Source organism: Rhizobium sp. G21 (genome assembly GCF_014158035.1).
In the GTDB taxonomy this organism is placed as follows: domain Bacteria; phylum Pseudomonadota; class Alphaproteobacteria; order Rhizobiales; family Rhizobiaceae; genus Rhizobium_E.
The window spans coordinates 2,154,404-2,381,279 of sequence record NZ_JACFXW010000001.1; the positions used below are offsets into that span (position 1 = coordinate 2,154,404).

A 226,876-nucleotide genomic window follows, 5' to 3' on the forward strand; every position below is an offset into this window, starting at 1 on the left:
TTCCAGCGGTGCCCAGGTCGTCGCCCAGCTAGGAAGCTTGGTGAAAGCCGACACTGGGTCGGTCATCGCTAGTTCTGGAGTGATAAATCGTGAGTTAGTCTTTACTGACATATGTAAGCACCCGCTTGCGAACGTTATGGTTAGGTGCTATGGAAATGAGACCAAGCCAGGATTAATGCCTAGTGGTTTCAATGCTTTGCGGAGGTCCCCTTAGAGTTCGAATCTCTTCGGGTGCGCCACTTTCTCCGTTTTCGTGATCTCGATAGCGCTCGCCGCAGCTCGTCTTCGCTCGCCGACCTGGTGACCACGATGCTTTTCCGGCTTCACGAATGGCAACGCATCTTCAGACTTTTGCGTTCGTCTCGCCGCTCCTCGACGTTATCCTTCCAACCTCTCCGCCGTCATGCTCGGGCTTGTCCCGAGCATCTGCAACGTATTGATATTGTTGAAGGCTCAGATCCTCGGCACAAGGCCGAGGATGACGGCGGAGTGGAGGGAAACCCCTCCCCAACCCCTCCCCACAAGGGGGAGGGGCTTGCGCCGCCTCACCCTCCAAAACCCAAGCGACCTCTCCTCCGCTAGGCTGAACTGTGGACGCCGGCGGCAGCCCCAGGTTAAGCCCCTCCCCTGTGGGAGGGGTGGGGGAGGGTCTTCTCCAAAAAACACCCTCTCGAAAATATTTTCATCCCCCACCACCCCACGCCCCTTATCCTCGTCTCGTCCCATCATCGGCTACACCGCGAGGCGTCGCGGCGAGGTGGGGCCGGCGCTGGGGAAGAGGGACGACGTGAACCCTCTTTCTCCGGGGCTTCGAGAAACGACGACCCCCGAAAACTGGGGACCTGGGCGTGAAAGCGTCCCCCAGAGTGGCGTCTCGCAAGGGACGTCATAGTAAGGCCCGCTTTAGAGGCGGATTACCCGCAGGCTCGACCTGCGGCGACGAGCGTCAAGTTCGAGGCACAAACCGCCGAATGCGGGGCGCGACGAGCGTCATATTAAAACTAAATTAAACGAGGCGTTCTTCGCGCCCCGGCCGAGCCCGTATGGGCGAAGCGAGAGGATGAGGCGGAACTTCGGGCGGCATAACGCGGCGGAGCGATTTGGCGCGTCCGCCGCCCCTGCCCTCACCCCAACTGCTTCTTCAGCGCATAGAGCGCCTCCAGCGCCTCGCGCGGGGTCATGTCGTCGGGATTGATCGCCTTCAGCGCCGCCTCGACCTCGGAGGCCTTTTGCGCCTTGGGCTCGTCGCGCCTGACGGCCGCCTGGAACAGAGGCAGGTCGTCGATCAGCGTGGTCGCCGGGTTCTTGCGGTCGGCGTCCTCCAGCAGCGTCAGCACCTCGCGCGCCCGGGCCACCACCGAATCGGGCAGGCCGGCCAGACGCGCCACCTGGATGCCGTAGGAGCGGTCGGCGGCGCCGGGGCCGACTTCGTGCAGGAAGACCACGTCGCCATGCCATTCCTTGACGCGCATTGTGACATTGGCGAGCCGGGCGAGCTTTTCCGACAGCACGGTCATTTCGTGGAAATGGGTGGCGAAGAGCGAGCGGCAGCGATTGACCTCGTGCAGATGCTCGACCGCCGCCCAGGCGATCGACAGACCGTCGAAGGTCGAGGTGCCCCGGCCGATCTCGTCGAGGATCACCAGCGAGCGCGGCGTCGCCTGATTGAGGATCGCCGCCGTCTCGACCATTTCCACCATGAAGGTGGAGCGGCCGCGCGCCAGATCGTCGGAGGCGCCGACGCGGGAGAACAGCCTGTCGACCACGCCGATGCGCGCCTCTTCCGCCGGCACGTAGGAGCCCATCTGGGCCAAAATGGCGATCAACGCGTTCTGGCGCAGGAAGGTCGATTTACCGCCCATATTCGGGCCGGTCAGCAGCCAGACGCCGCCGTTCTTCTGGCCCGAAAGCGGCGACAGATCGCAGTGATTGGCGACGAAGGCCGGTCCTTGCGCCTTTTTCAGCGCCTGTTCGACCACCGGATGGCGGCCGCCGCGAATGCAGAAATCGATGCTGTCGTCGACATGCGGCCGGCAATAGGCCTGCTCGTCGGCAAGCGCCGCCAGGCTTGCGGAGACGTCGAGGACGGAGAGCGCGTTCGCAGCCGCCTTGATCGGCTCTGCTGCGTCCACCACCGCTCTGACCATGCGATCATAGGCGGCAAGCTCGATCGCCAGGGCCTTCTCCGCGGCGTTGGCGATGCGGCTTTCGAGGTCGGAGAGTTCGACCGTGGTGAAGCGCATGGCGTTGGCGGTGGTCTGGCGATGGATGAAGCGGGCGCGGCGTTCGGGCGTCTCGGTCAGCGCGCCCGACGTGCCCGTGGTCATCTCGATGAAGTAGCCGAGGACATTGTTATGCTTGATCTTGAGCGATTTGACGCCGGTCTCTTCGGAATAGGAGGCCTGCAGCCCGGCGATCACCCGGCGCGACTGGTCGCGGAGTTCGCGGAGTTCGTCGAGTTCGGGGATCGCGCCGTCGCGGACGAAGCCGCCGTCGCGCTTCAAGAGCGGCAGGTCCTCGGCCAGCAGGCCGGCGAGCAGATCCTCGAGCGCGAAGGGAACGCCGCCGAGCGCCGTCACCGCCTGGTCGAGCTCTGCCGGCAACGCATGGCCTGCGAGAAGCGACGCGGCGCCGCGAGCGGCGGCGAGGCCTGCGAGAATGGCGGCGAGATCGCGCGGGCCGCCCCGGTCGAGCGCCAGCCGCGACAAGGCGCGCGGCATGTCGGGCGCGCGCCGCAGCTCGCCGCGGATCTCGTCTCGCAGCCGCGCCTCGTCGAGGAAGAAGCCGACGGCGTCGAGCCGCGCATTGATGATCTCGGGCTTGGTCAGAGGCGACATCAGCCGCTCGGTCAGAAGCCGCGTCCCGCCGCCGGTCACGGTGCGGTCGATGGCCTTGACCAGCGATCCCTCGCGCGAACCGGACAGGGTGCGGGCGAGTTCGAGATTAGCGCGGGTGGCGGGTCGATGAACAGGGTGGAGGCGGTGCTTTCGCGCTCGGGCCGGCCGAGCGGCGGCCGCTCGGCGATCTGGGTCTTTTCGACATAGGCGATAGCCGCGGCGCCGGCGGCGAGTTCGGCGCGGGTGAAGCCGCCGAACCCGTCGAGCGTGCCGACATTGAAATAGCGGGCGATGCGGCTCTCGGCCGTGGCGCTGTCGAACAGCACCGAAGGCTGCGGGCTGACGACCCGTCCCAGCACGTCGAAGACGCCGCGCAGGTCGACATCGTGGAACATCTGGTCCGAAACGATCAGCTCCTTGGGATCGATGCGCAGGATATCGGCGAGCAGCCGCTGCAATTCGCTTTCGGCGACGCGGAAGACGCCGGTGGAAATGTCGATCCAGGCCAGCGCATAGACGGGCCGGTCGCCGCCCTTGATGCGGGCGAGCGCCATCAGATAGTTGCTGTCGCCGGGATTGAGCAGCTTCTCCTCGGTGATCGTGCCCGGCGTCACCAGCCGGATCACGTCGCGGCGCACCACCGACTTTCCGCCGCGCTTCTTGGCCTCGGCGGGATCCTCGATCTGCTCGCAGACGGCGACGCGATAGCCGAAGCCGATCAGCTTCTGCAGATAATCGTCGGCGGCGTGCACGGGCACGCCGCACATCGGAATATCCTGGCCGAGATGCTGGCCGCGCCTGGTCAGGGTAATCCCCAGCGCGCGCGAGGCTTCCAGCGCATCCTCGAAGAACAATTCGTAGAAATCGCCCATGCGGTAGAACAGCAGGCTGTCGGGATTGGCGGCCTTGATCTCGATGAACTGCTCCATCATCGGCGTGGCGGAAAGTCGGCTTTCCTCCGAGGCGAGCTGGGCGACCGTGAGCGCGTCGGTAATCGTCATGCTGTTCTTTTTGACAAAGGAGAAGTGGTGGCTGATAAAGCCAAGACACTAGACGGATTGCGACCAAACACAATAAGGGCCGCGCCCGAAACGGGACGGGCCCACAGAAGCCTTGAGGGAGGAACTTGATGCCGACAGAGACCAAGCGCGACCGCACCCTGCCCACAGTGACGCGGCAGGAAGCGCTGGATTTCCATTCGCAGGGGCGACCGGGCAAGCTGGAGGTGACGCCGACCAAGCCGATGGCGACGCAGGCGATCTGTCGCTCGCTTACTCTCCAGGGGTTGCCGAACCGGTGAAGGCCATCGCCGAAGATCCGGCCACCGCTTATGATTACACCTCGCGGGGCAATATGGTGGCGGTCATCTCCAACGGCACCGCGATCCTCGGCCTCGGCAATCTCGGCGCGCTGGCCTCGAAGCCGGTAATGGAAGGCAAGGCGGTGTTGTTCAAACGCTTCGCCGACGTCGATTCGATCGATCTCGAAATCGACACCGAGAATGTCGACGAATTCATCAATTGCGTGCGCTTCCTCGGCCCCTCTTTCGGCGGCATCAATCTCGAGGACATCAAGGCTCCGGACTGTTTCGTCATCGAAAGCCGGCTGCGCGAACTCATGGACATCCCGGTCTTCCATGACGACCAGCATGGCACGGCCATCATCGCCGCCGCAGGCCTCATCAATGCTCTGGACCTGACGGGTCGCGACCTCAAGACCACCAAACTCGTCTGCAATGGCGCGGGCGCAGCCGCCATCGCCTGCATCGAGCTGATCAAGGCCATCGGCTTCAATCCCGCCAACATCATCCTCTGCGACACCAAGGGCGTGGTCTATCAGGGCCGCACCGAAGGCATGAACCAGTGGAAATCGGCGCATGCGGTGAAAACCGACCGGCGCACGCTGGTCGAGGCGATGGACGGCGCCGATGTGGTGCTCGGCCTGTCGGCCAAGGGCGCTTTCTCGGCCGAGATGATCCGCTCGATGGCCGACAATCCGATCATCTTCGCCATGGCCAATCCCGATCCGGAAATCACCCCGAGGAAGTGGCCCGCATCCGCGACGACGCGATCATGGCCACGGGCCGGTCGGATTATCCCAACCAGGTCAACAATGTGCTCGGATTTCCCTATATCTTCCGCGGCGCGCTGGACGTGCGCGCCTCCACCATCAACGATGCGATGAAGATCGCCGCCGTGCGCGCGCTCGCCAATCTCGCCAAGGAAGACGTGCCGGATGATGTCGCCGCCGCCTATCAGGGCAACCGGCCGCGCTTCGGCGCCAATTACATCATTCCCGTGCCGTTCGATCCCCGGCTGATCTCTTCGATCCCGGTGGCGGTGGCGCAGGCGGCGATGGATACGGGCGTGGCGCGCAAGCCGATCACCGATTTCGACGCCTATGCCCGGGCGCTCAACAGCCGCCGCGACCCGATCGCCTCGACGCTGCAGCAGATCTATGAGCGGGTGCGCCGCCATCCCAAGCGGGTGGTGTTCGCCGAGGCCGAGGAAGAACAGGTGATGCGGGCGGCGATCGCTTACGTGAACCAGCGGCTCGGCACCGCCATCCTGCTCGGCCGCGACGACGTGATCCAGGCTAACGCCGAACGCGCCGGCATCGATCTCGCCCGGCCCGGCATCGAGCTGATCAACGCCCGCACCTCCACCCGCCGCGAAGCCTATATCGATTATCTCTATGCGCGGCTGCAGCGGAAGGGTTATCTGCATCGCGACGCCCAGCGGCTGATCAACACCGACCGCAACCATTTCGCCGCCTGCATGGTGGCGCTCGGCGACGCCGACGCCATGGTCACCGGCATGACCCGAAACTATTCGACCGCGCTGGAAGACGTCAGGCGCTGCATCGACGCTAAGCCCGGACACCGTGTCATCGGCGCGTCGCTCGCGCTCTGCAAGGGCCGCAATGTGCTGGTGGCCGACACCGCCGTCCACGACATGCCGTCGTCGGAAGAACTGGCCGACATCGCCGAGGAAGCGGCGGGGCTCGCCCGGAGACTGGGCTATGAGCCGCGGGTGGCGATGCTCGCCTATTCCACCTTCGGCCACCCCGAGGGCGAGCGTTCGGAACGGTTGCGCGAAGCGGTCAAGATTCTGGAAAAGCGTCGCGTCGATTTCGAGTTCGACGGCGAAATGGCCGCCGATGTCGCGCTGAACCCCAAGCTGATGGAGCAGTACCCGTTCTGCCGTCTCTCGGGACCGGCCAACGTGCTGGTGATGCCGGCCTTCCACTCGGCTTCGATCTCCACCAAGATGCTGCAGGAACTCGGCGGCTCGACCGTGATCGGACCGCTGCTGGTCGGACTCGACAAATCGGTGCAGATCGTCTCGATGGGCGCCAAAGACACCGATATCGTCAACATGGCCGCGATCGCCGCCTATAACGCCGGCTCGTGAGGGCCGATGGCGGCGTCCAGCGCCGCCATGCTCTCGGCGAGTTCCGCCTTGAGCCAGGCTTTGAAGGCTTTCGCTTTCGCACTTTCCCGCCCGCCTTTCGCGGTGACGATATAATGGGCGAAACCGGTGCGGGCGCGAGTGGGAAAGGGAACGGAGAGGCAGCCGCCGAGAATGGCGTCGACGGTGAGCGTCTGCCAGCCCAGCATCACGCCCTGCCCCGAGATGACCGCATCGAGACAGAGCGAGGCTTCGTTGAGCCGGTGACGCGGCGTGATGGCCTCGCCATGCAGGCCGACGGCGTCGAGCCAGACATTCCAGCCGAACATGGCCTGGCTGTCGATCACGGTGGGCACGGCGAGAAGATCGCGCGGCTCCTTGAGTTGGGTCGCAAGCGCCGGGGCGAGGACCGGGAATATCTCCTGTTCCAGCAGCAGCTCCGCCTCGACGCCCGGCCAGTCGCCGCGGCCGACTCGGATGGCGAGATCGATGTCGGAGGCGGCGGGGTCGACGAGCCGGCTGGTGGCGTCGATGCGGATGTCGATATCGGGATGCAGGCGGAAGAAGCCGTCGAGCCGACGCACCAGCCAGCGTGCGGCGAAGACGGGCGCGACCGAAATCGTCAGCGTGCGGTCGTTGTCGCCGCGGATGGAGGCGACCGCGTCGGAGAGGAGCCCGAAGCCCTGGGTGAGCCTGGGCACGGCGGCGCGTCCCGCTTCGGTGAGCGCAAGGCCCTTGGGGCGGCGCTCGAAGATCTGCTTGCCGAGTTGCGCCTCGGCCTTGGCGATCTGCTGGCTGATCGCTCCCGGGGTCACGCCCAGTTCGTCGGCGGCGGCAAGAAGCGAGCCGGTGCGGCCGACCGCTTCGAGCGCCCTCAGACCGTTCAAATGAACCAAGTTGAGATTGCGCATATAGGAAACCTAAAACGACAGCCTGAAGAGCTGCATTGAAACGAAGACCGTGGAGGAGAATATCTAAATCATCTCGCCGAAGCCAGACGGAGGATGACGTGATGATCGATACGAAAGAAAAGACGCGCCTGATAGCTCCCGGCGCGCTGGGACAAGCGCTTTCACGCGCCGCGGCGTGGTTGATAGAAACCGAGGACCAAGCGAAGGATCCGTTTCTCGACCCGGTCTTTCTTCATATGAGCGCGCGCGAGCTCGCGGACCTGCCGTTCACGCGATGGCCGGACCAAAAAGAAACCTCCCCGACGCGAGCGCCGGAGAGGCTGAAGAAAATGCCGGAGCGAACGGCCAGTCCGGCCCCGGGCCTGCCGAAGGAAGGGGTGGATGTTCAGCAGGCAAAACGCTGCGCGTCGGCGCCGTAATAGTTGAGATAGCGGCTCGAAATGCTCTCCACCGGCAAGACGATCAGCACATCGGTGGTGCCGAAATCGTGATCGACCACGGCGCCCTCGCCGACCATGGCGCCGAGGCGCAGGTAGCCCTTGATCAGCGGCGGCATCGCCATCAGCGCGCGCTTGGCGTTGACGGCTTCCGGCGGCATCAGGTCCATATGGCGGTGATGCTGCGGCAGGGCGCGAACGGCCCATTCGTCCCTGGCGAGATTGTTGTGATGAAGGAAAGACAAAGCCAGCGCATGCAGTTCCGGATAGCGGCCCGGGAAGGAGCCGCAGCCGAACATGACTTCGAGGCCATGCTTCAGCGCGTAAGCCCAGTTGCCCTGCCAGAGCAGCTCCACCGTGCGCTTGGTGCGGTAGGCGGGCAGCACGCAGGAGCGGCCGAGCTCCATGAATTTCTTGCCGGGATGGCGGGCCAGGAACGGCGCGATCTCGAACTCGGAGGCGGAATAGAAGCCGTCATTGGCCAAAGCGACGTCATGACGGAGAATGCGGTAAGTCGCGACGATCTGCTCATGGCTCTCGCCGTCGATGGACGTGTCGAGCACGATCAGGTGGTCGCAGATCTCGTCGAAAGAGTCGATGTCGCGGCCGAGACGCATAGCCTGCGGCGGCAGTTTGGCGCCCATTTCCTCGACGAAGATCTTGTAGCGGATGGTCTGCGCCGCCTCGATCTCGCGACGGGAGACGGCGAGACGGGTTTCCAGCGCGCCGATGCGACCGAGCGCGGGCTCGCGGGCCGAAAACAAAGACGACGAAGGATCGAGCGGCGGCGCGATGTCGGAATTGATCTGTAAGAGCTCCGCGGTCATGGCATGCATCCTTCACGTCAAGATGCAGCTCTATAACCATATGTGTGAGACAGTATGATGACGCGTGTATCAGGCTGCCGGCATAGAAGCGAGACTAGTGCGCGACGTCAAGCGTCGGTTTTCCGAGCAGTCGCAGGATGGCGCCGTTGAGGATGTCGGGCTCGGCCGGTTTCAACAGCACGAGGTCGGCGCCGCGCAACAGAAGCTCCCTGCGGGTGGCGTCCGATGCGTCGGCGGTGAGCACGATCACAGGGGTGAAGGGCAAGCCTTCGGCCGCTTCCGTCTCGCGCAGGCGGATGATGAAATCGAGGCAGACGCCGTCGGGCATGTGGTGGTCGGTGATGATCAGGTCGGGACGTCTGTCGACGAAGGCGGCGTCCAGCCTGGCGAACGTGTCGGCGAGACGGGCGCGGTGACCGGCCTTTTCCAGAATGGCCTGGCAGATCATCGCATTGACCGGATCGTCTTCGCCGATCAGGATCGAATAGCCCGGTCCGGCTGGATGGCCAGTGGTCGGCTCCTCGTCCTGCGCTTCGGCGGCGAGAACCGGGAAATCGTCATTGGCGGCGCCGCGGGCCTCGAGACCCTTCAGCCGGCCGGTGAGCACGTCGATCAGCGACTGTTCGCGGAGCGGGCGAATCAGCCAGCCGTCATAGACGACGCCGGACATCTGGGCGGGACGCGATTCGGGGTTGACGAGATAGACGCGTTTCGCGCCGGCGAGCCTGGCGTCGCGGCAGAGACCGGCGGTGAATTCGCCGTCCAGCCGGTGATCGACGATGATGCCGGTAAATTTCTCGCGCATGGTCAGCAGCGTTTCGGCGTCGATGATCGAGGAGGCCGCATGCGTCTCGGCGCCGAGGCCCTGCAGCGTTTCGGCCAGCGCCGACGCCGCCGGACCGACCGGCGCGAGCAGCAGGATGCGACCGCCGGCGAGTTCGCGGCCGCTGCGCATGGGTTTGGTCTGCATGTCGGCGGGCATGCGGATGGTGAACAGGCTGCCCTGGCCGAGTTTGCTTTCGACCGTGACGCCGCCGCCCATCTGGCTCATGATCCTGGCGGAAATCGCCAGGCCGAGCCCGACGCCGCCTTCGCGGGCGCGGCTGAGGTCGCCCTGTTCGAAAGCGTCGAAAATGCGTTTGAGCTCGCCTTCGTTCATGCCGGGACCGGTGTCGCGGACGCTGACGACCAGCTGGCCCGCTTCGACGCCGACATGGACGACGACGCCGCCCTGTTCGGTGAATTTCACCGCATTGCCGACGACGTTGTAGATCACCTGCTTGAGGCGCGCGGAATCGACGGTGACGACTTCCGGCAGATCGGGCGCCATGACGGCGCCGATTTCCACGCCCTTTTCATGGGCGCGGCTCGACAGGAGTTCGACGATGCCTTCGACGAGCGGACGAATGGGCTCGGTGCGCGGCCGCAGCCGGAAGCGTCCGGCCTCGACGGTGGAGAAATCGAGGAGATCTTCGACCAGCTGGGCGAGCGCCACGCCGGAGGCGCGGATGCCGGCGATGTAATTGGCCTGCACGGGCGTCAGCTCGGTATTGAACAACAATTGGCCCATGCCGAGAAGGCCGCTGAGCGGCGTGCGGATTTCATGGCTGACGGTGGCGATCAGCTGCGATTTCAGCTGGCTTTCTTCTTCCGCGCGGGCCCTCGCCTGCTCGCGGCTTTCGGCGTCGGAGCGTTCGGAGGTCACGTCGCGGGCGATGGACTGAACGACCATGTCGCCCATGATCGGATCGCGGGTGACGATATCGTGCCACAGATAGGTGCGCAGACCCTCGCGGGTGCGGAAACTCACATCGTAGCAATGCTTGATCTTGCCGGGCTCGAAGCGGATGCCGAGATCCTCGCAGGTGAGGCCCTCGGGCGTCTCGCAGCCGCTGACGCGACGGAAGGTGTTGTTGGACGAGAGAATGACGCCCTTGAGGCTGCGGCAGACGGTGATGTCGCCGAGCGCGTCATGGATCGCGCCCATCAGCACGCCTGCGGCGAGGCGGTTGTCGCCGGAGGCGGAGGACGGCTCCTCGGGCGGAGAAACTTTTGAAGCGAGGAAGAGGGCGTCGCGGTCCGCGGCTGCGTCCGACGCGACGAGGAGCGCAGGAACAGGCTCGACAGCGCGATGACGGCCAGAAATCCGCCCATCGCCAGAAGCCCGGTCTCGATGCCGGAGGACAGGGCCAGCGCCGCGGCCACCAGCAGGCTGCCCGCGACCCAGTATTTCATCGCGCCCGGACCTTCGGCGTCGTTGGAGGCGAGAAGCTCGTCGGGATCGGGTTCGAGCGGCGGCGAGAAATCACGCCGCGACGGATCCTTCACCGGATAACGCAAGTCCATGGGCTCCTCCTTCGGGCGAGGAGCCTCGGACAGGAATTCCATCGCAAGGCGATGCTGGAGTTTTTGCGGTTCGCTCATGCAAGATGGGCTAACACGCATTCGCTTTCAAAAGCCTTGCGGGACATTCTTAAGGCCGGGTTAATTCCCGTTCCGGGACGCTTTCGGCTGAAAAAGATTTCCCAGACGCCGACGCAGGCGGCCCCGACCGAGATGAGCGCGTCCGCCAGGTTGAAGACGGCGAAGGACCATGTCTCTGTATGAAACAGCACGTAATCCACCACATGGCCATAGACGAATCGGTCGATGATGTTGCCGATGGCGCCGGCGACGATCATCGCGAAGCCGAGATTGAGCAGGAAGGCGCGCCGGTCCGCGCCGCGCCACCACCACAGCACCATGCCGATGATGATGAAGCGCATGACGACGATCACCCAGCCGTCCATGTCGGACAGGAAGGAGAAGGCCACGCCCTCGTTCCAGGTGCGATAGAGCGCCAGAAATGGGATGACCGGCAAAGCCTCATGCAGAGGCAGATAGAGCTCCACCAGCGCCTTGATCAGCTGATCGAGCGCGACGGCGACGAGGATGAACGGCAGGAAGGCGCGCGGCCGGGCGAACAGGCTGGCTTTCTCGTCCATCTCAGGCGTCCAGTTCCAGCAGGTGGCGACGCGCCTCGAACAGCATGACGGCGGTGGCGCAAGCGAGATTGAGCGAATCCGCCTTGCCCTGCTGGGGATCTTGACCCTCACATCGGCCGCTTCGGCGAGCTCGTCGGGAATGCCGGATTGCTCGTTGCCCATCAGGAGCACGACCGGGCGGCTCTTGTAATCGGCGCGGCGGTAATCGATCGCGCCCTTGAGATGGGTGGCGATCAGGCTCGCGCCCGAGCTTTTCCGCCATTTGAGGAAATCGGCCTGGCTGGCGCGGGCCACCGGCATGGTGAAGATCGAGCCCATGGTGGCGCGCACGGTTTCCAGCCCGTAAGGGTCGGTGCTCTCGCCGACCAGGATCACGCCCGAGGCGCCGGCGGCGTCGGCGGTGCGGATGATCGTGCCGAGATTGCCGGGATCGCGGACGCGGTCGAGCGCCACCCAGGTCTCGCCGGGCTTCGGCTTGATCGCCGAAAGCGAGGTCCAGCGGGCATGGAAAATGCCGACCACCATCTGCGGATTGTCGCGGCGGGTGACGGAGGACAGCACCTTCTCGCTGACTTCGAGCACGAGGCCGCCGGCGGCGACCGCGCGCGATGCGGCTTTTTCGACCAGCGGCTTGTCCTTGGCGGACTTGGCGAAGATCAGCGTGTCGATCGTCCAGCCCGTCTCCAGCGCATCGAGAACCAGTTTCAGGCCCTCGGCCATGAACAGGCCGCCCGCTTCGCGGTTCTTCTTCTGGCTGAGCGCCTTGATGTCCTTGATGATGGGATTGGCGAGGGAGGTGATTTCCTTCACCTGCCCCGGACGGCGCGGGCCGTCGTCATGGCGTTCGGTCATGGTCTGGTCCAACGGCTGAAGAGCGAGGTGGAAAGGGCGCGGGCGGCCTGGCCCGGTTCGGACGGCGTCTCGCGGATGATGAGTTCGCCCGACTCCACCAGCCCTCCCATGCCGCGCATGGTCTCCATCATCAGTTCATGCATGGAATAGAAGCTCGCCCGGATGGAATAGGCGGTCAGCACCAGGCCGATCGGTCTGGGCGACAGGAGATCGCGGCAGATGTCGAGCATCACGGGAAGATGGTCGAAGAGCTGCCAGACCTCGCCGTCGGGGCCGCGGCCGAATTTCGGCGGATCGGTGAGGATGATGTCATAGGTGTTGCCGCGCCGGCGTTCGCGCTCGATGAATTTCATCGCGTCGTCGAGGATCCAGCGGATCGGCCTGTCGGTCATGCGCGCCAGCTGCTGGTTTTCCTTGCCCCAGCCGATCGCCTTCTTGGAGGCGTCGACATGGGTGACTTCGGCGCCGGCGGAGGCCGCGATCAGCGAGGCGACGCCGGTATAGCCGAACAGGTTGAGCACCTTCGCCTTGCCGCCGCGCCTGATGACCTCGTCGCGCATCCAGCTCCAGTGGACGATCTGCTCGGGGAAGACGCCGGTGTGGCGGAAGGAGGTGAAGCGGCCGAAGAAATCGACGCCGAGCAATTGCATCGGCCAGGTCTCGCCGATGGCGCGGCGCGGAAAGCGCCAGCGGCCCATGCCTTCCTCGTCCGTGTCGCCGGTGAAGACGGCGTCGGCCTTGTCCCAATGCGCTTCACTGAGCGATTTGGGCCAGAGCGCCTGCGCCTCGGGCCTGACGACGGTGATGTCGCCGTAACGTTCGAGCTTAACGCCCGCACCGCTGTCGAGAAGGCGGTAGCCGTCGTCGCCGGCGGTTTCCAGAATCAGCGGCGCGCGTTCGTCGGGTCTCGCGCCGCTGCGAAGAGCGAGCTGCGGTTGCGGTTGGGAAACGGGCTTGGCCTCGCGCTTCTCCCGTGGCGCCTCGCGGACCGTCTCGTGACGCGCGGGTCGAGCCTGCTCGGGGCGTCCGGCCGGCTTGGCGGGCCGGGATGGAGCGCGATCGACGGATGCTCGGGGACCGCGGGGCGGATTCTTGCTCTTCACGCTCAGCCTTTTCTCAATTCTGCGACAAGCGGGTGCAATAGCACCGTTGCGCCTCTTGGCAAAGATGTTTGAGGATTGCATTAAGTTCAACAAAAACCCGCATGGAGGAGAGCCGCATGGACCTGACCGGAGAACAACGCATTCCCGCCCCCGCGAGAAAGTCTGGGCCGCACTGAACGATCCCGCCATTCTCTGCCAGTGCATTCCGGGCTGCCAAAGCCTCGAGCGCACCGGCGAAAACCAGATGGCCGCCGTGAGCAAGCTGAAGATCGGCCCGGTGGCGGCGAACTTCAAGGGCACGGTGACGCTGAGCAACATCGTCCCGTTGGAAAGCTACACGATCACGGGCGAAGGCTCGGGCGGCATTGCCGGTTTCGCCAAGGGCGGCGCGGATGTGAAACTGACCGAAGACGGCGACGCGACGCTTCTCACCTATTCGGTCAACGCCAAGATCGGCGGCAAACTGGCGATGCTGGGCTCGCGGCTGATCGATTCTTCGTCCAAGAAGCTGGCGGAGAAATTTTTCCGCAAGCTGAAAAAGGCGGTGACCAACCAGGCGATCACCGACGACGACGACGAGGACGAGGTCTGATCCTCAGCGGGAGGCGGAAATCAGCTTCTGCGTGGTCATGTCTTCGACCCGACCCCGCTGACGATCCGCCTCCTCGCGCCATTTGCGGGCTTCGAACGCCTCGTCACGGGCGCGCTTGCGGTGGCGCCCCTGGGCGTACAGGTGGCGAAGGAGCCGATGACGACGCCGATCATCACGGCGATCAGCAGGAAGATGAAGAAGGGCAGCGTCAGGGACAGCGCCTGATCGGCAGGTTCGAACGGGTTCAGCGCCAGCGTCGCGGCGTGCCGGTTGGCGACCGACAAGAGAATCAGCACCAGAGCGACGGGGATCAAAATCACGAGTTTAAGGATGCGCATGATCATCCGGCCAGTCTCCTTCACGCATTGCCGCGCCTGAGGCGCGCCGCACCATAGATCTCGCGGTCACATGAGATCAACCCGCAACGACGACGCGGGCTGGCGGATGTCCGACGGCGTCAATCCTCATCGTCTTCCTGATCGACGAGATCCGGATTGAGCCGCTCGCGCAGCTCCTTTCCGGTCTTGAAGAAAGGCACCCATTTTTCCTCGACGAAAACGGCGTCGCCCGTCCGCGGGTTCCGGCCGGAGCGCGACGGACGGTTCTTGACCGAGAACGCTCCGAAGCCGCGCAACTCGACCCGATTGCCGTTGGCGAGCGCATCGGTGATCTCGTCGAGCACCGCATTGACGATATTTTCCACGTCGCGGTGGTACAGGTGCGGATTCTTCGCAGCGACAATCTGCACGAGTTCAGACTTGATCACGGACGCCCCCTCTGACGGACTCGGAATTTTCCCTTTTATTTCTGGTCAAACTGCCAAACCGACACAAGACCGTCAAGCAACATCTTGTCATTGCTCAGCTTCCCGAAGGATTTGAGGTCGAGCGCCCAATCGAGCCCGACCATTCCCAGCATTTGCCGCGCAAGAGCGCCGACGCCGAACAGCGACGTTTCTTTCTTCGCCGTCCATTCAACGATCGGCAGGTCGGCGGCGACTTTCTTCGCCTCGAAATAATCGCGGATTTCCGCCTCGCCGCCGAGCGCGTCGACGAGCTTGACCTCTTTCGCCTGGCGGCCGGTGAAAATGCGTCCGTCGGCGAGTTTCAACGCCTCTTGGCGGCTCAGTTTTCTCCGCTCCGACACCAGTGTAACGAACCAGTCGAAAGAGTCCATCACCGTGCCGCGAATGGCCTGGAGCGATTCGGGCGGAGGCGTGTGAAAGGGGGAAGGCTCGGCCTTGAGCGGCGCGGATTTGATCTCTTCCCAGGAGACGCCGAGTTTGTCGAGCAGCGGCTTGAACTGGCCATATTGGAAAATCACGCCGATGGAGCCGGTCAGCGAGGTCTCGCCGGCGACGATATGGTCGCCGCCGACGGCGATCATGTAAGCGGCGGAGGCGGCGAGCGTGCGGATGTCGGTGACGACGGGCTTCTTGACGGCGACTCGGCGAATGGCCTTGTAGATCACTTCGCCGCCATAAGTGGTGCCGCCCGGCGAGTTCAGCGAGACGATCAACCCTTTGACCGCGTCGTTGCCGGCGATGCCGTCGAGCCGTTCCACGAGTTCCTGATCATCCATGATGACGCCGCCGATCGACACGCGGGCGATATGGTCGCGGCTCGTCGGGGCCGAACCATCCTCCTGCATCCAGGCGCTCCAGCCGATGGCGAGCGCGACCGCGAAAAACAGGAAGGCGAATATGCGCCAGCGGCCGAGCTTGCGGCGCAGGCTGCGCCTTTCCAGGATCTGCGACGCGTCCATCAGTCGTCCTCCATTATCGATGTGGTCCTGACATAAATCCGCCCAGGCGGCAAGCGAACCTGAAACCGGTCGAACGGCGCCACATCGATCAAAGTTTTTCGTGGCCGGCGACTTGATTGTGTTTTTAAGGTCGGGCGCCTATGTGATATGGCTCGGTCGACCCATTCAGGACATCCATGAAGATTCGTTCCACATTCGACGCGCCTTTTGCGGATCCGCACCTCGCCTATCGGCGGGCGCTGTCGCATTCCGCCCACGTCAAGCGGCTGAAAATCCTGCTGCCGGTGCTGGCGGTGACGATTTCGCTCGCCTTCGTCGCGGTCTCCTGGGTGCGGGCGATCTTTCCGGACAATCTGTCCATCGGCGGAGCGCGCATCGAGAACGGCCGCGTGGTGATGGAAAAGCCGGCGATCTCGGGCCGCAACGACGAAGGCATCAGCTATTTCATGAATGCCGCGCGCGCGCTGCAATCGATCGCCAATCCGTCCGACATCGCGCTCGAGACCATCGAAGCGGCGGTGCCGATCCGCAGCGACCTGATCGCGCGGGTAACCGCGACGGCGGCGAATTTCGACCGAGACAGCGATCGGCTGGACATGACGGCGCCCTTCGTGGTGACGCTTTCTTCAGGGATCAAGGCTAATTTCAAATCCGCGCATCTCGACGTGCATGCCGGCATTCTCGCATCCAAGGAGCCGGTGACGGTGACCGCGAAGGAATCGACCCTGGTTGCGAACAGCATGAATATCACCGATAAAGGCAGGGTGATCGGGTTTTCCGGCAATGTCCGGCTGACCCTCAATCCCGCTGCGTTCCGTTCCAAGCAAAATCAAGGACAATGATCCGATGAGATTGGCCCGCATTCTTGCAAGTCTGTCCTTCCTGGCCGTTCTGGCCGCGATTTCGTCGGGCGCTCACGCGCAGACGGCCGAGAAGAAGGGCTTCGCGCTTTCCAACAACAAGCCGATCCAGATCGAGAGCGACAATCTCGAACTGCGTGAGCAGGAGAAGCGCGCGCTGTTCAACGGAAACGTCAAGGTGGTCCAGGGCGAGATGACGCTGACCTCCGACCACATGATCGTCCACTATAAGGGCCAAGGCAATTCGCTGGCCGCCGGCGGCGGCGACATCGACCGCATCGAAGTCGACGGCAATGTTCAGGTCGTTTCGGGCACGCAAAGCGCCCGCGGCGACAAGGGCGATTTCGACATGCGTTCGGAAGTGCTGAAGCTTTCGGGCAAACAGGTGGTGCTGGTGGACAAGGGCAATGTGCTGACCGGCTGCGTACTGACCGTGCAGATGAAGACCGGCCTGGCGAATATGGGCAATTGCGGCGAGCGCGTGAAGATCCTGATCGATACGCAATCCAATAAGTCCAATTGATCCGGTTGCCGTTTTGAAAATCCCGTTTCTCACCAAGGCGCGGCCCGAAGCCGCGCAGGCGGAGCCTGACGATCCGGAGGTGCGCGAACGCTATCGCGGCACGCTCATCGTGCGCGGCATCACCAAGGCCTATCGCGCCCGCCGCGTCGTCAACGGCGTCTCCATGGTCGTGCGCCGCGGCGAAGCCGTCGGCCTGCTCGGCCCCAACGGCGCCGGCAAGACGACCTGCTTCTACATGATCACCGGTCTCGTGCCCGTCGACCAGGGCCGCATCGAGATCGACGGCAACGACGTGACCTGGATGCCGATGTATCAGCGCGCCCGGCTGGGCGTCGGCTATCTGCCGCAGGAGGCGTCGATCTTCCGCGGTCTGACGGTGGAGCAGAACCTCCGCGCCGTGATCGAAATTCACACCAAAGACAAGGCCGCGCGCGAAGAGAAGCTGACGTCGTTGCTCGGCGAATTCGGCATCACGCATCTGAGGGAATCGCCGGCCGTGGCGTTGTCGGGCGGCGAGCGTCGGCGCCTGGAAATCGCGCGCGCGCTGGCGACCGATCCGTCCTTCATGCTGCTGGACGAACCTTTCGCAGGCGTCGATCCGATTTCGGTGGCCGACATCCAGAATCTTGTCCGTCACCTGACGGCGCGCGGCATCGGCGTGCTGATCACCGATCACAATGTCCGCGAGACGCTGGGGTTGATCGACCGCGCCTACATCATCCATGCCGGCGAGGTGCTGACCCATGGCCGCGCCTCGGAGATCGTCAGCAATCCGGATGTGCGCCGGCTCTATCTCGGCGACAATTTCAGCCTGTGACCGGCCGGAAAACCGGGCGGCGGAGTAGAATTCCGCCGCTCCGGGCGCCGCATGCGCATAATTTTGCGGCAGGAGCCATCGCTCTCTTGACCCGGAAGAATTTCTAAGCAATTTTTGGGCCAGTTCGTCATCGTTCGCATCAAACTGCCACTGTCCCGCCGCCCGCGGGGACGAACAGGGAGTATAGCGTAAGCCATGGCCTTGTCTGCAAGCCTGTTGTTGCGACAGACACAATCGCTGGTGATGACACCCCAGCTGATGCAGTCCATCCAGCTTCTGCAAATGAACTTTCTTGAGCTGAACAATTTCATCGCCCAGGAAGTCGAGAAGAATCCGCTGCTGGAGGTCGCCGCTCCGGCGAATGGCGGGCAAGGCGACTTCGAGCCTCAGGGCTTCGACGGCGCCGATGGCGGCAGATCCCCGGACCGCAGCGACGAGGCGCCCCTGCAGCCGAGCCGGGCCGAGCGGCTGTCGGAAGCGCTGGACACCGGCGTGGAAAACGTCTTCCAGGACGATGCCGGTCCCCGCAAGGCGGACGCGCCGGAATTGCTGCAGCAGTGGAAATCCATGCCCGGCGGCGCCGGCGAAAGCAGCGAAGGTTACGATCTCGACGATTTCGTCGCTGGCCAGGTGACGCTGAAAGATCATCTGGGCCGGCAGATTCCCTTCACCGTGACCTCGGATACGGAACGGCTGATCGCCCGGCACCTGACCGACATGCTCGACGAAAACGGTTATCTCGGCGCCGAAGTCGGGGAACTGGCCGCGCGGCTGAACGCCGCCCAGGAGGACATCGCCACGGTGCTGGCCAAGCTTCAGGAGCTCGATCCGCCCGGCGTCTATGCGCGGTCGCTGTCGGAATGCCTGGCGATCCAGCTCAGGCTCAAGAACCGGCTCGATCCGGCGATGAGCGCGTTGCTCGCCAATCTCGAGCTTTTGGCCCGTCGCGATTTTTCCTCGCTCAAGAAGATCTGCGGCGTCGACGAGGAAGACCTGCTCGACATGCTCGGCGAAATTCGCGCGCTCGATCCCAAGCCCGGCAGCAGTTTCGAGAGCGCGCCATCGGAATCGATCATCCCCGACGTGATCGTCAAGGCGGCTCCCGACGGCGGCTGGACGGTGGAGATCAACCCCGACACTCTGCCGCGGGTGCTGGTCAACCAGACCTATTACAGAAAGTGGCGGGGTCCGTGGCCAAGCAATCGGCCGACCACGCCTTCCTCGCCGAATGCCTGCAGAACGCCAACTGGCTGACGCGCAGCCTCGACCAGCGCGCCAAGACGATCATGAAAGTGGCGACCGAAATCGTGCGCCAGCAGGACGCCTTCTTCGCCCAGGGCATCGCGCATTTGCGCCCCTGAACCTGAAGACCGTGGCCGATGCGATCAAGATGCATGAGTCGACGGTCAGCCGGGTGACGTCGAACAAATATATGCTGACGCCGCGCGGCCTGTTCGAACTCAAATATTTCTTCACCGTCTCGCTCGGCTCCAACGAAGGCGGAGACGCGCATTCCGCGGAGTCCGTGCGCCACCGCATCAAGGCGATGATCCAGGCGGAGACGGCCGACAAAATCCTGTCGGACGACGACATCGTCGAAGCCTTGGCCGGCGCCGGCATCGAGATTGCGCGCCGCACCGTGGCGAAATATCGCGAAGCCATGAACATCCCCTCCTCGGTGCAACGCAGGCGAGAAAAGCGGGCGATCGCCAGATCGGTTTCGGCCTGAAGAAAGCTGATTTCCTTGCAGTGCTCGACAATCTCTATTTGTATGATTTATCGGCTATACACAGCTTGCCGACGCACCGTCGCTTGACTTCGCCGGAAGCGAGCGTTAGAGCCCGCGCCCAATCGGAGCCACACCGCGCGTTCGAAACTCCTTAATCACGCCGCGAGAAAAGCTTGGATGGCGGACCGGCTTGGAATAGACTGACCCGAATGGTTTGCCGAAGCAGAACAGGCGCGCGCCCTTGCATGATGGCGCCCACCACGTCGTTCTCGCTGCGGCGAAGGCCTGACGGGAATAGAGGTCCCTCCCGGAAAGGTCGTGACCATGCGGACTTCGGTAACGAAAGTGCAGGAAGGGAAAACACCATGAGTGTGCGTGTGACCGGTAAGCAGATGGATATTGGCGAAGCGTTTCGCACCCGTATCACGGGCGCGATCAACGACGGCGTGACCAAGTATTTCGACGGCGGCTTTTCGAGCCAGGTGACCGTCACCAAGACCGGCTCCCGTTTCAACGCCGATTGCCGCCTTCATCTCGATTCGGGCGCGGACCTCCATGCCGCCGGCGACGCCAACGACCCGCAGATCGCTTTCGATTCGGCGCTGGAAAAGATCGAGAAGCGTCTGCGCCGTTACAAGCGCCGGCTGCGCGACCATCACATCGGCGGCGATGCGCGCCTGCACATGGAAGTGGCCTATTCGGTGATCGACGCGCCGTTCGAAGAAGACGACGAACAGGAAGTGGCGGAAGATTTCGCCCCCGTGATCGTGGCGGAGACGACCAAGAAACTGTCGACCATGTCGGTGGCGAGCGCCGTGATGGCGCTGGACATGACCGATGAACCGGTTGTGATGTTCCGCAAGCCGGGATCGGAAGAGTTGAACATTGTATATCGCCGCAACGATGGCAATATTGGCTGGATTGATTCTGCCAGCATCAAGGGTTGATCCCCTCGATTGAGACCATGCGGGTCGGCTGAGGCCGGCCCGCCGATACCAAGCCGGAAGAGGACAGTGTTTATGGCTTTGGCGGATATCCTGCACCCGGAAGCAATTCTCCCGGGATTGCGCGTACAGTCCAAGAAGCAACTCCTCATGGAGCTTGCGACATGCGCCTCCACTCTCACCGGCATTTCCGAGCGGGAAATCTTCGACGTGGTGCTGCAGCGGGAAAAGCTGGGCTCGACGGGCGTCGGCGGCGGCATCGCCATTCCGCACGGCAAGCTGAAATCGCTCGACAAGATCACCGGCGTCTTCGCCCGGCTGGAGACGCCGGTCGATTTCGAGGCGCTGGACGACCAGCCCGTCGACATCGTCTTCATGCTGCTCGCTCCCGAAGGCGCGGGCGCGGATCACCTCAAGGCGCTGTCGCGCATCGCCCGGGTGCTGCGCGACCAGGATCTGGTGGCGCGTCTGCGCTCGTCGGATACAGCACAGGCGCTGCACGCCTGCCTGAACCAGGAACAGACGTCCAACGCCGCCTGACGCGGCGCGCAGGCTTCAGCCCAGCAGAAAAGCCCAGAACGTGACGCTGACCACGCCGAAACCGGTGGTCAGCGTGATGGTCGACGCCGCCATCGGCTCGCCGGTGCGGAATTGCGAGGCGATCAGCCAGGCGTTGACGCCGGTGGGAACGGCGGCGACCAGCACCAGCGCGCGGCGCCATTCGTCGCTCAACCCCAGAAGCGTCGCGAACGCCAGGACCAGCGCCGGCAGGGCGACGAGCTTCAACAGGGTGGCGGTGAGCGACAACGGCAACTGGCCGGAGAAGCCGTAGCGGCGCATGGCCATTCCGAGCGACAACAGCGCCGCCGGCCCGGCGATCTGCGAGATCTGCTGGATGACGGTGGCGGGCACGCCTTCCAGCCTGACGCCGAGCAGATGCCAGAGACCGCCGCCGATGATGCCGAACACCAGCGGATTGCGCGACAGATTGCGCCACAGCGAGGCGCAAAACTCCACCCAGCTGCCCTTGGGCTTGCCGGTGTCGCGCTGCTCGGCCTGCTCGATCAGCAGCGAAGACGCGATCATCATCACCGGCAGATGGATGGCGATCAGGATGGACAGCGCCACGAGTCCCTCGGGACCGACGATGCGGTCGATCAGCGGCAGGCCGACGAAGACGGTGTTGGCGAAGGCCGAGGAGACGCCGGCGACCGTCGCCATGCGATGATTGACGCCGAACACCGTGATCGCCAGCCCGTAAGCGATGGCCCAGACGACGGCGACCGCCGAGAAATAGGCGATCCACAGCCGCAGCGGAAAGGCGCCATGAAAATCGGCCTCCGCGATGGTGCGAAACAAGAGCACGGGGACGGCGAGCTTAAAGACGAAATTCGACAGCGCATCGCCGGCTTCCGCCCGGAGATAGCCGGTGGCGACCATCAGCCACCCCGTGAAGATCAGGATGAAGACCGGCAGGACATTTTGCGCTGTCGCGAGCATGCGGGAACGTCTCCTCGTCGAATCCCTTCTGCATATACGCGACCATCGTCCTCGCAAAGCCGATCTTGGCCCGGGAAAAGCCATCCGCCATCCGTGCGCCCGCTTGTGCGCGGCGGGAAGTGATGGCAGTTTCGCAACTGCGAAAGGGCAGATCATGACAGACCAGACGGATTTCAGGCAGCGGATCGAGGCGTCCTTCGCCTCGCAGGGCGCGATGGCGCTGATCGGGGCGGAGTTGACCCGAATCGAGCACGGTTCGGTGGAGATCGAACTGTCCTACCGGCCCGAACTCACCCAGCAGCACGGTTTTTGCATGCCGGCGTGATCTCGGCGGCGCTCGATTCGGCCTGCACCTACGCCGCCTATACGATGATCGAGCCTGAGACCTCGATCCTGACGATCGAATTCAAGGTCAATCTGATGTCGCCCGGCAAGGCGCCGCGCTTCCTGTTTCGCGGCGAGATCACCAAGCCGGGCTCCAACATCATCGTGGCCGACGGACGCGCCTATGCGCTGGGCGACGGGCCGGCCAAGCTGATCGCCTCGATGACCGGCACCAAGATGGCCTTGCGCGGACGGGAGGACATCCGCGGATGAACGACAGACTGAAACAGGCGGGCGGCAGATCGATCCTCTATGTCATGGCCGCCGAGGCGGAATATGGTCCGGCGCTGCAGGCGCTGTTCACGCCGGTGATGACCGGCGTCGGCCCGGTCGAAGCCGCCGTTCAGCTGACCCGCGTGCTGACCGAACTGACGCTCGATGGGCGCAAGCCTGATCTCGTCGTCTCGCTCGGCTCGGCCGGCTCGGCAGTGCTCGAGCAGACCGAAGTCTATCAGGTCGCTTCCGTCTCCTATCGCGACATGGACGCCTCCGCTTTCGGGTTCGAAAAGGGACGCACACCCTTCCTCGATCTGCCCGCGACGATCCCCCTGCCCCTGCGCATTCCCGGCCTGCCGGAGGCGCGGCTGTCGACCGGCGCCAACGTCGTCTCCGGCGCGGCCTACCAGACAATCGACGCCGACATGGTGGAAATGGAGACCTTCGCCGTCCTCCGCGCCTGTATGAGCTTCGAGATACCCCTTATCGGCCTGCGCGGCGTCTCCGACGGCAAGGAGGAGGTTCGCCATGTCAGCGACTGGACCGAATATCTGCATGTGATCGACGAAAAGCTCGCGCGCGCGGTCGAGGCGCTGGAGGCGGCGATCGCCGAGAAGCGTCTGGTTTTTGAATGTCGCGGGCGCGCGACCGCTTGCGCGATCCCGAGAGATTCTTTAAAGGCTCGCCATGACCCAGCAAGCTCCTTCAGACACCATTCTCATCATCGATTTCGGCAGCCAGGTGACGCAGCTCATTGGCCGGCGCGTCCGCGAGGCGGGCGTCTATTGCGAGATCGTCCCCTTCCAATCCGCCGAAGAAGGCTTTCACCGGCTTCGTCCCAAGGCGATCATCTTCTCGGGCGGCCCGGCTTCGGTGCTCGACGAGGGCAGCCCGCGCGCGCCGCAGGCGGTGATCGACAGCGGATTGCCGATCCTCGCCATCTGCTACGGCCAGCAGACGCTCTGCACCCAGCTCGGCGGCAGAGTGGAAGGCGGCCATGCCCGCGAATTCGGCCGCGCCGATGTCGAGATCCTCAAATCCAGCCCGCTGTTCGAAGGCTTCTGGGAGGTCGGACAGAAATATCCGGTCTGGATGAGCCATGGCGACCGCGTGACCGTGGCTCCCGAAGGTTTCGAGATCATCGGCACGTCGGAAAACGCGCCGTTTGCGATCTGCGTCAACGAGGCGAAGAAATATTACACCACCATGTTCCATCCGGAAGTGGTGCATACGCCCGACGGCGCCAAGCTGCTGTCCAACTTCGTGCACAAGATCGCGGGCGTCGCCGGCGACTGGTCGATGTCGGCCTATCGCCAGCGCGCGGTCGAGACGATCCGCGAACAGGTGGGCGACGGCCGCGTGCTCTGCGCGCTCTCGGGCGGCGTCGATTCCTCGGTGGCCGCACTTCTGATCCATGAAGCGATCGGCGACCAGCTGACCTGCGTGCTCGTCGATCACGGCCTGATGCGCAAGAACGAGGCGCGCGACGTCGTCGCCATGTTCCGCGAGCATTACAACCTGCATCTCATCCATGTCGACGCCTCCGATCGCTTCATCTCGGCGCTGGAAGGCGAAAGCGATCCGGAAACCAAGCGCAAGACGATCGGCCGGCTGTTCATCGAAGTGTTCGAAGAAGAGGCCAAGAAGCTCGGCGGCGCCGATTTCCTCGCCCAGGGCACGCTCTATCCGGACGTGATCGAAAGCGTTTCCTTCACCGGCGGCCCGTCGGTGACGATCAAGAGCCACCACAATGTCGGCGGCCTTCCCGATCGCATGAACATGAAGCTGGTCGAGCCCTTGCGCGAACTGTTCAAGGACGAAGTGCGTGTGCTCGGCCGCGAACTCGGCCTGCCCGACAGCTTCATCGGCCGTCACCCCTTCCCCGGTCCGGGTCTCGCGATCCGCTGCCCGGGCGGCATCAGCCGCGAGAAGCTCGAAATCCTGCGCGAAGCCGACGCCATCTATCTCGACGAAATCCGCAAGGCCGGTCTTTACGACAAGATCTGGCAGGCTTTCGCCGTGCTCTTGCCGGTGCAAACCGTCGGCGTGATGGGCGACGGCCGCACTTACGAATTCGTCTGCGCCCTGCGCGCCGTGACCTCGGTCGACGGCATGACTGCGGATTTCTACCACTACGACATGAACTTCCTCGGCCGCGCCGCGACCCGCATCATCAACGAAGTGCGCGGCATCAACCGGGTGGTCTACGACGTGACGAGCAAGCCGCCCGGCACCATCGAGTGGGAATGATTTTTGCCCGTCCGAACTTCCCGGAAAGCGCCGTCAGGGCGATGCCCTGACGGCGCTTCAGGGCTCATGCCGACCGCACCGTGCGGCTGGCGTATCGATCGTGGAGACGCTGCTGGGTCAAGGCGTCCTGTTTCGGCGCCACACCGAAGGTTCTCGAATATTCCCGACTGAATTGCGAGGCGCTTTCATAGCCGACCTTGTAGGCGGCTTCGGCGACGTTGGCGGCCTCGGTGACCATCAGCCGACGCGCCTCGAGAAGGCGCAACTGCTTTTGGAACTGAAGCGGCGTCATCGAGGTCAACGCCTTGAAATGCTGATGAAACGACGACGGGCTCATCCGCGCGATTTCCGCCAGCGTCTCGACGCGCAGCGTCTCCGCGAAACTCGTATGCAGCACCGACACCGCTCTGACGACGCGTTCGATATTGGATTCCGGCAGGGCCAATTTGCAGATCTCGCCGCCATGCGGTCCGCTCAGCAGCCAATAGCAGATTTCGCGCACGATCGAGGGCGCCAGAACAGGGATCGCTTTCGGCGTCGCCAGCAACTTCACGAGACGAAGAATGCAATCGGCCAAGGGCGGATCGACTTTGGCGACGAAAGCACACGGGCCGGAATCTTCCGATGGCGCCGGCAGCGCATCCAACTGTTCGAGAACGCTGCGCATCGTCGCAACGTCGAAATCGATCATCACCCCGACATAGGGCTTCTCCTCGCTGGCCTCGACGATCCGACCGGTCGCCGGCAGCCCGACGCTGACCACCAGGCATTCCATCGTTCCATAACTCAGTCTCGCCTCGCCGAAATGCAGTTCTTTTCCGCCCTCCAGCACGACACAGAGCGATGGGCGATAGATGTTTCGCATCGGCATCATCGACTGGTACGACCGGACGATGTTGAAGCCTTCGAGGGCCGTCGGGAAAAGGCCCTGGCCGCCGCCCTGTTCTTCGATATAGGCCGTGATGGCCGCAAGCAGCGGTGCGTTCATGCGCGACTCCGGATGTGTGAGGCGCCAGGGCAAGATCTGGCTCCGGGTCGGCATCATCGCCTCTTCTGCAGGAATAGGCAAGTTTCTTGCGAGTTCCGGCATTCTGGTCATGGGTCGCTCCATCTAGCTTGAGGGTGCAACCAAGCGAGGAGCAACCTCAAATGGCAGAAATCGCCGCCGGGTCAAGAGATCCTTCATCGGGGCATGCGCCTCGACCCAATTCATCCGGAGACTATGCGAGGCCCGGGCGGTTTGCGGCCATATGCGCCGTCCTCCTGCTGATCAATGCGTTTTCCCAGATCGACCGCATACTTCCGTTCATTCTGGCGGAGAAAATCAAAGCGGACCTGTCGCTGACGGATACGCAGATGGGATTGCTGACCGGCCTCGCCTTCGCCGTCTGTTACGCGCTTCTGTCGCTGCCGCTCGCGCGCGCCGCCGACCGAGGATCGCCGCGGCTGGTGCTGGCGGCCTGCGTGCTGATCTGGAGCGCGATGACGATGCTCGGCGGCGTCGCCGCAAGCTTCTTGTTCCTCGCTTTGACACGCTTCGGCGTGGCGTTCGGAGAGGCCGGGGCGGTCCCGGCCGGTCATGCCCTGATCATCCGCAAGGTCGAGCCGGCGCGACGCGGGCTTGCGATCGGTCTCTTCGCGATGGGGATCCCGCTCGGAACCATGGCGGGCTTTTCGGCCGGCGGCGCTCTCGCCGATATGTTCGGCTGGCGCATCGTGTTGATCGGCGCCGGCGCCGTCGGCGTCCTGATCGGGTTCGCGACGGTGTTCGTGGTGGGCGCGACGCCGCGCTTGCAGCCCCGGCTTCGGGCGACGGCCCTTTCCTGAAAACCAGCCTCGATCTCCTGTCGTCGCCGGCCTTTCGCTGGCTGTTTCTGGGCACGGTCCTTCTCGGCTTTGCCGGCGCGCCCTTCTATGCATTCTCGGCGCCGTTTCTGATCCGCGCCCACGGTTTTCCGCAACCGAAGTCGGCGTCTCCTTCGGGCTGTTGCAGGGGCTGATGGGGATTGTCGGCACGCTGGGCGGCGGCCGCTGGTTCGACCATGCGGCGCGGTCCGGCTCCGGCAGGGTCCTCGGCCCACCCGGCCTGCTGTTTCTGTCGGCGAGCGTCACCACGACGGCGGCCCTGTTCGCCCCTGTCGGCTGGATGTCGATCGCCCTGTTCGTCCCATCGATGCTGTCGTTCTCGTTCATGCTCCCCTGGGGCTTCGGCGCGGCGCATCTGCTGGCGGGGCCGGGTCGCCAGGCGCAGGCGTCCAGCCTGGTGATGATCGGCAGCGGGCTTGTCGGGCCGGCGCTCGGGCCTCTGTTCGTCGGCATGGTCAGCGACGCCGCATACGCCGCCGACATTCCGAACGGCCTCGCGTTCGGCCTGTTGATCGTGCCTCTGGCGAGCGCCTTGTCGGGCCTTGTCCTCCTCGTCGCCGACCGTCGCGTCGCCGCGGCCCTCCGGCGACGCCGAACCGCCCCCTGAACATTCTGACAGCCATCCATCGAACGGCCATCTCCGCAGGGGCGGTGGTGTTCCCGCAAGACGCATCGTCGAAACGGGGCGTCTCCGTCGGGCAGCCGAGCCAAAAACACGAAAGGAACAGATCATGCCGAAATCTTGGACAGTCGACGACATGCCCTCCCAGCAGGGTCGAACCATGCTCGTCACCGGCACGGGCGGCCTGGGGTTCGAAACTGCTCTTGCGCTGGCGAGAGCCGGCGGCGAAGTGATCCTCGCCGGCCGCGATCCGGCCAAAGGCGCCGACGCCGTCAGACGCATCAGGAATGAGGCGTCGCATGCGTCCATTGCGTTCGAGCCGGTCGATCTCGCCGACCTCTCGTCGATCGAGGCGATGGCGACGCGACTGAAGGGCCGTCTCGATCATCTCGACGTGCTGATCAACAATGCGGGCGTCATGACGCCCCCGTGCGCAAGACCACCCGTGACGGCTTCGAACTGCAGTTCGGGACCAATTATCTCGGGCACTTCGCGCTGACGGCCCATCTGGCGTCGCTTTTGGCGACAGGACGAGAGCCGAGGGTCGTGACGCTGTCCAGCATAGCGGCGAGAGGGTCGAAGGTCGCTATCGACTTCGACGACCTGCAGGCGGAGCGGAGCTACAAGGCCATGCCGGTCTATAGCCAATCGAAGCTGGCATGCCTGATGTTCGCGCTGGAACTTCAGCGACGCAGCGACCAGGGCGGTTGGGGCATAACCTCCATCGCGGCCCATCCCGGCATCTCCCGGACGGACCTGCTGCACAACGCGCCGGGTCGCCGCAGCGCGCAGGGACTTATGCGGTCGCTGCTGTGGTTCTTGTTTCAGCCTGCGCCCCAGGGGCTCTGCCGACGCTGTTTGCGGCGACGTCTCCCGATATTCGCGGCGGCGGTTACTATGGTCCCGACAGGCTCGGAGAGACGCGCGGGCATCCCACCGAGGCGCGGATGCCGCCCCGGGCGATGGACGGCGACGTCGCGAGGCGTCTCTGGGAAATCTCGGAGAGGCTCATCGGCCGCGCCTTCGACACCCCCGCTTCGCATCGTTCCGGCCGGGCTGGACCTTCTGACGGACGAGAGGGCTGAGGATGGACCCGCTCGCAGATCTCGTCGACTGGATCGCGCTCTGCGGCCTCGTCGGCCTACTGTCGATCGGTCTTGCCGAACGATTCGTTCCGGCGCTTCCGTCCCACGGCGTTCTCGTCGCCATCGGCATTGCGGCCAAGGACGATGCCTGGTCGGTCCAGGCGGCCGTCGCGGGCACCGCCGCGGGCAGCTTTGCCGGGGCGCTCGCGCTCTATCTCCTCATACGCGCGCTCGGAGAACAAAAGTCCGTGGCCCTTCTCCACGTCGTCGGCGGGCGGATCGGACTTTCAGGCCGGCGCATAGACCGGACGCTCGCCTCCCTGCGCGCCCGGGAACAGGCAATCACGATAACATCGCAACTCGTCCCGACGATCCGATTGATCTTCCCCTTGGCCGCGGCGCTGTTGGGAACGGGCGCCTTGCGGTTCGCATTCGGCCTGGGGGTCGGGATCCTGTTGTGGAACGGGCTGTTCATCGCCGCCGGCTACTTCGCCGTCATGGCGCTGCCCGGCCTCAACTCATCGGCCTTCGCCCTCAAGATCCTGGCGCTTCTCGTTTTGGTGGAAATAATGGCCGAAATTCTCTTCCGGTTGCGATCATCGATGCGGCGGCGACGGGAGACGATGCGATGATCGGGAGAACCGCCGATGCGCTGGTGTTTTTCCGCGCCTGGCTTTCCGCGCCTCTGCAGATCGCCTCGGTCACGCCGTCGGGACGGGCGCTCTCGTCGCTGATGACCACGGAAATCACCGCCGCCAGCGGCGCCGTGATCGAACTCGGTCCGGGAACCGGCGTGTTCACCGAGGCGCTGCTCGAGCGGGGTGTTTCCGAATCCGATCTCGTTCTCGTGGAGTCCAGCGCGGCTTTCGCCGGCCATCTCCAGACGCGCTTTCCGGCGGCGAGAACTCTGCTTATGGACGCGTCGCAACTGCGCAAGATCGAGCTTGCGACTTCGACCCCGATCGGCGCCGTCTTGAGCGGACTGCCTCTCCTGTCGATGCCGGTTCGAAAGGTGATCGGCATTCTCGAAGGAGCCTTTTCGCATCTTCGCGATGACGGAGCGTTTTTTCAATTCACCTACGGACCACGATGCCCCGTCCCCAGACCCGTGCTCGATCGGCTCGGATTGAAGGCGACCTTTCTGGGGCGCACGCTCGCGAATGTTCCGCCCGCGGCGGTCTACCGCTTCAGTCGCCGGAGACCGCGTCCTCCGTTCGGACCGCCCGCCCCGAGCTCATCGATCGCAAGCCCGAACGCATCGGCTCCGCCCGAGATCGACTGATCGACCGAACTCGGCGGAGGCGACTATCGCGCTCGTTTCGAAAGCGCCGGCGGCGGCATACGCGGCCGGTCCCGGCACGGCCGAGAGGGAGAGGCCGGGATGGTTATCGCAGCCTTTCGATGGCGTTGGCCTGCGCCTCGCGGATCAGGCCATGATACATCGTTTCCTTGCCGGGATACCAAGGCATCGCGCCGATCGAGCCGAAGCCGGGGATCGTTTCCATATGCGCGACCATGCGGGCTCGCATCCGCTCGTCAGGCAGCGGGCCGGTCATCGCCTGGATATTGTCGCTCATGTGATCGGGGTTCGACGTGCCGCACAGCACGCTGGTGACGGCCGGATGCGCCATGACCCATTTCAGGAAGAACTGCGCCCAAGTCGCGGCGCCGAACTCCCGGGCGAAAGCGGGGAGAGGATGTCCTTCGACCACCTTCATCAGCCGCGCCTTTTCGAGCGGCAGATTGATCAGGACGCCCACGCCCTTGGCGGCGGCGGCGGGCAGCAGGCGGCGTTCGGCGTCGCGGTTGAAGATCGAGTAGTTCGTCTGGATGAAGTCGACGTCGCCGCGCTCGACGATGGCGAGCAATTGATCCTGGGCGGCCGATTCATGGTGAGTCACGCCTACATGGCGGATCAATCCGTCCTTTTTCCATGACTTCATCAGCGGGATGACGACGGGTGCATTGGTGATGCTGTGGCATTGCATGAGATTGATCGTGCTGCGCCAGGTGCGCATCCGCGACTGCCGGAAACTCTCCTCCGCATGACTCTCGTCGCCGAGATAGTCGCCGGTCGACCAGACCTTGTTGGCGAGGAACATCTGATCTCCGCCTCCGAACTCGCCCATGAACTGGCCGACAGTGGCTTCTGCGGAGCCATAAAGGGGCGAGGTGTCCACCACGCGCCCGCCGGCGGCGACGTAGCGTTCGAACACCTGCCGCAGCGCGTCGCGGCGATCACCGGGCTTCAGGTCGAAGGTCAGGAACGTACCGAGGCCAAGCGCCGTGACCTGTTCGCCGGTGCGCGGCAGAGTTCGGGTCACGAGATCCGGGCTCGGCGCCGTCCCGCCGGATGGGGAGGCGGCATCCTGAGCGCCGGCTGTCCCGGCGGACGCGGCGGGAACCGCCAGACCGGTCACGGCCGCTCCCATCGTTCCGAGAAAGCCGCGACGGTTGATGGTCGACTTGTCCATGAGATTTTTTCCTTGTGTCGGGAGGGGCGTCAGAACTGCCAGTTGGCGGGCGCCCAGGCGTAGCCGCCATCGGTCTTCAGCATGTGGCCGATGCCCGGGAACGGGAAGTGGAAGCCGAGGACCGGGATGCGGTCGGCCGCCGCCCTGTCGAAAATGCGCCGGCGCGAAGCGAGCGCCGTCTCCTTGTCGCGATCGGGGCCGGGAAGCCAGGGACGATCGATGTTGACGACCGGATGATAAGCGAGGTCGGCGGTCAGCAGCAATTGCTCCTTGCCCGAATGGACGAGGAAGGCGGCCATGCCCGGCGTGTGGCCGGAAGCGACGATCGTGGTGAGGCCCGGCGCGATCTCGGCGCCGGCTTCGTAGAGTTCGACATGATCCATGACCGGCTCGAAGCTGGTCTTGATGTTCCGCGCGAAACGCAGCCGGAATTCCTCGGGCGTCGGCATGTAGGAGAGATCCGGATCAGTCCGGACAAAGAAATCCCAATCCGCTTTCGGCGCGAAGACGGTGGCGTTCGGAAAAGCCCTGCCGCCATCCGCGGCGCGGAGGTTGCCGACATGGTCCGGATGCGTGTGGGAAATGACGACGCCGTCGATATCCGCGGGGCCGAGGCCGATCGCCGCGAGATTTTCGAAGAGGCGACCGCCATTGGGGCCCATGGTTTTTCCGGCGCCGGCTTCGATCAGGATTCGCCGACCGCCAGTCTCGATCAGGAGCGTGTTGAGGTTGAGCGTCATGCGGTCGCTCGGCAGGAAGGCGCGGCGCAACACCTCCTGCAACGCGGCTTCCGGCGCATCGCTGGCGTAGACGCGCGGCGGTCCTTCGATGACGCCGTCGCTGAGCACGGTCGCGCTGATATCGCCGATGCGGACGCGGTAGTGACCGCTATTGCCGAGCGCTGCAGGCAGGCCCTGTGCAGCCGCCCCGAAGCCGCCGAGGCTGGGAATGAACAGGGCGGAGGCGCCCGTGACGGCGGTCAGCATGACCGCGCGTCTGTTGAGGGTGAAGACACTCATCGGATTTTCCTTTCCTGGTCGGGCGCGCGCGTTTTCCAGAGCGGCGCTCGATATGCTTGCGCCGTCGAGCAGATCGTGGCGGCGACCAACGGTTTGAACGATGACACAGGCCTATTGCGCTGATAAGCTGCGCAAAGATTATCAGCTTGATTAGAAAAACAGCTCAATGAACCCGCTTCGCCTGGACAGCTTCGATGTGTTCGCCTCGATCATCCGATGCGGTGGATTCCGCGCCGCGGCGCTCGAACGAGGGGTGTCTTCATCGGCCCTCAGCCAGACGATGAATGCTCTCGAGGAAGCCCTCGGAATTCGGCTGCTCAATCGGACGACCAGAAGCGTCTCTCCCACCGAAGCGGGACAGCGCCTGCTGGATCGCCTTTCCCCGGCATTGAGCGACATCCGGCGCGCGATCGCCGAAATCGACGAGTTGCGGGACAGCCCCTCGGGAACTCTGAGGATCAATGCTCCGGCGCCTGCCGTGGACCATGTCCTGTGCCCGCTGGCATTCGACTTCATGGACGCCTATCCCGACGTGAAGATCGAGATCATCAGCGATGCCGCCGTCATCGATATCGTTGAGCGCGGTTTCGACGCCGGCGTCAGGTTCGGTAAGCAGTTGGCGCAGGACATGATCGCGCTTCCGCTCGGCCCGCCGCTGCGCTATGTGATCGTCGCTTCACCCGATTACATCGAAAGACATGGCGAGCCGCAGGCTCCCCAAGACCTTGTCGGCCACGACTGCATCAGGCGCAGGTTTCCCGGCGGCACGCTGGTCACGTGGCGGTTCATCGAAGGCGGAGAAGACATCGAGATCGCGCCCGAAGGCCGGCTGACCGTCAGCTCCGCGCAGAACGAACTGCAGGCGGCGCTGGCGGGCAGAGGCATCGCCCATGTCTTCGACGACTATGCGCGCACACACATCCAGGCCGGCCGTCTGGTGGAGCTTCTCTCCGACTGGAGCCCCGCTCTGCCCCACTGGTTTCTCTACTATCCCAACCGGCGCCTGCCGAGCGCCGCCATGCGCGCCTTTCTCGATTTCATGAGAAGCTACGACTGGCAGGCCCGGCGGTGACGCAGATCGAGACGGCTGCTACCAGGCCGGCGAGGCCGAGCGGTCTTCGCAGGCCTCTTTCGGGTCCGGCGCCATGCTCGGAGAACTGATGCAGCGTTTGGAGCGGCTGCCGATTCACGCCTCGCTTCGGTCTGCGGAATACGCCACGTCCCGTTGCGCCTCGATCGCCTCCAGCCGCGCGGAAAGCGCTTGCGAAATGGAGGAATAGGCCGTGCTTCCCAGCGCCAGCCGCAATGGCGGCTTCTCGCTTTCGGCGGCGGAGATGATCGCGGCCACGGTGCGGGCGGCGTCGCCCTTTATTTCGAAGCCGCCATCGACGATGGCGCGGCGGACAGCGCCGGCGGGGGTGTTTTCGTAGACGTCCATCGGGTCGGCGCAGACCAGATTGGCTCCGAAATTGGTGCCGGTCGGGCCCGGCTCGGCGATGATGAAGTCGATGCCGAACGGCGCCACTTCCTGCGCCACCGATTCGACGAAGCCTTCGATGCCCCATTTGGTCGCATGATAGAGGCTGAAGCCCGGATAGGCGATCTGCCCGCCCTCGGAAGAAACCTGGACGATACGCCCGCCGCTCTGCCGTCGCAGAGACGGAAGCGCGGCGCGGATCACATGGATGGATCCGGCGAGATTGGCGGCGATCTGCCGATCGATCTGATCATCCGCCAGCTCCTCCGCCGCCCCGAATAATCCGTAGCCGGCATTGCTGACCAAGACGTCGATCCGGCCATGGCGCCGGAAGGCTTCGTCGACGACCGACGCTATGCTCTTCGCCTCGATCAGGTCGAGCGAAACGACATCCAGTTGGTCGCCATATAACTGTTCGAGCTGCTCGAGCGTCCCCGGTCGGCGGATGGTGGCGACCACCTTGTGACCTTGCGCGAGCAATTGCTGCGTCATCTCCAGACCGAGGCCGGAAGAAGCGCCTGTAATGAACCATGTCTTCGGCATGTGAACTCCTCATTCTTTGCAAACCCAATGTAGCTCGCCGAGATTGGTGGTATAAGGTCGTCAATCCGAGATGAGACGGTGAGGAAATTTCACGAATGATACGCCCCAGCCTGAACGATCTCGCCGCTTTCGCGGCGGTGGCCGGCCACCTTAGCTTCCGCAGGGCCGCCGACGTCCTGGGCGTCTCACGCTCCGCGTTGAGCCACGCGATCATCGGACTGGAGGGCAAGTTGGGCGTCCGGCTCTTCAACCGGACGACACGCAGCGTGTCGTTGACCGAAGCCGGCGCGGGCCTGTTGGCGCGCATCGACCCGCTCCTGCAGGATCTCGACCTAGCTCTCGACACGCTATCGGAAGAGCGCGGCGCCCCGAGCGGCACATTGAGAATCAATGCGAACAAGAGCGGCGCGCTTATCCTGCTGAAAAACGTCGCGCCGCAATTCCTGACGTCCTATCCCGACGTCGAACTCGATCTGGTTTCGGAAGGTCGGCTCGTCGACATTGTCGAGGAAGGTTTCGACGCCGGCGTGCGGCTGCTCGAGACGGTTCCGCGAGACATGGTCGCGATACCGTTCGGGGGCGATGTGCGCTTCATCGCTGTCGCGTCCCCGTCCTATCTCGAGGGCAGGACCGCGCCCATCACGCCTGAAGACCTGCAGGCCCATCGGTGCATCCGACAACGCCTGCCCAGCGGAAAGCGCTACCGATGGGAGTTCGCCAAACACGGCGCCGAGATTGCCGTCGACGCGCCGGGCAACCTCACCCTCGACGACAGCGATCTGCTCACGCAGGCGGCGGCGGACGGCCGCGGCATCGCCTATGTCCCGGAACATTTCGCCAAGCCGTTTCTGGTATCCGGCCAGCTCGCGTCCGTCCTCGACGACTGGTGCCCGCCGACAGCCGGCCTGGCGCTCTATTACCCACGCAACCGGCACATGCCGTCGCCGCTCCGCGCCTTTATCGACGTCCTGAAACAGGTGGAGAGGAGACGATGACCGGGCGACGATCTGGACCACATCTGCAGCATCACCGCGCGGAGCGAGGACAGTAAAGCCGATATCGGCTTCCACTGCCGCCGCCGAAATCCACAAGCCATGAGGACGGCCGGCCCCGGCGGGGGCCATCGTCAAAAGCGGCTGTACGCACTGCCCGGCATGGGATAGACACCGCCTTTCCTTTTGTCGGCGCAATCTTGATCGACAGCCAGGATTATTGCTAATTGACGTCCTTGGACTGCGGCTGCCGCCGCACCCGAACAATGGTCTCGCGTCTCCAAGATTTCGGCGACGGCGAGCGCCTCGACACCCATCCCGTCAACATTGTCGTTCGCTGGACAATTTTCAGCGCGCCGATTTCAAGAGCGTCTCGATCATGCATAGAAAAACATCCGCATTGAACGGCGCGAAGGGCATCGGGCTCGAACGGAACGCCCTGATGGGGCTGGCTGCCGCGGTGTTCTTCTTCGTCGTCAGCACCGCGATCTCGATCTATACGATCCAGAATGTGAGAGACAGCAATTCGCGGGTGACGCAGACCCATGGCCTGATCGTCGCGCTCGATCTGTTGCTGATCGACGCCCAGGATGCCGAGACGGGCCTCAGAGGCTTCCTGCTGACCGCCAAGGATACATATTTGGCGCCGTATTACCGGGCCCTGTCCCAGGTGAAGAGCCGCCTGGCGACGATTGGTCTGTTGGCGACCACAGAAATGCAGGAACGGGGAAGCGTCGAGGAACTGCGCGGTTACGTCGAGTCCAAGCTGGGCGTAATGGACAGGACGCTCCGGCTTTACAGGGAAAAAGGTCAGGCGGGAGCCTTGACTCTCGTGCAGTCGGACCAGGGCCGCAGCGATATGGACGGCATCAGGGCCGTCGTCTCGCAATTGCGCGATGAGGCCAGTGAGGAGCGGAGCCAGCGCCTGGAAGCGATGGACAATTCCTATGTCGTCGCTTGGGTCAGCAGCTTGTCGGCCGGGGCGCTCGGCATCATCCTGACGCTGATCATTTCGGGCCTGGCGAGAAAAGCCACCATCGCGCGCCAGCGGGAGCAATGGCTGCAGAACGCGCAGGTGGGCTTGGCGGCGTCGGTGTTCGGCGAACAGCCCCTGGCTGCGCTCGGAGAGAACATTCTCGGCTTCCTGACCAATTACCTCGGCGCCGTCGCAGGGGCGCTCTATGTGGAGAACGCAGGCCGCTATCATCGCTCGGCGGTGCATGGCGTTCCCTCGAACGTGACCCTCCCCGCGAGCTTCGGCCAGGGCGACAGCCTGTTCGGACATGTTCTCAGGGATCACAGGCCGATCGCGGTCGGCGAGCTTCCCGAAGATTACATCAGCTTCGGCTCCGGCCTCGGCCAGAGCAGGCCGCGCTACCTCGCTTTGGGGCCAGCGATCGTCGACGGCGAAATCCGGGCGGTTTTCGAACTCGGCTTCCTGTCGCCGATTTCCGACGAGACTTTGCTGCTGCTCGAAAAAGTGTCCGAAATCATTGCGGTGGCCATCCGCTCGGCCGAGTTCAGAACGCGTCTCCAGGCCTTGCTCGAAGAAACCCAGCGGCAGTCCGAAGAACTGCAGGTGCAGGGCGAAGAGCTCCGGGTGTCCAACGAGGAACTGGAGGAACAGGGACGCGCATTGCGCGAATCCCAGGCGCGGCTGGAGCAGCAGCAGGCCGAACTCGAACAGACGAATTCCCAGCTCGAGGAGCAGGCGCAGGAACTGGAGCGGCAACGCGACGACATCGAAAAAGCCAAGGACGCCATCCAGGCCAAGGCCAACGAGGTCGAACTGGCCAGCCGGTACAAGTCGGACTTCCTGGCGAACATGTCGCATGAGCTTCGCACGCCGCTGAACTCCTCGCTGATCCTCGCCAAGCTGCTCGCCGACAATTCCGAGGGGAACCTGACGGCGCAACAGGTCCAATTCGCGCAGACCATCCAGTCTTCGGGCAATGACCTGCTGAACCTGATCAACGACATCCTCGACCTGTCCAAGATCGAGGCGGGCCATGTGGAAATCAGGCCCGAAGCGGTGTCGGTCGAGCGCATGCTCGGCTCTCTGCGCCATCTCTTCGAACCGCTCGCCGCCAACAAGAACCTGCAGTTGTCGATGACGGTGTCGTCCGACGCGCCGGCGATCATACAGACCGACCCGCAGAGACTAGAGCAGGTTCTGAAGAACCTGCTGGCCAATGCGATCAAGTTCACCGAGAAAGGCGGCGTGTCGCTGAGCATCCGCCGCCACGGCGACAATCATCTCGCCTTGTCGATCAAGGACACCGGCATCGGCATCGCGGAAGAACAGCAGAAGCGCATCTTCGAAGCGTTTCATCAGGCCGACAGCACCATCAGCCGCAAGTTCGGCGGCACCGGCCTCGGCCTGTCGATTTCGAGGGAGCTGGTGCGATTGCTGGGAGGCCGGTTCCAACTCGAAAGCCGCCTGGGAGAAGGAAGCACGTTCACCGTGATCATCCCGCAGGACTTCGACGTCGCGCTTGTCCGGACGCCGCAGCCCGAACCGGCGGCGGTTCAAACGCAGCCGGCGGCGCAGGCGACGAGATCCGAGGAGCCGATGCCCGCGGCGGCGGCAGGCAGGCCGATCGCGTTCATCGAAGATGATCGGGCCGTCGCCGACGAAGGGGCGCGTAAGCTTCTCGTGGTCGAGGACGACCATTCCTTCGCCCTGATCCTCCGGGATCTGGCGCGCGAACTCAAATTCCAGGCGCTCGTCGCCGGAACGGCCCAGGAGGCGCTCGATCTCGCCTATCAGCACATACCGCACGCCATCATTCTGGACGTCGGCCTGCCGGATCAATCCGGACTGTCGGTCCTCGACCGGCTGAAGCGGGATGTGCGCACGCGCCACATCCCGATCCATATCCTTTCGGCCGACGACTATTCCGACCGGGCGCTCTCGCTCGGCGCCGTGGGTTATGCGCTGAAGCCCGTGCAACGCGATCATCTGGTCGAAGTGATCGAATCATTGGGCGCCAAGGCCGAACAGACTCTGAGGCGGGTGCTCATCGTCGAGGACAATGCGGTGCAGCGCGACGCCCTGTCGAGACTGCTCGTCGTCGCACGACGTCGAAACGGTGGGCGCCGGCACGGCCGCCGAATGCCTATCGCTGCTCGAAAACAAGACGTTTGATTGCATGGTGCTGGACCTGTCGCTGCCGGACGCCTCCGGTTTCGCGCTTCTGGAAACGCTCAGCCAGGAGGGCTCCCATTCGTTCCCGCCGGTCATCGTCTATACCGGGCGGGTGCTGAGCGCGGAGGAAGAGCAGAAACTTCGCCGCTATTCGAAGTCGATCATCATCAAGGGCGCCAAGTCGCCGGAGCGCTTGCTCGACGAGGTGACCTTGTTCCTTCATCAGGTCGTGTCCGAACTTCCGGATGAACAACAGCAAATGATCCGAAAAGCGCGCAATCGCGATGAACTTCTCGAAGGCCGCCGCATTCTCATCGTCGAGGACGACGTTCGCAACGTCTATGCGCTGACCAATATTCTCGAACCGCGCGGCGCGGTGGTCGAAATCGCACGGAATGGAGAAGAGGCGCTGGAAAAACTCGAACAGTCGCAGACCAAGCCCGCCGGGCGGATCGACCTCGTGCTGATGGACGTGATGATGCCGGTGATGGACGGCTTGACCGCGACGCGGCACATCCGTCGCAACGCCGCCTGGCAGAAGCTGCCCATCATCACCCTGACCGCCAAGGCCATGCCGGACGACCAGAAGCGTTGCATCGATGCGGGAGCCAACGACTATATGGCGAAACCGCTCGATGTGGAAAAACTTCTCTCCCTGGTGCGCGTTTGGATGCCCCAATGACCGACACGTTCGAAAAGGTCGAGGATATCGAGATCCGGCTGCTGCTGGAGGCGCTCTATCACCGATACCACTACGACTTCCGCAACTATGCGATGTCGTCGATCCGCCGGCGGCTGCGCCAGGCTCGCGAGCAGCTGGGCTATGCGACGATTTCCGCCATGCAGGAGCGGCTGCTCCATCATCCGGACATGCTGTCGGACATGTTGCGCTATCTGACGGTCCAGGTCAGCGAGATGTTTCGCGATCCCTCCTATTTCCTCGCCGTGCGCGAGAAGATCATCCCGCATCTGCGCACCTACCCGTCGCTGAAGATCTGGATCGCCGGATGCAGTTCGGGTGAAGAGCTCTATTCCTTCGTCATCCTGTTCCGGGAAGAGGGTCTGGAGGGGCGAACGATCTTCTACGCCACCGACATCAATCCCGATGCGCTCGCTCATGCTGAAGCCGGCATCTACGACATCGACCGCATTCGCGTCTTTACCGAAAACCATCGGCAGGCAGGGGGCAAGGGTTCCCTGTCGGACTACTACACCACCGGCTACAACCGCTGCATCCTGGACAAGAGCCTGCGGCGCAACGTCGTCTTTTCGGATCACAGCCTCGTCACCGACCAGGTGTTCGGAGAGATGCAATTCGTCTCCTGCCGCAATGTCATGATCTATTTCGACCGCGACCTGCAGGATCGCGCCATCGGTCTGTTCCGCGAAGCGCTGCCGCATAACGGCTTCCTGGGCTTGGGGTCGAAGGAGACGCTCCGCTTCTCCGACCATGCCGACAGCTTCCGCGAATTCGTCCGAGAGGAAAAAATCTATCAAAGGGTCGGTTCATGAGCGGGCAACCGGGCGGGGCGATCATCATCGGCGCGTCGGCCGGCGCGCTCGAAGCCCTGTCGGCGATATTGCCGGCTCTGCCGGCCGATTGCCGCTTCCCGATCTTCGTCGTCGTGCATCTGCCGCCCAACAAGCGCAGCGTGCTGGCCGACATCTTCGACCGGAAATGTCGGCTCCGGGCGATCGAAGCGGAGGACAAGGAGCCTGTCGAACCGGGGACCATCTATTTCGCGCCGCCCGATTACCACCTGCTGCTCGAGGGGCGGTCGCATATTTCGCTTTCCAGTGAAGAAGAGGTGTTCTTCTCGCGTCCCTCCATCGACGTGGCGTTCGAAAGCGCGGCGGACGCCTGGGGCAAGCAGTTGACGGCCATCGTCCTGACAGGGGCGAATCATGACGGCGCGCATGGACTTCAGGTCGTCGCCCGTCTCGGCGGCGCGGCGATCGTGCAGGATCCGCAGACGGCTTATGCGACGGCGATGCCGGAGGCTGCGATCCGCGCTTGTCCTGACGCCAAAGTCATGTCGTTATCGCAAATTGCAACATACCTACAGAAAATACTCACATGACGACCGTTGTTAAATTTCTGCTCGTCGACGATCTGGCGGAGAATCTCCTGTCTCTCGAGGCTCTGCTGCGGCGCGATGATCTGATGCTGCTCAAGGCGAGGTCCGGCGACGAAGCGCTCGAACTGCTGTTGCAGCACGACGTCGCGCTGGCGCTGATCGACGTGCAGATGCCGGGCCTCAACGGCTTCGAATTGGCCGAACTGATGCGCGGCAACGAGCGGACCAGACGCGTTCCGATCATCTTCGTGACCGCAGGAAGCCATAGCGCCGAGCGCCGGTTCCAGGGATACGAGGCGGGCGCGGTCGATTTCATCCAGAAGCCGATCGAGCCCGACATTCTGCGCAGCAAGGCGGACATCTTCGCCGAACTCTACCGGCAGCGGCAGATGATCGCCGAGCAGCGAGACACGCTGGAGGAGCAGGCGCGCGCGCTCCAGCTCGCCGACAAGCGGAAAAACGAATTCATCGGCGTGCTCGTGCACGAATTGCGAAATCCGCTGGCGGCGCTGAACAGCGGCATGAAATTGCTGTTCAGACGCCCGGACCCCGAAAGGGCGGAACAGATCAACGGCCTGATGCAGGATCAGATGGATCACATCATCCGGCTCGTCGACGATCTGCTCGATATTTCACGGATAACCCAGGGAAAGATCACTCTGGCGAAAACGGAATTCGATTTGAAGGACGCCGTATCCACCGCATTGGATATGACGCTGCAGATGATCGAGGAAAAACAACACGTCCTGCACTACAGCACGCCCGAACAGCCCTGCATGGTGTTCGCCGACAAGGTCCGTTTGACCCAATGCGTGTCGAACCTGCTCAACAATGCGGCGAAATACACCCCGAAGGGCGGGCGGATCGACGTGTCCCTGGAGATTGCCGAAGAGACCTACCGGATCCGCGTCGTCGACAACGGGCTCGGCCTGACGCCGGAAGCGGCCTCGGCGATCTTCCAGATGTTCGAACAGGTCAACGAACATCGGGATCATTCCCATGGCGGACTCGGCATCGGCCTCGCGCTGGTGAAGCAACTGATGGAGTTGCATGGCGGCGACGTCGCCGTATGGAGCGACGGACCGGGCCGCGGCAGTATTTTCACTCTGGATTTGCCGCGCACCGCGCCGCACGCCGGCGAAGGCTACGTTTGACACGCTGAGCGTGACAGTCGTCAGCCTTAATGTCGTTCCGCGGCGGTCATCGAAGACCCGGCGGCGCGATTCTCTGTCGTCCCGTCCCGCTGTTGTTTCCGGCTGCGGCAGGCATCCGCCGCAGCCGGGTTTTCGACCGGTCAGCCCTTCACGAAGGCCAGCAGGTCTTCGTTCAGCACGTCGGCGTTGATGGTGAGCATGCCGTGCGAGAAGCCCGGATAGGTCTTCAGCGAGCCGTTCTTCAACAGCTTCGAAGACTTCAGGGCCGAATCCGCGATCGGAACGATCTGGTCGTCTTCGCCATGCAGAACGAGCGTCGGCACGGTGATCGCCTTCAGGTCTTCGGTCTGGTCGGTCTCCGAAAACGCCTTGATGCCGTCGTAATGGGCCTTGGCGCCGCCCATCATGCCCTGGCGCCACCAATTCTGGATGACGCCTTCGTGAACCGTGGCGCCGTCCCGGTTGAAGCCGTAGAACGGACCTGCGGGCACATCCCGGAAGAACTGCGCGCGATTGGCGGCGAGCGCTGCGCGGAAGCCGTCGAACACTTCCATCGGCAGGCCTTCCGGATTGGACGCAGTCTTGAGCATCAGCGGAGGGACTGCCGAGACGAGCACCGCCTTGGCGACGCGGCCGGCCGGCTGGCCATGCTGGGCGACATAGCGGGCGACTTCGCCGCCGCCGGTGGAATGGCCGATATGGACGGCGTTCTTCAGATCCAGGTGTTCGGCGACGGCGAAGGCGTCGGCGGCGTAGTGGTCCATGTCGTGACCTTCCGAGACCTGGGCGGAGCGGCCATGGCCGCGGCGATCATGGGCGACGACGCGATAGCCCTTCGACAGGAAGAACAGCATCTGGGCGTCCCAGTCGTCCGAGGACAAGGGCCAGCCGTGATGGAAGACGATCGGCTGCGCGTCCTTCGGACCCCAATCCTTGTAGAAAATGTCAACGCCGTCCTTGGTGGTGACGAAACTGCTGGTCATGTCGGTGTCTCCTTGATGGGTGGAAGCGGTTTTGGTCTGGGCGAATGCGGGGATGTTGAAGGCTGCGAGCGACACGGCCGCGCCGCCCGTGATCAGCAAGCCGCGGCGTGTGGCCATCGGGCCGAAGCCCTTTTCTTTCGATGCCATGGTCGTTCCTTTCTCGGATGGCGCTACTTCATCGTCGTTTCGACATGGACAGATGTAGGCCATCCATCCATGCTTTCACCACAGGCGGCGAAACTGACTTTGATCATGCAGAAAGTGACAATATGGCGGAGCGGCTGACGATGATGACCGAAGTAGGTCTGTTGATCTATCCGGATTGCCAGCTTTCGGCCGTTTATGGTCTGACCGATCTCTTCCGCATCGCGAGCCAATGGGCGCCGCAGCAGACCGAGCATCCACGCGCCATCCGGGTCTCGCACTGGCAGGTGGTCGGGGAGGACGTGACCTGCGTCTGGGACAGTCATCCGGGACGGCCGCATCGTCTCGGCTACGCCATCGCGCCGCCGAGCATCGTCATGCCCGCGCTGATGCAACCGATGCCCGTGGCGGCGAACTGGATGGCGAGACGGCATGCCGAGGGCGCGACCGTGTGCTCCATCTGCGCCGGCGCCTTCGTTCTGGCCGAAACCGGTCTGGTCAACGGCCGGAGGGTGACGACGCATTGGGCGTTCAGCGAGGAACTGGCGGCGCGCTATCCGCAATTGGAGTTGGCGGCCGAGCAGATGGTGATCGACGATGGCGATGTGATGACGGCCGGCGGCATTCTGGCCTGGACGGATCTCGGGCTGACTCTGGTCGAAAAGCTGATGGGCGTCGGCACGATGCTGGCGACGGCGCGCTTCCTTCTCGTGGATCCGCCGCGTCGCGATCAGGATGTCTACAGGGCCTTCATTCCCAAGTTCGACCACGGCGACGCCGCCATTCTCGGCGTACAGCACCATATCCACGCGCAGGCGGCCGGGGCGCATGACATTCCGGAGCTCGCGCGGCGGGCCGGTCTGGCGGAACGAACCTTCCTACGGCGCTTCACCAAGGCGACGGGTCTGCGCCCCACCGAATATCTCCAGCATATACGCATCATGAAGGCGCGCGACGCGCTGGAAACGACCAATATCTCCGTCGAACAGATTTCCTGGACGGTCGGCTATTCGGATGTAACGGCTTTCCGCCGGGTGTTTCAACGCCTGACGAGCCTCACCCCACGCAATACCGTCAACGCTTCGGCGTGCGGCGCGAGACATCGGACGCCGTCTCCGCGGCGTGAATTCGCGTGGACGGCTGCCTCAGCCCTGGGCCGATTTAAGCGCCGTCAACGCCGCCTGGAGATCGGCGACCAGAGCTTCGCCGGTCTCGAAGACGCCGCCTTCCACCACCACCATGTTGCGGCCCGCGCCCTTGGCTTCATAGAGGCATTGATCGGCGCGGTCGATGGCGGCCTGGAGATTGTCGTTCTCCGCCTGCATCTTGGCGACGCCGAAGCTCGCGGTGATCTGCCTGTCGATGCCGAACTGGCGCCAGTCGCGGCCGGCGAAACGCAGCCGGATGCCATGGGCCAACACGCCAGCCTCCGCAAGGTTGGCCGCGGGGAGGCAGATGACGAATTCCTCGCCGCCCAGCCGCGCGGCGACCGCGCCGGCGGGGATCGACGTGCGGATTTCCAGCGCGAAGGCCGCAATCACCATGTCGCCGGCGGCATGGCCGTAGCGATCGTTGACCTGCTTGAAATGATCGATGTCGGTGACGACGATGACGCCGGACCACGCCGCTCCGCCCTGAGCGGGCTTCAACGCCTGATCGAGACCGCGCCTGTTGTAGAGACCGGTCAACGGGTCGATCTCGGCGGCGCGGCGATAGTTCAACATCACCCGCATGACCATGGAGCCGAAGGCGGCTGCGGCCAGCAATACGCCGAAGCAGCCGGCGGTGATCTGAATGGCCACGGCATAGACCGACTCGGCGAAGGCGGCGAGATCGTCATTGCCGCCGACGAGATAGTTGATGGCCGCCACACGCGTCAGCGTTTCGATAACCACCATCGAGGCGGCGGCGACGAGCAGCCGGTCGGCCGTCGCATGCGCCTTTTGCACCACGCCGGAAAGCGGCAAGCCTATGAGGAGGGCGGCGACGAGATCGTTGAGCAGGAGTTCCGAGCGGAGATCGCCGAGACCGAAGACCAGATAAGCGTCGACGCCGAGATAGCCGCCGATCAGCAGCAGCCGATGACGCAGCGGATAATCGACGCCGAAATGCGTGAGCAACGCCTGGCCGTAAAAGAAGAAGCCGAACACGAACAGCGCATCGCCCGACATCGCCATGGCTTCGGCGGGGCCGAGCGGAAGGCTCATCAGGAAGCCGAGCCCGGAGCAGCCGAAGCCCAGGCCCCAGAACAAGGCGGCCTTCAACCCGAACCGCCACAGCGCCAGAAAGACCGCGGACACGGTCAGCGCCATGATCGGCAGGGTCAGGGCAAAACTATCGAAGGCTTCCATGACATTCCCGGCGACGAACTCACTCTTTTCACCAGAGCTACAGGGCCGGCCTTAAAATTCGTTTTAAATCGGAGCGTTTTGTCGGTTTTCGCCCGGTTGCGGGCAAAGCTGCGGCTGGATAGAACCGAGGAAAACCTGTGAGGGCCGCATGAGCGTGACGATTTACGGAATCAAGAACTGCGACACGATGAAGAAGGCTTTCACCTGGCTTGACGGCCAGGGCGTGGCCTACCAGTTCCACGACTACAAGAAGGCGGCGCCGTCGCCCGAGACGATCGCCGCCTGGGTGGATGCGCTCGGCTGGGAAACGGTGCTGAACCGGGCCGGCACGACCTTCAAGAAACTGCCCGAGGAAGACCGGGCCGGTCTCGACCGCGACAAGGCGATCCGGCTGATGGCGGCGCAGCCTTCGATGATCAAGCGGCCGATCCTCGACAGGGACGGAGCGCTGACGGCCGGCTTCAAGCCGGAGCTCTATGCGGCGATCTTCGGAGGCTGAGCATGTCGAAATCCACCCGCGCCACACTGGCTCTGACGAAAGCCGGCGTCGCCTTCGAGACGGTGACCTATGACTACGATCCGGACGCCGACCGGATCGGGCTACAGGCGGCCGAGGCGATCGGCGCACCGGCGTCCATCGTCCTCAAGACGCTGATGGCGGAGGTGGACGGCAAGCCCGTCTGCGTGGTGCTGCCATCCGATGAAGAAGTGAGCATGAAGAAGCTCGCCGGCGCCTTCAAAGGCAAGTCCGCCAATATGATGAAACCGGCGCAGGCGGAGAAGACCACCGGCTTCGTGGTCGGCGGCATCTCGCCCTTCGGACAGAAAAAGCAGGTTCCGACGGTGTTCGAGGAGCAGGCGCTCGTCCACACCCTCGTCTATATGAATGGCGGCCAGCGCGGCCTGCAGGTGAAGCTGGCCCCTCAGGACGCAATCGAGGCGGCGAATGGTTTCGCCGCCCCGGTCATCGCTTGAATTTTCTGTTCGATCAGGCCGTCTGTTCGGAGGACGGCGCGGCGTCCGCCTTGGGGCCGCCCTTGGATACGCCGACCATGGCGGGGCGCAGCACGCGGTCGCCGATGACATAGCCGTCCTGCACCACCTGGATGACGGTGTTGGCCGGGATTTCAGGATTGGGGACTTCGAACATCGCCTGGTGGAAATTCGGGTCGAATTTCTGGCCGGTCGGTTCGATCTTCTTGACGCCATGGCGCTCGAGCGCCGACAGCATGGAGCGCTCGGTCATTTCCACACCCTCGACCAGCGCCATGAAGCCGGCGTCGCCGCCGGCGCGCGCCTCGGCCGGAATGGCGTCGAGCGCGCGGCGCAGATTGTCGGACACGCCGAGCATATCGCGGGCGAAGGACGCCGCCGAATAGGTCTTGGCGTCCTTGACGTCACGCTCGGTGCGGCGGCGCAGATTGTCCATCTCAGCGGCGAGGCGCAGATATCGGTCCTTCAGATCGGCGTTCTCCGCCCTCAGAAGCTCGGTCGGATCGGGTTCGGCGGGGGCTGGGCCGTTTCGGCGTTTTCATGAGCGGCGGCGGCGGTTTCGGCGTCCGGCTGCGGCGCGTTCTTGGTCTCGTCGGTCATTACGGTCTCCGCATAGGTGAATGCATCTGAGGTGAGCTGATTTGATCGGGGATATCGAGGTTCGAGGCGAAAAAATCAAGGCTTCGCGTCAAGATTCGCGGGTTTTCGGACGGAGCCTCTAGCCCTTGCCGGCGAGTTTCGACATCAATTGCGCGGTGTAATCGACCATGGGCACAATCTTCGAATAATTGAGCCGCGTGGGTCCGATCACGCCGACCGCGCCGATGATGCGATCCTCGCTGTTGCGATAAGGCGCGACGACCAGCGAGGAGCCCGACAGCGAAAACAGCCGGTTTTCCGAACCGATATAGATGCGGACGCCTTGGCCCGTTTCGGCGAGATTGAGAATGTCGCTCAGCGATTCCTTTTTTCGAGATCGTCAAACAGCATGCGCAAGCGGTCGAGATCCTCGGCCCCGTCGACGCCTTCCAGGAGATTGGCGCGGCCGCGCACGATGAGCCGAGTGGGGCCATCCTCGTCGGCGGCGCCCGACCAGGTGGCGAGCCCGCGCTCCACGAGATCCCGCGACAATTGGTCGAGTTCCGTGCGGATGGTTTCCTTCAAGCGGGCGATACGCTCTCCGGCCTCGGTCAGCGTCAGCCCGGACATATGGGCATTGAGGAAATTGGCGGCGGCGACCAGTTGGGACGAGGTGATGCCGGCCGGCAGCGAGATGATCCGGTTTTCCACCTCGTCGCGATCGCCGACCAGAACCGCGAGCGCTTTTTCGGGCGACAGCCGGATGAATTCGACATGCTTGACCTGGCTGTCGTTCTTGGCGGTGATCACCAGGCCCGCGCCGCGCGAGGCCGAGGACAGAAGCTGGCTTGCGCCGTTCAGCGCATTCTCGACCGGCGTATCGCGATTGTCGGGGCTGATCTGCCGGTCGATCTGCCGGCGTTCATCCTCCGACAGCGCGCCGATCTGCATGAAGGCGTCGACGAAGAAGCGCAGGCCTTGCTGCGTCGGCAAACGCCCCGCCGAGACATGCGGCGAATAGATCAGGCCCAGTTCTTCGAGATCGCTCATCACATTGCGGATCGAGGCCGGCGACAGCGACATCGGCAGGAGACGCGAGAGAGAGCGCGAACCCAGCGGTTCGCCCGTGCCGAGATAGCTTTCGACAATGCGCCGGAAGATTTCGCCAGACCGATCGTCGAGCATTTTCATCTAGCATTCCCTGTCGATGACGCATTCCACCATGGCCGGCGAAGGCCGGACCCACTGGAAATATAAGGATTTGAAGGCGCTGCGCAAAACAAAATCACGCCTTTTCCTTTGCAAATCCCCCTCGCGCCCTTATTAGGCTTGCAGACAAGAAAGCAGGAGTAGCGACAATGCGGCCATCCGGACGGAAAACCGATCAAATGCGCAAGGTGACGTTCGAGCGCGGCTTTTCCAAGCACGCCGAAGGCTCCTGCCTGGTGAAGTTCGGCGACACGCATGTACTCTGCACCGCGAGCGTCGAGGAAAAGCCGCCGGCATGGCTGCGCAACACCGGCAAGGGCTGGGTGACCGCCGAATACGGCATGCTGCCGCGTTCGACCGGCGACCGCATGCGCCGCGAAGCCACCTCCGGCAAGCAGGGCGGCCGCACCCAGGAGATCCAGCGGCTTATCGGCCGCTCGCTCCGCGCGGTCGTGGACCTGCAGGCGCTCGGCGAACGCCAGATCACCGTCGACTGCGACGTGATCCAGGCCGATGGCGGCACCCGCACCGCCTCGATCACCGGCGGCTGGATCGCGCTGCATGATTGCCTGAAGTGGATGGAAGCCCGCAACATGCTGAAGGTCGAGAAGGTCCTGAAGGACCATGTCGCGGCCGTTTCCTGCGGCATCTTCGCCAATCAGTCGGTCATAGACCTCGATTATCTCGAAGATTCCTCGGCCGAGACCGACGCCAATTTCGTCATGACCGGAAAGGGCGGCATCGTCGAGATCCAGGGCACCGCAGAAGGCGCGCCGTTCAGCGAAGAAGAACTGTTGACGCTGATGGGCCTCGCCAAGAACGGCATCGCCGACCTCGTGGGCTTGCAGAAGCAGGCGATCGCCTGAGGAGATCTGCGATGAAGGCCGGCCGCGTGCTCGAAACCGCCGTCTACGCCGCCGATCTCGATGCGGCCGAAGCTTTCTATCGCGACGTTCTCGGGCTGGAGCTCATCTCGCGCGGCGGGAACCGGCATGTGTTCTTCAGGGCGGGCGACGCCGTGCTGCTCGTGTTCAATCCCGAGGAAACCGTCATTCCGCCGGCGCCCGACCAGCTGCCCGTGCCGCCGCATGGCGCGGCGGGTCAAGGCCATCTCTGCTTCGCCGCGAGCGCAAACGAGATCGACGCCTGGGAATTGCGGCTAACGGAAGCGGGCGTGGCGATCGAATCGCGCGTCGAATGGCCGAATGGCGGCCGATCCATCTATTTTCGCGATCCGGCGGGCAATTCGCTGGAATTCGCCGAGCCCCGCATCTGGGGCGTCTGAACCAGAGGCAATCATGCGCAAGCTCGACAGCAAGACCATCATCGTCGCCAGCCACAATGCCGGCAAGATCGCCGAGATCAACGATCTCATCGGCCCGATGGGCTTCACCGCCAAATCCGCCAAGGAACTGAACCTCGCCGAGCCCGACGAGACGGGCACGACCTATGAAGAAAACGCCCGCATCAAGGCGCTGGCCTCGGCCATGGCGTCGGGGCTGCCGGCGCTGTCTGACGATTCCGGCCTCGCCATCGACGCGCTCGACGGCGCGCCGGGCGTCTACACCGCCAATTGGGCCGAACGCGAGGACGGCAGCCGCGATTTCGCCTGGGCGATGGAGAAAGTCGAGCGCGCGCTAGAAGAAAAGGGAGCGCTTGCGCCAGACCAGCGCAAAGGCCGTTTCGTCAGCGTTCTCTGCCTCGCCTGGCCGGACGGCCATACCGAAACCTTCCGCGGCGAGGTCGAGGGCGAGATCGTCTGGCCGCCGCGCGGAACCGCCGGCTTCGGCTATGACCCGATCTTCAAGCCCGAGGGCTATGAGACGACGTTTGGGGAAATGACGGCCGAGGAAAAGCATGGCTGGCGGCCGGGCGACGCCGAGGCGCTGTCGCATCGCGCCCGCGCCTTCAAGCTGCTCGTCGAAACGGGGCTGACGCTCTAAGATGGACGTGAACGCCGCCCTGCTTCCGGATACGGGCGAACCGGGTTTCGGCGTTTATCTGCATTGGCCCTTCTGCGCGGCCAAGTGTCCATATTGCGATTTCAACAGCCATGTCCGCCACCAACAGGTCGACCAGGACGCCTTCGTCGTGGCCTTCCTCAAGGAAATGTCTGTAATGCGCGAGTTGAGCGGGCCGAAGACGGTGACCTCCGTCTTCGTCGGCGGCGGCACGCCCTCGCTGATGAAGCCCGAGACGATCGACGCGCTGCTGACCGGAATCTCGAGGCTTTGGCACATGCCCGACGGCATCGAGATCACCATGGAGGCCAATCCCTCCAGCGTCGAGGCCGAGCGCTTTCGCGGCTACCGCGCCGCAGGCGTCAACCGCGTGTCGCTCGGCGTGCAGGCGTTGAACGACCGGGACCTCAAATTCCTGGGGCGGCTGCACAATGTCGAGGATGCGCTGAAGGCGGTGCGGCTGGCGCGCGAGATCTTCCCGCGCATGAGCTTCGACCTGATCTATGCGCGGCCCGGTCAGAGCGAAGACGAATGGATCCGCGAACTCAACGAGGCGATCGGCTATGCGGTGGATCACCTGTCTCTCTATCAGCTGACGATCGAGGAAGGCACGCCCTTCTTCGGCCTGCATCAGAACGGCAAGATCGTGCTTCCCGACGCGGAGGCGGCCGCGCGCCTCTACGAGATCACCCAGGAGGTGACGGAAGCTCATGGCATGCCGGCCTATGAAGTGTCCAATCACGCCAAGCCGGGCGCGGAGAGCCGCCACAACCTCACTTACTGGCGCTATGGCGACTATGCCGGCATCGGGCCCGGCGCGCATGGGCGCCTCAGCCGCCAGGGACATAAATACGCCACCGCCACAGAGCGGCATCCGGAAACCTGGCTCGCGAGCGTCGCCGCCAAGGGCCACGGCATGGTGGAACAGGAAAGCCTGGAGCGAGACGAGCAGGCCGACGAGATGCTGTTGATGGGGCTGAGGCTGCGCGAGGGCCTCGATCTCGCCCGCTGGAGCGAGTTGGCCGGTCGCGGCCTCGACCCGGATCGGGAAGCCTTCCTGATCCAGCACGGGCTTCTCGAGCGCCTGGGCAATTCGCGGCTGCGCTGCACGCAATCGGGCATGCTGGTTCTGGACGCCGTGGTCGCCGATCTCGCCGCCTGATCATGCTCGCTTGCGCGGAGCTTGAAGACGACGTCTTCAGTCGCTTGCGTGGTCTTGACGAAATCGGATTTTGGCTTTTTAATAGGGGCCTAGGTAGCGCCAGGATGATTTGCTCTCCGCGTTCGGAACCTGATTTCTAGCATATCGCTTTTCATGTCATCCCACACGATCGAAGGCGCCTCCGCGGGCGGCGCGAAACGAACCCGCAAATCCATCGAATGGCCCACCGTCCTCCTCGCTGTCGTCATATATGGCGGCTGGGGGCTTCTTACCCTCTTCTGGGCCACTCTGCCTTATCCCCTGCTCTTTGTGCTTTTCGGCGGCTGGATCGTCGCCTGGCACGGCTCCCTTCAACATGAGGTGCTGCATGGGCACCCCACCCGCTTCAGGGTGATCAACGACGCCATCGGATGGCCACCGATCTCGATCTGGCTGCCCTACCGGCTCTACAAGCGCTCGCATCTCAAGCACCATAATGACGACTGGTTGACCGATCCGATCGAGGATCCGGAATCCTACTACTTCACCGGCGAGCATTGGACGCGAACCGGCGCCGCGGGTCGCCTGCTCGCGACCGTCAACAACACGCTGCCGGGACGGCTCGTCGTCGGCCCGCTGATCGCGGTGGCTGCCCTGTTCGGCTCGGAGGCCGCGCTGATGGCCAAGGGCGATTTGCGCCATCTCGGCCTCTGGCTTCGGCATGGCCTCGGGGCGGGCGTCGTGCTCGCCTGGGTTACGCTCGTCTGCGACATGCCGGTCTGGATCTACCTGACCGCCTTCGTCTATGCGGGTCTGGCCTTCTCGCGGCTCCGCTCCTTCGCCGAACATCGCTATGCGGGGGAAAAGGAAGAGCGCACGGCGATCGTCGAGAACACGCCGGCCTTCGGCCTTCTGTTCCTGCACAACAATCTACACATCGTGCATCACAGCCGGCCGCAACTGGCCTGGTACAAGATCCCCCGGCTCTACAAGGCCGAACGCGACGCCTTCATCCAGCTGAACGGCGGCCTGGTCTATAACGGCTATTGGGAAGTGGCGCGGCGCTACTTCTTCCGCACCCATCACCAGCCCGTGCATCCACAATATCAGGACCGGGTGATGGTCGGCGATCAGGCGAGGGCCGTATAGCCCTGCGCATCCGCCCGGCGACGAAGATCGTCGAGCCTCTGGTAGTCGCCGTCCGAAAGGATGGCGACGCCTTTCAGCCCCAGCGTATCGAGGACTGATTTATAATCCGGATCGGCCAACACATCCATGAGCGCCGAACGGATCGCTGCAAGCTCCACATCGCTGGTGGTCCCGCGCGTGATGAAGGGCAGCCCAGGTCCGCGCGGCGTCTCCGATACGATCCGAACGCCCGCAAGGCGTTCCGGCGCATGCTTTTCGAGCAGCCCCCAAGTGACGGTGTCCACCGAGGCGATGTCCGCCAGCCCCTCGCGAACGGCATCGACGGAGGCGACATGGCCGCCGCTGACCATGATCGAGCCGAAGAACGGCTTACCCCCGGCGAGCGGCGCGATCGCCGCGCGAAACAGGTTCATGCCGGAATTGGACATCCAGTCGTTGATGGCGGCGCGGGCGCCCCGGAAATCCGAAAGCGTCAGGCCGGGATGATTCTCATGGGCGATCACGAAGCTCGCGCGATCCGTCCCCTCGCCGCCCGCAAACGCGTAGATCGGCGTGGCCACCAGCCGCACCTTTTCCCGAAGCTCCATGACATAGGGATAGCCGCAGGTCTGGGAAAAGATCAGATCCGGCTCGCTCCAGACCGCGTGGTAGTGCGACTGCCGGTCGAGGCCGTCGGACACGGTAAGACCGCGCCGGCGCAGATTTTGCGCGAGCGCGGTCCACAAAGATCGTTGGCCCGCCGCACGGGTCCATCCATGTCATACATCGACAGTGTGGCGCGGAGCGGCGAGGCCAAGGACGGATCACTCATTGATGAGGCGGCGGAGCAGTTCGACCTCCTGCGACAGTTTCTGATCGGAAGACAACAGCTCTTCGATCTTGCGCACGGCGTGCAGAACGGTGGTGTGGTCGCGTCCGCCGAAACGACGACCGATTTCCGGGAAGGAGCGGGGCGTCAGCGTCTTGGAGAGATACATCGCCACCTGGCGCGGCTTGACGATGACGCGGGTGCGGCGGTTGGACACCAGTTCCTGCCGCGAGACATTGTAGTGCCGGGCGACGATGCGCTGGATGTCTTCGATTCGCACGCGCTTCGGCTCACCGGCGCCGACCAGATGCGACAAGAGCTCGTCGACCCGCTCGAGCGACAGATCCGGCTCGAAGGAGCGGCGGAAAATCAGCTGGTTGAAAGCGCCTTCCAGCTCCCGGCCGGACGCCGTGACGTTTTCGGCGACATGGCGGAGGATGGTTTCGGGAATATCGATACCCGGATCCTCGGCGCGGGCCTGGGCCAGGCGGATCTTCATCATTTCGAGCCGCATTTCGAAATCGGGGCCTTCGATCTCGATCGCGACGCCGCCCTGCAGGCGAGAGCGCACGCGCGGATCGAGCGATTCGAGTTCCCAAGGCGCGCGATCGGCGGCCACGACCACTTGTTTGGCGCTGTCGAGCAGCATGTTGAGCAAATGGCAGAATTCGTTCTGGATCAGCTTGCCCTGCAGGAACTGCATGTCATCGATGATCAGGATATCGATGTTGCGCAGCGATTCCTTCAGCGTCAGCGCGTCGTTGTCGCGGATGGCGGTGGCGAAGCGCCACATGAAATATTCGGCCGTCAGATAAACGACGCGCGGGTTGCGCGGGTTCGACAGGGCTGCCGCGGCGATCGCCTGCAGCATGTGGGTCTTGCCGAGACCGACGCTCGAATGGATGAACAGCGGATTGAAACGGACCGCGCCGGCGCCCGATTCGGCGATGGTCTTGGCGGCGGCCAGCGCCACCCGGTTGGACGAGCCTTCGACGAAGCTCTGGAAGGTGTAGCGGCTATCGAGCGGCGAGCCGAACAGCGTGCTCTGCTGGGTCGGAGCCGGCCGGGCGGCAGGCTGCTGCGCCTGCGGCTGAGACATGTGCTGCGGCTGGGACGTGGCGAAAGAAGCGCCGCGGCGCTGTGGTTGGGCGGCGGGCGCCGGATCCGCAAGGTTCGCGCCAGCTTCGTCTGCCATACCCGGACGAGAGGGACGTGCGGCGGACCTGACGACGATCTCGACCTTGAGGATGTTGGCGTCTTCTTCCTGGAGAAGCGACGTCATCATGTCGAGATATCGATTGTTGATCCAGGACTTGAGAAAGGTCGTCGGCACCGAGAGGCGAACGACGCTCTTGGAAACGGACTGGATCTTCAGCCGGCCGAACCAGCTCGCATAGACCTCGGGACCCACCTTGGCCTTGAGTCGTGCGCTGAAACGCTCGAACAAGGCGTCGGTCTTCATCCCTCTTTCCCCCGCATCCGCTTCAGCATTGGCTGCCGTTATCAGCGCGTCCCCGGAAGAGAACGCGCCCTTTTCTGTCATTGTCATGTGCATGTCGCCGCCTTTTTCCACGTCATGAACGCCAGCCGCGAACTTCGTCGCGACCGATCATCCGTCCTCCTGAAGGTCAGGCTCATCCGCCAATCCGCAGCCGTTCCCGGATGCGAAAGGTTTGACGGGCCTCGTTGGGCTTGACGATCAGGATCTAACGCTCATCTACTCACACTGTTCCCTGCATTTCCTGTCCCTGGAAAATGCCGGAATTTACGCACTCGCCTCGACGAAACGCTCCCCGCGATAGGTCGACAGAATAGCGCGGGAGACTCTGACGAGTCGACCCTTGGCATGCCTGTCGGTCGAGGATTGAGCGATGCTTCCGCCCGAGACCGGAGCTTGGTTACCGATGCGTCCTGGTTGTCTTCATCGGTTTTCCCTGTCTCCGTGAAAGTCATTTAGGCAAGATCGACGGGCAAGATCAATCGCCTTTTTACCCAATCTTAAGAGAAAACCGTTGACTTTCCCGAAGCGCAATCCGCACTCCGGACCCCCAAAAGAGAATCGCAGACAAATCAAAGGGATTCCCGGACAGGCGCATTTTCGGGGCGTCACAATCAAAAAAATAAAAAATTCACTTGACTCGATTTAGCGGACCACTGCCGCAAGGAAAGGCGCGAGCAACAAAACACACCTCGCGCAACTCATTGAGATTCATAGATTATTTACGCCTCTTACGATCGCTCCAAATTGTTGCAATTGTCAGATCTCATGACATTTTGACGAAATTCCGTTCGCGAATTCCGGAAACGGCAAAAGGCCCGGCGCGAACGCCAGGCCCTTTCCAGTAACGATGACTGCCTAGATCAGGCGCCGATCGCGTTCACGCGGCTGGCGAGGCGAGACACCTTGCGGGAGGCCGTGTTGCGATGGACGACGCCCTTGTTGGCGGCGCGCTGCAGCTCGGGCTGAGCAGCCTTCAGAGCGGCTTCGGCTGCGGTCTTGTCGCCGGATGCGATGGCTTCCTCGACCTTGCGAATGAAGCTGCGCATGCGCGAACGACGCGCCTTGTTGACGTCGGTGCGGCGGGCGATCTTGCGGGTCGCTTTTTTCGCCGAAGTGGTATTGGCCATGTATGCCTCTCTAGATTCGATCCTGTCCGACATGCCCCTTTGCCGCGGACCCTTCCGGGGTACGGCCTCAATGCCGGGCAATGAGGGAGCATCCAGAAAAGCCGGATATACGGCTTTTCAAACTGTGGGCGGCGTATAGCGCCAAACCGGTCGTGCGTCAATGATCCCGTCAAAAGAATCTGCGGCGGCTGCGCGCATGGCGAGTCCCGTCTTAGCGATGGCCGAAGGCGGGCTTCCGCTTCTCCACGAAGGCCGTCATGCCTTCTTTCTGGTCTTCGGTGGCGAAGAGCGAATGGAAAAGCCGTCGCTCGAAGCGCAACCCTTCGGCGAGCGTGGTCTCGAAGGCGCGGTTGACACTCTCCTTGGCCATCATCACCGAAGGGGTCGAGAAGGAGGCGATCTTTTCGGCCGCGGCCAGCGCCTCTTCCAGCAGGCGCTCTGCGGGCACGACGCGGGCCACGAGCCCGATACGCTCGGCCTCGGCGGCGTCGATCATGCGGCCAGTCAGAACCATGTCCATGGCCTTGGCCTTGCCGACGGCGCGGGCGAGCCGCTGAGTGCCGCCCATGCCGGGCAGGATGCCCAGCGTAATTTCCGGCTGGCCGAATCTGGCGGTGTCCGCGGCGATGATGAAATCGGCCATCATCGCCACCTCGCAGCCGCCGCCGAGCGCGAAGCCCGCCACCGCCGCGATCAGCGGCTTGCGGAACGCGGTGACGCGATCCCAGCCGCCGGCGTAATCGGCGTCATAGGCTTGCGCGTAAGTGAGATCCTTCATCTCCTTGATGTCGGCGCCGGCGGCGAAGGCCTTTTCGGATCCGGTGATCACCACGGCGCGCACGCCGTCATCGGCGGCGAAAGCCGAGAGCGCCTCGACCAGTTCTTCGAGCAGCTTCGCATTCAGCGCATTCAGCGCCTGCGGGCGATTGAGCGTCACGAGGCCCACGGCCCCGCGCGTTTCGACGATCAGCGTTTCATAGGCCATGTCTTATCCCCCATGTCATATCTGGCATTGCGAACAAAAAAACGTCGAGCGGCCCGCCTGGACGATCCGGCCGACGGTTCCGGCGCAGCCCGGCGTTGGGCAAGGCTGGCCTTCTCGGTCATAGACGCGGAAGCGGTGCTGGAAATAGCCGAGCGAGCCGTCGGTCTGGATGTGATCGCGCAGCGACGAGCCGCCCGCCTCGATCGCCTCGGCGATCACCATGCGGATATTGTCCGACAGTCTCGACAAGCCGGCTGTCGGCCCGCCGCGGCCTCGACCAGCGCGCCGACAGGCGTCTCGGGCGACAGGCCGGAACGGTGCATGGCCTCGCAGACATAGATATTGCCGAGCCCGGCGACGATCTTCTGGTCGAGAAGCGCACTTTTGAGCGGCTGCTTGCGGCCCTTGAAACGGGTGGCGAGATAGTCGGCCGACAGAAGATTGCCGGTGGGTTCCGGCCCCAGTCCCTGAAAGGCGGGGTAATCGTCCAGCAGATGGTCGCTCCAGAGATGCATGAAACCGAAGCGGCGAGGGTCATTGTAGATGATGCGGACCGGGCCCGCCTCGCCCTTGAGATCGAAGATCACGTGGTCGTGGGTCGCATCCTTGGAACGCGGATGATGGAACTCGCCCGGCGTCCCACTTACCTCCGCCTCGATCCGGAAGGAGCCGGACATGCCGAGATGGGCGATGACGGTGGAGCCGCCCTCGACATGAAGGAGCAGATATTTGGCGCGACGGCCGAGCGCATCGATGCGGCGGCCCTGCAGAGATTCGACGAAACCTTCGGGAAAGGGAAAGCGGAGATCGGGCCTGTTGAGCGTCACGCGTTCGATGCGCGCTTTTTCCATGAAGGGCGCGAGGCCGCGTCGCACGGTCTCCACTTCAGGCAATTCGGGCATGGGCGGCGGACTTTCTCGGGCGTGGCTGTCGCCGCCTATATAGACAAGCCGAACGCCGCTCGCCAGTCCGCCGTATCAATCAGCCGCGGGTCGGTAGGGATCGGCGAGCGCCGCGCCGGGACGGCTGATCGGATACTTGCGCAGCGAGATCCTGGCCGCCAAGCGCTTTTCGCCGTAGCGCGTGAGAAGCTCGCGGAAACTCTTGTGCATGCCGCCGTCCTGATAGGCGTAAGCGGTCGACGCCGAGGGCATGGAGAGCGGCGCAGACGCCAGCGCCGGCTCGGTAAGGCACGGCGCCAGCGGATTGGCCGGCAGGCTCTCGGCCGGCTGGTTGAACACGTAACGACCCGAACAGGCGGCGACGGCGGGTTCGCGCCGGGTGGCCTCGAACGAATCGTAGCCCACCTTCATCGCCCGCCAGAACTCCATATTGGGGTCGCCGGCATGTCGGGCCATGTTGTCGGCGGTCATGCGGAACGGATAGGACTGGACCTGGAAGGACGGCTGGCCCGATTTCAACGCCGCCTTCACCAGCGGATAAATTTCGGCCATCTGCTGGTCCGTGAGCGCGAAGCAGCCCGAGGACGAGCAGGCGCCATGCACCATCAGCGCCTCGCCGGTATAGCCCAGCGCGCTTTCGAGCCGGTTGGGATAGCCGAGATTGAAAGACAGATAGAATTGCGACTTGGGATTCAGCTGGCCAAGCGAAACCTGATAGAAGCCCTCCGGCGCCTGGCGGTCGCCGATCTTCTTCTTCGGACCGAGTTTGCCGGACCAGCGGCAGATCGGATAGGTCTTGAACAGCGCATACTGCCCCGACGGTTTCTTCTTCCAGACCTCGAATTCGCTTTCGGCCTTGAAGATGCGGATCAGCACCGGGTCCTCCTCGCGGAAACCCTTGGCGCGGATCTCGCGGGCGAGTTTCGGAGAGATGGAGGTATCCGGCTCGATGTCGAGCGCCGATGTCGTGCAGCCGGCAAGCGCGCCGAGCGCGAGAAGGCTGATCGCGGCGCAAACGGAGCGGAATGGGAACGACTGAGTCTTGGCCATCGGATACATACTCGGGACTTCTGATCTCCCTTATCCGGGGACGATCTTTCCAGTTCGTTAATCACATGTCTCGATCGGGAAGCCTGATCAGCCTCAACACGAGAACGTGACCGTATTATGCCCGGCAAAGCCTGTGCGAAGCCTTTATCGCATCGACTGAGCGCCCGGCCCCGCGACCATTTTGCGTCTCGCGCCTATGGCGTCGGCCGGACCGATCCGGTATGGTCCGCGGCATTCTAAAGCAAGAAGACAAAAAGACAGAAGTGGAGCGCCTCATGACGACGGAACGCGCAAGCGCCGATGGCGGCATGGAAACATCCTATGGTTTTCGCCAGGTCAATCCAGGCGAAAAGCAGGGCCTCGTCAACGACGTGTTCCACAAAGTCGCCAAACGCTACGACATCATGAACGACCTGATGTCGGCCGGCCTGCATCGCGTCTGGAAGGATGCGATGATCGCAGCCCTCAATCCGCGCAAGAGCGCCGACTACAAGGTGCTGGACGTGGCGGGCGGCACCGGCGACATCGCCTTCCGCATCGTCGAGGCCTCCGGACGGCTGGCGCAGGCGACCGTGCTCGACATCAACGGCTCGATGCTGGGCGTCGGCGCCGAGCGCGCCGAGAAGAAGGGGCTGGCCGACAATCTCACTTTCGTCGAGGCGAACGCCGAGGAACTGCCGTTCGAGGCCAACACATTCGACGCCTACACGATCGCCTTCGGCATCCGCAACGTGCCGCGCATCGATGTGGCGCTGTCGGAAGCCCATCGCGTGCTGAAGCGCGGCGGCCGTCTGCTGGTGCTGGAATTCTCGGACGTGGAGCTGCCGCTGCTCGACCGCGTCTATGACGCCTGGTCGTTCAACGCCATCCCCAGGATCGGCAAGGCGGTGACGGGCGAGGCCGAGCCCTACCAATATCTGGTGGAATCGATCCGCAAATTTCCCAATCAGCGGGATTTCGCCCAGATGATCGCCAAGGCAGGCTTCTCGCGGGCGACCTACACCAATTATTCGGGCGGCATCGCGTGCCTGCATTCCGGCTGGAAGCTTTGACCCGATGAGCACTGCCGGAGCCTATCTGCGCCTGATCAATCTCGGTTGGGTGCTGACGCGCGAGGGCGTGATCTCCGCCCTGCCCGCCGATCATCTGCCCGCCATTCTGCGCTTCGGCCATTCCCTGGCCGGGTTGCTTGCCAAGAAGCGGGCGAAGACGTCGGCGCAATCGGACAATCTCGCCCGCGCCGTCGATCGTCTCGGACCCTCCTATGTCAAGATCGGTCAATTCCTCGCCACGCGCCCCGACGTGGTGGGCAAGGATTTCGCCGCCGATCTGGCGCTGCTGCAGGACCGGATGTCGACCTTTCCGATGGAGGCCGCCCGGCGCCAGATCGAGGATTCGCTCGGCCGCAGCATCGAGGATCTGTTCGAGGAATTCCTGCCGCCTGTCGCCGCCGCCTCGATGGCGCAGGTGCATCCCGCCATCGTGATCGACAAGGAAGGGAGCCGCCGCAAGGTCGCCGTCAAGGTGATCCGGCCGGGCGTGCGCGAACGCTTCGCCCGCGATCTCGAAACCAATTTCGTGGTGGCGCATCTGCAGGAGCGGTTCTATCCGCCCGCCCGTCGCCTGCGGCCGGTCGAGGTCGCCAAGACGCTGGAGCAGACCACCAAGATCGAAATGGATCTGCGGCTCGAAGCCGCGGCGCTCTCCGAGCTCGACGAGAACACGGTCGATGATCCGGGCTTCCGGGTGCCGAAGGTGGACTGGGAGCGCACCGGCCGCGACGTCGTGACCATGGAATGGATCGACGGCGTCAAGATGTCGGATATTGCGGGCCTGAAGGCCGCGGGCCATGATCTGTCGACTTTGGCGCAAACGCTGATGCAGAGCTTTCTGCGCCATACGCTGCGAGATGGTTTTTTTCACGCAGACATGCATCAGGGCAATCTGTTCGTCGATCCCGCGGGCACGATCGTCGCGGTCGACATGGGCATCGTCGGACGGCTCGGAAAGAAGGAGCGCCGCTTCCTCGCCGAAATCCTGTTCGGCTTCATCACCCGCGATTACCAGCGCGTGGCCGACGTGCATTTCGAGGCCGGCTATGTGCCCGCCCATCACAATCACGCTTCCTTCGCGCAGGCGATCCGGGCCATTGGCGAGCCGATCCACGGCCAGCCGGCCGACACGATCTCCATGGCGAAGCTGCTGACGCTGCTGTTCGAGGTGACGGAACTCTTCGACATGGAGACGCGCTCGGAACTGATCATGCTGCAGAAGACCATGGTCGTGGTTGAAGGCGTGGCGCGTTCGCTCGATCCGCATTTCAACATGTGGAAGGCGTCCGAGCCCGTGGTCGGATCCTGGATCCGCGACAATCTCGGACCCAAGCGCATTGTCGGCGACCTGAAGGACGGTTTGAAGGCGGCGATGCGCATCGCCGAAGCCGTGCCGGAGATCGCCGCGCGCGTTGAGAAACTCGCGGTCAACATCACCGACATGACCGAGCATGGGCTCAAATTCGACGCCGAGACCGCCGAGAAGATCGGCAGGTCCGAAGCGCGACACTCGCGCTCCGGCCGCGTCGCTCTCTGGGTGATCGCCGGCGCTCTTCTTTACATTGCCTGGCGTATCTCAGAGTTCTGAGTGGTCATCCAGGCCGGCAGCGCCGCGATCGCGCTATCGGCGCTCATGACGGCGGCGATCTTGTCGGTCATATAGCGCAGCGACACCGAGGCGTGCTGATCGTCATAAGACGCCACAGCGTCCTCGGCGATCACCACGTCGAGGTCGCGCTGATAGGCGTCGACGGCCGCCATGCGGATGCAGGCATGGGTGTTGACGCCAGTCAGCACCAGCCTGGTGACGCCGCGGTTCGCGAGGATTTCGTCGAGATTGGTTCGGAAGAAGGTGCTGTAGCGCTTCTTGACGATCTCGATGTCGTCAGCGTCGCGCTCGAGGCCCGGATGAAGGGCGGCGCCGGGCGTTCCCTCGATCGAGACCGCCACCTGCTTACGGCGCATTTCCAGGAACGCGTCGCTGAGATCGGCCTTGAACTCGCCGCAGACCATGATCACCGGCAGGCTCCGCGCCCGAAAGGCGCGAGCAAGCCGGTTCTGGCGGTCGATCAGGGGTTCCACGCATTCAGGCGGCAGCGCGGCCAGCGCGTCGATCTGCATGTCGATGATCATCAGGGCTACGGTCATGGTCCGATCTCCAAATCGCGCCCGATCCATGACGCTCGCGGGCGACAGGCCAATGACAGAAATCAGACGTTTTCGCGGCGCTCAGAAGCGATCCACAGCCGATCGCGCATGGTCGCGGATGGTGGTGATCATGATCGACAGCGCGAGGCTCGGGTCACGGTCGGCGCGCGTGGTCAGACCGACGGCGCCCCGCGTCTCGGACGTGTCGATATCGAGCCGCGCAAGACGCCCCGCCGCGATATCGGGCGAGGCGACGCCGCGCGAGATGATCCAGACGGCGTCGAAACGGTCGAGAAAAGCGCGGGCGAAACTGTCCGACACGGTCTCGACCGATTGCGGCAGGTCGGCGATGCCATTGGTCAGGAGGAAGCGGTCGACCAGCGGCCGGATGACGGCGCCCGAAGGGGGAATCAGCACCGTGTAATGTACGAGTTCGGTGAGCGAGAAGTGGGGACGCGCCGTCAGAGGATGATCCGCGCGAACCACGAAGCAGACCTCCTCCGTGTATAGCGGTTCGAAATGCAGGCCGGTCATGCGCTCGGGCGCAGCGAGACGCCCGACGACGAGATCGAGATCGCCGAGCCTGAGCGCATCGAGAAGCACGCGATTTTCACCGACACGATGGTCACGGAACTGCCGGTGTCTGCCGCCAGAAAGGCGTGGACGGCATCGGGAAGAACGGTCGAGGAGGCCGTCGGAAGCGCGCCGATGCGCAAGGGTGGACCCAGTGATTTACGCGCGAGCGAGATGGAATCGACGCCGCGCTGAACGGCGGCGACGCTTTCGCCGGCATGGCGGAGAAAGACCTCGCCGAAGCGGCTGATGCGAATGCCGCGGCCGTCCTTTTCGAACAGGTCGACGCCAAGCGCCTCTTCCAATTCGCGGATGGTGCGGGTGACGGCCGGCTGGGTGATCGCCAGCACGTTGGCGGCGCGGCCAACGCTTTTCTGTCGCGCCACCTCTATAAAGGTCTGGAGATGACGAAACTTGATTCGGCTGTCCAATTCATAGCTCCACGGTTATGAATAACGCCACAAATATCATTTTTCGCATCAAAAACCATTCGGTATCTTTTGTCCCAGTGAGGAGCGCATCATGGCTTTCGCCAAAATCAACGGTCAGGTTCTGCATTACGAATTCCTGACGGAATCGAAAGACGATCCCGTCGTCGTGCTCATCAATTCGCTGGGCACCGATTTCCGCATCTGGCTGCCGTTCATCGATGAGATTGCCGAAGAGTGGTCGTTCCTGCTCTATGACAAGCGCGGTCACGGCCTGTCGGAAACGGGCTCCACGCCCTATTCGATCGGCGATCACGCCAAGGACCTGATCGGCCTGCTCGATCATCTCAAGATCAAGAAGGCAACGCTGGTCGGCCTGTCGGTCGGCGGTCTGATCGCCCAGGAAATCTGGGGGCAGCGGCCCGGCCTCGTCGAAAAGATCGTGCTTTGCGACACCGCCCATAAGATCGGGACAGTCGACGGCTGGAACCAGCGGATCGCGGGCGTCACCGAAAAGGGCATCGCGTCGCTTGCCGATGGCGTGATGAAGCTGTGGTTCACGCCTGACTTCCACGCCAAGCGCGCCGATGATCTCGCCGGCTACAAGACCATGCTGACGCGCCAATCGGTCGAAGGCTATGCGGCGACCTGCGCCGCAATCCGCGACGCGGACTTCACCACCGTCGCGCCGACCATTTCGGTCCCTGTGTTGGCCGTGGTCGGCGACCAGGACGGCTCGACGCCGCCGGATCTGGTGCGGTCGACGGCCGAACTCATCCCCGACGCCCAGTTCGAGATCATCGAGGGCTGCGGCCATATTCCCTGCGTCGAACAGCCGGCGGCGCTCGCCGAACTGATCGTCGATTTCATCAACGAGGACTGACACGTGACGGACGCTTTCCGGACGGAACGGCATCGGCAAGGCATGGCGACGCGGCGCTCGGTGCTGGGCGACGCGTATGTGGACAGGGCCGAGGCGGCCAAAACCGCTTTCGACGAGCCCTTTCAAGCGCTGATCACCGAAGCCGCCTGGGGGCATGTCTGGTCGCGGCCGGAATGGAGCAAGCGCGAGCGCTCGATGGTGACGATCGCGCTTCTCGCCGCGCTCGGCCAGGACGAGGAGGTGGCGATGCATGTGCGCGCCACCGCCAATACCGGGGCGACGCCCGAGGATCTGCGCGAGGCCATGCTGCATGTGGCCATCTATGCCGGCGTGCCGGCCGCCAATCACGCCATCAAAATCATCAAAAACGTGCTGGATGAGATGAACGCCACCCAATCTCATGGAGGACAAGCATGAGCGGCAATCAGAGGCCCGAAACCGGCGCCTTCTACGCCCGCGACCGCGCCTGGCATCCGCCGGCGCTGACGCCGCTTTACAAGACATCCGTGCTGCGCTCACCGCAGAAGGCGCTCCTGTCGCTCGACGGCACCAGGAGCGAGATCACCGGGCCGGTCTTCGGCCACAACATGCTCAATGAGCTGGATAACGACCTGATCGTCAATTACGCCAAGCCGGGCGAAATGGCGATCGGCCAACGCATTCTAGTACATGGCCGGGTGCTGGACGAACGCGGCAAAGGCGTGGGCGGCGCGCTGGTGGAATTCTGGCAGGCCAATGCCGGCGGCCGCTACCGCCACAAGAAGGAAACCTATCTCGCCCCTCTCGACCCCAATTTCGGCGGCTTCGGCCGGACGATCACCGACGAGGACGGCTACTACTGGTTCAAGACCATCCAGCCGGGCCCTTACCCCTGGATGAACTGGGTCAATGACTGGCGGCCCGCCCATATCCATTTCTCGGTGTTCGGCCATGGCTTCGCGCAGCGGCTGATCACGCAGATGTATTTCGAGGGCGATCCACTGATCTGGAAATGTCCGATCGTCAAGACGATCCCCGATGAGGAAGCCATCAAGCAGTTGATCGCGCCGCTCGACATGAACTCGACCATTCCGATGGACATGCGCGCCTATAAATTCGACGTGGTGCTGCGCGGCCGCCGCTCGACATTCTTCGAGAACCGCAAGGAGGGCAACTGACATGGTGCAGAGGCTCGATTATCTCAAGGAAACCGCCTCCCAGACCGCCGGCCCCTATGTGCATATCGGCTGCACGCCGAATTTCACCGGCATTCACGGGGTCTATGACAGCGATCTCGGCTCCGGTCCGCTTTACAATGACAAGACCCGCGGCGAGCGCATCACCATCAAGGGCCGGGTGATCGATGGAACCGGCACGCCGTTGCGCGACGCGCTGGTGGAGATCTGGCAGGCCGACGCCGATGGTCTGTATAACAGCCCGTCTGAAACGCGCGGCAAGGCCGATCCGAACTTCTTCGGCTGGGGCCGCTGCCCTGCCGACATGGACAGTGGCGAATTCACCTTCCAGACGATCAAGCCGGGCCGCGTTCCCTTCCGCGACAAGGACCCGCGCCTGATGGCGCCGCATGTGACCTTGTGGATCGTGGCGCGCGGCATCAATATCGGGCTGAACACGCGGATGTATTTCTCCGACGAGCCCGAGGCCAATGCGGAAGACCCGATCCTCAAGACGATCGAGCATCGTGTGCGCGTGCCGACCCTGATCGGCCAGCGGGATGGCGATGTCGTGACGTTCGACATCCATCTGCAGGGCGAGAAGGAAACGATCTTTTTCGATATTTAGTCGACTTACTATAGGAAGCGCGCGAGCGCGCTTCCTCACGTCAGCACGCGGGCCAACTCAGTCTGCACAGCGAGAAGCGGCGGCAAATAGCGGTCCTCGAGCGCCTTCGCCGTCTCCGCGCCTGCCGCCAGCCCGACATTGACCGCCGCAACGACATGGCCCCGGGCATTGCGCAGGGGCACGGCGATCGAGCGAAGGCCGCTCTCGACCTCCTGGTCATTGAGCGCGAAGCCGTCGCGGCGGACGCCATTCAAGAGCGCCATCAGCGCCTCGATATCCGTCACCGTTCTCTCGGTGCGCTGGGTGCGGGTGGACGCCTCCAGAATACGCCTGGCCTCCACCGGCTCCAGCGCCGCGAGCAGGATACGGCCCATGGAGGTGCAATAGGCCGGCAGGCGCGAGCCCGGCATCAGCGCGATCGACATGACCCGCCGCTGAGCGGCGCGCGCCACATAGACGATCTCGGTCTCATCGAGAATGCAGACGGAACTGCTTTCGCCGATCTCCTGGCTGAGCCGGTCGAGCACCGGCTGCACGATGCGCGGCAGCGGCATGGCGGCGAGGCTGCCGACGCCCAGCCGCAGCACGCGCGGCGTCAGCGTGAAGAATTTTCCGTCGTAATCGGCGTAACCGCCTTCAGCGAGGGTCAGGAGACAGCGGCGCGTCGTAGCGCGGTCGAGCCCCGCCAGCGTCGCCGCTTCGGTTATCGACAGGCGGGGGCGCTCGGCGCTGAAGGCTTCGATGACCTTCAACCCCTTCATCAAGCCGCCCATGATGTCGCGCGGTTCGGCCATGGCGACGCCCCTCTCCATTGTTTATTTGTGCGATATTCGTACAAATATCTTATATCGCACAATTTGATGGACGTCGATCCGGGACGGGATTATTTCTGCTCGGCAAGCGACCGGTTCTCCGTGCGGTCGGGATGGAGGTTCCGAATGGACAAGACAGTTTCCAGCGCGGCTGACGCCGTCGCCGCGATCGGCGATGGCGCGACCGTGATGATCGGCGGTTTCGGCGGCTCCGGCGCGCCGATCGAGCTCACTCACGCGCTGATCGACAAGCGGCCCATGGGCCTGACGGTGATCAACAACAATGCCGGCAATGGCCGCATCGGCATCGCCGCGATGATCGACGCCGGCATGGTCAGGAAGATGATCTGCTCGTTTCCGCGCTCGTCGGATCCGCGCGCCTTCACCGACCGCTATCTGGCCGGCCAGATCGAACTGGAGCTCGTGCCGCAGGGCACGCTCGCCGAGCGCATCCGCGCCGGCGGCGCCGGCATTCCCGCCTTCTATACGCCAACCGCCTATGGCACCGAGCTCGCCAACGGCAAGGTGATCGCCGAATTCGACGGCCGGCCTTACGTGCAGGAGCGCTGGCTGAAGGCGGATTTCGCCATCGTCAAGGGCCATATCGGCGACCGCCACGGCAACCTGACCTACAACAAGGCCGGACGGAACTTCAATCCGTTGATGTGCATGGCGGCCAAGACCACGATCGTGCAGGTCTCGAAGATCGTCGAGGCGGGCGAGATCGATCCCGAACAGGTCGTGACCCCCGGCATCTTCGTCAATCAGGTCGTCGAAATCCCGAACCCGCAACAGGAAGAAGAGCTCATCCGAGCCGGAGTGGCCTACATATGAGCATCGACACTCGCGAAGACATCAAGCTCTCCAACGCCCAGATCGCCTGGCGCGCCGCCCAGGACATCGAGGACGGCGCCTATGTCAATCTCGGCATCGGCTTTCCGGAAATGGTCGCCAAGTTCCAGCCGCCGGGCCGGGAAGCGATCTTCCACACCGAAAACGGCATTCTGAATTTCGGCGAGGCGCCGAAGCCGGGCGAGGAAGACTGGGACCTGATCAACGCCGGCAAGAAGGCGGTGACGCTGAAGCCGGGCGCCGCCTTCTTCCACCATGCCGACAGTTTCGCCATGGTGCGCGGCGGCCACCTCGATGTGGCCATCCTCGGCGCCTATCAGGTGGCCGAGAACGGCGATCTCGCCAATTGGCGCGTCGGCTCTAAGGGCGTGCCCGCCGTGGGCGGCGCGATGGATCTGGTGCATGGCGCCAAGCAGGTCTTCGTCATCACCGAACATGTGACCAAAACCGGCGAGCCGAAGCTGGTGGAGCGCTGCGCCTTCCCGCTGACCGGCGTCGGCTGCATCACACGCGTCTATACCAGCCATGCAGTTGTCGACATCAAGAACGGCCATTTCGTCGTGCGCGAGAAGCTCGCGGGCATGACGATGGATGAATTGCAGGCCATGACCGGCGCACGCCTTCATGTCGAAGGCGAGGTCGCCGCGCTCACCGTGCCGACGCTTTGAATTGAGGATAATGACCATGACCGACGCCTATATCTGCGCCTATATCCGCACGCCCATCGGCCGTTTCGGCGGTTCGCTGTCTTCCGTCCGCGCCGACGATCTCGGCGCCGTGCCGCTGAAGGCGCTGATGGAGACGCATTCCTCGGTGGATTTCGCCGCCGTGGACGAGGTGATCTTCGGCTGCGCCAATCAGGCGGGCGAAGACAATCGCAATGTTGCGCGCATGTCCTCGCTTCTGGCGGGTCTGCCCGTCTCCGTGCCGGGCACGACGATGAACCGGCTTTGCGGATCGGGTATGGACGCCGTGATCACCGCCGCCCGGGCCATCAAGGCCGGCGAAGCCGAGTTGATCATCGCCGGCGGCGTGGAAAGCATGAGCCGCGCGCCCTTCGTGATGCCGAAAGCCGAGAGCGCCTTTTCACGGGCGGCGGAGATCTTTGACACGACCATCGGCTGGCGCTTCGTCAATCCGCTGATGAAGAAGCAGTATGGCGTCGATTCCATGCCGGAAACCGGCGAGAATGTCGCCGATGATTACAAGGTCAGCCGCGTAGACCAGGACGCCTTCGCCGTACGCTCGCAGGCCAAGGCGGCGGCGGCGCAGGCCAATGGGCGTCTGGCCCGCGAAATTACGCCCGTCGTCATCCCGCAAAAGAAAGGCGATGCGCTGACGGTGGACAAGGACGAACATCCGCGCGCCACCACGATGGAGGCGCTCGCAAAGCTCCGGCCGATCGTCCGCGCCGACGGCACGATCACCGCCGGCAACGCCTCGGGCGTCAATGACGGCGCCGCAGCGCTGATCATCGCCTCGGAAGCGGCGGCGAAGAAGCATGGCCTGACGCCGATCGCCCGCATTCTCGGCGGCGCCACCGCCGGCGTGCCGCCGCGCATCATGGGCATCGGCCCCGCGCCCGCCACCCAGAAGCTTCTCGACCGGCTGGGCCTGACCCAGGACCAACTCGACGTGATCGAACTCAACGAAGCCTTCGCCAGCCAGGGCCTCGCCACGCTGCGCCAACTCGGCGTCGCCGACGATGACGACCGCGTCAACCGCAATGGCGGCGCGATCTCGCTCGGCCATCCGCTCGGCATGTCGGGCGCGCGCATCACCGGCACGGCGGCGCTGGAACTCACGCTGACCGGTGGGCGCTATGCGGTGGCGACGATGTGCATCGGCGTCGGCCAGGGCATCGCCATCGCGCTCGAACGCGTTTAAACTCCAGGGGCGGGCGTCACAGCCCGCCTTTCGCATTTTCAAATCGGACCATCCTCATGAGCCAGATCGCCCTCGCCTTTCTCGACGCCCTCCTGACGGATCAGGAGATGGCGCAGCTGATGGGCACGGAGGCCGATCTCGCCGCCATGCTGCGGTTTGAGGTCGAATTGGCGTCAGCCCAGAGCGAACTCGGCATGATCCCCGCCGATCACGCCGAAGCGATCCGCACAGGCGCGGAGACGTTTTCGCCCGATGTCGCCGCGCTGACCCGCGCGGTTCTCAAGGACGGCGTCGTCCCACCCGATCTTGTCCGGCAATTGCGCGCCCATATCGGCGGCGAGGCGGCCAAGAGCCTGCATGTCGGGGCCACCAGCCAGGATGTGATCGACACGGCGCTGGCGCTGAAGCTGAAGCCCGCGCTCGAACTGCTTGACGCTCGGCTGGGCGCCGTCGCCGCAGCGCTGTCCGCCCTCGTCGCCAGCCAGGGCGACCATGCGTTGATGGGCCGGACGCGGATGCAGGCGGCCATCCCGATCACCGCGCGCGACCGCATCGAGGCCTGGCGGGCGCCGCTCGCCCGGGCGCTCCACGATCTCGCCGACATCAGGGCCAGAAACCTGATCCTGACGCTGGCGGGCGCGGTGGGGACGTCGGACAAATATGGCGACAAGGCCGAGGCGCTGCGGCAGGCGCTGGCGGCGCGGCTGGGGCTCAATGCTCCTGACTATACGCCGCATGCCCAGCGCGACCGCATCGTCGCCCTCGGAGGCTGGCTGTCGCAGGTGACAGGCGCGCTCGGCAAGATGGGGCAGGACGCAGCCCTGATGGCGCAGAATGAGATCGCCGAGATCGCGATGTCGGGCGGCGGCGCCTCTTCCGCCATGGCGCATAAGCAGAACCCGGTGCTGGCCGAGACGCTCGTGGCGCTCGCCCGCTTCAACGCCGTGCAGATATCGGGCCTGCATCAATCGCTGGTGCATGAGCAGGAGCGCGCCGGCGCCGCCTGGACGCTCGAATGGATGATCCTGCCGCCGATGCTGAATGCGACGGCGACCGCGCTTACCCATGCAGGCGCTCTGATCGCTTCCATACAATCCATCGGAAAAGCGGTCGTCTAGGCGGGATTGCGGTGGCAATCGCCTGCGAATCCGCTAGCCTCGGCGAAACAGTTGCGGAATGGTGCATGCGCGTCCTGATCATCGAGAATTTTCATGCCTCCCCCTTGGGCAATGTCGGCATCGCGCTCGAAGAGGCGCAGGCGGAGATTACGCTCCGCCGCCCCTGGCAGGGCGAAGCGCTGCCGGATCATGACGGTTTCGACGCGATCGTGGTGCTGGGCGGCGAACAGAGCGCTCTCGATGACGAGAAATACCCCTATCTGCCTGAACTCGTGGGACTGATGCGGCGCTTTGGCGAGGCGGACAAGCCGGTGCTCGGCATCTGCCTCGGCAGCCAGTTGCTGGCCCGCGCCCATGGCGGCACCAATCTCCTCAATGCCGCCCGGGAATTCGGCTGGCGCGACGTGCGGCGGACGGAAGCGGCGGCGGATGATCTTGTGCTGTCGGCGGCGGCGGACGCCTTTCCAATCTTTCAATGGCATTCCGACACGTTCACCCTGCCCGATGGCGCGGTGCGGCTGGCGACCAATGAGACGGCGACCAATCAGTGTTTTCGTGTGGGACGGGCGAGCTATGGCATGCAGTTTCATTTCGAAGCCAACCGCGATGTGGTCGAGACCTGGGTGAAAAGCTTCCCCGACACTGTCGACCGCATGGACCCCGACTGGCTGCCGACCTATCCTCAGCACGCCGAGACCGAGGGCAAGACTGCGGATGCGGCGGGGCTGGCGATCGCCCGCGCCTGGGTGCGGCTGATCGGCGCCTGATCACGCGCCATGCATTGTTGCGGCTTTCTGCCAGCGGCGAATTGCTCTAAAGGCAGGGCATGCCTCAGAAAGTGTTCATCCGGCGTCTCGCGCTGACCGCCTATCGCAACTACCGCTCCGCCGCTCTCACATTCGACGAGCGGCATGTGGTGCTGACGGGCGAAAACGGTTCCGGCAAGACCAATCTTCTCGAAGCGGTGTCTCTCCTCTCGCCCGGCCGCGGACTGCGCCGCGCCGTCTATTCCGACGTGGCGCTGAAGGGCGAAGAAGCGGGCTTTTCTGTGTTTGCCGAGGTCGAGGGCATGGAGGGCGATGTCGAGATCGGCACCGGCGTGCAGCCTGACACGGCGACGCGACGGGTGCGCTTCAACGGCACCGAGGCGAAAAGCGGCGACGAATTGCTCGATCACCTGCGCGTGCTCTGGCTGACGCCGGCCATGGACGGGCTGTTTACTGGCCCCGCCTCCGAGCGCCGGCGCTTTCTCGACCGGCTGGTGCTGTCGCTCGACCCCGCACATGGCCGCCGCGCCGCCGATTTCGAACGCAGCATGAAAATGCGCAACAAACTGCTCGAGGAAGGCCGCTATGACGCCGACTGGATGGCCTCGATCGAGCGCCAGATGGCCGGGCTCGGCGTCGCCATCGCGCTGGCCCGCACGGAGGTCGTGGCGCTGATCGCGCGGCTTTCGGAACGGGCCGATGAGGCGAGCCGATTTCCGCAATCGCTTCTGACGCTCGAAGGGTTTCTCGATGGCGGGCTGGACCGGCCGGCAATCGATCTCGAAGACCATTACGCCGATCTCCTCGAACAGGGCCGCAGGCGCGATCAGGCGGCGGGGCGGACGCTGGATGGGCCGCACCGCACCGATCTCATGGTGCGGCACAGGGAAAAATCAATCGAGGCCGCGCTGTGCTCGACCGGCGAACAGAAGGCGCTGCTGGCGGGGCTGGTTCTCTCGCATGCCGAACTGACGGCGACGATGACGGGCGCCGCACCCATCCTGCTGCTCGATGAGGTCGGCGCGCATTTCGACAGGCATCGCCGCGCCGCTCTCTTCGATCTCATGGATAGAATCGGCGCCCAAGCCTTCATGACGGGGACCGACGCGCATCTCTTCGAGGCGCTCGGCGACAGGGCGCAGTATTTCCATGTGAACCAGGCGAGGCTCGAGCCGCAGGCGCGTCCCATAGCGTGACAGCGCGCTCAGCATGTCTTTACATTAACAAGAATTAACATTTCTTTGCCTGGCCGATCCATTGAAATGCCACAAAGTCGGGGCCATCTCTTGGTCATAGCAGCCACGCCCCTAAGGCTGCAAAAGCCCGGCTAAAGGCAAGTCCCCCGCCCGGCCGGGCACGCGGACAAAGACGCCCCTAACTTCTTGTCCGCATCACAGAGACCGTCATGGCGCCGCCCTCCGGCCATGACGGTCTTTCTGTTTGTGGGGGAGCTTGCTCTGTCCGTAATGCGCCCTCATCTAGGTCATCAACATGTTGATAACCCGCGCCCGAAAGCAGACATTGCCGTGCAGAGCATCACCTGACCAGCTTGTCAGGCGCTATGGCCTCAGCCGACGATCGTCTACACGAGATCCGCGAGCGCCAGAGCCTGCCGCTTGACAATATACATCCGGAAAAACTGACGACGGGTCGGATTGTGGGAAGTTCCAGTCCGCTAAGGGGGTACCATTCCCGGTTTTGACGTTCAGCTTGAACCTTCACTCAGATGTCGCGACCAAGTTATGAAGGCTATAAAAGCTGCCGGGATGCTCCCGGCGATCGTGAAAGAAGTCGTTTCGACGGCGACCGAGACAAATGTCTCCATGCGTAAGGAAAGTCCAGCCATCCCAAAACCGGGTGGACCACATGAAGGGTGCGTTGTCCGCCAGCACCTGCGGGATACTGTGTTGTTCGGGATTGTCGGCGTTGCTACAACTGGACCGTGGCCGATGGCGATCTTACGTGAGATCGCGGCACGCTTGGCGAGCTTACAGACGGTCCGTGCCCGCGCGCCCCTCGACCCTGGCGGAGACGGTTCGCATGGTGCCGCGTATACGGTCGCACAACAGTCTGACGCGCAGAGTTTGCCGGGTGTCAACGTGGGTTAGGAGCCATACATCGCCAGTGTGTATGACCGGACTGCTTGAGGCACGAGAAAGCAGAGGGTCTGCGTCGCCAACAAAGCAGGGCAGTGAAGTAATGCCCATGCCCGCGCGCGTGGCCTGCAGCCTCGAGCGCATCTCGGAAAAGCGGACGGGCGTGGCGGCCATTTCAATGTCTTCTGGGACCCAGTCACTGGGAGCGACTTCGCCCGGTCCGAGCAACCAGGCCAAAGAGGACGAAGCGTCGCCGAGTCGGTCACGGCATCCGTAAAACGCCGTGTGGAACCCGCAGAGCCTGCTTCCATACAGGCTTTCCGGAGGCGACCCGTTTCCAAGAACGACGCGCAATGCCACATCCGCCTCCCGGTTGCTCAGGTTGGCAACCGTTCCCGTTCCGATGATTTCGAGCGCGATGTCCGGATAGGTGGATCTGAACTCCGTCAGGGTCTCCATCAAGAGATCGGTCGCAAACGAGACGGGGAGGGTAAGGCGCAACGGGCCAGATACGCTCTGGTCGCGAGCGAAGATCCTTGCCTCGACCTTCGTGGACGCCTCCGACATCTGCTCGGCGAGATCCACAATGTCGGCACCCGCTGACGTCAGCCTGTATCCGGAAGGAAGCTTTTCGAAAAGTTTCGTTTTCAGCCGCTGCTCCAGACGGGCAACGCCCCGAAGCACCGTTGAGTGGTTGAGGTCCAGCGCTTCAGCCGCCGCGCGCACCGTTCCGCCTTTGGCCACCGCAAGGAACATCCGCAACTCATCCCAATGATCCATGGTGCGTTTCTTCATATCCCTTGTGTTTAAATTCGGACTTTATTCTCAAATCTCGGCCGTTGTACACCCAGAAGGCACAGATGACATGTGAATTCGCACCACTTGACCGGTCTTCCCCGTCATCAAACGATCGCTCCACACAAAGGTTTATCATGCACTCTCCAAAATGCAGGCAACCGTGCTTGCGCTTCTCCTCAGTACCGCCGGTGCCTCGGCGCAATCGCTCTCCGACATCAAGTCCTCTCCGGAGCCGCTTGTGCTTCAGAGCCAGGGTAGTTTCTTCGTCGGCGGCCGGACCGTCAAAACCGAGAGTGCCGGCTGGGGCGACCTCAAGGACATCTTCGGCGAGAGTTTCGAAGCGGGTGATGTGGTCGTCGATCAGATGTATGTCCAGTTCCAGAACCCCCGAACCCGACACACCTGCCGATCGTTTTCATGCATGGCGGGCTGCTCTCTTCAAAGCAGTGGGAGACGACGCCGGATGGTCGCATGGGCTGGTTCGAGTATTTCACGCGGCAAGGATTTCCCACCTATCTTGCCGAACAGACGGGCCGGGCACGCTCGGGCTTCAACGGTACGATTTTTAACCAGGTGAAAAACAAAAGTCTGCCACCTGAGGCGCAGCCAAAGGTTTTTCTTGGCACGTCGAACATGGCCTGGAAGGTGTTCAGGTTCGGTCCTGAACTTGGCAAGCCCTGGCCAAACGTCCAGTTTCCGATCGAGGCAACCGATGAATTCGCCAAGCAGGTGATCCCTGACATGATCGAGACCCAGGTGCCGAGCCTGCTGGGCGAGCTGATCCAGCCTGAAACGAAGAACCCGACCGTCGCCAACGTTGCCGATTTGGCTGCAGACCTCGGGGGCAATCCTCGTCGGCCACTCGCAGTCGGCGGGATTTCCGAGCCAGGCAGTCCTGAAGGCTAAAGGTGGTATCAAGGGCCTGATCCAGCTTGAGACCGGCTGCTTCTCCAACCTGACGGACGAGCAGGTCAAGGCGCTGGCCGAGGTGCCAATCCTCGTGGTGGTTGGCGATTATATGGGTAGCAACCCAGCCGCGGCCTGCGCCAAGGAAATGGAGCAGATCAAGGCGGCCGGTGGTGACATCACCTTCCTCTCGCTCCCCGATGTCGGGATTAAGGGCAGCACGCATATGTTCATGCAGGGCAAAGAGAACATCAAGGTCGCGGACGTCTTGATCGACTGGATCGACAATCACGTCGATCGATAGGGACAGAACCTATGTCCTGGTCCTGCGGTCAACTGCGAAAGGCACGGAGGCCTGTCAATGTGAGTTTTGGTCGCTCGAGAGAGGCGTGAGGGATAATGCGGCGTCTATTTTTCGACGCGGCGGCTCCGGGGCTTCCCCGCGAGACTGAAAATCTGGCGGGGAAGGCCTCTCTTCAATTTGACCTGAGCTTGTCCAGGACTGGCAGAAGTTCTGAGGGATACGGGCGGCGGGTGTAGTCAGGATTGATCTCTGAATAGGCGATCAGACCATCGCGACCGATCACATATCGGGCAGGCATTGATGCCGATATAACAAAGATCAAAAAAGACCCGATGAAGATGGATCGGGAATGGGACCGCCACTTTCGGGCAGACCCTGCCGGGAGAGTGCCTTAGCGATATCTAGCCCGCCTGCTTTGCCGTTGGCACCGCTGTGGTCGTCAGCCTGTATTCTGACATTTCCTCCGATGTGAGGTAGTATAGCCGATCGGGGGCGTTTCCAGTGCGTTGATCCATAGCCCGCTGCCGATGCCCATCGCGTCCAGATGTCGGGCTATGCGCGCCGTCGTGCGCTGCGCCCCGGACATTGCCTGCTCGGAAGAAGGCTTCTCGCGTCCCGCGTTGAAGACTTGGTGGACGCCGACAATGGCGTGCAGCTCCGCCTCACGCGCAACGCCACCGGCCAAGATCAGGGGACAGGAGGACGCACAAAGTGCCTTTGTGGCCACCTTCGTATTGAGACCCTTTTCGCGGATCAGCGTTGACATCGACAGCGCATCCTCGACAGAGCCACCCGGCGAATTCAGCGAGACAACTTTCACATACTCGCCGCGCGACGCGATCTCCTCGGCGAAGCGGTCGGATGTTCCCACATCAATAGTTCCTTCCGCTTTGAGTATGCCGCCGGGCAAGAGCTCGAAGCGCATGGGCCTGCGCAACGCTTCCGGCGAACTGTCAGGTTCTACCGGCGGCGCCTGTGGCACGCCATCCGTCAATGCAGGTGGAAGTACCGGCAGGTCCGTCGTCATCGGATCATGGTCGGGAAGCGAATGGCTTGCCATGCTCAGTTCCTGCAGGTCAAGGAACAGAAAGACGCCTGCTGCCACGAGGAGACCGAAAAATGCCCCACGCATCAGCAGGCCGTCGTCTGCGCGTAGAACGGCAGCTTTGAAGCGAAGGGCGAGCGATGAAGGTGTCACGCCGACGGCCCCTTGCGAGGTGATTTCGTTGAGATCTCCAGGCTGGTGATGTTGGAGTCTGGCTGAGAACGTTCGTCCTCGGTTTGCGCAACTTGCAAGGCCTGCTCTGCGTCGATGCCCTGCCGACCAAGCGCGCGCTGTACCTCCAAGGCGTCCAGAAGTTCCGCAGCGGTGATCCTCTGTGCGAAAGGCAGGCGCTCCTCCTGTGTCCCGTATCGCGCCGTGAACGACGGTGAGAATGAAGACAAGAACCGCGGGGAGAAGATCGATCGAGATCGCACCAGCCCATGCAGGAATGAAATCTGCGGCATATCTGAGAACGGCTTCAGCGGAAGACAGCGGCACGAAGCGCCGCTCCGCCACCGGCTCACGCGCCAGAATTTCGTCTGCGGCCTGAGACAGGACCTGAGACTGTGCCGAGACCGAAGCGCGGATCGTCTGCATGACCTGATCCTGACGGTCCGCAAGTTCGGCAGCCTGTCCGTCGGCGACGGGCGCAATGAAGCCGAGCGACAAATCTTCCGCCGCCCGCTTCACCGAGGGGGCAATCGAGGTTTGTTGCAGCGAAGTAATGACACCGGAAAGTGCGACGACCTCGGCAGAAAACTGGTCGCTTCTAGGCTCCACGGCGCCGGGCGCCGTGACCAAACTGCGCATGGTGGCGAGATGGGCTCGACCTTGGTCAAAAAGCGTGGTGACTCGCTCACGCGAGGTTACAATACCCGCCTCGAGCTCTTTGAGTTGCGCCGACATCTGCGACAGAAGCTGAACGACGCTGCCCGCACCCGTGGTTCCTGTCAGTGCGCCGCTCTGGCGTTCGTCCTCGGCCAATCGCGAAAAGCGTTCAGATGTTCGCTGGATATCGGGAAGCAGGCTTTGTGCCGCCAGCGCGTTCTGGTGCGCCTGGTCCAGATCGGCGGTATAATCCTGCACGGTTTCGGCCAGATGCTGTTCGAGCGCCGCAGAGCCAGCGAGCGCTGCCGCGTTCAACCAACTGGACATGGCAATGATCATGGCGCAGCCCAGTGCCATCACGCCGATCATCGCCCCGCGGGACGCCGCGCCAGTAACGTGCGGATAGAAGCGCGCCATGTAGGACCAGAACGCATAGATCGCCACCGAGACCGACGCCGCATAAATGATAGCTGCGAAGAAGACCGCGGTTGGCGAACCGTCGAGGAGACTTCTGACCCCGAGATACGTGTAAACGCCGGATGCTAGAGCCAGAACAGCGAGGGCAAAACGCGTCATGGTTTCGACGGCCAGGACGCCGTCCTGCAAGCGATGCGATGCGCCAAGCGCCATGAAGAACTCCGAAAAGCATGAATTCTTAACAAGCTCTTAAGAAGGGGGCAAAATGAAGGCTAGGGCACATCGTCATGTCCCAGGGTAACGGCTGTCATCTTCTCGAACAGTCTCTGCAACGTCAAAGGCCTTGATCGCATGCTTCGATCATCAAAGGCGTTCGTTCGACACGGGGACAGGGGCCGCAACTGCTCCTCTACGTAAGGCGTGCGGCAAAGGCTGCAAAGCGTCTTCATCTCAGTCATAGACGTCGTTATCGCCCCCGCCCAGAAGCGGGCATAGCTACGCTGACGCGCCAGTCTCGGAGGCGCCTGCGTCTCTGTGTGCAGCCCCGATGGCGCCGCGAGACGTTAACGCTGTCCATCATCTGCGACCGGTGGTCGCTCTGCTGATGCCAGCAAAGCCTGTGCAAGACCAACGAACGCGCCGAAGCGATACCGCTGCTTGAAATCGCAAGAGCCCTCCGCTTTATAGGTGTCACGACCAGTGGACCGAATGGGGCTTGGACATGTCAAACAGCGAGTGGCGCGTGGGCGTTCTCTTTTCCCGCAGCGGCGTCACCACGGTGACCGAGACGGAGCATTTTCTGGGAACTGCATTGGCGGTCGAAGAAATCAATGCTGCGGGGGCGTGCTTGGACGGGCGATACAGCCAACCGTCTATGACCCGGGCGGGGAGAGCGGTTCCTATCGGAATTTGGCCCGCCGTCTTCTGGCTGAGGACGACGTCAACATCATCTTCGGCTGTTCTACGTCGGCGAGCCGCAAGGCGGTGCTTCCGATCGTCGAGCGTCACAATGGTCTGCTCTTCTATCCCTCGATGTATGAAGGCTTCGAATATTCGGAAAATGTCGTCTACACCGGCGCCACGCTGAACCAGAACACCTTTGCGCTGGCGGAGTTCCTATTGCGCCATTGCGGCCAGCGCATCTATTTCGTCGGCGTCGACTATATTTATCCTCGTGAATCCAACCGGGTGATGCGTGACATCGTCGAATCCAAGGGCGGACAGGTCGTTGGTGAACGCTACATTCCACTGCATGCAGGCGAAGACGTTCTGCAGCAGGTGCTCTCGGACATCACGCGACTGAAGCCGGATGCGATCTTCTCCACCGTCATCGGCAGGCCCGCCCAGCAATTCTATCGGATGTATGCCGAGGCGGGATTCGACCGTCGCCGCACGCCGATCGCCAGTCTGACCATGGCCGAGACCGAGATCCGGGAAATTGGTGCGAACCTTTGCACCGGGCACATTCTGTCCGCGACCTACTTCCAGACAGTTGAAGGCGAGGCAAACAGTCGTTTCGTCGAGGCCTACAAGAGCCGCTTCGGCAGCGACGTGACCACCAGCGTCTGGTCGCAGCCGGCTTATACACAGGTCCATCTTTTTGCGCGAGCGCTCGAAGCGCCGGCTCGCTTGAGACACACCGCATTTCCGAAGAGGTCCTGATGGAAGACTTCATGGCGCCGGAAGGTCGTGTCAGTTTCGACAGCGATACACGTCACCTCTGGCTGCATCCGCGGATCGGCATTGCTCGCGACGACGGCTTGTTCGATATCGCCTGGCAGGCACCCGGGCCGATCAGGCCCGATCCTTATCTCACGGCATCCCGTTTCGAAGATGCATGGCTGGAGGCTTGAGATGGCAGGCCCCAACAGGATCATCCAAGACTTAAGGCGGGCTCGCGTTTTGGTTGTGCATCCGCGTGACGAAGACGGCGATGTTCTGGTCTCTCATCTCCGCCGACTCGGTTGCGAAGTGAGGGCAATCTGGCCCCTGCCTGCAAGCTTGCCGCCAGACATCGACACCCTGTTCCTGCATATAGAGGATACGTCTGTCGAGCATGCGGTCCAAATCAGCGAGGCCCAGCAGCCAGCCATCATCGCGATCCTGACCTATGAAAGCCCCACGGCATTGCAGGCGATCATAGACCTCGACGCCCATGGTGTCATTTCCAAACCATTGCGACCGCTGGGGATCCTCACCCAGTTTGCCTTGGCTCGCTATCGTCACAGCTATGAGAAGCGGTTGGTCGGCAAGGTTCAGAAACTCGAAGAGACCCTGAAGAGACGCCGGCTCGTGGAGAAGGCCGTCGCGGCCTTGCGCGCGATGAACGGTCTTGACGAGGATACCGCCTACAAGTTGTTGCGTGATCAGGCGACTGCTAAACGAGTCCCCATGGCCCAGGTCGCCGAATCGATTGTCGCCGCACATGACACCATGCGCAGCTTCGGCCTGTCTCTGCCGGGTTCGACGGCGCAGAAGACGACCGAGACGTAACACGGTCCCGCCTAGGGCCCGTAGGGCCCTGGTGCTCAAGGATTGGACGGCGCCTAAATCTGCTCAATTTTGCGTCTTGACTTGCGTTTGCTTCCATGGAAGCTTTGTGAGCGAGCAAGATTGCTCTGCGGCAAGGTTGCCGATTTCACATCATGGCTAAGCAGCCTCTGGTCCACGGATTGAGTTCCGTGCCGGAGTTTTTTGCGTTTGGAGAATGACTTGACCGATCCGGTTCTGACGTCACGAAATTTGACAGTAGCAGCGATTCAGTTCGAACCGCGCATCGGCGATCGAGCTTTCAATCTTGCTGCCATCGATAGGATGGTTCGTCGAGCCGTGAGCGAAGGCGCCAATCTCGTCGTCCTTCCGGAACTGGCCGATACGGGTTACGTATTCCAAAGCACGACCGAGCTTTCTGCCCTTGCGGAAACGCTTCCGGGCGGCACAAGCGCAGGTTTTCTTGCTTCGCTTTCCCGGGAGCTCGCCATCCATATCGTGTGCGGTCTCGCTGAGCGTGATGGCGACACCTTCTACAATGCCGCAATCCTCACCGGGCCAGAAGGCTATCTGGGCAAGTATCGCAAGCTCCATCTATGGAACGAGGAGAACCGGCATTTTGCGTCGGCAATCTTGGGCTGCCGGTCTTCGACATTGGCATCGGCAAGGTCGGAATCGCGATCTGCTACGATGGGTGGTTCCCGGAAGTGTTTCGCCAGCTCGCCCTCGATGGTGCCGAGCTGATCTGCGTGCCGACCAACTGGGTTCCCATGCCCGGCTCGGAAAGCCAGACCGACACGATGTCGAACATCCTGACCAAGGCTGCAGCGCATTCCAACGGTGTCCACATTGCCTGCGCCGACAGGATCGGAACCGAGCGGGGTCAGCCCTTCATTGGTCGCAGCTTGATCGTCGGTCCGGAAGGCTGGCCCCTTGCCGGCCCGGCCAGCGCAGACCGCGAGGAAATACTGCTTGTCCAAATCGATCTGTCGAGTGCGCCGCGAAGCCGCGCCCTCAACAGTTTCAATCATCTGCTCGGTGACCGCCGGACGGATGTCTATCGCTGACTGCGAAACCACGACCACCAAAGACAAAGGGGAACACAATGATACGCAGAACCATCACTCTCGCTCTCGCCTCCGTCGCCTTCGCCACGGCGTCTTATGCGGCAGATCCGATCAAAATCGGCGTCCCGGTTGGACTGTCCGGTGCTAACAGCGTTGTCGCGCCATCGGTCGTTCAGGCCGCCGAACTGGCGGTCGAGGAAATTAATGCCAAGGGCGGCGTCCTTGGCCGGCCGCTCGAACTCGAAATCGCCGACGATGCGTCTGGCGCCGCTGGCGCGCAGAAGGCATTCGACAGTCTGGTCTTCCAAAAGGAAGTCGATGTCCTTATCTCGATGGAAACCAGCGCTGCCCGCAATGCCGGCCTGCCGATCGTCAGCAAGGGCGATGTCCCCTATATCTATACCTCGTTCTACGAGGGCAAGTCGTGCAATGCCAATCTCTTCGTCAATGCCTGGGTGCCGGAACAGCAGGTGCCGCCACTGGTCGACAATTTCACGGGCAAGCAGGGTGCAAAAAGTTCTTCCTGATCGGTTCCGACTATTCCTTCGGTCGAGGCATGCTGGAATTCGCACGCGCCTATATCGAGAAATCCGGTGCTTCGGTCGTCGGTGAAGAATATCTGCCGATGGACGGCAGTGACTGGACCGCTGTCATCTCCAAGCTCAAGGCCTCCGGTGCCGATGCCATCATCACCTCGACTGCCGGCGGCGCGCCCAATGTCACACTGACCAAGCAGCTTCGCTCGTCCGGTGTCACGCTGCCCTATGGTAACCTTGCGGTGGACGAAGGCACGGCAAAAAGCATGGGAGCGGAAGCTGGCGGCATCTTCCTCTCGGCATCCTATGTCACCAGCATCGACAGCGCCGAAAACAAGGCCTTCCTGGTGGCCATGGAGAAGAAATTCGGTGCCGATCTTCGCACTCCGAATGATCTTTCGGTTCCACAATATGAAGCCATCTACCTCTACAAGGCGGCTGTCGAAAAGGCCGGTTCGACCGAGACAGCCTCTGTCCTCGAAGCCCTGCCCAGCGTCTCCTTTACCGGTCCGCGCGGCACCATTTCCATGAGCAAGCAGCATCACGCACCGCTGACCATGTATCTGGGCCAGGTTCAGGATGATGGCAGCGTCAAGGTGGTCGACAGTTACAAGGACGTTGATCCAGGCGAGCAGTGCCCGAACCTCTGATTGCTGGCAAGGTGGGGCGGAAGCCCCACCTTCGATCCTTGGGATGACATGCATGACACTTTTCCTCGACATCATCAGTACGGCGGCGATCCTCTTCATTGTCGCATCCGGCCTGCTGACCATTTTCGGCGTGCTTAAAATCATCAACTTTGCCCATGGGGCCTGGCTGACGATCGGTGCCTATTGCGCGGTCGTGGCCAATCAATTGGGCTTGAACCCGTGGTTGGCCGCAGTTCTGGCCTTTGTCACCGGCGCCATTCTCGGTGCCTTGGCCGAACGCTTTATCGTCCGCCCACTCTACCGTCGTCCCTTGGATGCCATCCTCGCCACATGGGGCTTGGGGATCGTCGTCGGACAATTGATCACCCTCTGGTTCGGACGCGACGTGCATTTCACACCGGCTCTGCTGCCAGGGACGCTCGACGTCCTTGGCACGAGTTATTCGCTCTACCGTCTGTTTGCCGTTGTGGCGGCGCTTGCGATCGGCATCGGCTTTGCTTTTCTGCTTGAGGGGACACGTCTCGGCCTTTCGGCCCAGGCCGTCATCATGAACGAGAACCTGGCGCGCGCACTTGGCATGGACACGACCAGGATCCGATTGGTGACCTTTATGATCGGGACGGGGCTCGCCGCACTGGCCGGCGTGCTTTTGGCGCCGTTGACCAGCGTTGATCCCAACATGGGGGTTGCCTGGCTGACGGGTGCCTTCATGCTGGTCATGGTCGCCGGCACGTCCTTTGGCGCGCTTGCCGCCGCTTGCCTGATATTCGGGGCAGCGCAGGTGCTGGTCTCCATATTCTTAAGCCCTGTCCTTGGCGGAATCACCGTCGCCCTGCTCTGCGCCATCGTGTTGCGCATCCGTCCGAAGGGATTTGCCCGTGCCTGACAAACACAAACTCCGGCTGGCCCTGATGGCAGCCCTCGCGCTTTGCGCAGTGTTGCTCGTCATCTTCGGCCCTATGGTCCTTGATCGCTTCAGCCTCAACGTGCTGACACGGTCGATGATCTACGCAATGCTCGCTATCACCGTCGATCTGCTCTGGGGGTACACCGGTATTCTCACATTCGGTCAGGCTGCCTTCTTCGGTGTGGGGGCCTATGCCACCGCCATGGTGCTCACCCATATCGGCGCGAGCCCCTCCCTCTTTGTGTTGGCGCTCCTTGCCGCCGTTCTCGTTCCGCTCCTGCTGGGGCTGGCCGTCGGCTGGCTGTCCTTCTATCACGGTTCGACTCCCCTTTATGCGACCGTGATCTCCCTTGTGGTGCCGATCGTCATTACCCAACTCATCTATTCCGGCGGCGTATGGACCGGCTCGTCGAGCGGTATGGTCGGTTATCAGACACTGCCACTCGGGCTTGTGGGCTTCTTCCGGCTGACGGGGGCTGTCTGCTCGTGCTTGCCGTCGTCGCCTTCGTCTTCGTGCGATCGGATGCCGGTCGTCTGCTGGTTGCCATCCGCGACAACGAGACGCGTGTCGCCTATCTCGGGATCAGCCCGGCCCGGATCAAGATCGCCCTGATGGCGGTGCTCGCTGGTGTGGCGGGGCTGGCAGGCTTTCTCTTCGCCAATGCTTCCGGTGTCGTGGCCCCTGAAAACAGTGGTTTTGTGTTCGGCACAGAACTGGTCGTCTGGACGGCTCTGGGTGGTCGCGGCACGATCTTCGGCCCCCTGCTGGGCGCGATTGGTGTCGATTATCTGAGTGCCAATCTGTCCGGCGAGCTGCCATTCCTGTGGCAACTCGTCGTCGGGGGTGTGTTCGTGGTGATGATCATCCTCTTGCCGGGTGGCCTGGCATCTCTGGTGACAGAGCGTTTCGGACGAGATAGCCGCAAGCATCGTCTTGATGCCCTTCCTTCAGCAACCCGTGTGGATACGATGGCCTCAAGTGTGCCAGTTGTTTCAGTCGCGGGGCTTGGCAAATCGTTCGGCGCACTCTCCGTGCTGAAGGGCATCGACTTTACCATTCGTCCAGGCGAACTTGTCAGCGTGGTGGGACCCAACGGCGCCGGCAAGACGACGTTGATGCGATGCCTGTCCGATGGAACGGAGAAGATCGAAGGTCATGTCGAAATTGCCGGCCGGGATATTGCCGGCCTGCCGCCGCAGGACGTCGTAGCGCTCGGTGTGGGCCGCAAGTTTCAGGTGGCAAGCATTTTCGACAGCATGACCGTGGCCGAGTGCCTGCGTATGGTACGTATGCGCCACGAGAGGCCTTCCTTGACGCAAAGCCCTGACGCAATCGACCTTCCCGCCGCCGCGATCGAGATCCTGCGTCTGACCGGGTTGACCGACATGGCAGACCGGCCAGTGTCTCTCCTGTCTCACGGACAGCGCCAGGCTCTGGAGCTGGCCATGGTCGTGGCCTTGGAACCGCGGCTCATTCTGCTGGATGAACCGACGGCCGGCCTCAGCAAGGCCGAACGCATGACCATCGGTGCAGTCCTCAAACACCTGACTGCGGACCTCGGCTTCGCTGCAATCCTCGTCGAACACGACCTCGACTTCGTCCGCGAAATTTCGAGCCGGATTGTGGTTCTGCACCAGGGCAAGCTGGTTCTCGATGGCACGGTCGAAGACGTCGTGCAGTCGGAGACCGTGCGTACCATCTACTCGGGAGGCGCCCATGCGTGAGACCGTCAAACTCGAACTCTTGGACCTGTGCAGCGGCTACGGAACCGTCAGCATCGTCAACGGTGTAACGCTCTCCGTAAAATCAGGTGAGATCTTCGCCCTGATGGGCAAGAACGGGATGGGAAAGACGACGCTTCTGAAGTCGATCCTGGGTTTGATTAAACCGACCGACGGCGAAGTGAGCGTCGACGGCAAGCTGATAACCGGGCGAAGCACTGCCGAACTGATCGCAGCCGGGATCGGCTATGCGCCGCAGGAGCAGCCGTTGTTTCAGGATCTTTCGATCCGTGACAACCTGCGACTTGCGCTTAAGACCGACCGGGAGCTCAAGCCCGCGTTTGAGCGTGTCTTCGACTACTTCCCCTTTCTGAAGGAGAGGATGCAGCAAAAGGCCGGAACGCTGTCCGGTGGCGAACAGAAGATGCTGATCCTTTCGCGCGCATTGATGCTGAAGCCCCGCTTGCTCTTCATCGACGAGATTTCTGAGGGTTTGCAGCCCTCGGTCGTCTCGAAGATCGGCGAAGTCCTCGCCCATGAGCGTGATGACAACGGAGCGACCATCATTCTGGTGGAACAGAACCTCGATTTCGCGCTCTCCGTCGCCGACCGCTGGGCTGTGCTGAAGCTTGGCGCCATCGACGACCAGGATCAGAACGGCCCCGGAACGCGCGAACGCGTGCTCCAGCACTTGAAGATTTGATCCATGCGGCATCGCACCAATGCATTTCTCCCCTATCCGCAGGCCCCCGTTGCGAATGCCGGTACGGGTCCATTGGCGGGCTTGCGGCTTGGTGTGAAGGACTTGTTCGATGTTGAGGGCTATCCGACAGTGGCCGGAAACCCGTTTCTTCTGGCGGCCTCCGGCATTAAGGAAGAGACGGCGCCGCTGGTGCGCCGGCTGCTGGATCTTGGCGCGTGTTTTGTCGGCAAGACCCATACCGACGAACTCGCCTATTCGCTGATCGGCAACAACCTGCATTTCGGGATGCCGATCAATCCCTTACATCCTGAGCTCATACCCGGAGGATCTTCGTCCGGGTCGGCGGTCGCTGTCGCTGCCGGGCTTGCAGACATTGGCCTCGGGACCGACACATCAGGTTCCATCCGGCTGCCCGCCACGGCAAACGGCCTGTTCGGCTGGCGCCCGAGCTTCGGCCTGTTGGATTCGACCGGCATCCGTCCACTTGCACCGAGCTTTGATGTACCCGGCGTCTTCACCCGTGACTTTGCAACTCTTGAGCGCGTGATGCAGTCCCTCGATGCCTATGATAAACGCCCACCTTCGACCATCCTGGTCGTCGAGGACATTGTATCGCTGTGTGATCAGGACATCGCCGAGGCCTTCTGGGCCACGATCAGAAAACTTGAGGTGCCGATCGTCACACGACCTTCGCTGTCTGCAAACGGACTTTCAGATCTCGCACGCTGTTTCACCACGATCTTGCAGAAGGAAGCTTGGCAGACCAACCAGACCCTTTTTGAGCGCGCCAGCCAGACGCTGGCACCGGACATCGCTCTGCGCCTGATCACCGGACGAGAGATTTCGAACGATAGGTACGATGCGGCGGTCTTGCAGCGCGCCGGCTTCCGTCAGTCCTTCGAGGAGAGCATGCACGACGCCGTCCTCGTCATGCCGACCCTGCCAACGGTTCCACCCCGACGCGATGACCCGCAGGAGCGTTTTGCCTCCTTTCGGGCTCGCTCCATCGAGTTGCTCTGCATCGCGGGCCTTTCCGGTTGTCCGCAGATCACCATGCCTTGGCCTTTGCCGAGTGGAGAGCCTGCCGGGATTTCGCTCGTTGCGCCACACGGCTTTGACGGATCATTGCTCGCGGAACTCGCTACTTGGTTTGCTTGAACTTGTTTGTTCAAACGATATCCAAGGCGACATCGGGCAAAAATATCACCCCCAAAGGCGATGGCGGCCTCAGACCATGTGCTGGTCCAGCGGAAGGCGACGCCATGCCTCAGGGTGTTGGCCACTCCGATAGAAATGATGTGTCCGCTTCTGCCGTCCGTCCGACAGGAGTAGACCGTCCGCTCCCGACCCCGTCATCTAGCTCGAAGTTGCGCGTTTTCTCTGTGGCCAATGGTTGGCCATAGGAGAACTGAAATGGGTATCTCACAATATGATCCTGCCGCACTGGGTCGACCGGCTTGGAACGCGGGTAAACAAGTTGGTGTCAAGAAGCCTCTGAAGCAGCGCCAGATCTGGGCAGTCCGCTTCTTCTTGGACCGTGAAGGAAGGATACGAGACCGCGCGCTTTTCGATCTTGCCATAGACAGCAAGCTCCGCGGCTGCGATCTGGTAAAACTGAAAATCGGGACACTCGTCACGGGGCACGACATTCGAACCCGGGCGATGGTCGTCCAGCAAAAGACTGGACGACCCGTGCAGTTCGAAATTACGACCGAGGTCAGAGCTAGTCTGCTCGCTTGGCTTCAGAGAAGGGGAGGAACGGTCGATGACTATATCTTTCCCAGTCGCGTCGACCACGCTGATCATCTTAGCACTCGGCAATACGCCCGGCTGGTCGATGAGTGGGTGACAGCGATCGGACTTCGTCGGGAGGATTACGGTACGCATTCCCTGCGGCGAACGAAGGCTGCCATGATCTACAAGGCCACCGGCAACCTTCGAGCGATCCAGATCCTGCTTGCGCATACTAAGATTGAGAACACAGTCCGATATCTCGGCGTCGACATTGAAGACGCACTAGAACTCGCCGAGCGTACTGAAATCTGAGGGGCGTCCTTGGGTTCAGGCTGAAGGCCGTTGTCCGCTTTTGCGGTTCGTCCGTCAGAAGCGGACAGTCTCCTGTCGGCCCCAATTCAGCCAACTACCTCTCCGCAACCCAATTCGCCCCATACCCCTCACCGTATCTCCCCGCCTGCGGGCCCCACACATCCGTGACCGCAAATCCTTCCGCCGTGGGGTCGAAGGGGTCGAGCGCCACCTGGGTCATGCCGAAGGTCCAGGCGCGGCCGGAGATGGTGGGGATGATGGCGGGGCGGCCGGCGATGGTGGTGACGTCTTTCAGGCCGACGCGGAATTCGGTGCCGATGGTGGAGCGGGAGATGAAGGTGTCGCCGATCTTGGCCTTGCCGCGCGCGTGCAGCGTGGCGAGATTGGCGGAGCTGCCGGTGCCGCAGGGCGAGCGGTCGACGCGGCCGGGCCACATGGTGGTGCAGGTGCGCACCGCGCCATCGGGCTCATCGCCGCGGAACATCACATAGGCGACGCCGCGGATTTCGGGGATTTCCGGATGCACGACGGGGATCGTGCGGTTGATGAGATCCTTCAGCGCCATGCCGGCGGCGACGAGCTCGCGGGCATTGGCCTTGTCGATGGTCAGGCCGACGGCGCTGGCATCGGCAATGGCGTAGAACACGCCGCCATAGCAGAGATCGACCTTCACCTTGCCCCAGGTCCCGGTGTCGACCTCGACATCGAGATCGAGCACGAAAGAGGGCGTCATGGTCAGCTCCACCCGTTCGCAGCGGCCGTCGCGGCAGGTGGCGGTGGCCTTGACGAGGCCGGCGGCGGTGTCGAGCATGACCACCGTTTCCGGCTCCTTCATCTCGATGATGCCGGTCTCCAACAGCGCCGTGGCAACACAGATGGAATTGGAGCCGGACATGGCGTGCGCCTGATCGGCCTGCAGGATGATGAAGCCGGCGTCGGCGCCCTCGCGCTTGGGCGGCAGGAGCAGATTGACCGAGCCGAGCGGCCCTTGCCGGGGCTCGAGGCACAGGAAACGACGCAGGCTATCATCCACCGTGTTGATGTAGTTGAGCTGCTCGGCGATGGTCTTGCCGGGAATGTTCGGCACGCCGCCGGTGGCCAAGCGACCGATTTCGCCTTCGCAATGAACATCCACCAGTTGGATCGTGCGTTTCCAGCGCATGGGCTTTCCTCTTGTTCGGGCCGCGTGTCAGTAGCGGTTGATGCTGTAAGGCGTGAGATCGATCGGCGGCGTCTGGCCGGTCATCAGGTCGGCCATGGCGAGCGCGGTAGTGGCGCAATAGGTCAGGCCGAAATGGCCATGGCCGGTGGAATAGTAAAGGCCGCGGGTGGTCGAGGACGGAGACAGGATCGGGATCGTGTCCGGCAGCGCCGGGCGATGCCCCATCCATTCGGTCGCCTCTTCCACCTTGAGACCAGGCAGAGCATAGCGCGCATGCTCGACCAGGAAACGGGCGCGGCGCCAGTTGGGCGCACGCTCCAGCCCGGCCATTTCCACCGAACCGCCCACGCGGACGCCGCCCGCCGTGGGCGTGATCATGAAGGCCCGCTCCGGCCAGATCAGCGACCATTTCAGATCGACGCCCGGGGCCACGATCTGGGTGTGATAGCCGCGTTCGGTCTCCAGCGGAATGGGCTCGCCCGCCGCCTTGGCGAGATCGCGGCTGTGAACGCCCATGGCGATCAGCACCCGGTCGGCCTCGATGCGTTTGCCGTCGGCGAGAACGACGGCGGTGACGCCGCGCTCGTCGCGCTCCAGTCTCGCAACCTCCCCTTTGAGGAAGGCGCCGCCATGGGCGCGCATGGCCTCGACCAGACGCAGCACGAGGCCGTGCGGGCTGGTGACGAAATGATTGTCCGGCAGCAGCACCGCCTTGGGCAGAGCCGGGTTCAGCAGCGGCTCGACCTCGCGCAGGCGCGGGCCGGAAAGCACTTCATATTTAAGGCCGAAGTGATCCATCAGCGCGAGATTGGCGCGGCCGGCCTCGAATTCGGCCTCGGAGCCGAACAGCTGCAGGCAGGCGGTGTCGCTGAGCATATCGGTCGCGCCGATGCGGCCGAGCAGCGTCTTGAGATCGGCGAGCGAGCGCAGCGCCAGATTGGCGCCGGCCTCCTCGATCTCCTGGATGCGGTCGGGGCGGCCGGCGGCGAGGAAGCGCAGGAACCAGGGCAGCATCTTCAAGGCGTAGACAGGATTGACCGCCACCGGCGCGACGGGATCGGCGAGCCAGCCGGGGATCTTCTTCCAGACCGCCGGCCGCGACACCGCCTCGAAGCCATTGACGGCGATGCTGGCCATATTGCCGAAAGAGGCGCCGAGGCCCGGCTCCTGGCGATCGATGAGCAGCACGGGCTCGCCGCGCAGCGCCAGCTCCACCGCGGTCGACGCGCCGACAATGCCGGCGCCCAGAATGATGATCGGCTTCTTGGTCATGCTTCCCTCTCAGGTCTTCAGCGCGAGCGGCGCGAGATGGGCGATTTTTGTTTCAAACATCCGGGCGGCGCGCGTTCGGCGGCCAGCGCTTCCGCGCGGTCCACGAGGCGAAAGCGCAGCCGGTCGCCGGCCCGGGCCTGGGCGAGCTTCCAGTGATCGGCGCCGATGACATGGGCGATCTTCGGATAGCCGCCACAGGTATTGGCTTCGGCGAGCTGGATCACCGCCTGTCCCGAGGGCGGCACCTGCACCGTGCCCGGCATGATGCCGTGGGAATGCAGCTCGAGCCTGCGCGTAAGGGTCAAGAGCTCGCCCTCCAGCCGCATGCCCTGGCGATTGCTTTGGCGACTGACGACGAAGTCGGAGCCGAGTAGAACTGACAGGGCTTCGTCGGCAAAATCAGCATATTCGGCGCCGGCCATGATGCGCAACAGCGCGGGATCGTCGCGGCCGAGCAGCTCTGAGTCGAGGCCATGGCCGGCGGGTTGTTTCGCGCGGATGCGGCTGGGGCCGAGCGCGAGGCGGTCGCCGCGCTTCAGCGCCCTGCCTTCAAGCCCGCCAAAGCCGCTCTTCAAATCCGTGGCGCGGGAGCCGAGAACGAGCGGCAGGTTAACGCCGCCGGAGAAAGCCAGCATGACGCGGGCGCCCGAAAGGGGAGCGTCGATGCGCAGTTCGCCGCCGGCCTCAGCCTCACGCGCCCACCAGGCGGGAAAGCTGCGATCGCCGAGCCGAGCATTGGCGAACGCGCCCGTCATCGCCACGAGACAGGGCGCAGAAAAACGCAGGCGGAACGGGAAGACGGCGATTTCCAGCCCTGCCGCGCCAGCCTCATTGCCAACAAGCAGATTGGCCGCCGTCAACGCTTGCCGGTCCATGGCACCGCCGCGGCCAACGCCCTGATCGAGATAGAGGGGACGGCCGAGATCCTGGACGCTGTTCATCAGGCCGGAGGTGAGGATTTCGATCATCACCGCGCCTCCGGCACGAAGCGCAGGCGATCACCGGGGGCGAATAGAGCCGGCCTGTCGCGGGTCGCGTCGAACAGGCTCAGATCGGTGCGGCCGAGAATATGCCAGCCGGAGGGCGCGGTGACCGGCATGATGCCCGCCTGCGCGCCGCCGACAATGACGGAGCCGACCGGCACACCATCGCGCGGATTGGACAGGCGCGGCGCGGCCAGTTGCGGATCGAGCCCGGAGAGATAGACGAAGCCCGGCATGGCGCCGACGGCGGCCACCGAATAGAGCGGCGCCGTGTGGCGCGCGATCACTTCGTCTGCCGTCATGCCCTTGGCGCGGGCGAAGTCTTCGAGATCGGGCCCGTCCTCGCCGCCATAGCGGACCGGCACATCGCGAATCACGCCCTGCCTTGCGGAACCCGCAACTCGCCAGCCTGTCAGGATATCCGCCTGCAGTTGGTCGACGTCCGTCAGAAACGGATCGAAGACGAGCAGCAGGTTGTTCATGCCCGGCACCGTCTCGATCATGCCGGGGAAGGCGCGAAGGCCTTCGGCCAGGGCCCAGATCTTCTCCTGCACTGCGTCGGAAAAGGCGCCCATCGCGCCGTCGATCAACAGCGCGTCGGGTCCTTCGAAGGACAGGCGGGGCGGGTTTTCCTCGAGCATGAATGTTCCTGTGTCTCCTCATCTGATATATCAGTTGAGGAAGCTTGCCTACTGGGGCGGAGAAGATTCTTTGTCGCAGGGACGATGACGATGCTGCGGCGGCATGCTTTAAGAGGCGGCGGAGACGCAAGGCAGGAGACGGCGATGAAGGTGGACCTCAATTCCGACATGGGCGAAGGCTTCGGCGCCTGGAAGATGGGCGACGACGCAGCCATGCTCGACATCGTCAGCTCCGCCAATGTCGCTTGCGGACTGCATGCCGGCGATCCCGAAGTGATGGCCAACACATTCAGGCTGGCGAAGGACAAAGGCGTGACGGTGGGCGCGCATCCCGGCTATCCCGACCTCTGGGGTTTCGGACGCCGCAACATCCCCTTCACCATTGGCGAGACGGAGCGGCTGATCGCCTATCAGATCGGCGCGGCCCAGGCGATGGCGGCCTATTCCGGTCATGCGATCCGCTATGTGAAGCTGCATGGAGCGCTCGGCAATCTCGGCCAGCAGAACCGCGACGTCGCGCTCGCCGCCTGCCGGGCGATCAAGGCTGTCGATTCCCGTCTCATCTGCCTGACCATCGCGCTCGGGGAAATGGAGAAGGCTGCGGACGAAATGGGTCTCGCTTTTCGCTCGGAGATCTTCGCCGACCGCGCCTATACCGATGAGGGCTTCCTCGTCGATCGCCGCCTGCCCGGCGCGGTGCTGCATGAGCCCGACGAGATCGCGCGACGAATTCTTTCGATGCTGGAGGCGGGTGCGATCGAGACGGTGACCGGCAAACGGCTGAAGACCGCGATCCATTCGATCTGCGTGCATTCCGACACGCCCTCGGCCGTCGAGATCGCGCGTGCGCTTCACCAGTCGCTGGAAGGCGCCGGCGTCACAATCCAGTCTTTCGTGGAGTAGGCCCAGATGGATTTCGACCTGATCGACCGGCTGATGCGGATGCTCGAAGCCTCCGATCTCAACGAGCTCGACGTGACCGAAGGCGGCATGCGCATAAGGCTGGTGAAACAGGCGTCGGAGGCCGAGCTTGCTTCGTCGCCAAAGCCTTCGGCCGCCCCTCGAGCGCCCGCGTCGACGGCGGATATGCCGAGCGGGACGCGACGGATCAAGGCCGGCATGGCCGGGACCTTCTATCGCTCGCCCGCGCCCGGCGCGAAGCCTTTCGTGGAGGCAGGCGACCGGGTGCGCGACGGCGACCAGATCGCCATCATCGAGGCGATGAAGCTGCTCAATCCCGTTGAAGCGGAGTGCGACGGAGTCGTCACGCAGATCATGCCCGCCGATGGCGACGGCGTCGAGCCGGGCACGCTGCTGTTCACGATCGAGTCGGAGACATGACCGACCGCAAGGTGGAGCGCAGGCTGATGCGGATGATGGCCGCGCGCGGCATCGGCGCGATGACCTATCAGGACGGACAGACCGATCTGACAATCACCCTGCCCGAAGATCTGATCGGCGCTGTCAGCGCGCCGCAGGCGGGGCGCTTCACGCTCTGGACGCCCGGAGGCGCGGAGCCCACCTTCCCGCGTAGGGTCGCGGCGGGCGAAATCCTCGCCTGTCTGCGTGTGGGGCCGCTGCTTCTGCCCGTTTCGGCTCCTGCCGAAGGAACCTGCCCTCCCCGCTCGCGGAGGAAGGCGATCTCGTCGGTTTTGGCGAGCTGCTATTTTGACGATCAGCCGGCGGGCTGTTCAGCAGCGTCCGCCGCGCCGGATTGATCCGCTTCTTCGCGTGTCGGACGGCGGCGCACGGCGGCGCGGGTGATGCGCACCTTCTTGATGCGGCGCGGATCGGCGTCGAGCACGTGGAACTCGAAGCCCGGCACCGCCTGCACCACTTCGCCACGCGCGGGAATGCGGCCGAGTTCGGCGAAGATCAGACCGCCCAGCGTATCGACTTCGTTGACCTGGCCCGACACGTCGAAATCCGAGCCGATCGCCTGGGCGATCTCTTCGAGTTCGATGCGCGCGTCGGCGATGAACACGTCGTCCGACTGGCGGATGAACAGGATTTCCTCGTCGTCGTGCTCGTCTTCGATGTCGCCGACCAGCATTTCGACGATGTCTTCCAGCGAGACCAGACCATCGGTGCCGCCATATTCGTCGATGACCAGCGCCATCTGGATGCGCTCGGCTTGCATCTTCGCCATCAGTTCGGAGGCCAGCATGGAGGGCGGCACGAAGAGGACCGGACGCAGGATTCCGGCGTCCTCGATCGACACGTCGGTATTGATGCGGCCGAGATCGAAGGGTTTGGCGGATTTGGACGTCCGCGGCGCGGGCGCGCCTTCGACGGCCGGCTGCGCGGCGGATTTCGGCGCGGCGCGGCGGCGCTTGGCCTCCTTGATCATATAGCCCATGAGGTCGCGTATATGGACCATGCCGCGGGGATCGTCGAGCGTTTCGGCATAGACGGGCATGCGCGAACGGCCGGTCTCGTGAAACATCAGCATGAGATCGCCGACGGAGCGGCTGTGATCGACCGCTTCTATTTCGGCGCGCGGCACCATGACGTCCTCCACCCTCACTTCGCGGAAGCGCAGGGTGTTCTTGAGCATGGCGCGTTCGATGGGGAAAATCCAATGCTGGCGCTCTCTTCCGTAGCCAGCACATCCGCGAGATCCTCGCGAAGACTATGCGCATTCTGCGGGCGCAGAATTCTCGCGACCTTTGCCCAGAACGATTGTCTGGGCGCGGTGGTACTCTCGCCTTTTTGCGCGTTGGAACTGTCCTCGGCGGATTTGACCGCCGAAGCGCCGGAGTCGGTCTCGCTGGACCGTGTAGAATATTCGTTCATTGCCTCAACTGTCAGTTCCGGTCGTCATCCCCATAGGGATTTTCAAGGCCAAGCTCCGCAAGTATGCGGATCTCCAGACCTTCCATGACCGCCGCTTCCTCTTCCGTCATATGGTCATAACCAAACAGGTGCAGGAAGCCATGCACCAGAAGATGGGTCAGATGATCCTCGAATGCAACGCCGAGGTCAAGGGCTTCGCGCCGCAAAGTTTCCTCGGCGAGGATGATGTCCCCCAGCATCGGTCCGGGCTTGCCGCCCGGCGCAAGCGGAAAAGCCGGGAAAGACAGGACATTGGTCGGCTTGTCCTGTTCGCGCCATTCCGCGTTGATCTCGCGGATCGCCGCATCGTCGGTGAAAACGAGCGAGACTTCGACAGGCTGCTTCGGAAAAGGCTGGCGCTCCTTTTCAGCCAAATGCGTCGCCGCATGCTCGAGCACGCGGTGGGCAAAGGCGGCCAGAACCTCTTCGGTCTGCCAATCGCCCTCTTCGAGCGACAGCTGGATATCGAGACGGTCGGACATCAGTTGTCGCGACCGCTGTCGACGGCGCCTTCGGCGTCATAGGCGCGGACGATGCGGGCGACCAGCGGATGACGCACGACGTCGACATCCTTGAAGCGCACCACGGAAACGCCTTCGACAGAATGCAGGATCTGCAGCGCTTCGACGAGACCGGATTTCATGCCGCGCGGCAGGTCGATCTGGCTCGGATCGCCGGTGACGATCATCCGGGCATTGTCGCCGAGACGCGTCAGGAACATCTTCATCTGCATCGACGTCGTGTTCTGCGCCTCGTCGAGAATGACGGCGGCGTTGGCCAGAGTGCGGCCGCGCATGAAGGCGAGCGGCGCGATTTCGATGACGCCGGCGGTGATCGCCCGCTCGACCTTATCGCCGGGCATCATGTCATAGAGCGCGTCATAGAGCGGCCGGAGATAGGGATCGACCTTTTCCTTCATGTCGCCGGGCAGGAAGCCCAGACGCTCGCCGGCTTCGACGGCCGGGCGCGACAGGATGATGCGATCGACGGCGCCGCGCTCCAGCAGCTGAGCGGCGTGGGCCACCGCCAGATAGGTCTTGCCGGTGCCGGCGGGCCCGACGCCGAAGACGAGTTCGGAGCGCTCCAGCGCCCGCATATAGGCGTCCTGGTGGGCGTGCGCGCGACGATGGTCTTCTTGCGGGTCGAGATCTGGCTCATGGTCAGCTTCGCCTTTTTCTCGAGCGCGGGAAACACCAGCTGGTCGTCGGCGGCCTGGGCCATGCGCAGCGCGCCTTCGACGTCATTGGCCTCGATCTGGCCGCCGGTCTGCAGCCGGCCATAAAGATAATCCAGCGCGCGGCGGGCGATATTGGTCGCCTGCACGTCGCCGGTGATCGACACAGTATTGCCGCGCGCGCGCGTCGATCTGGAGCCGATCCTCGATGAGTTTGAGGTTCTGGTCGAACTGGCCGAAAAGCTCGCTTGCGAGGCGGTTGTTCTCGAAGGTCAGGACGAAGTGATTGGCGTCTGCCGGGGTCGCTTGGGCTGGCGCTCGTGGGAAGACATCGCTTCGGGTCTCGTCAAACCGCCTTGCTCCTTTTCATCGCCGGCGCCGGTCTGTCATGCGGGATCCGCGTGGAGACTGTTGGTCCCGGCCTTGGTGATTCGCACGCTGATAATGTCACCGATTTTCGCCGGGTTTGCATCAACAATCACCGGCAGCAGCCAGGGCGACCGGCCGACCATCTGGCCCGGAAAACGGCCCGGCTTCTCCATCAGCACATCCATGGTCTGGCCGACCAGCGACTGCTGGAAGGCGGTCTGCTGCGCCAGCAGAAGCTTCTGCAAACGCTCGAGACGCTCGGCCTTCACCTCTTCCGGCACGTGATCGGGCAGATCGGCGCCCGGCGTGCCGGGGCGGGCGGAGTATTTGAACGAGAAAGCGGAGGCGTAGCCGACGCGCTCGACGAGCCGGATCGTGTCCTCGAAATCCTCGTCTGTTTCCCCAGGAAAACCTGTGATGAAATCGCCCGACAGCGCGAGATCGGGACGGACGGCGCGAATCTGGTCGACGAGACGGATATAATCTTCCGCCTTGTGGCGCCGATTCATCGCCTTGAGGATCTTGTCGGAGCCCGCCTGCACCGGAAGATGCAGATAGGGCATCAACTTGGGAAGGTCGCGATGCGCCTCGATCAGGCGCATATCCATGTCGCGCGGATGCGAGGTGGTGTAGCGCAGCCGGGCGATGCCGTCGATCTCGGCGAGATGATAGAGCAGATCGCCCAGGCCCCAGGCCTTGCCGTCGGGACCCTCTCCATGCCAGGCGTTGACATTCTGGCCGAGCAGCGTGATTTCGCGCACGCCGGCGTCGACCAGGCGCCTGGCTTCGACGAGCAATTGCGAAAGCGGGCGCGACACTTCCGAACCGCGGGTATAGGGAACCACGCAGAAGGTGCAGAACTTGTCGCAGCCTTCCTGTACGGTGAGGAAGGCGGAGACGCCGCGGGCGAGCGTCTTTTCCTTGTTGATGTCGGGCAGATGCTCGAACTTGTCCTCGACGGCGTATTCCGTCTCGATCACCCGCTGGCCGTTGTCGACCCTGTCGAGAACATCGGGAAGACGGTGATAGGTGGTGGGACCGATGACGAGATCGACCACCGGGGCGCGGCGGATGATTTCGGCGCCCTCGGCCTGGGCGACGCAGCCTGCGACGCCGACCTTGAGATCGGGCGCGCCGGCTTTGGCGCGCTGGCGCTTCATCTTCTGCAGACGGCCGAGTTCGGAATAGACCTTCTCGGACGCTTTTTCACGGATGTGGCACGTGTTGAGAAGCACGAGATCGGCGTCCTCGACCGTATCGGTCGGCTCATAGCCCTTCTCCGACAGCGCATCGGTCATGCGCTGGGAATCGTAGACATTCATCTGACAGCCATAGGTCTTCACGAACACCTTGCGGGTGTTGGCGAGCGGCTTCTTTTCAGGGCTTTCAACGATCTGGTCCATGCCGGCTCTTTAGTGCCTTTCGACCGAAAATGGAAGCGCCGGCGTCAAAGGTCGCGCACGGCGCGATCGCGCAGGCACTCTTCCATCAGCCGGCGAATCTCGCTTTCGGCCTGGATCGCCAGCGCCTTGCGGTTGGTGGCAGTCGTCACCTCGATGGGCGGGCCGAAATTGACCTCGGCGTCGATGGCGCCGGTCTTCAGGACGCCGATCAGATGCGGCAGCAAGTCGATATCGCCGGGCCAAGCGGCGACGGGACGGTGATAGTGCCCCATCGGCATGCCATGGATGCGCGTATAGGCGATGGCGGCGGGCTGGACGTCGACCATGCCGGTGGGCGATGTCTGCGCCGCAGACGTCGCGGCGGCGAACAGCGTGGATTTGGTGACGAGAAGGCGATTGCCGTCCGAAGTCGTGCCTTCGGGAAACAGCACCACCACCTCTCCGGCGTTGAGACGATCGGCCATGTCGTTGGCCTGATCTTGCGACCTTCGCTTCTGTTCACGCTCCACGAAGACGGAGCGCTGCAATCGGGCGAGCAGGCCGAAGATCGGCCAATCCTTGACTTCGGCCTTGGCGACATAGGTGACGTCCGCCACCGAGCCCATCACGAGGATGTCGAGCCAGGAGGAATGGTTGGACACCACCAGGAGCGGCCTGCGGCCGCCGAGCTTTCCCTTGACCTCGACGCGGATGCCGACCGCCCAGAGAGCGGCGCGGTGCCAGAGGCGCGGCAGGCGATTGCGCCAATGATGGCCCGTGGCCAGAAAAGCAAGTTGAAACGGCAGGAGAAGCAAGGTGACGATGAAGACGCCCAACAGGCTAACAGCGATCCGAAGCCAGGCGACCATAAAATCTACGCCTCAGCCTTGATCGTCGCGATTGAGCGGAATTCCATAAAGCTCAAGGCGGTGATCGACGAGCTTGAAGCCATGCTCGCGGGCGATCCGCTCCTGCAGCGCCTCGATCTCGGGAGAGTGGAATTCGATGACGCGGCCGGTCTTGAGATCGATCAGGTGGTCGTGATGCTCTTCCGGAACCGTCTCATAGCGCGAGCGCCCCTCGCGGAAGTCATGCCGCTCGATGATGCCGGCGTCCTCGAACAATTTCACCGTGCGATAGACGGTGGCGATCGAGATGCGCGAATCGACCGCCGACGAGCGGCGATGCAATTCCTCGACATCGGGATGATCGGAAGATTGTTGCAGGATGCGCGCGATGATTCGCCGTTGGTCGGTCATCCTGAGGCCGCGTTCGGCGCAGAGTTCCTCGAGCGTGCGCGTGATATCCGCCATGACCGCGATCCTTCAGCTAGTTCGGCTGAGGAACTAGCGAAGATCAAGCCGCATGACAAGCGCGGTGGACTTGCCGCCCTTGCCGTCGGCGTAATAACCCTTGCGTTCGGCGATCTGCAGGAAACCCAATTTACGGTAGAGAGCCAAGGCTGCGACATTGCCCTCGTCGACCTCGAGGAAGATGGTTTCCCCGCCCCGGGCGCGGGTTTCGCGCATGGCGGCCAGCATCAACCGCCAGCCGAGCCCCTGGCGTCCGAATTTGTCCGACACGGCAATGGTGAGGATTTCCGCTTCGCCCGCCGCCTCACGGGCCAACACGAAGCCGCCCAATCCTTGGCTCGGACCGCTGGTGACGCGGGCCGAAAAGCCGAAAACGGTGTCTTGGGTCATCAGCGAATGAAATTCGCCATCGCCCCAGCGGCGATAGAAGCGCTCGCCATGCAGGCGAGAAAACTCATCGCAATCAGCGCTTTCAGCAGGAAAGATATCGAATTCGATTTTCCGGGCGAAGAGATTCTCAAGAAAAGCGCCTGGTTTCATGGCTCCCATCCATGCATGCGGGGTATCAGGAGAGTGAGCTTAAGCTCAACTTCTTTAGAAAACCATACCGCTCGACTTGCTCAAGCATGCTGCACTGCAAAACCAATTTGCGGCCTTGCATCAGCGCCCCGGATATAAAGGGGCGAAGCTTGTTCATCCTGTTCGGCGCGCGATGCGATGCGGCCGATCGCGGCGAGCGGAAAGGCGTCGGGACCCGTTGCATCCCCACCGGTCAGCAGACCCGCGCCGGAACCAATGGTGATCGCGTCAAAACGCGACGCGGCTGCCGCCGCGCCCGCATAATCATAGGAAGCGGGCTCGGTGAGCGCTTCCCCAGCGGAGAGAAAATCTGCGCATAGACTTCGTCGCGCTTGGCGTCGAGCACCGGCATCACCGGTGTGGGCGGGCCGATTTCCAACGCGCTCTCCGCGACGATCCTCAGCGTCGAGACGCCGACCACGGGCTTGCCCAATGCGACGCCGAATCCCCGCGCCATGGCGACGCCGACGCGGATGCCGGTGAAGGAGCCGGGGCCGATGGTCACGGCGATGCGATCGAGACTCGCGAGCGGCACGCCCGATTCGGCGACGACCTCATCGACCATCACCGGCAGAAGTTCGGCATGGCCTTTGCCGATCGTTTCCGACCGCGCGGCCATGAGACTGCCGTCCTCGGCGTCATAAATGGCGGCGGCGCAAACGGGCCCGGAGGTGTCGATAAGAAGCAGGCGCATGCGGACGATCAGACGGCCTCGACTTCGCGCACTTCAGGAATGAAGTGGCGAAGCAGATTCTGCACGCCGTGCTTCAGGGTGGCGGTGGACGACGGGCAACCGGCGCAGGAGCCCTTCATGTTGAGGAAAACGGTGCCGTCGCGGAAGCCCTTGAAGGTGATGTCGCCGCCATCCTGGGCCACAGCCGGGCGCACGCGGCTCTCGAGCAGTTCCTTGATCGTGTCGACGATGGTGATGTCGGCGGGATCGAAGAATTCGCCTTCGCTGTCTTCCGCCTCGGCGGAGCGGGCGCCGCCCATGATCGGCGCGCCGGACATGAAATGCTCCATGATGGCGCCGAGAATAGCCGGCTTGAGATGCGCCCAATCGGCGTCTTCCTTGCTCACGGTCACAAAATCATAGCCGAAGAACACGCCGGTGACGCCGCGCACCGAAAACAGCCGCTCGGCGAGCGGCGACTGGGCCGCATCCTCGGGGCCGCGGAAATCGGCTGTGCCGGTTTCGAGCACGACGCGGCCGGGAAGGAATTTCAGCGTTTGCGGATTGGGCGTAGCTTCGGTCTGGATGAACATGTCGGGCTCCTTTGGTCCTCGCCGGTCAAGACGGCGGCACTTTAGAATGGTTTTAAACAAATAGGCTGTTTGGCGGCCGATCGCAAGCGATATGCGCTTGAAACCAGCGTCAAACAAGGTTTGCCGTCTCAAGTTTTCGCGATCTTTCGCCGCGTCAGCTCAGCGCGTCGATATCTTCGTCGGTCAGGCTGTCGGGAATGATGGTGACGGGAATGGGGAAAGCCGCGCCGCGACCGGCCACCTGCTGCACCAAAGGTCCCGGGCCTTCCTTGCCGCTGCCGGCGGCGAGGACGAGAATGGCGATGTCGCGGTCGTCTTCGATCAGTTGTAGAATCTGGTCCGACGCCTTGCCTTCACGAATAACCAGTTCAGGCTCCGCGCCGATCTCGTTGCGCACCCGCTGGGCGATGGTGGCCATGACGGTTTCTGCCTCTTCACGGGCTTCGGCGCGCATGATGTCGCCGACGCCGATCCACTGGTTGAAGTCGGCGTCGGAGACGACATAGAGGAGCACCAGGCCGCCGCCGGAATTCTTGGCGCGCATGCCGGCGTAACGCACGGCCCGGCCGCATTCCGGAGTATTGTCGATCACCGCCATGAATTTGCGGCGGTGACCCTCAAGCCTCGATTGTCGCTTGGACACCATGATGTTCCGCTCCCCCTCAACAGGGCCCAGACTTAGCGCAGAAATCCGACGATGTCGCGCACTTCGTTCATGGTGACTTCAGCCCGCGCCCGCGCCCTTTCGCCGCCGTCCCGGAGGATGGCGTCGATATGGGTCGTGTCCTCCATCAGACGGCGCATTTCACCGGTGATCGGCGAGAGAGTGTTCACGGCGAGATCGACCAGCGCCGGTTTGAACACCGAGAATTGCTGGCCGCCGAACTCGGCGAGCACATCAATCTTGCTCTTGTCGGCCAGCGCCGCGTAGATGCCGACGAGATTGTCGGCTTCCGGGCGGCCCTTGAGGCCGTCGATTTCGCTCGGCAAACCATCCGGATCGGTCTTGGCCTTGCGGATCTTCTTGGAGATGGCGTCGGCGTCGTCCATCAGGTTGATGCGCGAGAGATCGGAGGGATCCGACTTCGACATTTTCTTGGAGCCGTCGCGGAGCGACATGACGCGCGGCGCCGGCCCGTCGATTAGCGGCTCGACCATCGGGAAATAGGCGTGCACGGGCTCGTCGCCCACGGTGATGTCGATCCCGACACCGGCCTTGCGGATATGCTCGGCGTAATCGAGATTGAACTTCATGGCGATGTCGCGGGCGAGCTCCAGATGCTGCTTCTGGTCGTCGCCGACGGGCACATGCGTGCCGCGATAGACGAGAATATCGGCGGCCATCAGGCTCGGATAGGCGTAGAGGCCGAGCGAGGCCTGCTCGCGATCCTTGCCGGCCTTGTCCTTGAACTGCGTCATGCGATTCATCCAGCCGATGCGGGCGACACAGTTGAAGATCCACGCCAATTCGGCATGCTGCGGCACGGCCGACTGATTGAAAACGATGTTCCTCACCGGGTCGATGCCCGAGGCGATGAAGGCGGCGGCGATGGAGCGGATCTGGCCGCGCAGGTCGTCATGAACGAGCTGGGCCGTCAACGCATGCATGTCGACGACGCAATAGACGCAGTCGTTGCCATCCTGCAGCGCGACGAATTTCCGGATGGCGCCGAGATAGTTGCCGAGATGCAGATTGCCGGTGGGCTGCACGCCGGAGAAGACGAGTTTCTTGAATTCGCTCATGATCGACCTCATAGGGAACGCTGTTCTCAACGCTCCGGGCTTGTGGAGGGCCCCAAGGGCCAAAGGCCCAGGTTGCTAACGGTCGCGCTTATGCACGGCGCATGCGACGGGATCAAGAAGATTTGGCGTGCTGGATCAGGTCCCAGAGATTGCCGAAGGCGTCGCGGAAAACGGCGACGGTCCCGTAGGGTTCGTGACGCGGCTCCTCGAGGAACGTCACGCCGCGGCCGAGATAGAGCGCGTGATCTCTCGCGAAGTCGTCGGTCGACAGGAAGAAGCTGACGCGGCCGCCGGTCTGGGCTCCGATGGCCGCCTGCTGATCCGCTCCATCGGCCTGGGCGAGCAGCAGGCCCGCGCCCTCGCTCTTATCGGGCCGCACCACGACCCAGCGCTTGCCGTCGCCGAGCGGCTGATCCACGGAAAGTTCGAAATCCAGCGTGTCGCGATAATAGGCGATGGCCGCGTCGTAATCGGGAACCACCAGCGTGGCGAGAAACAGGCTGCGCATCACTCCTCCGGGGCTGTGGGCGGCGGGGTCGCCGCGCCGCGCTTGATGTTGCGCCGGAGCATGCCGAGGCTGGCGCCGCCGATGGCGAAGGCGACGGCGAAATAGACGACCATGGCGACGCCGATCAGCGTGAGCACGGCGCCGACCTGTTCGAACAGTCCGCTTTCGGCGCGGATATAGGGGGCTGCGTAGCGCGAGGCGTATTCCACCGCCGCGGCCATGATCAGCGCGGCGATGATGAGTCTCACGACGCGCCAGGCCATGGCCGGCTCGATTTCGAGATGGCCGCGCCGCCACAGCGTGATCCCTAGCAACAGGGTCGAGATCCAGCCCGAGGCGACCTCGGCGGTGGCGATGCCGCGTTCGGCGATGAAGGGAAAGAGCGAGACGGCGAGCGCGCAGTTGACGCCGACGGCGATCATGGTGAAGCGCATCGGCGTCTTGGTGTCCTCGCGGGCGAAGAAGCCTGGATTGAGGCCCTTGATCATCACGAAGCCGGGCAGGCCGAGGCCGTAGATCGCCAGGATCGAGGCGACGGTGGCGGTCATCGAGGGATTGAAGGCGCCGTGTTCATAGACGACGCGGATGATCTCGTCCGACAGCACCCAGATGCCGGCCGCCGCCGGCAGCGTCAGGAACAGCACGAATTCCAGCGACCGGTTCTGGATGTTGGAGGCTTCCTTGAGATGGCCGGCGCGCAAGGCGCGCGACAATTCCGGCAGCAGCACCACGCCGACGGCGACGCCGACGACGCCGAGCGGCAACTGGTAGATGCGATCGGCATATTGCAGCGCCGCGATGGCGCCGTCCTTGGTGGAGGCGATCATCTGGCCGATGAGCTGGTTGATCTGGGTGATGCCGCCGGTCACCGCCGCCGGCAGGGCCAGCACCAGCAGCCGCTTGACGTTCGGCGTCATGCGCGGCCAGCGGAAGGTGATCGACATGCCGGCATGCAACACGCCGAGATAGAGCACCGCCATCTGCAGGAGGCCTGCGCCGAGCACGCCCCAGGAGAGATACCAGGCGGTGGCGAGCGGATCGGCGCCGGTCCAGAGCCCGTAGCCGAGCGCGCCGATCATCATGACGTTCAAGAAGACGGGCGCGATGGCGGCGGCGAAATAGTGATGCAGCGAATTGAGCATGCCCGACAGCATCGCCGTCAGCGACATGCACATCAGATAGGGAAACATCACGATCGCCAGCTTGACCGTGACTTCGTATTTCTCCGTTCCGGGCTCGAAGCCGGGCGCAATGACGGTGCGCACGATCAGCGGCATAGCGAGCTCCATCACGATGGTGATGAGGAGCAGCACGGTGAAGAGGACGCCGAAGACTTCTTCGGAGAAGCGCTTGGCGGCTTCCTTGCCGCCGCCCTCGATTTCCTTGGCAAAGAGCGGCACGAAGGCGGCGTTGAACGCGCCCTCGGCGAACAGACGCCGAAAGAGATTGGGGAAGCGGAAGGCGGCGTAAAAAGCGTCGGCCATCGGCCCCGTGCCCAACGCCGCCGCCATCATGGTTTCGCGCGCGAAACCCATGAAGCGGCTGCCGAGGGTGGCGCCGCCCACCGTCATGAATTTCTTGACGAGGCTCATGCGCTTGGGGCCGGTTTGCGGACGCCCTTGGGCTGAAGCGGCGTGACGACGCCGGGGGCGACGCGGGATGCGCCGTCCTCCCCTTCAGGCATGACGGATTTCAGCCGGGCGGCGATCAGCGCCTGGCGGTTTTCGGTGGTGATCTTTTCGCCGGTCAGGTCGGTGACATAGAAGGTGTCGATGACCTTCTCGCCGAAGGTGGTGATGCGGGCGGACGCAATGTCGAGCGAGAGGTCGGCCAGCATCGAAGTGATGTCCGAGAGCAGGCCGGGCCGGTCGAGGCATTCGATCTCGATGACCGAAAAGCGGTTCGACAGACTGTTGGAGATCGTCACCGAGGGTACGATGGTGAAGGTCTTGTCGCGCTTCTTGCCTTTGGTGCGCGCGGCGATCACCTCCGGCAGACGGCGCTTGCCGGAGAGCACATCCTCGATCATGCGGGTGATTGTGGTGGCGCGGCGCAGCTCGTCCTCGTCGTCCTTGAACTGACGGCTGACATGGATCGTGTCGAGCGCGCGGCCGAAGGCTGTGGTGAAGATCTGGGCGTTGACGATATTGGCGCCGGCCGCGGCGCAGGCGCCGGCGATGATCGCGAGCAGGCGCGGATGGTCGGGCGCAAAGACCGTAATTTCGGTGATGGCGTGGAAGGCGTCGGTGCGGGCCATGGTGGCCAGCGCCCGGCCGTCCTTGTCGACGTCACGGATGAAGCCGGTGTGACGCACCTGGTCTTCGAGCGGCACCGACAGGAGATAGGGCGCGTAATGCATGCGGACATAAGCCTTGCGCTCGCTCTCCGGCCAGTCCGACAGCGCATGCGCCAGCTTGTCGCGCGCATTCTGAACGCGCTCGGTGCGGGTGACTTCGGAGAAGCCCCGGCCAAGACCAGTTCGGTCTCGTAGTAGAGGATGCGGAGCAACTGACCCTTCCAGCCGTTCCAGACGCCGGGACCGACAGCGCGGATATCGGAGACGGTGAGGATCAGCAGCATTTTCAGCCGCTCGAGCGACTGCATGCGCATGGAAAAATCGTTGATCGTCTTCCAGTCGTTGAGATCGCGCGTCTGGGCGACCATCGACATGGTCAGATGTTCCTGGATCAACCAGGCGACCATCTCGGTCTGCTTGGGAGACAGGCCGAGACGCGGGCAGAGCTTGCGGGCGACCTTGGCGCCGGCGATGGAATGGTCTTCGGGACGCCCCTTGGCGATATCGTGCAGGAGGGTTGCGACATAGAGGGTCTCGCGATCCTCGATCGTCTTGATGAGCTGCGAGGCGAGCGGATGCTCTTCCTTGCCCTCGCCTTTCTCGATCTTCGAGAGCACGCCGACGGTGCGGATGAGATGCTCGTCGACCGTATAGTGATGATACATCGAAAACTGCATCATCGAGACGATCTTGCCGAATTCCGGAATGAAGCGGCCGAGAACGCCGGCCTCGTTCATCCGCTGCAGCACGAGCTGCGGATCGCGCCGCGTGGTCAGGGCCGACAGAAACAGCCGGTTGGCCTCGGCATTGCCGCGCAGATCATCGTCGATCAGGCCGAGCGAACGGGTAATGCTCTTCAGCGCATTGGGATGCAGCTCCAGCCCATGCAGATCCGCGACATGGAAGAAGCGGATCAGGTTGACCGGATCCTTCTTGAACACATCGGGCGCGGCGACATCGAGCCGGCCGCGATCCTCGACGAAATCGGCGGCGCCGGGGATCTTGCGGCGCCGATTGGCGAAGCGGCTGATCACGTTGGCGATTCCCGGCTGTTCCTTGGCCTGCTGGTCTTCCAGCGCGGCGCAGAGAATGCGGGTCAGATCGCCGGTGTCCTTGGCGATCAGGAAGTAATGCTTCATGAAGCGCTCGACGGCCGACAGGCCGGGACGCGACTGGTAGCCGAGCGCTGCGGCCACCTCCGGCTGGAGATCGAAGGACAGACGGTCCTCGGCCTTACTGGTGATGAAATGCATGTGGCAGCGCACCGCCCAGAGGAAGTCCTCGGCTTTCTGGAACAGCGCGTATTCGGATTTCGACAGAACACCGAGGCGGACGAGATCGGCGGTGTCGCGCACCCGGTAGAAATATTTGGCGATCCAGAACAGCGTGTGCAGATCGCGGATGCCGCCCTTGCCTTCCTTGACGTTCGGCTCGACCAGATAGCGGGTGTTGCCGGATTTGATGTGGCGGTCGTCGCGCTCGGCGAGCTTGGCGGCGACGAATTCCGGGCCGGTGTTCTTGACGATCTCGCCGTCGAAACGCGCCTCGAGCTCCTGCGCCAGCGCGCGGGCGCCGCAGATATAGCGGGTTTCGAGAATGGCGGTGCGGATGGTCACGTCGCTGCGCGACAATTTCAGGCATTCTTCGATGGTGCGGGTGGCGTGGCCGACCTTCTGGCCCATGTCCCAGAGCAGATAGAGAATGAACTCGACCGCCTTGTGGCCCGTCTCGGTCTGCTTTCCGGGCAGCAGGAAGAGGAGATCGATGTCGGAGCCGGGCGCGAGCGTGGCGCGGCCGTAGCCGCCGACGGCGGTGACGCAGAAATTGCCGCTGCCGGGATAGGCGTGGTGGGTGGCGTAATCGAAAGCGGCGGCGACGATTTGGTCTTCGAGCCAGGAGATGCGCCGGGCGCAGGCCATGCCCAGGCCTTCCGTCTTGAAGATCTCCCGCACCTTGGCGCGGCCTTCGGCATTCACCGTCCTGAAGAATGTCAGGAGCGCCGCGCGGGCCTGCTCCGGCTTACCCCTTTGCTCTGTCGCGATGGCCTCCAGGGATCGCTGAAATTCCAGCGTGTCCAGGATTTCGGGATAGTCGGCGTCGGGCGATGGGGCCACGGCCTTCTTATGCTGCATCGGGGAAACCTCGTCGGTCATGCGGTCGGATGCGCCGAGTGCGGGCCTATAGCGCGGCGCCCGGTTGAAATACAGGAAATTCTTTTCGCCTGCATTAACGCCGCCAATGCGTCGAAAATCCGATGGTAGAGAATAATCAGATCATTCCGATTCGGAATGAACTCATGCTGAAACAGCGATATTCAGGATGTTGTCGAAGCGGTAAGACCAGAGGTCTAGAGCGTTTCTCTAGAGAACAGAGGCAGCCATGCTCAACGATTCCCGCTCGCACGGTCTATGGGAAAAAACCGCTCCCGCGCCTGCTCCGACGCCTGCTCTGTCAGGCGACGCCCAGGCCGATGTCGTCATCGTCGGCGGCGGCTTCACCGGCCTATCGGCGGCGCTGCATCTCGCCCAACGCGGGACGTCGGTGATCGTGCTGGAAGCGCGCGAGCCGGGCTATGGCGGCGCCGGCCGCAATGTCGGACTGATCAATGCCGGCATGTGGGTGATGCCCGACGACCTGCCGGGCGTTCTCGGCGATCTGCATGGCGAGCGACTGCTGGACCTGCTCGGCAACGGCCCCAGGCTGGTGATGGAGCTGATCGACAAGCATGGCATCGCCTGCGAACTGGAGCGGCAGGGCACGCTGCATTGCGCGGTCGGCGACGAGGGTCTCAGGGAAATCGAAGCGCGCTGCGAACAATGGGCCAAGCGCGGCGCGCCGGTGAGCCTGCTCTCGGCGGAAGAGACCGCCCGCCGCATCGGCGCATCCGCCTATCGCGGCGCGCTTCTCGACATGCGGGCCGGCACGCTGCAGCCGCTCGCTTATGTGCGCGGCCTCGCCAAGGCGGCGCTCGCAGCCGGCGCACGGCTGTGCGGCGACAGCCCTGTCACATCGACCGAACGGACGGGATCGCGCTGGAAAGTCTCGACCGCGCAAGGATCGGTCACCGCCGACTGGATCATCGTCGCCACCGACGCCTATAGCACCGGCCCCTGGGAGCAGGTGCGCTATGAGCAGATCCACCTGCCCTATTTCAACCTCGCCACGGCGCCGCTGTCGGCTGATCTCCTGAAAGAAATCCTGCCGAACCGCGAAGGATGCTGGGACACCAAGGAAATCCTCTCCTCCTTCCGCATGGATCAGGCGGGACGCATGGTGTTCGGCAGCGTCGGCGCGCTGCGCAACGGCGGCCAGACCGTGCACAAGAACTGGGCGCGCCGGGCGCTCGCCAAGCTCTTCCCGCAACTGGGCGAGGTGGAGTTCGAAAGCGAATGGTATGGCCAGATCGGCATGACCGACAACGCCCTGCCCCGCTTTCACCGCTTCGCCGACAATGTCGTGGGCTTTTCCGGTTACAATGGCCGCGGCATTGCGCCTGGCACGGTGTTCGGCAAAGTGCTCTCGCAACTGATTCTCGGCGACATGACGGAACAGGATCTGCCGCTGCCGGTCACCGATCCGCGCGCGCCCAGCCTTCGTCCCATCAAGGAAGCCTGGTATGAGGCGGGCGCCCAGGTGGCGCATTTCGCCGAACACCGTCTCTGATCAACATTCAACGCCCTCCAACCTCCGGAAGACGATCATGACCCTTTCCACCCTCGACCTCGCCAGCGAAACCGTCCAGCTGATGGCGGCGCTCGGCGTTCCCGCCTCGCGCCTCTCCGGCGGTTCGCTCAATGTCTTCTCGCCGGTGACCGGCAAACAGATCGCCGCTGTCGCCGAAGACGATGCGGCCGCGACCGAAGCCGCGATCGACCGCGCGCATGCGGCCTTCCTCGCCTGGCGCACCATTCCGGCTCCCAAGCGCGGCGAGCTCGTGCGCCTGCTCGGCGAAGAACTCCGCGCCCACAAGGACATGCGCTCGGCCGCCTCGTCTCGATCGAGGTCGGCAAGATCACCTCGGAAGGCCTGGGCGAAGTGCAGGAAATGATCGACATCTGCGATTTCGCGGTCGGCCTTTCCCGCCAGCTCTACGGCCTGACGATCGCCACCGAACGCGGCGACCATCGCATGATGGAAACCTGGCATCCGCTGGGGGTCACCGGCATCATCTCGGCCTTCAACTTCCCGGTCGCCGTCTGGTCGTGGAATGCGGCGCTGGCGCTCGTCTGCGGCAATTCCATCCTGTGGAAGCCGTCGGAAAAGACGCCGCTGACGGCGATCGCCACCCACGCCATTCTCGACCGCGCCATCGCCCGTTATGTCGAAGCCGGCTATGCCGCGCCCGAGGGCCTGTCGCAGCTGCTGATCGGCGGCCGCGCCATCGGCGAGGCGCTGGTCGACAACAAGAAGGTGGCGCTGGTCTCCGCCACCGGCTCGACCGCGATGGGCCGTCAGGTCGGCCCGCGCGTCGCCGCCCGCTTCGGCCGCTCGATCCTGGAGCTCGGCGGCAACAATGCCGCGATCATCTGCCCTTCGGCCGATCTCGATCTGGCGCTGCGCGGCATCGCCTTCGCCGCCATGGGCACGGCCGGCCAACGCTGCACGACGCTGCGTCGCCTCTTCGTGCATGACAGCGTCTATGACGCGCTGGCGCCGCGTCTGATCAAGGCCTATGGCTCGGTGCAGATCGGCAATCCGCTCGAAACAGGCACGCTGATCGGCCCGCTGATCGACGCCCGCGCCTATCAGGCCATGCAGTCCTCGCTCGACGCGGCGAAAGCCAATGGCGGAACCGTGCATGGCGGCGGACGCGTGCTCGAAGCCGAAGGCGACAACGCCTATTATGTCCGCCCGGCGCTTGTGGAAATGCCGTCGCAATGCGGCCCGGTGGAGCACGAGACCTTCGCGCCGATCCTCTATGTGATGAAATATTCCGATTTCGACGCCACGCTCGAGCTGCACAACGCCGTGCCGCAGGGCCTGTCCTCGTCGATCTTCACCAATGACCTGCGCGAGGCGGAAGCGTTTCTCTCGGCTCGCGGCTCTGATTGCGGCATCGCAAACGTCAATATCGGCCCCTCGGGCGCGGAAATCGGCGGCGCGTTCGGCGGCGAAAAGGAAACCGGCGGCGGCCGCGAATCCGGTTCGGATTCGTGGAAGGCCTATATGCGGCGGGCCACCAACACCATCAATTACGGCCGCACCCTGCCGCTCGCCCAGGGCGTGAAGTTCGACGTCGAATAAGACCTATAGAACGCGAGTAAGAAAAAACCCTTTCCGGCCGCGCCGGAAAGGGCTTTTTCATTGGGCGATTGGCCGAAGGATCAGGCGCGTTTGGCGGCCGGCAGCAGTTCCTCGCCGAGCGTGGCGATCCTGTGCATGGCGATCTTCAGATCCTCATCCGGAACGGTCAGCGACAGACGCAAGAAATTGCGCGCCTGCTCGCCGAAGGAGTTGCCGGGCATGACCGCGACATGCTTGTCCTTCAAGAGCTTCCAGGCGAAATCCTCGCCCGACAGGCCGGTCGCGGAGACGTCGAGCAGGATGAACATGCCGCCTTCGGGCATCAGCGGCGCGATGGCGTTGGAGCCTTCCAGCGCCTCGCGGGCGATATTGGCGCGACGCCAGTAATTGTCCCGCATCACCGCGGCGGTGTCGAAATCCTGGCTGAGCGCCATGGCCGTCATGTCGGAAATGAACGGCTGGACGCCGAACAGCATGGTTTCGGACACCGGCAGCAGCCGCTCGCAGAATTCCGCCGGACCGATGGCCCAGCCGGAGCGGAAGCCCGGCGCGGCATGCGACTTCGAGATCGAGGAGACGACGATCACCCGGTCGGCGAGCGCGGGATCGTCGAAGAGCGAGGCGAAGGCCTTGTCGAAGATCAGCTCTTCATAGACTTCGTCGCAGACGATCCAGAGATCATGCTTGCGGCAGACCTCGCCGATCTCGGCGACTTCGCGCGGGCTGAGCACCGCGCCCGAGGGATTATGGGGATTGTTGAGCAGCAGCACGCGGGTGTTGGGGGTGATCGCCTTTTCGAGATCGGCGGCCTGGAGATGGAAGCGCTGCTCGGCGCGGAGCGGCACCGTGGCGAGACGCGCGCCGGTGGAGGCGACGACGCCTTCATAGGTAGCGTAGAGCGGATCGCCCGTCAGCACGACATCGCCCTTTTCGACGAGACCGAGCATGACGGTGAACAGCGCCGTCTGCGTGCCGGGGAAGCAGAGGACATTGGCGGAGGTGACGTCGTCGCGGCGCTTGCGGTATTTCTCGACCAGCGCGGCCACCACGGCGGGTTCGCCGCGGCCGTTGGAATAGCGGGTGCGGCCGGCATACATGGCGCGGGCGCATTCATCGAGCAGCGCGCGATCGGTCGAGACGTCGGGCTCGCCGATGGTCAGCTGAATCACGTCGACGCCGTCATGCGCCATCTGCCGGGCGGCGATGTGCAGCGCCCATTTGCCGGAGCCGAGCCCGTCGAGCCTTTCGGTGATGGAGGCGTAGCGCATGATGTCAGTCCTTTTTGAGAAAATGCGGATCTTCGATGGGCAGGGTCAGCCCGGTCAGGCGCTCGACGGCGAGGAGCGCGATGCGGCCCAGTTCGCCCTCGGCAAACATGTCGGCGGCCATGCAGCCTTCGAGCCAAAGGCCGTCGATGACGCCGTTGATGGCGATGGCCTGGGCGCGGCGATCCTCGGAGGTCGAGGCCTTGCCGGCGGCCTCCATGGCGTCCTTGACCAGGCTCTCGATCGTTTCGCGATAGGAGATGTAGCCCTCGCGATGAATGCCGGCCAGCGCCGGATCGACGCCGGTCTGGGCGATGAAGGTCGCCCAGAGCGCCAGCATGCGCTGGTCTATCACCGGCGGCTTGAAATTGGCGAGCACGAAGACGGAGAGACGCGCGAGCGGATCGCCCTGATGTTCGTCGGCCGAGCGCTGGGCGGTGTCGAACATGGTCACGACCACTTCGCGATAGGCGGCCTGGAAGAGATTGTCCTTGCCGGCGAAATAGTGCCGGATGAGGCCGGCGGTCACCCCGGCCCGATCGGCGATCTGGCGCACGGTCGCGCCCTGCAGGCCGAAATCGACGATGCAGTCGAGCGTGGCGGCGACCAAAGCCTGCCGCCGCGCATCCTCGCTTTCATGATGAAAGCTGCGTCGCGTCATCTCAGTCCCTTCTCAGGATCGGCCGGGTGAGGCAGGTCGGGCCGCCTTCGCAGGCGATGCAGAGCGCATCGGCCGCAAAAGTCTGGACCTCGCAGCCGGCGGCCTCCATGGCGGCCTTGGTCTTGGGGAAACCGTCGATCATGATCACCTTGTAGGGCGAGGTCGGCAGGACGTTGAGATTGAGGCCGTTGCTGTCGGCGAACTCTTCCGGCGGCGCGACGATCATTCGGATGCCGCGCTCCTTGAGAAGCAGATAGAAGCTCGCCGGTAGAAGCGGCGCATGCACGAGCGCGAGGTCCTCGGCGAGCGGCGAGATCACGCTCATCAGATGCAGGCAGGCCTCTTCGCCCTGCCAGAGCGGCAGGTCGAAGCCGAGAACGGTGACGCCGAGCGGCGCGAGAATCGTCTGAAGCTGGTCGATCCCGGCCTGATTGGAGCGAACGCCCCGGCCGATGCAGAGCGTCTGCTTGTCGAGCCAGACGCAATCGCCGCTTTCCACCGTGCCGGGCGCTTCCAGACGGCCGAGAATGGGGATACCGGCGGCGCGATAGGCGGCTTCATGCAGATACGCCTCCTGGCGGCGCAACGGCTTGCCCATGCGAAGGATTACCGCGCCCTGTTCGGTGACGAAAGACGGGTCCTGGGTGAACATCGAATCGGCGAGGCCGTCGCCCTCGTCTTCCAGCCAGAGGATTTCGGCGCCGGATTGTTCGACCAGCCGCGCGAAAGCCTGATATTGCTCGATCGCCTTGGGCGCATCGAAAGTGGGGCCGTAATGCCATTCCTGCGGATCCGCAGCGAGAAGACTCTTGCCCGGGCGTCGCATCAGAACGCGGGCGAGAGGGGTGGACATCGCCTGGGAACCATAGGCGCTCATGGAAAACTCCGAGATGGGGGACGTAAGCGGAATTGCTGCCCTGCAAGATAAATGGATTATACACTTGAATAATTGCAAAACAAGTGATTTACTTTTTCGAAAGGCCGGGCGGAGGCCAGTGACCGCACCGGCGAATGATAAGACTGGGGAACAAAAACATCACGAATGGGCGGTTGCACGCCTATGTTTGGCGGTATTTATGACAGAGACGGCGAAAGCCATCGAGGTTCACGATCTACACAAGAAATTCGGGCCGCTCGAAGTGCTCAAGGGTGTTTCGATCTCCGCTCAGCAGGGCGATGTGATCGCCATCATCGGCGGCAGCGGCTCCGGCAAATCGACCTTCCTGCGCTGCATCAACATGCTGGAATTGCCGAGCGCCGGCTCGATCCGCATTCACGGCGAGGAAATCGCGCTGAAACGCGACGGACAGGGAAATCTGCAGCCCGCCAATCGCAAGCAGGTGCAGCGGATACGCTCGCGGCTGGCCATGGTGTTCCAGAGCTTCAATCTCTGGCAGCATATGACGGTTTTACAGAACGTCATCGAAGTGCCCGTGCAAGTGCTCGGCCTCAAGCGCGACGAGGCGATCGCCAAAGCTGAAGCTATTCTGAAGCGGGTTGGCCTGTTCGAAAAACGCGACATCTATCCGGCTTTCATGTCGGGCGGCCAACAGCAGCGCGCGGCGATCGCCCGTGCGCTGGCCGTCGATCCGCTCGCCCTCCTGTTCGACGAACCGACCTCGGCGCTGGATCCGGAACTGGTGGGTGAAGTGCTCAGCGTCATCGGCGACCTAGCCAAGGAAAATCGCACCATGCTGCTCGTCACGCATGAGATGAATTTCGCCCGCAACGTGGCGAACCATGTCGTCTTCCTTCACAACGGGCTCATCGAGGAGCAGGGCCCGCCGGATCAGGTCTTCGGCGCGCCGAAATCGGACCGCCTCCGGAAATTCATCAGCTCCATCCACTGATCAACCAAAAACAGGGGAACCTCATGATCAAGGCATTGAAAACCGCAGCGCTGGCGCTCGCGGTGGTACTGGGCGGCGGAGCCGTCGCTTCGGCGGAAAGCGTCAAGATCGGCTTCATCACCGAGCCCTATCCGCCCTTCACCTCGATGGACGCTTCCGGCAAGTTCGTCGGTTGGGAAGTCGAGCTTCAGGAAGCCGTCTGCAAGCAAGCCAAGCTCGATTGCGTCATCACGCCGGTCTCCTGGGACGGCATCATCCCGGCGCTGACCTCCAAGAAGATCGATGTGATCATCGCCTCGATGTCGATCACCGGCGAACGCCTGAAGACCATCGACTTCACCGACAAATATTACAACACGCCCACCGGCGTCATCGGTCGCAAGGAAGACAGCTTCAAGCCGACCGCCGAAGGCCTTTCGGGCAAGATCATCGGCGTGCAGGTCTCGACCGTGCATGCGGACTATGTAAAGAAGCACTTCGCCTCGACCGCCGCCGAAATCAAGGAATACCAGACCCAGGACGAGGCCAACCAGGATCTCGCCGCCGGCCGCGTCGACGCCGTCCAAGCCGACGCCATCGCGCTCGACGCCTTCCTGAAATCCGAAGCCGGCGCCGCCTGCTGCGACTACAAGGGCGACGTTGCCGCCGACCTCGAAATCCTCGGCCCCGGCGTCGGCATGGGCGTCCGCAAGGAAGACACGGCGCTCAAGGACAAGCTGAACGCCGCCATCAAGGCGATCCGCGCCGACGGCACATACGAGACCTTCTCCAAGAAGTATTTCGACTTCAACATCTACGGCGATTGATCGTCATCGGCGCGGCGGCTGACCGTCGCGCCGCTTTTCCTCCCGGCGACGATTGCGATTTCGATGTTTGACGCGCTGATATCCCTTTCCAATCTCGGCATGCTGTCGCTGGAGCCGCCCGGCTGGGGCGGCGTGCTGCTCGACGGCTTTCTCGTCTCGATCCAAATCGCCATCGGCGGATTCGGGCTCGGCGTGCTGATCGGCGCGCTCGGCGCCTCCGGCAAGCTCTATGGCGGGCTCGTGACCCGGGACTTCTTGGAAGTCTACACCACGCTGGTGCGCGCCATTCCCGAACTCATCCTGATCCTGCTGCTCTATTACGCCGGCACGGATCTCGTGAACCAGGCGCTGACCGCCTTCGGCGGCAGCCCGATCGACATCAACGGGCTCGTCGCCGGCATCGTGGTGATCGGCTTCGTCCAGGGCGCATATTCCACGGAAGTCATTCGCGGGGCGATCAAATCCATTCCGCCGGGACAGATCGAAGCGGCGCGCGCCTATGGCATGGGGCCGCTGAAGATCTTCCGCCGCATCATCCTGCCGGCCATGCTGCCCTATGCGCTGCCGGGGCTCGGCAATCTCTGGATGATCGCCACCAAGGACACTGCTCTCCTCGCCGTGGTGGGCTTCACCGAACTCACGCTCGCCACAAGGCAGGCTGCCGGCGCCACCAAGGCCTATATGACCTTCTTCCTCGCGGCAGGCGCGCTTTATCTCACGCTCAGCATCGTCTCCAGCCTGATCATCCGGGCGCTCGACGCGCATTTCCGCCGCGGCATTGCGAGGCCGTCATGAGTACGGTCACACCCCTCGCAAAACCCGGCTTCTGGATGCCGCACCGCATGGTCATGGCGGCGCTGTTCATTGCGCTCATCGCATCGGCCGCGATGCTGATGCGTTGGGACTGGCTGCCGCGCTACATTCCGCTGCTCGGCCAGGGCATTCTGCGCACGCTCGCCATGCTGTTTTCCTCGGCGATTATAGGGTTCTTCTTCGCGATTTTTCTTGGGATCGCCCAGGTCGCGGGCCCTCTGCCGATCCGTTGGCTTGCCTCCGGCTTCTGCGGAGTCATTCGCGGCACGCCCCTGCTTCTCCAGCTCTGGCTCATCTACTACGGGCTCGGCTCCCTTTTCGCGCAATATCCGGAAATCCGCCAATCCTTCCTCTGGCCCTATCTCCGACAGGGCTGGCCTTACGGATTCACCGCGCTGATGATTTCATTCGCCGCCTATGAAGGCGAGGTGATGCGCGGGGCTTTCGCCGGCGTGCCCAAAGGCGAGATCGAAGCGGCCAAGGCCTATGGGATGAGCCCGTTCACGCTGTTTCGCCGCATCTGGCTGCCGCGCGCCGTACAGCGAGCGCTGCCGACGCTCTCGGGCGAAACGGTGTTGCAGCTGAAATCGACGCCGCTGGTGGCGACGATCACGGTGATCGATGTCTATGGCGTGATTTCGAAAGTGCGGCAGGAGACTTACCTCACCTATGAGCCGCTGCTGCTGCTCGCCGGGATCTATGTCTGCCTGACGGGATTGCTGGTGGTGACGTTCCGCTATCTCGAGAACAAGATCCCGGTCAAGGGCTGACCGCTGGCCAAGCACTGGCCACAAAGGTCATCTATCGAAACTCTTTAGGAAATAACCTCCCCCTCCCGGCAGAGCCGGAAGGGGGAGTTCGGGCTTTCGCCGAGTGGGCGTCTCGACCCTCCGAACCCCGCATCGGAGGGGAGACGCACCGACTGCCAAGCCATCGGCGAAAGCCTTGACCGAATGGGTCAGGTAGGGGACGCCGCGATCGGGCGTCCCGTGCTTTTGTTGTCAGGCCGTCTTTTCCTGCGACGGCATCGGCTTCAGGATGCTCATCAGCGCGCCATAGGGCAGAAGCATGAAAAGCGCGACCAGCATCTTCACCGTGAGGTCGCCCAGCGCCCAGGAAATCCAACGCGGCGCCTCCATCGTCATCACGCCGAAGATCGGGGAGACGCCGAGGGCGAAGTCGTCATTGGGGCCGAGGAAGGAGAAAAAGGCCGCAAAGGACAGGCTGAAGAACAGGGCCGTGTCGAGCACCGAGCCGAACAGCGACGCCATCAGCGGCGCGCGCCACCAGGACATGCGGCGAAGCCGGTTGAACACGCTGATATCCAGCATCTGGCCGCAGAAGAAGGCCACGCCGGAGGCGATGGCGATGCGCGGCGCAGAGAACCACCAGGACAAAGTGACGCCGACCACGAAACCGGCGATGACCACCACACGGGCGTATTTCGGCCCGAACTGGCGATTGGTCAGATCGGTAATGAGGAAAGCCACCGGATAGGTGAAGGCGCCCCAGGTCAGCAGGTCGGCGAGGTTTACGCCGAACAGCGTCCCAGCCAGCGGATACTGGACGAGGATGTTGGAGGCGACGACCACGAGGGTCATCAGAATGACATAGACAGACGTATAGCGTTGAGCCTGCATTTTTTTATCCTGGGTGATGCCACCAGTTGGAGGACGGATCTGGATCGATAAAGCACAAAGAGAAAAGGCCTGAACGACGCCGTTCAAGCCCTCATCTCATGCATGCGCAGCCTGAAATCAGGCGGCAGCCTTCTTGGCGATCTGGCGCTTCAGCAGGCGGGCGCGAACGGACAGTTCGCCTTCGTCGGCCTTGGCGAGAAACGCATCGAGACCACCGCGATGTTCGACCGAGCGGAGAGCCGCGGCGGACACGCGAAGACGGAAACGCTGGCCGAGCGCGTCGGAAATCAGCGTGACGCTGCACAGGTTCGGCAGGAACCGGCGCTTGGTCTTGTTGTTCGCATGGCTAACATTGTTTCCCGACTGGACGGCCTTGCCGGTCAATTCGCAACAACGGGACATGATATCACCTATTCTTTTTCGAGCCCTACGACATGACTTTCCGGCCCGATAGTCGGGCCCGCGCGCCGCCGGCCTGTTTTGGAAGTTGCGGTTCCATAGAGAGATGGCGCGGCCCTGTCAAGCCAAAGCGAGTGAAAGAGGCAAAAATCTCGACTCGCGGGACCCGAAACCCTGCTCACTGAACAGCGTAGAAAAACCACATTGACCGCCTAACCGGTCTCGCAAATGATCGTGACCGCCATGCAGAATCGCTTTTTCCGTCTCTTCGTCTCCGCCTTGATCGTCGCGGGCGCATCCGTCGCGCGCGCAGAAGATCCCGTCAACACGGCCGAATTCAGCATCGCGCTCTCCGGCCTGCCGATCGCGAGGGCCGAATTCATCACGACGCTGCGCGACAAGCGCTACGAAGTATCCGCCACGCTCAGAACCACCGGGCTCGCCCGCTTCATCACCAACACCAGAGCCAGGATCAAGGTCGACGGCCTTGCGGGTCGCAAGAGCTGGCGGCCGCGCGACTTCTCCTTCCACTACGATTACGGCCGCCGGTCGCGATCCTTCCAGACCCGCTTTCTGCATGATCAGGTGACCTCGTCCACGATCACGCCCAAACCCGACTACAGCAAACGCAAGAATTGGGTGCCGACCCGGCCGGAAGATCTTCGCAACGTCACCGACCCCGTGACCGCCCTCATCGTTCCCGCGGCGAGCGAGCCCTGCCGCGCCATGGTCGGCGTGTTCGACGGGGAGGCGCGAATGAATTTGCGCCTTTCCCCAAAGCGGACCGACAGGTTCAAAGCGGCCGGTTACGACGGCGAGGTGACGGTCTGCTCGATCCGCTACGAGCCGGTGTCGGGCCATCGCCGCAAGAGCAAGGACATCGATTACATCAAGCAGCTCGCCAATATCGAAATCTGGTTTGCGAAGTCGGCCAAGCTCGATGTATATGCGCCTGTCTATCTCGCCGTGCCAACGAAATATGGGGTGATCAGCATCACCGCCACGCGTTTCGAAGGATAGCGGCCGCTTTCGGGGGCTTTGAATGACTCGCGCCACGCTGATCGGTTTTTCGGCCATCCTGATGTGGTCGCTGCTGGCGTTGATGACCGCCGCCTCCGGCAAGATGCCGCCGTTCCAGATGAACGCCGTCTGCTTCGCCATCGGCGCCCTGCCCGGTCTGCTGCTGTTCGCGGTCAAGCCGGAGCGGATGAAACTGCTGCGCCAACCCGCGCCTGTCTGGATCCTCGGCATTGTCGGGCTGTTCGGCTATCACTTTCTCTACTTCACCGCGCTGCGCAACGCGCCGGCCGCCGACGCCAGCATGATCGCCTATCTCTGGCCGCTGTTCATCGTGCTCGGCTCGGCCATGCTGCCGGGCGAGAAACTGAAGGCGGTCCATATTCTCGGCGCGCTGGCGGGGCTGGCGGGCGCGGGTCTGATCGTCTCGGCGCGCTCCACGGAAGGGGCGTCCGCCTTCAGCGAAGTGCAGTTGATGATCGGCTATGGCGCGGCCCTCGCCTGCGCCTTTTTCTGGTCGGGCTATTCGCTGATCAGCCGCAAATTCGGCTCGGCACCGACCGATGTCGTGACAGGCTTCTGCCTGGCGACGTCGCTGTTGTCGCTCGTCTGCCATCTGGCGCTCGAGACGACGGTCTGGCCGGACACGGCGACGGAATGGCTGGCGATCGCAGGTCTCGGGCTGCTGCCCGTGGGCGCCGCCTTCTATACCTGGGATTACGGGGTGAAGAAGGGCAATATCCAAATCCTCGGCGTCGCCAGCTATTCGGCGCCGGTGCTCTCGACGCTGGTGCTGATCGTCGCGGGCTTCACCGAACCGTCCTGGCGCATCCTGCTGGCCTGCCTGCTGGTCACAGGCGGGGCTCTGATCGCGGTCTCGGGATCGCTGTTTTCCAAGAAGCAACCGGCCTAGACATGACGCCGGTCTTCCGCTTCGCGCCCAGTCCGAACGGAGAACTTCATCTCGGCCATGCGCTGTCGGCGATCCTCAATCACGACATGGCCCGCGAGACGAATGGCCGCTTCCTGCTGCGCATCGAAGATATCGACCCCCAGCGCTGCCGGCCGGAATTCGAGACGCTGATTTTCGAGGATCTTCGCTGGCTGGGGTTGGACTGGGAAGAGCCCGTGCGCCGACAATCCGAGCATGTCGACGTCTATCGCGATGCTTTGGAGAGGCTGCGCGGCATGGGCGTCGTCTATCCCGCCTTCCTGTCCCGCGCCGAGGTCAAGCGCCGGGTGGCGGACAGGGAGGCGCAGGGCGGCGACTGGCCGCGCGATCCCGACGGCACGCCGCTCTACCCCACCGAAGAGCGCGATCTGGACCCGGCCGTCGCGGCGGCGCGAATCGAAGCGGGCGAGCGGCATCTCTGGCGTCTCGACATGGAACGGGCGCTTGCGCGTCTCGGGTCAGAAAAGCTGGCTTGGCTGGAAACGGGGGCAGCCGCGCCCGAACACATCCCCGCCGATCCCTCTCTCTGGGGAGACGTGGCGCTGTGGCGCTGGGACGCGCCGTCGAGCTATCATCTCTCAGTGGTGGTGGACGACGCGCTGCAGGGCGTGACGCATGTGGTGCGCGGGCGTGATCTCTATTGGTCGACACCGGTTCACAGGCTGCTGCAACGCCTCCTCGATCTGCCCGCGCCGACCTATCTGCATCATCGGCTGCTCACCGACGAGAGCGGCCAGAAACTATCGAAGAGCCTGCAATCGACCGGGCTACGTGCGCTCGGGCAGGCGGGCGGGACGCCCTCAGACATCCGCCGCCGGATCGGGCTCTGAAGTGGGAGAACCGCTGATGCTGCGTTTGATCAGCCGGCGGACGCGATATTTCATCAGCGCCGCGTTGATCTCCGCGCCCAGCATCAGGATCACGCCGAGCATATAGAGAAAAACCAGCGCGATCATGATCGAGGCCAGGCCGGCATAGGTGGCGGCGTAATTGGCGAAGGTGGAGAGATAGTAGCCGAACACCTGGGCGGCCGCATACCAGGCGATGATGGTCAACACGATGCCCGGCAGCACGTCGAGGAAACTGCGCTTGCCGGCCGGCAGGAAGAGATGGGCGACGAAGAGCACGATCAGTATGGTGGCGAGCGCGCCCCAGACGCTCCAATTGTCGATCAGCGTCATCAGATCCGAGGCGATGGGAATGAAGCGGCCGGCGAAATGCACGGCGAGCGGCGCCGCCACCAGAAAGGCCGACAGCAGAACGAGCGCCATCACCGCCGCCAGCACATAACCCAGACTGATCATGCGGGTGATGTACCAGCGACGGGGATCATAGACGCGATAGGCGCGGTTCATGGAGATGCGCAGCGCCTCGACGCCGTTGGAGGCGAAGTAGAAGGCGGCAAGAACAGAGATGGTCAACAGCCCGCCGCGCGGGATGGTCAGCACCTGCACGACTTCCTTGGAAATCGGCTCGGCGATCAGAGCCGGCAGATTGTCGAAGATCAGATGCACGGCGGTTTCGGAAAATTCGTCCGCCCCCAGAAAAGATGCGAGCGTCGCCCCGAAAATCAGAAACGGGAAAATCGCGAGCAGCGCCGACAGGGCCACGTGACTGGCCATGGCCCAGCCGTCATCCTCGCTGAAATGCCAGAAGGCGTCGAACCCTACTTTCCAGGCCAGTCTTACGGCTGCCGGCATTCGATCTCCACGTCTTTTCTCCCGGGCGTAAAGCGAATATGGGAAGGCGAGGCTCCTTTGTACAGGAAAAGCGTCGAAATGACTGAAAAGCCTAGCATCATCGTCACGGGCGCCTCGAGCGGCATCGGCGCCTATTGCGCCCGCGCCCTGAAAACCGAGGGATGGCGGGTCTTTGCGACCGTCCGGAAAGAAGAAGATCGCACGAGTCTCGAGGCCGATGGCGTCGAGACCTTCCTGATGGATTACACGCAAGTCGACACGATCGACGCTCTGGTGGGCGATGTGCTGGCGCGAACCGGTGGAACGCTGGATGCGCTGTTCAACAACGGCGCCTATGGTCAACCGGGCGCGGTCGAGGATTTGACCACCGAGGTGCTGAGACGACAATTTGACTCGAATTTTTTCGGCTGGCACGAACTGACGCGTCGCGTGATCCCGGTCATGCGCCGCCAAGGCCACGGCCGCATCGTGCAATGCTCCTCGATTCTCGGCCTGGTCCCCTATCCCTGGCGCGGAGCCTACAATGCCTCCAAGCACGCGTTGGAAGCACTGTCGCTGACCATGGCGATGGAGCTTTACGGCTCCGGCATCCATGTTTCGCTTCTGGAACCCGGCCCGATCGAATCACGTTTCACGGCCAATGCGCTTGCTCATGTCGAGGCCAATATTGATCTCCAAGGGTCCGTTCATCGTAAGGAATACGAGAGGCAGTTGGCCCGTCTGAGAGGCGAGCGAACCGGCATGAAGGGTAAGCTCGGCCCCGACGCCGTCTATCGGGATCTGCGCCACGCCTTGACGTCGCCGCGGCCGAAGCCGCATTATGTCATCACACGACCGGCCAGGCAGGGCGTTCTGCTGAAACGGCTTCTGCCGGCGGGGCTGTTTTACAAACTGCTGGCCCGGCTGGGTTGAGATTGGATTTTTCGATGGGCACAGTCACCTATTTCGCCGCCATCGTCGTCATGTTCCTCGTTGTCGTCGTGCTCGGGCGCGGCCTCTACAACATGATGGTGGGCGGCAACGGCAACACCTCCAACAAGCTGATGCAGTTGCGCATCGTGCTGCAGGCGATCGCAGTGGCGCTGATCATGCTGACGCTGTGGCTGACCGGTGGCGGTCGCTCCTTATATGGTGAAGCTCAACAAGATCTATACCCGCACCGGCGACGACGGCACGACGGGGCTGGCCATCGGCCCGCGGCGGCTGAAATCCGACCTGCGCATCGAGGCCTTCGGCGCGATCGACGAGACCAATTCCGCCATTGGGCTGGCCATTCTTCATTGCGCTGAACGCGTCGAACTGGCAGCCGCGCTCCGCCGCATCCAGAACGACCTCTTCGATCTCGGCGCGGACCTCGCTACGCCCGAGACCGGCGAACCGCTGGCCTGGGAGCCGCTGCGCATCCTGCCTGCCCAGGTCGCTTGGCTCGAAGGCGAAATCGATCGGCTCAATGACGGGCTGGCGCCGCTCAACTCCTTCATCCTGCCGGGCGGATCGGCGCTGTCGGCCCATCTGCACATGGCCCGCACCATCGCGCGCCGGGCCGAGCGGGTGATGGTGGCGTTGCGCGACGGCCAGCAGGAGATCGTTAATGCGGAAGCGCTGAAATATGCGAACCGACTGTCGGATTACCTGTTCGTGGCCTCCCGTCACGCCAATCAGCACGGGCGCGACGATATTCTCTGGGTTCCCGGCAAGAACAGGTAAGGGCTGATCAGGCGCATGTTCGTTCCCATCTATGACGTCAATGCGCTCAAACATATCCGCCTGCAATATGTGACGCTTGCCCTGATCGCGCTCAACACCATCATGTGGCTCGCGACCGGATTTCTGGCGACCGAGGATTTTGCGGCGGAGGCTTCGCTCGGCCTCGGCTTCATCCCGGCTCTCATCCATGACTATGCGGTGCTCGACGCAGACCTCAAGATCGCGCCCGAGGGCGCGACCTACATAACCTATGCCTTCCTGCATGGCTCCTTCATGCATCTGGCCAGCAATATGCTGTTTCTCTGGGTGTTCGGCGACAATGTCGAGGACGCCATGGGGCATGTGCGCTTCATCCTCTTCTATCTGCTGTGCGCCGCCGCCGGCGCCTGGCTGCACGGCATGGTGCTGCCGCAATCCGACGGGCCGCTGATCGGCGCCTCCGGGGCGATCTCGGGCGTCGTCGCGTCCTATTTCTTCCTGCATCCGCGCGTCCGGGTCTGGGTGCTGATTCTCTGGCGTTTTCCGCTGCCGCTGCCGGCCTTCATTCCGCTGATCTTCTGGATCGGCCAGCAATTCTACATGCTTCTGGTCGATGCCGACGGATCGGTGTCCTGGGCGGCCCATGTCGGCGGCATCATCGCCGGCATCGTGCTGACGCCTTTGCTCAAGCGGCGGGAAACACCGCTTTTGGACAGGCAGATCGTCAAGCCCGCCGGCGTGGAACTCGCGACTGACGAAAAAACGCCGCCGGGCGACGACGCGCCGCGCTGGGGTCGCGGATAAAATCGATTTGGTCCCGAGATCGCGCTGTTGACGCTCCTGCAGGCCGCCTATATTCCCATTGCGACATCTGTTTCGGACGGCTCGCCAGCCTCTTCCGCCTCGCGAATGGCAGAATCGTGCTGGAAACTGACGCCGATAGACAAATGAACCGAGCGAAGATGGCGCATTTTCGCCAGCAGAGCTGAATAGGAAGGGAACCCATGAAAATCCTCGTGACCGTCAAGCGCGTGGTCGATTACAACGTCAAGATCCGGGTGAAAGCCGATGGTTCGGGCGTCGAACTCGCCAATGTGAAGATGTCGATGAATCCCTTCGACGAAATCTCCGTCGAGGAAGCGCTGCGTCTCAAGGAAGCCGGCAAGGCGAGCGAAGTCGTCGTCGTCTCCGTGGGTCCGGCCAAGGCCGAGGAAACCCTGCGCACGGCGCTGGCCATGGGCGCGGACCGCGCAATCCTCGTCGAGACCGACGCGGAAACCGAGCCGCTGGCCGTCGCCAAGATCGTCAAGGGCGTGGCGGAAGCCGAACAGCCGGGTCTGGTGATCGTCGGCAAGCAGGCGATCGACGACGATTCCAACCAGACCGGCCAGATGCTGTCGGCGCTGCTCGGCTGGCCGCAGGCGACTTTCGCCTCCAAGGTCGAAATCAAGGACGGCTCCGCCGACATCACCCGTGAAGTCGACGGCGGCCTGCAGACCATCAATGTCAAGCTGCCGGCCGTGGTGACCTCGGATCTCCGCCTCAACGAGCCGCGCTACGCCTCGCTGCCCAACATCATGAAGGCCAAGAAGAAGCCGCTCGACAAGAAGAGCCCGGCCGACTTCGGCGTCGACATCGCGCCGCGCCTGAAGGTCGTCAAGACCGAAGAGCCGGGCGGCCGCAAGGCGGGCGTCAAGGTCAAGACCGTCGCCGAGCTGGTCGAAAAGCTCAAGACCGAAGCCGGCGTTCTCTAATTCCAGGAAAGGGACAAGACAGATGGCAATCCTTCTTCTCGCCGATCACGACAATTCCACCCTTTCCGACCAGACCGCCAAGGCGCTGACCGCGGCCGCCCAGATCGGCGGCGACGTGCATGTGCTGGTCGCCGGCAAGGGTGTTTCCTCCGTGGCCGAACAGGCCGCCAAGCTGGCCGGCGTCGCCAAGGTGCTGACCGCCGACGGCGACGACTACGCCCATCAGCTGGCCGAGCCGCTGGCCGCGCTGATCGTGTCGCTGGCTCCTGCCTATGACGTGATCCTGTCGGCCGCCACCGCGACCGGCAAGAACGTCTCGCCGCGCGTGGCCGCGCTTCTCGACGTCGCCCAGGTGTCGGAAATCATCGAAGTGGTTTCCGCAGACACGTTCAAGCGCCCGATCTATGCCGGCAACGCCATTCAGACCGTGCAGTCCACCGACGCTAAAAAGTGATCACCGTCCGCACCGCGGGCTTCGCCGCAGCTTCCGAAGGCGGCTCCGCCGCGGTCGAAGCGGTGGCCGGCGCCGGCAATCCCGGTATCTCCAGCCACGTCGCCGACGCGCTGTCGTCGTCGGACCGTCCGGAGCTCACCTCGGCCAAGATCATCGTGTCGGGCGGCCGCGCCGTCGGTTCTGCCGAGAAGTTCCGGGAAGTCATCCTGCCCGTGGCCGACAAGCTCGGCGCGGCCGTCGGCGCGTCGCGCGCCGCCGTGGACGCCGGCTACGCGCCGAACGACTGGCAGGTCGGCCAGACCGGCAAGGTCGTGGCTCCGCAGCTCTACATCGCCTGCGGCATTTCCGGCGCCATCCAGCATCTCGCCGGCATGAAGGACTCCAAGATCATCGTCGCGATCAACAAGGACGAGGAAGCGCCGATCTTCCAGGTTGCCGACTATGGCTTGGTCGGCGACATCTTCGAGATCCTGCCGGAACTCGAAAAGGCGCTCTGATCGCCGCGACCCGCTTCTTCGCACCTGCAAAAAACGCTGGCGCGGGGAGCATAAGGGAAGTATCAAAATGGCCGGGCTTGCGAAAGCAGCGCCGGCCATTATGATGTTTGAGGGCCGCGTGTCCCAGGGATAGACAAGACTTCATAAAAAGCGGAAACGGACAGGACAATGGGCAGTGAAATCAAGTCTGTAGGCGTCATCGGGGCTGGCCAGATGGGCTGCGGCATCGCGCAGGTGTCGGCAGCTTCCGGCTACCAGGTGCAGATCTACGACCTGTCGCCCGACCGCATCGAGGCGGGCCTGGCCACCATCAACGGCAATCTGGCGCGCCAGGTGGCCAATGGCAAGATGAGCGAGGAGCAGCGCAAGGCGGCGCTTTCTCGCATTTCCGGCTCCGCCGACCTCAACGATCTGGCCTCGGCCGATATCGTCATCGAGGCGGCGACGGAAGACGAAGCCGTCAAGCGCAAGATCTATTCCTCGGTCTGTCCGGTTCTGAAGCCGGACGCCATTCTCGCCACCAACACCTCGTCGCTGTCGATCACCCGCCTCGCCTCGGCGTCGGACCGGCCGGAAAAATTCATGGGCATTCATTTCATGAACCCGGTGCCGGTGATGAAGCTGGTGGAGCTGGTGCGCGGCATCGCCACGGACGAGGCGACGTTCAAATCCGCCCGCGCCTTCGTGACCACGCTCGAGAAGGAAATCACCGTCGCCGAGGATTTCCCGGCCTTCATCGTCAATCGCATCCTGCTGCCGATGATCAACGAGGCGATCTACACGCTCTATGAAGGCGTCGGCTCGGTGGACGCCATCGACACCGCAATGAAGCTGGGCGCCAACCATCCGATGGGTCCGCTGCAGCTCGCCGATTTCATCGGCCTCGATACATGTCTCTCGATCATGCAGGTTCTGCATGACGGCCTGGCCGACAGCAAATACCGCCCCTGCCCGCTCCTGGTGAAATATGTCGAGGCCGGCTGGCTGGGTCGTAAGTCAGGCCGCGGCTTCTACGATTATCGCGGCGAGGTTCCGGTTCCGACGCGCTGAGCCGGCGTCTCGGGCATCTCCGAACGGTCGGCGTCCGCCGGCCGTTTTTTGTTGCGCCGGTTCATAAAATCATACAATTTCCCGCCCCACGGGAATGGGTAAGGGGAGACATATGGCCAAGGTGGAAGATTTCGGCGTCGACGCGCAGGGCGCGACGGTAAAGCGCATCACGCTCACCGGCGGCGGCCTGACGGCCAAGGTGCTGACCTGGGGCGCGGTCATCCAGGATCTCCGGCTCGACGGGCATGCACCGCCGCTGGCGCTCGGCTTCGAGACGATGGAGCCCTACCTCACGCATTCGCCGTTTTTCGGCGCCACGCCCGGCCGCAACGCCAATCGCATCGCCAAGGGTCGCTTCACTCTCGATGGCCGCGATTACCAGCTCGAACGCAATGAGCGGGGCGTCACCCACCTGCATGGCGGCTCCGACAGTCTCGCCGTCAGCAACTGGACGCTCGACGAGGCCGGCGACGATTTCGTGCGCCTCTCGATCGTCGATCCGGACGGGCGCGCAGGTTATCCCGGCAATTGCAGCGTCACATGCACCTACACGCTGTCAGGTGGCGGCGTTCTCAATGTCCTCTATGAGAGCCGGACGGACAAAGCCACAATCGCCAATGTCTGCCAGCACAGCTATTTCAATCTCGACGGCCTGCCGACGACCGCCGAGCACGAGCTGACGATCGGGGCCGACGCCTATCTGCCGACCGATGACGAGCAGATTCCCGCCGGCGGTCCGCGAGACGTGACGGGAACCCTGTTCGATTTCCGCGAGACGGCGTCGGTCGTGCGGCATGACGCGGATGGAGCCCAGCTCTTGCTGGACCATAATTTCTGCCTGTCTCCCGAGCGGACCGACAAGCGACACGTGGCGCGCCTGTCCAGCAAGGTGTCGGGCGTCGTCATGGATGTGCTGACCACCGAGCCGGGCGTTCAGGTCTATGCCGGCTTCAAGATGGATGTGCAGGTCCCGGGCCTCGAAGGCCGTCGCTACGGTCCTTTCGGCGGAATGTGCCTGGAGACGCAGATCTGGCCCGACGCCATCAACCAGGCCGGCTTCCCGAACGCGGTGTTGCGTCCGGGCGAGGTGTTGCGGCAAGAGACCGACTACGTGTTCTCGCGCGCGCTGATACACACATAAATTCCCATGGGATGATGGAACAGGAAGGCTCCCCGGCAGTTTAGCAGAGGGAGTTTTTCGGGAACATCGCCATGACCACACCGCTTGCCTTGGACGGCTGCGCCGTCCTCGTCGTCGAGGACAATTATTTCGTCGCAGTGGATACGCAGCGCGCGCTGATCACGGCGGGCGCTGTCGTGTTCGGTCCGGCCGCCAACGAGCAGGACGCGATGCGGATACTGCATACGGTGTCGCCGACCTTCGCGGTGGTCGACGTCAATCTCGGCCAGGGCCCCTCCTTCCAGGTCGCGGAAGCGCTGGCGGATCGCGGCGTGCCCTTCATCTTCGTCACCGGCTATTCCGATCTCGAAGCGCCCGACCGGTTCAAGGATATCATCCGCATCGAAAAGCCTGCGCCGATGGAGAATATCGTCAGCGAGCTCCAGCGGATGAAGCAGGATATCCTGGCGCGCCCGAGCTGATCATCCGTTTATGGCGGGCACTTTCATGGCATAACAGCGCACGAGTTCCGAGACCGCGGGATCGAGATCCTGCGGACTCCATCTGCTGCTGCGAGGCCGGCTTCGATGAGGCGGGCTCTGATCGGCTGAAGATCGAGAAAGGCCGTATCGGCCTCCCGCACCAGATCGAGAAACAGCACTTCCAGCGCTTCCTGACAATCGAGATCGCGATCCTTGTAAACACCATCAGCGCGCGGCGGACGTATCATCCGGTCTCCCCTTCCTTGCGCATGGACACGGGCCGCCAGAGTGCGACCATAACGGGAAACGCATCACCCGAGCATAGGTTCCGCGCTGTCTTCAATTTTTCTAATTTAGATTGCAAACTGGCGAAGTGTCCAGAAATTTAGTGGTGGAGCCAGGGAGGATCGAACTCCCGACCTCTACATTGCGAACGTAGCGCTCTCCCAGCTGAGCTATGACCCCACAGCGCCGGTTTGCATCGGCGCGTCCACGTCATAGCAATGCGTCGCGCGAACTTCAACGATTTTCCGCGGTCTTTTAACCGCCCTGGACGCAAATCGCTTTCCCCGCGCGCGACAAATTGACTGGGCGTGGATTTGCGATAAGCAGGAGCCAGAGGTTTCAACAGAGGAGCGCATCGTGGCGGCGGCATTTGGAACATCGGGGCTCAGGGGCCCTGCGGTCGATTTTACTCCCGAGCTCTGCACCGCCTATATCTCGGCTTTCCTTGAACATGTGGACGCGACGACGTCCGACAAGACGGCCTACGTGGCCGCCGATCTGCGCGAATCGAGCCCGCGCATCGCCGGCCAGTGCCTCGCCGCCATCAAGGCCATGGGCTGGACCGCCGTCTGGGCCGGCAATGTGCCGACCCCGGCTGTCGCCGCCTACGCCATGGCGCGGAGGGCCCCGGCGATCATGATCACCGGCAGCCATATTCCCGAAGCCTATAACGGCATCAAATTCTACCGACCCGACGGCGAATTCCTGAAAGAGGACGAGGCGCCGGTGCGCATGCGCGCCGAAGCGATCATGGCCGAGGGTCGCCCGGTCGAGCCTGTGACGCCGGGCGCGGCGCTCGCGCGGCGGTGGCTGAAGACTACATTACGCGCTATGCAGCATCCTTCGGCGCCGGGGCGCTGACCGGCCTCAAGATCGGCGTGGACCTGCATTCGGCCGTCGGCCGCGATCTGACGGTGGCGATCCTCGAACAATTGGGCGCTGAGGTTCACGCCTTCCGGCGCATGGATCGCTTCGTCGCGGTCGACACCGAGGCGCTCGATCCCGAGGACGTGGCGCGGGCGCGGGCAGTCATCGCGGAACAGGGCCTCGACGGCGTGATTTCCACCGATGGCGACGGCGACCGGCCGTTGGTGATCGACGACGAGGGACGTCAGATCAATGGCGACGTGCTGGGCGTGCTGACCGCCAAGCTGATCAAGGCGAAGACGGTGGTGACGCCACTCTCCTCGACCAGCGCGGTCGAGCAATCGAACTGGTTCGAGACGGTCGACCGCACCCGCATCGGCTCGCCTTTCGTCGTGGCCGGCATGGCCAACGCGACCAGCCATCCCGTCGTGGGCTTCGAGGCCAATGGCGGATTCCTTCTGGGCGACGACGTGACGCTTCAGGGCGGCGTGCTTGGCAAGCTGCCGACGCGCGACGCGATCCTGCCGGCCGTCGCAGCTTTGGTGCTCGCCAAGAGCGAGGGCCGAAACCTGTCGGCGCTGGCCGCGACGCTGCCGCCGCGCTTCATGAAGGCGGACCGGGTGAAGGAGGTCGCGCCCGACAAGGGCAAGGCGTTCCTGACATCCGTGGAGACTTCGGCGGACTTCCGTGCGGGCTTCGACGCCCGCATCGCGGCTCCCACGGAGGTCTCGACGCTGGACGGCGTCCGGATGGCGTTCGAGAATGGCGACACCGTCCATTTTCGCCAGTCCGGCAATGCGCCGGAGATGCGCATCTATGTCGAAACGGGTTCCGCCGAGGCGACGGACAGGCTGCTGTCCGAACTGCTCGCCCGGCTGAAGGAGCAGTTCTGAGATGGCGCTCGAAATCCGCAATGCGACGGCTGAGGATTTTGACGGCTGGGTGCCGCTCTGGCAGGGTTATCTGACCTTCTACAAGACCAGCCTGACGGACGAGGTGACGCAGGCGACCTGGGCGCGGATTCTCGATCCGATGAACCTGCTGACCGCCCGGCTGGCGGTGAAGGACGGCGTCGTGCTTGGCTTTGCCCATCACCATACGCATCTGACCACCTGGGATGTCAGGCCGACCTGCTATCTCGAAGACCTGTTCGTGAGCCCGGAGGCGCGGGGCCTGGGCGTCGGCAAGGCGCTGCTCGACGATCTCGTGGCGCTCGGCAAGGAGAAGGACTGGGTGTCGGTCTACTGGATCACGGCTGAGGACAATGTCACGGCCCAGAAGCTCTATGACAGCTACAACAAGCGCGACGCCTTCTACCGCTATTCCGTCACGCTGTAGTTTCCGGTTTTTCCGGCAGCCGCCAGTCGATTGCGCCCAGGCCCTTCTCTTCGAGAAAGGCGTTGGCGCGGGAGAAATGCTTGCTGCCGAAAAAGCCGTTATGGGCAGACAGCGGCGAGGGATGCGGCGCCTTCAGCACCAGATGCCGGGACTGATCGACAAAGGCCGCCTTGCGCTGGGCATAGGCGCCCCAGAGCATGAAGACCACGGGCGTCTCCTGCTCGTTGACCTGGGCGATGACGGCGTCGGTGAATTTCTCCCAGCCCTTGCCCTGATGCGAGGCGGCGAGCGAGCGTTCGACCGTCAGCACCGAATTCAACAGCAGCACACCCTGGCGCGCCCAATGCTCCAGATAGCCGTGGCGGGCCGGCGGAATGCCGAGATCGCTCTGCATTTCCTTGTAGATATTGACGAGAGAGGGCGGAATGCGGACATCCGGACGCACGGAGAAGCACAGGCCATGCGCCTGGCCATCGCCGTGATAGGGGTCCTGGCCCAGAATCACCACCTTCACCTGGCCGAGCGGCGTCAGATCCAGCGCGCGGAAATACTCCGCGCCTTTGGGGAAGATGGTCTTGCCCGCGCTCTTCTCCTCCTGCAGGAAGGCCTTGAGACTGGCCATATAGGGGCTGGAAAACTCTCCCGCCAAGGCGGCGCGCCAGCTGTCTTCGAGCTTGATGCCGGTGTCGTTCATCATCCACTCCCTTTGCCCTGATGGAAGCCGCAAGCGGCCGTCGCATTCAAGCCTCTGACGGTCTTATGCACAGACCGGTTCCATTTCCGCCTCGATCCTGACGCGCCTGCGCAGGCCCGTGACGCAAAACTGGTCTATAAAGGCGCGAACAGCCGTGAGGGAACGCCATGAAAGTTACGGACGTCAAGACTTGGGTCGTGGGCAATCCGCCGCCGGGCGCGGGCGGACGCTATTTCATCTTCGTCAAGCTCGTCACCGACGGCAATGTCGTCGGCTATGGCGAGGCCTATAACGCCAATTTCGATCCGCATCTGACGGCGAAGCTGATCGAGGATGTCGCCGCCCGCTATCTCGTCGGCCGCGATCCGCATGATATCGAGACCTTCTTCCGCAACGCCTATTCCTCCGGCTTCTCGCAGCGGCCCGATCTCAGCATGATGGGCTGCGTCTCGGCGCTGGAAATGGCCTGCTGGGACATTATCGGCAAGGAAGCCGGCAAGCCGGTGCACAAGCTGCTGGGCGGCCGGGTGCATGAACGCATCCGCACCTATACCTATCTCTACCCGAAATCCGGCTCGGTCGTGCCGGCCGAGATCGAGGGCAAGAATGTCTATAACGATCCGGATATCGCCGCCGCCACCGCGCTGGAATATGTGAAGGAAGGCTTCACGGCGCTGAAATTCGATCCCGCCGGCCCCTATACGATCTATGACGGTCACCAGCCGCGGCTTGTCGACATCGACCTGTCCGAACGCATGGTGAAAGCCGTGCGCGAAGCGGTTGGCGTGAAAGCCGACATCCTGTTCGGCACGCATGGCCAGTTCACGGCCTCGGGCGCGCTGCGCATGGCCCGGGCTCTCGAAAAATATGACCCGCTGTGGTTCGAGGAGCCGGTGCCGCCTGACATGCCTGAAGTCATGGCGCAGGTGGCGCGCGGCACCTCTATTCCCGTGGCGACCGGCGAACGGCTGACGACGAAATGGGAATTCGCCCGCGTGATCGAACACCGGGCCGCCTCCATCCTGCAGCCCAATCTCGGCCGCTCCGGCGGCATTCTCGAAACCAAGAAGATCGCGGCGATGGCCGAGGCCTATCATATTCAGGTGGCTCCGCATTGCTATTGCGGCCCGATCGTCGCGGCCGCCAATATTCAGCTCGCACTGACGCTGCCGAATTTCCTGATCCTCGAAGCGATCAAGACCTTCGACGGCTTCCACGAGACGCTGCTCAAGAAGAAGATCGTGGTCGAGGAGGGCTATGTCATCCCCTCCAGCGAACCAGGTCTCGGCGTAGAGCTCGATGAAGCGGTCTGCGACGCCCATCCCTGGAGCGGCGCTCTGCTGCATCTCGGCATGGTTGGAACCTCGATCGATCTTTGCTGATTGAGCCGCTTGCGGATCGACGGCCCCGGGATTAGACCGGTCCCAAAAGGGACCCGATATGACCGAGCCGACGATCCGCACCGCCACCGCAACAGACGAAGCCGCCTGGAGACAGCTCTGGGCGGGTTATCTCGCTTTCTATAACGTCGATCTCGCCCCTGATGTGACCGACAGCACCTGGCGGCGCATTCTCGATCCGGGCTCGCCCGTGTCGATGCGTCTGGCCTTCGTCGATGGCGAGGCGGCCGGCTTCGCGATCCACCTGCATCACCCTTCGACCTGGGTTCAGGACGAGGACTGCTATCTCGAAGATCTCTATCTCGATGCCCGCTTCCGGGGTCGTGGCGTTGGACGGGCGCTGATCGACGACCTGATCGGCATCTGCAAGGACAAGGGCTGGGCGCGGCTCTACTGGCATACAGACGAAGGCAACGCCACCGCCCGCAAGCTCTATGACTCTTATGTCAAGACCGATGGCCATGTGCGCTACCGCATGCGGATCGGCGCATGAGCCGGCTGCTGTTCGTCGACACGGAAACCACGGGTCTGACCTATGACGACCGGGTGATCACGCTCGGCATGGTGACGCTCGATCTCGACGCGCTCAAGGACGGGCGCGACGCGGTTCAACTCAGCCATCTGATCTTCAATCCCGGCCGGCCGAGCAATCCCTTTGCCGCCGCCGTGCATGGCTATCAGGACTGGGTGCTGACGAGCCAGCCGCGTTTCGTCGTCCATGCCGAAGAGATTCTGCCCGCCTTCACCGAGGCGGATGCAGTGCTCGCCCACAATGCCGCCTTCGACGAGCGTTTCCTGAGAACGGAATTTCGCATGGCGGGGTATGAGCTGCCCGCATCACGCTTCGACTGCACGCTCAAGGCTTACAAGCGCAAGCATCAGCGGCCGGGCGGACTCGACAAGGTTCTGGAGCATATGGGGCTGTCCGCCCGCGGCAAGCAGCACGGCGCGCTCGAGGACGCCTGGTTCTGCATGCTGGCCTGGCTATGGCTCAACGATCTCGAAGCCCCAGCCGCGCCAGCGGCACTCGCCCATCCGCCTCGCAATTGGGTGGAGCCGGGCCTGCCGCCGATCCGCGGCGCACGCAAACCTCTCGTCGCTCGCTACTGAAACTTGAAAAAATCGACGAAGGCCCGGAGCGCCGGACGCATCTGCCGGCGGCTGGGATAATAGATATAGAAACCGTCGAAAGGCGGACACCAGTCCTCCAGCACCCGGATGAGGCGGCCCTCCGTGACATAGTCGTCCACACGCGCATCGAACAGTTGAGCGAGGCCCGCGCCGGCAAGGCAGGCGACCAGAATGAGCCGATCCTCGGGCAGGATCAGCGGACCCGATATATCGGCAGCCAGCGCCTTGCCGTCCTTTTCGAACTCCCAGCGATAGATCGAGCCGCTCGAAAAGCGGCGGCGGATGCAGCGATGATCGAGCAGATCGCGCGGATGCCCGGGCAGCGGCCGATCCTCGAAATAGGAGGGCGCGGCGACCACCGAAGCGCGCCAGAGCGCGGGCTTTGCCCTGACAGCAATCATATCGGCTTCGAGATGCTCTCCGAGCCGCAGACCAGCATCGAAACCCTGGGCGACGATGTCCTCGAACTGATCGCGCGCGACAATTTCCAGCTCGATCTCCGGGTAAAGCGCGATGAAGTCGCCGAGGCGCGGCGCGACCAGATGTTCGCAGGCAAGGCGCGGCATGGTGATGCGCAGGGGACCGGCGGGGCGATCGCGGCTATCGGCCAGCGCATCGAGCGCCGCGCCGATTTCGCCGAGCGCGGGTTTCAGCGATTCCAGCAGGCGCCGTCCCTCTTCGGTCGGCGCGACGCTGCGGGTGGTGCGGGCGAGAAGCCGGACGCCGAGGCTTTCCTCGAGCGCCGACACCGCATGACTGACGGCGGAAGGCGCCACGCCGAGTTCGCGGGCGGCGCGGCGAAAGCCGCCGCCTTCGGCGACGGCGGCGAGAACAGCGAGTTGTGACAACTGGATCCGATTCATTGTTCGAAATGATAGAACAAGCCGACATGAATTGCACAGCTTATCGCCGCCATGTTGGTGAGATACTATGCTGTTGTCAGTTTCATTCCATTGTGGAGACATCCATGAAAACCCGTTCGCTCGGCTCAGGCCTTACCGTTTCCGCCCTCGGCCTCGGCTGTATGGGCATGAGCCACGCCTATGGCTCCAATGTCGATGACAAGGCCGCCCAGGCTCTGTTCGACCGCGCCGTCGAGCTCGGCGTCACCTTTTTCGACACGGCCGAAGTCTACGGCCCTTTCACCAATGAGGTCCTGGTCGGACAGGGCCTTCGCCGGCACCGCGACAAAGTGGCGATCGCCACGAAGTTCGGCTTCACCATCGGCGACGAGGCCAAAGCTGACAGACCCTCGGGGCTCGACAGCCGGCCGGAACATCTGCGCGCGGTGGCGGAAGCGTCGCTCGAGCGGCTCGGCGTCGAGGTCATCGACCTGTTCTACCAGCATCGCGTCGACCCCGATGTTCCGATCGAAGACACCGTCGGCGCCATGGCGGATCTCGTGAAGGAGGGCAAGGTGAAGGCGTTGGGCCTTTCGGAAGCCAGCGCTGCTACGCTTCGGCGCGCCCATGCCGTGCATCCCATCGCCGCCATCCAGAGCGAATATTCGCTGTGGACGCGAGACCCGGAGACCAATGGCGTGTTCGACGCCTGCCGCGAGCTCGGCATCGGCTTCGTGCCCTTTTCGCCGCTCGGCCGGGGCATGCTGACCGGCGCTTTGAAGGATCTCTCCAAGCTCGGCGCCAATGATTTCCGGCGCGGCCTGCCGCGATTCGACCAGGCGAATTTCGACGCCAATCTCGCGCTTGTGGAGGCGCTGGAAACAATGGCTAAGGAGAAGGGCGTGACGGCAGGTCAATTGGCGCTCGCCTGGGTGCTGGCGCAGGGCGATTTCATCGTGCCGATCCCCGGCACCACCAAGATCGCCAATCTCGAAAGTAATGTCGCCGCCGCCGCGATCACGCTGACCCAGGATGATCTCGCGACGCTCGCATCGATCGTGTCGCCCGGCAAGGTCGCCGGCGCGCGCTACAGCGAGGCGATGGCGAAGATGGCCGGTCGCTGAGACCTGCCGCTATTTTCAGTTTAAAACAGAAACGGGGCCGGTCCTGATCAGGACCGGCCCCGTCGTTATTCAATAAGGATGTTCAGCCGCGCAGGCTGCCGCCGGTGTTCTTCTCGACATTGGCGACGATGCGCTGCGACAGCGCGTCGAAATCCTCGTCCGTCAGCGTCTTGTCGACCGGCTGGATCGACACTTCGATGGCGATGGACTTCTTGCCGTCGCCCAGCGACGCGCCTTCGAACACGTCGAACACCGAGACGCCGGTGATCAGCTTGCGATCGGCGCTCTGGGCGGCCTTCAGAATGGAGGCGGCATCCACCGTCTTGTCGACCACGAAGGCATAATCGCGCTTGACCGCCTGGAAGGGCGACAGGCCCAGCACCGGCTTGGTGCGGGTGGCCTTCTTCTTCGGTTCCGGCAGCTTGTCGAGCGACAGTTCGAAGCCGCACAGCGCGCCCGTGACATCCATGGCTTCCAGCGTCTTGGGATGGAACTCGCCGAAATGGCCGATGACCAGTTTCGGACCCATCTTGATCGTGCCGGAACGGCCGGGATGGAACCAGGCGGGACCGCCCTGTTCGATCTGCATATTGGCGGTCGGGAAGCCGCAGGCTTCGAGCACCGCCAGCGCATCGGCCTTGGCGTCGAACACGTCGACGGGCTTGCCGCCGCCCTTGTCTTTGTTGGACCAGAGACGGCCGGCGCCATTCAGGGTCGCCGTGCCGCGACGAATGCCGGCTGCCATGCGGCGCTGGCCTGAGGGTGTGTCGTCCTCATAGGCGCCGGAGACTTCGAACACGGCGACATCGCCATAGCCCTTGTCGGCATTGCGCTGGGCGGCAGTGAGCAGACCGGGCAGCAGCGACGGGCGCATGTCGGACATGTCGGCGGCGATCGGGTTTTCGAGCTTCAGCGCCAGCGAGCCGCCGCCGAAAAGCGCTGCCTGGTCGGCCGGGATGAACGACCAGGTAACGGCTTCCAGCATGCCGCGGCTGGCAAGCGCCCGCTTGGCGAGACGCGTGCGGATCTGCAGCGTGGTGAGGATGCGCGTGTTGACCTCGGTAAGGCGCGGCAGCGGCTGCGGCTTGACCTCGTTGATGCCATGCATGCGCATGACCTCTTCGACGAGGTCCGCCTTGCCGTCGACGTCGGGACGCCAGGAGGGAACGGACACGGTGACGGCTTCGCCCTCGCCGTCGACGCCGAAACCGAGGCGGTCGAGGATGGCGAGGCTCTCCGTGCGGCTGACCTCGATGCCGGTCAGGCGCTTGACTTCGCTGAGCGGGAAGGAGATCCGACGCGGCTCATAACCTTCGTACCCGACGATGCGGGCCTCTGCAGCTTCGCCGCCGCAAAGCTCCAGCACCAGTTCGGTGGCGCGATCAAGACCGGGAACCATATATTCGGGATCGACGCCGCGCTCGAACCGGTAGCGGGCATCGGTGATGATGCCGAGCGAACGACCGGTGCGGGCGATATTGAGCGGGCTCCACAGCGCCGATTCGATCAGCACGTCGGTGGTGTTCTCGTCGCAGCCCGAAAGCTCGCCGCCCATGATCCCGCCGATCGACTCCACGCCGTTGTCGTCGGAGATGACGACGTTGGCCGGCGAGAGCGTGTATTCCTTGCCGTCGAGCGCGAGCACCTTTTCACCATCTGTGGCGCGGCGCACGGTCAGGTCGCCCTTGACCTTGGCGGCGTCGAAGACGTGCAGCGGCCGGCCCTGATCGAAGGTCAGGTAATTGGTGACGTCGACCAGCGCATTGATGGGGCGCAGGCCGATGGCGCGCAGACGCTTCTGCATCCACGCCGGGCTCGGGCCATTCTTGACGCCGCGCACAAGGCGCAGCGCGAAGCCGGGGCAGAGCGCCTTGTCTTCGCCATCGAAAGCCAGCGTGACATTCACAGGCGTGTCGCCCGAAATAGGAAGCTTTGGCGTCTTCGGAGCCTTGAGCGTTCCGAGACCCGACGCGGCGAGATCGCGGGCAATGCCGTAAATGCTCGTGCAATCGGGACGGTTGGGCGTCAGATTGATCTCGATGACCGGATCGTCAATGCCGTAATAACTCGCGAAAGAGGCGCCGACAGGGGCGTCCTCGGGCAGGTCGATGATGCCGTTATGGTCGTCGGAAATCTCCAACTCCTTTTCCGAGCACATCATGCCATGGCTTTCGACGCCGCGGATATTGCCGACCGACAGCGTCACATCGATGCCGGGCACATAGGTTCCCGGCGCGGCGAAAGCGCCGACCAGGCCGGCGCGGGCATTGGGCGCGCCGCAGACCACCTGCACGGGCTTGCCCGCGCCGGTGTCGACGGAGAGGACCTTGAGCTTGTCGGCCTGCGGATGCTTCTCGGCGGTGAGGATCTTGGCGATCACGAAGGGCTTGAAGGAGGCCTTGTCGTCGACGCTTTCGACTTCGAGGCCAATCAGCGTCAAGCGCTCGCAGATGGCGTCGAGCGAGGCGTCGGTGTCAAGGTGATCCTTGAGCCAGGAGAGTGTGAATTTCATGGTCTTTTCTCAGTTTCCTATGCCATGCCCCGCAACGAGCCAGCCATTCAAATCAATCGTGTGGCCAGCCTCTGCTCAGGCGGCCTTTTCGGGCGCTGTGGCGCCGCGGGCTTTCTCGCCCATAAACATGCTCTTCACCGAAATGCCTTCATCGGCCTTGGTCCACCAGATGCCCTCATACATGAGCTCGATGTCATCCAACGCCTGCTGATCCAAGCCAGTCAGGAACGGATACCACCAGAGCGGCGCAGAAATGGTGCGGCCGTCCGCGAGGGTCACATGAACCGCGCCGCTGTCACACCAGGCTTTGACCGGACGCATCGCGTCTGTTTCAAATTCCAAAGAACTCATTCCAGGCCTCGATCCATTCGCTTCTGTTTTCGGCGACGATGGCTAGCACTCTGTCGACATCCCGTTCGTTGTATCCAATGTTCCGTGCGACTGTCAGGTCGTTGAGCCAGACCTTGAGCGACCGCCCATCCTTGACGACATGGACATGTGGAGGTTCGCCCTGATCCAGAGCGTAGAACCTGAACTTATATCCATGCCAGACCAACAATGTCGGCATCCAAAGATCTCTCTCCTCATCGGCGCCCGTTCCGAGCATTCGTGCTATCAGCGATCATACTCGGAACGAGGCATTGCATGAAGTCACAGTCCGCGCATCACACGCTCAAACCGCCGAACAAAGTCGGCAGGTCGAGCGGGCGGAAGCCGTAATGGTTCATCCATCTGACATCGGCGTTGAAGAAGTCGCGCAGGTCCGGCATGCCGTATTTCAGCATCGCGATGCGATCGAGCCCCATGCCCCAAGCAAAGCCCTGATATTCGTCGGGATCGAGGCCGCCGGCGCGCAGCACATTGGGATGCACCATGCCGCAGCCGAGGATTTCCATCCAGTCATTGCCTTCGCCGAACTTCACCACGTCGCCGGAGCGATCGCACTGGATGTCGACTTCGACCGAGGGTTCGGTGAAGGGGAAGAAGGACGGGCGGAAGCGCATGTTCACCGAGGGCACTTCGAAGAAGGCCTTGCAGAACTCCTCGAGCACCCAACGCATATTGGCGACATTGGCCATCTTGTCGATCACCAGGCCTTCGACCTGGTGGAACATCGGCGAATGGGTGGCGTCGGAATCCTGGCGATAGGTCTTGCCGGGAATTATGATGCGGATCGGCGGCTTCTGGCTTTCCATCGTGCGCACCTGCACCGGCGAGGTGTGCGTGCGCAGCACCTTGCGCTCGCCGTTTGCGTCAGGCGGCAGGAAGAAAGTGTCGTGCATTTCGCGGGCCGGATGGCCTACCGGGAAATTCAGCGCGGTGAAATTGTAATAGTCGGTTTCGATATCCGGACCTTCGGCGATCGAGAAGCCCATATCGCCGAAGATCGCGGTGATCTCGTCGATGATCTGGGTGATCGGATGGATGCGGCCGCGTTCGGCCGGAGACGAGCGCACCGGCAGCGTCACGTCCACCGTTTCGCGGGCGAGGCGCTCATTAATTGCCTGATCGCGCAACAGCGTCTTGCGCTCGGCGATCGCGTTGGTCACCTCTGATTTGATGAGGTTGATCGCCGCGCCGCGCGTCTGGCGCTCTTCGGCGCTCATCGCGCCCAGCGTCTTCAGGAGTTCGGAGATCGAGCCTTTCTTGCCGAGCGCATTGACGCGAACGGCCTCAATCGCCGCTTCGTCCGCCGCGCCGGCGATTTCCTCGAGAATGGTGGTCTTCAACTGATCGAGATCGGACATGTGTCGCTCGTAAGATTTGCGGATGATATCAGGCGGACAGAAAAAACCCGCGCCAGCCGTGCCAGCGCGGGTTTCCCATAATTCCACAGTCTTGGGAAGCGCTGACCTTAACGGACGACGCTTTCAAACTCGTTGGTGGTGCCTGCGTCCCTTCAGGTAGCCGAGAGCCTTCTTGGAGGCTTCGACGAGCGCGCCGAAGGCTTCAGCCTGGGTGATCGCCATGTTGGACAGGACCTTGCGGTCGACTTCGATGCCAGCCTTGTTGAGGCCATCAATGAAGCGGCCATAGGTCAGGCCATGCTCGCGAACAGCGGCGTTGATGCGCTGGATCCACAGAGCGCGGAAATTGCGCTTCTTGACCTTACGGTCGCGCGTCGCATACTGCATCGAACGATCGACGGCAGCCTTGGCGGCGCGGATGGTGTTCTTGCGACGGCCGTAAAAGCCCTTGGCGGCCTTCAGAACCTTCTTGTGCTTGGCGTGGGCGGTGACGCCTCTCTTTACACGTGCCATGTCATGATCTCCTTAGTGTTCTTTTTCGCGGCTTCTTAGTCTCAGAGACCATTCGGCAGGTAGTTCTTGATCACCTTGCGGCCATCGGGTTCAGCCAGAACCATGGTGCCGCGGGCGTCGCGAATGAACTTGTTGGAACGCTTGATCATGCCGTGGCGCTTGCCGGCGGCGGCGGCTTTGACCTTGCCGGTCGCGGTGATCTTGAACCGCTTTTTAGCGGCAGACTTCGTCTTCATCTTGGGCATTTTGCTACTCCATTGTTCTGGTTTTTGTGAAACCGGCTGATGAGGCCTGTTTCAAGCATAAAGAACGGCCACGGCATGCCCTGCCGGACCGTTCGGACGGGCGGCTTATACAGCCAGTCTGACAAAAGCGCAACTGGCTGGAAACGGAATCTTTTTCAGCGCTGAACGGGCTTTTTGCGGGAGGAGAGCGGCAAGGCCAGAGCGGTCGCCGCCAAGGCCGAGACGACAATCAGCAGATGGCCGTTGACCGCCGCCTGCAGGAGGTCGGAAAAGGCAGGACCCGATCTGGCCGCGCCGAAAGCCACCGCGCCCGCCGCGATGCCCGCAGGATAGGTGCCGACGCCGGCGGGGGCGTGGAACGGCAGGACGGACGAGAGTTCGCCGCCGACCGCGCCGCCGAATGCCGCCGCGAGGGGGCGACGCCCATCATCGACAGCGACAGGCCCAGCGCCGCGACCTTGATCAGCCAATTGAGAACCGTCAGCGCCCAGGCGAGCAGGAAGGCGGGCAGATGCGCGGGCAGTCCGTCCGCCACCTGAGCGAGTTTATCCGACAGTCTGGAGGGCGCGCGGGTCTGCACCCAGCCGATCAGGCGACGGCTGACCGGAAAGACCAGGAGCGGCAGAAGCAGGAACAGGGACCAGAGGACCCAGGCGAGAGCGCTGAAGTCTGATTTGGCCACCATCGCCAGCCCCGCGGCAAGCGTCAGGGCATGCAGATCGAGCAGTCGGAGAACAACCAGCGCAGAGGCGCCGCGCATGACCGGTAAGCCGAACTCGGCGCGCATCAACACCGGAAAGGAAACCTCGCCGCTTCGGAAAGGCAGCATGATATTGAGGAGATTGTGGATCTGGGTGAGGCGGTAGAGATGGAGGAAGGAGCCGCTGGGCAGATCGGGAAAATAGCTCGCCATCCGATGGGTGCGGATGAACTGGGTGGCGACCAGCGCGAGAATAGAGGCGATGATGGTCGGCGCGCCGATGTCGGCCCAGTTGGCGAGCACGGCGCGCCAGCCGAAATAGACCTCAATGAAGACGGCGTAGGCCAGCACGCAGGCGCCGGCGATGAGGGCAACGCCGTGTCTGGACCATCCCGTCCCTCGTCTGGCTTCGTCCGCCATGCGCAATCCATCGAATTGGGGCGGTTGCGCCCTCCGGGCCGCTGATATAACAGAGGCGCCAGCAAAGCCAGACCCAATCGGAGCGTTCCATCGTGCTCAATGCCGCAGCCACTCAAACACCGATCGAGGCGCAGCCCGAGATCGAGCTGTCGGTCGTCATCCCCGTTTACAATGAGGAAGACAATATCGCGCCGATGATCGATCGCGTTCTGTTCGGCCTCAAGGATTTCACCGCGCCCTGGGAACTGATCCTCGTCGATGACGGCAGCACGGACGGCACGCTCGCGAACGCCCGCAAGGCGCTGGGCCGCGACGGCCTGACGCTCAGGATCGTCGAATTGCAGCGCAATTTCGGCCAGGCTTCGGCGCTGCAGGCCGGCATCGACGCTTCGCGCGGACGGCTGATCGCCACGCTGGACGGCGATTTGCAGAACGACCCCGTCGACATTCCCATGATGATCGACATGCTGGAAGCGCGCGATCTCGACCTGCTGTCGGGCTGGCGCAAGAGCCGTCAGGATGGCCTCGTGCTGCGCAAGATCCCCTCCTGGTGCGCCAATTATCTGATCGGCAAGATCACCGGCGTGAAAATCCATGATTATGGCTGCTCGCTGAAGATCTATCGTTCCAAGATCGTCAAGCAGGTCCGCATCATTGGCGGCATGCATCGCTTCATTCCGGCCTGGGTGGCGAGCGTGGCGCCGCATTCGCGCATCGGCGAAGTCGTGGTCAATCATCACGCCCGCCAGTTCGGCCAGTCCAAATACGGCATTTCCCGCACCTTCCGCGTGATCCTCGATCTGCTCGCCGTGCTGTTCTTCATGCGCTTCCGCGCCCGGCCCGGTCATTTCTTCGGCTCGATCGGGCTCGCCTTCGGCGGATTGAGCTTCCTGATCTTCGCCTATCTCGCCTTCGTAAAATTCGCGCTCGGCGAAGATATCGGCACGCGGCCGCTGCTGCTTGTCGCCGTCATGCTGTTCATGGGCTCGGTGCAGGCGATCACCACCGGCATTCTCGCGGAATTCATGGCGCGCTCCAACACCGGGACGCAGCATTACGCCGTGCGCGAGATCTTCGGCGCGGACAAAGCCTGATGCTCGGCTGGCTGGAGCGCCGTTTCAGCCATCTGGTCCTGCTGATCGCGGGCTATTTTCTCGTCAATGCCGCCGTACGGCTGATGCTTCCGGCTTCGCTGGAACTCGATGAGGCGCAGCAGATGTTCTTCAGCCAATGGCTGGCGGCGGGCTATGACAGCCAGCCGCCGCTGTATAACTGGCTACAATATGGCGTCTTCGCCCTGATCAGGCCGTCCGTGTTGGCGTTGACGCTGACCAAGAACACGTTGCTGTTCCTCACCTATCTCTTCTATGCGCTGACAGCCCGGCGGCTCATCGCGAACCCGATCCTGGTTGTCGTCGCCACTCTCGGCCTTCTCACCATTCCGCAGATCGGCTTCGAGGCGCAGCGCGATCTGACCCATACGGTCGCGGTGCTGTTTTCCTCGAGCCTATTTATCTATGCGCTCACACGGACGGTCGAAAAGCCCGACTGGATCGGCTATGCGCTGACCGGCGTGGCGATCGGCTGCGGGGCGCTGTCCAAATATAATTTCACGCTGATGCCCGTGGCGACCGTGCTGGTCATGCTGACGGACAGGGACATGCGCCGCCGGGTGCTGGATGCGAGACTCCTGCTCACCATCGGCATCGCGCTCTTGATTGTCGCGCCGCATGCCCTCTGGCTCAAGGACAATCTCGGCCTCGCCACCGAGCGCACCATGGGCAAGATGATGGCGGAGGCCGGAGAACCCTGGTTGAGCCAGGTGGCCGAGGGCCTGGCGTCGCTGATCGGCGCCGTGATTGGCTTCAGCGCCGTCACGCTGCTTCTGTTCTTTGCGGCTTTCAGGAAGAGCCTGTGGCGGGCGATCCCCGCGTTATCAGGCTGGGCGCGCTTCTTTGAAAAATTGTTCGTCGCCTTCCTGCTGTTGATTGCAGCGCTGGTGCTGTTCGCCGGCGCGGAAAATATAAAGGATCGCTGGCTGACGCCCCTGCTCTTCCTGCTGCCGCTCTATCTCGCGCTCAAGCTGGACAAAAGCGCCCTCCTGGATCGGGCAGGCGCACGCCGGATGGTTGTGATCGGGCTCGTCCTCATGGCGCTGATACCGACTGCGCTCGGGCTGCGCATCCCGATCCTCGGCGCTCTCGGCGCCTATGAGAAACTCAACGTGCCCTATGCGGCGGCGAGCGCAGAGATCCTCGCAACGTCAGCTCAACGGCCGGCGCTGATCGTGACCAACGACCAACAGCTCGCCGGCAATCTGCGCTTCAACATCAGGGGCGCGCCTGTGGTCATGCCCGGCTTCACCGCCTTTGCCGCAAGCGAGGTCGCCGCGCCGACCGGACCGGTGCTGATGGTGTGGCGCAACAGGGGCAAGGCCGAACCGGCGCTGCCGAAAGAGCTGGCGGCATGGCGCGCGAGCCAGCCCGTGCTGGCCCCGCTGCCCTTTCTGCCGCAGCAGACGTCGACGGCCTATATCTTCGGCCGCGCCGGAGACCGATACCATATCGGCTACGCCTGGCTCACGCCCGTCATCCCCTGACCTGCTCGCTCGGACGCTCAGCTCCGCCGCAAAACCGCCTTTTTCTCATTTCCTTATTGCGAATAAGTTGCAATAGCAGAAATCTGTGTCATCCTCCGATGACAAAGGAAGGCTGGAGGTCCCTCGTGACGATCAAGCGCATGCTGTTTTCCGCGGCCGTTTTCTCCATGGCGATGTTGTTCGCCGCCGCACCCGCGAACGCCAAATTGAAGGCGGTGACCAGTTTCACCGTCATAGCCGACATGGCCCGCAATGTCGCGGGCGAGGCGGCGGATGTGGAATCCATCACCAAGCCCGGCGCGGAAATCCATAATTACCAACCGACGCCCGGCGATATCGTCAAAGCCCAGGGCGCCAATCTGATTTTGTGGAACGGGCTCAATCTCGAACGCTGGTTCGAGAAGTTCTTCCAGACGCTGAACGGCGTGCCGAGCATCGTCGTCTCCGACGGCGTCGAGCCGATGGGCATCACCGATGGCCCCTATCAAGGCAAACCAAACCCGCATGCCTGGATGTCGCCCGACGCCGCGCTCATCTATGTCGACAATATCCGCGACGCCTTCGTCAAATACGATCCCGCCAATGCGGATATCTACAAGCGCAACGCGGACGCCTACAAGGCGCGCATCAAAGCCGAAATCCAGCCGATCCGCGACGAGACCAGCAAAATTCCCGAGGACAAGCGCTGGCTCGTCACCAGCGAAGGCGCCTTTTCCTATCTCGCCCGCGATTTCGGGCTAAAGACGCTCTATCTCTGGCCGATCAACGCCGATCAGCAGGGCACGCCGCGCCAGGTTCGCACCGTGATCGACGCGATGCGCGACAACGAGATCGGCGTGATTTTCTCCGAAAGCACGATCTCCGACAAGCCGGCCAAGCAGGTGGCGCGCGAATCCGGCGCTCGCTATGGCGGCGTGCTCTATGTCGATTCGCTCAGCGAACCCGATGGCCCGGTGCCGACCTATATCGACCTCATCAAGACGACCGCATCGACCATCGCCAAGGGGCTAACCGAATGAACATGCAGGCGCGACCGGATGTAAGGGCTCTGAACGCCGACGCCCCCGGCATCGACGTAGCGGATGTCACCGTTACCTATCGCAACGGCCATACGGCATTGAGGGACGCCAGCTTTTCGATCGGCACGGGCACGATCACGGCGCTGGTGGGCGTCAACGGCAGCGGCAAATCCACGCTCTTCAAGGCGATCATGGGTTTCGTGCGCGCGAGCGCAGGGTCGATCCGGATTCTCGGCCTGCCGGTGGTCGACGCCCTGAAGCGCAATCTCGTCGCTTATGTGCCGCAGGCCGAAGAGGTCGACTGGAACTTTCCGGTGCTGGTCGAAGACGTGGTGATGATGGGTCGTTACGGCCATATGAATTTCCTGCGAATGGCGACCAGGCGCGACCGGGACGCCGTGGATGCGGCGCTGACGCGCGTCGGCATGAGCGATTATCGCAAGCGACAGATCGGCGAATTGTCGGGCGGCCAGAAGAAGCGCGTCTTCCTGGCCCGCGCGCTCGCCCAGGACGGTCGCGTCATCCTGCTCGACGAACCCTTCACCGGCGTCGACGTCACCACCGAGGACGCCATCGTGACGCTGCTGAAGGAATTGCGCGACGAAGGCAGGGTGATGCTGGTCTCCACCCACAATCTCGGATCGGTGCCGGATTTCTGCGACCAGACGGTGCTGCTCAAGCGCACCGTGCTCGCCTATGGGCCCACGGAGACGATCTTCACCCGGGAAAACCTCGAAAAGACTTTCGGCGGCGTGCTTCGGCATATGGCGCTCGGCCTTGAGACCGGCGAACAGGGCCATGCCGTAGGCGTGATCACCGACGACGAGCGTCCGTTCGTGCTGTACAATCCCCGTAAGACGGCTGCGCCCGAGGAGGGCGGCGGCATATGACGGATCTGCTGCTGGAACCGTTCAACTATCGCTATATGATCGACGCGATGTGGGTCAGCGCCATGGTCGGCGCGGTCTGCGCCTTCCTCTCGGCCTATCTGATGCTCAAGGGCTGGTCGCTGATCGGCGACGCGCTGTCCCATTCCATCGTTCCAGGCGTGGCCGGCGCCTATATGCTCGGCCTGCCCTTTTCGATCGGGGCTTTCTTCGCCGGGGGCCTTGCGGCCGGCGCGATGCTGTTTCTCAACCAGCGCACAAGGCTGAAAGAAGACACGGTGATCGGCCTGATCTTCACCGGCTTTTTCGGGCTCGGCCTGTTCATGGTGTCGCTGTCGCCGACGGCGGTGGACATCCAGACGATCGTGCTCGGCAACATCCTCGCCATCACGCCCGAAGACACGCTGCAGCTCGCCATCATCGGCTTCATCTCCCTTGCCGTGCTTCTCCTGAAGTGGAAGGATCTGATGGTGGTGTTCTTCGACGAGAACCATGCGCGTTCGATCGGCCTCAACCCCAACCGTTTGAAACTGATCTTCTTCACCCTGCTGTCGGCCTCGACGGTGGCGGCGCTGCAGACCGTTGGGGCCTTTCTGGTGATCGCGCTGGTGGTGACGCCGGGCGCGACAGCTTATCTGCTCACCGACCGCTTTCCCCGGCTGATCGGCATCAGCGTGGCGATCGGCTCTCTCACCAGCATGATCGGCGCCTACATCTCCTATTTCCTTGACGGCGCCACCGGCGGCGTCATCGTCGTGCTGCAACAGTGATCTTCCTCGCCGCCTTCCTGTTTGCGCCGAAGCACGGGCTGCTCGCAGCGAGGATGCGGGCGCGAGACGCGCTTGCGGAGGACGCGGCATGAACTACATTCTCGTCTATGCGCTCTGGCCGCTGCAGTTCGAATTCCTGCGGCTTGCCTTGATCATCGGCGTTCTCGTCGCCATTCCCTGCGCCATGCTCTCCTGCTTCCTGGTGCTGAAGGGCTGGTCGCTGATGGGCGACGCCGTCTCGCATTCGGTGCTGCCGGGCGTGGTGCTCGCCTATATCCTCAAGCTGCCGCTGTCGATCGGCGCTTTCGTGGCGGGCATGGGCGCGGCGCTGCTGACCGGCTATCTCAAGGACAACAGCCGCATCAAGCAGGATACGGTGATGGGCGTGGTGTTCTCCGGCATGTTCGCGAGCGGCATCGTGCTCTATACCAAGATCCAGTCGGACGTGCATCTCGACCATATCCTGTTCGGCGACATGCTGGGCGTCGGCTGGCCCGATATTCTGGAGACGGGCGTTATCGCGCTCGTGGTGACGCTCATTCTCGGGCTGAAATGGAAGGATCTGCTGCTGCACGCCTTCGATCCCGCCCAGGCCAAAGCGAGCGGCCTGCCGGTAGGCCTGTTGCATTACGGCCTGCTCGCCATTCTCTCTCTGACCATCGTCGGCGCCTTGAAGGCGGTCGGCATCATCCTCGCCATCGCCATGCTGATCGCGCCGGGCGCCATCGCCTATCTTCTTGCGCGGCGCTTTTCGGCCATGCTGATGATCGCGGTCGCGGCGGCGGTGATATCAACACTGATGGGCGTCTACCTGTCCTTCATGATCGACAGCGCGCCGGCCCCGACCATCGTGCTGATCATGAGCGGTCTGTTCATCCTCGCCTTCGTCCGGGCCGGCATTGCCCAGCGCCGCGCCGATCGACTCGGCGAATCCGCAGAGGTCTGATCCGGACACGAAAAAGCCGCCCGACGCAAGTCGAGCGGCTTTGGAAGACTGATCCGGGCGGCGTCCTTACTTCGGCGCCAGCACCATCATCATCTGGCGTCCTTCGAGCTTCGGCTCGGCTTCGACCTTGGCGATCGCCTGCGTATCGTCGCGGACCTGGTGCAGAAGCTTCATGCCGAGCTCCATATGGGCCATTTCGCGGCCGCGGAACTTCAGCGTCACCTTGACCTTGTCGCCCTCTTCGAAGAACCGCTGGATCGCGCGCATCTTCACCTCATAGTCATGGGTGTCGATGTTCGGACGCATCTTGATCTCCTTGATCTCGATGATCTTCTGCTTCTTGCGGGCTTCGGCGGCCTTTTTCTGGGTCGCGTATTTGAGCTTGCCGAGGTCGAGAATCTTGCAGACTGGCGGCTCGTTGTTGGGAGAGATCTCAACCAGGTCCAGTCCAGCCTCTTCCGCAAGCGCGAGCGCCTGGTCGGTCGGCACCACGCCGCGGTTCTGCCCTTCGGCGTCGATCAACTGCACACGGGGACCCGGATTTCACGGTTGGCGCGCGGGCCGTCTCTGGTGGGGCCTTCCGCCTTAAAAGGTCTGCGAATGGTCGTGTTCTCCTGAGTGATTTACAAGTGGGGCACTATCTGCCATCAGCGGTCGCTGAAAGCAATCGCCAAATCGGCTGAGGGGTTGCTCCATAGCATGATTTTTCCGATAAATCACCCCCTCCGACACGGTCGATTGCACCTGCTTGCATCAATAGCGGAGGACGGGCGATGAATGACGGACGCCAGCGCCAGAACCATGAAATCACGATAGCGGGCCGCCGGCTTGCCGCAGTGTTGACCCCGGGCGGAGCCGGCGAGGATCTGACCGTGGTCTGGCTCGGCGGCTATCGTTCGGACATGACGGGCACGAAGGCGGTGGCGCTCGAAGCCTATATGGACACGCTCGGCCCAGCTTTTTGCGGTTCGACTATTCGGGCCACGGCGTCTCCAGCGGCCACTACACGGACGGAACCATCTCGGTCTGGCTCGAAGACGCGATCGCCGTCATCGACGCTCTGGCGGGCAACGGCCGGTTGTTGCTGGTCGGCAGCTCCATGGGCGGCTGGATCGCCTTCCGTCTCGCGCAGATCCTGCGGCAGCGCGGCGAGGCCGAGCGGCTGGCCGGCATGGTGCTGATCGCGCCCGCCCCGGATTTCACCAGCGAACTCATCGAGCCCAATCTCACCGACGCCGAACGCGCCGCATTGACGGAGAAAGGCTATTTCGAAGAGCCTTCCGACTACTCCCAGGAGCCTAACCGCTTTACCGCCGCGCTCATCGAGGATGGCCGAGAGAACCGCGTCATGAGTGGGCTGATCGAAACCGGCTGCCGCGTCCATATTCTTCAGGGCATGAACGATCCGGATGTTCCTTATCAGCATGCGCTGAAAATCATGGAGCGCATCGTGGCCGACGATGCGATTCTGACCCTCGTTCACGATGGCGACCACAGGCTGTCGCGGCCGGAAGACATCGAACGGATGCTCGCGGCTGTGTCGCACATGTCACAAAAGGGTTAAAAACCATCGCACGCATTAACCATGTTGAACAAACAACATGGTTAATGGTTCCTTAAGAATTGACTTGCCCGGCCGATTTCCCGTTTACTCCCTGTTAACGAAGACAGGGGCGCATGATGGCGGGACTTCTGACAAAGCTGGCGATGGCTGCCTTGGCGTTCGCCGCCCTACACGGCGCGGCAAACGCCGCCTCACGCATCATGCAGGTCGGCGCCGTAACGTCGCAACCGATCGGTCATTACGAGTTCTGCCAGACCCACCGCAGCGAATGCGCGGTGAAGTCCCCGAGTTCCGTCGCTCCCAAGGTCACCGAATTCGGCTGGAAGGTCGTTTCCGAGATCAATGCCGAGGTGAACAGCTCCATCGAGCCTGTGACGGATATCGAGCTGTATGGCCGCGACGAAGTCTGGGCTTACCCGACTACCGCCGGCGACTGCGAAGATTTCGCGCTGTTGAAGCGCAAGATGCTGATGCAACGGGGTTTCTCCCCGCCGATCTGCTGATGACCGTCGTGCGCAAGCCTGACGGCGAAGGACACGCCGTCCTGACGCTGCGGACATCGGAAGGCGACTTCGTGCTCGACAATCTCGAGCCCGACGTGAAGCTGTGGTCCGATACCCATTATCGCTTCCTCAAGCGCCAGGCGTCGTTCGACACCGGCCGCTGGGTGACAATCGAGAATTCCGACGAAGTGCTGGTCGGCGCCGTCGAACAATAATCACCTATTCTGCTCGCGCAGATTTGGCGTCGCCTGAAAGGGCGGCGCCTTTTTCATTGCCGGCGATGGATCGCCGGCAGTGTTTTCCAAATGATCAATCAAGCTTCTCATGGGCGTCCGGCTGGCCGAGAAGCCAATAGCCCGAAGCCTTGATCCAGGCCAACGGATAGCCTGCGCTCTCGACGAGATGCGTGCGGACCGCCCGGGCGACGGAGGCTTCGGCGGCGATCCAGACATAGGTTCCCGGCGCGACGACGATGCCCTCCAACGCCCCCAGCAGCCGCTGGGCGCTGGCGGCGTCTTCGGCGGGCCGATAGACCCAGGTGAGCGCCACATCGGCCCGGCTGTCGAAAACCTGTAGTTCGCCCGGCCCCGTCACCGCTACATAGGCGGTGATCTCGACATCGGCGCCGGCTTCTTCGATGCGTCGTCCGATGGCCGGCAGCGCCGTCTCGTCGCCGATCAGCAGGAAGCGCTTGATCTCGGGCGACAGGACCAGCGAACCACGCGGGCCACCCACGGTCAGCGGATCTCCCGGCTTGGCCGAGAGAGCCCAAGCGGTGGCCGGACCGGCCTCATGGAGCGCGAAATCGAGAACGAGTTCGCAAGCGTCGCGATTGAAGCGGCGCGGCGTGTAATCGCGCATCTGCGGCTGGCCATCCACGCCGTCGATAAATATCTTGACGTGATCATCGGGGGCGGCGCTCGGAAAGTCCGCGAGATCGGGGCCGGTCAGTGTGATGCGCAGCATGTTCGGCGTGACGCGCTCCACCGTGGAGACGGCCAGAGAGCGACGCTTGAGATTGTGGCGCATGCGCTCCGCCTTGGGAGCGTCCGGATAAATCGTTTGGGATGTCATATCTGTCCTTTCGGTGCCGTAAGGACCTGAAACGCGCGAGCGCGCAAATCCGCCAGGCGTGTCCCGCGGTCCTTTGCGCGTTGAGTGACGTTAACGCTTACGTGGCGAAAAGAACGCCAAATGAAGTGGACATAATGCATCCACTTTGCATCGGCAAGATCATTGGTCAGGCGTTTCCGATCAAAATACCGGCCGCCAGCACGAGGCCGCCGCCGAGAACCACCTGAAGAACGGCGCGGAAGAACGGCGTTTCCATGTAACGGTTCTGGATGAAGGCGATGGCCCAGAGTTCGACGAAGACGACGGCGATGGCGATCGCGGTCGCGGTGGCGAAATGCGGAATGAGATAGGGCAACGCGTGGCCGAGGCCGCCGAGCGCGGTCATGACGCCTGAAGCCAGACCGCGCTTCCAAGGGGAGCCGCGACCGGATATGACGCCGTCGTCATGGGCGGCTTCCGTAAAGCCCATGGAGATGCCGGCGCCCACGGAGGCGGAGAGGCCGACGAGGAATGTCTGGGTCGTGTCGCCGGTCGCAAAGGCGGCTGCGAAGATCGGGGCGAGAGTCGAGACCGAACCGTCCATGAGCCCTGCAAGGCCGGGCTGGACCCAGGTCAGCACGAATTGCCGATGCGCCGTCTCCGCCTCCTCTTCCCTGGCGTCCTCGGAAAGATGAGTTTCGCCGAGACGGCGGGCGAGGCTTTCATGCGATTTTTCAGCCAGAGCCAGATCGCCCAGAAGCTTTCGGGTTTCGGCGTCGGTCGCGCGAGCCGCCGCCTCGAGATAGAAACGATGAGCTGAGACTTCCATGGCTTCAGCCTGCCGGCGCGCCTCGCCGATCGGCAGTTGCGCGATCAGCCAGTCCGGCTTGCGCTCGGGAAATTCGCGCACATGCTCGCGCCGCACCAGCGGAATACGCGGACCGAATCGCGCGACGTGACGATCGATCAACAACTGGCGGTGATGGCTCTCCTCCTCCGCCATTTCCTCGAAGACTTTGGCCGAATGCGGATAGTCGTGGCGCAGCGCATCGGCGTAGGCGAGGTAGATGCGTCCGTCATCCTCTTCATTGGCGATGGCGAGGGCGAGCACTTCCTGCTCTGAGAGTGACGCGAGGGGACGTTTGCGGGAGCGGAAGAAGGAATTGAGCATGACGACCTCTTTAGAATAATTCTAATCTATAGATTGGCCGACGGCTGGTCAATCCGTGGCGCATGTCGGCGAATGCGGCTATAGAGCGCGGAGGGTAAAGGAGCACGACATGGACAAGGACGACTTCAAGCGCTGGTCGCGAAGAGCCGCCGATTGGGGCGCAGATTACAGGGCGAGCCTGGGCGAACGGCCGGTGCGGGCGCAAACCAGGCCCGGCGACATCGCAGCGGAAATCGCGCTTTCCCCGCCGGAGGATGGCGAGGCCATGGAGGCGATCTTCGCGGATTTCGAGCGGATTATCGTCCCCGGCATGACGCATTGGCAGCATCCGCGCTTTTTCGCCTATTTCCCGGCCAATGCGGCCCCTGTCTCGGTGGTGGCGGAATATCTGGTCTCGGCCATGGCGGCGCAATGCATGCTGTGGCAAACGTCCCCCGCCGCGACCGAACTCGAAACCTGCGTCATCGACTGGATGCGCCAGGCGCTCGGCCTGCCCGAAGGCTTTTCCGGCGTGATCCAGGATTCCGCTTCCTCCGCGACGCTCGCAGCCGTGCTGACCATGCGGGAACGCGCACTCGGCTGGACCGGCAACAAACAGGGACTGGCGGGTCAGAATGCCGTGCGGGTCTACGCCTCCAGCCAGGTTCACACCTCCATCGACCGGGCGATCTGGATCTCCGGCGTCGGCGAAGCCAACCTGGTTCGCATTCCCGTCACCGGCTCACTTTACGGCATGGATCCCGCTGTGCTCGAAGCGCGGATCGTCGAGGACAAGGCTGCAGGCTTCCTGCCCGCCGGCGTGATCGCCTGCACGGGCGGAACCTCGATCGGCGCCTGCGATCCGATCGGCGAAGTGGCCGCCATTGCGCAACGGCATGACCTCTATCTGCATGTCGACGCCGCCTGGGCGGGTTCGGCGATGATCTGCCCGGACTATCGCACGCTATGGACCGGAATCGAGGCTGCCGATTCGATCGTCTTCAACCCGCATAAATGGCTCGGCGCGCAATTCGACTGCTCGATTCAGTTCCTGCGCCGACCGGAAGACCAGGTTCGGACGCTGGCCATCCAGCCGGAATATCTGAAGACGCATGGCGCCGACGGGATCCTCAATTATTCCGAATGGACCGTGCCGCTCGGGAGGCGATTCCGGGCGCTGAAGCTGTGGTTCCTGTTGCGCCACTACGGCCTGACGGGCCTGCGCGCGATCATCGCCAATCACGTGACCTGGGCGGAAAGCCTTGCGCGGCGGCTGGGGGCGGAAGCGGATTTCGAGCTGGTCAGCCAACCGATCCTGTCGCTGTTTTCCTTCCGGCACACAGGCGGCGCGGACTCTGACGCGCACAATATCGCGCTGGTCAACGCCATCAACGCCGATGGCCGCATCTATCTCACCCAGACACGCGTCGATGGCCGCATCGCCATCCGTTTCCAGGCCGGGAGCTTCGACACGACCGAGGCGGACATCGACATGGCCTTCGCGGTGATCACCGAAATCGCTCGCAGGCTTTGAACATCAACCAGCCAGCAGTTCGTATTCCGCCGCCGACGGCGCCACGGTGACGAAGGACACGGCGTTGCGACCGCCGCGCTTGGCGTCGTAAAGCGCGGCGTCGGCGGCGCGGACGAGGTCTTCGAGATCGGCCATGCCTCGCGGCGCGGCCGACACGCCGAAACTCGCAGTCACGACGCCGCCCTCGACGAGTCCATGATGCGGAATCGCCAGGGCCTCGATTGTCCCACGCAGCCTTTCGGCCCGCGAGCAGCGCCGTTTGCGCATCGCATCCCGGCAGAAGCACCAGAAGTTCCTCGCCGCCGAATCGGAAGGCTGCGCCCATTTCGCTCATCTCCTCCGCCACGCAGGCGCTGACCCGGCGAATGCAGGCGTCGCCTTCGACATGGCCGTGCACATCGTTGTAGAGCTTGAAATGATCGATATCGAGCATGACGACGGCCACCGGCGCGTTCGCAGCGCCTTCCCAGACGGATTTGGAAATCCGGTTCAGCGACCGCCGGTTATAGAGACCCGTCAACTCGTCCCGCTCGGATTGCTGTAACAATTCCGCCTGCAGCATTTCGCCGCGCAAGCGGTTCAGGAAATTCAGCCGGTCCTTGCGCTCCATGAAATAGGCGCTGAGCGCCAGGAAGATCGCCAGCGTCACGAAGAATGTGACCACGCCGGAATAGGCGACCGCATCCAGCGAGCCATTCATCTGGATCAGCGTGAAATGCACGATGCAGAGCGTTGCGAGGCCGATGACGATGGCCGGGAACCGCGGCTGCAGCGCGATCACGAAAAACAGCAGCGTGGCGATATTGCCGTTCTGATAGACGAAGAAATAGGGGCTCTGGCTCGTGACGCTCGCCGCCATGGGCAGGAAGCCGCCCAGTACGCAAACGGAAATGGCGAGCAGATCGTAACTGAGCGCCGTGGGTCGCCGTTTCACCAGCCAGACGGCGATGAAGGCGTAGGGCGTGAAAATGCAGAACCTGACGAAAGCCAATTGCGGAAAAACGTCCTGCATCATGGTGACGTCGCCGAAATACACGAGATCGTAGATGAAGGTGCCGACAAAGGCCCAGCACAGGGCCAGTCTGATGCGCGCCTCGGCGAATTCCCGGCCATAGGCGCGCTCGAGCGCGTCCGCAAAGCGCAACCAGCGAAATCCGCCGGCCAGTTCATGATCAATCTGATCCAGTGTCGCGACGGTCATCGTCGAGTCCCCAAGTTGTGGAGCATACTCAACGCAAGGTAATGTCAAAAGTTAAAGAGAACCTAAATTTCTTCGGGTTCCCTCAGAATTTTCGCTTTGTTTTCCGCGTTTTGCCGCAGAGACTCGCGACATGTGGACGAGATCACTCGTCGCTCATGCGCAGGGCTGCGATGAAGGCTTCCTGCGGAATTTCCACCTTGCCGAACTGGCGCATGCGCTTCTTGCCTTCCTTCTGCTTGTCGAGCAGCTTGCGCTTGCGGGTGGCGTCGCCGCCATAGCACTTCGCCGTCACGTCCTTGCGCAGCGCTGATATCGTCTCGCGGGCGATGACGTTGCCGCCGATGGCCGCCTGGATCGGGATCTTGAACATGTGCTTCGGGATCAGCTCCTTGAGCTTTTCGCACATGTCGCGACCGCGCTTTTCGGCTGCCGAGCGGTGCACCAGCATCGAGAGCGCATCGACCGGCTCGCCATTGACGAGGATCGACATCTTCACGAGATTGCCCGGCTCGTAGTCGGTCAGGTGATAGTCGAACGAGGCGTAGCCCTTGGAGATGGACTTCAGGCGGTCATAGAAATCGAACACGACTTCGTTGAGCGGCAGGTCATAGGTGACCATGGCGCGCGCGCCGGCATAAGTGAGCTCGACCTGGATGCCGCGACGATCCTGGCAGAGCTTCAGCACCGAGCCGAGATAATCGTCCGGCGTCATGATGGTGGCGCGGATCCAGGGCTCGCGGATTTCCTTGATCTTGACGACGTCGGGCATATCGGCCGGATTGTGCAGCTCGATCTCGGAGCCGTCGGTCATCGACATCTGATAGACGACCGACGGCGCGGTGGCGATCAGGTCGAGATTGAATTCGCGCTCGAGACGCTCCTGGATGATTTCGAGATGCAGCAGGCCGAGGAAGCCGCAGCGGAAGCCGAAACCGAGCGCGGCGGAGCTTTCCATTTCGAAGGAGAAGGACGCGTCGTTGAGACGCAGCTTGCCCATGGCGGCGCGCAGATCCTCGAAATCGGCGGCGTCGACCGGGAACAGGCCGCAGAACACCACCGGCTGGGCGGGCTTGAAGCCCGGCAACGCCTCGGCGGTGGGCTTGCGATCATCGGTGATGGTGTCGCCGACGCGGGTGTCGGCCACTTCCTTGATCGAGGCGGTGATGAAGCCAACCTCGCCGGGGCCGAGTTCCTCGACATTGAGCATTTTCGGCGTGAGCACGCCGATGCGTTCGACGGTGTATTTGGCGTCGGTGCCCATCATGCGGATGAGCTGGCCCTTCTTCATCACGCCGTCGATGATGCGCACCAGCACCATGACGCCGAGATAGGTGTCGTACCAGCTGTCGACCAGCATCGCCTTGAGCGGAGCCTTGTCGTCGCCGGTCTTCGGCGCCGGCAGGCGGTTGACGATCGCTTCCAGCACATCGGGAATGCCGAGGCCCGTCTTGGCCGAGATCATCACGGCGTCGGAAGCGTCGAGACCGATGACGTCCTCGATCTGCTGCTTGATGCGCTCGGGCTCGGCGGCCGGAAGATCGACCTTGTTGAGCACAGGGACGATCTCGTGATTGGCGTCGAGCGCCTGATAGACATTGGCGAGCGTCTGGGCTTCGACGCCCTGGGAGGCGTCGACCACGAGCAGCGAGCCCTCGCAGGCGGCGAGCGACCGGCTGACTTCATAGGCGAAGTCGACATGGCCTGGCGTGTCCATGAGGTTCAGCACATAGGTTTCGCCATTGTTGGCCTTGTAGTGCAGACGCACCGTCTGGGCCTTGATGGTGATGCCGCGTTCTTTCTCGATATCCATATTGTCGAGCACCTGCTCGGACATCTCGCGCGCCGCCAGACCGCCGCAGGTCTGGATCAGACGGTCGGCCAGCGTCGATTTGCCGTGGTCGATATGGGCCACGATCGAGAAGTTGCGGATATGGGAAAGGGGCGTGCGGTTTTCTGTGCTCATGGGCGAGCGCATACAATGGAACGCCTAAAAATGTAAAGGTTCTTACCGCTGAAAGGCGGCATTTCCGGCGCTTGCGCTTGAGGAAACGACAAAGCCCCCGCCCTTTCGAGCGGAGGCTTCCTCAGAGTGGAACCCCAACTTATTCGCCGTAGGGGATCCAGACATTCTTGATGTCTGTCGCCTTGCGCAGGAACAGCGGGCCTTCCGCCTGGGCGGGGTCCATCCAGTCGATCGCCTTGCCGTAATCGGTGAAGACGCGCTTGAGATTGCCTGCCGAGGCTTTCTCGGACATCGAGGCCAATGCGGGCGAGCCGAAGGCCCAGAGCGCATCGACATCGTTATGCGTGGCCAGCGCCTTGCCCAGCTCCATGGCGGAGCCGGTGACGATATTGACGACGCCGGCGGGGACATCCGAGGTTTCGAGCACGGAATAGAAATCCGTCGCCGACAGCGGATGGATTTCGCTGGGGACCGCCACCACGCGATTGCCGACCGCGATCAGCGGCGCAACGAGCGAGATGAAGCCGAGAAGCGGGGCTTCCGGCGGGCAGATCACGCCTGCGACGCCCTGCGGCTCCGGCAGGGCCAGCGCCACGCCGCGCAGCGGCGGCGTATGGATGAGGCCCTCATATTTGTCGGCCCAGGCGCCATAGGTGAAGAGGCGCGAGATCGACGCCTCGACTTCGGCCTTGGCGGAGGCTGCGCTGCGGCCCGTCTGGGCGGCGATGCGAGCGGCGAACTCATCCTCGCGGGCCGAGAGATTTTCGGCGATGTAGTAGAGGATCTGCGCACGGTTATGCGCGGTGGCCGAGGACCAGCCGGAGGCGGTCTGCGCGGCGGCCACCGCATTGCGGATATCCTTGCGATTGCCCTCCCCGACTTCGCCGACCACCTTGCCCTTGGGCGACAGGATCGGACGGTTGTAGTTGCCGTCGGGACGCGCCTGCTTACCGCCGATGAACAATTTGGCGGTGCGGTCGATCACGGGGGCGGCGAAATCGCCCTGCGTGGTCTTGAGCGCCGGCGTCGCTGCCTCGGCGCGGAGCTTGGCGTTGGCCCAGGCCTTGGGTTTCAGATATTCATAGGCGCCTTCGCGACCGCCCTCGCGGCCAAAGCCCGATTCCTTCTTGCCGCCGAAGCCGGCGGAGGCGTCGAACATATTGGTGGCGTTGACCCAGACCACGCCGGCCGAGAGTTTCGCCGCGACATTGAGCGCCAGCCCGATCGTTTCGCTCCAGACGCTGGCGGCCAGGCCATAGCGGGAATGGTTGGCGAGCTGCAGGGCTTCCTCCGGCGTGCGGAAGGTCATGGACACCGCCACCGGTCCGAAAATCTCTTCGGTGGCGACGATCGAGGTCGGCTGCACATTGGCGATCAGCGTCGGGCGGAAGAAGCTGCCGCCAACGGGAAGTTCGCAATTGGACTGGTAGAGCGTGCCGCCCTCCTCGACGCCCTGCTTGACGAGCTTTTCGATCCGCGCCAGCTGCACCGGCGCGACGATGGCGGCCATGTCGATGCATTTGTCGAGCGGCTGTCCCACGCGCAGCGTCTGCAGGCGGCGATCGAGCTTGGCGTGGAACCGATCCGCCACGCCTTCCTGCACGAGAATGCGCGAGCCGGCGCAGCAGACCTGGCCCTGGTTGAACCAGATGGCGTCGACCACGCCTTCCACAGCGCCGTCGAGATCGGCGTCGTCGAAGACGATGAAGGGCGACTTGCCGCCGAGCTCCAGCGTCAGCGACTTGCCGGAGCCGGCGGTGCGTTCGCGGATGACGCGGCCGACGTCGGTCGAGCCGGTGAAGGCGATCTTGTCGACTCCCTGATGTTCGACGATCAGCGCGCCGGTGTCGCCCTCGCCGGTCACCACATTGAGCACGCCGGCGGGAAGGCCGGCGGCGGCGGCGAGTTCGGCAAACAACAGCGCGGTCAGCGAGGTGAATTCTGCCGGCTTCAGCACCACGGTATTGCCGAGCGCCAGCGCCGGCGCCACCTTCCAGGCCAGCATCAGGAAAGGAAAATTCCAGGGAATGATCTGGCCGATCACCCCGACCGGCTGCTGGTCGGCGAATTCCGTTTCCTGCAGCAGCTGCGCCCAGCCCGCGTGATGATAAAAATGGCGGGCAGCGAGCGGCACGTCGATGTCGCGGGTTTCGCGCACCGGCTTGCCATTGTCGATCGCCTCGACCACGGCGATCAGGCGGGCATGACGCTGGATCATCCGCGCAAGCGCATAGAGATGGCGGGCGCGCTGATGGCCCGGCAGCTTGGCCCAGGGGCCTTGCGCCTTGCGGGCGGCGGCGACCGCCGCGTCGACATCGGCGGCCTCGCCATGGGCGAGCGTCGCGAGTTTGGCGCCGGTGGCGGGCTCGAACGTGTCGAACGTGCGGGCCGAACTGGGCGCCCGGAATTCGCCATTGATGAAATGACCGAAGGTCGAGCCATGGCGCTTCAGCCAGGCGCGGGCTTCGGTGTCGGCTTCGGGGGCGGGACCGTAGGACATGTCGTCGAAATAATCTGAAACGGATTTGCTCATGGAAGTCGGCTCCTCGATCAACCGATCGGATGTCTGACGAAGGCGGAATAGGCGCCGGTGACGTGATGTTCGAGCTGGCGCTCGATATCGGCGAGCAGGCTGGGCGCCGATGCGGAACAGATCCGGCTCCAGCCATTCGCGGCCCAGCTCTTCCTTCATCAGGAACTGGTAGTTCAGCACATCCTTGGCGGCGGAAATGCCGCCGGCGGGCTTGTAGCCGACCTTGTAGCCGGTGCGCTCATAATAGTCGCGGATGGTGCGGATCATGGTCAGCGTCACCAGAAGCGTGGCGTTGACGCCTTCCTTGCCGGTGGAGGTCTTGATGAAATCGGCGCCGGCCATCATGCAGACGATCGAGGCGCGGGCGACATTGCGCAGCGTCTTGAGATCGCCGGTCGCCAGGATCGCCTTGACATGGGCGTCGCCGCAGGCGGCGCGGTAATCCTGCATTTCGCGATAGAGCGCTTCCCAATTGCCGGTCAGCACATGTTCGCGGGTGATGACGATGTCGATTTCCTTGGCGCCGTCGGCGACCGAGGCCTCGATTTCCTTGACCTTGGTCTCATGCGGCGAGAGACCGGCGGGGAAGCCCGTGGAGACGGCGGCGACCGGAATGCCGGTGCCTTCCAGCGCCTCGACGGCGGTGGCGACGAAGCGGTGATAGACGCAGACCGCGCCGGTGGTGATGCGGCGATCGCCCATGCCGATGGCGTCCAGGAGATCCTGGCGCACCGGATTGGCGGCCTTGGCGCAGAGACGGCGCACGCGGCCGGCGGTGTCGTCGCCGTTCAGCGTCGTCAGGTCGATGCAGGTCAGCGCCTTTAGAAGCCAGGCGGCCTGCGCCTCCTTCTTGACCGTGCGGCGACCCGGCAGGCTCGCCACCCGCCGTTCGCCGGCCGACAGATTGACCCGCTGGTCCATGACCCAGCCGAGATCGAGCTCCATGCCCGGATTTCTCGGCCAGCCGTGATTGGCGGCATGGGCCTGAGCGGCCTTGTCCATTGTTGCAGTCTCCACCAGAGCCTCCCGGCAAGATGTTATCTTTTTACATTCTGTGTTACTTTCACACCAAAATACGATTTGGTCAAGCGCCATTCTCATCGGGCGCGTAGAGACCGCTTTCGGTATAGATCGCATCGAAGCCGTCGAGCGGGGCGAAAAAAGCCGGCCGGATGCGGCCGAGCTTGCTGTCGTCGAGAATTAGGATGCTGCGGGCGGCAACCGCCATCGCCTTCTTCTTGATCTCGGCTTCGTGGAAGTGCTCGCAGGTCGCCCCTCGCCCCTCGTCCAAGCCAGCGGCCGAGAGGAAGGCGACGTTGAGGCCGAGTTCATCCAGCGTCTGCAGCGCCGCGGCGCCGGAGAAGGAGGCCGAGGCGGGGTGATAGACGCCGCCCAGCATGATCAGCCGGACATTGGGCTTGCGCGCCAGCCGTTCGGCAATATTGAGCGCGTAGCAGCAAACCGTGAGCGGCATATCGACTGGCAGGAGATCGGCGAGATGCATCATGGTGCTGCCGCAATCGATGAACAGCGTATCCTCGGCGCGAATATGCGGCAGCGCCTGCGCAGAGGCGCGCTCCTTGGCCGAGGCGTGGCGGTCGCTGGCGGACGCCAGTTCATAAGGCTGTTCCGGCTCGACCGCCTGGGCCGGCATGATATGGCCGCCGATAAAGGCAAATCGCCCGGTTTCGGCGGCGATGTCCCGCCGGATGGTCATTTCGGAGACGTCGAGGGCGCGGGCGGCATCTTTGAGATGCACGATCCCCCGCTCTGAAATCATCGCCGTTAACCGGTCGAGCCTATCCTGTTTTTTCATGCTGCACCTCTTTGGGAGGAAAATGGCGCATGTTTCACAGGATGGTCAACAGCAATGTGAACAATATCACATTTGTTGACGCCTATTCGTAGAGCGCCTTGAGATCGCGCAACGCCTTGATCAGCACAGACGCATCGGCGCCGACCGCGATGAAGTTGACGCCCATGTCGCGATAGCGTTTGGCGTCGACAGGATCGGGCATATAGATGCCCGTGGCCTTGCCGTGGCTCTGTATCCGGCGGATGGCGTCCTCGATCGCCGATTTGACCTCCGGCGCATGATAATTGCCCGGATGGCCCATATCGGCGGCGAGATCGGAAGGGCCGATGAAGACACAGTCGACGCCATCGGTTGCGGCGATATCGTCCAGCGCCGCAAGCCCGGCCCGGCTTTCGACCTGCAGCATCAGGCAGATCTGGTCAGCTGCCGTCGACATATAGTCGGGGATGGAATTGAACATCGAGGCGCGGGCGATGCTGGCGCCGACCCCGCGAATGCCCTCAGGCGCATAACGCACCGCTTTGACCATCAGTTCGGCCTGGGCGCCGCTTTCGATCATCGGCAACAGCAGCGATTGCACGCCGATATCGAGATATTGCTTGATGAGATGGACATCGGCGCTGGGCGGCCGGGCGACGACCGAGGACGCCGAGCCCTTGAGCGCCTGCGCCTGCTGCATGATCGAGCGCAAATCATTGGGTGCATGTTCGCCGTCGATCAGCACCCAATCGAAGCCGATCGTGCCGGCGAGTTCCGACGAATAGCTGTTGGCGAGAACAAGCCAGATGCCGATGGTCGTGTCGCCGGCGGCGAGCCGTTTCTTCAAGCGGTTTTCAGGCGCGGACATGGCGGTCTCCAATGATCACAGCAGGGATTTCAGGGCGAAGCCGGCGTCTTCCACCTGTTCGGGCGTCACGGTCTTGCCGCCTTCGAGAATGCGCCGGGCGACCATATAGGTCGCGCCGTCATTGAGGCAGTCGGCGGCGAGGAAGCGGCCTGCCTTGAAATAGAAATGCGATTTTGCGCCCTCGCGCACGCCGGGCCGGGTGACGACCCGATCATAGCCGGTGTTGAGGCCGGCGATCTGCAGCTTGAGTTCGAACTGATCGGACCAGAACCACGGCGTCGGGTTATAATCGACGCTGTCGCCCAGCATGTTGCGCGCGGCGATCAGGCCCATGTCGTTGGCGTTCTGCACCGATTCGAGCCGGATATGGTGGTCGCCATAGGGAAGCTCGCGCAGTCGCCGATCGCGAAGATCTCGGGGTCGCTGCTGCGCAGCTCCCGGTCCACCACGACGCCATTTGCGATCGTGAGGCCCGCCTGGTCGGCGAGCGCCACATCCGGCGTCACGCCGATGCCGGTGACGATGAAATCGGCCGCGATCACCGATCCGTCCGAAAGCTCGACGCCGGTCGCGCGGCCGCCGTCCTCGACGATCTGCTTGAGCGCGGCGTTCTCGAAGATCCTGACGCCATGGGCTTGGTGGAGCGTGCGGACATCGCCAGCGGTTTCCGCGCAGGCGACGCGCTTGAGGATGCGGTCGGCTGCCTCGATGACGGTCACGGTCGCGCCCTTTTTCGATGCTTCGGAGGCGGCCTCTAGGCCGATATAGCCGCCGCCGATCACCACCAGCCGCGCGCCGTCCTTCATCTGCTCCATTAGCGCATGCGCGTCGCCGAGATCGCGCATCACATGCACATTCGGCAGATGGCCGCCGATTTCCTCGGGCAGCCGGCGCGGACGCGCGCCGGCGGCGATCAGCAGCCGGTCATAGGACAGCGCCTCGCCGTCGGCGAGATGCACGGTCTTGTGGGCGCGGTCGATGCGATCGGCGAAGACGCCGCGTATGAGGGTGATGCGGTTGGCCGCATACCAGTCTTCCGGACGCAGAAGGATCTGCTCGAAGCTGGATTTGCCGGACATATAGGCCTTGGAAAGCGGCGGGCGCTGATAGGGCAGCTCGGCATCGCTGGAGACGATGACGATCTCCGCCTCCGCCGAAAGTTTCCGAAGCTCGGCCGCCGCCGAAAGCGCGGCGTGGCTGCCGCCTATGATCACGGTCTTCATTGTCCCGTCCTCCATCACCGATCGCGACGCATTGCCGATGGTTCAACATGATTTCGGGTTCCGGGGCAAGCCGCGCTCCCGCATGCGACGGCGCGGCGCCTGTTTTGGCCAGAGCAACTAAAGGCGAGCGGATGGCGCTCGCCGCGATGCATCAGCCGAGTCGCGTGATGTGATTGTCCCAGGCGAGCGCGGTCTTTTGCGCTTCGAACCAGCCGGATTCGGTGGAGCGGATGAAGCTCGTCTGTTCCGGCGCAAGACCACAGACGCCGCCGATCGCTTCCTGGCGGACGAGGTTCGCCGACTTGACGTCGAAGGCCGCCCATTGCCCGCCTTTGGGCGAGGAGACCGCGACGAGCCCCGCGTCGCGATTGACCATCACCGAGCCGATGTAATTGTCGAAGCCGCGTAGAACCTCTTCCGGCATGTCGAGGAAACGCAGGTCTTCGCCGCGCTTGAAGCTGCCGAGAAGCTGCGGATAATCTGTCTTGGGGCCCTCATATTGGCATCCGAACCAGATGCTTCCGGAGGCGTCGATATCCATGTGCCGGGTCGACAATTGGCGGATCTCGACCGGCAGGTCATGCTTTTCTACCAGCCGTCCGTCGCTGAGATCGAGAATGACGAGCGACGGCTCCATGTGATCGAGATTGAGCTTGGCGCGGCCCATGGACGGATGTTGCTTGATGCCGCCGTTGGCGATGGCGAGATAACGTCCGCCTTCGAGGATCTGGAGGTCGTGGGTGTCCATGCCATGGGCGGAGAATTCGCCGATTTTCGCCCAGCCGGCGCTGGCGTCGTAAACGCCGATCTTGCCGGCGTAATTGTCGAAGTCGTTTTCGGCGACATAAAGCCTGCGGCCATCCGGCGAAAAGGCGCCGTGACCGAAGAAATGCCTGTCCTCGGCCGCCTGGATCAGCTTCAGCGGCGCGCTCGTGGCGGTGTCGATCACCAGCGCAAACGTCCCCGGACGCCGGGCGAAGGCCACAGCACGGCCATTGAGCGGATCGAAGCTGACGTCATGGCCGCGATCGGGCAACGCCACACGGGCGATTTCGCCGCCGTCTTCCGCCAGCAACGCCACGCCATAGGCGCCGCCCGCATCCATGAAGGCGCTCGCGAAGACCGCCGCGCTGGCTGCGAGAACATCATGACCGCGCGCCGACAAGCCGCTGGCGAACAATAAGCCGGCCGCCTTGAGGAAGGACCGGCGCTCGATCAGCAGGGTCCGCATCGCTCAGTCTCCGTCACCGAAGGAAAAGCCGGCGCTCAAGCCCACGGCGGCGCCGACGTCGCGATCGATTCGGGCGCTGGCGTCGCGCAGATTGAAGAGCAGGAATTCGATCTTGCGTTGATATTTGACGTCCGCCAGACGTTCGGGGCTGGGCTGCTCCATCTTCGCCGCCGCGCCGCCTGCGGTCTTGAAGTCGAATTCCACGGCGTCGGCCAGGGCTTCGGCGTCGCCGGTCAGAAGGCTGCGCATGTCCGACGTCTTCCAGAGATCGGCGAGGCCCGAGACATTTCCGTGGATGGCGCGCATAGTGTTTTCGGAGCGCCATAGCAGCGCGAGCCGCGGGGAGGTCTTTTCCCCTCGCCCTTGTAGAACGGTTTGACGCGCTGATCGCGCACGGTTTCAATCCCATGCACGAAAATGCCGATCATCGCCTGCAAGGCTTCGTCGCCGGTGCGGAAGACCGGATTTGCGGCGCCCGGCTCCTTCCAGTTTTTCGCCACGCCATCGGGCGCATCCCAGGCGGCGGAAAGCTCGCCGGCGATACTTTCGATATTGCGGGAAACCGCCAGGCCGAACCGGCACTGGTCGGCATCGTCAGGACTCGTCACCGCGCCGGCCTCGCGTCCGAAAAAGTCAGTTCATAGGCGCCGAGACCCTGGACGGCGACGCTTTTGCCGGCAAGGCCCGCCGCGTCCAGATCGGATGCGTCGGGATCGGCGAGGATCTTCTGAACCTGCTTCTGCCCCGTCGACTTGCGGTCGGGATAGAAAAGAATCCGCTCATAGCGGTTGTTCCCGAGCACCGGACCCTCACGCACGATCTCGATGCGCGCCCAGGCTTCGACGAGGTCGCCGAACCGCGCCTTCAGGTCGTTCAGCCCCTCATCGCCGGGCGCGGCGCAGAACCTAGCCGTATCCTCGGCGAGTGTATGAGCCGCATCCTCAAGGGCGTGATAGGACGGCCTGATATAGCCATCGACCGCATCGACCATGATCTTGCGGGCTACCGCGTCATCGACGGCGAGCGCCGGAGAGGCGAGCGGAGCCATGAGGGCGGCAATCAGAAGCACGGATTTCATCGTCATCAGAGCGACTCCAGAAAACGGATCAGCAGATCGCGGTCGCGTTTATCGAGTTTGGCATAGGCGTCGCGCGCGGCGCGGCCTTCGCCGTCATGCCAGAGAACGGCCTCCTCCAGCGTCCGGGCGCGGCCGTCATGCAGATAGAATTCCTGGCCGCCGACCGTGCGGGTGAGGCCAATAGCCCAAAGCGGCGGCGTGCGCCACTCCCGCCCCGAAGCTTCGCCCACCGTCTGGCTATCGGCCAGCCCCTCGCCCATGTCGTGCAACAGGAAATCGGAATAGGGCCAGATCAGCTGGAAGCGTTGCGGCTTGGCCGGCCAGTCCTTACGCGTCACATATTTCGGCGTGTGGCAGCTGATGCAGCCCGAGTCGTAAAACAGCTTTTTCCCAGCCAGAGTTTCCGAAAAGGACGCCTTGCGGCGGGCGGGAACGGCGAGATTTTCCGAATAGAAACTCACCAGCGGCAGAACCGGATCGGGCGCTTCACCGGGGCCGAGACGCGCTTGGGTTCCGCCCGCCAGCGCCAGACAATCGGCCTGCTCGGAGGTGCAGTCGCCATGATCCCTGGGGAGTATCGGCGTGGAAATGCCGATATCGCCAAGGAAGGCGTGCGCCGATTGGTCGCGAACATTGGCCTGCTCGCCCTTCCAGCCGAAACGGCCGAGGCGGACCTCGCCATCGCTGGCGCGCGTTAATTGTGGACGGCCGGAGACGCCGTCGCCATCGCGATCGTCAGGATCCACACTGGCCAGGATGTCACCCTCGGCGATCGCCTCGATGAGGCCGAGGCCGATCATGGCCGGGGCTATGCGCGGCGACAGCGACGCGTGGGGATCGAGCGGCCCGTAGCGAAGATCGACGGCCTGGTAGGAGGGCTTTCGAAGTTCGACGACGGTCCCGTCGGGGAAGCGGAACGGCTGCGGCTGATAGCTGATCCGCATCCGTCCCTCGGGCGCGACGCCGGCGATGGCCTTGTCCTGCAGCTGGCCGCCATAGACGGGATCGGGGAAATTGAGCAGCAGATGATCCCCGAGCGCAGCCTTCTCCGCATCGGTCGTCGGCTCGCGCGCCAGACGGAGGAACATCGAGGTCATGTCCGCCTTGCCTTCCGGCGGATGGCCGCGACCGTCATTGATGTGGCAGGCGTCGCAAGAGCGGGCGTTGTAGAATGGCCCCAAGCCATCGGAGGCCTGGGTGGACGAGGGCGCGGGCACCCAGATCTTGCGGAACAACGCATTGCCGAGACGGAAATTCATCACGTCTTCGTCCGCCAGATTGGCGGAGAAATGTGAAAACGCGTTGCGGTCAGGATCCTCGATCGAGGTCGCGGCTCCGGCCTGCATGGCCTCATAGGGCTCGGCCTTGGAGAAATCCGTGGCGGGCCTGACCACATCGGCGACCCGCGCTTTTTCGCGCGGACCGAGATCCGGGCGTTCCGCGGTTTCGGCGAACGCGAATACCGAAACGCCCAGCAGAGGCAGGACCAGAAGGTTCAACCGCAGAGCCGGGCGTCGCATCATCTCACCCATGAACCGTGACACGGGGCCATGCGGCCCCATCCGCTTATTGGAACACGGCGTTGGGATTGTCCAGACTATCGGAGCCTTCGAGCTCGATCTGGCCCAGGTCGAGCGCAGAAATCACGCGCTGGATCGACTTGGTCTGGTCCACCAGACCATCGATCGCGGCCTGGACGACGGCGTTGCCGTCCTTGTTGCCTTCACCGATCATCTGGTCATAGGCCTCGACCGTCTCGCCGCGCTTGGCCATGGCATGCATGGCGTCGAGCGTGTGGCCGAGCTTGGCCTTCACTTCGGCGTCGAGGCTGGCATCCTTTTCCTTGACGAGGTCGGAGAGCGAGGGACCGCTGAGCTTCGAGCCGTCGACGCGGGTATAGGCGTTCTCATAGACGCCGGCGATGCCGATGGCGTCGTTGAGATGCGAGTTGTAGGTGTTGTCGGAGAAGCAATCATGCTCCTCTTCCGGATCATGCAGGAGAACGCCGAGTTTCATGCGCTCGCCGGCCAATTCGCCATAGGAGAGCGAGCCCATGCCCGTAAGCATGGCGACGACGCCCTTTTTCGGATCGGCGAGCACGGCCTTGTAGGCCTCGCCTTTGGGCGTCCACTGCTTGACCATGTAGTCGAGATCGCTCACCAGCAGGCTGGATGCAGCCTTCAGATATTGGGCGCGGCGGTCGCAGTGACCATTGGTGCAATTCTTGACGTCGTAATCGGTATAGGGCCGCGCGCCGGCGCCGGACCCGTGCCATTGAGATCCTGGCCCCAAAGCAGGAATTCGATGGCGTGATAGCCGGTGGCGACATTGGATTCCGAGCCGCCGGCTTCCTGCAGGGTGCCTGAGAGGAGTTCCGGCGTGATCTTGGTCGCGTCGATTTCCTTGCCGCCGATGGTGAACTTCGGATTGGCGATGACGTTCAGCGTATACTGCTCGTTTTCGTCGCTTTCGGTTCCATAAGCCTTGTCGACATAGTCGATCAGGCCTTCGTCGAGCGGCCAGGCGTTGACCTTGCCTTCCCAGTCGTCGACGATTGCATTGCCGAAACGGTAGGCTTCCGTCTGCTGATAGGGAACGCGGGCCTTGATCCAGGCGTCACGGGCTGCTTTCAGCGTGTCCTCGGAGGGATTGGCGATCAGCGCGTCGATCGCCTTGTCCAGCGCCTTGGCTGTGATCAGCGAGTCTTCATATTTGGCGTGGCCGATTTCGGCATAGGTCTTGACCACGGCGCCGAGATCGGTGGCGGCGAAGGCGCTGGACATGCCGAAAAGGGCGGTGGCCGACACGAGGCCCAGGCTGAGCCGGGCGAAGGGAAGACGGGTCATGGACGCTCCTTGACATCAGATGATTGGCGCTGTTCTGACTCATCTGCAAACTGGTGTCAAATCATCCAGATATAAGATCGGCGCAGACAACTATTTCTTTCCGGGAGCAACGAACAGAAAATCCGCCGCTTGTAGATTAATTTTTGCGCATTATGCTCACGCCATCATCACTTCCGCGGGCGACATGATCAGACATCTGAGGCACTTCATTCAACGCCATGAGCCGCCGGGGCAGGCTCTTGCGCATCTGAAATCCGGCTTCGGCGCGGTGCTCGCGATGACGGGCATCGGCGGCGCGGCCGTGGCCACCGGCCTGCCCTTCCTGCTCGCGCCTTTTGGCGCCACGGCGGTGCTGCTTTTCGGTCAACCCAAAAGTCCGCTCGCCCAGCCGGCCAATGTGCTCGGCGGTTATTTCGTCGCGGCGATGATCGGATCGCTGGCGGTGTGGCTGTTTCCCGGCGCCTGGCTTGCCGCCGCCGTCGCTGTAGGCCTGACGATCGCGGTGATGCTGATCCTGAGGGTCACGCATCCGCCGGCGGGCGCGATCCCGCTCGTCGCCTTCGCCAGCCATTTCAGCCTGCCGCTGCTCGTCGCCGTAGTGTCGGCCGGAAGCGCCTTGATGATCGCCATCGCGGTGCTGCATCATCGGCTGCCGCCGACCCAGCAATATCCGCTGAGGCTCGAGAGCTGATTTCAGCCGGCGCGGCGCATCATGGCGAAGTAAAAGCCGTCGGTGTCGGTCGAGGCCGGCGTCAGCGTCACGGAAAGACCATCAGGCGAGTAAGGCTGCGGCGCATCGGCTCCGAACAGCGATGTCCAGCCATCGAGCGCCGAGACCAGTGAAAAAGCGGGGTTCGCCGCCAGGAAATCTTCGACCTGACGCTGGTTTTCCTCCGGCAGGATCGAACAGGTGACATAGCACAACACGCCGCCGGGCCGGACATAGCCGCTGGCTTTGGTCAGCGCCTCACGCTGCTGGCTCAACCGTTCTTCGAGGTTTTTCGGCGTCAGCCTCCACTTGGTGTCTGGCCGACGGCGCCAGGTGCCGGTGCCTGTGCAAGGCGCATCGACGAGGACGCGGTCGCATCGGCCCAGGATCGACGCCATGGATTTCTCGTGCTCGTGGACCTGCACATTGCGCGCGCCGGCGCGGCGCAGGCGTCCGATGATCGGCGCGAGCCGTTTGCGATCGGCGTCGAAGGCGTGGACCTGGCCCTTGTTGGCCATGGACGCCGAGAGGCTCAGCGTCTTGCCGCCGCCGCCGGCGCAGTAATCGAGGATCTGCTCGCCCTCTCGGGCGAGAATGAGATCGGCGACGATCTGGGACCCCTCGTCCTGAACCTCGAACCAGCCTTTCTGGAAGGAAAGCTCGGCGGTGACATTGGGCAGCCGCGACGGCCCCTCGCCGGCCGCAATGCGCACGCCCGATCGGGCGATGGCGGAGGGCCGCGCCTGAGCGTGTTCGAGACCCCGGACGACCTTGTCACGGGTGGCTTTCAGCGTATTGGCGCGCAGATCGAGGGTCGGCCGTTCGGCCAGCGCCTGGGCTTCTTTGAGCCATAGGTCGCCGAAATTGACCCGGAAATGCTCGACGACCCATTCCGGGATATCACCGCGGACATAATCGGGCGCGTCTTCGAGCCGGCGTGACGAGAAGGCGGCGAGACAGTCCTCGGAGAGAGGCTCGGGCGCGAATTTATCGCCGTCGAATTCGCCGGCGAGATTGGCCGCCTCATATCCCCACTGCCGCAGCATCACCGCGTAAGCCAGCGCTGCGGGCGATGCGTCGTCCATCAGCCAGGCATGCGACAGTTTCATGCGAAGCGCGTCATAGACGATGTTGCCGACGGCGGCGCGATCGCCTGAACCGGCGAAGCGGCGGGACAGGCCCCAATCCTTGAGCGCATCGGCGACCGGCCGGCGGCGCGTTTCGATATCGCTCAACACTTCGATCGCCCCCGAAAGGCGTCCGCCCAGCCGCATCGCTTCATCTCCTTGTTTCCGGGGTGGTACCCGCGAATTGTCCGAAGAGCAAGCGTGGGGGCGGCGTTAGAGCATTTCGCGGCCGAGGTTTCGACCGAAGTCGTCCGCCGGAGGCTTCGGATCAGCCGATGACCTCGAAACAGACCTTGGCGGTGCCGCTGCTGACCATGCCGATCTGGTGGGCGGCGGCGCGGGAGAGGTCGAGGACGCGTCCGCGAATGAAGGGGCCGCGATCATTGATGCGAACGACCACGGCGCGTCCGTTGTTGCGGTTGGTCACTTTCACCTTGGCGCCGAAAGGCAGGTTGCGATGAGCGGCGGTGAGTTTGGACGGGTTCATGCGTTCGCCGGACGCGGTGCGGGAATGCAGCGCATACCAGGAGGCTCCACCACAACCATCTTTGGCCTCAGCTGGGGTCTGCCCGACGGCAAACGAAAAAACCACAGCAGCAAGCACGAGAGCGTGGTGAGATTTTTTTTTCGAACATTTAGACTTCCCAAGACGTTTATTCCTGGGAACGAGCTTCTTTGGGGTAAAAGAGGCAAAAAAGTGCCTCATGCGTTCACGCAATGTTACTTTTGAAATATTAACGGAGGACGCATTGGATCAAAATGAGATTCCGACCTGCAACCTGAGAATGAGACCCTAGAAGATTCAGATGGTAAGCACGGGACCTCGCGACGTCCTCAAAATCCGCGCTTCGCTCACAAAAGCGGCGGGAAAAAGCGCGTTTAATCAAATCTTCACCAAATTTTATGCCGATGTTGATATTCCTATAATCGTGTTGGCCGCATAAACGCCACAATTCACCCGCGCCAGACGCCGTCTTTCCAGAGTTGCTGCATCGAAACCAGGTAGTCCGGATAGAGAAATTCGAAGCCGAGCTCGCGGATCCGGGCATTGCCGACGCGCTTGTTCTCTCCATAAAACGACCGCTGCATGGGACTGAGTTCGGCCGTCTCGAAGGCGATATCTGGGGGCGTCGGAACGCCCATCAGCTCAGCCGCATAAGCGACCACATCCTGCGATGGCGAGGGCATATGGTCGGTGACGTTGAATGCGCCGCCTTCCCTATGGTCCATCAGGAAGAGCGTGGCGCGGGCGATATCCTCCACCCGGATACGATTGAACACCTGATCCTTCTTGACCAGACGCCGGGCCGTTCCATTGTCGAGATTGACGAAGGGGTTGCGCCCGGGACCATAAATGCCGGAAAGACGCAGGAGCGCCACGGGCACGCCGGCGGCTGCGCCCGCCTCCAGCCATTGGTTCTCGGCCAGCAGCGCGCGCTCGCGCGAGCGGTTGGACAAAGGCGTCGGTTCGGCAGTCTCATCCACCCAGGCCCCCTTGTGGTCGCCATAGACGCCGATGGTCGAGAGATAGCCGACCCATTCCAGACGCGGCATGGCGGTCTCGAGGGACGGGATCAGTCGCAGGAAGCCGTCGCCCTGCGCGTCCGGAGAGATGGATTGAACGAGCGCGGTTGTCTCCGACAGCGCCGCGGCGAGTTCGTCCGAGATCGTCTCGCCGTCGAACTGCAGCGGGCGAATACCTGCGCGTTCGAGGGCGGCGAACTTCGCCCCGCTCCGGGTGGTGCCGTAGACGGGGAAGCGCTCGCTTGCGAGTGCGCCGATCGCTTTGCCTGAAAAGCCCGCGCCCAAAATCGTCATCGTCATGGCAATAGTCCCGCTTGTTTCCATTCTTCTCTTACATAGTCATCCGGCTCGCGTTGCGCAGCGGCCTCGTCGCTCACCGTCAGCGCGCCGAGCTGCGCCAAGGCCCAGATCGCCATGCCGCGCACCTCCGCCGCCTGGTCGGACAGAAGCCGGCGACAGGATTCCGCGAGCTGGAGGTCGCCGGAATTGCCGGCGGCGATCAGACAGTTGCGGATGAACCTGTTGCGCCCGATACGCTTGACCGGCGAGCCGGAAAAGAGCGCGCGGAAGGCCGCATCGTCGAGCTCCAGGAGATCTGCGAGCAGTGGGGACCCTAGATCCCGGCGCGCGCGCAGCTTCTGTTCCCGCGCCACCTCGGCGAATTTGTTCCAGGGGCAGGCGGCGAGGCAATCGTCGCAGCCATAGATACGATTGCCGATCAGCGGCCGGATCTCCCGGTCGATCGGCCCCCTGTGCTCGATGGTGAGGTAGGAGACGCATCGCCGCGCGTCGATCCGGTAGGGCCCGGGAAAGGCTCCGGTCGGGCAGGCGTCGAGGCAGGCGCGGCAGGAGCCGCAGTGATCCCGCTCCGGCGGATCGACCTCCAGTTCCGCAGCCGTGAAGATGCTGCCGAGAAACAGCCAGGAGCCGAAATCGCGATTGACGAGATTGGTGTGCTTGCCCTGCCATCCCAGACCCGCTTTCGCCGCCAGCGGCTTTTCCATCACCGGGGCGGTGTCGACGAAAACCTTGACTTCGGCGCCGGTGCGGGCGGCGAATTTCTGGGCGATCTCCTTGAGCTTGCCCTTGATGACGTCGTGATAGTCGCGATGGCGGGCATAGACGGAGATATTGCCGACGTCGGGGCCGGGCGAGATTGTCGCGCGGATCGCCTTCGGGGCCATAATTCATGCCGAGCATGATGATGGAGCGCACATCGGGCCAGAGCACGCGCGGATCGCCGCGCCGCTCCTGCGTTTCCGGCATCCAGGCCATGGTTCCGTGATGGCCGGCCTCGATATAGCGGCCGAGATCTGCGCGCGCCCGGTCCAGATCATCGGGCCCGGTGATGCGGCAGATGTCGAAACCCGTATCGCGGGCGAGCGTCTTGATCCATTGCGCGCGCCCGCGGATATCGTGGCCGCGGCTGGCCGCGCCCGACATGTCAGAAATCCAGATCGGCGTAGTGCGACACCGGCGTCACGCCGCGAATGCGATCGTTGAGCAGCGGCCGAAAACCGGGACGCGACTTGATGCGCTGATACCAGTCCTTGACAGGCGGCCATTCGTTCCAGTCGATCTCGCCGAGATAATCGAGAACGGAGATGGCCGATGCGGCGGCGAGATCGGCATAGCTCAGTCGCTCGCCCGCGAGCCAGGTGCGGGATCCCGCCAACCATGCGAGATAGCGCATATGCTGGCGGATATTGTTGCGCGAGGTGCGCAGAACCTTGGAATCGGGCGCGCCGCCGCCCTGCTCAGGCGTCATGAACAGCTTGAACACACGCTCGCGCGCCAGCGGTCGCGTGACGTCCTGTTCCATCTTGTTGAGGAACCACTCGGTCAGGCGACGGATCTCGGCGCGCTGGAACGGATCTTCGGCGAGCAGTCGGCGGTCGCGCTTCAGGACGCCGCTGGTCTCATCGAGAAATTCGGAAATGATCGTGGCGCCACAGAGCGCGCGCATATTGTCGTCGACGAACACGGGCAACTGGCCGGCGGGATTGAGAGCAAGGAAATCTTTCCGCTTTTCCCAGATCGCTTCCTCGATCAATTCCGCCTGAACGCCATATTCCGAAAAGATAAGACGAACGAATCGCGAGGCGGTCGACATCGGATGATGATAGAGGACGGGCATAAATCTTTAACCGACTTTGAGAAAGGACAGGCTCGCGCCGCGCATATCACGCGCGGTCTTCACCCGTTGCGCCATAATCATACAGGTGCGCATGGCGCGCGGAATCGTCAAGCGACCTATGGCCGATTTGGGGCAAAGTCGTGATATCTCTCTCAAACCCGGTAAATAAATCGACAAGGCCGCGGCGAAACTGCGGCGAACATTAAGAAATTGGTGCGAAAACCCGGTCAATCCGATCGACAACAAGACAGGCATGTCACGAGGCTCTCATGGAAAGTCAGTCCATTTTCAGCGCGTTCATTCTCGGGCTTCTCGAGGGAGCGACGGAATTCATCCCGGTGTCGTCCACCGCCCATCTTCTCCTCGCGAGCCATTTTCTCGGCTTCAAGAGCACCGGCAACACTTTCCCGGTCCTTATCCAGCTCGGCGCGATCCTCGCCATCCTGCTGGTCTATTTCCGCAAGCTGTGGGACGTGGCGATGACGCTGCATTCCTCGGAGCGCTCGCGCTGGTTCGTGCTGTCGATCCTGGTGGGCTTCCTGCCGGCGGCGGTTATCGGCGCGGTCGCGCATGACTTCATCAAGAAAGTGCTGTTCGAGGAGCCGGTGCTGATCAGCTATGTGCTGATCATCGGCGGCGTCATCCTGCTGGCCGTCGACAAGATGAAGTTCCAGCCGCGCTATTTCGACGCCATGAACTATCCGCTGCCGCTGGCGTTCAAGATCGGCATCTGCCAGTGCCTGGCGATGATTCCCGGCACCTCGCGCTCGGGCGCGACCATTGTCGGCGCGCTGCTGATGGGTACGGACAAGCGGTCGGCGGCTGAATTCTCGTTCTTCCTCGCCATGCCGACCATGGTCGGCGCTTTCACGCTGGACCTGGTCAAATATCGCAACGACCTCAATTTCGACGACGTCACGAATATCGCCGTCGGCTTCGTCGCCGCCTTCATCAGCGGCCTCGTCGTGGTGCGGTCGCTGCTCGCCTTCGTCTCCCGCCGCGGCTATGCGCCGTTCGCCTGGTGGCGGATCATCGTGGGGACCGCAAGCCTGATCGGTCTTTATCTCCAGGGGTGAATCCCATGCAAAAGGCCGGCGACGAGCCGGCCTTCACGCTGAATAGATTTCATCTGAAAAGGGCGCCGCTCGGCGTCCTTTTTCATGACCGGAGGTTCAATGGGCGGGTACGGCGCCGGTCACGGCGCAGGGGTCCACGCCATAGGCGGGCGCGCAACGGTTCTTGTCGGCCGCATCGGTATGCGGCGCCATGAAGGAGCCGGCGAGAATGACAACTGCGGCAGACGCAAAGAACAATGCGATCGATTTGCCCATAATTTCCTCAAAAAAGTTTGCAGAGTTGGCGGAGCCGCCTTGTCTTTGGCGCATCTGAGCGGCTTCTAATCAGTTGCGTCGGCGCAATCAATGTCGAGCGAATGGCTTTATTCGGGTTTAACAAAACTAGCCGCTCTGTGCGACTTTTGGGCAACTCTTGCGCTCACGCAAGATCCACCACGACAATTCATTTAAAAATGTCAGCATCTGGTTAATGGATCGTATCCAATGCAAATGGAAAGAGCGCTGCAGATACTTCGAACAAAGCAAAAACGGCCCCAGCCATGCTGGAGCCGCCGCACGAAGTCTTAACAAATTATGATCAGCCGGCTGCGCCGGGCTGCGTGAACTGGCCTTCCGGGCGATAGCGCGCCAGATAGGTCGGCAGGATGGCTGCGGCGAGCGTGGGCTTGATGCCCATTCCCTCCAGCGTGCGGCCCTCGGCGATCGCGGCCTCGGAGACGATATTGTCCTTCTTGAGCAGCGTCACCTGATCGGCCGTGATCGGCGGGGTGATGAAGGGCACGAGCGAGGCGACCGAACCCAGAAGCGAGGCCACGCCGAAGGGAATGCTGACCAGCGACTTGTCGCGACAGGTCACGCGCAGGATATCGTCGAGGATATCTTTGAAGCTCACCACTTCTGCGCCGCCGAGTTCATAGATCTTGCCGCCGTCGACGAGGCCGTCGACCGAGCGGGCCACGGCTTCGGCGACATCGTCGACGAAGACGGGCTGGAACTTGGTCTTGCCGCCGCCGACCAGCGGCAGGAACGGGCGACGCGCGCCATGTCGGCGAATTTGTTGTAGAACTGGTCTTCCGGTCCGAAGACCACCGACGGACGCAGGATCACCGCATCCGGCTTGGTCTGCAGGATCGACTGCTCGGCGCGGCCCTTGGAGCGGGCATAGGCCGAGGCGGAGCTCACATCTGCGCCGATGGCGGAAATGTGGGTCAGGCCGGCGCCTGCAGCGCGGGCGGCTTCGGCGACGGCGCGCGCGCCGAATTCCTGCACGGCGTCAAAGCTGTTGCGACCCTGTTCGAAGAGAAGGCCGACGCAATTGACCACGTGATCGGCGCCCTTGACGGCGGCGTCGACAGAATTGCGATAGCGTAGATTGGCCTGCACGAAGGAGATCTGGCCGACATTGCCGAGCGGCTGCAGATGCAGCGCCAGATCGGGACGGCGCACCGCCACCCGGATGCGATAGCCGCGACGCGCCAGCGCGCGCACGACATGGCGGCCCACGAAACCCGATCCGCCAAACACAGTCACGAGTTTCGGCAAATTCGACAGCGTCATCTTGATCTCCTGAAATTCGGCGCCTTTTGGCCGGTCATACCCGAATCAACGCGCGAAATGAAGTTGTTAGTTCAGGCCACGCCTTCCACGATCACCATTTCGGCGTCGGCGACCTGCTGACGGATCGCGGCGGCCTTTTGGTATTGAGCGGAATGGTAGCAATCATAGGCGGCCTGCAGCGAAGGAAACTCGATCACCACATTGCGGGCGCGCACCTGGCCTTCGAGACGGTGATACTCGCCGCCACGGGCCAGAAACACCGCGCCATACTCCTCGAAGGCGGGTTTTGCGGTCGCGACGTAATCCTTGTAGCGCTCGGGATCCCGGATATCGACGCGGGCGATCCAATAACCTTTTGCCATGACGGCCTCCACCGTGTTCGGACAGACATGCAAACGTGTTAGAGCACCGTCTCCATCTCGGCAAGGATCGCCTTTGCCGCAGCCAGCGGATCTGGCGCTTTGACGATGGGACGAGCGACGACGAGATGCGACGCGCCGGCGCGAATGGCGTCGGCGGGCGTCATGACCCGCTTCTGGTCGCCCTTGTCGGCGCCGGCCGGCCGGATGCCGGGCGTGACCACGGCGAGTTCGGGTCCGACCACCTTGCGCACCGCCTTGGCCTCTTCGGCCGAGCAGACGATGCCGCCCATGCCGGCGCGACGCGCCTGTTCGGCCCGGCGCAGCACCAGCGTATGCGGATCATATTCATAGCCGGCCTCGATCAGGTCGGCCTCGTCCATGGATGTGAGAACGGTGACGCCGAGCAGGCAGAGATCCGAACCCCTGGCCGCCTCGACCGCGGCGCGCATCGCCTTGGGATAAGCATGCAGCGTCAGCATGCTCATGCCCATCTTGGCGATGTTCTCCACCGCGCTCGCCACCGTATTGTCGATGTCGAGCAGCTTCATGTCGAGAAAGACCTTCTTGCCGTCGCGGGCGAGGTCGCGGGCGAATTCCAGCCCTCCGGCGAAAGCCAGTTGATAGCCGACTTTGTAATAGGAGACGGTCGATCCGAGTTTCGTGACGATGCGGTCCGCTTCCTGCACATTGGGCACGTCGAGCCCGACGATCAGCCTGTCCTTCGCCGACATTTCAGCCTCTCCTTTTTGCGTTGCGGCAGCAGTGCCACGAGCAGGCGCGAGCCGCAAGACGCGAGCGCGGCGGCAGCGAGGAAATCAACCGCTTCCGTTAAGCCCCGGTCCAATCTTCCATCGGCGTCCAGTCGGACAGAAGAGTGTGATCGTCGAGCCGGAACGCGAAGAGATTGCCGCCGCCCCCACCCTTTTGATCCTGTGAGCGACTGATCGGCAAATTTCCAAGCCGGCATTTCAGGAGCGTGCCGACACCGCCATGGCCGACAAAAGCGATCGGGCGATCTGTCGGCCAATCCTCGAGCGCCCTTTTGAAGGCAGAGACGATCCGGGCCTGTGCGTCCACGGCCCGCTCCCAGCCATGAAAGCTTTCGTCGGGATGAGCAAAGAACCAGTCGGCCGCCTTCTCGAACTCCAGCGGCGGCAGGAAGCCTGTGGCGCTGCGGTCGTTCTCGCCCATGGCTTCGGCGATCTCGACATCCAAGCCCACGGCGGATGCGAAGACCTGGGCAGTCTCGATCGCCTTGGTTTCATCGCTGGAGATGATTCGCCTGATGCGCCCGATCCAGGGCGATGAAGCCGTGTGTTCGGCCCGGACGCGGCCGATCTCCGACAGGCCCCATTTCGGCACGGGGATCGCGGGATCGATCAGAACTTGCGGATGGGTGACATAGACACCGAACATCAGGAAACGGGGCGGTAATAATGCCAGATCTGCGCCGGCGGCAGGTTCCGCACGATGAAGTGGTGATGCTTGATGCGATAGCTCTCGGGCTTGGCGATGACAGGGGAAACCGGCCCGTAGGAGAATTGCACCACCGGGCGGCCGCGCGGCACGAGATCGAGCAGATCCTCGATCAGCCGGATGCGCGACTCCATCGGGAAGTTGAGAAGCGGGATGCCCGAAATCACGCAATCGAACTGGCGGCCGGCATGGGCCGGCAAAGCGTTGAACAGGTCGAAGGCGTCGCCATGCAGGAAATTAACGCCGGGATATTTCATCCGGAGATGGCTGAGAAACTCCTCGGAATATTCGATGGAGAAGATCCGCGAGGGCTCGACGCCATGCTGGAGAATGGCGCGGGTAATGACGCCGGTGCCGGGCCCGAGTTCGAGAACGGGCAGACGGGAACTGACGTCGATGGCTTCGGCCATGGCGCGGGCGGTGCGCGAGGAGGTCGGCGCAATCGCCCCGACCGTCTTGGGACGCGACATCATCCCCTTGATGAAACGAATCTCGTCGTCGAACTTTTCGGCGAAACGTGTCTTCAATCGATGCATGCGCCTGCGCCCTTCATGGTCGGTGACCGATATGTGAAGCGGCGCGAGGCGCGAGGCAAGGGGCGTATGGTTAACGAACCGGAAATATTTCGGTCGCGTCAGACGCGCATCGGCATCAGAACGTAAAGCGCATCCGCTCCCGTCGAGTCGAGAATGATGGTCGGCGAGCCGGGATCGGCAAGCTTGAACACCGCGTCGTCGCCGCCCAGCTGACCGGTGATATCGAGCAGATAGCGGGCGTTGAAGCCGATTTCCAGCGGATCGCCTTCATAGGAAATCGCGAGCTCTTCGGTGGCGCTGCCGGAATCGGGATTGTTGACCGTCAGCACCATTTGCCCCTCGGACAGCGCCAGCTTCACGGCGCGGCCGCGTTCGGAGGAAATCGTCGAGACGCGGTCGACGGCGCTGGCGAAAGTGGCGCAATCCACCCGCATTTCCTTGTCGTTGCCCGAGGGAATGACGCGCTGATAATCCGGAAAAGTGCCGTCGATCAGCTTGGAGGTCAGCACGATCTCGCCGAAGGACAGGCGGATCTTGGCGTCAGAAACTTCGAAGCGGATTTCGGCTTCGGGATTTTCGATGAGTTTCTGGATTTCGCCGACCGTCTTGCGCGGCACGATGATGCCCGGCATGCCTTCCGAGCCAGAGGGCGCCTCGATTTCGGCGCGGGCGAGACGGTGGCCGTCGGTCGCCACCGCGCGCAGCTTCAGCGCGCCGCCGGTTTCGACCGTGTGCAGGAAGATGCCGTTCAGGTAATAGCGCGTCTCCTCGGTGGAGATGGCGAACTGGGTGCGCTCGATCAGCATCTTGAGATCGGCGGCCTTGATGGTGAAGGCGTTGGCGAAGGCGCCTGCGGTCAGATCCGGAAAGTCGTTTTCCGGCAGGCATTGCAGCGAGAATTTCGACCGGCCCGAAGCGACGCTCATGGTCGCGCCATCGGCCGAGGTGCTGAGCGACACTTCCGAGCCGTCGGGCAGCTTGCGGACGATTTCATAGAGAAGGTGAGCCGGAACGGTGGTGGCGCCCGCCTGTTCGGTCAGCGCCGGCGCGGCCTCGGTGATTTCCAGATCGAGATCGGTCGCCTTCATGGTCAGCGACGCGCCTTCGGCCTTCAGCAGCACGTTGGACAGGATCGGGATCGTGTTGCGACGCTCCACCACGCGATGGACGTGTCCCAGGGATTTCAGGAGATTGGAACGCTCGAGTGTGATACGCATGATCCTACCGTTTTTTGTTCTTGCCGGACGTTCCGGCGTCGCCCGCCCCCGCGCGGACGGGCAAAATGGCAGAAAGCGCGATGATATTGCAAGTGCTTTCGAACCGAAAAACGCGCCTTGCACATGATCGGCCCCCGGCCCATAAAGGCCTGACTTCATTCACTTCCGGAGCAAGACTTGGACGACGACGACAGCGCAGCGCCCTCAGGCGACCGGAAATATCGCATCCGCACGCTCGAAATCCCGGCGCGCCCGCTGGAGCCTGGCCTCTATCTGGTGGCCACCCCGATCGGAAATCTCGGCGACATCACGTTGCGCGCGCTCGAAACGCTGGCCGCCGCCGACATCATCGCCGCAGAAGACACGCGGGTGAGCCGTGTGCTGCTCGAACGCTACGGCATCAGCCGCCGGCCCTATCCCTATCACGAGCACAACGCCGCGGAGGCCGGACCGCGCCTCATCGCCGAGATCGAAGCGGGGAAATCCGTGGCGCTGATCTCGGACGCCGGCACGCCGCTCGTCTCGGACCCCGGCTTTCGGCTTGTGCAGAGCGTCGTGGAAGCGGGGCGGAAAGCCATCCCCATCCCTGGACCTTCTTCCGTGATCACCGCCTTGTCGGCCGCCGGCCTTCCGAGCGATTCCTTCTTTTTCGGCGGTTTTCTGCCACAGAAGGAAAAGGCGCGGCGCGACCGGTTAAAGGAGATCGCCTCGGTTCCAGGCACGCTGATCATGTTCGAATCGCCGCACCGGATTGCGGCTTCTCTTTCAGACGCCGCCTTGGTGCTGGGGGAAAACAGGCAGGCTTGCGTCTGCCGAGAACTGACCAAGACCTATGAAGAGTTCCGGCGCGGCAGCCTCGGCGAACTCGCCCAATTCTATACGGCGCAGGACAATGTGAAAGGCGAGATCGTGCTGGCCATCGCGCCGCCGGAAGCAGAAGCGCCGCCGGAAGGAGAGGCGCTCGACGCTTTTCTGCGCGAACTCTCCGGGACGATGCCCACGGCCAAGGCTGCGGCGGAAGCCGCCCGCGAGACGGGCCTTTCGCGCAAGGATCTCTATCAGCGCCTGCTGGAGCTCAAGGAAGAGCGGGGATGACGGCGCCATCGAGGGATCGCCGTCGCGCCTTCTTTCGCGGCCATGTCGCCGAACATATCGCCGCCTTCTATCTGATCGCCAAGGGCTACCGGATCATGGCGATGCGCTACAAGACGCGCTCCGGCGAGATCGACATCATCGCCCGCAAGAAGGATCTCGCCGTTTTCATCGAGGTCAAGGCGCGGGCTTCCATAGAGGACGGACTGAACGCGGTGACCGCAGAGACGCAAGAGCGCATTCGCCGCGCGAGCGACATCTGGATCTCCCGCCGACCCCATCCGGTCGATCTCGGAATGCGCTATGACGTGTTGGTCGTCAGGCCGTGGCGCTGGCCTGCGCATTTCATCAGCTATTTCTAACAGTTAACGTCAACAAGCTGTCACAAAAGCGTAACCGCGCTGTCATTGGAACCCACTAGTGCACTCCCAGAACCGATACCCGGTCAACAACAGGGAAAACGCACATGTTGAAGAAGGTTTCGCTGGCCGTCATGGCCGTCGCGCTCTCCGCCACCACCTCGTTCGCCGCCACCAACATTACCTGGTGGCACGGCATGAGCGGCAAGAATGGCGACGTCATCAACGAAGTCGCCAAGAAGTTCAACGCCGCCCAGTCGGCCTGCGCGCTGACCCCCGTCTCCAAGGGCACCTATGAAGAGGCGCTGGCCGCCGGCATCGCCGCCTTCCGATCGGGCGAGCAGCCCAACATCCTGCAGGTGTTCGACGCCGGCGCCGCCACGATCATCAACGCCAAGGGCGCCGTCATCCCGGCCGAGGACCTGATCAACAAGGCCGGCTACACATTCGACCGCGACGCCTTTATCGACGGCATCCGCTATTTCTACGCCGACGCCGACGGCAAGTTCGTCGGCATGCCGTTCAACTCCTCGGCTCCGATCATGTATATCAACACCGACGCGCTGAAGAAGGCCGGCGTCGAAGCGCCGAAGACCTGGGAAGAGTTCGAAGCCATCGCGCCGAAGCTCAAGGACGCCGGCTTCGTGCCGCTCGTTCAAGCCCAGCTGACCTGGCAGTTCACCGAGAACTTCTTCTCGCGCAACAACGTCCAGTTCGCCTCCAACAACAACGGCTACGACTCGACCGAAGGCACGACGCTCAACGTTACCGATCCGAAGCTCGAAATGATGTTCACCAAGCTCAAGGATTGGGCCGACAAAGGCTGGTTCGGCTATTACGGCGCCGGCTGGTCCGACAACCAGAAGGTCTTCGAAGAAAACAAGGCCGCCCTGTGGATCGGTTCGTCGGGCTCCTTCGGCGGCTTGCAGAAGACCGCACAGATGCCGTTCTCGGCCGACTTCCTGCCCTATTGGGGCGGCATCGAGGGCGCCGGCACCTCGTCCTTCATCGGCGGCGCGGCTCTGTTCGCCATGTCCGGCAAGACGGATGAAGAAAACAAGTGCGTGGCCGACTTCTTCCAGTTCCTGACATCGGCCGAAGTGCAGAAATACTACCATGAGGAAACCGGTTACGTGACCGTAACCAAGGCGGCCTATGAGCTGGCCAAGAAGGAAGGCTGGTACGAGAAGAAGCCGGCCGCCGAAGTGGGCATCAAGCAGCTGATGCTGCCGTCGGGCGAATGGTCCAAGGGATATCGCCTCGGCTTCTACCCGCAGATCCGCGAAATCATGGAACGCGAATATAACCGCATCTTCGCCAACGAGACCTCGGTGAAGGACGGTCTCGCCACGATCAAGAAGGAAGGCGACGAACTGCTCGCCCGCTTCGCCAAGACGTCTGGCTGACGCCATCGCCCCTTCCTCGGATGGAAGGGACCTGACGATCATGAGGACCGCCTCCATCAGGAGGCGGTTCTTCCTTTGAGCCAGAAGAGGCCTCAGATGAAGCGCGTTCAATTTTCTTCGCCCATCATTCCCTATCTGTTTCTCGCGCCGCAACTGGCGGTGATCTTCATTTTCTTCTATTGGCCGTCGGTCCAGGCGATCCAGTCTTCCTTCTACCTGGAGGATCCGTTCGGCTTCGGAGCGACCTTCGTCGGCCTGCAGAACTATTGGGACACGCTGACCTCGCCCCAATATCGGGGCATTGCGAGCTTTACGGCTTTCTTCACCGTGGTCGTGACGTTCTTTTCGCTGTCGATCGGCCTTCTGCTCGCCGTCAAGGCGGATGGGGTCATTCGCGGCGCCTCGACCTATAAGACCATCCTCATTTCGGTCTACGCCATCGCCCCGCCGGTGGCCGGCCTCACCGGCATGATGTTTTTCGACCAGCATATCGGCCCCTTCGTCCGCTTCGCAGCGCTGTTCGGCTGGGATGTGAAAGTCGGGCTCGATTACAACGACACGGCGTTCGCGATGATCTTCGTCGCGGTGTGGAAGCAGATCCCCTATAATTTCATCTTCTTCCTCTCTGGGCTTCAGGGCATTCCCGCCTCGATCCGCGAGGCCGCCGCAATCGATTGCCGCAACGGCTTCCGGCGTTTCTGGACGGTGACCGCCCCGCTCCTGACCCCCACCGCCTTCTTCCTGCTGATCATCAACTTCACCTATTCGCTGTTCGACACGTTCGGCGTCATCGACGTGATGGTGAAGGACAAGGCCGCCAACAACCCGATCACCCTGACCTACAAGGTCTATATGGACGGCTTCCGCGGCAATGATCTCGGCGGCTCCTCGGCCCAATCGGTCATCCTGATGGTGATCGTGCTGGTGCTGACCATCTTCCAGTTCCGCTTCATCGAGCGGCGCGTTCATTACGGTTGAGGAGAGCGCCATGCGCCGCACATCGCCATTCGATCACCTCATCCTCATTCTCGGATCGCTGCTGATGATCCTGCCGGTGGTGGTGGCTTTCACCACCTCGACCCATGAGGCGGCCGACATTCACATGAACGGGCTGACTTTCTCGCTCGGCGGTCATTTCATCGAGACCTATGAGAAGGTGCTCAGCCATCAAGGCGGCTTCACCGGCAAGGTGACGGGCCTGACCATGCTGACCAATTCGCTGATCCTCGGCATCGGTTTCGCGGTCGGCAAGATCGTGTTGTCGATGCTGGCGGCCTACGCCATCGTCTATTTCCGCTTTCGCGCCGCCACCCTGATGTTCTGGATCATCTTCACCACGCTGCTCCTGCCGCTCGAAGTGCGCATTCTTCCCTCCTACGAGGTCATGCACAAGCTCGGCCTGATCAACACCTATACCGGTCTGATCGTGCCGCTGCTGGCCTCGGCCACCGGCACCTTCTTCTTCCGGCAATTCTTCAAATCGGTGCCGGACGAGATCCTCGAGGCGGCCCGCATCGACGGCGCAGGGCCGTTCAAATTCTTCATCGACATTCTCGTGCCGTTGTCGCGCACCATGATCGCGGCGATGTTCATCATCATGTTCGTCTATGGCTGGAACCAGTATCTCTGGCCGATGCTGATGACCAATGACGAGAGCTTCTACACGCTGGTGCGCGGCATCAAGCAGATCCTCGTCGTCTGGGTGGGCGCCCAGATCCCCGATTACAACGAAGCCTTCGCCATGGCCGTGCTCGCCATGGTCCCGCCGGTGCTGATCGTCGTGATCTTCCAGCGCTGGTTCATCAAGGGCTTGACCGAAAGCGACAAGTGAGAACCACCATGGCGACCATCGACATCAAATCCGTATCAAAAATCTACGACGGCGGCGCACAGGCCGTGCGGGACATTTCCATAGCCATCAAGGACGGCGAGTTCATCGTGCTGGTCGGGCCTTCCGGCTGCGGAAAATCCACCCTGTTGCGCATGGTGGCCGGGCTCGAGGAAATCTCCGCCGGCGAAGTCCGCATCGGCGACCGCCGCGTTAACGATGTCGACCCCGCCGATCGCGATATCGCCATGGTGTTCCAGAACTATGCGCTCTATCCGCATATGACCGTGCGCGACAATCTCGCCTATGGCCTCAAGAACCGCAAGACGCCGAAGGCCGAGATCGAAAGCCGCGTCGATGAAGCGGCGCGCATGCTGGAGATCGAGCCCTATCTCGACCGCAAGCCGCGGGCGCTGTCCGGCGGCCAGCGCCAACGCGTCGCCATGGGCCGGGCGATCGTTCGCCAGCCTGCCGCCTTCCTGTTCGACGAGCCGCTGTCCAATCTCGACGCCAAATTGCGCGTGACCATGCGCGGCGAGATCAAGCGCCTGCAGCGCCGGCTCGGCACGACCTCGATCTATGTCACCCACGACCAGCTGGAGGCGATGACGCTGGCGGACCGCCTGGTGGTGCTCAACAAGGGTGAGATCGAGCAGATCGGCAGCCCGCTCGACGTCTATCACAGGCCCGCCTCCACCTTCGTCGCAAGCTTTATCGGCTCACCGGCCATGAACCTCGTCAAGGCGGAGGCGCAGGGCGCTGGCGTCAAGATCGGCGATCAATGGCTTTCGTTGTCCAGACCGGTGGCGTCCGACGTCGCCCTGACGCTCGGCTTTCGCCCCGAAGACGCCACGCTCTCCATGGATCCCGCACAGGGGCTGCGTTTTGAGCTGGATTATGTCGAGGAACTCGGCGCGCAGCGATTGTTGCATGGTCTGGTCGGCGGCCAGCCGGTGTCGGTCGTCACCGCGAGCATTCACGCCTTCCGGGGCGAGATGGGGCTCGCCATCGCGGAAAACAAGCTGCACGCCTTCTCGGCCGTCACCGGCAAACGCTTGGGCCAGAACGACGGCATGTCTTCAACGCACCGATCCGAGGCGCTGGCATGATCCGAACCGTCGTTTCCGAACTCGCCGCCCCCTCCCAGGCGATGCGCGACGCCCTTCCCCGCGCCATCGAAACCGTGCTCGAGCATGACGCCGTGATGTCTGGGCTTGCCGCGATGACCTCGCTCGAGGCGGCCGGAACCCCATCCACATCAGGCCCCCTCGCCTTTCCGATCACCGTGTCGGCCTGGAATCTGGAGCGCTGCCTGTTCGTCGAGGACAGCGCCGACCATCTCAAGCAACACGCGCCCGCTTTGGTGCTGCTGTCGGAAATGGATGACGGCATGGCCCGCACCGGGCAGCGGCACACGACGCGTGATCTGGCCCGCTGCATGGAAATGACCTATGCCTATGGCGTGGAGTTCCTCGAAATGGGTCTCGGCTCGGACACCGAGCGGGAATTCTGCTCCGATTCCTTCAACCTCAAGGGCTTCCACGGCAACGGCCTCCTCTCAGCGGCGCCCATCCGCGAGCCGTTTATGATCCGCCTCTGGGGCGAGCGTCTCTGGCGCGGCGACGTCGGCCAGCCGCGCATCGGCGAGCGTTGCGCCGTGGGCGGGCTGATCGACACCACATCCGGTCCCTTCTTGGCCGTCTCCGTTCATCTCGAAAGCGCGACGACCGCCGCCTATCGCGAACAACAGACGGCTGATATGATCGACCGGCTGGAGCAAGCCTTTCCCGACCTGCCCATCCTGATCGGCGGCGATCTCAACACCGGCAACCATGCCGGCGGCGATTTCGAGGCGGAAGGCCTGTTTGCGATGAGCGCCGCGCGCGGTTTCAGCCGTCATGGCGGACCGCTCGAGCAGATGACGACGCGACCCAGTCTGATCACCCGCTGGCCTGAACGGGCCATGAAGCTCGACTGGTTTCTCACCCGCGGGCTCGAGCTCTCGGATACGATTATCACGCCGTCGCTCGATCCTAAGGGACGGCCTCTTTCCGACCACGATCCGATCACCACGCGCATTCTGGGCTTTCTCTGAGGCTCGTCTTTCATCCCTGCCGGCGGGCTTGCCAAGCGCCCGGCCGGGTCCTACATCTGGCCGGCTTTGATCATCCGGGGAGCGCCTTTTCATGGCTAAAATCAAGAACGTCGCCGTGCAGATGGACCATGTGTCCTCCATCAACATCGCCGGCGACTCCACCTTCGCCATGAGCCTTGAAGCGCAAGCGCGCGGCTACAAGCTGTTCCACTACACCCCCAACCAATTGTCGATGCGCGACGGCACGATCTACGCCACCGTCGAGCCGATGGAGCTGCGCGACGTCAAGGGCGACCATTTCACGCTCGGCGAAGCCGAACGCGTCGATCTCTCGACCATAGATGTGGTGCTCTTGCGCCAGGATCCGCCCTTCGACATGGCCTATATCACCTCGACGCATCTGCTCGAGCGCATTCACCCCAGGACGCTTGTGGTCAACGATCCCGCCTGGGTGCGCAATTCGCCGGAAAAGATCTTCGTCACCGAATTCGCCGACCTGATGCCGCAGACGCTGATTACCCGCGACGTCAAGGAAATCGCCCGCTTCCGCGAGGAAATGGGCGACATAATTCTGAAGCCGCTCTACGGCAATGGCGGCGCAGGCGTGTTCCCTCCTCGCGCGACGACCGCAACTTCACCTCGCTGCTGGAAATGTTCGGCCAGATGTTCCGCGAGCCCTTCATCGCCCAGCAATATCTGCCTGCGGTGCGCAAGGGCGACAAGCGCATCATCCTGATCGACGGCGAGGCCGTGGGCGCGATCAACCGCGTGCCGGCCGAGACGGATTCGCGCTCCAATATGCATGTAGGCGGCCGCGCCGAACATACAGAACTCACCGCGCGCGAACAGGAAATCTGCGCGCGTATCGGGCCTGCGCTCCGCGAACGCGGCTTCCTGCTGGTCGGCATCGACGTGATCGGCGACTATATGACCGAGATCAACGTCACGTCGCCCACCGGCATCCGCGAGGTCAAGAAGTTCGGCGGCGCCGATATCGCCTCGCTGTTCTGGGACGCGGTGGAAAAGAAGCGCGGCTGATTTGCGATTTTATTTTTGTCGCTCAACCGAACCAAATTGCAGCCGGAGGGTGAAAATCGACTCGATTTGTTCTTGTTTTATTCTGGTTTCCGTGATTGACTGCAACCCTATGCCGAGGAAGGGCGATTTTCGCTTTAACGGCGAGCAAGGGGGCGCGGGCAATATGGTGGCGAGAGTCAGCACAGTCGCATTCCAGGGCATCGAAGGGGTGCCGGTCGATGTTCAGGTCATGGTGGGGCCAGGCAAGCATGTGATGCAGATTGTCGGCCTGCCCGACAAGGCGGTGGCCGAAAGCCGGGAGCGGGTGCAGGCGGCGCTGCATGCTTCGGGCCTGGCGTTGCCGCAGAAGAAAGTCACCGTCAACCTCGCGCCGGCGGACCTTCCCAAGGAAGGCAGCCATTTCGATCTGCCCATTGCGCTGGCGATGATGGCGGCGCTGGGCGCAATCCCGGCGGATGCGCTGCAGGCCTACCTGATCCTCGGCGAACTCAATCTCGACGGCACGATCGCGCCGGTGGCCGGCGCGCTTCCGGCGGCGATCGCAGCCAACGCCATGGGCAAGGGGCTGATCTGCCCGCAGGACAGTGGCCCCGAAGCCGCCTGGGCCGGCGCCGAGATCGACATTCTTGCGCCGCGCAGCCTTGTCGGCCTCGCCAATCATTTCCGCGGCACCCAAGTGCTGTCACGGCCGCAGCCGGCGGTCCGGGCGCTGCCCGCCAACAGCCCCGATCTCGCAGATATCAAGGGGCAGGAAAGCGCCAAGCGGGCGCTCGAAGTGGCGGCGGCCGGCGGACATAATCTTTTGTTCGTCGGCCCCCGGTTCGGGCAAGTCGATGCTCGCCCAGCGCTTGGCCTCGATCCTGCCGCCGCTGGATTCGGCGGAACTGTTGGAAGTGTCGATGATCCATTCGATCGCCGGGCAGCTCGCGGGCGGCAAATTGTCGGACCGCCGGCCGTTCCGCGCACCACATCACTCCGCCACCATGGCGGCGCTGGTCGGCGGCGGGCTGCGCGCCAAGCCCGGCGAGGCCTCGCTTGCCCATCACGGCGTGTTGTTTCTCGATGAGCTGCCGGAATTTCATCCGCAAACGCTGGATGCGTTGCGCCAACCGCTGGAAACCGGCGAATGCGTCATCGCCCGCGCCAATCACCATGTCAGTTATCCGGCTAAGTTTCAGCTGATCGCGGCGATGAACCCCTGCCGCTGCGGCATGGCCGGCGAACCGGGCCATATCTGCGCGCGGGGGCCGCGCTGCATGAGCGATTATCAGTCGCGGCTGTCGGGACCATTGCTCGACCGGATCGACATCCGCATAGACGTGCCCGCCGTCAGCGCCACCGATCTCATCCGGCCCCGGCCGGCGGAGCCGAGTTCCGTGGTGGCCGCCCGCGTCGCCCGTGCGCGGGAGTTGCAGCGCGACCGTTTCCTTGCCGCAGGCCTGCCGGAGATCGGCTGCAACGCCCGCTGCGCCACCGCGCTGATCGAAGCGATCGCCGAACCCGATCCCGCCGGCCTGCAGCTTCTCCGCGACGCCGCCGACAAGATGAAATTCTCGGCGCGCGGCTATCACCGGATTTTGAAAGTGGCGCGCACGCTCGCCGATCTCGACGAGGCTCCACGCGTGGGCCGCATTCATCTCGCAGAGGCGATTTCCTACCGGATTGCCGGGACTGCGCTTCAGAACGCGGCCTGATCTATTCCGGTCGATTGATGACCGCTTCGATGTGGTGGCCGTCGGGATCGATGACGAAGGCCGCGAAATAGTGGGGCCCATAATGGGGCCGAAGTCCCGGGCCGCCATTATCGATGCCGCCATGGGAAATGGCTTCGGCGTGAAACTGTTCCACGCTCACGCGGCTCGGGGCGGCGAGAGCGAGATGGAAACCCGGACCCGGAGGGCTCGCGTCATGCGGCCTGTGTTTCAAGGCCAGTTTGTCGCCGCCGCCGGGCAATCCGTATCCGACAGCCTGGTCATCCTCGCGGGGCCGGATATCCTCCCAGACGCGAACATATCCGAGCGGCCTGAGAGCGGCGTCATAGAACTGCGCGGCTTTGAGGATGTCTACGACGCCCAATGAGATGTGATGAAGCATCGGCCTTGCTCTTAGAGCGGCAGTGGCATGAAATATCGAAGCCGCAGAAGCACGGCTCCGATGTCTACAAAAAATCACCCGCCCAGGCCTTCGAACAGGGCCGTCGACAGATAGCGTTCGGCAAAGGAGGGAATGATCACGACGATGTTCTTGCCGGCGTTTTCTTCGCGCTGGCCGACCTTGATGGCTGCGGTCAATGCGGCGCCCGAGGAAATGCCGACCGGCACGCCTTCGAGACGGGCGACGAGGCGAGCCTGGGCGAAGGCGTCCTCGTTGCTGACCGTGACGACTTCGTCATAGACGGACTTGTCGAGGATGGCGGGCGCGAAGCCGGCGCCGATGCCCTGGATCTTGTGTGGACCGGGATTGCCGCCGGAAAGCACCGGCGAATCGGCCGGCTCGACCGCGATCACCTGGACCGAGGGCTTGCGCGCCTTCAGCACCTGACCCGTGCCGGTGATCGTGCCGCCTGTGCCGATGCCGGAAACGAAAATGTCGATCTCGCCATTGGTGTCGTTCCAGATTTCCTCGGCCGTCGTCTTGCGATGGATGTCCGGATTGGCGGGGTTTTCGAACTGCTGGGGAATGATGGCGTCCGGCAGCGAGGCCGCCAGTTCCTCCGCCTTGGCGATCGCGCCCTTCATGCCCTTCGGGCCTTCGGTCAGCACGAGCTCGGCGCCGAGCAGGGCCAGCATCTTGCGGCGCTCGATCGACATGGTCTCGGGCATGGTGAGGATCAGCTTGTAGCCCTTGGCGGCGGCGGCGAAGGCCAGCGCGATGCCCGTATTGCCCGAGGTCGGTTCGACCAGCGTGGTGCGGCCCGGCGCGATCTTGCCCTGGGCTTCCAGCGATTCGATCATGGCGACGCCGATACGGTCTTTGACCGAGGCGATCGGATTGAAGAATTCGAGCTTGGCGAGCAGGTTCGCCTTGACGCCCTTTTCCTTGGCCAGCTTGTCGAGCCGCACAATCGGCGTATCGCCGATGGTTTCGGTGATCGAGCCGTATATTTTTCCCCGTCCGGCTTTGCGCGTGTCGGTCATGGTGCTTCTCCCTGTGTTGTGAGAGCAAGTTAGGGAGGAATTCGCCGGCTTTCCAGCAAGATCGGCGCGCGGCAGAGTGAAAAGGAGAAAATTTCACCCTTTTTCGCGAGGGGCGACAGGCGATCCTGCTATGCGGCGCGGCTGGCGATGTAGCCGGCGGTCGCAAACAGGCAGGCCGCCGCCGCCTTGTTGAGCCGTCCCAACGCCTTGGGATGTTTGAAGGCTTCCCGCGCTTTGCCCGCGAGCGCGACATAGGGGAAGGTCACCGCCACCAGCACCAGAAATGTGGCGAGCAGCAGCAGGAGGTAATCCGCAACCCCGATGCTTTCGAGATCGATGATCGTCGGCACCAGAGCGACATAGAACAACATCGCCTTGGGATTGCCGAGCGTCACGAACAAACCCGAGGCGAAGGACTGGGTAAAGCTTCTTTTCGGCGCAGCGCCGATTTCGGCGCTGAGAATCCCTGCGGTCCAGATCTTGTAGGCGATCCAGGCGAGGTAAATCGCGCCGAGGATCTTGATGACGGTGAACACTTCGCTGAAGGCATGCGCCAGAACCGCGAGCCCCATCACTGCGGCGGTCAGGAACACCATGTCGCCCAGGATGAGGCCGAGCGCCATGCCGACGCCTTCGACCATGCCGGCGCCGAGCGCACGGGCCACCAGCGCCGTGATCCCCGGCCCGGGGATGGCGGCGGCGATCAGCAGAGCGAGAGAATAGGCGGCGAGGGCGGACAGGGTCATGAAAGTCTCCGGGATACAATCTCATCTATCACCGGTAGATTTTTCCGTCAATTGTCGTCTTTAATAACACATAATTCCGCTCATTTTACGATATATCGCAACTTTTAGTCATATCCGCACATATGCCTCATTCCGCTGCAGACCACGTCCAGAAACATGTCCAGGAGGGTCGCTTCCGTCGCGCATCCGCGGTTGCGAACCGGCAGCAGGCCTCGAATAGGGCTCGGACGAGGCTGTGGAGCCGGGCATCTCTTCAAAAATTTTGTTGGAGTGGTGGTTTGATTGGCCGCAATTTCTGCGTCACTCGCCCCCGAGTAAGGCGTCGTTCCGAACTTTGCAATCGTCAGACTTTGCTAATCAATCCTGTTCATAGTCACAGAGATCTGGGAGGAGCGGATGCGCGATAAGCTCACATGGACCAACAACGAGCTCGAAAGTCTTCTGCGCCAATTGGATATCGCGCTCGAAGCCTCCGGGATCGGCATCTGGCAGCATAATCTGCATAAAAATCAGACCCGCTGGGACCATCAACTCCAGATCATCTATGGCATCAAGAAAGAACTTGACGACGTCATCTGGCTCGAAAGCGTACATCCCGAAGATCGGGACTATGCGAGTTCGGTATTCCAGCGCGCGATCAACGCCAGGTCGGATTACGCCGCGCAATTCAGGATCATTCGTCCCGACGGTGAAACTCGATATCTCCGGTCGCGAGCCAAATACTTTGTGGACGAGCAGGGCGAAGGATGTTTCATCGGCGCGGAGTGGGACGTCACCGACGATATCTTGCGTTCCGAGCAGCTGGCCAGGGAGCGGGAAGCGGCGGAAGCAAGCCGAGCGGTCGCCAAGTTCGCTGCGGATCACGACTATCTCACCGGCCTTCTGAACCGGCGAGCGTTCGACGAAAAATTCGCCGAGTTTCAGTCCACAGTCGATGCGGCGTCGCTTTGCCATTTGGATCTGGATCATTTCAAGGAGATCAATGATCGTTTCGGGCATTCCGGCGGCGACGCTGTCCTGCGATATGTCGGCGACATCCTTGCGAAAGCCACGCGCGATGGTGAGCATGCGGCTCGTCTGGGTGGCGACGAATTCGCTGTCCTGTCGCCCTTCGGCCTGAGCAGAATGCAGGATCTGGTGTCGGCCATTCGCAGGGAATTGGACAAGCCCGTCACTCTCAACGGGGAGTCTTACCTCGCGGAATGCTCGATCGGCTTCGCCTGTGCGCAAGGCCAGGAGATCGGCGCACTTCTGAAAGCGTCGGATGTGGCTCTCTACGAAGCCAAGAAGCTCGGCCGAAACAACGCCCAACTCTTTACGCCCGAGCTTGCCCAGCGACTGGCAAAGGAAAAACAGACACTCAAGGACCTGCAGACCGCATTGCGCGCAAACGAGATCGTTCCTCATTATCAGGTGCAGATCGATGCGAAAACCGGTGAAATCTGCGGGCTGGAAGCCTTGGCGCGATGGGAGACCGCAGACGGCGTCAGGCCGCCTTCGGAATTCCTGGATCTCGCCTCGGCGCATGGCTTGATGGAGGCCGTGGACGAAGCCATCCTGACGCGGGTGCTGCTGGATATCAAGCGCTGGACGCTGCTGGATATCGACGTGCCGCGGGTGTCGGTCAATCTTTCCGCCGCTCGCCTGAGTGACGCAAGCCTGCCCAAGCGGCTGGAAGCGATGGCGGCGCCGCCGAAATCGCTCAGTTTCGAACTGATAGAAACGATCTTCCTGGACAAGGTCAGCGACCAGATCAAACAGAATATCCGGATGATCAGAGACCTCGGGATTCTCATCGAACTCGATGATCTCGGTTCAGGGCACGCGTCGCTTCTCGGTCTGTTGGAACTGCGCCCGGAGCGCGTGAAAATCGACCGGCACCTCGTCGCGCCGATCCTGGATCATGCGCCGCAGAAACAGCTTGTCGGTTCTCTCATCGACATCGCGCATGCCCTGGACATCGAAGTCGTGGCGGAAGGGGTGGAAACAATGGCGCATGCGGTGATGCTGACCGATCTCGGAGCCGATATTCTCCAGGGCTTCGCATTCGCGAGAGCCGAACCCGCCCACCAGATCACCGCAAGGCTGGTCGCTTCGCTCCGCGGCGACAGGGCAGATACGAAACAGCGCGCGGCTGCGCCGGCCGCAGGGTGAAGGCGTAGTCGTCACGCCCCGCCATCCACCGTCCCGAACAACCTGCTGGGCAGGAAGACGAAAAACACAGCCTTGTTCCCTAAAAACATAAAGACGCAGCCGCTTGAAGGCGTTGGGCTTGTCGGATGGGGGCCGGATCTATTTCGACACGCAGATTTTCGCCTCACGCGCCGGTCGAGCCGAACCCTCCCGCGCCCCGCGCAGTGTCGCTCACATGCGTTCGCTCTTCGACACCGGCCTGGACGACGGGCGCGACGATCAACTGAGCGATGCGCATGCCGCGCTCGATGACGAAGGGCTCGGCTCCCAGATTGACCAGGAGCACCTTCACCTCGCCGCGATAGTCGCTGTCGATCGTGCCGGGGGTATTGAGGCAGGTCACGCCATGCTTGAGCGCCAGACCGGAGCGCGGCCGCACCTGCACCTCGAAACCTTCGGGGATTTCGAACACGAAACCGGTGGGAACAAGCGCGCGCGCGCCGGCTGCAAGCGTCATCGGCTCGTCTTCCTGCAAAGCCGCGCGGATATCCATGCCGGCGGCGCCGGTGGTTTCATAGGACGGCAAGGGTAGATCGGCGGCATGCGGCAGGCGCACGAGGCCGAGAACGGGTGTGGCGGAAGCTTGGGTCATAAGCGTTTGTCGCCCCCAGCCGCCAGCCGGTCAATTGCAATTTGCGGCTCGAAACGGTAGAAGGCCGGCGCTCAACAGGATTTTCTGAAAACATGACCGAGACCTTGGCCGAGGCGATCTCCCGCCGCCGCACCTTCGCCATTATCGCGCATCCGGACGCAGGCAAGACGACGCTGACCGAAAAGCTGCTGTTGTTCGGCGGCGCGATCCAGCTCGCCGGCGAGGTCAAGGCGAAGAAAGACCGCATTCAGACCCGGTCGGACTGGATGAAGATCGAGCGCGAACGCGGCATCTCGGTCGTCACCTCGGTGATGACCTTCGAATACAACGACAATGTCTTCAACATTCTCGATACGCCCGGTCACGAAGACTTCGCCGACGACACCTATCGCACGCTGACGGCGGTCGACGCCGCCGTCATGGTGATCGACGCCGCCAAGGGCATCGAGCCGCGCACGCTGAAACTGTTCGAAGTCTGCCGCCTGCGCAATATCCCGATCATCACCTTCATCAACAAGATGGACCGCGAAAGCCGCGATCCCTTCGAAATCCTCGATGAAGTGGAAGAAAAGCTCGCGCTCGACACCGCCCCGGTCACCTGGCCGATCGGGCGGTCCAAGACCTTCTGCGGCTCCTACAATCTCGCCGACAACACCGTGCGCGGCTCCGACACAGAAGTCGTGGGCACGCCGGTCAACGGACCGGAAGCGGTGGCCGACCGTCTGCCGGAAAACGAACGAGAAGTCTTTGTCGACGAGGTCAATCTGGCGATCGAGGCCTGCAGGCCCTTCGACCGCGAGGCCTTCCTCGAAGGTCACATGACGCCCGTATTTTTCGGCTCGGCGCTGCGCAATTTCGGCGTCCGCGATCTCATCAATGCGCTCGGCGAATTTGCGCCGGCGCCGCGTGACCAGGTGGCCGACACCCGCACAGTTCACGCCGCCGAAGACAAGATGACCGCCTTCGTCTTCAAGATCCAGGCGAATATGGATCCCAACCACCGCGACCGCATCGCCTTCGCCCGCGTCTGCTCGGGCAAGATCGAGCGCGGCATGAAGGCGAGGCTCGCCCGCACCGGCAAGCAACTGGGCCTGACGGCGCCGCAATTCTTCTTCGCCTCGCAGCGCCAGCTCGCGGATACCGCCTATGCCGGCGACGTGGTCGGCATTCCCAATCACGGCACCCTGCGCATCGGCGACACGCTGACCGAAGGGGAATCACTGGTGTTCCAGGGCGTGCCGAATTTCGCGCCCGAGATCCTGCGCCGCGTGCGGCTGGAAGACGCCATGAAGGCCAAGAAGCTCAAGGAAGCGCTGCATCAGATGGCTGAGGAAGGCGTCGTGCAGCTGTTTTCGCCGGAAGACGGTTCGCCGGCGATCGTCGGCGTGGTCGGCGCGCTGCAGCTCGACGTGCTCAAGGAGCGTCTGTCGGCGGAATACACTTTGCCGGTGTCGTTCGAAATGTCGCGTTTCTCGGTCTGCCGCTGGATCTCGGCCGAAAATCCGGCCGATCTGCAGAAATTCCTGGATGTCCGCCGCGGCGACATCTGCCGCGATCTCGACGGCGATCCGGTGTTCATGGCGCAAGACGGCTTCTCGCTTCGCTATGAATCGGAGCGCCATCCCGCCATCAAGATGATCGCCATCAAGGAATATCATATTCAGAAGGCGGCCTGATCGAAGGCCGCCGAGAGTCCGGCGGCCGCCCGTCAGGCGGTCAGGTCGCTCAGGAAATCGTCGCACCAGCGCTGGACCGTCTGCTTTTTCAGGTGCTCCATCATGCCGCTCCAGCGCTCCTTGCGCTCGTCGAGCGGCATATGGATGGCCCGTGCGATGGCGTTGGCCGCGCCTTCGATGTCATAGGGATTGACGAGCAGCGCGCCCTTGAGCTCGCGCGCCGCGCCGGCGAAGCGTGAGAGAACGAGAACGCCGGGATCTTCCGGGTCCTGCGCCGCCACATATTCCTTCGCGACCAGGTTCATGCCGTCGCGCAGGGGCGTCACCAGCCCCACCCGCGCCAGCCGATAGAGACCAGCGAGCACAGGTCGGGCGACGGAGCGATTGATATAGCGGATCGGCACCCAGTCGACCGTGCCGAGCGCGCCGTTGACGCGGCCCGCCTGTTCGGCGACCGTGCGCTGCATCGCCTCATATTCAGGGACTTCGGAGCGTGATTTCGGCGTGACCTGGAGATAGGTGACCTTGTTGTGCTGGTCGGGATTGGCGGTGACGAATTTCTCGAAGGCGTCGATGCGCTGGGTCAGCCCTTTGGAGTAATCGAGCCGGTCGACGCCGATGATGAGGTTGCGGCCTTCGATGCTGGCGCGGGCTTTCGTCACCATCGCATGCTTGGCGGCGCGCCGCGCATAGTTTGCAAAGGCCTCCGTCTCGATACCGATCGGATAAGCCCCGCCCTTGAAAATACGACCGAAGGAAGACAATCGTCCATCGTCCAGTCGCTCGCCGATGCCTTCGCGCACCAGCCCGCCGGCGAAATTGTCGAAGTCGTGATCGGTCTGGAATCCGACGAGATCATATTCCGCCAGGCCCTTCATGATTTCCTCATGCACCGGCATGGTGAACAGCACGTCGGCGGGCGGCAGCGGAATATGCAGGAAGAAGCCGATGCGATTCCTGACGCCCAGCGCGCGCAATTCGATCGCGAGCGGGATCAGGTGATAGTCATGCACCCAGATGACGTCGTCGGGCTCGAGCATCGGCGCGAGCTTGGCGGCGAAGAAACGGTTGACGCGAAAATAGCCGCTCATTTCCTTGCGGGCATATTCGGCGAGATCAAGCCGATAGTGGCAGATCGGCCAGAGCACGCGGTTGGCGAAGCCGTGGTAATATTCCTCGACATCGCGATCGGTCAGATCGGTCAAGGCATAGGTGATGTTGCCCTGCTTCTGGATCGTCAGCTCCGCCGGCTCGTCTTCGCCGGACGATTTCCCGGACCAGCCCATCCAGATGCCGCCGCGCTCCTTGAGCGCGGCCTGCAGCGCCACGGCCAGACCGCCGGCGGGAGCCGTCCCGGTTTTGTCGGGAACGGGAACGCGGTTTGAGACGACCACAAGTCTGCTCATGGCGAAAATCCTTTCATGCGGAAATGTATCAGGAGCGGGCGGCCAGAGCCGACAGAGCCGCTCTCAGGGATCGGGGTGACGGAAGCCGCCATTGCGCCGTGGTTTCAGCGGGGGTTTCGACGATGCGGATCGAAGCGCCGCCATGCGCATTGACCGCTTTGAACATCGCCTCGTCGGTGACGTCGTCGCCGATCGCCACTGGAATTCGGCCCGTAAACGGCGGCTCATGCAGAAAGGCCTGCACCGCCCGGCCCTTGTCGGCGCTGTCGGGTCGGATCTCGACCACCATCTTGCCGCGCTGCAATTCATAACCGGGGCCGATCGCGGCGAGCGCCGCCTGCATGGTGACGTCGACTTCCATCGCATAGCAGGGAGCCTGGCGATAATGTATGGCCACGGCGGCGCTCTTGTCTTCGAACAGCACACCCGGCCAGGCCTTGGCGGCGCGAGCCAGTTCGCGCTTGGCGTCGTCGAAAGCGGGCGTGGGCGCGCTTCGCGTGATGCGGCCATCGGCGCAGCGACGCTCGACGCCATGCAGACCCGCAATCGGAAAGCGGCGCGGATCGAACAGGCGATCGGCATAGGGCAAGGCCCGCCCGGTAACCAGCGCCATGGCGCCGCCGAGCCTTTGCGACAGGCGATCAAGGATTCCCGGCAAGTCCGGAGGAATTTGGATCGCGTCGGGAGTGGCGGCCAGATCGATCAGTGTGCCGTCGATATCCAAAAAGAGCGCATATCCCAGCGGATTGGAATCGATGTCCGAAAACACATCTTCAACCGCACGGCCAACGTCGAACATACCAGCAAACCCTATAATTTCCGCTTCGCTCGTCCCACTCTTTTCAGAGCCCAATGCTCCCCAGTGTCGCAACGCCGATGACGACGCTAAGTTCCTCCCCGCGTCGCGAAAAGTTTTTCGGATGACAGGCCAGTTTAAAGCTGGCATATCTCGGTGTGTTGAGAGACAGGGGCGTTCGTCGCAAGACGGGCTGAGAAGCACCCTTCGAACCTGAACCAGATAATGCTGGCGGAGGGAGTCGCTCGGATGATCCGCCCGCGCGACAAGCGCACTCCCATCGGATCGTTCCTGCCGCTTGCCCCGCTGGAAAGGGGCAAGATGACTGATTTGACCACTCCCGGCGCCTATCTCGAAGCGATGCGCGCGCAAGCGCCGCTCGTTCACTGCATCACCAATTACGTGGCGATGAACATCGCCGCCAACAGCCTGCTCGCGGCGGGCGCATCCCCCGCCATGGTGCATGCGACGGAGGAGGCCGGCGAATTCGCCGGCTTCGCCGCGGCGCTCACCATCAATATCGGCACGCCCTCTCCCGATTGGGTCGCGGGCATGACGGCTGCTGCGCGCGGCGCGCGCGAAGCGGGCGTTCCCTGGGTATTCGATCCCGTCGCGCATTTCGCCACCGCCTATCGGCGACAGGCGACAGAGGCGCTGATGGCGGTTCGGCCCGATATCGTCAGGGGCAATGCATCGGAGATCCTGGCGCTGGCCGGTGGTCAAAGCACTGCCAAAGGCGTCGACGCCCGCGACCCTGTGCATGCGGCGGAAGAGGCAGCCCGGCGGCTGGCGGGCGAGCGGGACACGATCGTCGCCGTCACCGGCGAGACGGATTTCGTCACCGACGGGGTGCGCGCGTTGAGGATCTCCGGCGGTTCGCCGCTGATGCCGAAAGTGACGGCGCTCGGCTGCTCGCTGACCTGCCTGATCGGCGCCTATGCCGGCGTGAAGGGCGCCGATCTGTTCGATGCGACAACGGCGGCGCTCGCCCACTTCGCCGTGGCGGGAGCCCGCGCCGAAGCCGCCGCAGAGGGACCAGGCAGTTTCTCGGTCCATTTCCTCGATCAGCTCGCGCTCGTGGATGGCGCAGCGCTCGATGCGGCCAACCGGATGGAGGTCGCATGAGCCGCTTCGATCTCTCGCTCTATCTCGTGCTGGATCCCGTGCTCTCCGAGCCCCTCGGCGTGATTGAAACGGCGCGGCTCGCCGTGCGCGGCGGCGCGACCATGGTGCAACTGCGCGACAAGACGGCGACGACCGAACAGCGGATCGAAACCGGACGCCTGCTAAAATCCGCACTTATCGGTAGCGGCGCGCTGCTGATCGTCAATGACGATATCGAGGCGGCCATGGCGATCGGCGCCGACGGCGTTCATATCGGTCAGGGCGATCTGGCTGTGCGGGCGGCGCGCGACCGCATCGGCGACAGCATGCTTCTTGGCCTCTCGATCGGCAGCGTGGATGAAGCCGAAGCGCTCGACCCCACGCTGGTGGATTATGTCGGCGTCGGTCCGGTGTTTCCGACAACGACAAAACCGGACCATCCGCCGGCGATCGGTCTCGACGGGCTTCAGGCGGTCATCCGCGCCACGCATTTGCCGGCCGTGGCGATCGGCGGCGTCAAGATCGGCCATATCAGGAGATCCTCGCGAGAGGCGCCAAAGGCGTCGCCGTCGTGTCGGCGATTTGCGGGCAGCCCGATCCCGAGGTCGCGGCGCAGGCCCTCAGCGCGGAAATCAAGAGGAGGCTGCCATGATTGCCAATGTCTTGTCCATCGCCGGCTCCGACCCCTCGGGCGGCGCCGGCATCCAGGCCGACCTCAAGGCCTTTTCCGCCCGCGGCGTGTTCGGCATGGCGGCGCTGACCGCCTTGACGGCGCAGAACACGCAAGGCGTCTCGACTGTGCACGCTTTGCCCGCCGATTTCGTGGGCGAACAGATCCGCATGGTGTTCTCGGACGTGCGCGTCGACGCGGTCAAGATCGGCATGATCGCCAATGCGGAGATCGCCGCAAGCGTGGCGGAAGCCCTCAGGCTTTTCTGCCGCGCGCCCGTGGCGCTCGATCCGGTGATGATCGCCAAGGGCGGCGCGCCGCTCCTCGACCCCGAGGCGATGGAGACGGTGCGGCGGGCGCTTCTGCCGCTCGCCACGGTCGTCACGCCCAATCTGCCGGAAGCAGCGGCGCTGCTCGGCAGGCCGGAAGCGCGGTCGCGCGAAGAAATGGCGGCGCAGGCCCGCGCTCTTCTGGCGCTCGGGCCGCAGGCGGCGCTGGTCAAGGGCGGGCACCTTGATGACGACGAGAGCCCGGATGTGCTGGCGTCATCCGAAGGCCTCCTGTGGTTCGAAAGCCGGCGCGCGCAGACGAAAAACACCCATGGCACCGGCTGCTCGCTGTCGAGCGCCATCGCCGCCGAACTCGCCAAGGGACAGGCGATTTCCGAAGCCATATGCGCCGCCAAGGACTGGCTCCGCGGCGCGATCGAAGCTTCCGGCGAGCTGAGCGTCGGCGCGGGCCATGGGCCCATCCATCATTTTCATCATCTCTGGACCAAACAGGACATTTCCCGATGAGCAAGCCGATTGCAGAACAGACCGTCATCGTCACGGGAGGGGGTCGCGGCCTCGGCGCGGCGATCGCCCGCGCTTTTGCGCACGAAGGCGCCAATGTCGTCATCAACTACCGCAACAGCCGGGAGAAAGCGGAGGCGCTGGCCGAGACGCTGGGCCCAAAGGCGCGGGCGATCCGCGCCGATGTGCGGAATGCAAAAAAGTCGAAGCGTTGATCGAAGCCGTGAAGGACGCCTTCGGCGGCGTCGATACGGTGGTGCACAACGCGCTGGCCGATTTCAGCTTCAATGGGGAGGCGAGAGACAAGCTCGATCATCTGTCCTGGGAGGCGGTCAATGCGCATCTGGAGACCGGCCTCAAGGGCGCGCTCAACCTGATCCGGGCCGCCAGACCCGGCTTGGCGTCGCAAGGCTTCGGGCGGCTGGTGTTCATCGGCACCAATCTGTTTCAGAACCCGGTTGTGCCCTATCACGACTACACCGCCGCCAAGGCCGCGCTCCTGTCGCTCACGCGCACGGCGGCCAAGGAGCTAGGGCCTGACGGCATCACCGTCAACATGGTCTCGGGCGGCTTGCTGCGGATGACGGATGCGAGCGCGGCGACGCCCGACGCCGTGTTCGATCTCATCGCCGCCAATACGCCGCTGCAGCGGGTGACGACGCCGGAGGAAGCCGCCGACGCCGTGCTGTTCTTCGCCAGCCCCTGGGCGCGCGCGGTGACGGGCCAGAACCTGATCGTCGATGGCGGGCTGGTGTTCGGCTGAGTTCAGTCGCCTTGGGAGCCGGGGAGATCGCCGATCTCTCCGATCCACGGCGCGGCCGAACGGGTCCATTTCTGGCGGCCGGGCTCGAGTTCGGCGCGCTGGTCGATGCTGCCCCAGCGGATGCCCCAGGTCTCGAAGGCCGCGCCCTGGCCTGTGGTGAAGATGGGAGAGCCGCAATTGGCGCAGAAATATTGAAGGCGAATGGCGCCGCTGCCGCCGCGTTTCTCATAGACCTTGGGCGGCTCGCCGGTCTGGCGGATCCGGTCTCGCCCGGTCAGCGCGGTGACGCGGAACGGCGAGCCGGTCAGCGACTGGCAATCGGTGCAATGGCAAATGGAGACGCGCTCCGGGTCGATCTCCGCCTCATACGACACCCGGCCGCAATGGCACCGTCCTGTGATCTGCATGGTCCACTCCTTGCTGTGACTGGACAATGCGGCGGGGCGGGAAAATGTTCAATGCTCAGCTTTCGAGGCCGATGACCTTTTCAAAGGCTTCCCAGCTCTCATCCATCGCATAGGCGCGATTGATGAAGGGAATGCTGAAATGGCCGTAGATCAGCGACAGCTGCCATTCCGCCGTCTCTTCGTCCACGCCGGCGACCTGCTGGAGATAAAGAACCGAGGCGAGCCCTGTGCGATCGACGCCCGACATGCAGTGCACCAGGATAGGTTTGGGCGCATCGCGCATGATGCGGGTGAGATCGGCCATCTGCACGGCGTTCAGTTCTCGGGCGGCCGACATGGCGAAATCGACATGATGAAGACCCAGAGCCTTGGACTCGTTGATCTCGTCGACATACCAGCTCGAACCCTTCTTGCTGGCGCCCCGCAGGTTGATCACCGTCTTGATGCCGTAAGTCTTGGCGTAATAGGCGATATCGGCGGCGGAAGGCTGCGCCGAGCGGTAGAACTCGCCGGGGATGACCTCATGAAAGTTCCCGCGCAGGAATTGCTGGCCGAGGAACACGCCGCCGGCGAGGACCAAAAGGCCGACACCCAGCGCCGTTCGCTTGAAGAGCCGCTTCCACTGCATCCGCCGTCCGATCTCATTAGAACAATTCCAATATAAGCCAACGCCTATATCAGCGACCTCTTCGCCAAGGAAGCGGCATTTCTGCGGCAAAAGCGCATACGGCCAATCGTTTTTGCTTCAGGCGCCATGACGCTCTGCGATCGCCTGCACCTGAGGAATGGCGCGCAGCCGGCGGGAATGCGCTGCGACGCGTGGCGTCTCGGCTCTTATCTGCTGCGGATCGCGCCAGCTTGCGACCATCCAGAGATAGAGATCGGCCATGGAGAGACTGTCGCCCACCAGATAATCGCCCTTCATCTCTGCTTCGATGATCGCATGTTGCGCACTGAGATAGTCTTCCGCCGCGGCGCGAACGGCATCCGCGCCGTCGGGGTCGGTCGTATAGCGATCGGCATAGGCCTTGCGCAATTCGCCTTCATAGATGTTGACCGCCATGAAGATCAGCCAGCGGTCATGTCGCGCCCGCGCGCTCGATCCGGGGCGCGGGGCGAGACCGGCCTCCGGAAAGGCGTCGGCCAAATGCAGCAGCATGGCGGCGCTTTCGGTCATCACGCCGCCATCCGGCAGCACGAACGCGGGCACCTGCCGGCGCGGATTGATGGCTGCGAAATCTTCGGTCAGATGTTCGCCGGCGGATGTGTCCACCCAGACGATGTCATGCGGCGCGCCGATAATGGCCAGCGCCGCCTCGACGGCGGCGCTTCCGGATCCGATCCGTCCATAAAGCCTGTACATGGACTGAAGTCCCCGTTTGTTGATCCGGGGGCAATCTAGGGCATCCCGGCCGAAACGCGACGCCGAGAAACAGGAAGTCCACGCTTTTCGTCGCCGACGCGGGTCATCAATGATCCGACTTGATGAAGGTGCCGTTCTGCAGTTCGCGCATCGCCTGCATGATCTCTTCGCGGCTGTTCATCACGATCGGCCCATGCCATGCCACCGGTTCCTCGATCGGCTTGCCGGAAACGAGCAGGAAGCGGATGCCTTCGTCGCCGGCCTGCACCGTCACCTCGTCGCCGCTGTCGAAGACGACGAGCGTGCGGTTGCCGGACATGTCGCGAATGGTCACTTCCTCGCCGGCGATCTCCTTCTCGATCTTCACACCCATCGGGTGCGAAGCGTCGCGGAACGTGCCGGAACCGGCGAAAATATAGGCGAAAGCCTTGCGATAGGTATCGACGGCGAACGTCTTTCGGCGGCCGGGCGGCACGGAAATGTCGAGATAGACGGGCTCGGCGGCGATGCCGTCGACAGGGCCTTTCTTGCCCCAGAACTCGCCGGTGATGACGCGCACGGCCGTGCCGTCGTCATCGATCACCACGGGAATATCGGCGGCCTTGACGTCCTGATAGCGCGGCGCCGTCATTTTCAGCGACGACGGCAGGTTGGCCCAGAGCTGGAAACCATGCATGCGCCCGGCGAAATCGCCCTGCGGCATTTCCTGATGCATGATGCCGCGGCCCGCCGTCATCCATTGCACATCACCCGCGCCGAGCAATCCGCGATTGCCGAGGCTGTCGCCATGCTCGACGGTGCCGGCGAGCACATAGGTGATGGTCTCGATGCCGCGATGCGGATGCCAGGGAAAGCCGCGTTGGTAATGGGCGGGATTGTCGTTGCGGAAATCGTCCATCATCAGGAAAGGATCGGTCAGCGAAGGATCGCCGAAGCCGAAGACGCGGTGAAGGTGGACGCCCGCGCCCTCCATAGTCGGCGTGGCGCGGCTCTCATGCTTGACGGGACGGATGGACATGGCGGTTCCTCGTTTGATTTTTCTGAATATAGAGCCTCCAGACCAGCCGTGACAGCGGCGCGGATGCAACGCAGTGTTCAATTTCCGTATGCTGCAACGCAAAATGTCTTTGACACTTTTGTGACTTCATCTTTATTAACCGAACTGGTCGGAAGATGAATCGCATATCGGCGCCAACAAGCGCCAAAACCGAGTGGGTGAAAGATGTGTCGCTGGGCCGCGTATCGCGGAGAGCCGTTGTTTCTGGAAGATATCGTGTCGGCGCCCGCTCATTCGCTCGTCGCGCAGTCACTATCGGCCACTCTGGCCAAGACGCCCACCAATGGCGACGGCTTCGGCATCGCCTGGTATGGCGACCGTGACGAACCCGGTCTCTATCGCGACGTGATGCCGGCCTGGGCCGACTGCAATCTCAAGAGCCTCGCCCGCCAGATCCGCTCGACGCTGTTTCTCGCCCATGTGCGCGCCGCCACCTATGGCGCGACCCGGCGCGACAATTGCCATCCCTTCGCCCATGGCCGCTGGTCCTTCATGCATAACGGCCAGATCGGCCAGTATGATCGCATGCGCCGGGCGCTCGAAAGCCTGCTGCCGGACGAACTCTACGCCGCCCGCCGCGGCACCACCGATTCCGAGCTGATCTTCATGCTGGCCTTGCATTTCGGGCTCGACGCCATGCCGATGACGGCCCTGCGCGAGGCGCTGGCGCTGGTGGAGCGGCAGGCGCTGCATATGGGCATCACGCCCGATGTCCGCTTCACCGCCGCTTTTTCCGATGGCGACACGCTCTATGGGGTCCGCTACGCCACCGGCGCCTCGGCTCCAACGCTCTACGCATCGCGGATGGGCGGCGGCTATTGCCTGGTGTCGGAACCGCTCGACGAGGACGAGCGCATCTGGGGCGAGATCCCCGACGGCAGCGCCGTGGTGCTGTCGGATGACGGCATCAAGATCACGCCGTTTTCGACGGGCGTCCTCACGGAAACGTCCGAAGATCTGAAGGTCCCGGCCGAATAGTTTCAGAGCGGGTTGAGCCGCTCGGAGATCAGCGCGACGAGGCGTTCCGCCACCTCCGCCTTGTCCATCTCCGGCCAACGGTCGACGCCATCGGCGGCAATAATAGACACCGTGTTGCGGCTGCCGCCCATAATCCCGGTTTCCGGCGACACGTCGTTGGCGACAATCAGATCCGCGCCCTTGCGCGCCAGTTTCGCCCGCGCATTGTCTTCGACGTCATTGGTCTCGGCGGCGAAGCCGATCACCAGTTTCGGCCGCTTCTCGTGATGGCCGATGGTCTTGAGGATGTCCGGATTTTCCGTGAGCGCCAGGGCGGGCGGCGCTTCGCCCGGCGACTTCTTGATCTTCTCGGACGCTTCGGCGTCGACGCGCCAATCGGCCACCGCCGCCACCATCACCGCGATGTCTGCGGGAAGGGCGTTCAGCGCCGCGTCGCGCATTTCCACCGCGCGCTCGACCTTGACCATTTTGACGCCGCGCGGATCGGGCAGCGTCACCGGTCCCGAGATCAGCGTGACATCCGCGCCGGCGTTGGCGAGCGCTGCTGCGATCGCATGACCCTGGGCGCCGGAAGAACGGTTAGCGATGTAGCGGACCGGATCGATCGGCTCATGCGTCGGCCCGGAGGTGACTATGGCGCGTCGGCCGGCGAGCGGCTTGGGCCTGTTGTCGAGCAGCGTTTCGATCTCGGCGACGATGTCGAGGGGTTCGGCCATGCGGCCCACGCCCGCCTCGCCCTTTTCCGCCATCTCGCCGCTGACAGGGCCGATGAAATGCGCGCCGTCGATCAAAAGCTGCGAGGCATTGCGGCTGACGGCGGGATTGGACCACATGGTGGGGTTCATGGCCGGCGCGATCAGCACCGGGCGCTCGGTGGCGAGCAGGACGGTGGAGGCGAGATCATTGGCGAGACCATTGGCCATCTTGCCGATCAGGTCGGCCGTGGCGGGGGCGACGACGACGAGATCGCAATCGCGCGCCAGCCGGATATGGCCGACATCGATTTCATCGTCGCGATCGAACAGCTCCAGATGCACCTTTTCGGCCGCCAGCGCGCCGACGGCGAGCGGGGTGATGAATTCGGTCGCGGCGCGGGTCATGACGGGGATGACGCGGGCGCCGCGTTCGCGCAGGCGGCGGATGAGATCGAGGCTCTTATAGGCGGCGATGCCGCCTGCGATGATCAGGAGAACGCGTTTTCCCGTGAGCGCGCCGGTTTTCGCCATAGTGTCCTTCTCCGCCTTGTCTTTTCTGGTCGGAAAATAGGCGGTCGAAGACCTGGGCGCAACGGAATAGAGCGAGCGAGGGCCGTTGCGGACCCCGCAAACCCTGCTCAGGGTTAATTCGCCGCGCCGCCTTCACATCGCCGCCCAAATCATCCACATAACGGGGCCAGAGAAAAGCAAGGCATGGAGTTGTCATGAGCGCGTCCGCTATCGATCCCGTCAAGCTGGAAAAACTCGCCGAAGTGGCGGTCAAGATCGGCCTCGACCTGCAAAAGGGTCAGGATCTGGTCGTCACCGCCCCGATGGCGGCGGCGCCGCTGGTGCGCGAGATCACCAAACACGCCTATAAGGCCGGCGGCGGGCTGGTGACCACCTTCTACAATGACGAGGTCGCGACCCTGGCGCGCTATGAATATGCGGCCGACGACAATTTCGACCGCGCCGCGAGCTGGCTCTATGAGGGCATGGCCAAGGCCTATGCCAATGGCGCGGCGCGTCTTGCCGTGTCAGGCGACAATCCGATGCTGCTGTCCGAGCAGGATCCATCCAAAGTGGCGCGCGCCAACCGGGCCATGTCGACCGCTTATAAGCCGGCGCTCGAAAAAATCTCCAATTTTGACATCAACTGGAACATCGTTTCCTATCCCAACCCGGCCTGGGCGCGGCAGATCTTTCCGGAACTCAGCGAAGAAGACGCAGTGCGCAAGCTGGCCGACGCCATCTTCGCGGCCTCACGCGTCGATCGTGACGATCCCGTCGCCGCCTGGCGCGAGCACAATGCCGCGCTGCATCGCCGCTCGACCTGGCTGAACGAGATGCGCTTCTCCGCCCTGCACTTCAAGGGCCCGGGCACCGATCTCACCGTCGGCCTGGCCGATGGCCATGAATGGCATGGCGGCGCCTCCATGGCCAAGAACGGCGTGACCTGCAATCCGAATATACCGACCGAAGAAGTCTTCACCACGCCGCATGCGCTGCGCGTCGAGGGCGTCGCCTCCTCCACCAAGCCGCTGTCGCATCAGGGCACGCTGATCGACGACATCCAGGTGCGTTTCGAAGGCGGCCGCATCGTCGAGGCCAAGGCGTCCAAGGGCGAAGCGGTGCTGAAGAAGGTGCTGGAAACCGACGAAGGCGCGAGCCGGCTGGGCGAAGTGGCGCTGGTGCCGCATTCCTCGCCGATCTCGGCATCGGGTCTTCTGTTCTACAACACGCTGTTCGACGAAAACGCCGCCTGCCACATCGCGCTCGGCCAGTGCTATTCGAAATGCTTCGTCGGCGGCGCCGATCTCACCCCGGAGCAGATCAAGGCCCAAGGCGGCAATTCCAGCCTCATCCATATCGACTGGATGATCGGCTCGGGCGAGGTCGACATCGACGGCGTCGCCGCCGATGGAACGAGGACGCCGGTGTTCCGCAAGGGCGAATGGGCGTAAGGCCGACCCAAAAATCTATCGAGAACCGTTTGGACCCGCCGCCTTGTCGCGCGCGGGTCTTTTCGTGAGCGCGACGCATGAGTTTCCGAGAGGGCGCCGAGGCTAGAGCCGCGCCGTCAGCGCCCGCACGCGCTTGAGATGCCCAGTCAATTGGGCCTCGGAAACGCGATCCATGTCGTGCAGCGCCAGCATGCGGAAATCGACGTCCTTGGCGCAAAAGGCGGCGATGCCGCGTTTCAGCAGCCGGCGCACCGGATCGCCCATATAGAATTTCACCATCCACCAGGGCGAACCCGTGGTGGTGAAGGCGTAGAGATGGCGGATATTGCCCAGAGCGGGCTTGATGCGGCCGCCCGCAAGATCATGGGTGAAGGCGACGCCCGGCGCGAAAACCCGATCGAAGAAGCCCTTGAGAATGGCCGGGAAATTGAACCACCATTGCGGAAACACCAGGATCAGTCCATCGGCGGCTCTGAGCCTGGCAATGATCGGATCGACCGAACTCGTATCACAGGGCGTATTGAAATAGGCGCTCCGCTCGGCCGCCGAAAGCCGGGGGTCGAAATCCTCCTGATAGAGATCGAGCAGATCGGCCACATGCCCCCTGTCGCGCAGCGTTCGACGACCACGGTTTTCGCCACAGACGCCGCGTAGCTTTCGGGCAGGGGATGGGCGAGCACGACGAGGAAGCGGCGCGCCACGGCTAGAACAGGCTCCCCTGATCGATGGGAGAGCCTTTGGCGGATTTCTTGCGCGGCTGCGGCGCAGTCGCCGGGGAGGTTGGCGTCGACGGCTCAGCTCCCTCACCGGCCGTCGCGGCAATGTTGCCATCGGCGAACTGGATCGCGAGCGCCTGACCTGCGGCCACCTGCTCCGCTCGGGTCAAAGGCCGGCCATTCTCGTCACGGATCACGGCATAGCCGCGCTTCAGCACATTCTTGTAGGACAGCGATTGCAGAATACGGTCATGGGCGGCGAGCGCCTGGCGTTCGCGCCTCAGGCGCACATCGAGCGCGCCATCGCTGCGCCGGGCGAGATTGTTCAGCCGGTCGCGGCTGCGCGCCGTCTCGTTGGCAAGGCGGGCAGGCAGGCCGGAAAAAACTGCGTCGGCGCGGGCGATACGCGCCTTGAGCTGGTCGATGCGCCGCTCCACCACGCGCTCGGCCCGCAGGCCGAGATCATTAAGCCGTTGGCGTCGTTCTGCAAAACGCGCCGCGAGCATATCGGGACGCAGATAGGAGGCTGCGCGCTCCAGCATGCGGCGCTTGTTGAGCGCGGTCAGTTCCAGGCCGCGATCCAGCCGGGAGGCGGCTTCGTCGAAGCGCCGGCGGGGCAGAGCCAGCAGTTGGTCGATCGACGGCATCGCCCGAGCGAGGCCCCTCAGCCCCTGGCGACGATTGTCCATCTGCCGGTTGATGGCCGAGGCGAGCCGCGCCGAAAGACCGGCTAGCTGGGCTTCGAGATCGGCCTTGACCGGCACGGCCATTTCAGCGGCGCCCGTCGGCGTCGGGGCGCGCTGGTCGGAGGCGTAATCGATCAGCGTCCAGTCGGTCTCGTGGCCGACGGCGGAGATCAGCGGAATGGCGGAATTGGCGGCTGAGCGCACCACCGCCTCGTCATTGAAGCACCAGAGATCTTCGAGACTGCCGCCGCCGCGGGCGACGATGAGCACATCGGGCCGACGAATGGGTCCATCGGGAGCAAGCGCATTGAAGCCCTCGATGGCGCCGGCGATTTCCGCGCCCGCGCCATCGCCCTGCACCCTGACCGGCCAGACGATGACATGCAGCGGAAAGCGATCGGATATGCGATGCAGGATATCGCGGATCACGGCGCCGGTCGGCGAGGTCACCACGCCGATGACATGGGGCATATAGGGCAGCAGCTGCTTGCGGGCGGGATCGAACAGGCCTTCGGCGGCGAATTTGCGCTTGCGCTCTTCGAGCAGCGCCATCAGCGCGCCGACGCCGGCGGGCTCCAGGCTTTCGATGACGATCTGATATTTCGACGAGCCGGGAAAGGTGGTGATCTTGCCGGTGGCGATCACTTCCATGCCCTCTTCGGGCCGGACCTTCAAACGGCTGAAGGAGCCTTTCCAGATCACCGCTTCGAGCCGGGACCGATCGTCCTTCAGCGCGAAATAGGCGTGACCGGAGGAATGCGGGCCGCGATAGCCGGAGATTTCACCCCGCACCCGCACATGCTCGAATGCGGTCTCCATCGTGCGCTTGATGGAGCCCGAGATCTCGGAAACCGTATATTCGGCGAGGTTGCCGGGCGAATCGTTGTCGAAGAAGCTCATGGCTCTCTATATCAGCGCTTCCGCGATCTACTCCAGAACCGGGCCTCCATCTCGGCCCCGCGCTGGCGTTTTCCCCCGCTTCGTCCCCTGTCTCGAGCGCCATGCGATGATGGTCCGTCAGAACCAGAAGGAGACATCGACATGACAGACCGTTTTGAAACCACCGTCGCTTCGCTCAACGGCCCGGCCATTCACGCTTTTCCGGTGACGCCCGACGATGCGGCGGCGCTTCCGGAAACGACCCGAGCCCTCTATGTGGGTTCGAGCGGGGCGGTGACCGCCGAACTGCAATCCGGCGCGGTGGCTACATTCGCAGCGCTTGCGGCCGGCTCGATCCTGCCGGCGCGGATCGTGCGCGTGCTGGCAACGGGCACGACGGCGAGCAGCCTCGTGGGTCTGGTGTGAAACGCTAGCGGATCACGCGAAAGATCTTCATGCGCGGGTCGCCCGAGGCTTCCACCGGTTCGAGGAATTCGGGGATTTCGCCGCGGGCGAGCCGCGCCCAGAAGCCGTTGGGGAATTTTTCCTTGAGCGTTTCCACCTGCGGATCGTCCATGCACAGCAGCACATAGCCGACCTTGTCTTCCTCCATCAGCGCCGCAGCGATGGCGGGGTCTGATGTCGCCATCTTCAAGCCGTCGAGCAGGCCCTTGGCGTTGCGATGGTAATTGCCTGTGATGACGGCATGCGGCGTGAAGCGGAGGATGGCCGGGCCGGCATTGAAGGCCGTGAGAATGCGGCCAGGCGGCAGCTTAGAAACCTCCGCCAAACTTTCCTTGCGGATGCAGGCGGGCTTATCCTCATCCTCTTTTTCCTCCGACGAAGCGCCGGACACACTGTTGACCGCGATCGTCACGGCCGCGCCGGAAAAGGCCCAGACCGAGGGCACGCTCGCCAGGGCGGCGAGAATGAAGGCGATGGCGGCTTTGGGCTCATTGCGATGGGCGAGATAATGAGCGCGGAGATCGGCGACGATCACCGAAAGCGGCAGAACAGACAGTAGATTGGTGAAGATCATGCCGCGCACCTGAATGGCGCTGACGATCCATGAGATGGCGATCAGGCCGGCCAACAGACTATAGGCGAGAGCCTGCTCGCCGCGCCAAACCCGGAACAGGGCGACCCCGAGCGCGATGAGGCCGACGCCGTAAATGCCGCCGATCGCATCGGGACTGACTTCGAACTGCTTGCCGATCGGCTGCGCCTCGGAAATGCTGCCGAGCCAGAGGTCCTGCACCATGGGATCGAGGCTCGACAAGGGATTGCCGAGGCATTCCGGCGCGACGAAAAGCGCCACAAGGCCGGCCAGCGCGCCGAGAAGGGCGAGCGATCCCCAGCGCCAAAGCGGGCCGCGTTGCGACGCAAAACCGGCCGCCGCAGCGAGGCCCGCGCCGCCGATCAGGGCGATCGACAGAAATCCGATCGACAGCGTGTCGCAGGTGACGCGGCCCCACAAGGCGTGCGGCGTGGTCGCGAAAAAGAACAATGCCGCAAAGCCTGCAAAAGCGACACCAAAGGCGATCGCGGCGCGGCGATAATCCTGCCCGCGCACGGCCCAGACGAGTGCGACGCCCATGGCCGCAACCGCAATCAGCGGCGTGGTTTCGGCGCCGATCGCAAGCGCGAAGGCGGATAGGCCGCCGGCGGCCGCGAAAGACCGAGCCCGCGCCTGGGGATCGAGAAGGCAGGCGGCCAAAAGCGCAACCACGGCCAGTTGCACATTGTGATGATCGAGCCCGCCGGGCCGGAAGCGCATCATGGTGAAGAGGAACATGAATCCGAGAGCGAGCCCGATCACCACCGCCGGCTTGCCGCCGAGCCGATAGGCGCCGAGGCCGATACCCGCCATCAAGGGCAGGATCAGCGCGAGCGGCCAGACAAAGGCGGCGGCAGCCTCCGCCGTGTCGGGGCTCACAAACAGGCCGAACAGCAGGATCAGGCCACCGATCGGCGCATCGACGAAGCGCGACCAATGCATCAGCATGCCGCCGGGCGGGCCCATGCGATATTGATGCAGGTCGAACCAACTCTGGCCGCCGAGCCAATCGCGCACTTCCACCAGCCGCATCACGTCGTCGGGGTCGGGTCCGATATAATCCGTGTAGGTCGACAGATGCGCGCCGATCTGCGCGGCGATGGCGAGAGCCGAAAAGAGCAGGACGATGCGCAGGAGCCAGCCGGCTCCGGCGCGCTCGGCGTCAGCCCGGAAGCTTTCCAGAAACTTGGGGGAAGTCATCGCTTCTTTACCGTTTTCAGACATATGCCCGCCGCCCGAGCGCGAAAGACTATTCGAGCGAAACCTAAGCTTAACCTTCTCAAGAAAGAGTAAAGCCATTGAGGAGCCCGACCGCCGGTCGCCGGCGAGGAGCACGCATGAACGACGATCTCGACATCGCAGTCCTGATACCCTGCTACAATGAATCGCTGACGATCGGCGATGTCGTGCGCGGCTTTCGCCAGGCGTTGCCTTCGGCCCGCATCTATGTCTATGACAACAATTCCCGCGACGACACCGCGCTTCGCGCCGCGCTTGCCGGCGCGACCGTGTTTCGCGAACGCCGCCAGGGCAAGGGCAATGTCGTGCGCCGCATGTTCGCCGACATCGACGCCGACATCTATCTGATGGCGGACGGCGACGGCACATATGCGCCTGAGGACGCCGAAAACCTCATCACCACGCTGGTGACCGAGCGCGCCGACATGGTGGTCGGCACGCGCCGCGACGTGACCCGCGACGCCGGCCGCCAGGGCCACGCCTTCGGAAACAAGATCTTCAACACGCTCTACCGCTCGCTGTTCGGCAAGGATTTCACCGACATCTTCTCCGGCTATCGCGCCTTCTCGCGCCGCTTCGCCAAGAGCTTCCCCGCCGTCTCCAACGGCTTCGAGATCGAGACGGAAATGTCGGTGCACGCCTCCAGGCTGAGACTGCCGGTGATCGAGCTCGAACTCGATTACGGTCGACGTCCCGAGGGTTCGTTCTCGAAGCTCTCGACCTTCGGCGACGGCGGCAAGATCCTGTTCATGTTCGCCATGCTGATGAAGGAAGTCCGGCCCTTCGCCTTCTATTTCGCGATTTCCTCGGCATTGCTGGCGGCGTCGCTGACCTTCATGACGCCGGTTTTGATCGAATACGCCCAGACCGGGCTCGTGCCGCGCATGCCGACCTGGGTGTTTTCGATGGTGCTGCTGATCATGTCGGGCATGACGTTCACGGCCGGCTTGATCCTCGACAGTCTGGCCCGATCGCGCGCCGAACTCCTGCGCATCCATTATATGGATCTGCCGGCGCTGTCCGAAATCCGCCGCCGCCCCGCTCCCGCCGAGCCGGCCCCTCGCCTGTGCGCGCCGCCCGCAAGAGAGCGGCGTGAAACGGCTGTTTTTCTTCACTGTGGCCGGCGGCCTCGGCTTCGTCTCCGACGCCGGCATGCTGGCGCTGTTGATCTGGGCGACGCCGATCGGCCCCTTCGGGGCGCGCGTCGTCGCGATCGCTTTCGCCATGTGCGTGACCTGGATTTTCAATCGCAGCCTGACCTTCGGCAAAAGCGGTCGGTCCCTGGCTTCGGAAGGCGCGCGTTACGGCGGGGTCGGCCTTGTCTCCGCGCTCGCCAACTACGCCATCTATTCGGCGATTCTACTTGGTTTTCCCGGGCTCTACCCCGTCATCGCCGCGGCGATTGCCTCGGTCGCGGCGATGGGCTTGTCCTGGTTCGGTTATTCGCGCCTGGTGTTCGGACGCTGAGCCGCCGCCTCAGACGGTTTCCCAGCCGTCCTTTTCCGAGGCGCGATAGATCGCGTCTATGACTTTCTGGTTCAGCTTGGAATTTTCCAGCGTCACCACCTCGGCCTCGCCGCCCATGGCCGCGCGGGCGAAAGCTTCAGCCTCCAAGCGGTACTGACGGCAATCCTGATAGCGGAAATGCTGGGATTGCGAATGGTTCTGGTTGGTGAGTTCGATCTCTTCGGCGCCGTAGCGATCGGCGTTGAAGGGCGACTTCACTTCGATGAAGCCCTTGTCGCCGTGGAAAACCATGATCTGGCGGGCGGCGAGCTGGGTGGAGATGTAGAAGCTCAGCTCGAAATCGCCGAAATCCGCCCTGACCGACGAGAAGATGTCGGTGCCGAATTCCGGATCGCGCTCGGTCGTCGCCTGGATGCGCAAGGGCTCCATGCCGGTCGAGAAACGGGTGGTGATGGTGGGATAGACGCCGATATCGGGAAGTCCGCCGCCGCCGAGCGCCGGGATGTTGCGCATATTGCCGGGATCGCGGTTGAAATATGTGAAGGCGCCCTGCACGAAGCGCAGCTTGCCGATCGCGCCTTCGGCCAGGAGTTCGCGCACCTTCCGCCAGACCGGCGAATAGGTGACCATATAGGCTTCCGACACCAGCACCTTGTTGCGGTCGCGGGCGGCGATCAGCTGGTCGATGTCGTCGGCTTTGAGCGCGATCGGCTTCTCGCAGAGCACATGCTTGCCGGCGTCCGCCGCCTTGATCGTCCATTCGACATGCTGGGAGGTCGGCAGCGGGATATAGACCGCGTCGATCGCGTCGGAGGCCAGCATCTCTTCATAGGAGCCGAAGGCGTGCGGCGCGCCGAAACGGTCTGCCATGGCGCGGGCGCTGTCGAGATTGCGGCTGGCGACGGCGGTGACGACGCAGTTTTCCGCGTCCTGAATGGCGGGCACGACCAGCTCGCGGCCGATCCGCGCCGTGGAAACAATACCGAAACGCAACATGTCTCTCTCCCTGTCTTTGGTTTGCGCCGGACCATACGGCGCAAATGTCAGGAAGAAAAGAGACGGCCTCGCAGGGGAATGCCGTCTCTTCATGGCGTTGGCAAAGCTTTGTCAGGCGAAGAAGCGCGTCAACGCCTCGACTTCCTGCGGCCTGAGTTCATGGCCGCCGGAATGCCAGACGATGGAAGCTTCCGCGCCGTGGCTTTCCAGATAGGCCTGCAGGCGCTGGGTCAGCGGGGCCGGGCAGATCGGATCGCGCTCGCCGGCGGTGATCAACGTTTTGACGCCCTTGAGCCCCGGCTGCGGCTGCGGCGCAAACGGGATCAGCGGATGCAGAAGGCCTGCGCGTTCGAACAGGCCGCCTTTCTCGATCAGGAGATTGGCGAGGATATTGGCGCCGTTCGAATAGCCGAAACCGTAGACGGCGGAGGCCTGATGCTCCTGCTTCATCCGTTCGACGAAGGCCGCCATCTTGTCGGTGGCGCGCGCCAGGTCGGCCATGTCGTAGACGCCCTCGCCGGTACGGCGAAAGAAGCGCGCCGCGCCGTGTTCGGAGACATCGCCGCGCGGCGACACGATGGTCGCCCCGGGCATGAGATCGCCGGCGAAATCGAAGAACTGGTTTTCATCGCCGCCCGTGCCGTGAAAGGCGAACAGGATCGGCGATCCGGGCGCGCCGGCCCGGATCCTGTGCTGATAGTCCATGGTTCAATCCTCCAGCTTTTCGAGATGCTGGGCGAGAATCGGACGCAGATGCTTGTGCTGCTGCGGCAGTTTCAGATCGGCGCCGAGCGTGGCGACGTCCTCGTCGCGGGTGAAGCCCGGCTCATTGGTGGCGATTTCGAACAGCACGCCGCCCGGCGTGCGGAAATAGATCGCCCAGAAGTAATCGCGGTCGATCACCGGGGTGACGTGATAGCCGGTGTCCATCAGCGCTTTGCGCACTTCCAGCTGCTTGGCGCGGTTTTCGACCGCGAAAGCGACGTGATGGACCGAGCCCGCGCCCTGCAGGCTTCTGTTGATATTGGGCATGGTTTCGAGATCGACGGTGGAGGCTTCGTTGCCGCCGGGCACGATGAGCTGACTGACGACGCCGTCCTTCCGGTCGAGTTCCTGATAGCCCATATATTTCAACAGCTCGGCGGTGGCGCCTTCATCGCGCAGACGCATGGCCACCGAATGGAAGCCGCGAATGGCGTGATCGGCGTCGACGCCGTTCTCGGTCCAGGGCGCGCGGTCATCGCCGTCCACTTCCACCAGCGCGAAGCCGTCGCCATCGGGACCGGCGAAGTTCAGCCGCTTCTGGCCGAAGGTTTCCTCGGCCTGCAGACCATCGACGCCCTGGCTGGTCAGCCGGTCGGCCCAGTAGCCCAGCGCGCCCTTCGGCACGGAGAACACCGTGGTCCCGACTTCGCCCGTGCCGGGACGACCACGGCCGATATTGGGGAAGGGGAAATAGGTCATGACCGTGCCGGGCGTGCCGAGTTCGTCGCCGTAATAGAGGTGATAGACGTCGGGCGAGTCGAAATTCACCGTCTTCTTGACGCGGCGCAGGCCGAGCGTCTTGGTGAAGAAGTGATTGTTGACCGGGGCGCTGGCGGCCATGGAGGTGACGTGGTGAAGGCCCTTGATCTGGTCGAGCATGATGGCATCCTTTCCGGCGCTGAGGCCTGAATTTCGGGAGCGCCCAAGCGGCGATCCGTTCTGGAAGCCAATATGCTCCTGGCGCCCCGTTTCGGGTATCCCCTTCGGCAGGCACGGATTGTTCACAAAATAAAGACGAAAAATTATCTTGAGGAGATATCTTATTTACAGTTCGGCCGTTTGTATCCGGTCGGCTGGCCGTAAAGCGTCGCGATCCGGTCGATGGCGTCATCCAGATGTTCGCGCGTCACGCTCATCGTATGGCCGTTGGCGTGCAGGAGTATGTCGCGATCCTCCATGATCCCCACATGGCCTTTCCAGAACACGAGATCGCCGCGCGTAACGTCGGCGCGCGTCAGCGCTTCGCCCGGCATCGCCGCCTGCTGGTCGGAATCGCGCGGCGCGGCGCGGCCGACCATCATCATCGAAAGCTGCACGAGGGCCGGAGCAATCCAGCCCGAAGCCGGTGCGTCCGCCCCAGAGATAAGGTGTTTCGAGAAAGCGGGCGGCGACATCGACATAGTCGTCGGAGATCGTCGCGCAGACCGGAGCGAGATGCCGGGCGATCACCGCGCCTTCGGTGGTGATGAGATAGCGGGTCCCGCGCGTCTCCGCCTCGCCCGTCACGGTCATGCGGCTGCCCATCGACACCGCCTCGACCGGCGGCCGCTTCATATCCGGCTCGGGATAGAGAAATGTGCGGGGAACGGTAACCCAATGCGTGGGCGCGGGCGCCGTGTCGATGATCGCCGCCTGCGGCAGATAGCCGACATAGTCGTCGAGATCCGATTTCACCCAGGCCCAGCCGTCGGCGACATCGAACACCCGGACTCCCTCCCCAGTATCAGTTCGGTGTCGAGGCCGCAGAAGACATCCGGCTTGGCCCTGAGAGCGATCCTGGGAACACGGACCTGCGCGGGCGCTCCGTTGGTGAAGCGCGCCGCATCGACGCGTCCCTGGAGCGACGCCTCGGCAAGATCAGGGCGGAAAGCGTGGATACGTCTGTCGAGCGCCATATATCTATCCGTCAGGTGAGATCACGAGCCTTGGCGATGATGACATCGCCGAATTTTTCCAGATAGACCGCGCCTGCCAGCGTACGCTTGATCAGCACATTGCGGCGGTCCTTGTCGTCCCTGATGCGGTCGATCACGCCCATCGCGCCCATCGTGTCGAGCGCGCGGGTGACGACCGGCTTGGTGACGCCGAGCGTGGCGGCGAGCCCGCGCACCGTATGCGGCGGCGGGGTCAGATAGACATGCAGCAGAATGGCCATCTGGCGCATCGACAGATCGCCGTCGCCCGAACGCACCGCATCCACCGACACCGTATGCCAAAGTCCCAACGCCTGCGAGGCGGATAAGTCGACGGTCACGCGCCCCTCCGGCGGGATTGTTTCGTAACCGTTTCATTCTTGACCAAACATGCCGCGCCCGCAAGCGCAGGCTTTGCCGAGGGTTAATCGGCGCGTCCCTTGCCGTCGAGCATGTCGAAGATGGCGCGGATCGCCTGCGCCTCGCCGCCGCCGGGGCAATGCGGGCGCTCGGTCTGCGTCCAGGCATAGATGTCGAAATGCGCCCAACTGCGGGTTTTCTTGACGAAGCGCTTGAGGAACAATGCCGCGGTGATTGCTCCCGCCATGCCGCCCGCCGGCGCATTGGTCAGATCGGCGATCTTGGCGGTCACGTCCTTCTCATAGCCCTTGTAGAGCGGCAACCGCCAGATCGGGTCGTCGACCTCGAGACTCGACTCCATCAGTTGATGGGCGAGTTCTTCGTCGTCGGTGAAGTAGGGCGGAACGTCGGGGCCGAGCGCCACGCGGGCGGCGCCGGTCAGCGTCGCCATGTCGATCAGCAGATCCGGCTCGTCCTCGTCGGCCAGCGCCAGCGCGTCGGCGAGAATGAGCCGGCCTTCCGCGTCGGTATTGTCGATCTGCACGGTGAGGCCGGCGCGGCTGCGATAGATGTCGCCCGGACGAAAGGCGTTGCCGGAGATCGAATTCTCCGCCACCGGCACGATCACGGTGAGATCGATCTTGAGCTTGGCGTCCATGATCATGAGAGCGAGACCCAGCACATTGGCCGCGCCGCCCATATCCTTCTTCATCAGCGCCATCGAGGAGGACGGCTTGATGTCGAGGCCGCCGGTGTCGAAAGTGACGCCCTTGCCCACCAGCGTCACCCGCTTATGGCCTTTCTTGCCCCAACGCATCTTGAGAAGGCGCGGCGCCTGTTCGGAGGCGCGGCCGACGGCATGGATCAGCGGGAAATTCTCCTGCAGCAGCGCCTCGCCCCGCACGACCAGGACTTCAGCATGATAATGCGCGGCCAGGGCTCGGAACGCGGCTTCGAGGGCATCCGGTCCCATGTCGTTCGCCGGCGTATTGATCAGGTCGCGCGCCAGGAAGACGCCGGCGAGCAGGCGCTTGACGCGGGCGGCGTCGGCGTCGGAGGGGATGAGCAGCGTCGGCGGATTGGACGAGCCGCTCTTGTATCTCTCGAAACGATAGCTTCCGAGACCGTAGCCCAGCGCCAAACGGTTCGCCGTCAGGGGCGCCGTCTCGATGTGCCATTCGCCGGCGGGCAGAATGCGTGGGAGCTTGCCGGTGAGATAGGGCGATTCCGAGGGATAGGCGCCGAGGCCGAACAGCGCGCCGCCGAGATGCCCGTCTTCGGTCGGCACCAGCAGCAGTGACCCGGCTTCCGCCTTGTAGCCCGACTTCCGCGCCCAGTCGAGCGCGATCGGATCGACGAGACCCGTATCGATATGGGCCGGCGTCACCGCGAAAATCGGCAGCGTCTTGCCCAGCTTCGTGTTGAACGGTGTGGGACGCTCGATGAATTGAAAGGGGGCCATTCACTGTCCTTGCGGGAATCGGGTGGTGTGGATTCGCCAAATTAACACTCTGTTAGGGTTAACAGACTATTGCTGGAGCGAAGGTTGCGGCGCTGGATTTTTCCCAGCCAAGCCGCAGATGTCGGCAAGAGGGCGATAGGATGCAGTCCCAGACAATGGCGTCGGTCGGCGCCGCGCTTTTCCTGACCATGCTCATGACCTCCTGCTCCACGACGAGCCGGGAGACGACGGGATCGATCCCCAACCTGAACAAGCCGGTCGAGGCGATGACGCAGCCCGAACTGCAGGCCGCCTCGCGCAAGATCGGCGACGCCTACGCCAAAAATCCAAACGACCGCAACGCCGGCATGAACTATGCGACGCTTCTGCGCATGAGCGGACGCAACGGCCAGGCCCTCGCCGTCATGCAGCAGGTGGCGATCAAGAACCCGACCGATCGCGCCGTGCTCGCCGCCTATGGCAAGGCGCAGGCCGCCGCCGGGCAGCTCGAGCCGGCGCTGACGACCATCAACCGGGCCCAGACGCCCGACCGGCCCGACTGGAAGCTCGAAAGCGCCAAAGGCGCGATCCTCGACCAGCTGGGCCGTACGGAGGAAGCCCGCCTCGCCTATCGCAGCGCGCTGGACCTGCATCCGAACGAGCCTTCGGTGCTGTCCAATCTCGGAATGTCCTATCTCCTGAGCCGCGACCTGCGCACGGCGGAAACCTATCTGCGCTCGGCCGTGGCCCAGCCGGGCGCCGACAGCCGCGTCAGGCAGAACCTCGCCCTCGTCGTTGGGCTTCAGGGCCGTTTCCAGGAAGCCGAGAACATCGCCCGCCAGGAGCTGACCGCCGAACAGGCCGAGGCGAATGTCGCGTATCTCAAGGGCATGCTGTCGCAGGACAACAGCTGGAAAAAGCTCGCGAGCGCCGACGACGGAACCAATTGACCGCCCAAAAAAGCACCAACCGACAGACGAACGCCGCCCCTCGAGGCGGCGTTCGTCTGTCGTGAGGTCTTGTGCGCCGCAGGCGCAACCGAATGAAAGACGGTTCAGAATTTATCGGACACCTGGATGCCGGCGGGGCCGAGAATGACGGCGATCAACACCGGCAGGAAAAACAGGATCATCGGCACCGTCAGTTTCGGCGGCAACGCCGCCGCCTTCTTTTCCGCCTCGTTCATGCGCTGATCCCGGCTTTCCTGCGCCAGCACGCGCAAGGCCTGGGCGATGGGCGTGCCGTAGCGCTCGGCCTGGATCAAGGCCTGGCTCACCGCCTGGACGGAGTCGAGCTGGGTGCGCTTGGCGAGGTTTTCATAGGCCGCGCGCCGTTCCTGGAGAAACGAGAGCTCGGCGTTGGTCAGCACCATTTCCTCGGCGAGCTCGGGCGAGTTTACCGTCATCTCCTCGGAAACGCGCTTGATCGCGGCTTCGATCGACACGCCGGATTCGACGCAGATCAACATCAGATCCAGCGCATCCGGCCATGCCTTGCGGATCGAGGCCTGGCGCTTGTTGATCTTGTTGGAGATGAAGATGTTCGGCGCGTAGAAACCGAGATAGCCGAGGCCGATCACGGTGAGCAGCCTGACCATGAATGTCTGGTCGGCGAGATAGCCGAGAACGAAGACATAGAGCGCCGCCGCCATCATGAAGAGGAACGGCAGAAAGAAGCGCGCGAAGAGGAAGACGTTGAGGGCGTTTTGCGACCGGTAGCCGGCGGCCTTCAATTTGTCGACCGTGCCGGCGTCGACCAAAGCCTCGCGCAGATTGAGCCGCTCGACGATCTGGCGGACATTGGTGTTGTTCTGATGGCGCAGGCTGCCGCGCTGCATCGCGCCTTCGGCGTTGAGACGCGCGCGCTCGCGGCTGCGGATCTGCTCGCGCTCGGTGGTCACCGCCTTCATGCGCTTCTGCAGGCCGCCGCTGTCGAAATAAGGCAGGACGAGGCTGTACAGGGTCGCGAATACGGCAATGCCGACGAGAACGGCGAACACGACCTGCGGATTTGTCAGTGTCTTGGCGAGATCCATGGCGCGTCCGTCCTAGATTTCGAAATTGGTCATGTTGCGCATCACGAAAATGCCGATCGACATCCACACCGCCGACACGCCCATGATCAGATGGCCGCGGGGATCGGTGAACAGGATCAACATATAGTCCGGCGAGGTCAGATAGACGAGAAAGGCGACGATGAAGGGCAGGGCGCCGATGATGACGGCCGACGCCTTGGCTTCCATCGACAGGGCCGACACCTTGGCCTTCATCTTCTTGCGGTCGCGCAGCACACGCGAGAGATTGCCGAGCGCTTCGGACAGGTTGCCGCCCGCCTGCGCCTGAATGGCGATGACGACGCCGAAGAAATTGACCTCCTGCAGCGGCACGGTCTGCGACATGCGCCCGACCGCCTCGGGCACGCTGAGCCCCATCTGTTGGGCCTCGATCACGCGGCGGAACTCGGTTTTCACCGGTTCCTTGGCTTCCGAGGCGATCAGCCGGATCGCATCGTTCAAGGGCAGGCCCGACTTGATCGAGCGCACCATGACGTCCAGCGCGTTCGGCAATTCTTCGATGAAGCGCTTCATGCGGCGCTTGAACATGAAGGTGACGTAGAGCCGTGGCAGGCCGACGGCGGCGACGAAACTGACGCCGGCGATGATGAGGATCGAGGCCCCGGAAAACAGCAGCAGAACGGCGACGGCGGCGCCCAGGACGGCGCTGCCGAGATAGAACTGGGTTTCGGAGAATGACAGACCCGCCTGCACGATGCGCGATTTCAGCGTGGCGGCCTTTTTCTTGTTGGCCTCCTGCTGCTTCTTCTCCAGTTCCTTGAGCGAATCCTGCACGGATTTACGCCGCTTGGACAATTCCGCCAGCCGGTCGCGGGACGCCTTGACCTTTGTCTTGTCGACATCGGACATGCCCATTTTTTCGAAACGGCTCTTGGCTTTCTTGTCGCTCTCGATCTGGGAGAACAAGACGCCATAGGCGACCGCAGCCGCGGAAATCGCGGCCAGTGCGATGATCGCAATCGTCGTCAGGTCGAATCCGAACATGGCCTTTTCCCGTTTCCCCTAGACCCGGACAGCGCGAGGCATCCCAGTCTCCGACTTACCCTTTGGTCTGCTCCATGGCGTCGAGCGCCGCGGCCAGCCTCTTGTCTTCGCCGTAATAGCGGGCGCGATCCCAGAAATGCGGTCGGCCGATGCCGGTGGACCTGTGCCGGCCGATCAGCTTGCCGTTGGCGTCCTCGCCTTCGATTTCATAGCGGATCAGATCCTGGGTGATGATGACGTCGCCTTCCATGCCGATCACCTCGGTAATGTGGGTGATGCGGCGGGAGCCGTCGCGCAGGCGCGCGGCCTGGACGATGACGTCGATCGAACCGGTGATGATTTCGCGCACCGTCTTGGCCGGCAGCGTAAAGCCGCCCATGGCGATCATGGACTCGACGCGGTTGAGGCATTCGCGCGGGCTGTTGGCGTGGATCGTGCCCATGGAGCCGTCGTGACCGGTGTTCATCGCCTGCAGGAGGTCGAAGACTTCCGGTCCGCGCACTTCGCCGACGATGATGCGTTCGGGACGCATGCGGAGGCAGTTCTTGACCAGATCGCGCATGGTGATCTCGCCTTCGCCTTCGATATTGGGCGGGCGGGTTTCGAGCCTCACCACATGCGGCTGCTGCAGTTGAAGTTCAGCGGAGTCCTCGCAGGTGATGATGCGCTCGTCGGTGTCGATGTAGCGCGTAAGGCAGTTGAGCAGCGTCGTCTTGCCCGAACCGGTGCCGCCCGACACAACCACATTGCATCGAACACGGCCGATGATCTGCAGCACCGCTGCGCCCTCCGGCGTGATCGAGCCGAATTTGACCAGCTGATCGAGGGTGAGCTTGTCCTTCTTGAACTTACGAATGGTGAGCGCGGCGCCGTCGATGGCGAGAGGCGGAGCGATGACGTTGACGCGCGAACCGTCGGGCAGACGCGCGTCGCAGATCGGCGAGGATTCGTCGACGCGCCGACCGACCTGGCTGACGATACGCTGGCAGATCGACAGAAGCTGGGCGTTGTCGCGGAAACGGATTTCGCTTTCTTCGATCTTGCCGTTGACTTCGATGAAGGTCTGTCCGGCGCCGTTGACCATGATGTCGGCGATGTCGTCGCGCGCCAGCAGCGGTTCGAGCGGACCGTAACCGAGAACGTCGTTGCAGATATCCTCGAGCAGTTCTTCCTGCTCGGAAATCGACATCGCATAGTTCTTGATGGTGATGATGTCGTTGACGATGTCGCGGATTTCTTCGCGGGCGCTTTCGGCGTCGAGCTTGGCGAGCTGGGACAGATCGATCGTGTCGATCAGCGCCGAGAACACCTGGCTCTTGGTGGCGTAGTAGCTTTCCGAACGCTGGGCCTTGCGGCGCGGCGCGGGCGCAGCCATCCGCGTGGCAGATTGCGCGTCGCGCTGCGGCTCCTGAAGGACGGGGACATGCGACGGCGCGAGCGGCGGCGGCGCGACCTGGGTCGGTAGGGGCGAGGCGGCCGCTACCGGAGGCGGAGTCGTGGCCGCTCCGCCTGCCTTGCCGAATCCTTCATTTCCACGTTTGCCAAACATCGGCGCATCCGCTCCCGTGTCTTATTCGATTACTTCTTTGCCGTCAGCTTGCCGAGGATCGACCCGAGCGCGCTCTTCTTGGCCTTCTTGACGCTGACGCGGCCGGTCACGACATGGGCGATCTGCGACATCACTTCCGCCACCGGAGATTTGCCGTCCATTTCGCCGATCATCCGACCCGAATTGGCCGCCGATCCGAACAGGGAGGCGTCGAAGGGAATGACGGCGATCGGCTCGATTTCCAGCGGCTCGCAAAAATCCGCGACGGCGATCTCCGGTCGCTTGGGCAGACCGACCTGGTTGAGGACGAGATGCGGCGGACGGTCGTTGGGGCGCAACTTGCGCAGCTGGTCGAACATGTTCTTGGCGTTGCGCAGATTGGCGAGGTCGGGCGCGGCCGTGACCACGACCTCGTCGACATCGGCCAGCAGAGTGCGCGTCCAGTCGCTCCAGGCATGCGGAACGTCGAGAACGCTGACCGGCGCGGCGCGCTGCAGAATCTCGAGCACGGGCTGGAAGGCGGCGCGGTCGAAATCATAGGCGCGATCCAGGACGGACGGCGCGGCAAGCAGCGACAGATGTTCCGAACATTTGGTCAGCAGACGGTCGAGGAACACTTCGTCGAGGCGCTCGGGCGAATAGACGGCTTCGGCGATGCCCTGTGCTGGATCCTGGTCGAAATCGATGTTCGCCGTCCCGAACGGAAAATCGAGATCGGCGAGAATGACTTCGGACGAGAACAGCGAGGAGACGCCCCAGGCGATGTTGTGAGCGATCGTCGAGGAGCCGACGCCGCCCTTGGCGCCGATGAAGGCGATGGAGCGGCCGAGCGGCTCGGCGTCGGGATCGACGAAGATGGCGGAAATCGCAGCGATCACGTCGACCAGCGAGATCGGCGACACCATATATTCGGAAATGCCGTTGCGGATCAGATCGCGATACAGAGGAATATCGTTGTAGCGGCCGACGATCACCACTTTGGTGGTGGGATCGCAAACATCGGCCAGGGGCGCCAACTCATCCATCATCGCGCCCGGCTCGGCGCTGGTTTCGAGCAGGATCAGATTGGGCGTCGGGGCGCCGCTGAACATGTTGACGGCGGCTTCCGTGGTGCCTTGATTGATGCGGAAGCTGACTTTGGCCATCCGTCGATCCTGGGCCAGCTTCTCCATCAAACGGTACATGTTTTCCGTTTCGCAGAAAGCGTGAACCGAGATGCGCGGCAGCGGCCGCAATTGATCCAGATCGCCCGGCCTGATCTCGTTTTCGACCACGGGCCCTTCGTCGCGAAGAATTCCATATTCGACAGCGTTCATGACATATGGCTTTCGGTTGAGGCGGGAAGGAGATCGCGCATGCGGCTTACTCCCCGTCGCGATAGGTGTTGATCACGGTGGCGCGACGTTCGGCGTCGATCGGGCTCATGCCGCGCGGGCCGACCAGATCGGTGGGGTTGGAGATCTGCGCAGCGAGGTTCTGCTGGCTCGCGCAGCCGAAGTTTTCCCAATTCTCGTTGTCGCGCAAAGTGCGGCCGAACATGTCGGTCGGCCATTGTCCGCAGCCTTCGGTCACCGCCTTGACGGCCACGAAACTGAGGCGAACCGGCGCAGACGCCTCCGGGGACGGCGAGGCGTAGGTCGAGGTGACGATGCGCTGCGGCTTGACGCCATAGCTGGCCAGCGCCTGCCGGATCTCGCCGCTCAGCCGATGGGAGGCGGCCGAATTGGGCGCGCCCACGGGAATTGCGACGGTCATCGTGCTCTTGGAGGTCGTGGTGTAATCCTGGGCGAAGCCGCGGATCAGGTCGCGGGTGGCGGCTGTGAGGCCCGTCTCGCCGGCGCCCACCGGAACATCCAGATCGTGGCGAACCTCGGCGAGCATGATCGGATGGCGGGTGCGGTAGTCGTCGGGGATCGATCCCGTCGTCTGCAGATCCCGCTTGGAGGCGCAGGACGAGGCCGCCAGCGCTGCGATGAGCGCGAGCGCGACGCCGCCCCGACGAAGACGGAAACCGGTGCGGATCTGGCGCTTGGTCGAAGAAGTCGTCATCGCTCGCAATCCTTACTTGTAGATGTAGCCGACGGCGCCGTTGTAGCGGCCGGGAGTCTTGGTGGTTTCGCGCAGGCCGTAGACCTTGTTGACGCGATTGAGGAAATACATGGCGACATCGCCCTCCGGCACGAGGTTGTCGTCGGGGCGCGCCAGCTTGGACCGCTCGACGGGGCGCACGAGATAGGGCGTCGCGATGATGACCAGTTCGGTGGCGTTGCGCTGGAA

General features: G+C 63.2%; 195 protein-coding genes, 1 tRNA gene, 44 pseudogenes and 1 riboswitch (2 of these 241 cut by a window edge). Of the genes and pseudogenes, 115 read left to right on the top strand and 125 right to left on the bottom strand.

Features of this window, described 5'->3' with window-relative positions:
- Together H2O14_RS10980 and mutS are read right to left on the bottom strand one after the other, a co-directional pair.
- A protein-coding gene (locus tag H2O14_RS10980; protein ID WP_182827685.1) for a hypothetical protein crosses the window boundary here: on the bottom strand, positions 1-66 show its start. Its footprint begins 507 nt before the window's first position; only the first 66 of its 573 coding nucleotides appear in the window; the start codon lies at positions 64-66; the stop codon falls past the left edge of the window.
- Between the two features lie 1,058 nt (positions 67-1,124).
- A pseudogene (gene mutS / locus H2O14_RS10985) lies at positions 1,125-3,838 on the bottom strand (DNA mismatch repair protein MutS).
- 128 nt (positions 3,839-3,966) lie between these two features.
- Here mutS and H2O14_RS10990 point away from each other — a divergent pair.
- Positions 3,967-6,250: pseudogene (locus H2O14_RS10990) on the top strand (NADP-dependent malic enzyme).
- Here the strand turns inward: H2O14_RS10990 and H2O14_RS10995 are convergent.
- Positions 6,232-7,158, bottom strand: coding sequence for a LysR substrate-binding domain-containing protein (locus tag H2O14_RS10995; protein ID WP_182827686.1), 927 nt, complete (start codon positions 7,156-7,158; stop codon positions 6,232-6,234). The pseudogene H2O14_RS10990 and the gene H2O14_RS10995 overlap by 19 nt on opposite strands.
- 101 nt (positions 7,159-7,259) lie before the next feature.
- On the opposite strand from H2O14_RS10995, the gene H2O14_RS11000 reads away from it, so the two are divergent.
- Positions 7,260-7,577: a hypothetical protein gene (locus tag H2O14_RS11000; RefSeq protein WP_182827687.1), complete on the top strand. Its 318-nt coding sequence runs from the start codon at positions 7,260-7,262 to the stop codon at positions 7,575-7,577.
- On the opposite strand, the gene H2O14_RS11005 is transcribed toward H2O14_RS11000, so the two are convergent.
- The 6 genes and pseudogenes from H2O14_RS11005 to H2O14_RS11030 form a co-directional block, all read right to left on the bottom strand.
- Positions 7,544-8,422 (bottom strand): GNAT family N-acetyltransferase, encoded by an 879-nt coding sequence (locus tag H2O14_RS11005; protein WP_182827688.1) that lies wholly within the window; start codon positions 8,420-8,422, stop codon positions 7,544-7,546. The genes H2O14_RS11000 and H2O14_RS11005 overlap by 34 nt on opposite strands.
- Before the next feature lie 94 nt (positions 8,423-8,516).
- Positions 8,517-10,409 (bottom strand): hybrid sensor histidine kinase/response regulator, encoded by a 1,893-nt coding sequence (locus H2O14_RS11010; protein WP_182827689.1) that lies wholly within the window; start codon positions 10,407-10,409, stop codon positions 8,517-8,519.
- Complete coding sequence (locus H2O14_RS11015; RefSeq protein ID WP_182827690.1) at positions 10,409-10,768, bottom strand: hypothetical protein; 360 nt, start codon at positions 10,766-10,768, stop codon at positions 10,409-10,411. Before H2O14_RS11015 ends, H2O14_RS11010 begins: the two co-directional genes overlap by 1 nt.
- A gap of 74 nt (positions 10,769-10,842) precedes the next feature.
- Positions 10,843-11,406 (bottom strand): signal peptidase II, encoded by a 564-nt coding sequence (gene lspA / locus H2O14_RS11020; protein ID WP_182827691.1) that lies wholly within the window; start codon positions 11,404-11,406, stop codon positions 10,843-10,845.
- Between the two features lies 1 nt (position 11,407).
- Positions 11,408-12,258, bottom strand: a pseudogene (locus H2O14_RS11025) (TrmH family RNA methyltransferase).
- Positions 12,255-13,442, bottom strand: a complete 1,188-nt coding sequence (locus H2O14_RS11030; protein ID WP_182827692.1) for a class I SAM-dependent rRNA methyltransferase — start codon at positions 13,440-13,442, stop codon at positions 12,255-12,257. Before H2O14_RS11030 ends, H2O14_RS11025 begins: the two are co-directional and overlap by 4 nt.
- On the opposite strand from H2O14_RS11030, the gene H2O14_RS11035 reads away from it, so the two are divergent.
- A complete protein-coding gene (locus tag H2O14_RS11035) occupies positions 13,426-13,953 on the top strand; it encodes an SRPBCC family protein (RefSeq protein ID WP_182827693.1) in 528 nt (175 codons plus the stop codon). The genes H2O14_RS11030 and H2O14_RS11035 overlap by 17 nt on opposite strands.
- 3 nt (positions 13,954-13,956) lie before the next feature.
- Here the strand turns inward: H2O14_RS11035 and H2O14_RS11040 are convergent.
- The 3 genes and pseudogenes from H2O14_RS11040 to sppA form a co-directional block, all read right to left on the bottom strand.
- Positions 13,957-14,297: pseudogene (locus tag H2O14_RS11040) on the bottom strand (DUF1049 domain-containing protein).
- 113 nt (positions 14,298-14,410) lie between these two features.
- Positions 14,411-14,719 carry an integration host factor subunit beta gene (locus H2O14_RS11045; protein WP_182827694.1) on the bottom strand — a complete coding sequence of 103 codons (309 nt, stop codon included), beginning with the start codon at positions 14,717-14,719 and terminating at the stop codon, positions 14,411-14,413.
- Between the two features lie 35 nt (positions 14,720-14,754).
- A complete protein-coding gene (sppA, locus tag H2O14_RS11050; protein ID WP_182827695.1) occupies positions 14,755-15,717 on the bottom strand; it encodes a signal peptide peptidase SppA in 963 nt (320 codons plus the stop codon).
- Positions 15,718-15,893: 176 nt separating this feature from the next.
- On the opposite strand from sppA, the gene lptC reads away from it, so the two are divergent.
- The 7 genes and pseudogenes from lptC to ptsN all read left to right on the top strand — a co-directional run bounded on the left by lptC (position 15,894) and on the right by ptsN (position 21,130).
- Entirely contained in the window at positions 15,894-16,559 is a 666-nt protein-coding gene (gene lptC / locus H2O14_RS11055; protein WP_182827696.1) for an LPS export ABC transporter periplasmic protein LptC, read from the top strand.
- Positions 16,560-16,563: 4 nt separating this feature from the next.
- Positions 16,564-17,100, top strand: a complete 537-nt coding sequence (locus H2O14_RS11060; protein WP_182827697.1) for an LptA/OstA family protein — start codon at positions 16,564-16,566, stop codon at positions 17,098-17,100.
- 79 nt (positions 17,101-17,179) lie between these two features.
- On the top strand, positions 17,180-17,917 hold the full coding sequence (gene lptB, locus H2O14_RS11065; protein WP_409526952.1) for an LPS export ABC transporter ATP-binding protein: 738 nt from the start codon (positions 17,180-17,182) through the stop codon (positions 17,915-17,917).
- 195 nt (positions 17,918-18,112) lie between these two features.
- Positions 18,113-19,171: a hypothetical protein gene (locus H2O14_RS11070; RefSeq protein ID WP_246697358.1), complete on the top strand. Its 1,059-nt coding sequence runs from the start codon at positions 18,113-18,115 to the stop codon at positions 19,169-19,171.
- Positions 19,108-19,646: pseudogene (locus H2O14_RS27350) on the top strand (hypothetical protein). The gene H2O14_RS11070 and the pseudogene H2O14_RS27350 overlap by 64 nt, the downstream one beginning before the upstream one ends.
- A 365-nt stretch (positions 19,647-20,011) precedes the next feature.
- The gene (gene hpf, locus H2O14_RS11075) at positions 20,012-20,593 is read left to right on the top strand and encodes a ribosome hibernation-promoting factor, HPF/YfiA family (protein WP_182829341.1); all 582 of its coding nucleotides are present in this window, start codon (positions 20,012-20,014) and stop codon (positions 20,591-20,593) included.
- 72 nt (positions 20,594-20,665) lie between these two features.
- Positions 20,666-21,130, top strand: coding sequence for a PTS IIA-like nitrogen regulatory protein PtsN (gene ptsN, locus H2O14_RS11080; protein WP_182827699.1), 465 nt, complete (start codon positions 20,666-20,668; stop codon positions 21,128-21,130).
- A 15-nt stretch (positions 21,131-21,145) separates the two neighbouring features.
- Here ptsN and H2O14_RS11085 read toward each other — a convergent pair whose 3' ends face one another.
- Positions 21,146-22,090, bottom strand: a complete 945-nt coding sequence (locus H2O14_RS11085) for an AEC family transporter (RefSeq protein ID WP_182827700.1) — start codon at positions 22,088-22,090, stop codon at positions 21,146-21,148.
- A 154-nt stretch (positions 22,091-22,244) separates the two neighbouring features.
- Between H2O14_RS11085 and H2O14_RS11090 the strand changes: the two are divergent.
- The 3 genes and pseudogenes from H2O14_RS11090 (at position 22,245) to guaA (ending at position 24,940) form a co-directional block, all read left to right on the top strand.
- Positions 22,245-22,687: pseudogene (locus H2O14_RS11090) on the top strand (PaaI family thioesterase).
- Positions 22,684-23,304, top strand: a pseudogene (locus H2O14_RS11095) (5'-methylthioadenosine/S-adenosylhomocysteine nucleosidase); the annotation flags it as partial. The pseudogenes H2O14_RS11090 and H2O14_RS11095, both read left to right, overlap by 4 nt.
- Before the next feature lie 73 nt (positions 23,305-23,377).
- On the top strand, positions 23,378-24,940 hold the full coding sequence (gene guaA / locus H2O14_RS11100) for a glutamine-hydrolyzing GMP synthase (RefSeq protein WP_182827701.1): 1,563 nt from the start codon (positions 23,378-23,380) through the stop codon (positions 24,938-24,940).
- A 64-nt stretch (positions 24,941-25,004) separates the two neighbouring features.
- Here guaA and H2O14_RS11105 read toward each other — a convergent pair whose 3' ends face one another.
- Positions 25,005-25,928, bottom strand: coding sequence for an AraC family transcriptional regulator (locus tag H2O14_RS11105; RefSeq protein WP_182827702.1), 924 nt, complete (start codon positions 25,926-25,928; stop codon positions 25,005-25,007).
- Between the two features lie 161 nt (positions 25,929-26,089).
- On the opposite strand from H2O14_RS11105, the pseudogene H2O14_RS29400 reads away from it, so the two are divergent.
- The 4 genes and pseudogenes from H2O14_RS29400 to H2O14_RS11125 all read left to right on the top strand — a co-directional run bounded on the left by H2O14_RS29400 (position 26,090) and on the right by H2O14_RS11125 (position 29,795).
- A pseudogene (locus tag H2O14_RS29400) lies at positions 26,090-27,413 on the top strand (MFS transporter).
- A gap of 124 nt (positions 27,414-27,537) precedes the next feature.
- Positions 27,538-27,927 carry an SDR family NAD(P)-dependent oxidoreductase gene (locus tag H2O14_RS28845; RefSeq protein ID WP_312858589.1) on the top strand — a complete coding sequence of 130 codons (390 nt, stop codon included), beginning with the start codon at positions 27,538-27,540 and terminating at the stop codon, positions 27,925-27,927.
- Between the two features lie 588 nt (positions 27,928-28,515).
- Positions 28,516-29,145 carry a DedA family protein gene (locus H2O14_RS11120; RefSeq protein WP_182827703.1) on the top strand — a complete coding sequence of 210 codons (630 nt, stop codon included), beginning with the start codon at positions 28,516-28,518 and terminating at the stop codon, positions 29,143-29,145.
- The gene (locus tag H2O14_RS11125) at positions 29,142-29,795 is read left to right on the top strand and encodes a class I SAM-dependent methyltransferase (protein ID WP_182827704.1); all 654 of its coding nucleotides are present in this window, start codon (positions 29,142-29,144) and stop codon (positions 29,793-29,795) included. The genes H2O14_RS11120 and H2O14_RS11125 overlap by 4 nt, the downstream gene beginning before the upstream one ends.
- Positions 29,796-29,898: 103 nt before the next feature.
- On the opposite strand, the gene H2O14_RS11130 is transcribed toward H2O14_RS11125, so the two are convergent.
- Positions 29,899-30,987 (bottom strand): aldo/keto reductase, encoded by a 1,089-nt coding sequence (locus tag H2O14_RS11130; RefSeq protein WP_182827705.1) that lies wholly within the window; start codon positions 30,985-30,987, stop codon positions 29,899-29,901.
- Between the two features lie 29 nt (positions 30,988-31,016).
- Positions 31,017-32,006, bottom strand: a complete 990-nt coding sequence (locus tag H2O14_RS11135) for an MBL fold metallo-hydrolase (protein WP_182827706.1) — start codon at positions 32,004-32,006, stop codon at positions 31,017-31,019.
- A gap of 166 nt (positions 32,007-32,172) precedes the next feature.
- On the opposite strand from H2O14_RS11135, the gene H2O14_RS11140 reads away from it, so the two are divergent.
- On the top strand, positions 32,173-33,078 hold the full coding sequence (locus H2O14_RS11140; RefSeq protein ID WP_182827707.1) for a LysR family transcriptional regulator: 906 nt from the start codon (positions 32,173-32,175) through the stop codon (positions 33,076-33,078).
- Positions 33,079-33,192: 114 nt separating this feature from the next.
- Here H2O14_RS11140 and H2O14_RS11145 read toward each other — a convergent pair whose 3' ends face one another.
- A complete protein-coding gene (locus H2O14_RS11145) occupies positions 33,193-34,026 on the bottom strand; it encodes an SDR family oxidoreductase (RefSeq protein WP_182827708.1) in 834 nt (277 codons plus the stop codon).
- Between the two features lie 95 nt (positions 34,027-34,121).
- On the opposite strand from H2O14_RS11145, the gene H2O14_RS11150 reads away from it, so the two are divergent.
- The 6 genes from H2O14_RS11150 to H2O14_RS11170 all read left to right on the top strand — a co-directional run bounded on the left by H2O14_RS11150 (position 34,122) and on the right by H2O14_RS11170 (position 41,398).
- Complete coding sequence (locus tag H2O14_RS11150; RefSeq protein ID WP_182827709.1) at positions 34,122-35,021, top strand: LysR family transcriptional regulator; 900 nt, start codon at positions 34,122-34,124, stop codon at positions 35,019-35,021.
- 376 nt (positions 35,022-35,397) lie between these two features.
- On the top strand, positions 35,398-38,166 hold the full coding sequence (locus H2O14_RS11155) for an ATP-binding protein (RefSeq protein WP_246697361.1): 2,769 nt from the start codon (positions 35,398-35,400) through the stop codon (positions 38,164-38,166).
- A complete protein-coding gene (locus H2O14_RS27365; RefSeq protein WP_312858590.1) occupies positions 38,111-38,848 on the top strand; it encodes a response regulator in 738 nt (245 codons plus the stop codon). Before H2O14_RS11155 ends, H2O14_RS27365 begins: the two co-directional genes overlap by 56 nt.
- Positions 38,845-39,678, top strand: a complete 834-nt coding sequence (locus H2O14_RS11160; RefSeq protein WP_182827710.1) for a CheR family methyltransferase — start codon at positions 38,845-38,847, stop codon at positions 39,676-39,678. The genes H2O14_RS27365 and H2O14_RS11160 overlap by 4 nt, the downstream gene beginning before the upstream one ends.
- Positions 39,675-40,247, top strand: a complete 573-nt coding sequence (locus H2O14_RS11165; RefSeq protein WP_182827711.1) for a chemotaxis protein CheB — start codon at positions 39,675-39,677, stop codon at positions 40,245-40,247. The genes H2O14_RS11160 and H2O14_RS11165 overlap by 4 nt, the downstream gene beginning before the upstream one ends.
- On the top strand, positions 40,244-41,398 hold the full coding sequence (locus H2O14_RS11170) for a hybrid sensor histidine kinase/response regulator (protein WP_182827712.1): 1,155 nt from the start codon (positions 40,244-40,246) through the stop codon (positions 41,396-41,398). Before H2O14_RS11165 ends, H2O14_RS11170 begins: the two co-directional genes overlap by 4 nt.
- A 140-nt stretch (positions 41,399-41,538) precedes the next feature.
- Here H2O14_RS11170 and H2O14_RS11175 read toward each other — a convergent pair whose 3' ends face one another.
- Positions 41,539-42,381 (bottom strand): alpha/beta hydrolase, encoded by an 843-nt coding sequence (locus tag H2O14_RS11175; RefSeq protein WP_312858667.1) that lies wholly within the window; start codon positions 42,379-42,381, stop codon positions 41,539-41,541.
- Positions 42,382-42,944: 563 nt separating this feature from the next.
- Here H2O14_RS11175 and H2O14_RS28850 point away from each other — a divergent pair.
- Positions 42,945-43,538, top strand: a pseudogene (locus H2O14_RS28850) (GlxA family transcriptional regulator); the annotation flags it as partial.
- Between the two features lie 132 nt (positions 43,539-43,670).
- Here the strand turns inward: H2O14_RS28850 and H2O14_RS11185 are convergent.
- Entirely contained in the window at positions 43,671-44,876 is a 1,206-nt protein-coding gene (locus H2O14_RS11185) for a GGDEF domain-containing protein (protein ID WP_182827713.1), read from the bottom strand.
- A gap of 148 nt (positions 44,877-45,024) precedes the next feature.
- On the opposite strand from H2O14_RS11185, the gene H2O14_RS11190 reads away from it, so the two are divergent.
- Both H2O14_RS11190 and ybaK read left to right on the top strand, forming a co-directional pair.
- Complete coding sequence (locus tag H2O14_RS11190) at positions 45,025-45,375, top strand: arsenate reductase (protein ID WP_182827714.1); 351 nt, start codon at positions 45,025-45,027, stop codon at positions 45,373-45,375.
- 2 nt (positions 45,376-45,377) lie between these two features.
- Positions 45,378-45,851, top strand: coding sequence for a Cys-tRNA(Pro) deacylase (gene ybaK / locus H2O14_RS11195; protein WP_182827715.1), 474 nt, complete (start codon positions 45,378-45,380; stop codon positions 45,849-45,851).
- A gap of 13 nt (positions 45,852-45,864) precedes the next feature.
- On the opposite strand, the pseudogene grpE reads toward ybaK, so the two are convergent.
- Both grpE and hrcA read right to left on the bottom strand, forming a co-directional pair.
- Positions 45,865-46,469, bottom strand: a pseudogene (gene grpE, locus H2O14_RS11200) (nucleotide exchange factor GrpE).
- A gap of 118 nt (positions 46,470-46,587) precedes the next feature.
- A pseudogene (gene hrcA / locus H2O14_RS11205) lies at positions 46,588-47,639 on the bottom strand (heat-inducible transcriptional repressor HrcA).
- Positions 47,640-47,806: 167 nt separating this feature from the next.
- Here hrcA and rph point away from each other — a divergent pair.
- The 5 genes from rph (at position 47,807) to H2O14_RS11230 (ending at position 51,908) form a co-directional block, all read left to right on the top strand.
- A complete protein-coding gene (gene rph, locus H2O14_RS11210; RefSeq protein ID WP_182827716.1) occupies positions 47,807-48,523 on the top strand; it encodes a ribonuclease PH in 717 nt (238 codons plus the stop codon).
- A gap of 11 nt (positions 48,524-48,534) precedes the next feature.
- Positions 48,535-48,942, top strand: a complete 408-nt coding sequence (locus H2O14_RS11215; RefSeq protein ID WP_182827717.1) for a VOC family protein — start codon at positions 48,535-48,537, stop codon at positions 48,940-48,942.
- A 13-nt stretch (positions 48,943-48,955) separates the two neighbouring features.
- The gene (gene rdgB, locus H2O14_RS11220) at positions 48,956-49,600 is read left to right on the top strand and encodes an RdgB/HAM1 family non-canonical purine NTP pyrophosphatase (RefSeq protein ID WP_182827718.1); all 645 of its coding nucleotides are present in this window, start codon (positions 48,956-48,958) and stop codon (positions 49,598-49,600) included.
- Position 49,601: 1 nt separating this feature from the next.
- Positions 49,602-50,780 (top strand): radical SAM family heme chaperone HemW, encoded by a 1,179-nt coding sequence (gene hemW, locus H2O14_RS11225; RefSeq protein WP_182827719.1) that lies wholly within the window; start codon positions 49,602-49,604, stop codon positions 50,778-50,780.
- A gap of 153 nt (positions 50,781-50,933) precedes the next feature.
- Positions 50,934-51,908: a fatty acid desaturase gene (locus H2O14_RS11230; protein WP_182827720.1), complete on the top strand. Its 975-nt coding sequence runs from the start codon at positions 50,934-50,936 to the stop codon at positions 51,906-51,908.
- On the opposite strand, the gene H2O14_RS11235 is transcribed toward H2O14_RS11230, so the two are convergent.
- The 6 genes and pseudogenes from H2O14_RS11235 to H2O14_RS11260 form a co-directional block, all read right to left on the bottom strand.
- On the bottom strand, positions 51,890-52,588 hold the full coding sequence (locus H2O14_RS11235) for a phosphate/phosphite/phosphonate ABC transporter substrate-binding protein (RefSeq protein ID WP_182827721.1): 699 nt from the start codon (positions 52,586-52,588) through the stop codon (positions 51,890-51,892). The two genes, H2O14_RS11230 and H2O14_RS11235, sit on opposite strands and share 19 nt — an antisense overlap.
- Positions 52,589-52,711: 123 nt before the next feature.
- The gene (dnaA, locus tag H2O14_RS11240; protein ID WP_182827722.1) at positions 52,712-54,271 is read right to left on the bottom strand and encodes a chromosomal replication initiator protein DnaA; all 1,560 of its coding nucleotides are present in this window, start codon (positions 54,269-54,271) and stop codon (positions 52,712-52,714) included.
- Between the two features lie 806 nt (positions 54,272-55,077).
- Positions 55,078-55,344, bottom strand: coding sequence for a 30S ribosomal protein S20 (gene rpsT, locus H2O14_RS11245; protein WP_182827723.1), 267 nt, complete (start codon positions 55,342-55,344; stop codon positions 55,078-55,080).
- Between the two features lie 211 nt (positions 55,345-55,555).
- Positions 55,556-56,329 (bottom strand): enoyl-CoA hydratase, encoded by a 774-nt coding sequence (locus H2O14_RS11250; protein ID WP_182827724.1) that lies wholly within the window; start codon positions 56,327-56,329, stop codon positions 55,556-55,558.
- 15 nt (positions 56,330-56,344) lie between these two features.
- A pseudogene (gene mutM, locus H2O14_RS11255) lies at positions 56,345-57,231 on the bottom strand (bifunctional DNA-formamidopyrimidine glycosylase/DNA-(apurinic or apyrimidinic site) lyase).
- Between the two features lie 75 nt (positions 57,232-57,306).
- Complete coding sequence (locus H2O14_RS11260) at positions 57,307-58,281, bottom strand: murein L,D-transpeptidase family protein (protein ID WP_182827725.1); 975 nt, start codon at positions 58,279-58,281, stop codon at positions 57,307-57,309.
- Between the two features lie 275 nt (positions 58,282-58,556).
- On the opposite strand from H2O14_RS11260, the gene ubiE reads away from it, so the two are divergent.
- Together ubiE and ubiB are read left to right on the top strand one after the other, a co-directional pair.
- Complete coding sequence (gene ubiE / locus H2O14_RS11265; RefSeq protein WP_182827726.1) at positions 58,557-59,333, top strand: bifunctional demethylmenaquinone methyltransferase/2-methoxy-6-polyprenyl-1,4-benzoquinol methylase UbiE; 777 nt, start codon at positions 58,557-58,559, stop codon at positions 59,331-59,333.
- A gap of 4 nt (positions 59,334-59,337) precedes the next feature.
- Positions 59,338-60,921, top strand: a complete 1,584-nt coding sequence (ubiB, locus tag H2O14_RS11270) for a 2-polyprenylphenol 6-hydroxylase (RefSeq protein WP_182827727.1) — start codon at positions 59,338-59,340, stop codon at positions 60,919-60,921.
- Here the strand turns inward: ubiB and H2O14_RS11275 are convergent.
- Positions 60,891-61,481: a cysteine hydrolase family protein gene (locus tag H2O14_RS11275; RefSeq protein WP_182827728.1), complete on the bottom strand. Its 591-nt coding sequence runs from the start codon at positions 61,479-61,481 to the stop codon at positions 60,891-60,893. The genes ubiB and H2O14_RS11275 overlap by 31 nt on opposite strands.
- An 81-nt stretch (positions 61,482-61,562) precedes the next feature.
- Positions 61,563-62,485, bottom strand: a pseudogene (gene pcaQ, locus H2O14_RS11280) (pca operon transcription factor PcaQ).
- A gap of 91 nt (positions 62,486-62,576) precedes the next feature.
- Here pcaQ and pcaD point away from each other — a divergent pair.
- Genes pcaD through pcaG form a run of 4 tightly spaced genes read left to right on the top strand, consistent with a single transcriptional unit; the run spans position 62,577 to position 65,147 of the window.
- Positions 62,577-63,365, top strand: a complete 789-nt coding sequence (gene pcaD, locus H2O14_RS11285) for a 3-oxoadipate enol-lactonase (protein ID WP_182827729.1) — start codon at positions 62,577-62,579, stop codon at positions 63,363-63,365.
- Positions 63,366-63,407: 42 nt separating this feature from the next.
- Positions 63,408-63,782 carry a 4-carboxymuconolactone decarboxylase gene (gene pcaC / locus H2O14_RS11290; protein ID WP_210275529.1) on the top strand — a complete coding sequence of 125 codons (375 nt, stop codon included), beginning with the start codon at positions 63,408-63,410 and terminating at the stop codon, positions 63,780-63,782.
- Complete coding sequence (gene pcaH / locus H2O14_RS11295; protein WP_182827731.1) at positions 63,779-64,522, top strand: protocatechuate 3,4-dioxygenase subunit beta; 744 nt, start codon at positions 63,779-63,781, stop codon at positions 64,520-64,522. Before pcaC ends, pcaH begins: the two co-directional genes overlap by 4 nt.
- Position 64,523: 1 nt before the next feature.
- Positions 64,524-65,147 (top strand): protocatechuate 3,4-dioxygenase subunit alpha, encoded by a 624-nt coding sequence (gene pcaG / locus H2O14_RS11300; RefSeq protein ID WP_182827732.1) that lies wholly within the window; start codon positions 64,524-64,526, stop codon positions 65,145-65,147.
- Positions 65,148-65,182: 35 nt separating this feature from the next.
- Here the strand turns inward: pcaG and H2O14_RS11305 are convergent, their stop codons facing one another.
- Positions 65,183-65,941 (bottom strand): IclR family transcriptional regulator C-terminal domain-containing protein, encoded by a 759-nt coding sequence (locus tag H2O14_RS11305; protein ID WP_246697364.1) that lies wholly within the window; start codon positions 65,939-65,941, stop codon positions 65,183-65,185.
- Between the two features lie 144 nt (positions 65,942-66,085).
- Between H2O14_RS11305 and H2O14_RS11310 the strand changes: the two genes are divergently transcribed.
- The 6 genes from H2O14_RS11310 to recF all read left to right on the top strand — a co-directional run bounded on the left by H2O14_RS11310 (position 66,086) and on the right by recF (position 71,779).
- Positions 66,086-66,793: a 3-oxoacid CoA-transferase subunit A gene (locus H2O14_RS11310; RefSeq protein WP_182827733.1), complete on the top strand. Its 708-nt coding sequence runs from the start codon at positions 66,086-66,088 to the stop codon at positions 66,791-66,793.
- Positions 66,790-67,479 (top strand): 3-oxoacid CoA-transferase subunit B, encoded by a 690-nt coding sequence (locus tag H2O14_RS11315; protein WP_182827734.1) that lies wholly within the window; start codon positions 66,790-66,792, stop codon positions 67,477-67,479. The genes H2O14_RS11310 and H2O14_RS11315 overlap by 4 nt, the downstream gene beginning before the upstream one ends.
- A gap of 16 nt (positions 67,480-67,495) precedes the next feature.
- A complete protein-coding gene (gene pcaF, locus H2O14_RS11320; RefSeq protein ID WP_182827735.1) occupies positions 67,496-68,698 on the top strand; it encodes a 3-oxoadipyl-CoA thiolase in 1,203 nt (400 codons plus the stop codon).
- Positions 68,699-68,754: 56 nt separating this feature from the next.
- Entirely contained in the window at positions 68,755-69,816 is a 1,062-nt protein-coding gene (locus H2O14_RS11325) for a 3-carboxy-cis,cis-muconate cycloisomerase (protein WP_182827736.1), read from the top strand.
- Between the two features lie 65 nt (positions 69,817-69,881).
- Positions 69,882-70,583, top strand: coding sequence for a type 1 glutamine amidotransferase (locus tag H2O14_RS11330; RefSeq protein ID WP_182827737.1), 702 nt, complete (start codon positions 69,882-69,884; stop codon positions 70,581-70,583).
- 59 nt (positions 70,584-70,642) lie between these two features.
- Positions 70,643-71,779 carry a DNA replication/repair protein RecF gene (recF, locus tag H2O14_RS11335; RefSeq protein ID WP_182827738.1) on the top strand — a complete coding sequence of 379 codons (1,137 nt, stop codon included), beginning with the start codon at positions 70,643-70,645 and terminating at the stop codon, positions 71,777-71,779.
- A 792-nt stretch (positions 71,780-72,571) separates the two neighbouring features.
- Here recF and H2O14_RS11340 read toward each other — a convergent pair.
- Positions 72,572-73,474 carry a LysR family transcriptional regulator gene (locus H2O14_RS11340; RefSeq protein WP_246697365.1) on the bottom strand — a complete coding sequence of 301 codons (903 nt, stop codon included), beginning with the start codon at positions 73,472-73,474 and terminating at the stop codon, positions 72,572-72,574.
- 420 nt (positions 73,475-73,894) lie between these two features.
- Between H2O14_RS11340 and H2O14_RS11345 the strand changes: the two genes are divergently transcribed.
- Positions 73,895-74,383, top strand: a complete 489-nt coding sequence (locus tag H2O14_RS11345) for a hypothetical protein (RefSeq protein ID WP_210275441.1) — start codon at positions 73,895-73,897, stop codon at positions 74,381-74,383.
- Between the two features lie 112 nt (positions 74,384-74,495).
- Positions 74,496-74,687 (top strand): hypothetical protein, encoded by a 192-nt coding sequence (locus H2O14_RS11350; RefSeq protein ID WP_182827740.1) that lies wholly within the window; start codon positions 74,496-74,498, stop codon positions 74,685-74,687.
- Positions 74,688-74,859: 172 nt separating this feature from the next.
- Here the strand turns inward: H2O14_RS11350 and H2O14_RS29405 are convergent.
- From H2O14_RS29405 to H2O14_RS11360, 3 pseudogenes are all read right to left on the bottom strand, one after another.
- Positions 74,860-74,985: pseudogene (locus H2O14_RS29405) on the bottom strand (AhpC/TSA family protein); the annotation flags it as partial.
- 103 nt (positions 74,986-75,088) lie between these two features.
- Positions 75,089-75,819 (bottom strand): annotated as a pseudogene (locus H2O14_RS11355) (hypothetical protein).
- 62 nt (positions 75,820-75,881) lie between these two features.
- Positions 75,882-77,190 (bottom strand): annotated as a pseudogene (locus H2O14_RS11360) (hypothetical protein).
- A 508-nt stretch (positions 77,191-77,698) separates the two neighbouring features.
- Here H2O14_RS11360 and H2O14_RS11365 point away from each other — a divergent pair.
- The 9 genes and pseudogenes from H2O14_RS11365 to H2O14_RS11405 all read left to right on the top strand — a co-directional run bounded on the left by H2O14_RS11365 (position 77,699) and on the right by H2O14_RS11405 (position 87,098).
- Positions 77,699-78,830 (top strand): annotated as a pseudogene (locus H2O14_RS11365) (transporter substrate-binding domain-containing protein).
- Between the two features lies 1 nt (position 78,831).
- A complete protein-coding gene (locus H2O14_RS11370) occupies positions 78,832-79,470 on the top strand; it encodes an ANTAR domain-containing response regulator (RefSeq protein WP_182827741.1) in 639 nt (212 codons plus the stop codon).
- A 249-nt stretch (positions 79,471-79,719) separates the two neighbouring features.
- A pseudogene (locus H2O14_RS11375) lies at positions 79,720-80,534 on the top strand (nitrilase family protein).
- A 38-nt stretch (positions 80,535-80,572) separates the two neighbouring features.
- Positions 80,573-81,720: pseudogene (locus H2O14_RS11380) on the top strand (substrate-binding protein).
- A 52-nt stretch (positions 81,721-81,772) separates the two neighbouring features.
- Positions 81,773-82,606: a branched-chain amino acid ABC transporter permease gene (locus tag H2O14_RS11385; RefSeq protein ID WP_182827742.1), complete on the top strand. Its 834-nt coding sequence runs from the start codon at positions 81,773-81,775 to the stop codon at positions 82,604-82,606.
- 25 nt (positions 82,607-82,631) lie between these two features.
- Positions 82,632-84,352, top strand: a pseudogene (locus H2O14_RS11390) (ABC transporter permease subunit).
- Complete coding sequence (locus H2O14_RS11395) at positions 84,345-85,052, top strand: ABC transporter ATP-binding protein (protein WP_182827743.1); 708 nt, start codon at positions 84,345-84,347, stop codon at positions 85,050-85,052. The pseudogene H2O14_RS11390 and the gene H2O14_RS11395 overlap by 8 nt, the downstream one beginning before the upstream one ends.
- Before the next feature lie 3 nt (positions 85,053-85,055).
- Positions 85,056-86,210 carry an amidase gene (locus H2O14_RS11400; protein WP_182827744.1) on the top strand — a complete coding sequence of 385 codons (1,155 nt, stop codon included), beginning with the start codon at positions 85,056-85,058 and terminating at the stop codon, positions 86,208-86,210.
- 255 nt (positions 86,211-86,465) lie between these two features.
- A complete protein-coding gene (locus tag H2O14_RS11405) occupies positions 86,466-87,098 on the top strand; it encodes a tyrosine-type recombinase/integrase (protein ID WP_182827745.1) in 633 nt (210 codons plus the stop codon).
- A 94-nt stretch (positions 87,099-87,192) separates the two neighbouring features.
- On the opposite strand, the gene H2O14_RS11410 is transcribed toward H2O14_RS11405, so the two are convergent.
- The 4 genes from H2O14_RS11410 to pxpB are packed head-to-tail and all read right to left on the bottom strand — an operon-like array spanning position 87,193 to position 91,156.
- Positions 87,193-88,260 carry a proline racemase family protein gene (locus H2O14_RS11410; RefSeq protein WP_182827746.1) on the bottom strand — a complete coding sequence of 356 codons (1,068 nt, stop codon included), beginning with the start codon at positions 88,258-88,260 and terminating at the stop codon, positions 87,193-87,195.
- Positions 88,261-88,287: 27 nt separating this feature from the next.
- On the bottom strand, positions 88,288-89,532 hold the full coding sequence (locus H2O14_RS11415) for an NAD(P)/FAD-dependent oxidoreductase (RefSeq protein WP_182827747.1): 1,245 nt from the start codon (positions 89,530-89,532) through the stop codon (positions 88,288-88,290).
- Between the two features lie 17 nt (positions 89,533-89,549).
- Entirely contained in the window at positions 89,550-90,500 is a 951-nt protein-coding gene (locus H2O14_RS11420) for a biotin-dependent carboxyltransferase family protein (protein ID WP_182827748.1), read from the bottom strand.
- On the bottom strand, positions 90,500-91,156 hold the full coding sequence (gene pxpB / locus H2O14_RS11425; protein ID WP_182827749.1) for a 5-oxoprolinase subunit PxpB: 657 nt from the start codon (positions 91,154-91,156) through the stop codon (positions 90,500-90,502). The genes H2O14_RS11420 and pxpB overlap by 1 nt, the downstream gene beginning before the upstream one ends.
- A gap of 144 nt (positions 91,157-91,300) precedes the next feature.
- On the opposite strand from pxpB, the gene H2O14_RS11430 reads away from it, so the two are divergent.
- The 3 genes from H2O14_RS11430 to H2O14_RS11440 are packed head-to-tail and all read left to right on the top strand — an operon-like array spanning position 91,301 to position 92,874.
- On the top strand, positions 91,301-92,059 hold the full coding sequence (locus H2O14_RS11430; protein ID WP_210275442.1) for a LamB/YcsF family protein: 759 nt from the start codon (positions 91,301-91,303) through the stop codon (positions 92,057-92,059).
- 6 nt (positions 92,060-92,065) lie between these two features.
- Positions 92,066-92,497: an acetyl-CoA carboxylase biotin carboxyl carrier protein gene (locus H2O14_RS11435; RefSeq protein ID WP_182827751.1), complete on the top strand. Its 432-nt coding sequence runs from the start codon at positions 92,066-92,068 to the stop codon at positions 92,495-92,497.
- Complete coding sequence (locus H2O14_RS11440) at positions 92,494-92,874, top strand: hypothetical protein (protein ID WP_182827752.1); 381 nt, start codon at positions 92,494-92,496, stop codon at positions 92,872-92,874. The genes H2O14_RS11435 and H2O14_RS11440 overlap by 4 nt, the downstream gene beginning before the upstream one ends.
- On the opposite strand, the pseudogene H2O14_RS11445 reads toward H2O14_RS11440, so the two are convergent.
- The 14 genes and pseudogenes from H2O14_RS11445 to H2O14_RS11510 all read right to left on the bottom strand — a co-directional run bounded on the left by H2O14_RS11445 (position 92,832) and on the right by H2O14_RS11510 (position 106,774).
- Positions 92,832-93,952, bottom strand: a pseudogene (locus H2O14_RS11445) (hemolysin family protein). The gene H2O14_RS11440 and the pseudogene H2O14_RS11445 overlap by 43 nt on opposite strands.
- Before the next feature lie 11 nt (positions 93,953-93,963).
- Positions 93,964-94,473 (bottom strand): rRNA maturation RNase YbeY, encoded by a 510-nt coding sequence (gene ybeY / locus H2O14_RS11450; RefSeq protein WP_182827753.1) that lies wholly within the window; start codon positions 94,471-94,473, stop codon positions 93,964-93,966.
- Positions 94,473-95,441: pseudogene (locus H2O14_RS11455) on the bottom strand (PhoH family protein). Before H2O14_RS11455 ends, ybeY begins: the two are co-directional and overlap by 1 nt.
- Positions 95,442-95,551: 110 nt before the next feature.
- A complete protein-coding gene (gene miaB / locus H2O14_RS11460) occupies positions 95,552-96,937 on the bottom strand; it encodes a tRNA (N6-isopentenyl adenosine(37)-C2)-methylthiotransferase MiaB (RefSeq protein WP_182827754.1) in 1,386 nt (461 codons plus the stop codon).
- A gap of 44 nt (positions 96,938-96,981) precedes the next feature.
- Positions 96,982-97,785 (bottom strand): lysophospholipid acyltransferase family protein, encoded by an 804-nt coding sequence (locus H2O14_RS11465; RefSeq protein ID WP_182827755.1) that lies wholly within the window; start codon positions 97,783-97,785, stop codon positions 96,982-96,984.
- A 12-nt stretch (positions 97,786-97,797) separates the two neighbouring features.
- A complete protein-coding gene (locus tag H2O14_RS11470) occupies positions 97,798-98,229 on the bottom strand; it encodes a Fur family transcriptional regulator (protein ID WP_182827756.1) in 432 nt (143 codons plus the stop codon).
- Positions 98,230-98,262: 33 nt separating this feature from the next.
- Positions 98,263-98,769 carry a GNAT family N-acetyltransferase gene (locus tag H2O14_RS11475; RefSeq protein WP_182827757.1) on the bottom strand — a complete coding sequence of 169 codons (507 nt, stop codon included), beginning with the start codon at positions 98,767-98,769 and terminating at the stop codon, positions 98,263-98,265.
- Between the two features lie 232 nt (positions 98,770-99,001).
- Positions 99,002-99,502, bottom strand: coding sequence for a tRNA (adenosine(37)-N6)-threonylcarbamoyltransferase complex dimerization subunit type 1 TsaB (gene tsaB, locus H2O14_RS11480; RefSeq protein ID WP_246697366.1), 501 nt, complete (start codon positions 99,500-99,502; stop codon positions 99,002-99,004).
- Positions 99,503-99,510: 8 nt separating this feature from the next.
- Positions 99,511-100,074, bottom strand: coding sequence for a NifU family protein (locus H2O14_RS11485; protein ID WP_182827758.1), 564 nt, complete (start codon positions 100,072-100,074; stop codon positions 99,511-99,513).
- Positions 100,075-100,228: 154 nt separating this feature from the next.
- Complete coding sequence (locus tag H2O14_RS11490; protein ID WP_182827759.1) at positions 100,229-100,720, bottom strand: universal stress protein; 492 nt, start codon at positions 100,718-100,720, stop codon at positions 100,229-100,231.
- A gap of 32 nt (positions 100,721-100,752) precedes the next feature.
- Positions 100,753-101,817: a tryptophan--tRNA ligase gene (gene trpS / locus H2O14_RS11495; RefSeq protein WP_182827760.1), complete on the bottom strand. Its 1,065-nt coding sequence runs from the start codon at positions 101,815-101,817 to the stop codon at positions 100,753-100,755.
- Positions 101,818-101,929: 112 nt separating this feature from the next.
- Positions 101,930-102,328: a VOC family protein gene (locus tag H2O14_RS11500; protein WP_312858591.1), complete on the bottom strand. Its 399-nt coding sequence runs from the start codon at positions 102,326-102,328 to the stop codon at positions 101,930-101,932.
- A complete protein-coding gene (gene murJ, locus H2O14_RS11505) occupies positions 102,325-103,917 on the bottom strand; it encodes a murein biosynthesis integral membrane protein MurJ (RefSeq protein ID WP_182827762.1) in 1,593 nt (530 codons plus the stop codon). The genes H2O14_RS11500 and murJ overlap by 4 nt, the downstream gene beginning before the upstream one ends.
- Positions 103,914-106,774: pseudogene (locus H2O14_RS11510) on the bottom strand ([protein-PII] uridylyltransferase). Before H2O14_RS11510 ends, murJ begins: the two are co-directional and overlap by 4 nt.
- Positions 106,775-107,000: 226 nt before the next feature.
- Here H2O14_RS11510 and H2O14_RS11515 point away from each other — a divergent pair.
- Positions 107,001-108,284, top strand: coding sequence for an FAD-binding oxidoreductase (locus H2O14_RS11515; RefSeq protein WP_182827763.1), 1,284 nt, complete (start codon positions 107,001-107,003; stop codon positions 108,282-108,284).
- A 37-nt stretch (positions 108,285-108,321) separates the two neighbouring features.
- Positions 108,322-109,865 (top strand): annotated as a pseudogene (locus tag H2O14_RS11520) (aldehyde dehydrogenase family protein).
- Between the two features lie 80 nt (positions 109,866-109,945).
- Here H2O14_RS11520 and H2O14_RS11525 read toward each other — a convergent pair.
- The 3 genes from H2O14_RS11525 to H2O14_RS11535 are packed head-to-tail and all read right to left on the bottom strand — an operon-like array spanning position 109,946 to position 112,668.
- A complete protein-coding gene (locus H2O14_RS11525) occupies positions 109,946-111,133 on the bottom strand; it encodes a pyridoxal phosphate-dependent aminotransferase (RefSeq protein ID WP_182827764.1) in 1,188 nt (395 codons plus the stop codon).
- 4 nt (positions 111,134-111,137) lie between these two features.
- Positions 111,138-111,791, bottom strand: coding sequence for a TetR family transcriptional regulator C-terminal domain-containing protein (locus H2O14_RS11530; RefSeq protein WP_182827765.1), 654 nt, complete (start codon positions 111,789-111,791; stop codon positions 111,138-111,140).
- A 1-nt stretch (position 111,792) separates the two neighbouring features.
- A complete protein-coding gene (locus H2O14_RS11535) occupies positions 111,793-112,668 on the bottom strand; it encodes a dimethylarginine dimethylaminohydrolase family protein (protein WP_182827766.1) in 876 nt (291 codons plus the stop codon).
- A 199-nt stretch (positions 112,669-112,867) separates the two neighbouring features.
- Between H2O14_RS11535 and H2O14_RS11540 the strand changes: the two genes are divergently transcribed.
- The 4 genes from H2O14_RS11540 (at position 112,868) to H2O14_RS11555 (ending at position 116,030) form a co-directional block, all read left to right on the top strand.
- Positions 112,868-113,641: an ABC transporter ATP-binding protein gene (locus tag H2O14_RS11540; protein WP_182829346.1), complete on the top strand. Its 774-nt coding sequence runs from the start codon at positions 112,868-112,870 to the stop codon at positions 113,639-113,641.
- 23 nt (positions 113,642-113,664) lie between these two features.
- A complete protein-coding gene (locus H2O14_RS11545; protein WP_182827767.1) occupies positions 113,665-114,447 on the top strand; it encodes a transporter substrate-binding domain-containing protein in 783 nt (260 codons plus the stop codon).
- A 63-nt stretch (positions 114,448-114,510) separates the two neighbouring features.
- Positions 114,511-115,242, top strand: a complete 732-nt coding sequence (locus H2O14_RS11550) for an ABC transporter permease (RefSeq protein ID WP_182827768.1) — start codon at positions 114,511-114,513, stop codon at positions 115,240-115,242.
- On the top strand, positions 115,239-116,030 hold the full coding sequence (locus H2O14_RS11555) for an ABC transporter permease (protein ID WP_182827769.1): 792 nt from the start codon (positions 115,239-115,241) through the stop codon (positions 116,028-116,030). The genes H2O14_RS11550 and H2O14_RS11555 overlap by 4 nt, the downstream gene beginning before the upstream one ends.
- 231 nt (positions 116,031-116,261) lie before the next feature.
- Here H2O14_RS11555 and H2O14_RS11560 read toward each other — a convergent pair whose 3' ends face one another.
- The gene (locus H2O14_RS11560; protein ID WP_182827770.1) at positions 116,262-116,900 is read right to left on the bottom strand and encodes a VUT family protein; all 639 of its coding nucleotides are present in this window, start codon (positions 116,898-116,900) and stop codon (positions 116,262-116,264) included.
- Positions 116,901-117,017: 117 nt separating this feature from the next.
- Positions 117,018-117,302 (bottom strand): 50S ribosomal protein L28, encoded by a 285-nt coding sequence (gene rpmB, locus H2O14_RS11565; RefSeq protein WP_137153917.1) that lies wholly within the window; start codon positions 117,300-117,302, stop codon positions 117,018-117,020.
- A gap of 240 nt (positions 117,303-117,542) precedes the next feature.
- Here rpmB and H2O14_RS11570 point away from each other — a divergent pair, with 240 nt between their 5' ends.
- The 3 genes from H2O14_RS11570 to gluQRS are packed head-to-tail and all read left to right on the top strand — an operon-like array spanning position 117,543 to position 120,098.
- Positions 117,543-118,319, top strand: a complete 777-nt coding sequence (locus tag H2O14_RS11570; protein ID WP_246697581.1) for a DUF3108 domain-containing protein — start codon at positions 117,543-117,545, stop codon at positions 118,317-118,319.
- Between the two features lie 22 nt (positions 118,320-118,341).
- The gene (locus tag H2O14_RS11575) at positions 118,342-119,229 is read left to right on the top strand and encodes a DMT family transporter (RefSeq protein ID WP_182827772.1); all 888 of its coding nucleotides are present in this window, start codon (positions 118,342-118,344) and stop codon (positions 119,227-119,229) included.
- Between the two features lie 2 nt (positions 119,230-119,231).
- Entirely contained in the window at positions 119,232-120,098 is an 867-nt protein-coding gene (gluQRS, locus tag H2O14_RS11580; RefSeq protein ID WP_182827773.1) for a tRNA glutamyl-Q(34) synthetase GluQRS, read from the top strand.
- Here the strand turns inward: gluQRS and H2O14_RS11585 are convergent.
- Positions 120,069-120,968 carry a YihY/virulence factor BrkB family protein gene (locus H2O14_RS11585; RefSeq protein ID WP_182827774.1) on the bottom strand — a complete coding sequence of 300 codons (900 nt, stop codon included), beginning with the start codon at positions 120,966-120,968 and terminating at the stop codon, positions 120,069-120,071. The two genes, gluQRS and H2O14_RS11585, sit on opposite strands and share 30 nt — an antisense overlap.
- A 78-nt stretch (positions 120,969-121,046) precedes the next feature.
- Here H2O14_RS11585 and H2O14_RS11590 point away from each other — a divergent pair, with 78 nt between their 5' ends.
- The 9 genes and pseudogenes from H2O14_RS11590 (at position 121,047) to H2O14_RS11625 (ending at position 128,011) form a co-directional block, all read left to right on the top strand.
- The gene (locus tag H2O14_RS11590) at positions 121,047-121,880 is read left to right on the top strand and encodes an SDR family oxidoreductase (protein WP_182827775.1); all 834 of its coding nucleotides are present in this window, start codon (positions 121,047-121,049) and stop codon (positions 121,878-121,880) included.
- Positions 121,881-121,894: 14 nt separating this feature from the next.
- A pseudogene (locus H2O14_RS27370) lies at positions 121,895-122,089 on the top strand (twin transmembrane helix small protein); the annotation flags it as partial.
- Positions 122,090-122,096: 7 nt separating this feature from the next.
- The gene (locus H2O14_RS27375) at positions 122,097-122,675 is read left to right on the top strand and encodes a cob(I)yrinic acid a,c-diamide adenosyltransferase (RefSeq protein ID WP_246697367.1); all 579 of its coding nucleotides are present in this window, start codon (positions 122,097-122,099) and stop codon (positions 122,673-122,675) included.
- Between the two features lie 15 nt (positions 122,676-122,690).
- The gene (locus H2O14_RS11600; RefSeq protein ID WP_182827777.1) at positions 122,691-123,458 is read left to right on the top strand and encodes a rhomboid family intramembrane serine protease; all 768 of its coding nucleotides are present in this window, start codon (positions 122,691-122,693) and stop codon (positions 123,456-123,458) included.
- A 200-nt stretch (positions 123,459-123,658) separates the two neighbouring features.
- Positions 123,659-124,408, top strand: a complete 750-nt coding sequence (locus H2O14_RS11605; RefSeq protein ID WP_182827778.1) for an electron transfer flavoprotein subunit beta/FixA family protein — start codon at positions 123,659-123,661, stop codon at positions 124,406-124,408.
- A gap of 22 nt (positions 124,409-124,430) precedes the next feature.
- A pseudogene (locus H2O14_RS11610) lies at positions 124,431-125,359 on the top strand (electron transfer flavoprotein subunit alpha/FixB family protein).
- A 168-nt stretch (positions 125,360-125,527) separates the two neighbouring features.
- The gene (locus H2O14_RS11615) at positions 125,528-126,409 is read left to right on the top strand and encodes a 3-hydroxybutyryl-CoA dehydrogenase (protein WP_182827779.1); all 882 of its coding nucleotides are present in this window, start codon (positions 125,528-125,530) and stop codon (positions 126,407-126,409) included.
- A 112-nt stretch (positions 126,410-126,521) separates the two neighbouring features.
- Complete coding sequence (locus tag H2O14_RS11620) at positions 126,522-127,550, top strand: aldose epimerase family protein (RefSeq protein WP_182827780.1); 1,029 nt, start codon at positions 126,522-126,524, stop codon at positions 127,548-127,550.
- A gap of 71 nt (positions 127,551-127,621) precedes the next feature.
- Positions 127,622-128,011 (top strand): hypothetical protein, encoded by a 390-nt coding sequence (locus H2O14_RS11625; protein WP_182827781.1) that lies wholly within the window; start codon positions 127,622-127,624, stop codon positions 128,009-128,011.
- A gap of 23 nt (positions 128,012-128,034) precedes the next feature.
- On the opposite strand, the gene H2O14_RS11630 is transcribed toward H2O14_RS11625, so the two are convergent.
- Together H2O14_RS11630 and H2O14_RS11635 are read right to left on the bottom strand one after the other, a co-directional pair.
- Positions 128,035-128,259, bottom strand: coding sequence for a hypothetical protein (locus tag H2O14_RS11630; RefSeq protein WP_182827782.1), 225 nt, complete (start codon positions 128,257-128,259; stop codon positions 128,035-128,037).
- A gap of 141 nt (positions 128,260-128,400) precedes the next feature.
- A tRNA-Ala gene (locus H2O14_RS11635) sits at positions 128,401-128,476 on the bottom strand.
- Between the two features lie 177 nt (positions 128,477-128,653).
- Here H2O14_RS11635 and H2O14_RS27380 point away from each other — a divergent pair.
- The 3 genes from H2O14_RS27380 to H2O14_RS11645 are packed head-to-tail and all read left to right on the top strand — an operon-like array spanning position 128,654 to position 130,501.
- Positions 128,654-129,157, top strand: a complete 504-nt coding sequence (locus H2O14_RS27380) for a hypothetical protein (RefSeq protein WP_312858592.1) — start codon at positions 128,654-128,656, stop codon at positions 129,155-129,157.
- The gene (locus H2O14_RS27385; protein ID WP_312858593.1) at positions 129,103-130,056 is read left to right on the top strand and encodes a hypothetical protein; all 954 of its coding nucleotides are present in this window, start codon (positions 129,103-129,105) and stop codon (positions 130,054-130,056) included. The genes H2O14_RS27380 and H2O14_RS27385 overlap by 55 nt, the downstream gene beginning before the upstream one ends.
- 1 nt (position 130,057) lies before the next feature.
- On the top strand, positions 130,058-130,501 hold the full coding sequence (locus H2O14_RS11645; RefSeq protein WP_182827783.1) for a GNAT family N-acetyltransferase: 444 nt from the start codon (positions 130,058-130,060) through the stop codon (positions 130,499-130,501).
- Here the strand turns inward: H2O14_RS11645 and ung are convergent.
- Positions 130,491-131,195, bottom strand: coding sequence for a uracil-DNA glycosylase (ung, locus tag H2O14_RS11650; RefSeq protein ID WP_182827784.1), 705 nt, complete (start codon positions 131,193-131,195; stop codon positions 130,491-130,493). The two genes, H2O14_RS11645 and ung, sit on opposite strands and share 11 nt — an antisense overlap.
- Positions 131,196-131,362: 167 nt before the next feature.
- On the opposite strand from ung, the gene H2O14_RS11655 reads away from it, so the two are divergent.
- From H2O14_RS11655 to H2O14_RS11665, 3 genes are read left to right on the top strand one after another with little or no spacing between them, the layout of a single operon-like run.
- Positions 131,363-132,577 (top strand): mandelate racemase/muconate lactonizing enzyme family protein, encoded by a 1,215-nt coding sequence (locus tag H2O14_RS11655; protein ID WP_182827785.1) that lies wholly within the window; start codon positions 131,363-131,365, stop codon positions 132,575-132,577.
- Positions 132,578-132,635: 58 nt separating this feature from the next.
- The gene (locus H2O14_RS11660) at positions 132,636-133,088 is read left to right on the top strand and encodes a GNAT family N-acetyltransferase (RefSeq protein WP_182827786.1); all 453 of its coding nucleotides are present in this window, start codon (positions 132,636-132,638) and stop codon (positions 133,086-133,088) included.
- Positions 133,085-133,705, top strand: a complete 621-nt coding sequence (locus H2O14_RS11665; RefSeq protein WP_182827787.1) for a 3'-5' exonuclease — start codon at positions 133,085-133,087, stop codon at positions 133,703-133,705. The genes H2O14_RS11660 and H2O14_RS11665 overlap by 4 nt, the downstream gene beginning before the upstream one ends.
- Here the strand turns inward: H2O14_RS11665 and H2O14_RS11670 are convergent.
- Positions 133,699-134,589, bottom strand: coding sequence for a LysR family transcriptional regulator (locus H2O14_RS11670; RefSeq protein ID WP_182827788.1), 891 nt, complete (start codon positions 134,587-134,589; stop codon positions 133,699-133,701). The two genes, H2O14_RS11665 and H2O14_RS11670, sit on opposite strands and share 7 nt — an antisense overlap.
- 104 nt (positions 134,590-134,693) lie before the next feature.
- Here H2O14_RS11670 and H2O14_RS11675 point away from each other — a divergent pair, with 104 nt between their 5' ends.
- A complete protein-coding gene (locus H2O14_RS11675) occupies positions 134,694-135,692 on the top strand; it encodes an aldo/keto reductase (RefSeq protein WP_182827789.1) in 999 nt (332 codons plus the stop codon).
- Between the two features lie 82 nt (positions 135,693-135,774).
- Here the strand turns inward: H2O14_RS11675 and pheT are convergent, their stop codons facing one another.
- The 7 genes and pseudogenes from pheT to H2O14_RS11710 all read right to left on the bottom strand — a co-directional run bounded on the left by pheT (position 135,775) and on the right by H2O14_RS11710 (position 141,830).
- On the bottom strand, positions 135,775-138,204 hold the full coding sequence (gene pheT / locus H2O14_RS11680) for a phenylalanine--tRNA ligase subunit beta (RefSeq protein WP_182827790.1): 2,430 nt from the start codon (positions 138,202-138,204) through the stop codon (positions 135,775-135,777).
- A gap of 75 nt (positions 138,205-138,279) precedes the next feature.
- On the bottom strand, positions 138,280-138,555 hold the full coding sequence (locus H2O14_RS11685; protein ID WP_246697368.1) for a DUF2442 domain-containing protein: 276 nt from the start codon (positions 138,553-138,555) through the stop codon (positions 138,280-138,282).
- The gene (locus H2O14_RS11690) at positions 138,536-138,811 is read right to left on the bottom strand and encodes a DUF4160 domain-containing protein (RefSeq protein WP_246697369.1); all 276 of its coding nucleotides are present in this window, start codon (positions 138,809-138,811) and stop codon (positions 138,536-138,538) included. The genes H2O14_RS11685 and H2O14_RS11690 overlap by 20 nt, the downstream gene beginning before the upstream one ends.
- A 58-nt stretch (positions 138,812-138,869) precedes the next feature.
- Positions 138,870-139,952 carry a phenylalanine--tRNA ligase subunit alpha gene (gene pheS / locus H2O14_RS11695; protein WP_182827791.1) on the bottom strand — a complete coding sequence of 361 codons (1,083 nt, stop codon included), beginning with the start codon at positions 139,950-139,952 and terminating at the stop codon, positions 138,870-138,872.
- Between the two features lie 107 nt (positions 139,953-140,059).
- Positions 140,060-140,465 (bottom strand): annotated as a pseudogene (gene rplT, locus H2O14_RS11700) (50S ribosomal protein L20).
- 41 nt (positions 140,466-140,506) lie between these two features.
- Positions 140,507-140,710 (bottom strand): 50S ribosomal protein L35, encoded by a 204-nt coding sequence (rpmI, locus tag H2O14_RS11705; protein ID WP_137155306.1) that lies wholly within the window; start codon positions 140,708-140,710, stop codon positions 140,507-140,509.
- A gap of 155 nt (positions 140,711-140,865) precedes the next feature.
- Positions 140,866-141,830, bottom strand: a pseudogene (locus H2O14_RS11710) (lysylphosphatidylglycerol synthase domain-containing protein).
- Between the two features lie 92 nt (positions 141,831-141,922).
- Between H2O14_RS11710 and H2O14_RS11715 the strand changes: the two are divergent.
- From H2O14_RS11715 to H2O14_RS11740, 6 genes and pseudogenes are all read left to right on the top strand, one after another.
- On the top strand, positions 141,923-142,924 hold the full coding sequence (locus tag H2O14_RS11715; protein ID WP_312858594.1) for a glycosyltransferase family 2 protein: 1,002 nt from the start codon (positions 141,923-141,925) through the stop codon (positions 142,922-142,924).
- Entirely contained in the window at positions 142,924-144,429 is a 1,506-nt protein-coding gene (locus H2O14_RS11720) for a glycosyltransferase family 39 protein (protein ID WP_182827793.1), read from the top strand. Before H2O14_RS11715 ends, H2O14_RS11720 begins: the two co-directional genes overlap by 1 nt.
- A gap of 167 nt (positions 144,430-144,596) precedes the next feature.
- Positions 144,597-145,448 (top strand): metal ABC transporter substrate-binding protein, encoded by an 852-nt coding sequence (locus H2O14_RS11725; protein ID WP_246697584.1) that lies wholly within the window; start codon positions 144,597-144,599, stop codon positions 145,446-145,448.
- On the top strand, positions 145,445-146,338 hold the full coding sequence (locus H2O14_RS11730; protein WP_182827795.1) for a manganese/iron ABC transporter ATP-binding protein: 894 nt from the start codon (positions 145,445-145,447) through the stop codon (positions 146,336-146,338). The genes H2O14_RS11725 and H2O14_RS11730 overlap by 4 nt, the downstream gene beginning before the upstream one ends.
- Positions 146,335-147,197, top strand: a pseudogene (locus tag H2O14_RS11735) (metal ABC transporter permease). Before H2O14_RS11730 ends, H2O14_RS11735 begins: the two are co-directional and overlap by 4 nt.
- Complete coding sequence (locus tag H2O14_RS11740; RefSeq protein ID WP_182827796.1) at positions 147,194-148,051, top strand: metal ABC transporter permease; 858 nt, start codon at positions 147,194-147,196, stop codon at positions 148,049-148,051. The pseudogene H2O14_RS11735 and the gene H2O14_RS11740 overlap by 4 nt, the downstream one beginning before the upstream one ends.
- Before the next feature lie 66 nt (positions 148,052-148,117).
- Here the strand turns inward: H2O14_RS11740 and infC are convergent.
- Positions 148,118-148,653 (bottom strand): annotated as a pseudogene (infC, locus tag H2O14_RS11745) (translation initiation factor IF-3).
- Between the two features lie 171 nt (positions 148,654-148,824).
- Here infC and H2O14_RS11750 point away from each other — a divergent pair.
- A pseudogene (locus tag H2O14_RS11750) lies at positions 148,825-149,615 on the top strand (alpha/beta hydrolase).
- A gap of 143 nt (positions 149,616-149,758) precedes the next feature.
- Positions 149,759-150,333, top strand: a pseudogene (locus tag H2O14_RS11755) (transglutaminase-like cysteine peptidase).
- Between the two features lie 94 nt (positions 150,334-150,427).
- Here H2O14_RS11755 and H2O14_RS11760 read toward each other — a convergent pair.
- On the bottom strand, positions 150,428-151,192 hold the full coding sequence (locus H2O14_RS11760) for a siderophore-interacting protein (protein WP_182827797.1): 765 nt from the start codon (positions 151,190-151,192) through the stop codon (positions 150,428-150,430).
- 166 nt (positions 151,193-151,358) lie between these two features.
- Complete coding sequence (mbfA, locus tag H2O14_RS11765; protein WP_182827798.1) at positions 151,359-152,342, bottom strand: iron exporter MbfA; 984 nt, start codon at positions 152,340-152,342, stop codon at positions 151,359-151,361.
- Positions 152,343-152,451: 109 nt separating this feature from the next.
- Between mbfA and H2O14_RS11770 the strand changes: the two genes are divergently transcribed.
- Positions 152,452-153,855 (top strand): pyridoxal phosphate-dependent decarboxylase family protein, encoded by a 1,404-nt coding sequence (locus H2O14_RS11770; RefSeq protein WP_182827799.1) that lies wholly within the window; start codon positions 152,452-152,454, stop codon positions 153,853-153,855.
- 3 nt (positions 153,856-153,858) lie between these two features.
- On the opposite strand, the gene H2O14_RS27390 is transcribed toward H2O14_RS11770, so the two are convergent.
- The 15 genes and pseudogenes from H2O14_RS27390 to H2O14_RS11835 form a co-directional block, all read right to left on the bottom strand.
- Complete coding sequence (locus H2O14_RS27390) at positions 153,859-154,122, bottom strand: diguanylate cyclase (RefSeq protein ID WP_246697585.1); 264 nt, start codon at positions 154,120-154,122, stop codon at positions 153,859-153,861.
- A gap of 40 nt (positions 154,123-154,162) precedes the next feature.
- A pseudogene (locus tag H2O14_RS28855) lies at positions 154,163-155,056 on the bottom strand (GGDEF domain-containing protein); the annotation flags it as partial.
- A 142-nt stretch (positions 155,057-155,198) separates the two neighbouring features.
- Positions 155,199-157,019 carry a translation elongation factor 4 gene (gene lepA, locus H2O14_RS11780; RefSeq protein ID WP_409526919.1) on the bottom strand — a complete coding sequence of 607 codons (1,821 nt, stop codon included), beginning with the start codon at positions 157,017-157,019 and terminating at the stop codon, positions 155,199-155,201.
- Between the two features lie 139 nt (positions 157,020-157,158).
- Positions 157,159-159,552, bottom strand: coding sequence for an aldehyde dehydrogenase family protein (locus tag H2O14_RS11785; RefSeq protein WP_182827801.1), 2,394 nt, complete (start codon positions 159,550-159,552; stop codon positions 157,159-157,161).
- Positions 159,553-159,569: 17 nt separating this feature from the next.
- A pseudogene (deoC, locus tag H2O14_RS11790) lies at positions 159,570-160,554 on the bottom strand (deoxyribose-phosphate aldolase).
- A gap of 82 nt (positions 160,555-160,636) precedes the next feature.
- Positions 160,637-161,368: a DeoR/GlpR family DNA-binding transcription regulator gene (locus tag H2O14_RS11795; protein ID WP_182827802.1), complete on the bottom strand. Its 732-nt coding sequence runs from the start codon at positions 161,366-161,368 to the stop codon at positions 160,637-160,639.
- Positions 161,369-161,450: 82 nt separating this feature from the next.
- Positions 161,451-162,215 (bottom strand): aldolase/citrate lyase family protein, encoded by a 765-nt coding sequence (locus tag H2O14_RS11800; protein WP_182827803.1) that lies wholly within the window; start codon positions 162,213-162,215, stop codon positions 161,451-161,453.
- Between the two features lie 15 nt (positions 162,216-162,230).
- Positions 162,231-162,566: an oxidoreductase C-terminal domain-containing protein gene (locus tag H2O14_RS27400; protein ID WP_312858595.1), complete on the bottom strand. Its 336-nt coding sequence runs from the start codon at positions 162,564-162,566 to the stop codon at positions 162,231-162,233.
- Complete coding sequence (locus H2O14_RS11805) at positions 162,539-163,438, bottom strand: NAD(P)/FAD-dependent oxidoreductase (protein ID WP_246697370.1); 900 nt, start codon at positions 163,436-163,438, stop codon at positions 162,539-162,541. Before H2O14_RS11805 ends, H2O14_RS27400 begins: the two co-directional genes overlap by 28 nt.
- Before the next feature lie 151 nt (positions 163,439-163,589).
- Entirely contained in the window at positions 163,590-164,669 is a 1,080-nt protein-coding gene (locus H2O14_RS11810; RefSeq protein WP_182827804.1) for a DUF1513 domain-containing protein, read from the bottom strand.
- A 3-nt stretch (positions 164,670-164,672) separates the two neighbouring features.
- A complete protein-coding gene (locus H2O14_RS11815; RefSeq protein WP_182829350.1) occupies positions 164,673-164,975 on the bottom strand; it encodes a hypothetical protein in 303 nt (100 codons plus the stop codon).
- The gene (locus H2O14_RS11820; RefSeq protein WP_182827805.1) at positions 164,903-165,277 is read right to left on the bottom strand and encodes an imelysin family protein; all 375 of its coding nucleotides are present in this window, start codon (positions 165,275-165,277) and stop codon (positions 164,903-164,905) included. The genes H2O14_RS11815 and H2O14_RS11820 overlap by 73 nt, the downstream gene beginning before the upstream one ends.
- Complete coding sequence (locus tag H2O14_RS11825) at positions 165,274-165,753, bottom strand: imelysin family protein (RefSeq protein ID WP_182827806.1); 480 nt, start codon at positions 165,751-165,753, stop codon at positions 165,274-165,276. The genes H2O14_RS11820 and H2O14_RS11825 overlap by 4 nt, the downstream gene beginning before the upstream one ends.
- The gene (locus tag H2O14_RS11830; RefSeq protein ID WP_182829351.1) at positions 165,753-167,270 is read right to left on the bottom strand and encodes a di-heme oxidoredictase family protein; all 1,518 of its coding nucleotides are present in this window, start codon (positions 167,268-167,270) and stop codon (positions 165,753-165,755) included. The genes H2O14_RS11825 and H2O14_RS11830 overlap by 1 nt, the downstream gene beginning before the upstream one ends.
- A 43-nt stretch (positions 167,271-167,313) precedes the next feature.
- Positions 167,314-168,530: pseudogene (locus H2O14_RS11835) on the bottom strand (imelysin family protein).
- Positions 168,531-168,777: 247 nt separating this feature from the next.
- Here H2O14_RS11835 and H2O14_RS11840 point away from each other — a divergent pair.
- On the top strand, positions 168,778-169,284 hold the full coding sequence (locus H2O14_RS11840; RefSeq protein WP_182827807.1) for an HPP family protein: 507 nt from the start codon (positions 168,778-168,780) through the stop codon (positions 169,282-169,284).
- Between the two features lie 2 nt (positions 169,285-169,286).
- Here the strand turns inward: H2O14_RS11840 and H2O14_RS11845 are convergent, their stop codons facing one another.
- The 5 genes and pseudogenes from H2O14_RS11845 to H2O14_RS11865 all read right to left on the bottom strand — a co-directional run bounded on the left by H2O14_RS11845 (position 169,287) and on the right by H2O14_RS11865 (position 174,090).
- On the bottom strand, positions 169,287-170,576 hold the full coding sequence (locus H2O14_RS11845) for an RsmB/NOP family class I SAM-dependent RNA methyltransferase (protein WP_182827808.1): 1,290 nt from the start codon (positions 170,574-170,576) through the stop codon (positions 169,287-169,289).
- A 121-nt stretch (positions 170,577-170,697) separates the two neighbouring features.
- Positions 170,698-171,033, bottom strand: coding sequence for a septal ring lytic transglycosylase RlpA family protein (locus H2O14_RS11850; protein WP_312858668.1), 336 nt, complete (start codon positions 171,031-171,033; stop codon positions 170,698-170,700).
- A gap of 350 nt (positions 171,034-171,383) precedes the next feature.
- Positions 171,384-172,253, bottom strand: a complete 870-nt coding sequence (locus H2O14_RS11855; protein ID WP_182827809.1) for an SDR family oxidoreductase — start codon at positions 172,251-172,253, stop codon at positions 171,384-171,386.
- A pseudogene (gene queG / locus H2O14_RS11860) lies at positions 172,250-173,396 on the bottom strand (tRNA epoxyqueuosine(34) reductase QueG). Before queG ends, H2O14_RS11855 begins: the two are co-directional and overlap by 4 nt.
- A 1-nt stretch (position 173,397) precedes the next feature.
- Complete coding sequence (locus H2O14_RS11865) at positions 173,398-174,090, bottom strand: glutathione S-transferase family protein (RefSeq protein ID WP_182827810.1); 693 nt, start codon at positions 174,088-174,090, stop codon at positions 173,398-173,400.
- A gap of 269 nt (positions 174,091-174,359) precedes the next feature.
- Here H2O14_RS11865 and H2O14_RS11870 point away from each other — a divergent pair, with 269 nt between their 5' ends.
- Positions 174,360-175,166: an undecaprenyl-diphosphate phosphatase gene (locus H2O14_RS11870; RefSeq protein ID WP_182827811.1), complete on the top strand. Its 807-nt coding sequence runs from the start codon at positions 174,360-174,362 to the stop codon at positions 175,164-175,166.
- A gap of 96 nt (positions 175,167-175,262) precedes the next feature.
- On the opposite strand, the gene H2O14_RS11875 is transcribed toward H2O14_RS11870, so the two are convergent.
- The 7 genes and pseudogenes from H2O14_RS11875 to dnaN all read right to left on the bottom strand — a co-directional run bounded on the left by H2O14_RS11875 (position 175,263) and on the right by dnaN (position 180,314).
- Positions 175,263-175,421, bottom strand: a complete 159-nt coding sequence (locus H2O14_RS11875) for a hypothetical protein (protein WP_182827812.1) — start codon at positions 175,419-175,421, stop codon at positions 175,263-175,265.
- Positions 175,422-175,743: 322 nt separating this feature from the next.
- Positions 175,744-176,723 (bottom strand): annotated as a pseudogene (locus H2O14_RS11880) (complex I NDUFA9 subunit family protein).
- A 71-nt stretch (positions 176,724-176,794) separates the two neighbouring features.
- Positions 176,795-177,085, bottom strand: coding sequence for a DUF1330 domain-containing protein (locus tag H2O14_RS11885; RefSeq protein ID WP_182827813.1), 291 nt, complete (start codon positions 177,083-177,085; stop codon positions 176,795-176,797).
- A gap of 38 nt (positions 177,086-177,123) precedes the next feature.
- A complete protein-coding gene (gene pyrF / locus H2O14_RS11890) occupies positions 177,124-177,816 on the bottom strand; it encodes an orotidine-5'-phosphate decarboxylase (RefSeq protein ID WP_182827814.1) in 693 nt (230 codons plus the stop codon).
- 97 nt (positions 177,817-177,913) lie between these two features.
- A complete protein-coding gene (locus tag H2O14_RS11895; protein WP_182827815.1) occupies positions 177,914-178,501 on the bottom strand; it encodes a histidine phosphatase family protein in 588 nt (195 codons plus the stop codon).
- Complete coding sequence (pmtA, locus tag H2O14_RS11900) at positions 178,501-179,097, bottom strand: phospholipid N-methyltransferase PmtA (RefSeq protein ID WP_182827816.1); 597 nt, start codon at positions 179,095-179,097, stop codon at positions 178,501-178,503. The genes H2O14_RS11895 and pmtA overlap by 1 nt, the downstream gene beginning before the upstream one ends.
- 98 nt (positions 179,098-179,195) lie before the next feature.
- A complete protein-coding gene (gene dnaN / locus H2O14_RS11905) occupies positions 179,196-180,314 on the bottom strand; it encodes a DNA polymerase III subunit beta (protein WP_182827817.1) in 1,119 nt (372 codons plus the stop codon).
- 225 nt (positions 180,315-180,539) lie between these two features.
- Between dnaN and rsmI the strand changes: the two genes are divergently transcribed.
- From rsmI to H2O14_RS11950, 9 genes and pseudogenes are all read left to right on the top strand, one after another.
- Positions 180,540-181,409 carry a 16S rRNA (cytidine(1402)-2'-O)-methyltransferase gene (gene rsmI, locus H2O14_RS11910; protein WP_312858669.1) on the top strand — a complete coding sequence of 290 codons (870 nt, stop codon included), beginning with the start codon at positions 180,540-180,542 and terminating at the stop codon, positions 181,407-181,409.
- A complete protein-coding gene (locus H2O14_RS11915) occupies positions 181,406-181,768 on the top strand; it encodes a YraN family protein (protein ID WP_182827819.1) in 363 nt (120 codons plus the stop codon). The genes rsmI and H2O14_RS11915 overlap by 4 nt, the downstream gene beginning before the upstream one ends.
- Before the next feature lie 104 nt (positions 181,769-181,872).
- On the top strand, positions 181,873-183,171 hold the full coding sequence (locus H2O14_RS11920) for an extracellular solute-binding protein (RefSeq protein WP_182827820.1): 1,299 nt from the start codon (positions 181,873-181,875) through the stop codon (positions 183,169-183,171).
- A 96-nt stretch (positions 183,172-183,267) separates the two neighbouring features.
- Positions 183,268-184,149: an ABC transporter permease subunit gene (locus tag H2O14_RS11925; protein WP_182827821.1), complete on the top strand. Its 882-nt coding sequence runs from the start codon at positions 183,268-183,270 to the stop codon at positions 184,147-184,149.
- 10 nt (positions 184,150-184,159) lie between these two features.
- Entirely contained in the window at positions 184,160-185,002 is an 843-nt protein-coding gene (ugpE, locus tag H2O14_RS11930) for a sn-glycerol-3-phosphate ABC transporter permease UgpE (protein WP_182827822.1), read from the top strand.
- An 8-nt stretch (positions 185,003-185,010) separates the two neighbouring features.
- Positions 185,011-186,108: a sn-glycerol-3-phosphate import ATP-binding protein UgpC gene (locus H2O14_RS11935; RefSeq protein WP_182827823.1), complete on the top strand. Its 1,098-nt coding sequence runs from the start codon at positions 185,011-185,013 to the stop codon at positions 186,106-186,108.
- Entirely contained in the window at positions 186,105-187,094 is a 990-nt protein-coding gene (locus H2O14_RS11940; RefSeq protein ID WP_182827824.1) for an endonuclease/exonuclease/phosphatase family protein, read from the top strand. The genes H2O14_RS11935 and H2O14_RS11940 overlap by 4 nt, the downstream gene beginning before the upstream one ends.
- A 91-nt stretch (positions 187,095-187,185) precedes the next feature.
- Positions 187,186-188,132 (top strand): annotated as a pseudogene (gene gshB / locus H2O14_RS11945) (glutathione synthase).
- Between the two features lie 163 nt (positions 188,133-188,295).
- Positions 188,296-189,826, top strand: a pseudogene (locus H2O14_RS11950) (YifB family Mg chelatase-like AAA ATPase).
- Between the two features lies 1 nt (position 189,827).
- Here H2O14_RS11950 and H2O14_RS11955 read toward each other — a convergent pair.
- From H2O14_RS11955 to H2O14_RS11965, 3 genes are all read right to left on the bottom strand, one after another.
- Positions 189,828-190,226 (bottom strand): VOC family protein, encoded by a 399-nt coding sequence (locus H2O14_RS11955; protein WP_182827825.1) that lies wholly within the window; start codon positions 190,224-190,226, stop codon positions 189,828-189,830.
- Positions 190,227-190,300: 74 nt separating this feature from the next.
- Positions 190,301-191,269, bottom strand: a complete 969-nt coding sequence (cysK, locus tag H2O14_RS11960; protein ID WP_182827826.1) for a cysteine synthase A — start codon at positions 191,267-191,269, stop codon at positions 190,301-190,303.
- A gap of 128 nt (positions 191,270-191,397) precedes the next feature.
- Positions 191,398-192,015 (bottom strand): LysE family translocator, encoded by a 618-nt coding sequence (locus tag H2O14_RS11965; protein WP_182827827.1) that lies wholly within the window; start codon positions 192,013-192,015, stop codon positions 191,398-191,400.
- 396 nt (positions 192,016-192,411) lie between these two features.
- Between H2O14_RS11965 and H2O14_RS11970 the strand changes: the two genes are divergently transcribed.
- Positions 192,412-194,169, top strand: coding sequence for a putative bifunctional diguanylate cyclase/phosphodiesterase (locus tag H2O14_RS11970; RefSeq protein WP_182827828.1), 1,758 nt, complete (start codon positions 192,412-192,414; stop codon positions 194,167-194,169).
- 163 nt (positions 194,170-194,332) lie between these two features.
- Here H2O14_RS11970 and dut read toward each other — a convergent pair whose 3' ends face one another.
- A complete protein-coding gene (gene dut / locus H2O14_RS11975) occupies positions 194,333-194,800 on the bottom strand; it encodes a dUTP diphosphatase (RefSeq protein ID WP_182827829.1) in 468 nt (155 codons plus the stop codon).
- A 92-nt stretch (positions 194,801-194,892) separates the two neighbouring features.
- Here dut and H2O14_RS11980 point away from each other — a divergent pair, with 92 nt between their 5' ends.
- Positions 194,893-196,476 (top strand): peptide chain release factor 3, encoded by a 1,584-nt coding sequence (locus H2O14_RS11980; protein ID WP_182827830.1) that lies wholly within the window; start codon positions 194,893-194,895, stop codon positions 196,474-196,476.
- Between the two features lie 32 nt (positions 196,477-196,508).
- Here H2O14_RS11980 and otsA read toward each other — a convergent pair whose 3' ends face one another.
- Together otsA and otsB are read right to left on the bottom strand one after the other, a co-directional pair.
- Positions 196,509-197,882 (bottom strand): alpha,alpha-trehalose-phosphate synthase (UDP-forming), encoded by a 1,374-nt coding sequence (gene otsA / locus H2O14_RS11985; protein ID WP_182827831.1) that lies wholly within the window; start codon positions 197,880-197,882, stop codon positions 196,509-196,511.
- Positions 197,883-197,910: 28 nt separating this feature from the next.
- Entirely contained in the window at positions 197,911-198,681 is a 771-nt protein-coding gene (gene otsB / locus H2O14_RS11990) for a trehalose-phosphatase (protein WP_182827832.1), read from the bottom strand.
- Positions 198,682-198,838: 157 nt separating this feature from the next.
- A riboswitch (TPP riboswitch) is annotated at positions 198,839-198,935 on the top strand.
- Between the two features lie 64 nt (positions 198,936-198,999).
- Between otsB and thiM the strand changes: the two genes are divergently transcribed.
- The 4 genes and pseudogenes from thiM (at position 199,000) to H2O14_RS12010 (ending at position 202,009) form a co-directional block, all read left to right on the top strand.
- Entirely contained in the window at positions 199,000-199,803 is an 804-nt protein-coding gene (gene thiM, locus H2O14_RS11995; protein WP_182827833.1) for a hydroxyethylthiazole kinase, read from the top strand.
- A pseudogene (gene thiE, locus H2O14_RS12000) lies at positions 199,800-200,434 on the top strand (thiamine phosphate synthase). Before thiM ends, thiE begins: the two are co-directional and overlap by 4 nt.
- Positions 200,431-201,249: a bifunctional hydroxymethylpyrimidine kinase/phosphomethylpyrimidine kinase gene (gene thiD, locus H2O14_RS12005; RefSeq protein WP_182827834.1), complete on the top strand. Its 819-nt coding sequence runs from the start codon at positions 200,431-200,433 to the stop codon at positions 201,247-201,249. Before thiE ends, thiD begins: the two are co-directional and overlap by 4 nt.
- Positions 201,246-202,009 (top strand): annotated as a pseudogene (locus tag H2O14_RS12010) (3-oxoacyl-ACP reductase). Before thiD ends, H2O14_RS12010 begins: the two are co-directional and overlap by 4 nt.
- 2 nt (positions 202,010-202,011) lie before the next feature.
- Here the strand turns inward: H2O14_RS12010 and H2O14_RS12015 are convergent.
- The 4 genes from H2O14_RS12015 to H2O14_RS12030 all read right to left on the bottom strand — a co-directional run bounded on the left by H2O14_RS12015 (position 202,012) and on the right by H2O14_RS12030 (position 204,797).
- Entirely contained in the window at positions 202,012-202,416 is a 405-nt protein-coding gene (locus H2O14_RS12015) for a GFA family protein (RefSeq protein ID WP_182827835.1), read from the bottom strand.
- Between the two features lie 55 nt (positions 202,417-202,471).
- A complete protein-coding gene (locus H2O14_RS12020; protein WP_182827836.1) occupies positions 202,472-203,044 on the bottom strand; it encodes a dual specificity protein phosphatase family protein in 573 nt (190 codons plus the stop codon).
- Positions 203,045-203,161: 117 nt separating this feature from the next.
- Positions 203,162-203,779, bottom strand: coding sequence for a glutathione S-transferase family protein (locus H2O14_RS12025; protein ID WP_182827837.1), 618 nt, complete (start codon positions 203,777-203,779; stop codon positions 203,162-203,164).
- Positions 203,780-203,885: 106 nt separating this feature from the next.
- The gene (locus H2O14_RS12030) at positions 203,886-204,797 is read right to left on the bottom strand and encodes a pirin family protein (protein WP_182827838.1); all 912 of its coding nucleotides are present in this window, start codon (positions 204,795-204,797) and stop codon (positions 203,886-203,888) included.
- A 204-nt stretch (positions 204,798-205,001) separates the two neighbouring features.
- Here H2O14_RS12030 and H2O14_RS12035 point away from each other — a divergent pair, with 204 nt between their 5' ends.
- Positions 205,002-205,814 carry a class II glutamine amidotransferase gene (locus H2O14_RS12035; RefSeq protein WP_182827839.1) on the top strand — a complete coding sequence of 271 codons (813 nt, stop codon included), beginning with the start codon at positions 205,002-205,004 and terminating at the stop codon, positions 205,812-205,814.
- Between the two features lie 2 nt (positions 205,815-205,816).
- Here the strand turns inward: H2O14_RS12035 and coaBC are convergent, their stop codons facing one another.
- Positions 205,817-207,040, bottom strand: a complete 1,224-nt coding sequence (coaBC, locus tag H2O14_RS12040; RefSeq protein ID WP_182827840.1) for a bifunctional phosphopantothenoylcysteine decarboxylase/phosphopantothenate--cysteine ligase CoaBC — start codon at positions 207,038-207,040, stop codon at positions 205,817-205,819.
- A 194-nt stretch (positions 207,041-207,234) separates the two neighbouring features.
- Between coaBC and H2O14_RS12045 the strand changes: the two genes are divergently transcribed.
- A complete protein-coding gene (locus H2O14_RS12045) occupies positions 207,235-208,473 on the top strand; it encodes an aminopeptidase (RefSeq protein ID WP_182827841.1) in 1,239 nt (412 codons plus the stop codon).
- Between the two features lie 102 nt (positions 208,474-208,575).
- Here H2O14_RS12045 and H2O14_RS12050 read toward each other — a convergent pair.
- Positions 208,576-209,174: pseudogene (locus H2O14_RS12050) on the bottom strand (NAD(P)H-dependent oxidoreductase).
- Positions 209,175-209,176: 2 nt separating this feature from the next.
- Entirely contained in the window at positions 209,177-210,775 is a 1,599-nt protein-coding gene (xseA, locus tag H2O14_RS12055; protein ID WP_182827842.1) for an exodeoxyribonuclease VII large subunit, read from the bottom strand.
- Positions 210,776-210,916: 141 nt separating this feature from the next.
- Here xseA and H2O14_RS12060 point away from each other — a divergent pair, with 141 nt between their 5' ends.
- Positions 210,917-211,180 (top strand): hypothetical protein, encoded by a 264-nt coding sequence (locus tag H2O14_RS12060; RefSeq protein WP_182827843.1) that lies wholly within the window; start codon positions 210,917-210,919, stop codon positions 211,178-211,180.
- Between the two features lie 4 nt (positions 211,181-211,184).
- Here H2O14_RS12060 and H2O14_RS12065 read toward each other — a convergent pair whose 3' ends face one another.
- A complete protein-coding gene (locus tag H2O14_RS12065; protein WP_182827844.1) occupies positions 211,185-213,011 on the bottom strand; it encodes a hypothetical protein in 1,827 nt (608 codons plus the stop codon).
- A gap of 137 nt (positions 213,012-213,148) precedes the next feature.
- Between H2O14_RS12065 and H2O14_RS12070 the strand changes: the two are divergent.
- Together H2O14_RS12070 and H2O14_RS12075 are read left to right on the top strand one after the other, a co-directional pair.
- Positions 213,149-214,114: pseudogene (locus tag H2O14_RS12070) on the top strand (glycosyltransferase); the annotation flags it as partial.
- An 88-nt stretch (positions 214,115-214,202) separates the two neighbouring features.
- Entirely contained in the window at positions 214,203-214,517 is a 315-nt protein-coding gene (locus H2O14_RS12075; RefSeq protein WP_210275532.1) for a GtrA family protein, read from the top strand.
- Positions 214,518-214,526: 9 nt separating this feature from the next.
- Here the strand turns inward: H2O14_RS12075 and H2O14_RS12080 are convergent, their stop codons facing one another.
- The 6 genes and pseudogenes from H2O14_RS12080 to H2O14_RS12105 all read right to left on the bottom strand — a co-directional run bounded on the left by H2O14_RS12080 (position 214,527) and on the right by H2O14_RS12105 (position 220,013).
- Positions 214,527-215,513, bottom strand: a complete 987-nt coding sequence (locus H2O14_RS12080) for a Gfo/Idh/MocA family protein (RefSeq protein WP_182827845.1) — start codon at positions 215,511-215,513, stop codon at positions 214,527-214,529.
- A gap of 111 nt (positions 215,514-215,624) precedes the next feature.
- Complete coding sequence (locus H2O14_RS12085; RefSeq protein WP_182827846.1) at positions 215,625-216,218, bottom strand: alpha/beta hydrolase; 594 nt, start codon at positions 216,216-216,218, stop codon at positions 215,625-215,627.
- A 3-nt stretch (positions 216,219-216,221) separates the two neighbouring features.
- On the bottom strand, positions 216,222-217,157 hold the full coding sequence (locus H2O14_RS12090; RefSeq protein ID WP_182827847.1) for a VOC family protein: 936 nt from the start codon (positions 217,155-217,157) through the stop codon (positions 216,222-216,224).
- Between the two features lie 161 nt (positions 217,158-217,318).
- Positions 217,319-218,173: pseudogene (locus H2O14_RS12095) on the bottom strand (NlpC/P60 family protein).
- An 11-nt stretch (positions 218,174-218,184) separates the two neighbouring features.
- On the bottom strand, positions 218,185-218,532 hold the full coding sequence (locus H2O14_RS12100) for a MarR family transcriptional regulator (RefSeq protein WP_182827848.1): 348 nt from the start codon (positions 218,530-218,532) through the stop codon (positions 218,185-218,187).
- An 83-nt stretch (positions 218,533-218,615) separates the two neighbouring features.
- Positions 218,616-220,013 (bottom strand): leucyl aminopeptidase family protein, encoded by a 1,398-nt coding sequence (locus H2O14_RS12105; protein WP_182827849.1) that lies wholly within the window; start codon positions 220,011-220,013, stop codon positions 218,616-218,618.
- A gap of 188 nt (positions 220,014-220,201) precedes the next feature.
- On the opposite strand from H2O14_RS12105, the gene H2O14_RS12110 reads away from it, so the two are divergent.
- The gene (locus H2O14_RS12110; protein ID WP_246697588.1) at positions 220,202-220,942 is read left to right on the top strand and encodes a tetratricopeptide repeat protein; all 741 of its coding nucleotides are present in this window, start codon (positions 220,202-220,204) and stop codon (positions 220,940-220,942) included.
- 104 nt (positions 220,943-221,046) lie between these two features.
- Here H2O14_RS12110 and H2O14_RS12115 read toward each other — a convergent pair whose 3' ends face one another.
- The 6 genes in view from H2O14_RS12115 to H2O14_RS12140 are tightly spaced (at most 55 nt apart) and all read right to left on the bottom strand, a layout consistent with a single transcriptional unit that may run on beyond the window.
- Positions 221,047-222,027 carry a type II secretion system F family protein gene (locus H2O14_RS12115; protein ID WP_182827851.1) on the bottom strand — a complete coding sequence of 327 codons (981 nt, stop codon included), beginning with the start codon at positions 222,025-222,027 and terminating at the stop codon, positions 221,047-221,049.
- Between the two features lie 12 nt (positions 222,028-222,039).
- On the bottom strand, positions 222,040-223,050 hold the full coding sequence (locus tag H2O14_RS12120; RefSeq protein WP_182827852.1) for a type II secretion system F family protein: 1,011 nt from the start codon (positions 223,048-223,050) through the stop codon (positions 222,040-222,042).
- A gap of 55 nt (positions 223,051-223,105) precedes the next feature.
- Positions 223,106-224,599 carry a CpaF family protein gene (locus H2O14_RS12125; RefSeq protein WP_182827853.1) on the bottom strand — a complete coding sequence of 498 codons (1,494 nt, stop codon included), beginning with the start codon at positions 224,597-224,599 and terminating at the stop codon, positions 223,106-223,108.
- 29 nt (positions 224,600-224,628) lie between these two features.
- Positions 224,629-225,915: a CpaE family protein gene (locus H2O14_RS12130; protein ID WP_182827854.1), complete on the bottom strand. Its 1,287-nt coding sequence runs from the start codon at positions 225,913-225,915 to the stop codon at positions 224,629-224,631.
- Between the two features lie 46 nt (positions 225,916-225,961).
- On the bottom strand, positions 225,962-226,648 hold the full coding sequence (locus H2O14_RS12135; RefSeq protein ID WP_182827855.1) for a CpaD family pilus assembly protein: 687 nt from the start codon (positions 226,646-226,648) through the stop codon (positions 225,962-225,964).
- Between the two features lie 12 nt (positions 226,649-226,660).
- Positions 226,661-226,876, bottom strand: the 3' portion of a protein-coding gene (locus H2O14_RS12140; RefSeq protein ID WP_182829354.1) for a type II and III secretion system protein family protein. It continues 1,290 nt past the right edge of the window; 216 of the gene's 1,506 nt are visible here — the last part of the coding sequence; the start codon falls outside the window, past its right edge; the stop codon is at positions 226,661-226,663.

Coding starts and splice junctions, on each gene's coding strand:
- H2O14_RS10995 (WP_182827686.1), bottom strand. CDS start 7,158: ATGCGCAATCTCAACTTGGTTCATTTGAACGGTCTGAGGGCGCTCGAA.
- H2O14_RS11000 (WP_182827687.1), top strand. CDS start 7,260: ATGATCGATACGAAAGAAAAGACGCGCCTGATAGCTCCCGGCGCGCTG.
- H2O14_RS11005 (WP_182827688.1), bottom strand. CDS start 8,422: ATGACCGCGGAGCTCTTACAGATCAATTCCGACATCGCGCCGCCGCTC.
- H2O14_RS11010 (WP_182827689.1), bottom strand. CDS start 10,409: ATGGGCGCGATCCATGACGCGCTCGGCGACATCACCGTCTGCCGCAGC.
- H2O14_RS11015 (WP_182827690.1), bottom strand. CDS start 10,768: ATGGACTTGCGTTATCCGGTGAAGGATCCGTCGCGGCGTGATTTCTCG.
- lspA (WP_182827691.1), bottom strand. CDS start 11,406: ATGGACGAGAAAGCCAGCCTGTTCGCCCGGCCGCGCGCCTTCCTGCCG.
- H2O14_RS11035 (WP_182827693.1), top strand. CDS start 13,426: ATGTTTGAGGATTGCATTAAGTTCAACAAAAACCCGCATGGAGGAGAG.
- H2O14_RS11030 (WP_182827692.1), bottom strand. CDS start 13,442: ATGCAATCCTCAAACATCTTTGCCAAGAGGCGCAACGGTGCTATTGCA.
- sppA (WP_182827695.1), bottom strand. CDS start 15,717: ATGGACGCGTCGCAGATCCTGGAAAGGCGCAGCCTGCGCCGCAAGCTC.
- lptC (WP_182827696.1), top strand. CDS start 15,894: ATGAAGATTCGTTCCACATTCGACGCGCCTTTTGCGGATCCGCACCTC.
- H2O14_RS11060 (WP_182827697.1), top strand. CDS start 16,564: ATGAGATTGGCCCGCATTCTTGCAAGTCTGTCCTTCCTGGCCGTTCTG.
- H2O14_RS11070 (WP_246697358.1), top strand. CDS start 18,113: ATGGCCTTGTCTGCAAGCCTGTTGTTGCGACAGACACAATCGCTGGTG.
- hpf (WP_182829341.1), top strand. CDS start 20,012: ATGAGTGTGCGTGTGACCGGTAAGCAGATGGATATTGGCGAAGCGTTT.
- ptsN (WP_182827699.1), top strand. CDS start 20,666: ATGGCTTTGGCGGATATCCTGCACCCGGAAGCAATTCTCCCGGGATTG.
- H2O14_RS11085 (WP_182827700.1), bottom strand. CDS start 22,090: ATGCTCGCGACAGCGCAAAATGTCCTGCCGGTCTTCATCCTGATCTTC.
- guaA (WP_182827701.1), top strand. CDS start 23,378: ATGACCCAGCAAGCTCCTTCAGACACCATTCTCATCATCGATTTCGGC.
- H2O14_RS11105 (WP_182827702.1), bottom strand. CDS start 25,928: ATGAACGCACCGCTGCTTGCGGCCATCACGGCCTATATCGAAGAACAG.
- H2O14_RS28845 (WP_312858589.1), top strand. CDS start 27,538: ATGCCGAAATCTTGGACAGTCGACGACATGCCCTCCCAGCAGGGTCGA.
- H2O14_RS11120 (WP_182827703.1), top strand. CDS start 28,516: ATGGACCCGCTCGCAGATCTCGTCGACTGGATCGCGCTCTGCGGCCTC.
- H2O14_RS11125 (WP_182827704.1), top strand. CDS start 29,142: ATGATCGGGAGAACCGCCGATGCGCTGGTGTTTTTCCGCGCCTGGCTT.
- H2O14_RS11130 (WP_182827705.1), bottom strand. CDS start 30,987: ATGGACAAGTCGACCATCAACCGTCGCGGCTTTCTCGGAACGATGGGA.
- H2O14_RS11135 (WP_182827706.1), bottom strand. CDS start 32,006: ATGAGTGTCTTCACCCTCAACAGACGCGCGGTCATGCTGACCGCCGTC.
- H2O14_RS11140 (WP_182827707.1), top strand. CDS start 32,173: ATGAACCCGCTTCGCCTGGACAGCTTCGATGTGTTCGCCTCGATCATC.
- H2O14_RS11145 (WP_182827708.1), bottom strand. CDS start 34,026: ATGCCGAAGACATGGTTCATTACAGGCGCTTCTTCCGGCCTCGGTCTG.
- H2O14_RS11150 (WP_182827709.1), top strand. CDS start 34,122: ATGATACGCCCCAGCCTGAACGATCTCGCCGCTTTCGCGGCGGTGGCC.
- H2O14_RS11155 (WP_246697361.1), top strand. CDS start 35,398: ATGCATAGAAAAACATCCGCATTGAACGGCGCGAAGGGCATCGGGCTC.
- H2O14_RS11160 (WP_182827710.1), top strand. CDS start 38,845: ATGACCGACACGTTCGAAAAGGTCGAGGATATCGAGATCCGGCTGCTG.
- H2O14_RS11165 (WP_182827711.1), top strand. CDS start 39,675: ATGAGCGGGCAACCGGGCGGGGCGATCATCATCGGCGCGTCGGCCGGC.
- H2O14_RS11170 (WP_182827712.1), top strand. CDS start 40,244: ATGACGACCGTTGTTAAATTTCTGCTCGTCGACGATCTGGCGGAGAAT.
- H2O14_RS11175 (WP_312858667.1), bottom strand. CDS start 42,381: ATGACCAGCAGTTTCGTCACCACCAAGGACGGCGTTGACATTTTCTAC.
- H2O14_RS11185 (WP_182827713.1), bottom strand. CDS start 44,876: ATGGAAGCCTTCGATAGTTTTGCCCTGACCCTGCCGATCATGGCGCTG.
- H2O14_RS11190 (WP_182827714.1), top strand. CDS start 45,025: ATGAGCGTGACGATTTACGGAATCAAGAACTGCGACACGATGAAGAAG.
- ybaK (WP_182827715.1), top strand. CDS start 45,378: ATGTCGAAATCCACCCGCGCCACACTGGCTCTGACGAAAGCCGGCGTC.
- rph (WP_182827716.1), top strand. CDS start 47,807: ATGCGGCCATCCGGACGGAAAACCGATCAAATGCGCAAGGTGACGTTC.
- H2O14_RS11215 (WP_182827717.1), top strand. CDS start 48,535: ATGAAGGCCGGCCGCGTGCTCGAAACCGCCGTCTACGCCGCCGATCTC.
- rdgB (WP_182827718.1), top strand. CDS start 48,956: ATGCGCAAGCTCGACAGCAAGACCATCATCGTCGCCAGCCACAATGCC.
- hemW (WP_182827719.1), top strand. CDS start 49,602: ATGGACGTGAACGCCGCCCTGCTTCCGGATACGGGCGAACCGGGTTTC.
- H2O14_RS11230 (WP_182827720.1), top strand. CDS start 50,934: ATGTCATCCCACACGATCGAAGGCGCCTCCGCGGGCGGCGCGAAACGA.
- dnaA (WP_182827722.1), bottom strand. CDS start 54,271: ATGCACATGACAATGACAGAAAAGGGCGCGTTCTCTTCCGGGGACGCG.
- rpsT (WP_182827723.1), bottom strand. CDS start 55,344: ATGGCCAATACCACTTCGGCGAAAAAAGCGACCCGCAAGATCGCCCGC.
- H2O14_RS11250 (WP_182827724.1), bottom strand. CDS start 56,329: ATGGCCTATGAAACGCTGATCGTCGAAACGCGCGGGGCCGTGGGCCTC.
- H2O14_RS11260 (WP_182827725.1), bottom strand. CDS start 58,281: ATGGCCAAGACTCAGTCGTTCCCATTCCGCTCCGTTTGCGCCGCGATC.
- ubiE (WP_182827726.1), top strand. CDS start 58,557: ATGACGACGGAACGCGCAAGCGCCGATGGCGGCATGGAAACATCCTAT.
- ubiB (WP_182827727.1), top strand. CDS start 59,338: ATGAGCACTGCCGGAGCCTATCTGCGCCTGATCAATCTCGGTTGGGTG.
- H2O14_RS11275 (WP_182827728.1), bottom strand. CDS start 61,481: ATGACCGTAGCCCTGATGATCATCGACATGCAGATCGACGCGCTGGCC.
- pcaD (WP_182827729.1), top strand. CDS start 62,577: ATGGCTTTCGCCAAAATCAACGGTCAGGTTCTGCATTACGAATTCCTG.
- pcaC (WP_210275529.1), top strand. CDS start 63,408: ATGGCGACGCGGCGCTCGGTGCTGGGCGACGCGTATGTGGACAGGGCC.
- pcaH (WP_182827731.1), top strand. CDS start 63,779: ATGAGCGGCAATCAGAGGCCCGAAACCGGCGCCTTCTACGCCCGCGAC.
- pcaG (WP_182827732.1), top strand. CDS start 64,524: ATGGTGCAGAGGCTCGATTATCTCAAGGAAACCGCCTCCCAGACCGCC.
- H2O14_RS11305 (WP_246697364.1), bottom strand. CDS start 65,941: ATGGCCGAACCGCGCGACATCATGGGCGGCTTGATGAAGGGGTTGAAG.
- H2O14_RS11310 (WP_182827733.1), top strand. CDS start 66,086: ATGGACAAGACAGTTTCCAGCGCGGCTGACGCCGTCGCCGCGATCGGC.
- H2O14_RS11315 (WP_182827734.1), top strand. CDS start 66,790: ATGAGCATCGACACTCGCGAAGACATCAAGCTCTCCAACGCCCAGATC.
- pcaF (WP_182827735.1), top strand. CDS start 67,496: ATGACCGACGCCTATATCTGCGCCTATATCCGCACGCCCATCGGCCGT.
- H2O14_RS11325 (WP_182827736.1), top strand. CDS start 68,755: ATGAGCCAGATCGCCCTCGCCTTTCTCGACGCCCTCCTGACGGATCAG.
- H2O14_RS11330 (WP_182827737.1), top strand. CDS start 69,882: ATGCGCGTCCTGATCATCGAGAATTTTCATGCCTCCCCCTTGGGCAAT.
- recF (WP_182827738.1), top strand. CDS start 70,643: ATGCCTCAGAAAGTGTTCATCCGGCGTCTCGCGCTGACCGCCTATCGC.
- H2O14_RS11340 (WP_246697365.1), bottom strand. CDS start 73,474: ATGAAGAAACGCACCATGGATCATTGGGATGAGTTGCGGATGTTCCTT.
- H2O14_RS11345 (WP_210275441.1), top strand. CDS start 73,895: ATGCATGGCGGGCTGCTCTCTTCAAAGCAGTGGGAGACGACGCCGGAT.
- H2O14_RS11350 (WP_182827740.1), top strand. CDS start 74,496: ATGGGTAGCAACCCAGCCGCGGCCTGCGCCAAGGAAATGGAGCAGATC.
- H2O14_RS11370 (WP_182827741.1), top strand. CDS start 78,832: ATGGCAGGCCCCAACAGGATCATCCAAGACTTAAGGCGGGCTCGCGTT.
- H2O14_RS11385 (WP_182827742.1), top strand. CDS start 81,773: ATGACACTTTTCCTCGACATCATCAGTACGGCGGCGATCCTCTTCATT.
- H2O14_RS11395 (WP_182827743.1), top strand. CDS start 84,345: ATGCGTGAGACCGTCAAACTCGAACTCTTGGACCTGTGCAGCGGCTAC.
- H2O14_RS11400 (WP_182827744.1), top strand. CDS start 85,056: ATGCGGCATCGCACCAATGCATTTCTCCCCTATCCGCAGGCCCCCGTT.
- H2O14_RS11405 (WP_182827745.1), top strand. CDS start 86,466: ATGGGTATCTCACAATATGATCCTGCCGCACTGGGTCGACCGGCTTGG.
- H2O14_RS11410 (WP_182827746.1), bottom strand. CDS start 88,260: ATGCGCTGGAAACGCACGATCCAACTGGTGGATGTTCATTGCGAAGGC.
- H2O14_RS11415 (WP_182827747.1), bottom strand. CDS start 89,532: ATGACCAAGAAGCCGATCATCATTCTGGGCGCCGGCATTGTCGGCGCG.
- H2O14_RS11420 (WP_182827748.1), bottom strand. CDS start 90,500: ATGATCGAAATCCTCACCTCCGGCCTGATGAACAGCGTCCAGGATCTC.
- pxpB (WP_182827749.1), bottom strand. CDS start 91,156: ATGCTCGAGGAAAACCCGCCCCGCCTGTCCTTCGAAGGACCCGACGCG.
- H2O14_RS11430 (WP_210275442.1), top strand. CDS start 91,301: ATGAAGGTGGACCTCAATTCCGACATGGGCGAAGGCTTCGGCGCCTGG.
- H2O14_RS11435 (WP_182827751.1), top strand. CDS start 92,066: ATGGATTTCGACCTGATCGACCGGCTGATGCGGATGCTCGAAGCCTCC.
- H2O14_RS11440 (WP_182827752.1), top strand. CDS start 92,494: ATGACCGACCGCAAGGTGGAGCGCAGGCTGATGCGGATGATGGCCGCG.
- ybeY (WP_182827753.1), bottom strand. CDS start 94,473: ATGTCCGACCGTCTCGATATCCAGCTGTCGCTCGAAGAGGGCGATTGG.
- miaB (WP_182827754.1), bottom strand. CDS start 96,937: ATGGACCAGATCGTTGAAAGCCCTGAAAAGAAGCCGCTCGCCAACACC.
- H2O14_RS11465 (WP_182827755.1), bottom strand. CDS start 97,785: ATGGTCGCCTGGCTTCGGATCGCTGTTAGCCTGTTGGGCGTCTTCATC.
- H2O14_RS11470 (WP_182827756.1), bottom strand. CDS start 98,229: ATGGCGGATATCACGCGCACGCTCGAGGAACTCTGCGCCGAACGCGGC.
- H2O14_RS11475 (WP_182827757.1), bottom strand. CDS start 98,769: ATGAAACCAGGCGCTTTTCTTGAGAATCTCTTCGCCCGGAAAATCGAA.
- tsaB (WP_246697366.1), bottom strand. CDS start 99,502: ATGCGCCTGCTTCTTATCGACACCTCCGGGCCCGTTTGCGCCGCCGCC.
- H2O14_RS11485 (WP_182827758.1), bottom strand. CDS start 100,074: ATGTTCATCCAGACCGAAGCTACGCCCAATCCGCAAACGCTGAAATTC.
- H2O14_RS11490 (WP_182827759.1), bottom strand. CDS start 100,720: ATGGTGTCCAAGCGACAATCGAGGCTTGAGGGTCACCGCCGCAAATTC.
- trpS (WP_182827760.1), bottom strand. CDS start 101,817: ATGAGCGAATTCAAGAAACTCGTCTTCTCCGGCGTGCAGCCCACCGGC.
- murJ (WP_182827762.1), bottom strand. CDS start 103,917: ATGAGCCTCGTCAAGAAATTCATGACGGTGGGCGGCGCCACCCTCGGC.
- H2O14_RS11515 (WP_182827763.1), top strand. CDS start 107,001: ATGCTCAACGATTCCCGCTCGCACGGTCTATGGGAAAAAACCGCTCCC.
- H2O14_RS11525 (WP_182827764.1), bottom strand. CDS start 111,133: ATGCGCTACGCCTCCATCACCGAAAGGCTCGACGGGCTCGGCTCCGGC.
- H2O14_RS11530 (WP_182827765.1), bottom strand. CDS start 111,791: ATGACGCGACGCAGCTTTCATCATGAAAGCGAGGATGCGCGGCGGCAG.
- H2O14_RS11535 (WP_182827766.1), bottom strand. CDS start 112,668: ATGAGCGCCTATGGTTCCCAGGCGATGTCCACCCCTCTCGCCCGCGTT.
- H2O14_RS11540 (WP_182829346.1), top strand. CDS start 112,868: ATGACAGAGACGGCGAAAGCCATCGAGGTTCACGATCTACACAAGAAA.
- H2O14_RS11545 (WP_182827767.1), top strand. CDS start 113,665: ATGATCAAGGCATTGAAAACCGCAGCGCTGGCGCTCGCGGTGGTACTG.
- H2O14_RS11550 (WP_182827768.1), top strand. CDS start 114,511: ATGTTTGACGCGCTGATATCCCTTTCCAATCTCGGCATGCTGTCGCTG.
- H2O14_RS11555 (WP_182827769.1), top strand. CDS start 115,239: ATGAGTACGGTCACACCCCTCGCAAAACCCGGCTTCTGGATGCCGCAC.
- H2O14_RS11560 (WP_182827770.1), bottom strand. CDS start 116,900: ATGCAGGCTCAACGCTATACGTCTGTCTATGTCATTCTGATGACCCTC.
- rpmB (WP_137153917.1), bottom strand. CDS start 117,302: ATGTCCCGTTGTTGCGAATTGACCGGCAAGGCCGTCCAGTCGGGAAAC.
- H2O14_RS11570 (WP_246697581.1), top strand. CDS start 117,543: ATGCAGAATCGCTTTTTCCGTCTCTTCGTCTCCGCCTTGATCGTCGCG.
- H2O14_RS11575 (WP_182827772.1), top strand. CDS start 118,342: ATGACTCGCGCCACGCTGATCGGTTTTTCGGCCATCCTGATGTGGTCG.
- gluQRS (WP_182827773.1), top strand. CDS start 119,232: ATGACGCCGGTCTTCCGCTTCGCGCCCAGTCCGAACGGAGAACTTCAT.
- H2O14_RS11585 (WP_182827774.1), bottom strand. CDS start 120,968: ATGCCGGCAGCCGTAAGACTGGCCTGGAAAGTAGGGTTCGACGCCTTC.
- H2O14_RS11590 (WP_182827775.1), top strand. CDS start 121,047: ATGACTGAAAAGCCTAGCATCATCGTCACGGGCGCCTCGAGCGGCATC.
- H2O14_RS27375 (WP_246697367.1), top strand. CDS start 122,097: ATGGTGAAGCTCAACAAGATCTATACCCGCACCGGCGACGACGGCACG.
- H2O14_RS11600 (WP_182827777.1), top strand. CDS start 122,691: ATGTTCGTTCCCATCTATGACGTCAATGCGCTCAAACATATCCGCCTG.
- H2O14_RS11605 (WP_182827778.1), top strand. CDS start 123,659: ATGAAAATCCTCGTGACCGTCAAGCGCGTGGTCGATTACAACGTCAAG.
- H2O14_RS11615 (WP_182827779.1), top strand. CDS start 125,528: ATGGGCAGTGAAATCAAGTCTGTAGGCGTCATCGGGGCTGGCCAGATG.
- H2O14_RS11620 (WP_182827780.1), top strand. CDS start 126,522: ATGGCCAAGGTGGAAGATTTCGGCGTCGACGCGCAGGGCGCGACGGTA.
- H2O14_RS11625 (WP_182827781.1), top strand. CDS start 127,622: ATGACCACACCGCTTGCCTTGGACGGCTGCGCCGTCCTCGTCGTCGAG.
- H2O14_RS11630 (WP_182827782.1), bottom strand. CDS start 128,259: ATGATACGTCCGCCGCGCGCTGATGGTGTTTACAAGGATCGCGATCTC.
- H2O14_RS11645 (WP_182827783.1), top strand. CDS start 130,058: ATGGCGCTCGAAATCCGCAATGCGACGGCTGAGGATTTTGACGGCTGG.
- ung (WP_182827784.1), bottom strand. CDS start 131,195: ATGAACGACACCGGCATCAAGCTCGAAGACAGCTGGCGCGCCGCCTTG.
- H2O14_RS11655 (WP_182827785.1), top strand. CDS start 131,363: ATGAAAGTTACGGACGTCAAGACTTGGGTCGTGGGCAATCCGCCGCCG.
- H2O14_RS11660 (WP_182827786.1), top strand. CDS start 132,636: ATGACCGAGCCGACGATCCGCACCGCCACCGCAACAGACGAAGCCGCC.
- H2O14_RS11665 (WP_182827787.1), top strand. CDS start 133,085: ATGAGCCGGCTGCTGTTCGTCGACACGGAAACCACGGGTCTGACCTAT.
- H2O14_RS11670 (WP_182827788.1), bottom strand. CDS start 134,589: ATGAATCGGATCCAGTTGTCACAACTCGCTGTTCTCGCCGCCGTCGCC.
- H2O14_RS11675 (WP_182827789.1), top strand. CDS start 134,694: ATGAAAACCCGTTCGCTCGGCTCAGGCCTTACCGTTTCCGCCCTCGGC.
- pheT (WP_182827790.1), bottom strand. CDS start 138,204: ATGAAATTCACACTCTCCTGGCTCAAGGATCACCTTGACACCGACGCC.
- H2O14_RS11685 (WP_246697368.1), bottom strand. CDS start 138,555: ATGAGTTCTTTGGAATTTGAAACAGACGCGATGCGTCCGGTCAAAGCC.
- H2O14_RS11690 (WP_246697369.1), bottom strand. CDS start 138,811: ATGCTCGGAACGGGCGCCGATGAGGAGAGAGATCTTTGGATGCCGACA.
- pheS (WP_182827791.1), bottom strand. CDS start 139,952: ATGTCCGATCTCGATCAGTTGAAGACCACCATTCTCGAGGAAATCGCC.
- rpmI (WP_137155306.1), bottom strand. CDS start 140,710: ATGCCCAAGATGAAGACGAAGTCTGCCGCTAAAAAGCGGTTCAAGATC.
- H2O14_RS11720 (WP_182827793.1), top strand. CDS start 142,924: ATGCTCGGCTGGCTGGAGCGCCGTTTCAGCCATCTGGTCCTGCTGATC.
- H2O14_RS11725 (WP_246697584.1), top strand. CDS start 144,597: ATGGCGATGTTGTTCGCCGCCGCACCCGCGAACGCCAAATTGAAGGCG.
- H2O14_RS11730 (WP_182827795.1), top strand. CDS start 145,445: ATGAACATGCAGGCGCGACCGGATGTAAGGGCTCTGAACGCCGACGCC.
- H2O14_RS11740 (WP_182827796.1), top strand. CDS start 147,194: ATGAACTACATTCTCGTCTATGCGCTCTGGCCGCTGCAGTTCGAATTC.
- H2O14_RS11760 (WP_182827797.1), bottom strand. CDS start 151,192: ATGACATCCCAAACGATTTATCCGGACGCTCCCAAGGCGGAGCGCATG.
- mbfA (WP_182827798.1), bottom strand. CDS start 152,342: ATGCTCAATTCCTTCTTCCGCTCCCGCAAACGTCCCCTCGCGTCACTC.
- H2O14_RS11770 (WP_182827799.1), top strand. CDS start 152,452: ATGGACAAGGACGACTTCAAGCGCTGGTCGCGAAGAGCCGCCGATTGG.
- H2O14_RS27390 (WP_246697585.1), bottom strand. CDS start 154,122: ATGCGCAAACGGCGCTGCTCGCGGGCCGAAAGGCTGCGTGGGACAATC.
- lepA (WP_409526919.1), bottom strand. CDS start 157,019: ATGAGCACAGAAAACCGCACGCCCCTTTCCCATATCCGCAACTTCTCG.
- H2O14_RS11785 (WP_182827801.1), bottom strand. CDS start 159,552: ATGAGCAAATCCGTTTCAGATTATTTCGACGACATGTCCTACGGTCCC.
- H2O14_RS11795 (WP_182827802.1), bottom strand. CDS start 161,368: ATGAAAAAACAGGATAGGCTCGACCGGTTAACGGCGATGATTTCAGAG.
- H2O14_RS11800 (WP_182827803.1), bottom strand. CDS start 162,215: ATGTCCGCGCCTGAAAACCGCTTGAAGAAACGGCTCGCCGCCGGCGAC.
- H2O14_RS11805 (WP_246697370.1), bottom strand. CDS start 163,438: ATGAAGACCGTGATCATAGGCGGCAGCCACGCCGCGCTTTCGGCGGCG.
- H2O14_RS11810 (WP_182827804.1), bottom strand. CDS start 164,669: ATGCGGACCCTGCTGATCGAGCGCCGGTCCTTCCTCAAGGCGGCCGGC.
- H2O14_RS11815 (WP_182829350.1), bottom strand. CDS start 164,975: ATGCGCGCCATCCACGGAAATGTCTCGGGCCTCGCCGATCTCTGGAAG.
- H2O14_RS11825 (WP_182827806.1), bottom strand. CDS start 165,753: ATGACGATGAAATCCGTGCTTCTGATTGCCGCCCTCATGGCTCCGCTC.
- H2O14_RS11830 (WP_182829351.1), bottom strand. CDS start 167,270: ATGATGCGACGCCCGGCTCTGCGGTTGAACCTTCTGGTCCTGCCTCTG.
- H2O14_RS11840 (WP_182827807.1), top strand. CDS start 168,778: ATGATCAGACATCTGAGGCACTTCATTCAACGCCATGAGCCGCCGGGG.
- H2O14_RS11845 (WP_182827808.1), bottom strand. CDS start 170,576: ATGCGGCTGGGCGGACGCCTTTCGGGGGCGATCGAAGTGTTGAGCGAT.
- H2O14_RS11855 (WP_182827809.1), bottom strand. CDS start 172,253: ATGACGATGACGATTTTGGGCGCGGGCTTTTCAGGCAAAGCGATCGGC.
- H2O14_RS11865 (WP_182827810.1), bottom strand. CDS start 174,090: ATGCCCGTCCTCTATCATCATCCGATGTCGACCGCCTCGCGATTCGTT.
- H2O14_RS11870 (WP_182827811.1), top strand. CDS start 174,360: ATGGAAAGTCAGTCCATTTTCAGCGCGTTCATTCTCGGGCTTCTCGAG.
- H2O14_RS11875 (WP_182827812.1), bottom strand. CDS start 175,421: ATGGGCAAATCGATCGCATTGTTCTTTGCGTCTGCCGCAGTTGTCATT.
- H2O14_RS11885 (WP_182827813.1), bottom strand. CDS start 177,085: ATGGCAAAAGGTTATTGGATCGCCCGCGTCGATATCCGGGATCCCGAG.
- pyrF (WP_182827814.1), bottom strand. CDS start 177,816: ATGTCGGCGAAGGACAGGCTGATCGTCGGGCTCGACGTGCCCAATGTG.
- H2O14_RS11895 (WP_182827815.1), bottom strand. CDS start 178,501: ATGTTCGGTGTCTATGTCACCCATCCGCAAGTTCTGATCGATCCCGCG.
- pmtA (WP_182827816.1), bottom strand. CDS start 179,097: ATGCATCGATTGAAGACACGTTTCGCCGAAAAGTTCGACGACGAGATT.
- dnaN (WP_182827817.1), bottom strand. CDS start 180,314: ATGCGTATCACACTCGAGCGTTCCAATCTCCTGAAATCCCTGGGACAC.
- H2O14_RS11915 (WP_182827819.1), top strand. CDS start 181,406: ATGACGGCGCCATCGAGGGATCGCCGTCGCGCCTTCTTTCGCGGCCAT.
- H2O14_RS11920 (WP_182827820.1), top strand. CDS start 181,873: ATGTTGAAGAAGGTTTCGCTGGCCGTCATGGCCGTCGCGCTCTCCGCC.
- H2O14_RS11925 (WP_182827821.1), top strand. CDS start 183,268: ATGAAGCGCGTTCAATTTTCTTCGCCCATCATTCCCTATCTGTTTCTC.
- ugpE (WP_182827822.1), top strand. CDS start 184,160: ATGCGCCGCACATCGCCATTCGATCACCTCATCCTCATTCTCGGATCG.
- H2O14_RS11935 (WP_182827823.1), top strand. CDS start 185,011: ATGGCGACCATCGACATCAAATCCGTATCAAAAATCTACGACGGCGGC.
- H2O14_RS11940 (WP_182827824.1), top strand. CDS start 186,105: ATGATCCGAACCGTCGTTTCCGAACTCGCCGCCCCCTCCCAGGCGATG.
- H2O14_RS11955 (WP_182827825.1), bottom strand. CDS start 190,226: ATGCTTCATCACATCTCATTGGGCGTCGTAGACATCCTCAAAGCCGCG.
- cysK (WP_182827826.1), bottom strand. CDS start 191,269: ATGACCGACACGCGCAAAGCCGGACGGGGAAAAATATACGGCTCGATC.
- H2O14_RS11965 (WP_182827827.1), bottom strand. CDS start 192,015: ATGACCCTGTCCGCCCTCGCCGCCTATTCTCTCGCTCTGCTGATCGCC.
- H2O14_RS11970 (WP_182827828.1), top strand. CDS start 192,412: ATGCGCGATAAGCTCACATGGACCAACAACGAGCTCGAAAGTCTTCTG.
- dut (WP_182827829.1), bottom strand. CDS start 194,800: ATGACCCAAGCTTCCGCCACACCCGTTCTCGGCCTCGTGCGCCTGCCG.
- H2O14_RS11980 (WP_182827830.1), top strand. CDS start 194,893: ATGACCGAGACCTTGGCCGAGGCGATCTCCCGCCGCCGCACCTTCGCC.
- otsA (WP_182827831.1), bottom strand. CDS start 197,882: ATGAGCAGACTTGTGGTCGTCTCAAACCGCGTTCCCGTTCCCGACAAA.
- otsB (WP_182827832.1), bottom strand. CDS start 198,681: ATGTTCGACGTTGGCCGTGCGGTTGAAGATGTGTTTTCGGACATCGAT.
- thiM (WP_182827833.1), top strand. CDS start 199,000: ATGACTGATTTGACCACTCCCGGCGCCTATCTCGAAGCGATGCGCGCG.
- thiD (WP_182827834.1), top strand. CDS start 200,431: ATGATTGCCAATGTCTTGTCCATCGCCGGCTCCGACCCCTCGGGCGGC.
- H2O14_RS12015 (WP_182827835.1), bottom strand. CDS start 202,416: ATGCAGATCACAGGACGGTGCCATTGCGGCCGGGTGTCGTATGAGGCG.
- H2O14_RS12020 (WP_182827836.1), bottom strand. CDS start 203,044: ATGCAGTGGAAGCGGCTCTTCAAGCGAACGGCGCTGGGTGTCGGCCTT.
- H2O14_RS12025 (WP_182827837.1), bottom strand. CDS start 203,779: ATGTACAGGCTTTATGGACGGATCGGATCCGGAAGCGCCGCCGTCGAG.
- H2O14_RS12030 (WP_182827838.1), bottom strand. CDS start 204,797: ATGTCCATCCGTCCCGTCAAGCATGAGAGCCGCGCCACGCCGACTATG.
- H2O14_RS12035 (WP_182827839.1), top strand. CDS start 205,002: ATGTGTCGCTGGGCCGCGTATCGCGGAGAGCCGTTGTTTCTGGAAGAT.
- coaBC (WP_182827840.1), bottom strand. CDS start 207,040: ATGGCGAAAACCGGCGCGCTCACGGGAAAACGCGTTCTCCTGATCATC.
- H2O14_RS12045 (WP_182827841.1), top strand. CDS start 207,235: ATGAGCGCGTCCGCTATCGATCCCGTCAAGCTGGAAAAACTCGCCGAA.
- xseA (WP_182827842.1), bottom strand. CDS start 210,775: ATGAGCTTCTTCGACAACGATTCGCCCGGCAACCTCGCCGAATATACG.
- H2O14_RS12060 (WP_182827843.1), top strand. CDS start 210,917: ATGACAGACCGTTTTGAAACCACCGTCGCTTCGCTCAACGGCCCGGCC.
- H2O14_RS12065 (WP_182827844.1), bottom strand. CDS start 213,011: ATGACTTCCCCCAAGTTTCTGGAAAGCTTCCGGGCTGACGCCGAGCGC.
- H2O14_RS12075 (WP_210275532.1), top strand. CDS start 214,203: ATGCTGGCGCTGTTGATCTGGGCGACGCCGATCGGCCCCTTCGGGGCG.
- H2O14_RS12080 (WP_182827845.1), bottom strand. CDS start 215,513: ATGTTGCGTTTCGGTATTGTTTCCACGGCGCGGATCGGCCGCGAGCTG.
- H2O14_RS12085 (WP_182827846.1), bottom strand. CDS start 216,218: ATGGACTATCAGCACAGGATCCGGGCCGGCGCGCCCGGATCGCCGATC.
- H2O14_RS12090 (WP_182827847.1), bottom strand. CDS start 217,157: ATGCTCGACCAGATCAAGGGCCTTCACCACGTCACCTCCATGGCCGCC.
- H2O14_RS12105 (WP_182827849.1), bottom strand. CDS start 220,013: ATGGCCCCCTTTCAATTCATCGAGCGTCCCACACCGTTCAACACGAAG.
- H2O14_RS12110 (WP_246697588.1), top strand. CDS start 220,202: ATGCTCATGACCTCCTGCTCCACGACGAGCCGGGAGACGACGGGATCG.
- H2O14_RS12115 (WP_182827851.1), bottom strand. CDS start 222,027: ATGGATCTCGCCAAGACACTGACAAATCCGCAGGTCGTGTTCGCCGTT.
- H2O14_RS12120 (WP_182827852.1), bottom strand. CDS start 223,050: ATGTTCGGATTCGACCTGACGACGATTGCGATCATCGCACTGGCCGCG.
- H2O14_RS12125 (WP_182827853.1), bottom strand. CDS start 224,599: ATGTTTGGCAAACGTGGAAATGAAGGATTCGGCAAGGCAGGCGGAGCG.
- H2O14_RS12130 (WP_182827854.1), bottom strand. CDS start 225,915: ATGAACGCTGTCGAATATGGAATTCTTCGCGACGAAGGGCCCGTGGTC.
- H2O14_RS12135 (WP_182827855.1), bottom strand. CDS start 226,648: ATGACGACTTCTTCGACCAAGCGCCAGATCCGCACCGGTTTCCGTCTT.